190 protein-coding genes, 1 tRNA gene, 3 rRNA genes, 2 pseudogenes and 1 riboswitch (2 of these 197 cut by a window edge) are annotated in these 230,686 nt (G+C 70.5%); of the genes and pseudogenes, 72 read left to right on the forward strand and 124 right to left on the reverse strand.

Translation table 11 applies throughout. The features are described 5' to 3' along the window. Window positions 1–429 carry the 3' portion of an alpha/beta hydrolase gene (locus OG522_RS11515; protein ID WP_329462866.1) on the forward strand. 474 nt of this gene lie to the left of the window's left edge, so only the last 429 of its 903 coding nucleotides appear in the window; the start codon falls outside the window, past its left edge; the stop codon is at window positions 427–429. Between the two features lie 12 nt (window positions 430–441). Here the strand turns inward: OG522_RS11515 and OG522_RS11520 are convergent, their stop codons facing one another. The 7 genes from OG522_RS11520 to OG522_RS11550 form a co-directional block, all read right to left on the reverse strand. Continuing rightward, window positions 442–1,032 carry a TetR/AcrR family transcriptional regulator gene (locus OG522_RS11520; RefSeq protein ID WP_329462867.1) on the reverse strand — a complete coding sequence of 197 codons (591 nt, stop codon included), beginning with the start codon at window positions 1,030–1,032 and terminating at the stop codon, window positions 442–444. An 80-nt stretch (window positions 1,033–1,112) separates the two neighbouring features. Then, window positions 1,113–2,717 (reverse strand): phosphoglycerate dehydrogenase, encoded by a 1,605-nt coding sequence (gene serA, locus OG522_RS11525; RefSeq protein WP_329462868.1) that lies wholly within the window; start codon window positions 2,715–2,717, stop codon window positions 1,113–1,115. A 240-nt stretch (window positions 2,718–2,957) separates the two neighbouring features. Then, a complete protein-coding gene (gene ilvC, locus OG522_RS11530) occupies window positions 2,958–3,959 on the reverse strand; it encodes a ketol-acid reductoisomerase (RefSeq protein ID WP_329462869.1) in 1,002 nt (333 codons plus the stop codon). A 109-nt stretch (window positions 3,960–4,068) separates the two neighbouring features. Further along, on the reverse strand, window positions 4,069–4,596 hold the full coding sequence (ilvN, locus tag OG522_RS11535) for an acetolactate synthase small subunit (RefSeq protein ID WP_100577584.1): 528 nt from the start codon (window positions 4,594–4,596) through the stop codon (window positions 4,069–4,071). A gap of 26 nt (window positions 4,597–4,622) precedes the next feature. Further along, complete coding sequence (locus OG522_RS11540) at window positions 4,623–6,491, reverse strand: acetolactate synthase large subunit (RefSeq protein ID WP_329462870.1); 1,869 nt, start codon at window positions 6,489–6,491, stop codon at window positions 4,623–4,625. A gap of 226 nt (window positions 6,492–6,717) precedes the next feature. Further along, window positions 6,718–9,594, reverse strand: a complete 2,877-nt coding sequence (locus tag OG522_RS11545; protein ID WP_329467549.1) for a putative bifunctional diguanylate cyclase/phosphodiesterase — start codon at window positions 9,592–9,594, stop codon at window positions 6,718–6,720. Between the two features lie 386 nt (window positions 9,595–9,980). Next, entirely contained in the window at window positions 9,981–10,922 is a 942-nt protein-coding gene (locus OG522_RS11550; protein ID WP_329462871.1) for a 2-hydroxyacid dehydrogenase, read from the reverse strand. Window positions 10,923–10,996: 74 nt separating this feature from the next. Here OG522_RS11550 and OG522_RS11555 point away from each other — a divergent pair, with 74 nt between their 5' ends. Further along, the gene (locus OG522_RS11555) at window positions 10,997–12,010 is read left to right on the forward strand and encodes an aldo/keto reductase (protein ID WP_329462872.1); all 1,014 of its coding nucleotides are present in this window, start codon (window positions 10,997–10,999) and stop codon (window positions 12,008–12,010) included. A gap of 155 nt (window positions 12,011–12,165) precedes the next feature. Beyond that, a complete protein-coding gene (locus tag OG522_RS11560; protein WP_329462873.1) occupies window positions 12,166–13,308 on the forward strand; it encodes a PQQ-dependent sugar dehydrogenase in 1,143 nt (380 codons plus the stop codon). A gap of 10 nt (window positions 13,309–13,318) precedes the next feature. Here OG522_RS11560 and OG522_RS11565 read toward each other — a convergent pair whose 3' ends face one another. The 15 genes from OG522_RS11565 to OG522_RS11635 form a co-directional block, all read right to left on the reverse strand. Further along, window positions 13,319–16,381, reverse strand: a complete 3,063-nt coding sequence (locus OG522_RS11565) for a helix-turn-helix transcriptional regulator (protein ID WP_329462874.1) — start codon at window positions 16,379–16,381, stop codon at window positions 13,319–13,321. A gap of 138 nt (window positions 16,382–16,519) precedes the next feature. Next, window positions 16,520–16,693, reverse strand: coding sequence for a hypothetical protein (locus OG522_RS11570; RefSeq protein WP_329462875.1), 174 nt, complete (start codon window positions 16,691–16,693; stop codon window positions 16,520–16,522). 216 nt (window positions 16,694–16,909) lie between these two features. After that, entirely contained in the window at window positions 16,910–17,521 is a 612-nt protein-coding gene (locus OG522_RS11575) for a hypothetical protein (protein WP_329462876.1), read from the reverse strand. A gap of 80 nt (window positions 17,522–17,601) precedes the next feature. Continuing rightward, a complete protein-coding gene (locus OG522_RS11580; protein ID WP_329462877.1) occupies window positions 17,602–18,171 on the reverse strand; it encodes a GNAT family N-acetyltransferase in 570 nt (189 codons plus the stop codon). A 32-nt stretch (window positions 18,172–18,203) separates the two neighbouring features. Continuing rightward, entirely contained in the window at window positions 18,204–20,408 is a 2,205-nt protein-coding gene (locus tag OG522_RS11585) for an MMPL family transporter (protein WP_329462878.1), read from the reverse strand. Window positions 20,409–20,629: 221 nt separating this feature from the next. After that, a complete protein-coding gene (locus tag OG522_RS11590; RefSeq protein WP_329462879.1) occupies window positions 20,630–22,738 on the reverse strand; it encodes a phosphocholine-specific phospholipase C in 2,109 nt (702 codons plus the stop codon). 458 nt (window positions 22,739–23,196) lie between these two features. After that, window positions 23,197–24,705 carry an Asp-tRNA(Asn)/Glu-tRNA(Gln) amidotransferase subunit GatB gene (gene gatB / locus OG522_RS11595; RefSeq protein ID WP_329462880.1) on the reverse strand — a complete coding sequence of 503 codons (1,509 nt, stop codon included), beginning with the start codon at window positions 24,703–24,705 and terminating at the stop codon, window positions 23,197–23,199. Between the two features lie 17 nt (window positions 24,706–24,722). After that, window positions 24,723–24,962, reverse strand: coding sequence for a hypothetical protein (locus OG522_RS11600; protein WP_120721241.1), 240 nt, complete (start codon window positions 24,960–24,962; stop codon window positions 24,723–24,725). Beyond that, on the reverse strand, window positions 24,959–26,452 hold the full coding sequence (gene gatA / locus OG522_RS11605; RefSeq protein WP_329462881.1) for an Asp-tRNA(Asn)/Glu-tRNA(Gln) amidotransferase subunit GatA: 1,494 nt from the start codon (window positions 26,450–26,452) through the stop codon (window positions 24,959–24,961). Before gatA ends, OG522_RS11600 begins: the two co-directional genes overlap by 4 nt. A 5-nt stretch (window positions 26,453–26,457) precedes the next feature. Beyond that, window positions 26,458–26,754, reverse strand: a complete 297-nt coding sequence (gene gatC, locus OG522_RS11610; RefSeq protein ID WP_003966094.1) for an Asp-tRNA(Asn)/Glu-tRNA(Gln) amidotransferase subunit GatC — start codon at window positions 26,752–26,754, stop codon at window positions 26,458–26,460. Window positions 26,755–26,989: 235 nt separating this feature from the next. After that, window positions 26,990–29,113, reverse strand: a complete 2,124-nt coding sequence (locus OG522_RS11615; RefSeq protein ID WP_329462882.1) for a putative bifunctional diguanylate cyclase/phosphodiesterase — start codon at window positions 29,111–29,113, stop codon at window positions 26,990–26,992. Window positions 29,114–29,388: 275 nt separating this feature from the next. After that, a complete protein-coding gene (gene ligA, locus OG522_RS11620; protein ID WP_329462883.1) occupies window positions 29,389–31,584 on the reverse strand; it encodes an NAD-dependent DNA ligase LigA in 2,196 nt (731 codons plus the stop codon). A gap of 31 nt (window positions 31,585–31,615) precedes the next feature. Continuing rightward, window positions 31,616–32,641: a methionine synthase gene (locus OG522_RS11625; RefSeq protein WP_329462884.1), complete on the reverse strand. Its 1,026-nt coding sequence runs from the start codon at window positions 32,639–32,641 to the stop codon at window positions 31,616–31,618. 43 nt (window positions 32,642–32,684) lie between these two features. Further along, window positions 32,685–33,383, reverse strand: a complete 699-nt coding sequence (locus OG522_RS11630; RefSeq protein ID WP_329462885.1) for an SDR family oxidoreductase — start codon at window positions 33,381–33,383, stop codon at window positions 32,685–32,687. Window positions 33,384–33,394: 11 nt separating this feature from the next. After that, a complete protein-coding gene (locus OG522_RS11635; protein ID WP_329462886.1) occupies window positions 33,395–33,934 on the reverse strand; it encodes a TIGR00730 family Rossman fold protein in 540 nt (179 codons plus the stop codon). Between the two features lie 52 nt (window positions 33,935–33,986). On the opposite strand from OG522_RS11635, the gene OG522_RS11640 reads away from it, so the two are divergent. After that, on the forward strand, window positions 33,987–34,313 hold the full coding sequence (locus OG522_RS11640; protein ID WP_329462887.1) for a DUF427 domain-containing protein: 327 nt from the start codon (window positions 33,987–33,989) through the stop codon (window positions 34,311–34,313). On the opposite strand, the gene helR is transcribed toward OG522_RS11640, so the two are convergent. Further along, on the reverse strand, window positions 34,310–36,475 hold the full coding sequence (helR, locus tag OG522_RS11645; RefSeq protein WP_329462888.1) for an RNA polymerase recycling motor ATPase HelR: 2,166 nt from the start codon (window positions 36,473–36,475) through the stop codon (window positions 34,310–34,312). The genes OG522_RS11640 and helR overlap by 4 nt on opposite strands. 612 nt (window positions 36,476–37,087) lie before the next feature. After that, the gene (gene mnmA / locus OG522_RS11650) at window positions 37,088–38,215 is read right to left on the reverse strand and encodes a tRNA 2-thiouridine(34) synthase MnmA (protein ID WP_329462889.1); all 1,128 of its coding nucleotides are present in this window, start codon (window positions 38,213–38,215) and stop codon (window positions 37,088–37,090) included. A gap of 131 nt (window positions 38,216–38,346) precedes the next feature. On the opposite strand from mnmA, the gene OG522_RS11655 reads away from it, so the two are divergent. Continuing rightward, window positions 38,347–38,955: an N-acetylmuramoyl-L-alanine amidase gene (locus tag OG522_RS11655; protein ID WP_329462890.1), complete on the forward strand. Its 609-nt coding sequence runs from the start codon at window positions 38,347–38,349 to the stop codon at window positions 38,953–38,955. Window positions 38,956–39,220: 265 nt separating this feature from the next. Here the strand turns inward: OG522_RS11655 and OG522_RS11660 are convergent, their stop codons facing one another. The 3 genes from OG522_RS11660 to OG522_RS11670 form a co-directional block, all read right to left on the reverse strand. After that, window positions 39,221–40,390 (reverse strand): cysteine desulfurase family protein, encoded by a 1,170-nt coding sequence (locus OG522_RS11660; protein WP_329462891.1) that lies wholly within the window; start codon window positions 40,388–40,390, stop codon window positions 39,221–39,223. A 71-nt stretch (window positions 40,391–40,461) separates the two neighbouring features. Next, window positions 40,462–40,731 (reverse strand): DUF4190 domain-containing protein, encoded by a 270-nt coding sequence (locus OG522_RS11665; protein WP_329462892.1) that lies wholly within the window; start codon window positions 40,729–40,731, stop codon window positions 40,462–40,464. Between the two features lie 2 nt (window positions 40,732–40,733). After that, the gene (locus tag OG522_RS11670; protein WP_329462893.1) at window positions 40,734–40,889 is read right to left on the reverse strand and encodes a hypothetical protein; all 156 of its coding nucleotides are present in this window, start codon (window positions 40,887–40,889) and stop codon (window positions 40,734–40,736) included. 116 nt (window positions 40,890–41,005) lie between these two features. Between OG522_RS11670 and OG522_RS11675 the strand changes: the two genes are divergently transcribed. Continuing rightward, entirely contained in the window at window positions 41,006–41,626 is a 621-nt protein-coding gene (locus OG522_RS11675) for a TetR family transcriptional regulator (protein ID WP_329462894.1), read from the forward strand. A gap of 10 nt (window positions 41,627–41,636) precedes the next feature. Here OG522_RS11675 and OG522_RS11680 read toward each other — a convergent pair whose 3' ends face one another. From OG522_RS11680 to OG522_RS11735, 12 genes are all read right to left on the reverse strand, one after another. Beyond that, complete coding sequence (locus tag OG522_RS11680) at window positions 41,637–42,614, reverse strand: helix-turn-helix transcriptional regulator (RefSeq protein WP_329462895.1); 978 nt, start codon at window positions 42,612–42,614, stop codon at window positions 41,637–41,639. Window positions 42,615–42,662: 48 nt separating this feature from the next. After that, window positions 42,663–43,532 carry a thioesterase family protein gene (locus OG522_RS11685; protein WP_329462896.1) on the reverse strand — a complete coding sequence of 290 codons (870 nt, stop codon included), beginning with the start codon at window positions 43,530–43,532 and terminating at the stop codon, window positions 42,663–42,665. Between the two features lie 67 nt (window positions 43,533–43,599). Continuing rightward, the gene (locus tag OG522_RS11690; RefSeq protein WP_329462897.1) at window positions 43,600–44,259 is read right to left on the reverse strand and encodes a trimeric intracellular cation channel family protein; all 660 of its coding nucleotides are present in this window, start codon (window positions 44,257–44,259) and stop codon (window positions 43,600–43,602) included. Between the two features lie 46 nt (window positions 44,260–44,305). Beyond that, window positions 44,306–45,709: a M1 family metallopeptidase gene (locus OG522_RS11695; RefSeq protein ID WP_329462898.1), complete on the reverse strand. Its 1,404-nt coding sequence runs from the start codon at window positions 45,707–45,709 to the stop codon at window positions 44,306–44,308. 94 nt (window positions 45,710–45,803) lie between these two features. Further along, a complete protein-coding gene (locus OG522_RS11700) occupies window positions 45,804–47,231 on the reverse strand; it encodes an ABC transporter ATP-binding protein (protein WP_329462899.1) in 1,428 nt (475 codons plus the stop codon). Next, window positions 47,228–48,253 (reverse strand): ABC transporter ATP-binding protein, encoded by a 1,026-nt coding sequence (locus tag OG522_RS11705; RefSeq protein WP_329467550.1) that lies wholly within the window; start codon window positions 48,251–48,253, stop codon window positions 47,228–47,230. The genes OG522_RS11700 and OG522_RS11705 overlap by 4 nt, the downstream gene beginning before the upstream one ends. A 92-nt stretch (window positions 48,254–48,345) precedes the next feature. After that, window positions 48,346–49,356 (reverse strand): ABC transporter permease, encoded by a 1,011-nt coding sequence (locus OG522_RS11710; protein WP_329462900.1) that lies wholly within the window; start codon window positions 49,354–49,356, stop codon window positions 48,346–48,348. Window positions 49,357–49,458: 102 nt separating this feature from the next. Continuing rightward, window positions 49,459–51,207 (reverse strand): ABC transporter substrate-binding protein, encoded by a 1,749-nt coding sequence (locus OG522_RS11715; protein ID WP_329462901.1) that lies wholly within the window; start codon window positions 51,205–51,207, stop codon window positions 49,459–49,461. Window positions 51,208–51,266: 59 nt separating this feature from the next. Continuing rightward, the gene (locus tag OG522_RS11720) at window positions 51,267–52,265 is read right to left on the reverse strand and encodes an ABC transporter permease (protein ID WP_329462902.1); all 999 of its coding nucleotides are present in this window, start codon (window positions 52,263–52,265) and stop codon (window positions 51,267–51,269) included. Between the two features lie 400 nt (window positions 52,266–52,665). After that, a complete protein-coding gene (locus OG522_RS11725; protein WP_329462903.1) occupies window positions 52,666–53,448 on the reverse strand; it encodes an enhanced serine sensitivity protein SseB C-terminal domain-containing protein in 783 nt (260 codons plus the stop codon). Between the two features lie 168 nt (window positions 53,449–53,616). After that, window positions 53,617–54,390, reverse strand: a complete 774-nt coding sequence (locus OG522_RS11730) for an enhanced serine sensitivity protein SseB (protein WP_329462904.1) — start codon at window positions 54,388–54,390, stop codon at window positions 53,617–53,619. Further along, the gene (locus tag OG522_RS11735; RefSeq protein ID WP_329462905.1) at window positions 54,387–55,133 is read right to left on the reverse strand and encodes an AAA family ATPase; all 747 of its coding nucleotides are present in this window, start codon (window positions 55,131–55,133) and stop codon (window positions 54,387–54,389) included. Before OG522_RS11735 ends, OG522_RS11730 begins: the two co-directional genes overlap by 4 nt. 128 nt (window positions 55,134–55,261) lie before the next feature. After that, window positions 55,262–55,359, forward strand: a riboswitch (glycine riboswitch). A gap of 153 nt (window positions 55,360–55,512) precedes the next feature. Between OG522_RS11735 and gcvT the strand changes: the two genes are divergently transcribed. The 4 genes from gcvT to OG522_RS11755 all read left to right on the forward strand — a co-directional run bounded on the left by gcvT (window position 55,513) and on the right by OG522_RS11755 (window position 59,931). Beyond that, window positions 55,513–56,637, forward strand: a complete 1,125-nt coding sequence (gene gcvT, locus OG522_RS11740) for a glycine cleavage system aminomethyltransferase GcvT (protein ID WP_329462906.1) — start codon at window positions 55,513–55,515, stop codon at window positions 56,635–56,637. A gap of 100 nt (window positions 56,638–56,737) precedes the next feature. Further along, on the forward strand, window positions 56,738–57,112 hold the full coding sequence (gene gcvH, locus OG522_RS11745) for a glycine cleavage system protein GcvH (RefSeq protein ID WP_329462907.1): 375 nt from the start codon (window positions 56,738–56,740) through the stop codon (window positions 57,110–57,112). A 32-nt stretch (window positions 57,113–57,144) separates the two neighbouring features. Beyond that, entirely contained in the window at window positions 57,145–58,404 is a 1,260-nt protein-coding gene (gene glyA / locus OG522_RS11750; RefSeq protein WP_329462908.1) for a serine hydroxymethyltransferase, read from the forward strand. A gap of 156 nt (window positions 58,405–58,560) precedes the next feature. Beyond that, window positions 58,561–59,931 carry an L-serine ammonia-lyase gene (locus OG522_RS11755; protein ID WP_329462909.1) on the forward strand — a complete coding sequence of 457 codons (1,371 nt, stop codon included), beginning with the start codon at window positions 58,561–58,563 and terminating at the stop codon, window positions 59,929–59,931. Between the two features lie 103 nt (window positions 59,932–60,034). Here the strand turns inward: OG522_RS11755 and OG522_RS11760 are convergent, their stop codons facing one another. The 3 genes from OG522_RS11760 to OG522_RS11770 all read right to left on the reverse strand — a co-directional run bounded on the left by OG522_RS11760 (window position 60,035) and on the right by OG522_RS11770 (window position 62,005). Further along, window positions 60,035–60,694 (reverse strand): NADPH-dependent F420 reductase, encoded by a 660-nt coding sequence (locus tag OG522_RS11760; RefSeq protein ID WP_443074686.1) that lies wholly within the window; start codon window positions 60,692–60,694, stop codon window positions 60,035–60,037. A gap of 122 nt (window positions 60,695–60,816) precedes the next feature. Further along, a complete protein-coding gene (locus OG522_RS11765; protein WP_329462910.1) occupies window positions 60,817–61,029 on the reverse strand; it encodes an EF-hand domain-containing protein in 213 nt (70 codons plus the stop codon). Window positions 61,030–61,084: 55 nt separating this feature from the next. Continuing rightward, window positions 61,085–62,005: a helix-turn-helix domain-containing protein gene (locus tag OG522_RS11770; protein ID WP_329462911.1), complete on the reverse strand. Its 921-nt coding sequence runs from the start codon at window positions 62,003–62,005 to the stop codon at window positions 61,085–61,087. Window positions 62,006–62,071: 66 nt separating this feature from the next. On the opposite strand from OG522_RS11770, the gene OG522_RS11775 reads away from it, so the two are divergent. The 3 genes from OG522_RS11775 (at window position 62,072) to OG522_RS11785 (ending at window position 64,784) form a co-directional block, all read left to right on the forward strand. Continuing rightward, entirely contained in the window at window positions 62,072–62,710 is a 639-nt protein-coding gene (locus OG522_RS11775; RefSeq protein WP_329462912.1) for a GNAT family N-acetyltransferase, read from the forward strand. A 191-nt stretch (window positions 62,711–62,901) separates the two neighbouring features. Next, complete coding sequence (locus tag OG522_RS11780) at window positions 62,902–63,597, forward strand: tRNA-dependent cyclodipeptide synthase (protein WP_329462913.1); 696 nt, start codon at window positions 62,902–62,904, stop codon at window positions 63,595–63,597. Further along, the gene (locus tag OG522_RS11785) at window positions 63,594–64,784 is read left to right on the forward strand and encodes a cytochrome P450 (protein WP_329462914.1); all 1,191 of its coding nucleotides are present in this window, start codon (window positions 63,594–63,596) and stop codon (window positions 64,782–64,784) included. The genes OG522_RS11780 and OG522_RS11785 overlap by 4 nt, the downstream gene beginning before the upstream one ends. A 48-nt stretch (window positions 64,785–64,832) precedes the next feature. Here OG522_RS11785 and OG522_RS11790 read toward each other — a convergent pair whose 3' ends face one another. The 6 genes from OG522_RS11790 to OG522_RS11815 all read right to left on the reverse strand — a co-directional run bounded on the left by OG522_RS11790 (window position 64,833) and on the right by OG522_RS11815 (window position 71,673). Then, on the reverse strand, window positions 64,833–66,014 hold the full coding sequence (locus OG522_RS11790) for a YncE family protein (protein WP_329462915.1): 1,182 nt from the start codon (window positions 66,012–66,014) through the stop codon (window positions 64,833–64,835). After that, a complete protein-coding gene (locus OG522_RS11795) occupies window positions 66,014–66,832 on the reverse strand; it encodes a polysaccharide deacetylase family protein (RefSeq protein ID WP_329467551.1) in 819 nt (272 codons plus the stop codon). Before OG522_RS11795 ends, OG522_RS11790 begins: the two co-directional genes overlap by 1 nt. Before the next feature lie 398 nt (window positions 66,833–67,230). After that, a complete protein-coding gene (locus tag OG522_RS11800) occupies window positions 67,231–67,734 on the reverse strand; it encodes an ATP-binding protein (protein ID WP_329462916.1) in 504 nt (167 codons plus the stop codon). Window positions 67,735–68,019: 285 nt separating this feature from the next. Next, a complete protein-coding gene (locus OG522_RS11805; protein ID WP_329462917.1) occupies window positions 68,020–68,787 on the reverse strand; it encodes an enoyl-CoA hydratase/isomerase family protein in 768 nt (255 codons plus the stop codon). Between the two features lie 86 nt (window positions 68,788–68,873). After that, window positions 68,874–70,121 (reverse strand): L,D-transpeptidase, encoded by a 1,248-nt coding sequence (locus tag OG522_RS11810; RefSeq protein ID WP_329462918.1) that lies wholly within the window; start codon window positions 70,119–70,121, stop codon window positions 68,874–68,876. A gap of 322 nt (window positions 70,122–70,443) precedes the next feature. Beyond that, window positions 70,444–71,673: a L,D-transpeptidase gene (locus tag OG522_RS11815; protein ID WP_329462919.1), complete on the reverse strand. Its 1,230-nt coding sequence runs from the start codon at window positions 71,671–71,673 to the stop codon at window positions 70,444–70,446. A gap of 143 nt (window positions 71,674–71,816) precedes the next feature. On the opposite strand from OG522_RS11815, the gene glgX reads away from it, so the two are divergent. Together glgX and OG522_RS11825 are read left to right on the forward strand one after the other, a co-directional pair. Further along, window positions 71,817–74,060, forward strand: a complete 2,244-nt coding sequence (gene glgX / locus OG522_RS11820) for a glycogen debranching protein GlgX (protein WP_329462920.1) — start codon at window positions 71,817–71,819, stop codon at window positions 74,058–74,060. Window positions 74,061–74,318: 258 nt separating this feature from the next. After that, complete coding sequence (locus OG522_RS11825) at window positions 74,319–74,897, forward strand: methyltransferase family protein (RefSeq protein WP_329462921.1); 579 nt, start codon at window positions 74,319–74,321, stop codon at window positions 74,895–74,897. Window positions 74,898–74,918: 21 nt separating this feature from the next. On the opposite strand, the gene OG522_RS11830 is transcribed toward OG522_RS11825, so the two are convergent. From OG522_RS11830 to OG522_RS11845, 4 genes are read right to left on the reverse strand one after another with little or no spacing between them, the layout of a single operon-like run. After that, window positions 74,919–75,560 carry a response regulator transcription factor gene (locus tag OG522_RS11830; RefSeq protein WP_329462922.1) on the reverse strand — a complete coding sequence of 214 codons (642 nt, stop codon included), beginning with the start codon at window positions 75,558–75,560 and terminating at the stop codon, window positions 74,919–74,921. Continuing rightward, a complete protein-coding gene (locus OG522_RS11835) occupies window positions 75,553–76,818 on the reverse strand; it encodes a sensor histidine kinase (protein ID WP_329467552.1) in 1,266 nt (421 codons plus the stop codon). The genes OG522_RS11830 and OG522_RS11835 overlap by 8 nt, the downstream gene beginning before the upstream one ends. A 56-nt stretch (window positions 76,819–76,874) precedes the next feature. Next, window positions 76,875–77,603: an ABC transporter permease gene (locus tag OG522_RS11840; protein ID WP_329467553.1), complete on the reverse strand. Its 729-nt coding sequence runs from the start codon at window positions 77,601–77,603 to the stop codon at window positions 76,875–76,877. A gap of 56 nt (window positions 77,604–77,659) precedes the next feature. Continuing rightward, window positions 77,660–78,562: an ABC transporter ATP-binding protein gene (locus OG522_RS11845; RefSeq protein WP_329462923.1), complete on the reverse strand. Its 903-nt coding sequence runs from the start codon at window positions 78,560–78,562 to the stop codon at window positions 77,660–77,662. A 216-nt stretch (window positions 78,563–78,778) separates the two neighbouring features. Here OG522_RS11845 and OG522_RS11850 point away from each other — a divergent pair, with 216 nt between their 5' ends. The 3 genes from OG522_RS11850 to OG522_RS11860 all read left to right on the forward strand — a co-directional run bounded on the left by OG522_RS11850 (window position 78,779) and on the right by OG522_RS11860 (window position 83,920). Continuing rightward, a complete protein-coding gene (locus tag OG522_RS11850) occupies window positions 78,779–80,767 on the forward strand; it encodes an ABC transporter ATP-binding protein (RefSeq protein WP_329462924.1) in 1,989 nt (662 codons plus the stop codon). Continuing rightward, window positions 80,764–82,659 (forward strand): ABC transporter ATP-binding protein, encoded by a 1,896-nt coding sequence (locus OG522_RS11855; RefSeq protein WP_329462925.1) that lies wholly within the window; start codon window positions 80,764–80,766, stop codon window positions 82,657–82,659. The genes OG522_RS11850 and OG522_RS11855 overlap by 4 nt, the downstream gene beginning before the upstream one ends. A 100-nt stretch (window positions 82,660–82,759) precedes the next feature. Continuing rightward, on the forward strand, window positions 82,760–83,920 hold the full coding sequence (locus tag OG522_RS11860; protein WP_329462926.1) for a DUF1266 domain-containing protein: 1,161 nt from the start codon (window positions 82,760–82,762) through the stop codon (window positions 83,918–83,920). Window positions 83,921–83,939: 19 nt separating this feature from the next. Here OG522_RS11860 and OG522_RS11865 read toward each other — a convergent pair whose 3' ends face one another. After that, complete coding sequence (locus OG522_RS11865; protein WP_329462927.1) at window positions 83,940–84,449, reverse strand: DinB family protein; 510 nt, start codon at window positions 84,447–84,449, stop codon at window positions 83,940–83,942. Window positions 84,450–84,582: 133 nt separating this feature from the next. Between OG522_RS11865 and OG522_RS11870 the strand changes: the two genes are divergently transcribed. Then, window positions 84,583–85,299: a PaaI family thioesterase gene (locus OG522_RS11870; protein ID WP_329462928.1), complete on the forward strand. Its 717-nt coding sequence runs from the start codon at window positions 84,583–84,585 to the stop codon at window positions 85,297–85,299. 23 nt (window positions 85,300–85,322) lie between these two features. Here the strand turns inward: OG522_RS11870 and OG522_RS11875 are convergent, their stop codons facing one another. Continuing rightward, window positions 85,323–86,834: an MFS transporter gene (locus OG522_RS11875; RefSeq protein WP_329462929.1), complete on the reverse strand. Its 1,512-nt coding sequence runs from the start codon at window positions 86,832–86,834 to the stop codon at window positions 85,323–85,325. A 114-nt stretch (window positions 86,835–86,948) separates the two neighbouring features. On the opposite strand from OG522_RS11875, the gene OG522_RS11880 reads away from it, so the two are divergent. Then, window positions 86,949–87,857, forward strand: a complete 909-nt coding sequence (locus tag OG522_RS11880) for a TetR/AcrR family transcriptional regulator C-terminal domain-containing protein (protein ID WP_329462930.1) — start codon at window positions 86,949–86,951, stop codon at window positions 87,855–87,857. A gap of 185 nt (window positions 87,858–88,042) precedes the next feature. After that, on the forward strand, window positions 88,043–90,079 hold the full coding sequence (locus OG522_RS11885) for a M4 family metallopeptidase (protein WP_329462931.1): 2,037 nt from the start codon (window positions 88,043–88,045) through the stop codon (window positions 90,077–90,079). A 122-nt stretch (window positions 90,080–90,201) separates the two neighbouring features. Here OG522_RS11885 and glgP read toward each other — a convergent pair whose 3' ends face one another. Then, window positions 90,202–92,835 (reverse strand): alpha-glucan family phosphorylase, encoded by a 2,634-nt coding sequence (gene glgP / locus OG522_RS11890; RefSeq protein WP_329462932.1) that lies wholly within the window; start codon window positions 92,833–92,835, stop codon window positions 90,202–90,204. A gap of 362 nt (window positions 92,836–93,197) precedes the next feature. On the opposite strand from glgP, the gene OG522_RS11895 reads away from it, so the two are divergent. From OG522_RS11895 to glgB, 4 genes are all read left to right on the forward strand, one after another. After that, on the forward strand, window positions 93,198–95,294 hold the full coding sequence (locus OG522_RS11895; RefSeq protein WP_443074687.1) for a maltotransferase domain-containing protein: 2,097 nt from the start codon (window positions 93,198–93,200) through the stop codon (window positions 95,292–95,294). Beyond that, window positions 95,291–96,997, forward strand: a complete 1,707-nt coding sequence (gene treS / locus OG522_RS11900) for a maltose alpha-D-glucosyltransferase (protein ID WP_329462934.1) — start codon at window positions 95,291–95,293, stop codon at window positions 96,995–96,997. The genes OG522_RS11895 and treS overlap by 4 nt, the downstream gene beginning before the upstream one ends. 145 nt (window positions 96,998–97,142) lie before the next feature. After that, window positions 97,143–98,513: a maltokinase N-terminal cap-like domain-containing protein gene (locus OG522_RS11905; protein ID WP_329462935.1), complete on the forward strand. Its 1,371-nt coding sequence runs from the start codon at window positions 97,143–97,145 to the stop codon at window positions 98,511–98,513. A 39-nt stretch (window positions 98,514–98,552) separates the two neighbouring features. Further along, entirely contained in the window at window positions 98,553–100,868 is a 2,316-nt protein-coding gene (gene glgB / locus OG522_RS11910; protein WP_329462936.1) for a 1,4-alpha-glucan branching enzyme, read from the forward strand. A 115-nt stretch (window positions 100,869–100,983) separates the two neighbouring features. Here glgB and OG522_RS11915 read toward each other — a convergent pair whose 3' ends face one another. The 6 genes from OG522_RS11915 to OG522_RS11940 are packed head-to-tail and all read right to left on the reverse strand — an operon-like array spanning window position 100,984 to window position 110,523. Then, complete coding sequence (locus OG522_RS11915) at window positions 100,984–103,992, reverse strand: alpha-mannosidase (RefSeq protein WP_329462937.1); 3,009 nt, start codon at window positions 103,990–103,992, stop codon at window positions 100,984–100,986. Window positions 103,993–104,024: 32 nt separating this feature from the next. Then, on the reverse strand, window positions 104,025–106,034 hold the full coding sequence (locus tag OG522_RS11920) for an endo-beta-N-acetylglucosaminidase (RefSeq protein WP_329462938.1): 2,010 nt from the start codon (window positions 106,032–106,034) through the stop codon (window positions 104,025–104,027). A gap of 22 nt (window positions 106,035–106,056) precedes the next feature. Then, entirely contained in the window at window positions 106,057–107,298 is a 1,242-nt protein-coding gene (locus OG522_RS11925; protein WP_329462939.1) for a glycoside hydrolase 5 family protein, read from the reverse strand. A 46-nt stretch (window positions 107,299–107,344) separates the two neighbouring features. Continuing rightward, window positions 107,345–108,217 carry a carbohydrate ABC transporter permease gene (locus tag OG522_RS11930; protein WP_329462940.1) on the reverse strand — a complete coding sequence of 291 codons (873 nt, stop codon included), beginning with the start codon at window positions 108,215–108,217 and terminating at the stop codon, window positions 107,345–107,347. Continuing rightward, entirely contained in the window at window positions 108,217–109,176 is a 960-nt protein-coding gene (locus tag OG522_RS11935) for a carbohydrate ABC transporter permease (protein ID WP_329462941.1), read from the reverse strand. Before OG522_RS11935 ends, OG522_RS11930 begins: the two co-directional genes overlap by 1 nt. Before the next feature lie 51 nt (window positions 109,177–109,227). Then, window positions 109,228–110,523: an ABC transporter substrate-binding protein gene (locus OG522_RS11940; protein ID WP_329462942.1), complete on the reverse strand. Its 1,296-nt coding sequence runs from the start codon at window positions 110,521–110,523 to the stop codon at window positions 109,228–109,230. A gap of 201 nt (window positions 110,524–110,724) precedes the next feature. Between OG522_RS11940 and OG522_RS11945 the strand changes: the two genes are divergently transcribed. Then, entirely contained in the window at window positions 110,725–111,804 is a 1,080-nt protein-coding gene (locus OG522_RS11945) for a LacI family DNA-binding transcriptional regulator (RefSeq protein ID WP_329462943.1), read from the forward strand. Between the two features lie 24 nt (window positions 111,805–111,828). On the opposite strand, the gene OG522_RS11950 is transcribed toward OG522_RS11945, so the two are convergent. Then, window positions 111,829–112,293 (reverse strand): hypothetical protein, encoded by a 465-nt coding sequence (locus OG522_RS11950; protein ID WP_329462944.1) that lies wholly within the window; start codon window positions 112,291–112,293, stop codon window positions 111,829–111,831. 105 nt (window positions 112,294–112,398) lie between these two features. Between OG522_RS11950 and OG522_RS11955 the strand changes: the two genes are divergently transcribed. Both OG522_RS11955 and OG522_RS11960 read left to right on the forward strand, forming a co-directional pair. Then, window positions 112,399–113,229: a helix-turn-helix domain-containing protein gene (locus OG522_RS11955; RefSeq protein WP_329462945.1), complete on the forward strand. Its 831-nt coding sequence runs from the start codon at window positions 112,399–112,401 to the stop codon at window positions 113,227–113,229. Further along, window positions 113,226–113,429: a DUF397 domain-containing protein gene (locus OG522_RS11960; RefSeq protein WP_329462946.1), complete on the forward strand. Its 204-nt coding sequence runs from the start codon at window positions 113,226–113,228 to the stop codon at window positions 113,427–113,429. The genes OG522_RS11955 and OG522_RS11960 overlap by 4 nt, the downstream gene beginning before the upstream one ends. A 63-nt stretch (window positions 113,430–113,492) precedes the next feature. Here OG522_RS11960 and OG522_RS11965 read toward each other — a convergent pair whose 3' ends face one another. The 4 genes from OG522_RS11965 to OG522_RS11980 all read right to left on the reverse strand — a co-directional run bounded on the left by OG522_RS11965 (window position 113,493) and on the right by OG522_RS11980 (window position 117,268). Beyond that, the gene (locus OG522_RS11965) at window positions 113,493–115,724 is read right to left on the reverse strand and encodes a HelD family protein (protein WP_329462947.1); all 2,232 of its coding nucleotides are present in this window, start codon (window positions 115,722–115,724) and stop codon (window positions 113,493–113,495) included. A 174-nt stretch (window positions 115,725–115,898) separates the two neighbouring features. Continuing rightward, complete coding sequence (gene trxA, locus OG522_RS11970) at window positions 115,899–116,231, reverse strand: thioredoxin (protein ID WP_329462948.1); 333 nt, start codon at window positions 116,229–116,231, stop codon at window positions 115,899–115,901. Further along, window positions 116,228–116,656 carry a MerR family transcriptional regulator gene (locus OG522_RS11975; protein ID WP_329462949.1) on the reverse strand — a complete coding sequence of 143 codons (429 nt, stop codon included), beginning with the start codon at window positions 116,654–116,656 and terminating at the stop codon, window positions 116,228–116,230. Before OG522_RS11975 ends, trxA begins: the two co-directional genes overlap by 4 nt. An 81-nt stretch (window positions 116,657–116,737) precedes the next feature. Next, the gene (locus OG522_RS11980) at window positions 116,738–117,268 is read right to left on the reverse strand and encodes an Lrp/AsnC family transcriptional regulator (protein ID WP_329462950.1); all 531 of its coding nucleotides are present in this window, start codon (window positions 117,266–117,268) and stop codon (window positions 116,738–116,740) included. Window positions 117,269–117,346: 78 nt separating this feature from the next. Between OG522_RS11980 and OG522_RS11985 the strand changes: the two genes are divergently transcribed. Together OG522_RS11985 and OG522_RS11990 are read left to right on the forward strand one after the other, a co-directional pair. Next, on the forward strand, window positions 117,347–118,252 hold the full coding sequence (locus tag OG522_RS11985) for an NAD-dependent epimerase/dehydratase family protein (protein ID WP_329462951.1): 906 nt from the start codon (window positions 117,347–117,349) through the stop codon (window positions 118,250–118,252). Between the two features lies 1 nt (window position 118,253). Then, on the forward strand, window positions 118,254–119,120 hold the full coding sequence (locus OG522_RS11990) for an aldo/keto reductase (protein ID WP_329462952.1): 867 nt from the start codon (window positions 118,254–118,256) through the stop codon (window positions 119,118–119,120). Window position 119,121: 1 nt separating this feature from the next. On the opposite strand, the gene OG522_RS11995 is transcribed toward OG522_RS11990, so the two are convergent. Beyond that, a complete protein-coding gene (locus OG522_RS11995; RefSeq protein ID WP_329462953.1) occupies window positions 119,122–120,792 on the reverse strand; it encodes an MFS transporter in 1,671 nt (556 codons plus the stop codon). 205 nt (window positions 120,793–120,997) lie between these two features. On the opposite strand from OG522_RS11995, the gene OG522_RS12000 reads away from it, so the two are divergent. From OG522_RS12000 to OG522_RS12015, 4 genes and pseudogenes are all read left to right on the forward strand, one after another. Continuing rightward, window positions 120,998–121,561, forward strand: coding sequence for a TetR/AcrR family transcriptional regulator (locus OG522_RS12000; RefSeq protein WP_329467554.1), 564 nt, complete (start codon window positions 120,998–121,000; stop codon window positions 121,559–121,561). A gap of 124 nt (window positions 121,562–121,685) precedes the next feature. Further along, on the forward strand, window positions 121,686–122,138 hold the full coding sequence (locus OG522_RS12005; protein WP_329462954.1) for a phospholipase: 453 nt from the start codon (window positions 121,686–121,688) through the stop codon (window positions 122,136–122,138). Window positions 122,139–122,410: 272 nt separating this feature from the next. Then, window positions 122,411–122,836, forward strand: a pseudogene (locus tag OG522_RS12010) (UTRA domain-containing protein); the annotation flags it as partial. A 44-nt stretch (window positions 122,837–122,880) separates the two neighbouring features. Continuing rightward, the gene (locus OG522_RS12015; RefSeq protein ID WP_366344970.1) at window positions 122,881–123,576 is read left to right on the forward strand and encodes a hypothetical protein; all 696 of its coding nucleotides are present in this window, start codon (window positions 122,881–122,883) and stop codon (window positions 123,574–123,576) included. On the opposite strand, the gene OG522_RS12020 is transcribed toward OG522_RS12015, so the two are convergent. Beyond that, window positions 123,569–124,954 carry a cation:dicarboxylate symporter family transporter gene (locus tag OG522_RS12020; RefSeq protein WP_329462956.1) on the reverse strand — a complete coding sequence of 462 codons (1,386 nt, stop codon included), beginning with the start codon at window positions 124,952–124,954 and terminating at the stop codon, window positions 123,569–123,571. The genes OG522_RS12015 and OG522_RS12020 overlap by 8 nt on opposite strands. Window positions 124,955–125,094: 140 nt before the next feature. On the opposite strand from OG522_RS12020, the gene OG522_RS12025 reads away from it, so the two are divergent. The 6 genes from OG522_RS12025 to OG522_RS12050 all read left to right on the forward strand — a co-directional run bounded on the left by OG522_RS12025 (window position 125,095) and on the right by OG522_RS12050 (window position 131,442). Next, window positions 125,095–126,693, forward strand: coding sequence for a sensor histidine kinase (locus OG522_RS12025; protein ID WP_329462957.1), 1,599 nt, complete (start codon window positions 125,095–125,097; stop codon window positions 126,691–126,693). After that, entirely contained in the window at window positions 126,690–127,376 is a 687-nt protein-coding gene (locus OG522_RS12030) for a response regulator (RefSeq protein ID WP_329462958.1), read from the forward strand. Before OG522_RS12025 ends, OG522_RS12030 begins: the two co-directional genes overlap by 4 nt. A 151-nt stretch (window positions 127,377–127,527) precedes the next feature. Further along, window positions 127,528–128,889: an extracellular solute-binding protein gene (locus tag OG522_RS12035; protein WP_329462959.1), complete on the forward strand. Its 1,362-nt coding sequence runs from the start codon at window positions 127,528–127,530 to the stop codon at window positions 128,887–128,889. 56 nt (window positions 128,890–128,945) lie between these two features. Continuing rightward, the gene (locus tag OG522_RS12040) at window positions 128,946–129,797 is read left to right on the forward strand and encodes a carbohydrate ABC transporter permease (RefSeq protein WP_329467555.1); all 852 of its coding nucleotides are present in this window, start codon (window positions 128,946–128,948) and stop codon (window positions 129,795–129,797) included. Then, window positions 129,794–130,642 (forward strand): carbohydrate ABC transporter permease, encoded by an 849-nt coding sequence (locus OG522_RS12045; RefSeq protein ID WP_329462960.1) that lies wholly within the window; start codon window positions 129,794–129,796, stop codon window positions 130,640–130,642. The genes OG522_RS12040 and OG522_RS12045 overlap by 4 nt, the downstream gene beginning before the upstream one ends. 125 nt (window positions 130,643–130,767) lie before the next feature. Beyond that, window positions 130,768–131,442 carry a helix-turn-helix domain-containing protein gene (locus OG522_RS12050; protein WP_329462961.1) on the forward strand — a complete coding sequence of 225 codons (675 nt, stop codon included), beginning with the start codon at window positions 130,768–130,770 and terminating at the stop codon, window positions 131,440–131,442. A gap of 101 nt (window positions 131,443–131,543) precedes the next feature. On the opposite strand, the gene OG522_RS12055 is transcribed toward OG522_RS12050, so the two are convergent. After that, the gene (locus OG522_RS12055) at window positions 131,544–132,569 is read right to left on the reverse strand and encodes an ATP-dependent 6-phosphofructokinase (RefSeq protein ID WP_329462962.1); all 1,026 of its coding nucleotides are present in this window, start codon (window positions 132,567–132,569) and stop codon (window positions 131,544–131,546) included. Between the two features lie 254 nt (window positions 132,570–132,823). On the opposite strand from OG522_RS12055, the gene pta reads away from it, so the two are divergent. The 7 genes from pta (at window position 132,824) to OG522_RS12090 (ending at window position 144,535) form a co-directional block, all read left to right on the forward strand. Continuing rightward, window positions 132,824–134,911: a phosphate acetyltransferase gene (gene pta, locus OG522_RS12060; protein ID WP_329462963.1), complete on the forward strand. Its 2,088-nt coding sequence runs from the start codon at window positions 132,824–132,826 to the stop codon at window positions 134,909–134,911. After that, window positions 134,908–136,125 (forward strand): acetate kinase, encoded by a 1,218-nt coding sequence (locus OG522_RS12065; protein WP_329462964.1) that lies wholly within the window; start codon window positions 134,908–134,910, stop codon window positions 136,123–136,125. The genes pta and OG522_RS12065 overlap by 4 nt, the downstream gene beginning before the upstream one ends. Before the next feature lie 123 nt (window positions 136,126–136,248). Further along, window positions 136,249–137,679 carry a pyruvate kinase gene (pyk, locus tag OG522_RS12070; protein ID WP_329462965.1) on the forward strand — a complete coding sequence of 477 codons (1,431 nt, stop codon included), beginning with the start codon at window positions 136,249–136,251 and terminating at the stop codon, window positions 137,677–137,679. 294 nt (window positions 137,680–137,973) lie between these two features. Further along, entirely contained in the window at window positions 137,974–138,888 is a 915-nt protein-coding gene (locus OG522_RS12075; protein ID WP_329462966.1) for an FG-GAP-like repeat-containing protein, read from the forward strand. Window positions 138,889–138,941: 53 nt separating this feature from the next. Then, on the forward strand, window positions 138,942–142,763 hold the full coding sequence (locus OG522_RS12080; protein ID WP_329462967.1) for a hypothetical protein: 3,822 nt from the start codon (window positions 138,942–138,944) through the stop codon (window positions 142,761–142,763). A gap of 13 nt (window positions 142,764–142,776) precedes the next feature. Then, entirely contained in the window at window positions 142,777–143,124 is a 348-nt protein-coding gene (locus tag OG522_RS12085) for a hypothetical protein (protein ID WP_329462968.1), read from the forward strand. 172 nt (window positions 143,125–143,296) lie between these two features. Next, window positions 143,297–144,535 (forward strand): D-alanyl-D-alanine carboxypeptidase family protein, encoded by a 1,239-nt coding sequence (locus tag OG522_RS12090; RefSeq protein WP_329462969.1) that lies wholly within the window; start codon window positions 143,297–143,299, stop codon window positions 144,533–144,535. Between the two features lie 162 nt (window positions 144,536–144,697). Here OG522_RS12090 and OG522_RS12095 read toward each other — a convergent pair whose 3' ends face one another. The 4 genes from OG522_RS12095 to OG522_RS12110 all read right to left on the reverse strand — a co-directional run bounded on the left by OG522_RS12095 (window position 144,698) and on the right by OG522_RS12110 (window position 148,967). Continuing rightward, on the reverse strand, window positions 144,698–146,026 hold the full coding sequence (locus OG522_RS12095; RefSeq protein ID WP_329462970.1) for a hypothetical protein: 1,329 nt from the start codon (window positions 146,024–146,026) through the stop codon (window positions 144,698–144,700). Next, window positions 146,016–146,585: a DUF6114 domain-containing protein gene (locus tag OG522_RS12100; protein ID WP_329462971.1), complete on the reverse strand. Its 570-nt coding sequence runs from the start codon at window positions 146,583–146,585 to the stop codon at window positions 146,016–146,018. Before OG522_RS12100 ends, OG522_RS12095 begins: the two co-directional genes overlap by 11 nt. Window positions 146,586–146,678: 93 nt before the next feature. Next, the gene (locus tag OG522_RS12105) at window positions 146,679–147,356 is read right to left on the reverse strand and encodes a DUF6230 family protein (protein ID WP_329462972.1); all 678 of its coding nucleotides are present in this window, start codon (window positions 147,354–147,356) and stop codon (window positions 146,679–146,681) included. 642 nt (window positions 147,357–147,998) lie between these two features. Further along, window positions 147,999–148,967: a tetratricopeptide repeat protein gene (locus tag OG522_RS12110; protein ID WP_329462973.1), complete on the reverse strand. Its 969-nt coding sequence runs from the start codon at window positions 148,965–148,967 to the stop codon at window positions 147,999–148,001. A gap of 288 nt (window positions 148,968–149,255) precedes the next feature. On the opposite strand from OG522_RS12110, the gene OG522_RS12115 reads away from it, so the two are divergent. Beyond that, on the forward strand, window positions 149,256–149,891 hold the full coding sequence (locus tag OG522_RS12115) for a TetR/AcrR family transcriptional regulator (protein ID WP_329462974.1): 636 nt from the start codon (window positions 149,256–149,258) through the stop codon (window positions 149,889–149,891). Between the two features lie 59 nt (window positions 149,892–149,950). Here OG522_RS12115 and OG522_RS12120 read toward each other — a convergent pair whose 3' ends face one another. Continuing rightward, window positions 149,951–150,946: an SDR family NAD(P)-dependent oxidoreductase gene (locus OG522_RS12120; RefSeq protein ID WP_329462975.1), complete on the reverse strand. Its 996-nt coding sequence runs from the start codon at window positions 150,944–150,946 to the stop codon at window positions 149,951–149,953. Continuing rightward, on the reverse strand, window positions 150,943–152,091 hold the full coding sequence (locus tag OG522_RS12125; RefSeq protein WP_329462976.1) for a UDP-N-acetylglucosamine--N-acetylmuramyl-(pentapeptide) pyrophosphoryl-undecaprenol N-acetylglucosamine transferase: 1,149 nt from the start codon (window positions 152,089–152,091) through the stop codon (window positions 150,943–150,945). The genes OG522_RS12120 and OG522_RS12125 overlap by 4 nt, the downstream gene beginning before the upstream one ends. 63 nt (window positions 152,092–152,154) lie before the next feature. Between OG522_RS12125 and OG522_RS12130 the strand changes: the two genes are divergently transcribed. From OG522_RS12130 to OG522_RS12140, 3 genes are read left to right on the forward strand one after another with little or no spacing between them, the layout of a single operon-like run. After that, window positions 152,155–152,850, forward strand: a complete 696-nt coding sequence (locus OG522_RS12130; protein ID WP_329462977.1) for a response regulator transcription factor — start codon at window positions 152,155–152,157, stop codon at window positions 152,848–152,850. Further along, entirely contained in the window at window positions 152,847–154,262 is a 1,416-nt protein-coding gene (locus OG522_RS12135; RefSeq protein ID WP_329462978.1) for a sensor histidine kinase, read from the forward strand. Before OG522_RS12130 ends, OG522_RS12135 begins: the two co-directional genes overlap by 4 nt. A gap of 25 nt (window positions 154,263–154,287) precedes the next feature. After that, entirely contained in the window at window positions 154,288–155,112 is an 825-nt protein-coding gene (locus OG522_RS12140) for a serine hydrolase domain-containing protein (protein WP_329462979.1), read from the forward strand. Window positions 155,113–155,204: 92 nt separating this feature from the next. Here OG522_RS12140 and OG522_RS12145 read toward each other — a convergent pair whose 3' ends face one another. The 3 genes from OG522_RS12145 to OG522_RS12155 all read right to left on the reverse strand — a co-directional run bounded on the left by OG522_RS12145 (window position 155,205) and on the right by OG522_RS12155 (window position 157,925). Next, a complete protein-coding gene (locus OG522_RS12145) occupies window positions 155,205–156,905 on the reverse strand; it encodes an acyl-CoA mutase large subunit family protein (protein WP_329462980.1) in 1,701 nt (566 codons plus the stop codon). Between the two features lie 86 nt (window positions 156,906–156,991). Then, window positions 156,992–157,330 (reverse strand): DUF3817 domain-containing protein, encoded by a 339-nt coding sequence (locus tag OG522_RS12150; protein ID WP_329462981.1) that lies wholly within the window; start codon window positions 157,328–157,330, stop codon window positions 156,992–156,994. An 88-nt stretch (window positions 157,331–157,418) separates the two neighbouring features. Then, entirely contained in the window at window positions 157,419–157,925 is a 507-nt protein-coding gene (locus tag OG522_RS12155) for a MarR family winged helix-turn-helix transcriptional regulator (protein ID WP_329462982.1), read from the reverse strand. Window positions 157,926–158,092: 167 nt separating this feature from the next. Between OG522_RS12155 and OG522_RS12160 the strand changes: the two genes are divergently transcribed. After that, window positions 158,093–159,112 (forward strand): glycoside hydrolase family 6 protein, encoded by a 1,020-nt coding sequence (locus tag OG522_RS12160; protein WP_329462983.1) that lies wholly within the window; start codon window positions 158,093–158,095, stop codon window positions 159,110–159,112. A gap of 60 nt (window positions 159,113–159,172) precedes the next feature. Here the strand turns inward: OG522_RS12160 and OG522_RS12165 are convergent, their stop codons facing one another. From OG522_RS12165 to OG522_RS12180, 4 genes are all read right to left on the reverse strand, one after another. After that, a complete protein-coding gene (locus OG522_RS12165) occupies window positions 159,173–161,128 on the reverse strand; it encodes a kelch motif-containing protein (RefSeq protein WP_329462984.1) in 1,956 nt (651 codons plus the stop codon). A 3-nt stretch (window positions 161,129–161,131) separates the two neighbouring features. Then, window positions 161,132–162,892 carry a glycosyltransferase family 2 protein gene (locus tag OG522_RS12170; protein ID WP_329467556.1) on the reverse strand — a complete coding sequence of 587 codons (1,761 nt, stop codon included), beginning with the start codon at window positions 162,890–162,892 and terminating at the stop codon, window positions 161,132–161,134. A gap of 165 nt (window positions 162,893–163,057) precedes the next feature. After that, window positions 163,058–163,351, reverse strand: coding sequence for an MTH1187 family thiamine-binding protein (locus OG522_RS12175; protein WP_329462985.1), 294 nt, complete (start codon window positions 163,349–163,351; stop codon window positions 163,058–163,060). Then, the gene (locus OG522_RS12180) at window positions 163,348–163,692 is read right to left on the reverse strand and encodes a DUF3817 domain-containing protein (protein WP_329462986.1); all 345 of its coding nucleotides are present in this window, start codon (window positions 163,690–163,692) and stop codon (window positions 163,348–163,350) included. Before OG522_RS12180 ends, OG522_RS12175 begins: the two co-directional genes overlap by 4 nt. 135 nt (window positions 163,693–163,827) lie before the next feature. Between OG522_RS12180 and OG522_RS12185 the strand changes: the two genes are divergently transcribed. From OG522_RS12185 to OG522_RS12200, 4 genes are all read left to right on the forward strand, one after another. Further along, window positions 163,828–164,460: an AIM24 family protein gene (locus OG522_RS12185; RefSeq protein ID WP_329467557.1), complete on the forward strand. Its 633-nt coding sequence runs from the start codon at window positions 163,828–163,830 to the stop codon at window positions 164,458–164,460. Further along, entirely contained in the window at window positions 164,460–165,110 is a 651-nt protein-coding gene (locus OG522_RS12190) for an AIM24 family protein (protein WP_329462987.1), read from the forward strand. Before OG522_RS12185 ends, OG522_RS12190 begins: the two co-directional genes overlap by 1 nt. Continuing rightward, window positions 165,107–165,883 (forward strand): AIM24 family protein, encoded by a 777-nt coding sequence (locus OG522_RS12195; RefSeq protein WP_329462988.1) that lies wholly within the window; start codon window positions 165,107–165,109, stop codon window positions 165,881–165,883. Before OG522_RS12190 ends, OG522_RS12195 begins: the two co-directional genes overlap by 4 nt. A gap of 146 nt (window positions 165,884–166,029) precedes the next feature. Further along, window positions 166,030–166,506: a MarR family winged helix-turn-helix transcriptional regulator gene (locus OG522_RS12200; protein WP_329462989.1), complete on the forward strand. Its 477-nt coding sequence runs from the start codon at window positions 166,030–166,032 to the stop codon at window positions 166,504–166,506. 462 nt (window positions 166,507–166,968) lie between these two features. Here the strand turns inward: OG522_RS12200 and meaB are convergent, their stop codons facing one another. Both meaB and OG522_RS12210 read right to left on the reverse strand, forming a co-directional pair. Then, window positions 166,969–167,928: a methylmalonyl Co-A mutase-associated GTPase MeaB gene (gene meaB / locus OG522_RS12205; RefSeq protein ID WP_329462990.1), complete on the reverse strand. Its 960-nt coding sequence runs from the start codon at window positions 167,926–167,928 to the stop codon at window positions 166,969–166,971. A 58-nt stretch (window positions 167,929–167,986) separates the two neighbouring features. Further along, entirely contained in the window at window positions 167,987–169,189 is a 1,203-nt protein-coding gene (locus tag OG522_RS12210) for an acetyl-CoA C-acetyltransferase (RefSeq protein WP_329462991.1), read from the reverse strand. A gap of 139 nt (window positions 169,190–169,328) precedes the next feature. Here OG522_RS12210 and mce point away from each other — a divergent pair, with 139 nt between their 5' ends. The 7 genes from mce to OG522_RS12245 all read left to right on the forward strand — a co-directional run bounded on the left by mce (window position 169,329) and on the right by OG522_RS12245 (window position 179,236). Then, on the forward strand, window positions 169,329–169,769 hold the full coding sequence (gene mce, locus OG522_RS12215) for a methylmalonyl-CoA epimerase (protein WP_329462992.1): 441 nt from the start codon (window positions 169,329–169,331) through the stop codon (window positions 169,767–169,769). A 199-nt stretch (window positions 169,770–169,968) separates the two neighbouring features. Then, entirely contained in the window at window positions 169,969–174,159 is a 4,191-nt protein-coding gene (gene scy / locus OG522_RS12220; protein ID WP_329462993.1) for a polarized growth protein Scy, read from the forward strand. Window positions 174,160–174,273: 114 nt separating this feature from the next. Next, window positions 174,274–175,212, forward strand: a complete 939-nt coding sequence (locus tag OG522_RS12225; RefSeq protein WP_329462994.1) for a cellulose-binding protein — start codon at window positions 174,274–174,276, stop codon at window positions 175,210–175,212. A gap of 95 nt (window positions 175,213–175,307) precedes the next feature. Then, complete coding sequence (locus OG522_RS12230; RefSeq protein ID WP_329462995.1) at window positions 175,308–176,303, forward strand: ABC transporter ATP-binding protein; 996 nt, start codon at window positions 175,308–175,310, stop codon at window positions 176,301–176,303. Between the two features lie 3 nt (window positions 176,304–176,306). Then, a complete protein-coding gene (locus tag OG522_RS12235; protein ID WP_329462996.1) occupies window positions 176,307–177,086 on the forward strand; it encodes an ABC transporter permease in 780 nt (259 codons plus the stop codon). A 168-nt stretch (window positions 177,087–177,254) separates the two neighbouring features. Further along, window positions 177,255–178,391, forward strand: a complete 1,137-nt coding sequence (locus OG522_RS12240; RefSeq protein ID WP_329462997.1) for an ABC transporter ATP-binding protein — start codon at window positions 177,255–177,257, stop codon at window positions 178,389–178,391. After that, window positions 178,388–179,236, forward strand: coding sequence for an ABC transporter permease (locus OG522_RS12245; protein WP_329462998.1), 849 nt, complete (start codon window positions 178,388–178,390; stop codon window positions 179,234–179,236). The genes OG522_RS12240 and OG522_RS12245 overlap by 4 nt, the downstream gene beginning before the upstream one ends. 6 nt (window positions 179,237–179,242) lie before the next feature. On the opposite strand, the gene OG522_RS12250 is transcribed toward OG522_RS12245, so the two are convergent. Further along, window positions 179,243–179,575, reverse strand: a complete 333-nt coding sequence (locus tag OG522_RS12250; RefSeq protein ID WP_329462999.1) for an ATP/GTP-binding protein — start codon at window positions 179,573–179,575, stop codon at window positions 179,243–179,245. Window positions 179,576–179,791: 216 nt separating this feature from the next. On the opposite strand from OG522_RS12250, the gene OG522_RS12255 reads away from it, so the two are divergent. Further along, window positions 179,792–180,829: an LLM class flavin-dependent oxidoreductase gene (locus OG522_RS12255; RefSeq protein ID WP_329463000.1), complete on the forward strand. Its 1,038-nt coding sequence runs from the start codon at window positions 179,792–179,794 to the stop codon at window positions 180,827–180,829. A gap of 86 nt (window positions 180,830–180,915) precedes the next feature. Here the strand turns inward: OG522_RS12255 and OG522_RS12260 are convergent, their stop codons facing one another. Then, complete coding sequence (locus OG522_RS12260) at window positions 180,916–181,308, reverse strand: SCO5389 family protein (RefSeq protein ID WP_329463001.1); 393 nt, start codon at window positions 181,306–181,308, stop codon at window positions 180,916–180,918. 228 nt (window positions 181,309–181,536) lie between these two features. On the opposite strand from OG522_RS12260, the gene nucS reads away from it, so the two are divergent. Then, window positions 181,537–182,208: an endonuclease NucS gene (gene nucS, locus OG522_RS12265; protein WP_329463002.1), complete on the forward strand. Its 672-nt coding sequence runs from the start codon at window positions 181,537–181,539 to the stop codon at window positions 182,206–182,208. Between the two features lie 165 nt (window positions 182,209–182,373). On the opposite strand, the gene OG522_RS12270 is transcribed toward nucS, so the two are convergent. The 4 genes from OG522_RS12270 to OG522_RS12285 form a co-directional block, all read right to left on the reverse strand. Continuing rightward, the gene (locus tag OG522_RS12270) at window positions 182,374–184,926 is read right to left on the reverse strand and encodes an ATP-binding protein (protein ID WP_329463003.1); all 2,553 of its coding nucleotides are present in this window, start codon (window positions 184,924–184,926) and stop codon (window positions 182,374–182,376) included. 254 nt (window positions 184,927–185,180) lie between these two features. Next, window positions 185,181–185,504 carry an STAS domain-containing protein gene (locus OG522_RS12275; protein WP_329463004.1) on the reverse strand — a complete coding sequence of 108 codons (324 nt, stop codon included), beginning with the start codon at window positions 185,502–185,504 and terminating at the stop codon, window positions 185,181–185,183. A 147-nt stretch (window positions 185,505–185,651) separates the two neighbouring features. Further along, window positions 185,652–186,500 (reverse strand): 3-hydroxyacyl-CoA dehydrogenase family protein, encoded by an 849-nt coding sequence (locus OG522_RS12280; RefSeq protein ID WP_329463005.1) that lies wholly within the window; start codon window positions 186,498–186,500, stop codon window positions 185,652–185,654. 135 nt (window positions 186,501–186,635) lie between these two features. Beyond that, window positions 186,636–187,277: a TetR/AcrR family transcriptional regulator gene (locus tag OG522_RS12285; RefSeq protein ID WP_329463006.1), complete on the reverse strand. Its 642-nt coding sequence runs from the start codon at window positions 187,275–187,277 to the stop codon at window positions 186,636–186,638. A 163-nt stretch (window positions 187,278–187,440) separates the two neighbouring features. Here OG522_RS12285 and OG522_RS12290 point away from each other — a divergent pair. The 3 genes and pseudogenes from OG522_RS12290 to OG522_RS12300 all read left to right on the forward strand — a co-directional run. Further along, window positions 187,441–188,142 (forward strand): annotated as a pseudogene (locus OG522_RS12290) (ABC transporter ATP-binding protein); the annotation flags it as partial. Between the two features lie 8 nt (window positions 188,143–188,150). Further along, complete coding sequence (locus tag OG522_RS12295; RefSeq protein ID WP_329463008.1) at window positions 188,151–188,912, forward strand: ABC transporter permease; 762 nt, start codon at window positions 188,151–188,153, stop codon at window positions 188,910–188,912. 13 nt (window positions 188,913–188,925) lie between these two features. Then, window positions 188,926–189,498 carry a cob(I)yrinic acid a,c-diamide adenosyltransferase gene (locus OG522_RS12300; RefSeq protein ID WP_329463009.1) on the forward strand — a complete coding sequence of 191 codons (573 nt, stop codon included), beginning with the start codon at window positions 188,926–188,928 and terminating at the stop codon, window positions 189,496–189,498. Window positions 189,499–189,664: 166 nt separating this feature from the next. Here the strand turns inward: OG522_RS12300 and OG522_RS12305 are convergent, their stop codons facing one another. The 5 genes from OG522_RS12305 to OG522_RS12325 are packed head-to-tail and all read right to left on the reverse strand — an operon-like array spanning window position 189,665 to window position 193,128. Next, window positions 189,665–189,856: a hypothetical protein gene (locus OG522_RS12305; RefSeq protein WP_329463010.1), complete on the reverse strand. Its 192-nt coding sequence runs from the start codon at window positions 189,854–189,856 to the stop codon at window positions 189,665–189,667. After that, complete coding sequence (locus tag OG522_RS12310) at window positions 189,856–190,272, reverse strand: hypothetical protein (RefSeq protein ID WP_329463011.1); 417 nt, start codon at window positions 190,270–190,272, stop codon at window positions 189,856–189,858. Before OG522_RS12310 ends, OG522_RS12305 begins: the two co-directional genes overlap by 1 nt. Before the next feature lie 44 nt (window positions 190,273–190,316). Beyond that, window positions 190,317–191,780, reverse strand: a complete 1,464-nt coding sequence (locus OG522_RS12315; RefSeq protein WP_329463012.1) for a sensor histidine kinase — start codon at window positions 191,778–191,780, stop codon at window positions 190,317–190,319. Then, complete coding sequence (locus OG522_RS12320) at window positions 191,777–192,472, reverse strand: response regulator transcription factor (RefSeq protein ID WP_329463013.1); 696 nt, start codon at window positions 192,470–192,472, stop codon at window positions 191,777–191,779. Before OG522_RS12320 ends, OG522_RS12315 begins: the two co-directional genes overlap by 4 nt. Window positions 192,473–192,495: 23 nt before the next feature. Further along, window positions 192,496–193,128 (reverse strand): hypothetical protein, encoded by a 633-nt coding sequence (locus tag OG522_RS12325; RefSeq protein WP_329463014.1) that lies wholly within the window; start codon window positions 193,126–193,128, stop codon window positions 192,496–192,498. Between the two features lie 149 nt (window positions 193,129–193,277). Here OG522_RS12325 and OG522_RS12330 point away from each other — a divergent pair, with 149 nt between their 5' ends. From OG522_RS12330 to OG522_RS12340, 3 genes are all read left to right on the forward strand, one after another. Continuing rightward, window positions 193,278–194,471 carry a sensor histidine kinase gene (locus OG522_RS12330; RefSeq protein WP_329463015.1) on the forward strand — a complete coding sequence of 398 codons (1,194 nt, stop codon included), beginning with the start codon at window positions 193,278–193,280 and terminating at the stop codon, window positions 194,469–194,471. Further along, window positions 194,468–195,112: a response regulator transcription factor gene (locus tag OG522_RS12335; protein ID WP_329463016.1), complete on the forward strand. Its 645-nt coding sequence runs from the start codon at window positions 194,468–194,470 to the stop codon at window positions 195,110–195,112. The genes OG522_RS12330 and OG522_RS12335 overlap by 4 nt, the downstream gene beginning before the upstream one ends. Before the next feature lie 166 nt (window positions 195,113–195,278). Beyond that, on the forward strand, window positions 195,279–197,126 hold the full coding sequence (locus OG522_RS12340) for a glycoside hydrolase family 18 chitinase (RefSeq protein ID WP_329463017.1): 1,848 nt from the start codon (window positions 195,279–195,281) through the stop codon (window positions 197,124–197,126). Between the two features lie 174 nt (window positions 197,127–197,300). Here OG522_RS12340 and OG522_RS12345 read toward each other — a convergent pair whose 3' ends face one another. The 26 genes from OG522_RS12345 to OG522_RS12470 form a co-directional block, all read right to left on the reverse strand. Then, window positions 197,301–197,747 carry a DUF2550 domain-containing protein gene (locus OG522_RS12345; protein ID WP_329463018.1) on the reverse strand — a complete coding sequence of 149 codons (447 nt, stop codon included), beginning with the start codon at window positions 197,745–197,747 and terminating at the stop codon, window positions 197,301–197,303. A 126-nt stretch (window positions 197,748–197,873) separates the two neighbouring features. Then, window positions 197,874–198,248 (reverse strand): F0F1 ATP synthase subunit epsilon, encoded by a 375-nt coding sequence (locus OG522_RS12350; protein ID WP_329463019.1) that lies wholly within the window; start codon window positions 198,246–198,248, stop codon window positions 197,874–197,876. Window positions 198,249–198,411: 163 nt separating this feature from the next. Next, complete coding sequence (gene atpD, locus OG522_RS12355) at window positions 198,412–199,854, reverse strand: F0F1 ATP synthase subunit beta (protein ID WP_329463020.1); 1,443 nt, start codon at window positions 199,852–199,854, stop codon at window positions 198,412–198,414. After that, window positions 199,854–200,771 (reverse strand): F0F1 ATP synthase subunit gamma, encoded by a 918-nt coding sequence (locus OG522_RS12360; protein ID WP_329463021.1) that lies wholly within the window; start codon window positions 200,769–200,771, stop codon window positions 199,854–199,856. The genes atpD and OG522_RS12360 overlap by 1 nt, the downstream gene beginning before the upstream one ends. 23 nt (window positions 200,772–200,794) lie before the next feature. Continuing rightward, window positions 200,795–202,387, reverse strand: coding sequence for a F0F1 ATP synthase subunit alpha (gene atpA / locus OG522_RS12365; protein ID WP_161247555.1), 1,593 nt, complete (start codon window positions 202,385–202,387; stop codon window positions 200,795–200,797). Window positions 202,388–202,526: 139 nt separating this feature from the next. Beyond that, complete coding sequence (locus OG522_RS12370) at window positions 202,527–203,342, reverse strand: F0F1 ATP synthase subunit delta (protein ID WP_329463022.1); 816 nt, start codon at window positions 203,340–203,342, stop codon at window positions 202,527–202,529. Further along, the gene (locus tag OG522_RS12375; RefSeq protein WP_443074829.1) at window positions 203,339–203,875 is read right to left on the reverse strand and encodes a F0F1 ATP synthase subunit B; all 537 of its coding nucleotides are present in this window, start codon (window positions 203,873–203,875) and stop codon (window positions 203,339–203,341) included. The genes OG522_RS12370 and OG522_RS12375 overlap by 4 nt, the downstream gene beginning before the upstream one ends. A 51-nt stretch (window positions 203,876–203,926) precedes the next feature. After that, entirely contained in the window at window positions 203,927–204,160 is a 234-nt protein-coding gene (gene atpE, locus OG522_RS12380; protein ID WP_053726990.1) for an ATP synthase F0 subunit C, read from the reverse strand. Window positions 204,161–204,236: 76 nt separating this feature from the next. Continuing rightward, the gene (gene atpB, locus OG522_RS12385) at window positions 204,237–205,061 is read right to left on the reverse strand and encodes a F0F1 ATP synthase subunit A (RefSeq protein WP_329463024.1); all 825 of its coding nucleotides are present in this window, start codon (window positions 205,059–205,061) and stop codon (window positions 204,237–204,239) included. A gap of 225 nt (window positions 205,062–205,286) precedes the next feature. Next, window positions 205,287–205,724 (reverse strand): hypothetical protein, encoded by a 438-nt coding sequence (locus tag OG522_RS12390; protein WP_329463025.1) that lies wholly within the window; start codon window positions 205,722–205,724, stop codon window positions 205,287–205,289. A 264-nt stretch (window positions 205,725–205,988) separates the two neighbouring features. Continuing rightward, window positions 205,989–207,329: an MraY family glycosyltransferase gene (locus OG522_RS12395; RefSeq protein WP_329467558.1), complete on the reverse strand. Its 1,341-nt coding sequence runs from the start codon at window positions 207,327–207,329 to the stop codon at window positions 205,989–205,991. A gap of 154 nt (window positions 207,330–207,483) precedes the next feature. Then, window positions 207,484–208,725, reverse strand: coding sequence for a serine hydroxymethyltransferase (gene glyA / locus OG522_RS12400; RefSeq protein ID WP_329463026.1), 1,242 nt, complete (start codon window positions 208,723–208,725; stop codon window positions 207,484–207,486). A 119-nt stretch (window positions 208,726–208,844) separates the two neighbouring features. Then, window positions 208,845–209,495: an arsenate reductase/protein-tyrosine-phosphatase family protein gene (locus OG522_RS12405; RefSeq protein ID WP_329463027.1), complete on the reverse strand. Its 651-nt coding sequence runs from the start codon at window positions 209,493–209,495 to the stop codon at window positions 208,845–208,847. Further along, window positions 209,492–210,139 carry an L-threonylcarbamoyladenylate synthase gene (locus OG522_RS12410; protein ID WP_329463028.1) on the reverse strand — a complete coding sequence of 216 codons (648 nt, stop codon included), beginning with the start codon at window positions 210,137–210,139 and terminating at the stop codon, window positions 209,492–209,494. The genes OG522_RS12405 and OG522_RS12410 overlap by 4 nt, the downstream gene beginning before the upstream one ends. Before the next feature lie 47 nt (window positions 210,140–210,186). Further along, window positions 210,187–211,068 carry a peptide chain release factor N(5)-glutamine methyltransferase gene (prmC, locus tag OG522_RS12415; RefSeq protein WP_329463029.1) on the reverse strand — a complete coding sequence of 294 codons (882 nt, stop codon included), beginning with the start codon at window positions 211,066–211,068 and terminating at the stop codon, window positions 210,187–210,189. 33 nt (window positions 211,069–211,101) lie between these two features. Beyond that, entirely contained in the window at window positions 211,102–212,181 is a 1,080-nt protein-coding gene (gene prfA / locus OG522_RS12420) for a peptide chain release factor 1 (protein WP_329463030.1), read from the reverse strand. A 102-nt stretch (window positions 212,182–212,283) separates the two neighbouring features. Then, a complete protein-coding gene (gene rpmE, locus OG522_RS12425) occupies window positions 212,284–212,511 on the reverse strand; it encodes a 50S ribosomal protein L31 (RefSeq protein WP_053726981.1) in 228 nt (75 codons plus the stop codon). A gap of 147 nt (window positions 212,512–212,658) precedes the next feature. Beyond that, the gene (locus OG522_RS12430) at window positions 212,659–213,765 is read right to left on the reverse strand and encodes an LCP family protein (RefSeq protein ID WP_329463031.1); all 1,107 of its coding nucleotides are present in this window, start codon (window positions 213,763–213,765) and stop codon (window positions 212,659–212,661) included. A 242-nt stretch (window positions 213,766–214,007) separates the two neighbouring features. Then, window positions 214,008–215,750, reverse strand: coding sequence for a trypsin-like serine protease (locus tag OG522_RS12435; RefSeq protein ID WP_329463032.1), 1,743 nt, complete (start codon window positions 215,748–215,750; stop codon window positions 214,008–214,010). 220 nt (window positions 215,751–215,970) lie between these two features. Then, entirely contained in the window at window positions 215,971–218,028 is a 2,058-nt protein-coding gene (gene rho, locus OG522_RS12440) for a transcription termination factor Rho (protein ID WP_329463033.1), read from the reverse strand. Window positions 218,029–218,429: 401 nt separating this feature from the next. Continuing rightward, complete coding sequence (gene thrB / locus OG522_RS12445; protein WP_329463034.1) at window positions 218,430–219,347, reverse strand: homoserine kinase; 918 nt, start codon at window positions 219,345–219,347, stop codon at window positions 218,430–218,432. A 281-nt stretch (window positions 219,348–219,628) separates the two neighbouring features. After that, entirely contained in the window at window positions 219,629–220,687 is a 1,059-nt protein-coding gene (thrC, locus tag OG522_RS12450; protein WP_329463035.1) for a threonine synthase, read from the reverse strand. A 6-nt stretch (window positions 220,688–220,693) separates the two neighbouring features. Then, on the reverse strand, window positions 220,694–221,995 hold the full coding sequence (locus OG522_RS12455) for a homoserine dehydrogenase (RefSeq protein ID WP_329463036.1): 1,302 nt from the start codon (window positions 221,993–221,995) through the stop codon (window positions 220,694–220,696). A gap of 98 nt (window positions 221,996–222,093) precedes the next feature. Next, window positions 222,094–223,485, reverse strand: a complete 1,392-nt coding sequence (gene lysA, locus OG522_RS12460; protein WP_329463037.1) for a diaminopimelate decarboxylase — start codon at window positions 223,483–223,485, stop codon at window positions 222,094–222,096. 51 nt (window positions 223,486–223,536) lie between these two features. Next, a complete protein-coding gene (nrtL, locus tag OG522_RS12465; RefSeq protein WP_329463038.1) occupies window positions 223,537–224,523 on the reverse strand; it encodes an ArgS-related anticodon-binding protein NrtL in 987 nt (328 codons plus the stop codon). A 303-nt stretch (window positions 224,524–224,826) separates the two neighbouring features. Further along, window positions 224,827–225,261: a response regulator gene (locus OG522_RS12470; RefSeq protein WP_329463039.1), complete on the reverse strand. Its 435-nt coding sequence runs from the start codon at window positions 225,259–225,261 to the stop codon at window positions 224,827–224,829. A 157-nt stretch (window positions 225,262–225,418) separates the two neighbouring features. Between OG522_RS12470 and OG522_RS12475 the strand changes: the two genes are divergently transcribed. Next, a tRNA-Arg gene (locus tag OG522_RS12475) sits at window positions 225,419–225,490 on the forward strand. Between the two features lie 381 nt (window positions 225,491–225,871). Here OG522_RS12475 and rrf read toward each other — a convergent pair. The 3 genes from rrf to OG522_RS12490 all read right to left on the reverse strand — a co-directional run. Further along, window positions 225,872–225,988: ribosomal RNA gene (rrf, locus tag OG522_RS12480) — 5S ribosomal RNA — on the reverse strand. A gap of 88 nt (window positions 225,989–226,076) precedes the next feature. Next, a 23S ribosomal RNA gene (locus OG522_RS12485) occupies window positions 226,077–229,201 on the reverse strand. Window positions 229,202–229,501: 300 nt separating this feature from the next. Next, window positions 229,502–230,686: ribosomal RNA gene (locus OG522_RS12490) — 16S ribosomal RNA — on the reverse strand; it runs 341 nt beyond the window's last position. The 16S, 23S and 5S rRNA genes sit together here, the layout of an rRNA operon.

Here is a 230,686-nt window from a genome sequence, read left to right on the forward strand (position 1 = left end):
GGCGTCGCGGACGCGGTCGGGGGCCTGGCCGGACGTCCGCCGCTCCTGGTCCCGACAGCCGGAGTGCGCGGCGCCGTCGCCTCGCTCACCACGCCCGACGCCATGGACGCCGACCGGGCCCTCGATCCCGACCGCCGCCACACCACCTGGGAGCAGACGGTCGCGGCTCGGATCGCCCTGCGGATCGGCGGGTACCGGCCCGGCCGCCATGCCGGTCGGATCCGGTGCCCGCTCCTCGTGGTCGTCTGCGACCAGGACCAGAGCGTGCTGCCCGGTCCCGCCGTCCGCGCGGCCCACGACGCCCCCCGCTCCGAGGTGGTCCACCTGACGGGCCGCCATTACGCCCCGTTCCTCGAATCACACGAGCAGGCCGTCAGCGCGGAGATCTCGTTCCTGCACAGGCATCTGGCTCCCCGCCCCCCGCGATGAGGCGCCAGGAACTCAGCTGTCGCTCCGGCCCCCGTCGATCCCCATGACGATCTTCAGGCCCTCGGTCAGGTCCCGCGCCGACGGCGCCGTTTCGGGGTCGACCATCCACTGGACCATCACCCCGGCGAGCAGCGCCTGACAGAACGTGCCGGCCAGGCGCGCCCGCTCGGCGTCGGCTTCCTGGTCCAGGCCGAGGAACCCCTCGGCAAGCCCCTTGCGGCCCTCCAACTGCGGCCCAGCCAGGGCCTGTTGGAGCTCGGGGTCACTGTCCAGGCGGGAGACGATCTCCATCTGGAGCTTCCACACCGGGCGGCTCTGCTCGTACGAGTCGATGACCTTCGCCCAGGCCCGCTCGAAGCGTTCCAGCGGCGGCAGGTCGGCGGGCGCGCGCTCGCCCGGCTCCTCGGCCACCGCGTCGCCCCACTCCTCGGTCAGCCTGAGGAAGGCCAGGTTGAGCAGGGCCTCCTTGGAACCGTAGTGGTAGCCGATGGAGGCGAGGTTGGTGCCGGACTCGGCGACGATGTCGCGGGCGGTGGTGCGGGCGTAGCCCTTGTCGAGGAGGCAGCGCTTGGCGCCTTCGAGCAGATCCTCACGGTGTCCCATGACAGCAGCGTACCCGGCATCCAGACATTCGTCTAAGACAAACGTCTAGAGGCCGGGTACGGGAGCGCCGGACCGGAAGGTCAGTCGGTGAGGTTCACCGAGCGGGCCGAGGTGGCGCCGATCTCGGCGGCCACCTCGTTCAGCACGTTCTGCGGAATGGTGTCGTCCACGGTCAGCACGGCGAGCGCCTCGCCGCCCTCCTCCGCGCGCGCCACCTGCATGCCCGCGATGTTGAGCCCGGCCTCACCGAGGACCCGGCCGACGGTGCCGACGATGCCGGGACGGTCCTCGTAGCGGAGCACGATCATGTGGTCGGCGAGCGCCAGGTCCACGTCGTACTCGCCGATCGCCACGACCTTCTGGAGGTTCTTGGGGCCGGCCAGGGTGCCGGAGACCGCGACCTCCTCGCCGCCCGAGAGGGTGCCGCGCACGGTGACCACGTTGCGGTGGTCCGGGGACTCGCTGGAGGTGGTCAGCCGGACCTCGACGCCGCGCTCCTGCGCGAACAGCGGGGCGTTCACATAGGAGACCGTCTCGTCGACGACATCCTCGAACACGCCCTTGAGCGCGGAGAGTTCGAGCACCTTGACGTCGTGCTGGGTGATCTCGCCGTACACCTCGACGTCGAGCCGGACCGCGACCTCGCCCGCGAGCGCGGTGAAGATGCGGCCCAGGCGCTCGGCGAGCGGCAGGCCGGGCTTCACGTCCTCGGCGATCACGCCGCCCTGGACGTTGACCGCGTCCGGCACCAACTCGCCCGCCAGCGCCAGGCGTACGGACTTGGCGACGGCGATGCCCGCCTTCTCCTGGGCCTCGTCGGTGGAGGCGCCCAGGTGCGGGGTGCAGACGACCTGGTCGAGCTCGAACAGCGGGGAGTCCGTGCAGGGCTCCTTCGCGTACACGTCCAGACCGGCGCCCGCGACGCGGCCCTCCTTGAGGGCGGAGTACAGCGCGGCCTCGTCCACGATGCCGCCGCGCGCCGCGTTCACGATCCGCACGTGCGGCTGCACCTTGTGCAGCGCCTCGTCGCCGATCAGGCCGAGCGTCTCGGGGGTCTTGGGCAGGTGCACGGTGATGAAGTCGGAGACTTCGAGCAGCTCGTCGAGGCTGAGGAGCTTGACGCCCATCTGGGCCGCGCGGGCGGGCTGCACATAGGGGTCGTACGCGACGATCTTCATGCCGAAGGCCGACATGCGCTGCGCGACCAGGACACCGATGCGGCCGAGGCCCACGACGCCGAGGGTCTTCTCGCTCAGCTCGACGCCGGTGTACTTGCTCCGCTTCCACTCGCCGTTCTTCAGCGCGGTGTTGGCCTGCGGAATGTTGCGAGCGGTGGCGACCAGGAGGCCGCAGGCGAGCTCGGCGGCGGTGACGATGTTGGAGGTCGGGGCGTTCACGACCATCACGCCGGCCTTGGTGGCGGCGGACACGTCCACGTTGTCGAGGCCGACGCCCGCACGGGCGACGACCCGCAGCTTCTTGGCGGCGGCGACGGCCTCCGCGTCGAGCTTGGTGGCCGAGCGGATCAGGATCGCGTCGACATCGGCGATGGCGGGCAGCAGTTCGGCGCGGTCGGCCCCGTTGCAGTGCCGGATCTCGAAGTCCGGCCCGAGGGCGTCGACGGTGGCGGGCGACAGCTCTTCAGCGATGAGTACGACGGGTTTGTGGGTAGTCGCAGTGCTCACGTGGGTCCTCACTGAATCCTTTGCGGACGGCCGTCCCGACGGCCGCAGGCGGTGGAGGGGCTAGCCGCGTGGAAGACGCACGACGCTGTGGGCCTGACGCGTTGGTGTTGCGAGCAGTCTAGTGCCGCTCTCCGGATGATTCTCCGCCATCGCGGAAGGATCACCCGGGGGTGCTTGGACGTGGTGTCCATGAAGCGAGGGGGGCCGGACGGTGCGTCCGGCCCCCCTGGCCCATAAGGCCTAGGCCTCCTCGTTGGCCACCCAGCTCATGAGCTTGCGCAGCTCCTTGCCGGTGGTCTCCAGGAGGTGCTCGGAGTCCTGGGTCTTGTACTCGTTGTACTTCTTCAGACCGCCGTGGTACTCGTCCATCCAGTTCTTGGCGAACGTGCCGTCCTGGATCTCCGCGAGGACCTTCTTCATCTCCGCCTTGGTGTCGGCGGTGATGATCCGCGGACCGGTGACGTAGTCGCCCCACTCCGCGGTCTCCGAGATCGACCAGCGCATCTTCTCCAGGCCGCCCTCGTACATGAGGTCCACGATCAGCTTCAGCTCGTGGAGGCACTCGAAGTACGCGATCTCCGGCTGGTAACCGGCCTCGGTCAGCGTCTCGAAGCCCGCCTTGACCAGCGCCGCGGTACCGCCGCAGAGCACCGCCTGCTCACCGAACAGGTCGGTCTCGGTCTCCTCGGTGAACGTCGTCTTGATGACGCCCGCCCGCGTGCCGCCGATGGCCTTCGCGTACGACAGCGCGAGCGCGAAGCCGCCGCCCGTGGCGTCCTGCTCGACCGCCGCGATACACGGAACGCCGCGGCCCTCCTCGTACTGGCGGCGCACCAGGTGACCCGGGCCCTTCGGGGCGACCATGCAGACGTCGACACCCTCGGGGGCCTTGATGAACCCGAAGCGGATGTTCAGACCGTGGCCGAAGAACAGCGCGTCGCCGTCCTTCAGGTTGTCCTTGATCGACTCCTCGTAGACCTGGGCCTGGATCGGGTCCGGGACCAGGATCATGATGACGTCGGCCTCGGCGGCCGCCTCGGACGGCGTCACCACGCGCAGGCCCTGCTCCTCGGCCTTCGCCTTGGACTTGGAGCCCTCGTGCAGACCGACGCGGACGTCGACACCCGAGTCACGGAGCGACAGCGCGTGGGCGTGGCCCTGGCTGCCGTAACCGATCACCGCGACCTTGCGGCCCTGGATGATGGACAGGTCGGCATCGTCGTCGTAGAACAGCTCGGCCACTGGGATATCTCCTTGGTGTGCTGGTGTTGCGTCCACCGTATCGGTGGGGATGAGTAAGGAATGGGTGAGTCTCGCGATGCGGGCCGGATCACGCCCGTCCGCGCGAGGCTCAGGCGCTGCGGTCCAGGGCGCGCAGCGAGCGGTCCGTGATGGAGCGGGCGCCCCGCCCTATGGCGATCGTGCCGGACTGGACGAGTTCCTTGATGCCGAACTGCTCCAGCATCTTGAGCATCGCCTCCAGCTTGTCCGCGCCGCCGGTCGCCTCGATGGTCACGGCCTCCGGGGAGACGTCGACGGTCTTGGCACGGAACAGCTGGACGATCTCGACGATCTGGGAGCGCGTTTCGTTGTCGGCACGCACCTTCACCAGGACGAGCTCGCGCTGGATCGCAGCGCTGGGCTCGAGTTCGACGATCTTCAGGACGTTGACGAGCTTGTTGAGCTGCTTGGTCACCTGCTCCAGGGGCAGGTCCTCGACACTGACCACGATGGTGATGCGGGAGATGTCGGGGTGTTCGGTGACACCGACGGCGAGCGAGTCGATGTTGAAGCCGCGGCGGGAGAACAGGGCGGCGATCCGGGCCAGGATGCCGGGGGTGTTCTCGACCAGGACCGAGAGCGTGTGCTTGGTGGACATGAGCCTCTTACCTCTTCCTACAGCTCTCAGTCGTCTTCGTTGTCGCCGAAGTCCGGGCGGACTCCGCGGGCGGCCATGACCTCGTCGTTGGAGGTGCCGGCGGCGACCATCGGCCACACCTGGGCGTCCTCGTGGACGATGAAGTCGATCACGACGGGGCGGTCGTTGATGGAGTTGGCCTCCTCGATCGCCTTGTCGAGGTCCTCGGGGCGCTCGCAGCGGATCGCGTAACAGCCCATCGCCTCGGACAACTTGACGAAGTCCGGGACGCGGGTGCCGCCGCTGGGCTTGCCCTGCTCGGCGACGCCGTCCCCCGGGCCGGAGTGCAGCACGGTGTTGGAGTAGCGCTGGTTGTAGAACAGGGTCTGCCACTGGCGGACCATCCCGAGCGCGCCGTTGTTGATGATGGCGACCTTGATCGGGATGTTGTTGAGCGCGCAGGTGGTCAGTTCCTGGTTGGTCATCTGGAAGCAGCCGTCGCCGTCGATCGCCCAGACCATGCGGTCCGGCTGGCCGGCCTTGGCGCCCATCGCGGCCGGGACCGCGTAGCCCATCGTTCCGGCGCCGCCGGAGTTCAGCCAGGTGGCGGGGCGCTCGTAGTTGATGAAGTGGGCGGCCCACATCTGGTGCTGGCCCACCCCCGCCGCGTAGATGGTGTCGGCGTCCGCGAGCTCACCGATGCGCTGGATGACGCGCTGCGGGGACAGCGTTCCGTCGTGCGGCTCGTCGTAGCCCAGCGGGTAGGTCTCGCGCCAGCGGTTGAGGTCCTTCCACCAGGCGGTGTAGTCGCCCTTGTGGCCCTCGGAGTACTCGGCCTGGACGGCCTGCACCAGGTCGGCGATGACCTCGCGGGCGTCGCCCACGATCGGGACGTCGACCTCGCGGTTCTTGCCGATCTCGGCCGGGTCGATATCCGCGTGGATGACCTGGGCGTACGGCGCGAAGCTGTCCAGCTTGCCGGTCACGCGGTCGTCGAAGCGGGTGCCGAGCGCGATGAGCAGGTCCGACTTCTGCAGTGCGGTGACGGCGGTGACCGCACCGTGCATGCCGGGCATTCCCACGTGCAGCGGGTGGCTGTCGGGGAAGGCGCCGAGCGCCATCAGGGTGGTGGTGACGGGCGCTCCGGTCAGCTCCGCGAGAACCTTCAGCTCGGCGGTCGCGCCCGCCTTCAGGACACCGCCGCCGACGTACAGGACCGGACGCTTGGCCCCCACGATCAGCTTGGCGGCCTCGCGGATCTGCTTGGCGTGCGGCTTGGTGACCGGCCGGTAGCCCGGCAGGTCGGTCCCCGGCGGCCACGAGAACGTGGTCTGGGCCTGGAGGGCGTCCTTGGCGATGTCGACCAGGACCGGACCCGGCCGTCCCGTGGAGGCGATGTGGAAGGCCTCGGCGATGGTCCGCGGGATGTCCTCGGCCTTGGTGACCAGGAAGTTGTGCTTGGTGATCGGCATCGTGATGCCGCAGATGTCCGCCTCCTGGAAGGCGTCCGTACCGATCGCCTTGGACGCGACCTGGCCGGTGATCGCGACCAGCGGCACCGAGTCCATGTGGGCGTCCGCGATCGGGGTGACCAGGTTGGTGGCACCCGGACCCGAGGTCGCCATGCACACGCCGACCTTGCCGGTGGCCTGCGCGTAACCGGTGGCCGCGTGACCCGCGCCCTGCTCGTGCCGGACCAGGACGTGACGGACCCGGGTGGAGTCCATCATCGGGTCGTACGCCGGGAGGATGGCGCCGCCGGGGATCCCGAACACGACCTCCGCCCCGACCTCCTCGAGAGAACGGATGAGGGACTTCGCGCCCGTGACGTGCTCAACGGTCGCGGACTGGTGTCCGCCGTTACGGGGCCGCGGCTGCGGATGGTGGGCCCCGGTGGCCTGCTCGGTCATCGGCATTCTCTTCTCGAAGCTGAGGGTTTTTGCGGTGGTTTAGTCGAGATCGCGGTAGTGCTTGAGGGGTGCCAGTGCAACAAAAAACCCCTCGTGCCGTGAGGCAAGCGAGGGGAGCGCGTCGGGTGCGGTCTGCGGAGCCCGCAAGGGCTCCGCTTCAGCCGACGCGCTTTCCAAGTACGAGAATTCGGGTGCGCATGGCATTGACCCTCCCCCCGGCGCGCAGGTGGTGTCAAGTAGGTGGGACGGGCGTCTCAGTATTTGAACCCAACAGGGGCCTGCTCCGGCCACTGAGCACGGGGAGCGCCACCCCGCCGGGGACCGGGAACTCGCCGCGCACCAGAGCGCGCCGCAGCCGGTACTCGTCAAGGGGCCCGGAGAACGCCATGCCCTGCCCATGCGTACACCCCATGGCCCGCAGTGCCAAGACCTGCTCGGGCACGTCCAGGCCGTCGGCCACCGACTGCATGCCGAGATCGCAGGCGATCCGCAGCAGCCCCGCGGTGATCTTGTGCAGCCTGGCCGATTCCACGACGCCCTCGACCAGACCCCTGTCCAGTTTCAGTACGTCGATGGGGAGCCGGCGCAGCGCGTTGATCGCCGCGTAGCCGCTTCCGAAGCCGTCGAGCGCGATCCGTACGCCGAGCCTGCGCAGGCCCACCAGACGTCGCTCCAGCTCGTCGAAGGAGATCCTCGGATCGCTGTCGGCGAGTTCGATGATCAGGGCGCCGGACGGCAGTCCGTGCCTGGTCAGGAGGGCTTCGAGGGAACCGAGCGGCATGGACTTGTCGAGCAGCCGCCGGGCCGAGAGGCGCACCGACACCGGGGCGTCGTGGCCCGCGCGCAGACGTTCGGCGGCCTGCCCGACGGCCTCTTCGAGCAGCCAGCGGCCGAGCTCGGCGGCGCGCTCGCTCTCGTCGGCGACCCGTAGGAATTCGGCCGGGGTGAACAGGATGCCCTGAGCGGATCTCCACCTGGCCTGGGCCGCGACGGCGGACACCTCGCCGGTGGTGAGGTCGACCACCGGCTGGTGCAGAACGGCGAATTCTCCCTCGTTCAGGGCGGTACGCAGCCGGGCCGCGAGCTCCGTTTTATGGACGACCTCGGCCTGCATCTGCGGGGCGTACAGCTCGACCCGGTTCTTGCCGCCCTTCTTGGCGCGGTACATCGCGAGGTCGGCGTTGCGCAGCAGTTCCCCCGCCCCGACACCGGGATCGGCGAAGGCGACCCCGATGGAGGCCGCGACCCGCACCTCGTTGCCGTCGATCTGGTACGGCTGCGACAGGGTCAGGCGCAGCCGGTCGGCGATCTCGCCGACCTGGAACTCGCGGGCGGCGCGGTCGCGGGTGCCGTCGCCGAGGATCAGGGCGGCGAACTCGTCGCCGCCGAGCCGGGCCGCGGTGTCCCCGGCCCGTACGGACTCGTGGAGCCTGCGGGCGGCCTGGATGAGCAGTTCGTCACCGGCCTGGTGGCCGATGGTGTCGTTGACCTGTTTGAAGCCGTCGAGGTCGATGAAGAGCACGGCGGTGCCGGGGTCGGTGGTGCGCCGGCCGCCGAGCGCCTTGCGCACCCGCTTGGTGAACAGGGCGCGGTTGGGCAGGTCGGTGAGCGGGTCGTGCTCGGCGTTGTGCTCCAACTGCGCCTGTAGGCGCACCCGTTCGGTCACGTCGCGGCTGTTGAGGATGAGCCCGCCCTGGTGGCGGTTGACAGTCGACTCCACGTTGAGCCACTCGCCGGTCCCCGACTTGAAGCGGCACTCGATCCGTGTCGTGGGCTCCTCGGCGGGCGGCGCCGCCAGGAATCGGCGTACCTCGTGCACCACCGGGCCCAGATCCTCGGGATGGATGAGGGAGGCCAGCTCGGACCCGACCAGTTCCTCCGCGTCCCGTCCGTAGACGCCCGCGGCGGCCGGACTGACGTACCGCAGTATCCCGGTGGGGGCGGCGATCATGATGACGTCGCTGGAGCCCTGCACCAGGGACCGGAAGTGGTTCTCCTTCTGGGCCAGTTCATGGGTGAGCGCGATGTTGTCGAGCAGCATGATGCCCTGGCGGACCACCAGGGCCAGCACGACGGTGCAACCGGTGAAGACGACCACGCGGTCGACCCGTCGGCCCTCGATGACGTTGTAGAGGATCCCCAGGGTGCAGACGGCCGCCGCGAGGTACGGCGTGAGCGCGGCGAGCGAGCTCGCGAGGGGGCGGGTCACCGGCAGGGCGGGCGAGCGGCCGGCGGCGCCTGGCGGGCGCACGGCCCGCGGCACGGCGACCGGCTGGTGGGGCGGGCCCGCAGGAACCCTGCGGGCGCCCCAGGGCGCGTACGCGAGCAGCAGTGACCCGGCGAACCAGCCCGCGTCCAGGAGTTGCCCCGAGCGGTAGTGCTCGCGCAGCAGCGGGGAGGTGAACAGCGCGTCGCACAGCACGGTCAGGGCGAGCGCCGCGATCGCGGTGTTCACCGCCGACCGGTTGGCCGATGAGCGCCGGAAGTGCAGCGCGAGCACCATGCTGACCAGCACGATGTCGAGCAGTGGGTAGGCGAGCGCCAGCGCGGCGTGCGCGGTGCTCTCGCCCGCGCCCTCCATGTGTGCGGTGTGCGCGAGTGCCAGACTCCAGGACAGCGTGAGCAGCGAGCCGCCGATCAGCCAGGAGTCGAGCGCGAGGCAGACCCAACCCGCCCTGGTCACCGGGCGCTTGGCGAGCACCAGCAGTCCGACGATGGCGGGCGGCGCGAAGCAGAGGAAGAAGAAGTCGGCGAAGGACGGGGTGGGCGGCACGCCGCGCCGGAGCACCACCTCGTACCACCCCCACACGCCGTTGCCGCAGGCGGCCATGGCGGAGGACAGCGAGAACAGCAACCAGGCGGGCCGGAAACTGCTCTCGCTCCGGCCCGCTCCGCCCCGTGCGTACAGGAAGCAGGAGACCGCGGCGATCAGCGCGGCACAGCATAGGCCGAAGTCGCCCATGATCAGGGCGAGTTCATCGGAGCCCCAGCCGAGGAACGCGCCGGTGCCGTATCCGGCGCAGATGAGGGCGAGCACGAGCTGGGACATCATCCCGGCTCCGCTGCCGTCCATCGCAGGCCGGCCGAGGATCGCCCCCGGCGCGCTCACCGGACCGCTCCGTACCACCGGGCCGGTGCCCGGCCCGCGCTCGTGCGGGAGCCGGTGCCACGGGCCCACGGGGCGTACTCCTGGATGGTGTTCACGCCTGCGCCGCTTATCGCTGTGGCGTTCGTCGCTCCACCGCGGTGACATGCTGCGCGATGAGCGCGGCCGGGTTGCCGCAGGCCGCTCCACCGCGTCGGATCGTTCGTCCATTGGCCGTGCATCACCCGTCGCCCCCCTCGCAGTGATCGCTCCCCCGCGCCGCAGACACCCGGCGCAGCCCCCGGTCGGGACGATACACCAGTCTCGTCACTCAGGGACATAGCCCTTCTACGCTCAGTGACGGTCCGGAGCCGACTCGGCACCGCACGCACCCGCGCTGCTCCGGAGCGTTACCGAGGCGTCGTGGCGACGACGTTGGCGAGCGGCTCCCCGGCCACGAAACGAGTCAGCTGAGCGGCGATCAGACGCTGGGCGCGGGGCAGGAAGGCGGACGTCGAACCGCCCACGTGCGGGCTGATGAGGACGTTCGGAGCGTGCCAGAGCGGGTGTCCCGCGGGCAGCGGCTCGGGGTCGGTGACATCGAGCGCGGCCCGGATGCGTCCCGACTCCAGCTCGGTCAGCAGCGCCTTGGTGTCCACGACGGGTCCGCGCGCGACGTTCACCAACAGCGCCCCGTCCTTGAGCCGGGCCAGGAAGGCGCCGTCCACCAGGCCTTTTGTCTGGTCGGTGAGCGGCGTGGAGAGGATGACGACGTCTGCTTGCGGGAGCAGTTCGGGCAGATCGGTCAATGCGTGCACTTCGCCGCGCTCCGTGGTGCGCCAGGAGCGCGCGACGCGCGCCACCCGCGCGCATTCAAAGGCCGCGAGCCGGTCCTCAATGGCTGCCCCGATCGACCCGTACCCCACGATCAGCACGGACTTGTCGGCGAGCGCCGGATAGAAGCCGGACCGCCACTCCTCTTTCTCCTGCCCCCGGACGAACCCGGGGATTCCGCGCAGGGAGGCGAGGACGAGGGTGAGGGCCAGCTCGGCGGTGGAGGCCTCATGGACACCGCGCGCATTGCACAGGCGTACGCCCGCCGGCAGCAGGCCGAGACCGGGCTGTACGTGGTCGATGCCGGCGGTGAGCGTCTGCACGACCTGGACGCCCGTCATCGCGGCGAGCGGGCGGACCGCGATCTCGCTGCGCTTCATGTACGGCACCACGTAGAAGGCGCAGTCGGCGGGGTCGGCCGGGAAGTCGGGGCCGCCGTCCCAGAACCGGTAGTCGAGGGACCCGGGCAGGCCCTGGATCCCGGCGGGCTCGAAGGGAAGCCAAACGTCTGCAGTCATGGTCAGGAGGCTATGCGAAGGGCGGTCGTGGCCAGAGGTTAGTTTGGGGAGCGACGAGGGAGGGGTTCGGGCAGGTGGAGCGCAGGACAATCGGTGCGGGAGCCCTGCGGGCGGGTGCCATCGGGCTCGGCTGCATGCCGATGAGCTGGGGCTACGCCCGCTCGCAGCAGGACCTGGAGCGCTCGCTGCGGGCCGTGCACGCCGCCCTTGACGCCGGCTCGAACCTGCTCGATACGGCGGACATGTACGGGCCGTTCACCAACGAGCTGCTGATCGGGCGGGTGCTGAAGGAGCGGCGCGCCGAGGCGTTCGTCGCCACCAAGTGCGGGCTGCTCGTGGGCGCCGACCGGCATGTGGTCGCCAACGGCCGCCCCGGGTACGTGCGTCGGGCCTGCGACGCCTCGCTGCGGCGGCTGCAGACCGATGTCATCGACCTCTACCTGCTGCACCGCGTCGACCCCGAGGTCCCCGTCGAGGAGACCTGGGGGGCACTGGCCGAACTGGTGACGGCCGGGAAGGTACGCGCGCTGGGGTTCAGCGCTATGGGGGCGCGGGCGGTGCGACGGCCCGGGGCCGGGCCGGGGGTGCACGGGCTGCACGTGAGCCGGTACGAGGAGACGGTCCGGCTGCTCGAACGCGTTCAGCAGGTCTTCCCGGTCGCGGCCGTACAGGCCGAGCTGTCCGTCTGGTCGCGCGAGGCGCTCGACGCGCTGCTGCCCTGGTGCTCGGCCCGGGGGGTCGCGTTCCTCGCCGCGATGCCGCTGGGGAACGGGTTCCTGACCGGCACGCTCACACCCGGCCAGGGGTTCGAGCCGGACGACATACGGGCCCGGCATCCGCGCTTCACGGCGGAGATGATGGCGGCGAACCAGCCCGTGGTGGCGGGGCTGCGGCGGGTCGCCGCGCGGCACGGGGCGACACCGGGGCAGGTGGCGCTGGCGTGGCTGCTGCGGCTGGGGCGACAGGTGATTCCCGTGCCGGGCGCGAAACGCGAGGAGTGGGTCCGCGAAAACGCGCTTGCGGCGGCCCTGGCCCTGACCTCGCGGGACATGGCGGATCTGGCCGCGCTGCCCGCGGCGCGGGACTGAACGGGGTGGTTCCGCAAGGCTCCGGGGCCGCAGCTTCCGCTCCTCGAACGCCCCTTTTCGGCTGGGCTCGCCGGACGACGGCCCGCGGTCCACGGGGGCCGGCGGCGCAGCCCCCAGAATGGGTTCCTGCCCACCCCGTCGAAGGGAACCGCACCGTGCGACGAACCGTCGTCACCGCCCTCGCCGCCGCCACCCTCGTCCTCGCGGCAGGCTGCTCCTCGGGGGGCTCGCAACCCGGCCCCGGGGGCACCCCCGGCTCGACCGCCTCCCCGGCCGCGGCGCCCAGCGCTCAACTCCCGCCCGCCAAGGGCTCCGTGAAGGTGGCCAGGACCGTCACCGACGGGCTGAAGTCGCCCTGGGGGATCGCCCCCCTCCCCGACGGCGGGCTCCTCGTCGGATCCCGCGACGACGGCAGCGTCGTGCGCGTCGACACCGCGACCGGCAAGAAGAGCGCCGTGGGGAGCGTGCCCGGCGTGGACCACCAGGGCGAGGGCGGTCTGCTGGGGCTCGCCCTGTCGCCCACGTACGCCTCGGACCATCTCGTCTACGCCTACTTCACCACCGAGTCCGACAACCGCATCGCCCGGATGATCTACGACCAACAACGCCCGGCAGGAGAGCAGTTGGGGGCGCCGGACACCATCCTGCGCGGCATCCCCAAGGGCAACAACCACAACGGTGGGCGCATCGCGTTCGGGCCGGACAAGATGCTGTACGCCGGGACCGGCGAGACGGGCGACCGAGCGCTGGCCCAGGACAAGAAGTCGCTCGGCGGGAAGATCCTGCGGATGACACCCGACGGGCAGCCCGGATACGGCAATCCGGAGCCGGACTCCGTCGTCTACTCCTACGGCCACCGCAATGTGCAGGGCCTCGCCTGGGACGCCCAGAACCGGCTGTGGGCCTCGGAGTTCGGGCAGGACACCTGGGACGAGCTCAACCTCATCGAGCCGGGTAAGAACTACGGCTGGCCCGTGGTCGAGGGGCAGGGCGGCAAGCCGGGATACGTCGATCCCGTGGCCCAGTGGAAGCCGTCCGAGGCGTCGCCCAGCGGGATCGCGTACGCGGACGGCTCCGTGTGGATGGCCGCGCTCAAGGGCGAGCGGCTGTGGCGCGTCCCGCTCGACGCCACCAAGCCGCTCGCCGCGCCCGAGGCGTTCCTGACCGGCCAGTACGGGCGGCTGCGCACCGTCCTTGCGGCCGGGCCCGGCAAGCTCTGGCTGCTCACCAACAACACCGACTCGCGCGGCACCCCGAAGCCCGGCGACGACCGCATCCTGGAGCTGGACGTCACGTAGGAAGACGGCGTCAGGGAGCCGCCTCGATCGCCTGCCTCGCCGGGAACAGGTTCAGGCGGTGCGCCAGTGCCGCTGCCTCGCCGCGGCCCGAAACCCCCAGCTTGGCAAGGATATTGGAGACGTGGACGCTGGCCGTCTTCGGGGAGATGTAGAGCTCTTCGGCGATCTGGCGGTTGCTGTGTCCCGCCGCGACCAGGCGCAGGACGTCCTGTTCCCGGCTGGTGAGGCCGAGCGCTTCGGCCGGGTCGGCGGGCTCGTCGGGCAGCGCGGCATCCGGGATGGTCAGCGGGACGCGGGCCCGGCGGGCCAGGAGTTCCAGCTGTTCGCTCAGGGGCCGGGCGCCGAGGCGTACGGACTCGGTGCGGGCCTGGCGGAGCAGGGCTGCGATGGTCTCGCGGTCGCCGCCCTCGGCCAGCAGGGCCGCGGCCCAGCGCTGGCAGGCGCGGGCCAGTTCATGGGGGCGGTCCAGGGGCTGGAGGGCGACGACGGCCGTCTCCCAGCGGGCCGCGGAGTCCTTGCCCTCGGCCCGGTCCAGTTCGGCGGCGACGACCAGGGCGTACGCCGCGCACCAGGGCACGGTCGTGGGGAGCCGTTTCGCCGCCGCGCGGATCAGCTCCAGCGTGGCGGCCCGCCCGGCCTCGGCCGAGGGCAGGCCGCGTACGTCGGCCTCCACGGACGCGGCGGCGGCGAGCAGCGGCCAGGCGTAGCGCTGGGTGCCGGGCGGGAAGCCGGGGTCGACGGCGCGGGCGAGTTCGGCTCGGGCGTCGGCGATGCGGCCCTGCGCGGCCGCGATGCCGAGCGCGATCCGGGCCAGCGGGATGGCGTGCTGGGCCATCGGGTCGTAGCTGCCGAACGCCGTGTTGGCCTCGGCGAGAAAGGCGGCCGCGGTCTCCAACTCGCCCCTCAGCAGGGCGAGATCGGCCCGGCGCATCCGGGCGTTGCCGAGCGGCTTGGTGCTCACGGCGGTGCGCTCGACCCGTTCCATGCAGTCGAGGGCCTCGACCCAGCGGCCGAGGTTGAACAGGGACTCGGCGCGGTTGGCCTGCACCCAGGCCTCGTTGTCCAACAGGCCGTACTTCTCGGCCAGTTCGACCCCTTCCTCGGCGATGCGGACCGCGTCGGCGGAGCGGCCGACGGACTCCAGGCTGGAGGCGAGGTTCACATGGCCCCGTCCCGCCTCGGTGACCAGGCCGAGGTCGAGGGAGCGGTCGATGACGTCCCGCATCATGGCGAGGCCTTCGTCGGCCGAGCCGGAGTCGACCATGAGGCCGCCGAGGGTGAGCCGCACATTGAGCTCGATCTCCTCGGCCCGCACCAACCGGGCGTATTCCACCGCCCGTTCGGCCTCGGCCAGGGTGTCCGCGCCGGGTTTGTGCAGCATGCCCCAGCTGGCCGCGGTGGCGAGGACCTCGGCGTGCACGGCCGACGGCGGCAGCCCGCGCACCAGGTCCTGGGCGGTGGCGATCTCCTCCCATCCGTCGCCGCGCCCCAGGTTCTGCACCAGGTGGGAGCGTTGGATCCAGAACCACGCGGCGCGCAGCGGGTCGCTCCCCAAGGGCTCCTCGTTCTCGGCGTCGATGAGCCGCAGGGCCTTCTTGGCGAGCTTCAGGGCGCGTTCGCGGTCGCCGCAGAACCGGGCGGCCTCGACGGCCTCGGCGAGCAGGTCGAGGTAGCGCAACGGTGCCGCGGTCTCGGGGTCGCAGCCGCAGGCGGGGTAGGAGCCCGCGTGGTCCAGGGGCCGCAGCCCCTCGCGTATCTCCTCGGGGACGGCGTCCCACAGCTCCATGGCCCGGGACAGCAGGCGCAGTTGCTCGGCGTAGGCGTGTCTGCGGCGGGCCTCGACGCCGGCGCGCAGCACCACGGGCAGCGCCTTGGCGGCGTCGTGCGCGTGGTACCAGTAGGTGGCGAGCCGGGTGGTCTGCTCGTCGGCCCGGACAAGCGAGGGGTCGGCCTCCAGCGCTTCGGCGTACCGGCGGTTGAGGCGCGAGCACTCGCCGGGCAGCAGGTCGTCGCTGACGGCCTCGCGGACCAGGGAGTGGCGGAAGCGGTAGCCGTCGCCGTCCGGCGCGGGCAGCAGGATGTTGGCGCCGACGGCGGCCCGCAGCGCCTCGATGAGCTTGTCCTCGGGGAGCCGGGCGACCGCGGCGAGCAGGGGGTACTCGACGGTGGAGCCGCCTTCGGCGGCGACCCGCACCACCTTCTGGGCGTCCTCGGGCAGGCTCTCGACCCGGACGAGCAGCAGGTCGCGCAGTGAGTCGCTGAGGTCGGGGCAGCCGCCGTGGGGGTCGCGGCAGACGACGAGTTCCTCGACGAAGAAGGCGTTGCCGTCGGAGCGCTCGAATATCTCGTCCACCAGGCGCTGTTCGGGCTCGGCGGCGAGGATGCCGGTGAGCTGGTGGTGCACCTCGCCGCGGGTGAAGCGGGCGAGCTCGATGCGCCGTACGCTGCGCAGCCGCTCCAGCTCGGCGAGCAGCGGGCGCAGGGGGTGGCGGCGGTGGATGTCGTCGGCACGGTAGGTGGCGATGACCACGAGGCGGCCGCGCCGCAGGGTGCGGAAGAGGTAGGAGAGCAGGTGGCGGGTGGAGGTGTCCGCCCAGTGCAGGTCTTCGAGGACGAGGACGACGGTGCGGTCGGCGGCGATCCGCTCCAGCATCCGCACGGTGAGCTCGAACAGGCGTGCGGTGCCGTCCTCGCGCGGGGTGTGGCGCCCCGCGTCGGCCAGTTCGGGCAGCAGCCGGGCCAGCTCTTCCTCCTGGCCGTCGGCCGCGGCGGCCAGCTCGTCGGGCAACTGGCGGCGCAGGGCGCGCAGCGCGGCCGAGAAGGGGGCGAAGGGCAGCCCGTCGGCGCCGACCTCGACGCAGCCGCCGATGGCGATCACGGCGCCCGCCGCACATGCGGCGCCGGTGAACTCCTCGACGAGCCGGGTCTTGCCGACGCCGGCCTCGCCACCGACGAGCAGCGCCTGGGGCTCACCCGCCTCGGCTCGGGCGAGCGCTTCGTTCAATACCGTCAACTCACCGGCGCGGCCGACGAACACGGGGCTGACTGACCTGGTCTGCACGCTGCCGAGCATCGCACAGGCCTCTGACAACGGGGTAGCGGATACTCCGTCCCCGGCTGGGGAGGCCGCCCCCGAGGAGGTCGGGGCGGCGGCCGGGGACGGAGTCGCGGAGCGGGCGGGGGCGGTCGTCATCGCGGCCGGCCGGGGCGATCAGGCGGCCCGTGCGAACCGGCTCCGCGGTGAACTCACCCGCCCCTCGGGGCCGTTGTCGGCGGTCCGGCCGAAGCGGCGACGTGCGCGGCGGGCCTGGTCCACCAGGCGCTCGCGGTCGGCGCGACGCAGCAGCTCGGCCTCGCGGGACTTGTACATCTCGTACTCGAACATCTCGGCACTCCTGGGTTCTGATCCGGTTGGGGTCTTCCTCGCTCGGGCCCGGTCTTCCGGGCTCCTTGCGATGCCTCAACTCTCGTCTCCCAGGGGCCCCTCGCGCATCGGGCGAGTGCCGCATCCGTACGGGACCGCCGCCTTAGTGGGACCGGGTGGCGGCCCGGTGCCGCCTAAGGCAGGGGGGCGGGTGCCTTAGGCGCGCGAGGGGTCGCCTCAGCCCTTGGCGCTGGGCAGCGCCGCGAACAGGTCGAGGTACATGACCGCGGAGATCACCAGACCCAGGACACCGAGGACGACGCCGGCCAGGGCGACCGCCTTGACCCACACCGGCTGCTCGCCGCTGCCCGGCGTGCCGAACGCGGGCCGGGCCAGGGCGCATCCGCCCACCACCAGGGCCAGCAGCGCGAAGACGCCGTTGACCAGGGCGGTGGTGTGCCAGGAGTTGCCGTAGATCTCCTGGATCTGCTGGGCGGCGGTGCCGGTCTGCGAGGTCTTGATCTGGCCGACCAGGGTGGCCCGCTCGGAGAGCGTCTTGCCCATCCAGGTGCCGCTGAGCGACACCGCGCCGAGCGCGGCGCCCACGACGGCCGCGGCGCCGGTTCCGAGACCGGCCCGGACGGGGGCGGGCGCGTCGTCGGGTTCGTCGTCGAGTTCGTCGGCCGCGGCGGCCTGCGCGTCCTGCTCGTGGGGGCCCTCGGGGGTGTCCGCGGCCTCAGGGGCCGCTTCGACGGCCTCTCCCCCCGGGGTGGACGCGGCCTCGGTCTCGGCCTGGGTCGTGGGCTCGGTCTCGGCGTCGGTCTTCGTCGTAGCGGGGGTGGCGTTCATGCCCGGCACGCTAGGGGCCGTTTCTGAGAGGTTGCTGAGAGCCGCCTTAACGCCCCGCCCGCGAACCCCCCGCCCCCGGGCTACTGCCCTGACGCCCCACGGCGTGCCGTACGCCAGTCGCCGGCGAGCACCGACCAGATCTCACTGTCGTGGCGCACCCCGCGGTAGAGGTAGCTCTCGCGCAGCACCCCGTCCCTGACCATGCCGAGCCGCTTGGCGACGTTGATGCTCGCGGTGTTCTCGGCGGACGCCACCCACTCGACGCGGTGTATGCCGCGTACGTCCACGGCCCAGTCGATCAGCACCCCGATCGCGCGGGTGACCAGGCCGCGGCCGGCGGCGTCCTGCTCCAGCCAGCAGCCGACCTCGCAGGTGCCCCGCGCCGCGTCGAAGATCCGGAAGAGGACGCCGCCCACGAGGGTGCCGTCGGCCCAGAGCCCGTACAGGCGGCCGGTGTCCGCGGCCGCCTTGTCCGCGTACGACTGGAGGTAGGCGCGGGCCGAGTCGAGGTCGGTCACGAGGTCGGGCAGCATGATGTGGGTGGCGATGTAGTCGCGACCGCGGTCCATGTGGGCGAGGAACTCCTCGGCCTGCCACGGCTCAAGGGGGCGCAGTTCGGCCCCGTCCTCACCCAGCGTTTTCGCGAACATCCCGCTCCTCGGCCTGCGTACGTATGCGATGGCTACAGCAGCAGCCGGTCCGCCTCTCCGGCCGCCCGCTGCTCCGGAATCGTCGCACGGCGGCGCTCGGGGGCCTCGATGCTGATCCTGGGGAGCCGCCGGTCGAGCCAGGCCGGCAGCCACCAGTTGGCTTTGCCGAGCAGGTGCATGAGGGCGGGAACGAGGAGGGTGCGCAGGACGAAGGCGTCCAGGGCCACGGCCGCGGCGAGCGCGATGCCGAACATGGCGATCACTCGGTCACCGCTGAGGACGAACGCGAGGAAGACCGAAATCATGATCACGGCCGCGGAGTTGATCACGCGGCTGGTCTCGGCGAGGCCGACCCGGACCGCTCGCCGGTTGTCGCGGGTCTCAAGCCACTCCTCGTACATGCGGCTGACCAGGAACACCTGGTAGTCCATGGACAGCCCGAAGAGCACCGAGACCATGATCACGGGCAGGAACGGCTCGATCGGGCCGGAGCGGCCGAGCCCCATGAGTTCGCTCCCCCAGCCCCACTGGAATATCGCGACGACGATCCCGAACGACGAGGCGACCGCCGCCAGGTTCATCACGGCCGCCTTGAGCGGAATCCCGATCGAACGAAAGGCGATCAGCAGCAGTAGGCAGCCGAGCGCGATCACCACGCCGACGAACAGCGGGAGTTTGCCGACGATGATCGCCGCGAAGTCGTCGTAGCTGGCGGTCACCCCTCCCACGTGCGCCTTCAGGGAGCTGCCGCGTTCGGCGGCCGGGAGCACGTCGTGGCGCAGCCGGTCGACCAGCACGCTGGTGGACTGCGACTGCGGTGCCGAGTCGGGTACGACGGTCAGGACGGCGGTGCTGCCGCTGCCGTTGTACGTCACCGGGCTCACCGAGGCGACGCCCCTGGTGGCGCGCAGCACGTCCGGTAGCCGGTCCATCGCGAGCCGGTCGCCGGGGCCTTCGAGTTCGGCGACCACGGTCAGCGGCCCGTTCACGCCGGGCCCGAAACCGGCCGCGAGCAGGTCGTAGGCCTGGCGCGTGGTCGTCGTGGCGGGGTTGTTGCCCTGGTCGGAGGTGCCCAGGTGCAGGGAGAGCGCGGGCAGCGCGAGGACCAGCATCACCACGGCCGCGACCAGACCGAGCAGCTTGGGGTGCCGCTCCACGAACGCGGCCCAGCGGGCGGCGATGCCGGTCGGCTGCTCGGGCCGGGGGCCGTGTTCGGCGAGCCGGCGCCGCTCGCGGCGGCTCAGCGCGCGCATCCCGATGAAGGACAGCAGCGCGGGCAGCAGGGTGACCGAGGCGGCGACGGTCAGCACGACGGTCAGACAGGCGGCGACGGCGACGCCGTTGAGGAAGCCGAGGCGCAGGGTGAGCATGCCGAGCAGGGCGATGCACACGGTGGCGCCCGCGAAGACGACGGCCCGCCCGGTGGTCTCGACCGCGCCGCGTGCCGCCTCCTCGACGCTGAGCCCGCGGCGCAGTCCGCGCCGGTGTCTGGTCACGATGAACAGGGCGTAGTCGATGCCGACTCCGAGCCCGATGAGCATGCCCAGCATGGGCGCGAAGTCGGCGACGGTCATGGCGTGGCCGAGCAGGCCGATGCCCGCGTACGCGGTGCCGACGCCGACGAGGGCGGTGGCGATCGGGAGCAGGCTGGCGGCGAACGAGCCGAAGGCGAGGAACAGCACGACGGCCGCGACGGCCACCCCGACGACCTCGCTGAGGTGTGCGGACGGCGCCTCGGTGAGCCCGACGGCGCTGCCGCCGAGCTCGACGTCGACGGAGGCGGAGGCGGCGGACGCGGCCGTTTTCACGACGGCTTCGGCCTGCGCCTTGGGGATGTCGTCGGCTTGGCGGTCGAAGGTGACCGTCGCGTAGGCGGTGCGCGAGTCGGCGCTGATCTGCCCGGCGCCGCCGGCTCCGTACGGCCCGGTCACGGATGCGACGCCGGGGAGCTTCGCGATCCGCGCGAGCGTGGCCTCCATCGTCCGCCGTACGCCGCTGTCGCGGACCGAGCCGGACGCGGTGTGCCAGACGACCGAGTCGGTGTCGCCGCCCCGGCCGTGGAAACCGGCGTCCAGCAGGGCGCTCGCGCGGCCGGACTCGGTACCGGGGGCCTCGTAGTCGTTGGAGTACGCGGAACCCGCGACGGCCGCCGCGCTGGTGGTGGCGCCCAGGGCGAGCAGCCAGAGCAGTACGGCGACGAGGCGGTGCCTGACGCACCAGCGCGCGAGGGCGGCCAACGTGAGTGCTCCCGGTTGATTTTGTGGCTCTTTGACCGGGAACAGCCCGCAAAGAACGGAGGCGCGCAGGATGCGCGTCAGCCACTCTGGCAGTCAATAGTGATCGTTTGCCCGTTTCGTGGCCTTACTCACAGCGCGCTTCCCCCTGTTGGGGTCCACGAGCCCCCAATCATCGACCGGCACATCGGGCAGCACGCCGGGGCCTCGCCCTGACGGCCGGGTCAGCCCGAGACGCTCGGCCGCCCGTTCTCGATGTGGCCCATCAGCCTGCGGCGGAACCCGGTGCCGCCGTCCGCGGTCACTTCGAGGTCGTACCAGCCGTGCGCGTCGGCGGCGGAGTGCACCAGGGTGCGGCTGCGTCCCGGCTTCACGGTGACGGTCCGCCTCCAGTCCCGCAGATCCGTTTCGTCGGCGTACCCGAGCGGCCGTACGACGAAGGTGACCGGCTTGCCGCCCCGGTTGCGCAGCGTCAGATGGACATCCCGGTCGTTGTGGTCGAGGTAGGTGGTCACCTCGGCGGCATCCACGGCCGCCGCGCCCTCGAACTCGCGCCGGAACCCGTTTGGCCCGGTGACGGTGAACCTATAGGCGCCGTTCGCCGCGCCGGTAAGGGGCACGCTCCATTGCGCCTTGCCCCTTACGTCCTTGTGCTGCGGCGCGGCGAATTCCTTGGCGTACGGATAGAGCGCGAAGTGGGCGCTGGCCGTCCCGTTGTTGCTGAGCTGCACCTGAAGGGCGCCGTCGGCGACGCGGGCGCAGGCGTCCGGCTGGTACGGCAGCGGCCGGGCGGGCCGGGTGCCCTCTTCTTGGACGGGCATGTGCTGCTGAGCGGGCGGCTCGGGACGCCAGCGGCCGGTCAGCGGCGGGATGGGACCGGGGTGGGTCACCGCGGGCTGCGGCCTGCCTCGCTGGAAGTCGAAGGCGGAGGTCAGGTCGCCGGTGACGGTGCGGCGCCACTGGCTGATGTTGGGTTCGCGCACCCCGGTCCACTTCTCCAGGAAGCGGATCACCGAGGTGTGGTCGAAAACCTGGGAGCAGACGTAACCGCCGACGCTCCACGGCGAGACGACGAGCAGTGGCACCCGCGCGCCGAGCCCGGTGGGCTTGCCCTCCCACTGCTCGTCGGCCACCTCGGGCGGGGCGACGGGCGGCGGAACGTGGTCGAAGAAGCCGTCGTTCTCGTCGTAGTTGATGAGCACCACGGTGTGCCGCCACACGTCCGGGTGCCTGCCGAGCGCGTCGAGCACCTTGTAGACGATGGTGGCGCTGTGCACGGGCGAGGAGACGCTGGGGTGCTCGGAGTCGAGCGCCGAGGGCACCAGGTAGGAGACCTCGGGCAGGGTGCCGGCGGCGACGTCCTTGCCGAAGGCGTCGGCGAGCGTGCCGGTGGGCACCCGCCTCAACCCCCGCTCGAACAGGCTGCGTTCGGCCTTGGTGAGGGTGGCGACACCCTGGTCGAGCAGGCCGAGGAGCCGCTCGCGTTCGGCGTTGTCAGTGGTGTCGCGTACAACGGAGTAGAAGGACTCCATGAAGGTGTGCCCACCGGTCTTGGCCAGGGCCTTGCGGGCGATCGCCTTGAAGGTGGTGAAGAACTCGATCTGGTTGTCGGTGAAGTTCTCCCACTCGGTGTACGTCTGCCAGCTGCGCCCGGCTTTTTCGAGCCGCTCGGCATAGGTGCCCCAGCCGTACCCGGGATGGGTGCCCTCGTCGTAGGCGTCGTTGCCCACGGCCCGCTTGCCGTTGGACTCGTAACCGGTCTTCCCGCTCCACAGGTGGTTGCGGTTGGGGCTGGTCGAACTGTGGATGGAGGAGTGGTAGGCGTCGCAGACGGTGAAGGTGTCGGCGAGTTCGTAGTGCAGCGGGATGTCCTGGCGGTCGTAGTACGCCATGGTCGCCGAGGTCTTCGCGGAGACCCAGTTGTCCATCCAGCCGTTGTTCCAGGCCTGGGCGCCGCCGCTCCAGGAGTGGTCGAGGGCGCCTATGTACTGGAGGTCCTTCTTCTGCGCGGCCGCCGCCGCGCGCACGGGGAAGGGCAGCACGGTGGTGCCGAGCGGCCCCGGCTGCTCGAACACGGGCCTCCCACTGGGGAGTTGGACGGCGCTGCGGTCGCCGAAGCCGCGGACGCCGCGCAGGGTGCCGAAGTAGTGGTCGAAGGACCGGTTCTCCTGCATCAGGATCACCACGTGCTTGACCGCGCCCAGCCCACCGGCGGGCGGGCCCGCGGCCATCGCCGTCTGAAGCGAGGGCGGCAACAGCGACCCGGCGGCCGCGACGCCGAGCGCGCCGCCGCCGAGCGCGAACAGGCGTCGCCGTGAGATGTCCGTGATCAAGGGGTCCTCCCGAGCCGTGCGTGTGAGGTGCTACGCGGGGAACGGTAGTGACCCCGGGTGTCCGCCAGAAGGCTCCGCCCCGGCCCCGGGGTGAACGTCCAAGCCCCCACCCCCAAAAGTCCAACCCGCCCGCTTGCCGGGGTGCTTGGCATCTCGGCCGCCGACCGTGCGGGGCTCGCGCAGTTCCCCGCGCCCCTGGCGGGGTCGTGCCGGCCGGCATGGGCATCCTCAGCCCGTCCGGCATTCGAGGACGAGCGCCTTTGGGGCGCGACTGGGGGCCTGGGGGGGCGACGCTCCCAGGGTCCTTCAATCCCCGGAGGGTTTGGGGAAGGGGCGGGGTGGGGCCCTCCGGGGTCTGGGGCAGAGCCCCAGGGGGTTGCATCCCCCGGCATGCCGAAGGGGCGGCCCCCACCGGTCACCTCACCGGCAGGGGCCGCCCCTTGGCAGAGACGGAGGGCTCAGCCCTCCACGCCCAGCCTCTCCAGGATCAGCTGCTTGACGCGGGCCGCGTCGGCCTGGCCCCGCGTGGTCTTCATGACCGCACCGACCAGTGCGCCGACCGCCGCCACCTTGCCACCCCGGATCTTGTCCGCGATCGCCGCGTTGCCCGCGATGGCCTCGTCCACGGCCGCACCCAGCGCACCCTCGTCCGAGACGACCTTCAGGCCGCGCTTCTCGACGACCGCGTCCGGGTCGCCCTCGCCCGCGAGAACACCCTCGATAACCTGGCGAGCCAGCTTGTCGTTCAGGTCACCGGCGGCCACCAGCGCCGCGAGACGGGCGACCTGCGCCGGGGTGACGGGCAGCTCCTCCAGGGATACGCCCTGCTCGTTGGCGTTGCGGGCCAGCTCGCCCATCCACCACTTGCGGGCGGCAGCGGCATCCGCACCGGCCTCGATGGTGGCGACGATCGGATCGACCGCACCGGCGTTGAGCATCGACTGCATGTCGTGCTCGGAGACGCCCCACTCCTCGCGGAGCCGGTTGCGGCGCACCCGCGGCATCTCGGGAAGCCCGGAGCGCAGCTCCTCGACCCACGCGCGGGCGGGAGCCACCGGAACCAGGTCCGGCTCGGGGAAGTACCGGTAGTCCTCGGCGTTGTCCTTGATTCGGCCCGAGGTGGTGGAGCCGTCATCCTCGTGGAAGTGCCGGGTCTCCTGCACGATCGTGCCGCCGGAGGACAGCACGGCCGCGTGCCGCTGGATCTCGAAGCGGGCCGCCCGCTCCACCGACCGGAGCGAGTTGACGTTCTTCGTCTCCGAACGGGTGCCGAACTTCTCGACGCCGTGCGGGCGCAGCGACAGGTTCACGTCGCAGCGCATCTGGCCCTTGTCCATCCGGGCCTCGGAGACGTCGAGCGCCTTGATGACCTCGCGCAGCTCGGCCACGTACGCCTTGGCGACCTCGGGCGCGCGCTCGCCCGCGCCCTCGATCGGCTTGGTGACGATCTCGATGAGCGGGATGCCCGCGCGGTTGTAGTCCAGGAGCGAGTGCGAGGCGCCGTGGATGCGGCCCGTCGCGCCACCGACGTGCAGCGACTTGCCGGTGTCCTCCTCCATGTGGGCCCGCTCGATCTCCACGCGGAAGATCTCGCCGTCCTCCAGCTGGACGTCCAGATAGCCGTTGAAGGCGATCGGCTCGTCGTACTGCGAGGTCTGGAAGTTCTTCGGCATGTCCGGGTAGAAGTAGTTCTTCCGGGCGAAGCGGCACCACTCGGCGATCTCGCAGTTCAGCGCGAGACCGATCTTGACGGCCGACTCGACGCCGATCGCGTTGACGACCGGGAGCGAGCCGGGCAGGCCGAGGCAGGTGGGGCAGGTCTGCGAGTTGGGCTCGGCGCCCAGCTCGGTCGAACAGCCGCAGAACATCTTGGTTTTGGTGCCGAGTTCGACATGGACCTCAAGGCCCATGACGGGGTCGTACGACGCGAGGGCGTCCTCGTACGGGACCAGATCAGTGACGGTCACGGTGAAAAACTTCCCTCTCAGCCCAACAGGACGTCGTCGTCACCGATGCGCTTGAGCTCGCGCAGCAGGATGGCGACACCGGTGGCGATGGCGGCGGCGGAGACGACGGCGTCGATCAGCTTCAGCGTGTCGTTCTCGGTGCGGGCCTTCTTGGCCTGCTTGACGACGCTGATGGCACCGAAGGCGGTGGTGCCGATGGACAGGTACGTACCGGCCTTGGACTTCTTGAAGCCTTTGGCCTTGGTCAGTGCACTCACAGCGACGGAGCCTCCTCAAGCAGCGGATGACCCCACTTTTCCACGAAGGCTGCCTCGACGGCGGCGCCCACCTTGTACAGGCGGTCGTCCTTCATGGCGGGGGCGATGATCTGCAGCCCGACCGGCAGCCCGTCCTCCGGCGCGAGGCCGCAGGGCAGCGACATGGCGGCGTTGCCCGCCATGTTGGTCGGGATGGTGCACAGGTCGGCGAGGTACATCGCCATCGGGTCGTCGGCGCGCTCGCCGATCGGGAAGGCGGTGGTGGGCGTCGTCGGCGAGACGATGACGTCGACCTGCTCGAAGGCCTTCTCGAAGTCCCGGGTGATGAGCGTGCGGACCTTCTGGGCCGAGCCGTAGTACGCGTCGTAGTAGCCGGAGCTCAGGGCGTACGTACCGAGGATGATGCGGCGCTTGACCTCGTCGCCGAAGCCGGCCTCGCGGGTCAGTGCGGTGACGTCCTCGGCGGACTTCGTGCCGTCGTCGCCGACCCGCAGGCCGTAGCGCATGGCGTCGAAGCGGGCCAGGTTGGAGGAGCACTCCGACGGCGCGATCAGGTAGTACGCGGAGAGCGCGAGGTCGAAGGACGGGCAGTCCAGCTCGACGATCTCGGCGCCGAGCGACGTGAGCAGCTCGACCGACTCGTTGAAGCGCTGGACGACGCCGGCCTGGTAGCCCTCGCCGGAGAACTGCTTGACGACGCCGACGCGCATGCCCGCGACCGAGCCGTTGCGGGCGGCCTCGACGACCGGCGGGACCGGCGCGTCGATGGACGTCGAGTCGAGCGGGTCGTGCCCGGCGATGACCTCGTGCAGCAGCGCCGCGTCCAGGACGGTGCGGGCGCAGGGCCCACCCTGGTCGAGGCTGCTGCTGAACGCCACCATGCCGTAGCGGGAGACCGCGCCGTAGGTCGGCTTGACGCCGACGGTGCCGGTGACAGCGGCGGGCTGGCGGATCGAGCCGCCGGTGTCCGTGCCGATGGCGAGCGGCGCCTCGTAGGAAGCGAGGGCGGCGCTGGAACCGCCACCCGAACCGCCCGGAATGCGAGTCAGGTCCCACGGGTTGCCGGTCGGCCCGTACGCGCTGTTCTCTGTGGAGGACCCCATGGCGAACTCGTCCATGTTGGTCTTGCCGAGGATCACGACGTCGGCGTCCTTGAGGCGCTTGGTGAGCGTCGCGTCGTACGGCGGGATCCAGCCTTCGAGGATCTTCGAGCCGACGGTGGTCGGGATGCCCTCGGTGGTGAAGATGTCCTTCAGCGCCAGCGGCACACCGGCCAGCGGGCCGAGCTTCTCGCCCGCCGCGCGCTTGGCGTCGACGGCGCGGGCCTGCGCGAGCGCGCCCTCACGGTCGACGTGCAGGAAGGCGTGGACCTTCTCGTCCACGGCCTCGATGCGGGCCAGGTGGGCCTCGGTGACCTCGACCGCGGTGAGCTCGCCGGCCGCGATCTTGGCGGCGATCTCGGCCGCCGTGAGCTTGATGATGTCCGTCATGGTGATTAGTCCTCCCCCAGGATCTGCGGCACCTTGAAACGCTGCTGCTCCTGGGCCGGGGCGCCGGAGAGCGCCTGCGCGGGGGTGAGCGACGGACGGACCTCGTCCGCGCGCATGACGTTGGTCAGCGGCAGCGGGTGGGAGGTCGGGGGTACGTCTTGGTCGGCGACCTCGGAGACGCGGGCGACCGCGCCGATGATGTCGTCGAGCTGTCCGGCGAAGTGGTCGAGCTCTTCGCCCTTCAGCTCCAGACGCGCCAGCCGGGCGAGGTGGGCGACCTCCTCGCGCGTAATGCCAGGCATGCAGCGATCCTCAGGGGTGAGTGAGTGTGGTTTGGGCCCAATCCTATGGGGCGCGGCACCCACACCACGAAACGGATTACCCGCTCACCCTCGGTCACCGCCCCGGCGCCGGTCCCCCGGCCCCCGTCCGGCGCGCGCCCGGCCCGCGCCGCCGACCCGGCTCATGCCTCGCACCGTGCGTGCTTCCGGGCCCCTCCGGGGTTTGGGGCGCATCCCCCGCCGGACCCCGCGGGGCTCACTGGACGGGCTGGCCGGAGTTGTGGTCGGCCTCGGCTTCCGCCCGCGCCGCCGCGGCGGCCGCTATCTCGGCGGGCCGGTGCCAGCCGGAGTCGCCCCGGGCCAGCAGCCACGCCGTCGCCTCGGCCGGCGGCATCGCCGCGGCCACCAGCCACCCCTGCACCGCATCACAGCCCAGGTCCCGCAGCCGCTCCCACGTCTCGTCGTCCTCGACGCCTTCCGCGACCACCAACAGGCCGAGGGAATGGGCGAGATCGACGGTGCAGCGCACGATTTCCGCGTCCTCGTTGTCGACGGCGAGCCGGGCGACGAACGAGCGGTCGATCTTGAGCTCGCTGACCGGCAGCCGCCGCAGATGCACCAGTGACGAGTACCCCGTACCGAAGTCGTCGAGCGACATCTTCACTCCGTGGGCGGTGAGCCCGGCCAGGGTGTCCGCTGCGCGCTGCGGGTCCTCAAGGAGGACGTGTTCCGTTATCTCCAACTGGAGCGCACCGGCCGGGACGCCGTACCGGGCCAGCCGGGCCGCGACGGACCCCGCGAAGCCCGGCGTGTGGACGTCGCGCGGGGAGACGTTGACGGCGACCGGCACGTTGAGACCCTGCGCGCGCCACCGCGCCACCTGGGCGAGGGCGGTGTCCAGGACGTACTCGGTGAGGTGCGGCATCAGACCGCTGGACTCGGCGATGGCGATGAACTCGTCGGGAGGGACCCGCCCACGCTCCGGGTGCACCCAGCGCACCAGTGCTTCGAGCCCGGCCACCTGGCCATCGAACTGGACCTTCGGCTGGTAGTGCAGCTCCACGTCGCCGGCGTCCAGCGCCCGCCGCAGATCGCCCAACAGGCCCAGACGGTCAGGGGTGTTGGAGTCCCGCTTGGACTCGTACACCTCCACGCCCGTACGGTCCCGCTTGGCCTGGTACATGGCGACGTCGGCCCGGCGCAGTAGCCCCTCGGCGTCCAGCGCGTGGTCGGGAAAGAGCGCGACGCCGGCGCTGGCCTCCAGGACGAGGGTCAGCCCGTCCAGGTCGAGCGGTGAGGACAGCTCCGCGACCAGGCCGCGGGCTATCCGCATGGCGCTGGTCGCGGAGTCGCAGACGGGCAGCAGCACGGCGAACTCGTCGCCGCCGAGCCGGGCCGCCTCGGCTCCGCGCGGCAGCGCGGTCTTGAGCCGTTCGGCTATCTGGAGGAGCAGGCGGTCTCCGGCGAGGTGTCCGAGGGTGTCGTTGACCGAGCGGAAGCGGTCGAGGTCTATCAGGACGAGCGCGGAACGGGTGCCGCCGCTCTCCGCCTCCTCCAGGGCCGTCCAGGTGCGTTCCAGGAGCCACTGGCGGTTGGGGAGACCGGTGAGCGGGTCGCGCAGCTGCTCCTCGGCGCGGGCGCGGGCGATCCACAGCGTCGAGTCGAGGGCGACGAGCGGCACCGCGAACAGCGGCAGCAGCACGGGCACCGACATGGCGACGACGCAGATCAGCGGGGCGATCCCGAGCAGCGCGACGGCCACGAGCCCCTGCCTGAGCAGGGCCGTGCGGGCGACCGTGGGCAGCCCGCCGCCGCGGGGGGCCAGCGCGCACCAGAGCATCATCCTGGTGATGAACAGATAGGTCCCGGCCGCAAGTACGACTTCGGGCACGGTGGTGATGCTCCATTGGGTGGGCCACCAGGGGTGCGCGACCGACGGCAGGACGCCGAACGCGGCCAGCACAAGGCCCGCGGCTCCTATGCCCAGGACGTCCACGGCGCCGTGCAGCAGGCCCTGACGCCAGCGGTTGCGGCGCGCTGCACCCACCAGGACCACCACCGCCAGGCTGACCAGCGCGGCCGGCAGCCAGCCGTACAGCAGCAGCACGGCGATGGTGAGGGCGGCTCCGGAGCCGGTGCCGCCCCACCAGCGCTCCCGGCCGAGCGCCACCAGGTGGCCCACGATCATGCCGGTGAGGACGGCCAGCGACCAGCCCGTGGTCCCGCTCGGGAACAGGGTGCCGCCTTCCTGTATGGCCCGGTAGAGGCCGGTGGCGAGGACTACGCCCGCGAGGCCGGTGACGACGGCCGTCAGCCTGGACGAAAAGCCCGTGAACCCGCGCAGCCTCACGGCCGGGGCGGTGCTCTCGGTCGGTTTCATTCCCGTCCCTCTCACAGCCGGCAGTGCCCGTGCACGCGATGGCCCCGATGTCATGCCACCACGGCTGCGTGCCTTCCCCAACATCTCGACCAGCAGGGGCCATCAGTCGTGCACGACAGGCGCACATCCCAACAGTAGGCCGCAGAAGGCTCTGCCGGGCAGCGGTCTACAGCTCTTGCCCGAATGCGACCCAGCCACCCACATCGGTCTGCTATGCGCCGAACGGGTGACTCCGTGCAGCCTCCAGGCCCCCTGTTACTACCCTCCTTTGTGTCTCATTCCCCCTCTTGGGCGGTGGGCATCGCGGCTTCTCTTGCCGCGTCGGGCCCTTGTTCCAGCAGAATCGCGAAACCGTCCTCGTCCAGAACCGGAACCTTCAGCTGCATCGCCTTGTCGTATTTCGAACCAGGGCTGTCGCCGACGACAACGAACGATGTCTTCTTGGAAACGGAACCGGTGACTTTGGCGCCCCTGCTCTGTAGGGCCTCTTTCGCGCCATCTCTGGTGTGGCGCTCAAGAGTTCCGGTCACCACGACCGTGAGGCCCTCCAGCGGACGCGGTCCCTCGTCCTCGCCGGTGCTCTCGTCCTCCATGCGGACGCCCGCGGCCTTCCACTTGCGCAGGATCTCCTGGTGCCACTCCTCGCCGAACCACTGCTTGAGGGAGGCCGCGATGATTCCGCCGACGCCTTCCACCGCGGCGAGTTCCTCTTCACTGGCCTGTTCAATGCGGTCGATGGAGCGGAACTCGCGGGCCAGCGCCTCGGCCGCGACCGGGCCGACGTGGCGGATGGAGAGTCCGGTGAGGATGCGCGCGAGCGGGCGCTCCTTGGCCGCCGCGATGTTCTCCAGCATGGAAACGGCGTTCTTGCGCGGCTCGCCGTTCATGTTGGCGAAGACCAGAGCGGTCTTCTCCTCGCCCGTCTTGGGATCGCGCTTGGGCAGCCCGCTGTCCTGATCGAGGACGTACGCCCTGATGGGCAGGAGCTGTTCCATGGTGAGGTCGAAGAGGTCGCCCTCGTCGAGCAGCGGCGGCGCGGAGGGCTCCAGCGGCTTGGTGAGGGCGGCTGCCGCGACGTATCCGAAGTTCTCGATGTCGAGGCTCTTGCGTCCCGCGAGGTAGAAGAGGCGCTCGCGCAACTGGGCGGGGCAGGACTGGGCGTTGGGGCAGCGGAGGTCGATGTCGCCCTCCTTCATCGGACGCAGAGCGGTCCCGCATTCCGGGCACTCGGCGGGCATCTCGAAGGGGTACTCGCTGCCGTCCCGCAGGTCGGCTACGGGGCCGAGGATCTCCGGGATGACGTCTCCGGCCTTCCTCAGCACCACGGTGTCGCCAATGAGGACGCCCTTGGCCTTCACCACGTCCTGGTTGTGGAGCGTGGCGAACTCGACCTCGGAGCCGGCGACGGTGACCGGCTCGACCTGTGCGTAGGGGGTGACGCGGCCGGTGCGGCCCACGCCCACGCGGATGTTGACGAGTTTGGTGTTGACCTCTTCGGGCGCGTACTTCCAGGCGATCGCCCAGCGCGGGGCGCGCGCGGTGGAGCCGAGGCGGCCCTGGAGCGGGATCTCGTCCAGCTTGACGACGACGCCGTCGATCTCGTGCTCCACCACCGAGTGGCGGTTCTCGCCCATGTACGCGATGAACTCCCGCACTTCTTCGAGGGAGTTGACCACCTTGTTGTGCTCGGCGGTCGGCAGTCCCCACTCGCGCAGCAGTCCGTACGCCTGCGAAAGGCGGTCGATGTCGAAGCCCTCGCGGGCGCCGATGCCGTGCACCACCATGTGCAGCGGGCGGGTCGCGGTGACCTTGGGGTCCTTCTGGCGCAGTGAACCGGCGGCCGCGTTGCGCGGGTTGGCGAACGGCTTGTCGCCCGCTTCGACCAGTCGTGCGTTGAGACCTTCGAAGGCCTCCATGGGGAAGTAGACCTCGCCGCGGATCTCTACGAGGGCCGGGATGCGGTCGCCCTTGAGGCGGCCCGGAATGTCGGCGATGGTGCGCACGTTGGGCGTGATGTCCTCGCCGGTGCGGCCGTCGCCGCGGGTGGCCGCGCGGGTCAGCCTGCCGTGCTCGTACGTCAGGTTCACGGCGAGGCCGTCGACCTTCAGCTCGCACAGGTAGTGGTAGTCGGCGGTGCCGACGTCCTTGGCGATCCGCTCGGACCAGGCCGCCAGTTCCCCGTCGTCGAAGGCGTTGTCCAGGGACAGCATCCGCTCGCGGTGCTGGACCGAGGCGAAGTCGGTCTCGTAGGCGCCCGCGACCTTCTGGGTGGGCGAGTCGGGCGTGCGCAGCTCGGGGTACTCGTCCTCCAGGGCCTCCAGCGAGCGCAGCAACTTGTCGAAGTCACCGTCGCTGATGACCGGTTGGTCCTTCACGTAGTACCGGAAGCGGTGCTCCTCGACCTGCTCGGCGAGGAGCCCGTGCTTCTCCCGTGCCTGTGCGGGCACCGCTGCGTTCTGTTCGGCAGCCACCGTCATGTCCTCCCGTTTCCCGTCTTCCCCGTCACTCAGGGTTGTCCGCGAGCGATCTCGCCGCCCGGACGCAGTGGGCGAGCGCCGCCCGTGCGTAGGCCGGGGAAGCACCCGCGAGACCGCAGGACGGGGTGATCACCACGGACTCGCCCAGAGTCCCCGGATTCAGCCCCAGCCTGCGCCACAGCGTCCTGACTCCCATGACGCTACCGGCAGGGTCTGACAATGGGCCGTCGGTGGTGGGCACGACTCCGGCGAAGAGCTTGGTGCCGCTCTCGGCAGCTTCACCGAGCTGCTCGTCGTCACGCTCGGTGAGTAGGGAGAAATCGAACGAAACCCCGGCCGCGCCAGCTCTGCGCAGCAGCGCGAACGGTACGTCGGGGGCGCAGGAGTGGACGACGACGGGTCCGTCGTGCACGGCCACGACATCCCTGAGCGCGGCCTCCACGACCTGGCGGTCGACGGCCCGGTGGGTGCGGTATCCGCTGGCGGTACGGATCTGCCCGCGCAGCACCGCGGTCAGCGAGGGCTCGTCCAGCTGGAGCACGATGCGGGCTCCGGGCACCCGGCGGCGTACGTCGGCGAGATGGTCGCGCAGGCCCTCGGCGAGAGAACCGGCGAGGTCGCGGCAGGCCCCGGGGTCGCCGAGGGAGAGCTCGCCGCTCCTGAGTTCCAGGGCGGCGGCCAGCGTCCAGGGCCCGACGGCCTGCACCTTCAGCGGCCCGGTGTAGCCCTGGGCGAACTCCTCCAGGGCGTCCAGGTCCTCGCCGAGCCAGGACCTGGCCCGGCGGGTGTCGCGGCCGGGCCGGTCGCTGACCCGCCAGCCGCTGGGCTCCACGTGTCCGTACATCTCGACGAGCAGGCCGATGGTCCGGCCGATCATGTCGGCGCCGGGCCCCCGCGCGGGCAGCTCGGCGAGGTGGGGGAAGTCGCCGGCCGCCCCGTCGGCGCCGATCAGCGAGCCGGTGACGGTCTTCGCGGCCTCCCGGGCGTCGCCGCCCGGCATGGAACCGACCCCGGTGGCGGGACCCCAGGGGAAAATGCTCTGTTCGCTCACCCCGGAAGCGTACGCAACCGGGCGCGGGGCCCGGCCGGGGCGGCTACTTGCCGGGGCGCACGGTGAGGTCGTTGACCTCGGCGTCGGCCGGCAGGTCGATCGCCATGACGATGGTGGTGGCCACCGACTCGGGGTCGATGAACTTCGCCGGGTCGTACTCCTTGCCCTCCTGCGAGTGCACCTTGGCCTGCATCGGGCTCGCGGTGCGGCCCGGGTAGACCGAGGTCACCCGGACGCCGGCGGCGTGTTCCTCGTGGCGCAGCGAGTCGGCGAGCGCCTTGAGACCGTGCTTGGACGCGGCATACGCACCCCATTCCGCATGGGCGTTGAGGCCGGCGCCGGAGTTCACGAAGACCACGTGGCCGCGCGAGGCCCGCAGTTGGGGCAGCATGTGACGGGTGATCTCGGCGGGCGCGATCAGGTTGACGTTGAGCTGCTGGTGCCAGGTCTTGGGGCGCAGCTCACCGACCGGGCCGAGGTCCACGATGCCCGCGATGTGCAGCAGCGAGTCGAGGTGGTCCGGCATGGGCTGCTTGTCGAAGGCCCAGGACAGGCGGTCGGGGTCGGCGAGGTCGCCGACGAGGGTGCGGGCGCCGGGGTAACGGGCCGCGAGCTCCTTGGCGCGTCCGGCGTCGCGCGCGAGCAGGATGAGCTCGTCACCGCGCTCGTGCAGCCGGCGCGCGACGGCCGCGCCGATGCCGGAACCGGCCCCGGTGATCAGATGAGTAGCCATGCCCGCCATGCTCGCACGGCCTACTGGATGCCGAGGGACTCCTCCAGATAGGCCAGCGCCGCCACGCCGTCCTCGGCGAAGAACACCAGGTCGGTGAGCGGAACGGGCAGAAAGCCCTCTTGCTCCATGCGGTGGAACTGCTGCTTGAGGCCGTCGTAGAAGCCCGCCGTGTTCAGCAGGACGACCGGCTTGGTGGTCTTGCCGTGCTTCTTCAGTTCAAGGATCTCGGTGGCCTCGTCAAGGGTGCCGGTCCCGCCCACCATGATCACTACGGCGTCCGACTTGGCGAGCAGGAGCGCCTTGCGCTCGGCCAGGTCGCCGGCGATGACCATCTCGTCGGCGTTCTCGCGGGCCTTGGCCGCCAAGAAGTCGACGGAGACCCCGACGAGGCGGCCGCCCGCCTCTTGCACTCCGTCGGCGACAACCTTCATGAGGCCGCTCTCGGAGCCGCCCCACACCAGGGTGTGCCCGCCCTTGCCGAGCAGTTCGGCGAACTCGCGCGCGGGGCGGGTGTAGCGCTCGTCAAGATCGGCCGCGGAGAGGAAGACGCAAATGTTCACCCGCCCACAGTAACGAGGGAAGAAGCGCGGCCCGGCGAGCGCTGCACCTCATATGACGACAGGACATCGCATCACCGTGGAACAGGGCACCGAGCACGTACGGGTCGTACGCGACGGGCAGGTGCTCGCCGAGAGCCGGCGTCCGCTGCTGCTGCGCGAGACGGGGCTCCCGGTCCGCTACTACCTTCCGCCCGAGGACGTACGCACCGACCTGCTGACTCCCTCGGACACCCACACCTACTGCCCGTTCAAGGGCACGGCCTCCTACTGGTCGCTGCCGGACGCCCCCGACCTCGTCTGGTACTACCCCGACCCCAAGCCGGATGTGGCCGAGATCAAGGACCACCTCTGTTTCTACGACGTGGAAACGGTCGGCTAGCTTGTCCGGTTCCCCTCACTTGTCAGGATGACGAGTTGGCGGGTCGCCCGGGTCATCGCGACATAGCGGTCGACGGCTCCTTCGATGCCCTCGCCGAACGACTGCGGGTCGACGAGGACGACCAGGTCGAATTCGAGCCCCTTGGCCAGTTGCGGGGACAGCGACCGGACGCGGGGCGTCGCACGGAACGCGGGATCGCCGATGACGCAGGCGATCCCGTCGGCGTGTGCGCCGAGCCAGGTGTCGAGGACCGAGTGGAGATCGGCCGCTGATCCATGGACGACGGGGAGGCCGCCGCCGCGGATGGAGGTCGGCACGTTGGCGTCCGGGAGCACGGCCCGGATGACCGGCTCGGCCTCCGCCATGATCTCTTGCGGCGTACGGTAGTTGACGCTCAGTGAGGCCACGCCGATCCGGTCGAGGCCGACCCGCTCAAGGCGTTCCTGCCACGACTCCGTGAACCCGTGCCGGGCCTGGGCGCGGTCCCCGACGATGGTGAAGCTCCTTGACGGGCACCGCAGCAGCAGCATCTGCCACTCCGCGTCGGTCAGTTCCTGCGCCTCGTCCACGACGATGTGCGCGAACGGGCCCGCGAGCAGGTCCGGTTCGGCGCCGGACAGTCCGCTCTCGTCGATCAGGGTGTCCTGAAGGTCGCGCCCGCGCAGCATCCCCAGCGCGCCCTCGCTCTCGTCGATCTCGACGTTCTGGAGCAGGTCGGAGATGACGTCGGCCCGGCGCGCGCGTTCGGCGGCGACGGCGGCCTCGTTGCGGCGCCTGCGCCGGGAGGCCTCCGGGTCACCGAGCCGCTGCCGTGCCGCGTCCAGGAGCGGCAGGTCGGACACCGTCCAGGCGTGGGCGTCGGCGCGCCGCAACCTGCGCACGTCGTCGGGGCCGAGCCAGGGAGCGCACATCCGCAGATAGGCGGGCACCGACCACAGGTCGCCGACGAGGTCGGCCGCTTCGAGCAGCGGCCACGCGCTGCCGAAGGCCGTGAGCAGCTCCCTGTTGTGCCGCAGTGACGTGCGCAGTTGGTCGTCCGGAGCGTCGCCGTCGTGCTTGTCCATCAGGATCGTCACCAGCTCCTCCAGGATCTGGTCGCGAGCCTCGTTGTGCGGGGTACCGGGCGCCGAGTCGAACGCCACGGCCCAGTCGTCGGCGCCCAGGTGGATGTCGGACCAGGGCGTCGTGACCGTCATCCCCTCGGTGGGCGGCTCCTCGTAGAACCGGACGGCCGTCTCGACCGCCTTCACCAGGTCCGCGGAGGACTTCAGGCGGGCCACCTCCGGGTCGGCCTCGATCGCCGCCGCGGCCCCCTCGGCGACAAGGTCCCGCAGGGTGCAGGTCTGTACGCCCTCCTCGCCGAGGCTGGGCAGGACGTCGGATACGTACGCCAGGTAGGGCTGGTGCGGTCCGACGAACAGCACGCCGCCGCGTCGGTGACCGAGGCGCGGGTCGGAGTGGAGGAGGTAGGCGGAGCGGTGCAGTGCGACGACGGTCTTGCCGGTGCCCGGACCGCCGTCGACGACGAGGGCGCCGCGCGATCCGGCGCGGATGACAGCGTCCTGGTCGGCCTGGATGGTGCCGAGCACGTCGCGCATCCGGGGCGACCGGTCGCTGCCCAGGCTTGCGATGAAGGCGGACTGGTCGTCGAGCGCGGCGTGCCCGGCGAACCCGTCCGCGGTGAACACCTCGTCCCAGTAGTCGCTGACCCGGCCGCGGGTCCAGCGGTACCTGCGTCGGCTCGCCAGACCCATCGGATTGGCATGGGTGGCCCCGAAGAACGGCTCGGCCGCGGGTGAGCGCCAGTCGAGGAGCAGCCTGTGGCCGGTGCTGTCCGTCAGGCCGAACCGTCCGACGTACACGGGCTCGGGGTCGTCCGCGCCGACCATGCGCCCGAGGCACAGGTCCAGACCGAAGCGGCGCAGTGCGCGCAGCCGGGACGTCAGCCGGTGGACCTCCATGTCCCGGTCCATCCCTTGGCGGCCGACGCCGCCGGGCGCCTTGAGTTCGGCGTCGAGGCGGTCGGACAGTTCGGCGATCGTCTGCTCCAGGCACTGCGCGACGGTCGCGAGGTGCTGGTCGTCGGCGGCGATCAGCGCGGGGTCGGCTTTGGGCGAGAGGCGTTCGGGAAGGTCGAACGCGCTGGTGGTCAGGGGGTTCACGGCATCAGCTCCGATGTGCGGCCGGGTACGGCCACGGCACGCGACAAGTGGGTCATGGGCACATGGGCGGGCCCGTGTTGGCGACGCCGACGTGGGTCGCGCCCACATGTGCCCTGGGCCCGGCGCGGGGATCACATAGGGATCGCAACCACACGCACCGGCCCGGGTTCGGCTACGCGGTCGTGGGTCACACCCACATGTGTCGGTCCACCCGCGGCTCGGCGTCGTCCCGCGACCTGAACGTAGACAACAGCACACGCATGTCGCGAACTCCCCCATTTCCGCAGGTTGTGGCCTCGGCCGATGATTCTGCGGCAGGTGGGGGGCCTTGCCGCAAGGCCCCCCGTGCGCTATATGTTGAGAGTGGAAAGGAGCGGGTACTCCCCTTTCCCTTTTTTTGTTTCCTTGTCCGGTCCGCCGAAGGCCGAAGACCTCCCCATACAGCGGTGACCCACCGCGCACATCAGGGCAGCGCGAACTCCGTTGTGAACACGACCAGTTGAGACATGACTGGTTGGGACGTGGCCAGTTGGGAAGGTGGCGCGCGCCAGGGCGCCCATGAGTGAGCGACCGCCGGAGATCTCCGAACAGTCGCCGTCCTGACGGTCGCGGCTAGACCGCTGCCGCGGCCCGCCGCGTCGTCGCGATCGTCGCCGAGCCCACCACGCGCGTGCCGTCGTACAGCACGATCGCCTGGCCGGGAGCCACGCCGCGGACCGGCTCGGCGAAGCGCACCTGGAGTTCGCCGTCGATCAGCTCGGCGGTGACCTCGGTCTCGCCGCCGTGGGCGCGCAGCTGCGCAGTGTACGTGCCGGGGCCGGCCGGGGCCGTGCCGCACCAGCGGGGCTTGATCGCGCCGAGGGCGGTGACGTCGAGGGCCTCGACGGGGCCGACCGTCACCGTGTTGTTGACCGGCGAGATGTCGAGGACGTAGCGGGGCTTGCCGTCGGGCGCCGGGTGACCGATGCGCAGGCCCTTGCGCTGGCCGATGGTGAAGCCGAAGGCGCCCTCGTGGCTGCCGATCCGCGCACCGGACTCGTCGACGATGTCGCCCTCCGCCTTGCCCAGGCGGTCGGCGAGGAAGCCCTGGGTGTCGCCGTCGGCGATGAAGCAGATGTCGTGGCTGTCGGGCTTCTTGGCGACGGCCAGGCCCCGGCGCTCGGCCTCGGCGCGGATCTCGTCCTTGGTGGTGAGGGTGTCACCGAGCGGGAACATCGCGTGGGCGAGCTGGCGCTCGTCCAGGACGCCGAGCACGTACGACTGGTCCTTGGCCATGTCGGAGGCGCGGTGCAGTTCGCGGCTGCCGTCCTCGTTCAGGACGACGGTGGCGTAGTGGCCCGTGCACACCGCGTCGAAGCCGAGCGCGAGGGCCTTGTCGAGCAGCGCCGCGAACTTGATCTTCTCGTTGCAGCGCAGGCACGGGTTCGGGGTGCGGCCCGCCTCGTACTCGGCGATGAAGTCCTCCACGACGTCCTCGCGGAAGCGCTCCGCCAGGTCCCAGACGTAGAAGGGGATGCCGATGACGTCCGCGGCGCGGCGGGCGTCGCGGGAGTCCTCGATGGTGCAGCAGCCGCGGGCTCCGGTGCGGAAGGACTGCGGGTTGGCGGAGAGCGCCAGGTGCACACCGGTGACGTCGTGCCCCGCCTCGGCGGCGCGGGCGGCGGCGACGGCGGAGTCCACGCCGCCGGACATGGCGGCGAGCACCTTGAGCGGGCGCTGGGGGGTCGTCGGCTGCGTCATCGGGGAAGGCGAGGTCTCAGTCATAGCTTCACCAGGGTACGTGGCATCGGGAACCGCGGGCGCGGGAGTATCCGTTGTCATCGTGAGGGGCTTCAAGGGGAGCGGTACGGGGAGCGACGGGGGCGGGGCGGATGGCGGTGAGTCGCAGGGGGTTACTGATCGGCGGCGGGGTGGTGGCGATCGGGACGATCGGCTACCTGAACGCGCCGGCGGCACGGCCGCAACGGCCCCGCAAGGCCGGCGCCGTGGACTACGCGGGCGCCGACTGGGTGGCGGCCGCGTCGGCGAACTGGCGGCGGGCGAACCGGCCGGACGACTTCGCCGTCGACCGGGTGGTGATCCATGTCGTGCAGGGCAATTATCAGACCGCCCTTCAGGTGTTCCAGGACCCGGATCACGGGGCGGCGGCGCACTATGTGGTGCGTAAGGACGGGCACCTGGCGCAGACCGTCCGCGAGCTTGACGTGGCCTTCCACGCGGGCAACCGGAAGTACAACGAGCGCAGTGTCGGCATAGAGCACGAGGGGTTCGTGGACGAGGCGTCGTCCTTCACGGACGCCATGTACGCGTCCTCGGCGCGGCTCACGGCAGCGATATGCGCCCGCTACCGCATGGCCGTGGACCGGACCCACATCATCGGGCACGCGGAGGTGCCCGGGACCGATCACACCGACCCGGGTCCGCACTGGGACTGGGACCGCTACCTGCGCCTGGTCGGAGCGGCCCACGCGACCCCCTGACCGGCCGACCCCGGACTGACGGCCGCGCGGGCGGGGGCCGCGGACTGCGAGCCTGTGGACTGCGGGCACACGGCTTGCGGACTGCGGGTACCCGGGCTTGCGGGCTGCGCCAGCTGCGGCATGCCCACCACCAGATTGCGGACATGCGGGCTGCCCGCGGCGGGCTTGCCGACCGGAGGTTCGGGTTTGCGAGCCGCGACCTACGGACTTGCGGACCGACTGGGACCGGCTGACGACCGACTGCGGGCCGCCGGCTGAGGTCCGCTCAGACCAGGCCTGCGGTGCGGGCGCGTTCGACGGCGGGGCCGATCGCTGCGGCGACCGCTTCGATGTCGGCTTCGGTGGAGGTGTGGCCGAGCGAGAAGCGCAGGGTGCCGCGGGCCAGGTCGGGGTCGGTTCCGGTGGCGAGCAGGACGTGGCTGGGCTGGGCGACGCCCGCGGTGCAGGCCGAGCCGGTGGAGCATTCGATGCCCTGCGCGTCGAGCAGCAGGAGGAGGGAGTCGCCTTCGCAGCCGGGGAAGGTGAAGTGGGCGTTGGCGGGCAGCCGGCCCGCCGGGTTCGGGTCGCCACCGAGGATCGCGTCGGGCACGGCCTTGTGCACGGCCGCAACGAGCCGGTCGCGCAGTGCGCCGATGTCGCGGGCGAAGGCGCCGCGCCGTTCGGCGGCGAGCCGGCCGGCGACCGCGAACGCGGCGATGGCGGGGACGTCGAGGGTGCCGGAGCGCACGTGCCGCTCCTGACCGCCGCCGTGCAGCACGGGTACGGGGGTGTACTCACGGCCGAGGAGCAGCGCGCCGATGCCGTACGGGCCGCCGATCTTGTGGCCGGAGACGGTCATCGCGGCGAGCCCGGAGGCGGCGAAGTCGACGTCGAGCTGACCGAAGGCCTGCACGGCGTCGGCGTGCAGCGGGACGCCGAACTCCCGCGCCACCGCGGCCAGTTCGGCCACCGGCATGATCGTGCCGATCTCGTTGTTGGCCCACATGACGGTGGTCAGCGCGACATCGTCGGGGTTGCGCTCGATGGCTTCACGCAGCGCCTCGGGGTGGACCCTGCCGTACGGGTCGACGGGAAGGTACTCGACCCTCGCGCCCTCGTGCTCGCCGAGCCAGTGCACCGCGTCGAGCACGGCGTGGTGCTCGACGGGGCTGGCGAGCACGCGGACGCGGCGCGGGTCGGCGGCGCGGCGGGCCCAGTACAGGCCCTTGACGGCGAGGTTGTCGGCCTCGGTCCCGCCGGCCGTGAAGACGACCTCGCTGGGTCGGGCGCCGAGGGACTCGGCGAGCTCCTCACGGGCCTCCTCGGCGGTGCGGCGGGCCCGCCGTCCGGCGGCGTGCAGCGAGGACGCGTTGCCGGTGGCGGTCAGCTGGGCGGTCATCGCCCGGACCGCCTCCGGGAGCATCGGGGTGGTAGCGGCGTGGTCGAGGTAAGCCATGGTGGGCCCGATTCTACGAGCCGTGGCGGGCGGGCCGTGCCGCAGTTCCGGCCAGCGACCGAACTGAGGGTTCAGCCGTTGAGGCCCCAGGAGACGGTGTGGTCGGCCATGACCAGCGCGAGGAGCACGGCGAGATCGGCGACGCCGAGCGCGAGGCCCAGCAGGGCGCGCCCGCGGCGCTTGGTCCCGTAGTACAGGGAGAGCGAGGCGAGCACGATGGCGATGGGGCCGAGGACGATGTTCATCACGAGCAGGCCGAGCAGGCCGAGGACGAAGGCCGCGACGGCCATCCCGTCGGCGTCACGGTCCCGGGTGCGGCGGCGGATCACTGCGAGTTCCATGGTCAGGCCTTCCGGTTAGAGAAGCGCTCACGGGCGGCGAAGATCAGGAGCCAGAGGACGATGGCGCCGCCGACGGCAAGGGTGACCGCCACCGGGAGGTGCGCCGCTGAGCCCAGCACGACCCCCAGGAGGAGGAGGGCTGCGACGAGGAAAAGCATGACGTTCCTTTCCCATTGGTCCGACCGCCGGGTCAACCGGCTTTCGGAGTACGACTGTTCACTGACTACGCAGTCTAGTCTTCCCAAGTTCAGCGAACAGATGTTTACTGAGTGGTATGAGCCACACTCTCGGAATCCGGCAGGCCCAGAAGCAGAAGACCCGGCAGGCCCTCATGGACTCGGCGCTCCAGCTCCTGGAACACCAGAGTCTGAGCAGCCTCGGACTGCGCGAGGTCACCCGGGCCGTGGGGGTGGCGCCGGCCGCGTTCTACCGGCACTTCAAGGACACGGCCGACCTCGGGGTCGCGCTGGTCGACGCCGCGCTCGGCAGTCTGCACGACACGATCCGCGCGGTGATCGTCACGACCGGCTCGGGCGAGGAACGCATCGACCGGGCGGTCGCCTTGATCGGCGCCCATGTGCGCACGCACCCGGCGCACGTCCGCTTCATCGCCCGTGAGCGGCACGGCGGGGTGGCCCCGGTCCGCGAGGCCATCGGCGTACAGCTGCGGCGCTTCGCGGACGAGGTGGCCGAGGCGCTCGGCACGGACCCGGAGTCGGCGGGCTGGACGCGGGCGGACCTGCGCATGCTGGCCGGGGTCTACGTCGACCACATGGTGATGACGGCGTCGGCCCTGCTGGAAGGCAACGAGGAAGGCCATGAAGAGGCCGTCCTCACCACAGCCCGCGCGCAGCTCCGCCTGGTCGCGCTGGGCCGCCGCCACTGGCTGGACTAAGGGGTGACGACTAAGGCGTGACCCCCGGGCCGGCGGCGTACAGCCGGACCAGTTCGGCGGCCGCCTCGGCCATGACCTTCCGGGCGGCGGGCGGCTCAAGGACCTCAAGGCTCTCGCCGAAGCTCAACAGCTGGCGAACGGCGCGCAGTTCGGTGACCGCGAGCTCCACGGTGGCCCACTCCCCCGCCGCATCCGGCTCGGGCCGGGCGGTCAGCTGCGCGCCATGGAGGCGTACGAACATGTCGAGGCGGTCGTCGCGCACCCGGGCGCGCACCAGGACCTCCGCGGGGCGCCGCTCGACCTGGCGGCGCAACTGCTCCCACACATCAACGAGTTCGGCCCCGCGCCTGCGCCGCACCGGCTCGTCGGTCAGCGTGGCGGACCGGACCCGCTCGGCGCGGAACAGCCGGGGCGCGCCGCGGTGGTCGGCGACGAGGTACCAGACACCGGCCTTCACGACGAGTCCGTACGGGTCGACGGTGTACGTGTTGGGCGTCTTCGCCCCGCTGTGCCGGTAGCGCAGCCGCAGGCGGCGGTCGGCGAAGACGGCGGTGTTGAGCACGTCGAGGTCGACCGCGGGGGCGGCCGTACGCATCCATCGCTCGGGGTCGACGAGGATGCGACGGCTGGTCAACTCCGCGGCGGGGCGATGCGGTTCGGGCAGCGCGGCCATGACCTTGCGCAGGGCCGAGCCGAGCGCGTCGTCGAGCCCCAGGGCGGTGTGCGCGCCCTGGGCGGCCAGGACGAACAGGGCGCGGGACTCGTCCGCGGTGAGCCCGGTGACGTCCGTGCGGTAGCCGGGGAGGAGGGCGACGCCGCCGTGGCGGCCGCGCTCGGTGTAGACGGGGACGCCGGAGGCCGAGAGCGCCTCGATGTCGCGGTAGACGGTCCGTACGGAGACGTCGAGGCGGTCGGCGAGTTCGGTGGCGGGGACGAGGCCGCGGGTCTGGAGCAGGAGGAGGATCGAGAGCAGCCGGTCGGATTTCACGGCCCCAGGATGCCCGAGCGGAGATCTTCGCCCGCCCCGAGTTCCCCGTCAGCCCCGGGGCGCCCGCGCCAGTTGGCGGGACTGGGCCACCAGGCGGTCTGCGGTGTCCCAGACTTCGGCGTCCTCCTCCAGGAAGCCGCCTGCCAGGTTCCGCGTCGTGATGGACACCCGCAGCGGGCCCGGTGCCGGCCGGCACCGGATGTGAGTGGTCAGTTCGACCGTGGGCGTCCAGCCCTGCAGCCCGAGCTCGAAGGAGGTCGGCGGCAGCGCGTCCACCGTGAGCAGCAGCGAGAGCGGATCGGCGTCGCGGCCGTCCGCGAGCCCGAACCACCCGCGCATCTCGCCCTTCCCGGACGGCGCGCCCACCGCCCAGCCGAGCGTCGTCGGGTCGAGCTTGAGCATGAGGCGGTCGGTGATCGCGGAGCTGCCGGGGATCGGCGGCCGGCTGCCGTCGGGGGCGTCCGTCGCGCCGATGCAGTGCGAGAGCGGCGGCATCGCGGGGGGCTTCGCCGTGGTGCGCACGTCGTCGGGGAGCGCGTCCAGGTCCCCGTACGAGGCGAGCACCCGGATGCGTTCGACCTCCGCGCCGTTCTCGTCGCGCTGGAAGAGCGAGGCCTGCCCGGTGGAGAGGGTGCGGCCGGCGCGCACCACCTCGGTACGGATGACGGCGGGCCCCGGCACCGACGGCGTGAGGTAGTGCGCGGAGACCGTGAACGGGTCCGGATGCGGCAGGGCGTCGCCGAGGGCGCGGCCGAGCAGTGCGAGGAGATAGCCGCCGTTGACGGCGTGGATGATGGTCCAGCCGGCCGAGAGCTCCGCGTCGTAGACCCCCGCCTCGCGCAGGGTGACGGCGGTGTCGCGGTCGAACTCGCTGTCCCCGATCGCGGCGGGGAGTACTGGTGACGATGCCTGTGCCATGCGCAGCACCGTACACCGATAAATTACTGAGCGGTAGCTTTTTGCGAGCCCGGGTGTCGGGCAGCCCCTACGACTCCTCCAGCGTCGAGCTCCGCCGGTGCCAGGCTCTCGGCGCCCGCCAGTGGTACTTGAGCGCGGCGATCCTCAGCAGGAACGCCGTGACCACCGCGACTCCGCTGGTCCCGGCGTTCAGCACGTCGAAGCGGATGAACAGGACCACCATCGTGGCGCCGACGATCGCGGGCACCGCGTACAGATCGCGGTCCCAGCGCAGCAGCGAGGGGACCTCGTTGGCGAGGACGTCGCGCAGCACGCCGCCGCCCACCGCCGTCGCCAGACCCAGCACCGCCGACGAGGTGAGCCCGAGGCCGTAGTCGTACGCCTTGATCGTGCCCGTCACGCAGAACAGGCCGAGGCCCGCGGCGTCGAAGACGTTGACCGCGTTCTGGGTGCGTTCGACCTCGGGGTGCAGGAAGAAGACGAGGGCGGTGGCGAGCAGCGGGCAGACGAAGTACCCGAGATCATTGAAGGCGGCCGGCGGGACGGCGCCGATGACGATGTCGCGGAACAGCCCCCCGCCCAGCGCGGTGACCTCGGCGAGCACCGCGATGCCGAACACGTCGAAGTTCTTGCGCACGGCGAGCAGGGCGCCCGAAATGGCGAAGACGAAGATTCCGACGAGGTCGAGCCAATGCTGGACGGAGGGACTGAACAGTTCGTGGAGCACCCGCCATTTTTACGCATGGCGGGGCTCGGTCATGCACACGCCGGGCTCAGAGCGCGGGCTTGCCCGTGTCGTGGATCCACTTCTGGAACAGATCGCCGAGCGACTGGCCCGAGACGTGCTCGGCCAGCCGCACGAAGTCGTCGGTGGAGGCGTTGCCGTAGCCGTGCAGCTTGGTCCAGGCCGGCAGGAGCTTGAAGAAGGCCTGGTCGCCGATGCGTTCGCGGAGCGCCTGGAGCATCATCGCGCCGCGCTGGTAGACCGCCTGGGAGAACATCGTGTCCCGCTTCGGGTCGGCCACCTCGATCTTCCAGAAGTCGGAGGTGGCCGCGATCGAGTTGTAGGTGGCGAGGAAGGAGTCGTGCGCCGACCTGGTGCCGCGGTGCTCGGCCCACAGCCACTGGGCGTAGGTCGCGAAGCCCTCGTTGAGCCAGATGTCCTTCCACCGGTGGACCGAGACGTCGTCGCCGAACCACTGGTGGGCGAGCTCGTGGACGATGGTCGACTCGGACCGCACCGCCGAATAGCTCGGCTTGGTCTGGGTCTCCAGCGAGAACCCGGCTTCCGGCATGTCGTCGACGACCGCGCCGGTCTCCTCGAACGGATACGGACCGAAGAGCTTGGACCAGTAGTCGGTGGCCTCCGCCGTCACCGCGTAGACGTCGACCGTGTTCTGGTGGGCGAGCACGGGGTCGATGGCGACGTAGATGGGCGTGCCCCCGGGCGTCCGGCCCGTCTTCACGTCGAACTTGCCTATGGAGGCGGTGGCCAGATAGGTCGCCATCGGCTTGGTCTCGCGCCAGTGGAAGTACGAACGGCCGCCGCGGTCATGGGAGTCGACGAGGGTCCCGTTGGAGACACCGGTCAGGCCCTTCGGCGCGTCGATGCGGATGTCGTACGTCGCCTTGTCGGAGGGGTGGTCGCTGGAGGGGAACCAGGTGGAGGCGGCGTTCGGCTCGCAGGCCACGAAGACGCCGTCCTTGGTCTTCATCCAGCCGTAGTCGGAGCCGAAGACGATCGGGCCGTTCAGCGGCATGGGCACGCCGCCGTAGGCGACGCTCACCTCGAACCGCTCGCCCTTGCGCAGCCGGTGGCGCGGGGTGATGACGATCTCGTCGCGGGTTCTGGTGAAGTCGGCGGGCTTTCCGTTCACCCGGATCGAGTCGACGGTGAGCTTCTGGAGGTCGAGGTCGAAGCTGGAGAGGTTCTGGGTGGCACGGGCGGTGAGGGTGGTGTGCCCGTCCAGCCGCCCGGAACCGGGGTCGTAACTCACCCCGAGGTCGTAGTGCAGGGCGTCGAAACCACCGTTGCCCATATCGGGGAAGTAGGGATCACCAATACCCGGGGCGCCCGGTGAGGCGGCGGGTGCGGCGGCGATGGTGAACCCGGCGGCCACCGCGGTGGCGAGGGCGAGCAGCCGGGAGGGATGACGTGCCGAACGGGAGAGCGCCATGAGTCTGCCCTTCGAACGCGTGCCGAGATAAGGACACGCAGACTCTGCACTCTCCCGTTTCGGCATGAACATGACTTTGCCGAACTGTCATGCCTTACTTGTCGGTTGACTCCTGAACGGTGTCGTCCGGTCCGTCTTCACCGGCCGAAGCCGCCACAGCGTCCGGCTTCTTCGAAGCGGCCGAAGCCTTCGGAGCGTCCGAAGTCTCCGAAGCCTCAGGCTCGACCGCGGCCTTCGGAGCGTCCGAAGTCTCCGAAGCCTCAGGCTCGACCGCGGCCTTCGGAGCGTCCGAAGTCTTCGGAGCGTCCGAAGCCTCAGGCTCGACCGCGGCCTTCGGCGCGTCCGGGGTCTCGACGGCCTCGGCGGCCTCCGTTCCGGCCTCTGCACCGGCCTCCGCGGACTCGTCCGCGGTCGTCGCCTCGACGGGCGTCGCGACCTCGATCGACTCCCTGGCCTGCGCCGGCACCGACTCCCCCGGCGCCTGGTCCGGAGCGTTCTCCGGGTGGTGGCAGGCCACCTGCTGGCCGGGCTTCAGCTCCAGGAGCGGCGGCTCCTGCGTCTTGCAGATCTCCGTCGCCTTCCAGCACCGGGTGTGGAACCGGCAGCCGCTCGGCGGCGAGATCGGCGAGGGGACATCGCCCTTGAGCAGGATGCGGTCGCTCTTCATGCCGCGCCGCTTGGGGTCCGGCACCGGCACCGCGGACATCAGCGCCTTGGTGTACGGGTGCATCGGCGCCGCGTACAGCGACTTGCGGTCGGCCAGCTCCACGATCTTGCCGAGGTACATCACCGCGATCCGGTCCGAGACGTGCCGGATGACCGACAGGTCGTGCGCGATGATCACGTACGTCAGGCCGAGCTCCTGCTGGAGGTCGTCGAGAAGGTTGACCACCTGCGCCTGGATCGACACGTCGAGCGCCGAGACCGGCTCGTCCGCGACGACCAGCTTCGGGTTGAGCGCGAGCGCACGGGCGATGCCGATGCGCTGGCGCTGGCCGCCGGAGAACTCGTGCGGATAGCGGTTGTAGTGCTCGGGGTTGAGGCCCACCAGCTCCATCAGCCGCTGGACCTCCTTCTTCACCCCGCCCTCGGGCGTGACCCCCTGGAGCCGGAAGGGGGTGGAGACGATCCCGCCGATGGTGTGGCGCGGGTTCAGCGAACCGTACGGGTCCTGGAAGATCATCTGGACGTCACGGCGCAGCGGGCGGATCTTCCCCGCCGACATGTGCGTGATGTCCTGCCCTTCGAACTCGACCTTGCCGCCGGTCGGTTCGAGCAGCCGCGTGATGAGCCGCCCCATGGTCGACTTGCCGCAGCCCGACTCACCGACGACGCCGAGGGTCTCCCCGGGGCGCACGTCGAAGGAGAGGCCGTCGACGGCCTTGACCGCGCTGGTCGCCCGGCCGAGCAGCCCCTTCTTGATGGGGAAGTGCTTGACCAGCCCCTCCACCTTCAGGAGCGGTTCCGGCGAGGCCTCCGGCTGCTTCGGGATCGCCTTCTCGGCTGACTTCTTCTCACTCACAGCTTCGGCGCAATCTCTTCGGTCCAGATACGGGTCCGCTCCTCCTGCGACATGTGGCAGGCCGAGAAGTGACCGCTGCCGCCGTCGCCGTCCCACTCCGTGAGCTCGGGGCGCACGGTGCGGGTGACGTTGTCCTTCGGCACGTCCGCGTACGGGCAGCGCGGGTTGAAGGCGCAGCCGGACGGCACGTTGATGAGGGACGGCGGCTGGCCCTTGACCGGGATGAGCCGGTCGGTCTCCTCGCGGTCGATCCGCGGCATGGACCCCAACAGGCCCCAGGTGTAAGGGTGTTGGGGGTTGTAGAAGACCTGCTCGGCCGGACCGCGCTCGATGCAGCGGCCGCCGTACATCACCAGGAGCTTGTCGGCCATCTCGGCGACCACACCCAGGTCGTGGGTGATCATGATGACCGCGGAGCCGAACTCCTTCTGCAGGTCCCGGATCAGGTCCAGGATCTGCGCCTGGACGGTGACGTCCAGGGCGGTGGTGGGTTCGTCGGCGATGAGCAGCTCGGGGTTGTTCACCAGCGACATCGCGATCATCGCGCGCTGGCGCATACCGCCGGAGAACTCGTGCGGGTAGCCGTCGACGCGCTTGGCGGGCTCGGGGATGCCGACTCGGTCGAGCATCTCGATGGCGCGGGTGCGGGCGACCTTCTTGGTGACGTCGTGGTGGACCCGGTAAGCCTCCACGATCTGCTTGCCCACCGTGTAGTACGGGTGCATCGCGGACAGCGGGTCCTGGAAGATCATCGCCATCTTGCGGCCGCGCAGCCGCCGCACGTGGTCGGCCTCGGCCCCGATCAGTTCCTCGCCGTCCAGCCAGACCTCGCCGGAGATCGTGACGTTGGGCGCGGTGCGGTGCAGGCCCATGATGCCGAGCGAGGTCACCGACTTGCCGGAGCCCGACTCACCCACGATGCCGAGGGTTTCACCGGGCTTGATGTCGAAGCTGACACCGTCGACCGACTTGACCACGCCGTCGGGCGTGTCGAAGTGGATGCGCAGGTCCCGTACGGACAGGAACGCGTCGTCGCTGCCCGGCGGACGAGCCGGCTCCGGCTCGCTGACGGTGGCCGTCGCGGTACCGACGGTCTGCTCCTTGGATTCCTCGCTCACGAGAGCCTCACCCTGGGGTCGATCGCGGCGTACACCAGGTCCACCAGCAGATTGCAGACAACGATGAAGAAGGCGGCGACCAGGGTCACGCCCATGACGATCGGCAGGTCGTTGTTCTGGATGCCCTCGATCGCGTACGCGCCGATCCCCTTGAGGGAGAAGACGGTCTCGGTGATGACGGCGCTGCCGATCAGGAGGCCGAAGTCCATGCCGAAGATGGTGACGATCGGGGTGAGCGCGGCCCGCAGACCGTGCTTGACGATGACCTTGTTCTCCTTGAGGCCCTTGGCGCGGGCCGTCCGGATGTAGTCCTCGTTCATGGTCTCCAGCATTCCGGCCCGGGTGAGCCGGGCGTAGAGCGCGGAGTACAGGAAGGCGAGGCTGCACCACGGGATCAGGAGGTTCCAGGCCCACTGGAGGGGATCGTCCGTGAACGGCACGTAGTCGATGCCGTTCCAGATGGGCCACTGGACCGTGAACAGGCCCAGCGCCAGCATGCCGGTGAAGAAGATGGGGAGGGAGACGCCGGCCAGGGCGACACCCATGGAGAGGCGGTCCAGGAAGGAGCCGCGCTTGAGCGCCGACACCACACCCGTGATCACACCGGTGATCAGCCAGATCACCGCGGCACCGATGGCGAGCGAGAAGCTGATCGGGATGCGCGAGGTGAGCTGCGGCCAGATCTCGACGTGAGTCTTGAACGAGTAGCCGAAGCAGGGCGCACTGCAGTGGGAGGCGTCGGGACCGAACTTGTAGTCGGCTCCGACGAAGAGCGCCTTGATGAAGTGCCAGTACTGGGCGTACAGCGGCTGGTCGAAGCCCAGGTTCTTCTTCACTGCGGCGATCGAGGAGGGGTTGGCGTCCTTGCCCACGTACTGCGCTGCCAGTTGGTCTACCGACTGGCCGGCGAGCCGGGGTACCAGGAAGAAGATCGCGAAGGTGACTGCGCTGACGATCAGCAGCAGTAGCACCGCGCCGAAAACGCGTCGAATGAGGTACGCAGCCACAGCTGTCCGGCGCCGGTGCCCGCCCGGCCGGGGGTCTCCCTTGACCCGGCGGGCACCAGCGCCTTCACCTGCCTTTCGTGTTTCTGGTGGACGGGGTCCCGGTTACTTGGCGGAGCCCATCAGCAGGTAGTCGTACATGCCGAGGTAGGCCTGCGTCACCGTCACGTTCGTCGCCGACTCGGGACGGAACAGCAGGTTCTTGCGGTAGATCAGCGGCACGGCGGAGGCGTTGTCCGCGACCATCTTGTCGATGTCGCCCCAGGCCTTCTCACGAGCGCCCTTGTCCGTGTTGCCGATGGCGTCGTTGAGGGCCTTGTTGATCGCCGGGTCGTTCAGTTCCTGGACGTTGTTGCCACCGGACGGCTTGATGGCCGAGCCGTTGACGATCTGGTCCAGGAAGCCGAAGCCGGTCGGCCAGTCGGCACCCCACGCGGTCATCAGCATGCCGAGCTTGTGGTCGTGCACGTACTGCGGGTTGCCGGCGAAGTTGGTGAAGTACTTACCGGCCGGGAAGGACTTGATGTCGGCGATGACGCCGATCTTCTTCAGCGAGGCCTGCACCGCGGTGGCCATGGCCATCTCGGAGGGGCGGTCGGAACGGGCCGTCAGGCTGGTGGCGAAGCCGTTCGGCTGATTGCACTGCTTGAGCTCGTCCCGGGCCTTGGCCTCGTCGCCCTTGTCACCGGGGGTCTGGTACTCGTTGAACTTGGTGTAGCCGTTGACGGTCGGCGGCAGCAGCGTCGAGGCGACGTCACCCTTGGGCGCGCCACCCGCGGCGGCCTGCACGGACGCCTTGTCGATGCCCCACTGGACGGCCTTGCGGCAGTGGATGTTGTCGAACGGCGCGACGTTGACGTTCAGACCGATGTACGAGGTCGCACCGGCGTAGGAGCTGTCCGTGCGCGACTTCAGCTTCTGGTCGGTGAGGACCTTGGGCTGGGTCTGCGGGGCGACACCGGTGCCGCCGACGTCGACGGTCAGGTTGTCGGCCAGCAGGTCGTTGTCGATCGTCACCTGGTTGATCTTGAACTTGGCGACGATCTTGTCCGGCAGCGCGGGCCGGTTCGGGTCGGTCTTCGGGTCCCACTGAGGGTTGCGGACCAGCGTTGCGCCCTTGCCCTCCTCGTACGACTGGAACTTGTACGGGCCCGAGGAGACGATGCTCTGGACGTACGCGGCACCCTTGTCCTTCGCGGCCGGCACGGGGGCCGTCTGCGAGAAGGTCGCCAGGTAGTCGAAGTCCGCGAAGGCGTCCTTCAGCTTGAAGACGATGGTGGTGTCGTCCGGCGTCTCGATGGAGGAGATCCCGTTGGGGTTCTTGTCCTTGTACGGGCCCTGGTACTTGTCGCCGTCTATCAGGTGGGCCTTGAAATACGTCGGACCGTTGGACAGGGCCTCCGGCGCGAAGTTGGAGCGCTCGACGCCGTACTTGACGTCCTTCGAGGTGATCGGCGTGCCGTCGTCGTACTTGAGCCCCTTCTTGAGCTTGTACGTCCACGTCTTGGCGCCGTCGCTGGGCACGCCCAGGCCCTCGGCGAGGTCCGGCACGACCTCCAGGCCGTCCTTGCCGGCGGCCGGCTTGAAGGTGGTGAGCGGACGGCTGTAGAGGCGCGAGAGGTTCTGCACCCAGCCGTAGTAGGTGTTGCCCGGGTCGAGGGAGTCGGGCACGTCGGACATGTCCAGCGTGAGCGTGCCCCCCTTCTTGTCGGACTTGTTCACCACGGAGGTGAGCGCGGCATCGGCGGTGGTCTTGCCACCGGATGCCTTCGAGTCGCCGCCACCGCACGCGGTGGCACCGAACGCCAGAGCCACGGTTGTGGCGATCACAAGGGTCGCTTTACGAGACTTCACCGGAGGAATGCCCCCTCTAGGGATGGTTGCGGCGACTGGGGATGTGGCAGGCCGCGTGCTTACTTGGTGCGCGGGTCGAGGGCGTCGCGCAGCCCGTCGCCCAGCAGGTTGAACGCCAGGACCGTGATGAAGATGGCCACGCCCGGCACGATCATGTACTGCGGGTCGGCCGCGTACAGCTCGGTCGCTGAGGTGAGCATGCCGCCCCACGAGGCCTGCGGCGGCGCGATGCCGACGCCGAGGAAGCTGAGGCCCGCCTCGAAGAGGATGTTCGTGGGGATGAGCAGCGTCGCGTACACGAGGATCGGTGCGACGAGGTTCGGCAGCAGCTCCCGGAAGAGGATGAACCAGCCCCGGGCGCCCAGGCTCCGGGACGCCTCCACGAACTCGCGTTCGCGCAGGCTGAGCGTCTGGGCCCGCACGATACGACCCATGTACGGCCAGCTGAAGAACCCGATCACGAAGATCAGTACGCAGATCCGGAGCGGCAGTCCCGAGAGACCGAACGCGCCGTCCTGCAGGGACGCCGAGATGGAGATGGCGAAGAGCAGCAGCGGGAACGCCAGGAAGACGTCCATGGTGCGGCTGATGAGGGAGTCCGCCCAGCCTCCGTAGAAGCCCGCGGTGACGCCCATGACCACGCCGATGGTGACGGCGAGGAGCGTGGCGCCTCCCGCGACGAGCAGCGAGACCCAGGACCCCTCGATGATGCGGGTCATGATGTCTCGCCCGTACTGCGGGTCCACACCCAGCGGGTGGGACCAACTCATGCCGCCCCAGGCGCCCTTGGGCGCGAGGAGCGCGGGGTCGATCAGATCCTGGTGGAACGCGTTCGGGTCGAGCCCGAACGCCCACTGGATCGGTTTTGCCAGAACCGCGAGGAGGATCAGCAGGATGACGACAACGCCGCCGGCAACCGCCAGTTTGTCGCGCTTGAACCGCGCCCAGGCGATCTGTCCGAGTGAACGGCCCTCGATCTGGCTCTGCTTGGCCCCCGTGAGTACTGCCTCCGGCTGCGCTTGGGCAGCCGAACCGGTGGTCTCGATCGGTGCGGTCACAGTGCCTCTGACCCCTCCCGGCCGGCGGTGGCCGGCCCATACCAGCCGCTGTAGCGGCTTGTTTCATCAGTGGTGCGGTGAATCCGCGCAGGGCGTGAAAAGCCCTGTCGCTCAGCGCGCGAGACCGGGGACCCGGGGGCCGACCAGCCTCATTGCGGGGAGTCTTCATGGGCGTCGTGATCACCCGCCAGACCTGACGGCGAAAGTATGCGCAAACGTGATGCAGTAAGAGGGTTTCCGTTATCCGGACGCGTGTGAACCAGGGGCGGACACGGGGAAGTTGGGGCGCATGCGACGCCTGGGGTCATTGCGGCCTTTTGCCCCACCAGAAGGGACATTCCCCTTGTGCACAGGGGAAGTTGAGGGGGTCTGTGGGGATACGGGCCCTGAGCTCGGGGCGTCAGTACGGGCGCGGCGCGGCCGGCGGGTAGCCGTAGCCGGGCGCCGAGGCGGTCTGCGCCTCGCGGTCGTAGAACGGGCGGGCCTCTGATTTCAGCCACATGGCGACCGGGTCGTACTCGTCGGACATCGCGACGGTGGACACCGCGAGGCCGTCGGGCACCGCGGCGACGGACTGCTGCATCATCGCCCGCACCGACTCCACCGACTGTGGGCCGAGGTCGTACAGGTCGAGGCCGATCGCGAGGTAGGGGGTGCCGAGCGCGGGCTGCACCCAGGCGCGGCACAGCGAACGGACGGCCGGGGTGCGGTGCGCGTTCTGCGTGAGCAGCGCGTAGAACTGCGGGATCTCCACGGCGGGTTCGGAGAGCCTGAGCGGTCCGGCGGGCATCCGGTCGAGGCCGGTGGCGATCCGCCGCAGATCCGTCCAGGGGATGCCGACCCCGCCGCCGGGGGCGTGCGGGTTGAGCCAGATCCCGTAGTGGTCGGGGTAGAGGGAGCGGGCGACGCCGAGGGCGCCGACCACGTCGTGGGCCCGGTTCCACCCGCTGGCGGCGAGTTCCTGCGCGGAGGTGACACAGGGCGCGTACGAGACGCCTTCGACCTCCATGTTTCCGTACTGGGCGTCCGCGGAGCCCGGTGCGCCGTGCCACAGCAGCATCCAGAGGCGGCCGGAGTCGGCGAGGGCGTGCAGCAGCGCCTCGTACGCGTCGTAGCGTCCGGGCGTCACCTGGCGCAGCATGTGCTCGACCTGCCCGGCCGCCGCGGTGCCTTGCGCGCTCACCCTGGGTCCCGCCCCTCTTCGATCCACCGTGCCGACGCCTGCGCCGCCCCGCCACCCCGGGCACACGCGTGCGGCCACGGGGTTGCAAGGGTCATGAAACCAGGTTAAGCCGCCGTACAGGCACCGCCATGACCCGGCGAAGACCTGCCGCGACGGACCTGGTGCGTGCTACTGGGCCCGCTCGTAGAAGGGGCGCACCCGCTCGCGCATCCATTCCGCGACCGGATCCTGTGTCACATCGAGGAGGACCAGGTTGACCGACCAGGCGACGGGGACCCGGCCGAGCGCCCGGCCGAGTGCCTCCATCGGGGCGTTGCGGCCGGCCCCGTCCCAGGTGGCGAACTCCACGCCGATGAACAGCGTCGGCGCCTCGCCCTCGATGGAGGCCAGCGCGCGCCGTGCGGTGCGCACCACCCCGGTCGCCTCGAACTCCTGGCCCGCCGCGGTCAGGAAGTCCACCGGCTCCTCCTGCCAGTCGGGCTCGAAGAGGCGTACCCGGGCTCCGGACGCGGGTCCGTCGAGCGCGGTACGCCCGGTACGGCAGAGTTCGGCCACGGCGGGCGGGGGCAGCGGTACTCCCACCGCGCCCTCGGGGTTGACCGCGATGCCCAGTTGCGGCGGAAGACCGCGGGCGAACTCGACGGCGGGCGCCACGGCGAACGGCATGTGGGAACCGACGCACTGGAGGAACTGCTGCTCGGAGCTGTACACCGGGACATAGGGGGCGCCGCCGAGCTCCAGGGTGGGCAGGTCGAGGTCCGCGCTGTCCTGGCCGCCGCCGTTGGGCAGGGGCACCCATACCGAACTGCGGCCGAGCACCTCTATGAGCCGGGGGCCCGCGTTCGGGTGGCCGAGGGCGGCGGCCAGCGCCTCTTCGAGTTCGTTGCCCGGCCAGCCTCCGCCGCCGTGCGGATGCGCGAACGCCTGCTCCGGAAAGTTCATGTGCCGTCCTTCTCCCCCGACTGCCGTGCCGGCCCTCCACGGCCGTGCCCCGAAACCCTAGCGCCGCGAGCACCGGGCCCGCGTCGCTCCTCGGTGAAGCCGATCCGCCGCACCGCCGAGGCGGACGCCCGGTCCAGCAGGACCGCGGTCGCACAGCCGGTCGGCAGCCGTCCGGACTCCACCTGGGAGATCAGCCGCCGGGCCGCCCCGCGGTGCCGGGCGAAGGCGTACCGGGAGACCCAGCGGCCGCGCCTGGCCTGGCCCTCCAGGGCGGCACCGGGCGGTACGTCAAGGACGACGAGGCGCAGCGCGCGTCCCCTGCGCCGCGCCCCGCGGCCCAGCCAGTGCCGCACCCAGGCCTGCGTACCGCAGTCGTGCACGACGATGCTCTCGCCGGAGCGCAGCGCCCACCAGGTCCTGGCGAAGTGCGCGGTCCGGGTCAGCGGGCGGTAGAGGGCGTACGGAATCCCCGGCAGGCGGCGCTGCCAGGCGAGCCGGGTGTCCTGTGAGTCGATGCGGCGGTCGGTGACGGTGCGGCGCATCAGCGTCGTCTTGCCGCTGCCGGGCAGCCCGGACACCACCACGACGTCGCCCGCGTCGAAGAGCAGCTCCGGCGGCGTCCGGTCGGGCCTGCCGCGCAGGTCCCGCACCCTCTCACTCTCCGCCGGGCGCGCGCCCGGCGCCGCGCCCAGGTCCGGCGCGTCCGCCTCCCGCGCCTCAGCCGTGTTCCGTCCAACCGTCATGGCACTCCCCCCTGTTCGGATCCTGCCGCCCTGCCCCAGAAGTGTAAAGAGACGGTAATAGACCGCGGGCGATTTGCCGCCTCGGGGATGCGTGCGATGATGTGCGCGCCAACTGCATACCGGCCGTTCGAATCCGCGCGGGAGAGTCCTCAGCAGCTGTGAGCTGGGGCGCCGAAGGAGCAAGTTCCTCCCTTGAATCTCTCAGGCCCCGTACCGCGCGGGTGAGGCAGATCTGAAAAGCGGGCCGTCCCCTTGCGGGCGGTCCCACCCAAGGTGCAAGCCGTGCCGCGCCCAGCGCGCCGGTGAACCTCTCAGGTTCCGATGACAGATGGGGAGGATGTCCTCGACCGTCATGCCCCGGGACCTTGGAGCCACATCCATGAGCAACACCCCCCGCCTCACAGCCCTCGATGCCCTGCATCGTTCGCTGGGCGCCACGATGACCGACTTCGCGGGCTGGGACATGCCGCTGCGGTACGGGAGCGAGCGCGACGAGCACAACGCCGTACGCACCCGCGCCGGGCTCTTCGACCTGTCCCACATGGGCGAGATCACGGTCACCGGCCCCGAGGCCGTGAAGGCGCTGAACTACGCGCTGGTCGGCAACATCGCCACCATCGGCCCCGGCCGCGCCCGGTACACGATGATCTGCCAGGAGGACGGCGGGATCGTCGACGACCTGATCGTCTACCGCCTGGGGGAGACCGAGGCCCCCGAGTACATGGTGGTGGCCAACGCGGGCAACGCGCAGATCGTGCTCGACGCGATCAGCGAGCGCGCGGCGGGCTTCGACGCCGAGGTCCGCGACGACCGCGACGCGTACGCGCTGATCGCCGTGCAGGGCCCCGAGTCCCCCGGCATCCTCAAGTCCGTCACCGACGCCGACCTGGACGGGCTGAAGTACTACGCCGGTCTGCCCGGCACCGTCGCCGGCGTTCCCGCGCTGATCGCCCGCACCGGCTACACCGGCGAGGACGGCTTCGAGCTGTTCGTCGCCCCCGAGCACGCCGAGCAGCTGTGGCGCGCGCTGACCGAGGCCGGCCAGGACGCGGGCCTCGTGCCGTGCGGCCTGTCCTGCCGCGACACGCTGCGCCTTGAGGCGGGCATGCCGCTGTACGGGCACGAGCTGACCACCGCGCTCACCCCGTTCGACGCCGGGCTCGGCCGGGTCGTGAAGTTCGAGAAGGAGGGCGACTTCGTGGGCCGTACGGCTCTGGAGGCCGCCGCCGAGAAGGCCGCCGCGAACCCGCCGCGCAAGCTGGTCGGGCTGATCGCCGAGGGTCGTCGGGTGCCGCGCGCCGGCTTCTCGGTCGTGGCCGGCGGCGAGGTCGTCGGCGAGGTCACCTCCGGCGCCCCGTCCCCGACACTTGGCAAGCCGATCGCCATCGCGTACGTGGACGCCGCACACGCCGCGCCCGGCACCGCCGGGGTCGGCATCGACATCCGCGGGACGCACGAGGCGTACGAGGTCGTCGCGCTGCCCTTCTACAAGCGCCAGAAGTGACCCTCGCGTCGCTGCCGCACCACCCTTCTCGTCTCGCTGTCCGAGACACTCGTCGAGACCCCGTCATCAGCACTCCCCCGCGTACAGGAGAATTCAGGTCATGAGCAACCCGCAGCAGCTGCGCTACAGCAAGGAGCACGAGTGGCTGTCGAGCGCCGAGGAAGGCGTGTCGACGGTCGGCATCACGGAGCACGCGGCCAACGCGCTCGGTGACGTCGTGTACGTCCAGCTTCCGGAGGTGGGTGACACGGTGACCGCGGGCGAGACCTGCGGCGAACTGGAGTCCACCAAGTCGGTCAGCGACCTGTACTCCCCGGTCAGCGGCGAGGTCGTCGCCGCCAACCAGGACGTCGTGGACGACCCGTCGCTCGTCAACTCGGCCCCGTTCGAGGGCGGTTGGCTGTTCAAGGTGAAGATCACGGACGAGCCGGGCGACCTGCTCTCCGCCGCCGAGTACACCGACTTCGCCAGCTGACCTCAAGACCACAGGGATACAGGGATCGTCTGATGTCGCTTCTGAACCAGCCCCTCCACGAGCTGGACCCGGACGTCGCCGCCGCCGTCGACGCCGAGCTCCACCGTCAGCAGTCCACCCTCGAAATGATCGCCTCGGAGAACTTCGCTCCGGTCGCGGTCATGGAGGCCCAGGGCTCGGTCCTCACCAACAAGTACGCCGAGGGCTACCCGGGCCGCCGCTACTACGGCGGCTGTGAGCACGTCGACGTGGTCGAGCAGATCGCGATCGACCGCATCAAGGCGCTGTTCGGCGCCGAGGCCGCGAACGTGCAGCCGCACTCCGGCGCCCAGGCGAACGCGGCCGCGATGTTCGCGCTGCTCAAGCCGGGCGACACGATCATGGGTCTCAACCTGGCCCACGGCGGTCACCTGACCCACGGCATGAAGATCAACTTCTCCGGCAAGCTCTACAACGTGGTCCCGTACCACGTGGACGAGACCGGTGAGGTCGACATGGCCGAGGTCGAGCGCCTGGCCAAGGAGTCGAAGCCGCAGCTGATCGTGGCCGGCTGGTCCGCCTACCCGCGCCAGCTGGACTTCGCCGCCTTCCGCCGCATCGCGGACGAGGTCGGCGCGTACCTGATGGTCGACATGGCCCACTTCGCGGGCCTGGTCGCCGCGGGTCTGCACCCCAACCCGGTGCCGCACGCCCACGTCGTGACCACTACCACGCACAAGACCCTCGGCGGTCCGCGCGGCGGTGTCATCCTGTCGACGCAGGAGCTCGCCAAGAAGATCAACTCGGCGGTCTTCCCCGGTCAGCAGGGCGGCCCGCTTGAGCACGTGATCGCGGCCAAGGCGGTGTCCTTCAAGGTCGCCGCGTCCGAGGAGTTCAAGGAGCGCCAGCAGCGCACCCTGGACGGCGCCCGGATCCTGGCCGAGCGCCTGGTCCAGGACGACGTGAAGGCCGTCGGCGTCGACGTCCTGACCGGCGGCACCGATGTGCACCTGGTCCTGGTGGACCTGCGCAACTCCGAGCTGGACGGCCAGCAGGCCGAGGACCGCCTCCACGAGGTCGGCATCACGGTCAACCGGAACGCCATCCCGAACGACCCGCGGCCGCCGATGGTCACCTCGGGCCTGAGGATCGGCACCCCGGCGCTTGCCACCCGTGGCTTCGGCGCCGACGACTTCCGTGAGGTCGCCGACATCATCGCCGAGGCGCTGAAGCCGGAGTTCGACAAGGCCGCACTGTCGGCGCGGGTGTCCGCTCTGGCCGACAAGCACCCGCTGTACCCCGGGCTGAAGTAGTTTCGTACGCTTTCGTTCTCGGTTCATTCCGTACGAAGCCCCGGGGCACCGCGCACACTGGACGTGGGCGCGGTGCCCCATCCCATGCTGTGCCAGCTTTGCTCTGCACCACCTCGGCAGACAACGGCGTCTACCAACCCCCACAAGGAGTCTCCCGTGGCCATCTCGGTCTTCGACCTGTTCTCGATCGGCATCGGCCCGTCCAGCTCCCACACCGTCGGTCCGATGCGCGCGGCCCGCATGTTCGCCGCGCGCCTGAAGAACGAGGGCCTCATCGCCCACACCACCCGGATACGGGCCGAGCTGTACGGCTCGCTCGGCGCCACCGGGCACGGCCACGGCACGCCGAAGGCGGTGCTGCTCGGCCTGGAGGGCGCCTCGCCGCGCACGGTCGACGTCGAGACCGCCGACGAGCAGGTCGAGCGGATCAAGGACTCCGGGCGGCTCAATGTGCTCGGCATGCACGAGATCGACTTCGCCTACGACGACGACCTGGTCCTGCACCGCCGCAAGGCGCTGCCGTACCACGCCAACGGCATGACGGTCTTCGCCTACGACGTCGACGGCGCGCTCGTCCTGGAGAAGACGTACTACTCGGTGGGCGGCGGCTTCGTCGTCGACGAGGACGCAGTCGCGGGCGACAACCCGATCGTGCCGGACGACACGGTCCTCAAGTACCCCTTCCGCACCGGCGACGAGCTGCTGCGGATGGCGTCGGACACCGGGCTCTCCATCTCCGCGATGATGCTGGAGAACGAGAAGGCCTGGCGCACCGAGGACGAGATCCGCTCCGGCCTTCTCGACATCTGGCGGGTCATGCAGGCCTGCGTCTCGCGCGGCATGTCCCGCGAGGGCATCCTGCCCGGCGGCCTCAAGGTCCGCCGCCGCGCCGCCACCACCGCCCGCCAGCTGCGTGCCGAGGGCAACCCCGAGGCGCACGCCATGGAGTGGGCGACGCTGTACGCGATGGCCGTCAACGAGGAGAACGCGGCGGGCGGCCGGGTCGTGACCGCGCCCACCAACGGCGCCGCGGGCATCATCCCGGCGGTGCTGCACTACTACATGAACTTCGTGCCCGGCGCCGACGAAGAGGGCATCGTCCGCTTCCTGCTCGCGGCCGGTGCGATCGGCATGCTGTTCAAGGAGAACGCCTCGATCTCCGGCGCCGAGGTCGGCTGCCAGGGCGAGGTCGGCTCCGCCTGCTCGATGGCGGCGGGCGCGCTCGCCGAGGTCCTCGGCGGCACCCCCGAGCAGGTCGAGAACGCCGCGGAGATCGGCATGGAGCACAACCTGGGTCTGACCTGCGACCCGGTCGGCGGCCTTGTCCAGATCCCCTGCATCGAGCGCAACGGCATGGCCGCCGTGAAGGCCGTCACCGCCGCCAAGATGGCGATGCGCGGCGACGGCAGCCACAAGGTGTCCCTGGACAAGGTCATCAAGACGATGAAGGAGACGGGGGCCGACATGAGCGTCAAGTACAAGGAGACGGCGCGGGGCGGCCTCGCCGTCAACATCATCGAGTGCTGAGCGCTCCGCGGGGGGGGGCGGGGACTATCGGCTGCGGACCGTGGGTGGCCGATCGCGCAGTTCCCCGCGCCCCTTTGGGGCGCTGACCCGCATCGTTGGCGTCTCAGAAGCTGTGTGCTGCCGGACGTTCCTTCGGCGCCGCCGCCAGAGCCTCGGTGATCTCCGCGACGCCGGCCCTCAGCCCGTAGACGGGGGTGGCGGGCTGCTGGCGCCAGGAGTCGTCGATGCCGCCGGCGTCGACGGTGTCGAAGCCCAGCTCGTCGATGAGCTCGCGGACCAGCCGCTTGGCGGCCTCGCCGTCGCCGGCCACCGGCAGCGCGATCCGCTCGGGGTCACCCTGCGGGCGTGGCCGGTCGAGCAGGTCCTGCGCGTACGTACCGTTGAAGGCCTTGATCACCGGGTGGCCGATGTGCTGCTCGGTCCAGCGGCTCTCGGTGAGCCCCTCCTCGATCGCGGCGATCCGGCCGTCGCGCTCCTTGGGGTAGTAGTTCCCGGTGTCGATGACGACGAAGCCGTCGGCCGCGCCGTCGAGGAACCCCTTGGGCAGGTCGGGGACGTTCTTCAACGGGATGGTGACGACCACGATCCGGGCGCCGTCGGCGGCTTCCTCGACGGTGACCGGGGTGGCGCCGGTCTCCTCGGCGAGGGCGGTCAGGGTCTGCGGGCCGCGGGAGTTGGCGACGGCCACCTCGTGGCCGAGCGCGGTGAGGCGGCGGGTGAGGTTGCCGCCGATGTTGCCCGCGCCGATGATGCCGATCTTCATGGAACTACCTTCCGGAGATGGTGCGTTGGCAGTTCAGGCAACCGGCGGGACCACGGGCCTATTCCGGCCCGGCACCGGTGGCGCACCGCGCGAGCGGACCCGCGCCACCGGTACCGCTCGGGTCACTTGTTCAGCGAGGCCCAGAACTCCTCGAAGGAGAGCTTGCCGTCGCCGTTGGCGTCCTTGGCCTTGATGATGGCCTGGGCCACTGTCTCGGTGACGTGGTAGTCGCCCAGCTGCGCCATGACCGCCTTGTACTCGCTCGCCGTGACGCGTCCGTCACCGTCGATGTCGAGCTTCGCGAACGCCTTGCGCGCCTCTTCGATGTCCGCCACTGGGTCCACCCCTTTGTTGGTGCTACTGCTTGGTGCTTTTCTGACGCCGGTCAGATTAGCCGCCCAGGTGCGCGCGCAGCGCGGCGGCCAGCCATTGGAAGGCGGCCGCCGCGCTGGGCGACGGCTCGTACCCGTTGACGATGGCGAGCAGCTGGAAGTAGCGCTCGACGCGCAGGTCGGGGCTGACCCCGAGCCGGTCGAGCAGGGCCGCCCGGTCGGCGCCCTGGCCGAGGAGTTCGCTCAGCAGCGCGTCCGCCTCGGGGCTCTCGGGCGCGATGCCCCGCTCCTGGGCCCCGCCGGCCAGCAGGGCGATCTTCTTCGCGAAGGCCAGGTAGGCCTGTGGTTCGCGCGAACGCTCCCGGAAGCTCTCGGAGTTCGCCTCGGCCATCCGCCGCACCAGCGCCCGGAAGTCGTCGTCCTCGACCAGTTCGGCCAGCTCGATCCAGGCGTCGACCTGTCGCGGGGTCGGATCGTCGGGCAGCTCCGCGGCCACCCCCCTCACCCGGGCGTGGAAGTGCGCGTTGGTGTCGTCGAGACCGGCGAACACGTCGTCGGTGAAGTCGTCGATGATCTGCTTGCGCTCGCGCGCGGAGAGCCGGGCCAACGTGTTCATGAGTGTCATCTCCTCGTGGTCGGACTGCCTCAGTGCGATGGTCGACAGGACGGCGCGGCTCACCCTGAGCGCGCGGATCTGGGCGTCGAGGGCCGCGACGTGGGCCGCGGCGACCTCGGCGACCGTGATCTCGCGGGCGAGCACGCGGCGTACGTCGTCCAGGGACAGCCCCAATTCCCGCAGGGTGCGCACCAGCTCCAGGCGGGCCACGGACCCGGCGTCGTACAGCCGGTAGCCGCCGTGGCTGCGGCCGAGCGGCGGCAGGGCGCCGATGTCGGACCAGTACCGGATGGTGCGCACGGCCATTCCGGTACGGCGGGCGAGCTGCCCGATGGTGAAGGTTTCCGGGCCGTCGTCGATCATGTTGATGAGTGTGCGGTTTCCAGTGGGTGGAGACTCAAGGGCCGCCGGGACGAGAACGGAAATGACATGAGTGAGACGCTCGGCGACATTCTGGCGGCCGCGGCCGGTGGCCGGTTCCCGCCGATGGATGGCGGTACGACCGTGGTGGCGCAGCCGAACCCGCGTGATGCGGGCGTCCTCGCGTTCACCGCGCACTCGGTGGTCTTCCTGGACGAGGACGAGGACTGGATCAGGGCCACCTTGGCCCGGACGGACGCCGACCCGCTCGGCGCCTCGATGAACCCCGGGTTCCTGGCCGCCCTGATGGCCCGCACCGGCCGCTCGATGAACTGCGTCGACCTGCTGACCTGCGCCCCCGCGCTGCCCGGCGAACCCCCGATCGCGCTGACCGAGATCGAGGACCGGGAGCATCCGAGGGTGGCGCGGGCGTGGAAGTTCCGTGACGAGGTGAGGGTCTGGGCGGCGGACGGCGGCGTCCTGGTGCTCGGCCGGGGAGTCGCGGGCCGCTGGGAGGCCGCCGTCGAGCTGGACGAATCCGCCCGCGGCCAGCGACTCGGCGTCCAACTCGCCCTGGCCGCACGGCACTTGGTGCCCGGGCCGGTACTGTGGGCGCAGCAGTCGCCCGGGAACGCGCGCAGCGTGCGGACGTTCCAGGCCGCGGGGTTCAGGCCGATGGGCTCGGAAGCGCTGCTCCTGGCGCACTGAGCGGGCGGCCCGGACGGGCCTGACTGTTCGGCATACACGGAGGAGTGTTTTCCGCCCCACAAAGAGGAATTCGCGCCAAATCCACGTCGCCACTTCCTCACGCTCAGCCACTGACGGATAACTTCATGCTGTCGCCGCCACACCGGGAGCACAGGGCCCCCAGGGACTAGCGGCGCTGGGGCGATACAGCTGTGACCATCACAACTGAAGCATTCACCGTGCAGCCCTTCACGCGAAGTTGCCACCACATATGGGACGAGGGCGATCACGTCCTCATCGGTGTGAGTCCGGGAAACAGCTACTTCAGCGCCGGCCGCATCACCGACCTCGTCCGCTGGGCTTCGGCACGGTTCACCCGCATCGACATCGTGTACGCCGACCTCCACGTCGCCGAGTTGTTCAGCGCGCTCGGGTACGACCAGGACCACGCGGCACGGCGTGCGGCCAAGGAGCTCAAAGCGGTGCGCCGCCGGATCGTGCGCGGCGTCGAGGAGGCGGGGCCGCCAGGGACGCAGGTCGGGGTGCACGGGCTCTCGGAGTTCGCCCGGAACCCGGTGTACGAGCTGCTGCACCGCAGGGTGCGCCACTTCCTGGCGACCGACCCGGCCTTCCGGGCCGGCTGCGAACGGATGGCCGGGCACTTCCTGTCCACCAAGGCCGGCGAACCGGCCGCGAGCGCGGAGCAGCTCGCCGCCTGCCTCGACTACATCGCGGCGGAGCTCCCCTTCTTCCTGGACACCCCGGGCATCCTCGGCGTCCCCTCGTCGGTGTCGTGCTACCACGCGCCGATCCCGCTGACCGAGCTGCTCTACGCGAAGGGCGGCGGACTGCGCGCCTCCCGCAATCAGGCCCACGCCGTCGTGCGTCCGGAAGGAATCGCCGCATGAGCGCCGAGCCCGTACTCGACTTCCCGCTCTCACGCCGGGGTGACGTGCTGCCCGAGGAGTGCGCGTGGCTGCGCGAGAAGCGGCCGGTGGCCCGGGTGCGTACGCTCACCGGCGACGAGGCCTGGCTGGTGAGCAGTCACGCGCTGGCCAAACAGGTCCTGGAGGACGGGCGGTTCAGCCTCAAGGACACCGCGGGCGAGGGCGTCCCGCGCCAGTACGCGCTGACGATCCCGCCCGAGGTCGTCAACAACATGGGCAACATCAACAGCGCGGGGCTGCGCTCCGCCGTGATGAAGTCCCTGAATCCGCGCACGGACGGTCTCGCCGACTGGCTGCGCGCGCGGGCCGGCGAGTTCGTCGACGCGCTGCGCGCCGAGGGCCCGCCCGCGGACCTGCGGGCCGGGTTCGCCGACCCCTTCTCTGCGGCGCTGCACTGCAAGGTCGTCGGGGCGCCGTTCGAGGACTGGCGCCGGCTGATGTCGGGCCTGGACGTGGCCTTCATGACCAGCGCGCACACCTTCGAGGGGGCCGGGCTCAACTGGTACAAGGACCTCGGCTACATGGTGGACCGGCTCAACTCGCCCGACCTCGACCCCGACAGCCTGCTCGGCCGGCTCGCGGCGCTGCGCCAGGACCAGGAGTCCGCCCACCTCACCGACGAGATGCTGGCCACCGTCGCGGTCTCGTTGTTCGGGGCGGGCGCGGTCTCCACCTCCGCGTTCCTGACCCTCGCGATCCTCGCCCTGCTCCAGCACCCGGACCTCGCCGGTTACCTGCGCGAGCATCCGGAGCGCATGGGCCGGGCCGTCGACGAGCTGCTGCGCTGGAACCTCTCCATCGGCGACGGGCTGCCCCGGCTCGCCGTCGAGGACGTCCCGCTGGGCCAAGTCCTCATCAAGAAGGGGGAGTTGGTGCTCGTCCTGGTGGAGGGCGCGAACTTCGACCCGGAGGTCTTCACCGATCCCGAGCGCCTCGACCTGGAGCGGGAGCACAACCCACATCTGTCGTTCGGCGCCGGGCGGCACTTCTGTCCGGCCACGGGGCTTGGCCGGCTGCACGCCGAGACGGCCCTCGCGGTCCTGGTGGACCGGCTTCCCGGGTTGCGCCTGGCGGTCCCGACCGAGCAACTGGTGTGGCGCACGGGCTTCATCAAGCGCCTGCCGGAGCGCCTGCCGGTGCTGTGGTGAGCTGACCGGCCGTGCCCGGGACCGGTCGGGGTCCCGGGCGCGCGGTGGTCAGCGGAAGACGCCGGTGTGGCCGAGCGAGTACCGGCCGGGCTGGGGGTAGACGGCGAGTCCGTGCGGGCCCGAGCCGACGGGGATGCGGGCCAGTTCCTTGCCGGTGGCGGTGTCGATGGCGTACACCTCGGCGTTGTAGCGGCCGGACAGCCAGAGCACCTTGCCGTCGGCGGACACTCCGCCCATGTCGGGGCTGCCGCCCTCCGGCAGCTCCCACTTCTTCGTCAGTTTGTTCTTGGTGAAGTCGAAGATGGAGATGGTGCCCTCGCCGCGGTTGGAGATGTACATCTCCTTGGAGTCGCGGCTGACGTAGAGGCCGTGACAGCCCTTACCGGTGGGCATCAGGGTGGGCTTGTTGAACTTGTCGCCGTCCAGCACCCACATGCCGTGCGCCATCATGTCGGCGATGTAGAAGGTCTTGCCGTCCGGGGACATCTTCACGTCCTGCGGCATCGCCCCTTCGAACGGAAGCTTCTGCTGGCCGACGATCTGCATCTTCTCGGTGTCGACCTTCAGGAGCTCGCCGGAGAACTCGCAGGAGACGATGAAGTACCGGCCGTCCATGGAGAAGTCCGCGTGGTTGACGCCCGCACAGGTCACCGGGACGGTCTTGGCCCGGTTCAGCGTCACCGGATCCCGGAAGACCAGCTCGCGGTCCTTCGAGGCCATCACGACGGCGTACTTGCCGTTGGGCGTGAAGTAGAGGTTGTACGGGTCCGAGACCTGGACGGTGCGCCCGGTCCTGCCGGTGGCCGGGTCGATGGCGGTGAGCGAGTCGCCGAGGTCGTTGTTGACCCAGAGCGTCTTCATGTCCCAGGAGGGCACGACGTGCTGCGGCTGGCGGCCGACCTGGATGGTCTCGATGACCTTGTACGAGGCCGGATCGATGACGGAGACCGTGTTGGAATTGGTGTTGGGCACGTAGACGCGCGGCAGGAAGTTCTTGACCGCCGGCTGGAGGGCGTTGGGGCGGTCGGCCGCGTAGGCGTCCTTGGGGTCGAGTACGGGCGGCATCCCGGGCAGGCCCTGCGGCACGGTCTTCTTGACGACCGCGGGCCGTTCCGCGGGCTTGGTGCCGAGCGCCTCGTCCTTCTTGTCGGCACCCGATCCGCAGCCGGCGAGGGCTGCGAGCAGGACTGCCGAGAGCAGCGCGGTGGTCCTCTTCGATACGGTCGGCATCAGATCAGCAGCTCCGTGGTCGTGACCGCGCGCAGTCGGCGGCGATCCAGTTCGGCGAGTAGGGCGGGTAGCGCGGTGACCGTGTCCGCATAGCCGAAGTGCAGGCTCACCACCGATCCGTTACGGATCTGCCCGGTGACGTTGCGGATCACGGCCGAGGCGCCGGGCGAGGTGAAGTCGAGGGAGTCAACGTCGTACGACAGGACGTGCGGGTACCCCGCCCGCCGGGCCAGCGTCTGCACGAGCGGTGTCGCGTACTGGGCGCGCGAGGGCCTGAACCAGGTCCCGATGGAGCCGGTGAGCCGGCGCAGCCGGTCCGCGCAGCCGGTGATCTCGGCGTAGGCCTGCGCCTCGTCCATGGCGGAGATGTCGATGTGGTGCTGGGTGTGGTTGCCGAGTTCGTGCCCGCCGTCGAGGATGCGGCGGGCCATCGCGGGCTGCTCGTCCAGCCAGCTGCCGACGGCGAGGACGGTGACGCGGGCGCCGGCCTTCTCGGCCTCGGTGAGCAGAGTCGTGGCGATCTTGGGGTCGCCCTGGCCGTGGAAGGTGAGCGCGACCTGGGGGCGGGTGGTGGGTCCACTGCTGATCTGGACCGGCTGTCCGGGGAAGGCGCGGGGAGCCGGGGCCGGCCGGTGGGCTCCGGGTCGGGCGGGAGCGGTGGCCGCGGCGGAGGTGGACGGGGTCGGCTTCGAGGATGCGGGCGGCTGATCGCCGGCCTTGTCGCCGGAACAGCCTGCCGCGAACGCTCCCACGACGGCCGCGCCGGCCCCGGCCCGCAGCGCGCTGCGGCGGTCGACCGCGCGGGGTGATGGATTCAGCACATGGACATTTAAGTGCGCCAAGGGGCCGAAGATAATGATTGACCCGGTTCAGGACGTTTGCGGGTCGCGCCCGCGACAGGCCGGTGCACACACAGCCAGTTCACCGATTCACTCGACTTCCCCCATAGTTGTTCATGGTTTGGAAGGTGCGTGGTCTAGCTCACCTACGATTCACAGCTAAACTATGCAGGTTTGCTGCCATATGTCCCATTGATGACTTTTGATGATGCGCCGCCCATCTGTCATAGTCGGAGCCACGACCCCCATTGACCCGGGCCAGGTCGTCTTCAGTCGTCGTGGATCACACCCCCCCAGATCCACGGCGCTCCACCGAAGCCCCCCGCGGCGCCGCATCCGGCAGCCAGGGGGCTTCTGTGATTCTCCGTACGGCGCCCTCAACGGTCGGCGACGCGCATCTCGAACCAGGTGGTCTTGCCGCGCGGCAGCAGGTCCACGCCCCAGCGGTCGGAGAGCTTGTCGACCAGGAAGAGGCCGCGGCCGCTGATGTCCAGCTCGTGCACCGGCATCAGACAGGGCAGCCCGCGCGAGGGGTCGCGGACCTCGATCCGGATCCAGCCCCGGCGGCGCAGCATGCGCAGGCCGAAGACCCGGGCCCCGGTGTGCCGCACCGCGTTGCCGACCAGTTCCGACACGAGCAGCACCGCGTGCTCGGCGAGCGTCGGCGAAAGCGCCCACTGGCGCAGGACGACGGACTGGGTGATGCGGCGAGCGGTGGCCGCCGACTCCGGACGGGACGGCAGCCGTACCTCTTCCTCCGTCGGGTTGCCGAACAACTCCAGCGCTTTCAGCGCCAGTTCATCATCGGCGGACGGCATGCACCGCGCCGCGGCCGCCGTGCCACGCCGCGCCGGTTGCTCCACACCCTCCAACCCCGCCATGCCACCATCATGGCGGCCCCGGGCGGCCTCCGGGGCCGTTCCGAAGGAATCGCGCCTGCGGAACCTGACGTTCCGGGGGCGCGATTTGGCATATGACGGGGGCAGCGGAGGGGCCTGCACACCTACCCTGACCTGCCATGACGTGATGCGTCCACTTGATCACCAAGCGTTCCGGTGGGGTTTTTCTTAAGGTGTACTTAAGGCTGCGCTAATCCCCCCACAGGGTGTACACACTGCCGCCACATGCACACCGCCCGTTGACCCGTGGCCCCAACTTCCTTCCGCTCAGAGGAACTTGGCCTTGCCCGGCCCCTCCTCGACAAAGCTGCGCATGCCGCGCGCGCGGTCCTCGGTCGCGAACAGGCCAGCGAACCAGTTGCGTTCGATGGCGAGCCCGGTGTCGATGTCCGTTTCCAGACCGGCGTCGATCGACTCCTTGGCGGCGCGCAGCGCGATGGCCGGTCCCTGCGCGAGCCGCGCGGCCCAGGCGACGGCCCGCTCGTACACCTCGGCGGCCGGCACCACCTGGTCCACCAGGCCGATGGCGAGCGCCTCCTCGGCCTTCACCTGCCGGCCCGTGAAGATGAGGTCCTTGGCCTTGGACGGGCCCACCAGACGGGCCAGGCGCTGGGTGCCGCCGGCGCCGGGGATGAGGCCGAGCAGGATCTCGGGCTGGCCCAGCTTGGCGTTGTCACCGGCGATGCGGATGTCGGCGCAGAGCGCCAACTCGCAGCCGCCGCCGAGCGCGTAGCCGGTGACGGCGGCCACGACGGGCTTGGGGATCCTGGCGACGGCGGTGAAGCTGTCCTGCAGCGCCCGGCCGCGTACGACCATCGCCGCGTGGTCCATGGCCTGCATCTCCTTGATGTCCGCGCCCGCCGCGAACAGCTTCTCGCCGCCGTACAGGACCACGGCCCGCACGTCGTCGCGCCGGGCCGCCTCCTCGGCGAGCTCGCGCAGCCGGTCCTGCATCGCGACGTCGAGGGCGTTCATCGGAGGCCGGTTCAGGCGGATGGTGGCGACGCCTTCGGAAACTTCGAGGTTCACAGTCATAGGAGGCAGGTTAACGGTCACTAACGACAGCGGACCCGACGCTGTGAGCAACAGCACCGGGTCCGTCGGACACTCGCGTCAGAGGTCTACTTCGTCCACTCCGACCACGGCAGGTTCCAGCCGTTGAGGCCGTTGTCCGGCTGGATGACCTTGTCCTTGGAGTTCTTCACGACGACCACGTCGCCGATCAGCGAGTTGTTGTAGAACCAGGCCGCCGGGGTGGACGGGTCGCCCGCACCCCGCGCGTCCTCCAGACCGACGCAGCCGTGGCTGGTGTTGGCCGAGCCGAACACCGACGGGTCGCCCCAGTAGTTGCCGTGGATGAAGGTACCCGAGCTCGACAGGCGCATGGCGTGCGGTACGTCCTTGATGTCGTACTCGCCGCCGAAGCCGACGGTGGCGCCGTTCATGCGGGTCACCTCGTACTTCTCACTGATCACCATCTGCCCGTTGTACGTGGTGTTCGCCGGGGAGCCCGCGCTGATCGGGATGGTCTTCAGGGGCTTGCCGTCGCGCTCCACCTTCATGGTGTGGGCGCTCGCGTCGACGGTGGAGACCTGGGAGCGGCCGATGGTGAAGTGGATCGTGCGGGTCTGCTTGCCGTAGACGCCGGGGCGGCCCTCGACGCCGTCCAGGTTGAGCTTGACGGTGACCTTGGTGCCGGGGGCCCAGTAGTTCTCGGGGCGGAAGTCGAGGCGGTCGTTGCCGAACCAGTGGCCCTCGACCGGAACGGACGGCTCGGCCGTCACGGTGATCGCCTTCTTCACCGCGTCCGGGTTGGTGATGCCCCGGCTGAAGTTGATGGAGACCGGCATGCCGACGCCGACGGTGGAACCGTCCTCGGGCACGTACTGGCCGATGAACGTGTTCGTCGGTACGAGCGTGGTGAAGGTCATGTCCTTCGCGGACTCGCGGCCCTTGGCGTCCTTGGCGACGGCGTGGACCTTGTACTGCGTCGCGGAGGCGAGGTGCTGGTCCGGGGTCCAGCCGAGGCCGTCCGCGGATATCTTCCCGCTGACCGCGTTGCCCTTGCTGTCGGCCACCGTGACGGCGGACAGCTTGCCCTTGTCGGCGGATATCTTCAGCGCGCCATTGGTCGCCACGTCCTTGGCGTTGTCCGCCGGCGTGATGGTGACCACGGCCTCGGAGGCCTTGGTGTCCCCGGCGGCCGCGCCGGCGCCGGTCTTGGCCTTGTCGCTGCCCGAGCCGTCACCTCCGCCGCACGCGGTCACCAGCAGCAGCAACGCCCCGAGTACCAGGGCCAGGAGCGCGGTGCCCTGCCGTCCGCGCCGTCCGGCTCCGGCCGGAACCCCCGAAATTGGCTGCCCGTTCACGACTGTTTCTCCCCTCGCACGGCGTGGCCCCGCCACCGCCCGTACTGAACTCACCCCCGCGCGCGTCCTCGCGCACGCACGGCGCTAGATAATCACACCGAACGGACCCCGATCGCCCCTTCAATGTCACCGTTCAGTCCCAACTCGTCCTGGAACTCTCAGGTGAAACACAGGAACCGTTCCCGGTTGGTTAACCGGGAACGGTCAAGGGCCGTGCGTTCAAGCAATCCGGGAAAGCCGGGGAATGCGGGGGATCTCGGAGGTCCGGGAACTCGGGGAATCCGAGAACTCGAAGGGATTGGGAGGTTTCGGGGAAGGGCGTTCAGGAGATCGCGGAGCCGGCCTTCCACCTGTTCCAGTCGAGGTTCCAGCCGCTGAGCCCGTTGTCGGGAGCGACCTCGCGCTCACGGGAGTTGACGACCTGCACCACGTCGCCGATGAGGGTGCGGTCGAAGAACCAGCCCGCCGGGGTGTCGGAGCTGCCGCCCTTCACATCGCGCAGGCCCACACAGCCATGGCTGGTGTTGGTGTTGCCGAACGTGTTGGCCGGCGCCCAGTAGTTGCCGTGCAGGAAGGTGCCCGAGCTGGTGAGCCGGATGGCGTGCGGGACGTCCGGGATGTCGTACTCACCGCCGAAACCGACGGTCCGGCTGTTCATCCGGGTCACGTCGAACATGTCGGTGACGACCATCTTCCCGTTGTACGTGGTGTTCTTCGGCGACCCCGCGGAGATCGGCAGCGTGGACACCAGCTCGCCGTTGCGCCGCACCTCCATGGTGTGCGCCTCCGCGTCGACGAGGGACTCCTGGTCGCGCCCGATGGTGAAGCCGATCGTCTTGTCCTGGATGCCGTAGACGCCGGGTGCGGCCACCACGTCGCGCAGACGCATGTCGACGGTGACCCGGGTGCCGGGCTTCCAGTACTCGCGCGGCCTGAAGTCGATCCGGTCGGAGCCGAACCAGTGGCCCTTCACCTCCACCGGGGGCTGCGCGGTGACCTTGATGGCGCGCTCGACGGCGGCCCGGTCCTTGATCGCCTGGTTGAAGCTGAAGGAAACGATCATGCCGACGCCCACCGTGGAACGGTTCTCCGGCTTGAAGTACCCGATGAAACGGTGTTCGGGCACATAGGTGGTGAAGCTGGTGTGGCGCGCCTGACGGCGGCCGTGGCCGTCGAGCGCCACGCTGTCCACCGTGTACGCGGCCGCCAGTTGGAGCGCCGTGCCGCTCGGGGTCCAGGTCAGCCCGTCCGCGGAGATCTTCCCCGGCACCTCCTCGGGCTGCGCGTCCTCCGTCTTCATCACCTTGACGCGTTCCAGGCGCCCGCTGGGCACCCGCACCTCCAGCTTCCCGTCCGCCTTGACTCCCTTGGCCCCGTCGTCCGGGGTCACCAGGATCGCTTCTTGCGGGGTCAACGCCTTGCCCCCGATGTCGCCGAGGTCCAGGCTGCCGCCCGAGCACCCGGTAAGGCCGGTCACCAGGACCGCCGTCAGTCCTGCCCATGCCAGGGCGGCGGCCGCGCCCGCCCCTGCCCGCTTCAGTACGTCTCTCACGACCGACCCAACGACCGCCCCCCGCCGGGGGAAACGTGAGTACGAGGGCTGTTGCGGGCAGAACAGGTGCAGGAACACGCCTGGGGAGCCGCGGCCGGGACGCCGCGCGCTCGGCCGGGCGCCGAGCCGCGGGAGGCCGTCAGGTGTCGAGCGCAGCCGAGCAGGAGGCAGTGCGGGGTGCCGCGAGGAGCGCGGCCGCCGCGCGGGGACGCGGCCACCGGGGTGAACCGGGGGCCCTGCGCCCACCTGTCTGGCCGGGCGCGCCGACCCCGCTTGGGGCGCGCTTCCGGGTCGGCCCGGACGGCGTGGCGGGCACCAACTTCGCGCTGTGGGCGGGCGGCGCCGAGGCGGTCGAGGTGTGCCTGTTCGACCCGTTGGGCGGCGAAACCCGGCTCGCCCTGACCGAGCTGACCCATGAGATCTGGCACGGCTTCGTCCCCGGGGTGCGGCCGGGCCAGCGGTACGGCTTCAGGGTGCACGGGCGCTGGGACCCCTGGACGGGCGCCCGCTGGAACCCGGCGAAGCTGCTCCTCGACCCGTACGCGCGGGCCGTGGACGGCGACTTCACGCTGCCCCCCGAGGTGTACGGGCACGTCCGCGACTGGCCGCAGCAGCAGGTCGCCGACACCGTACGCGACGACCGCGACTCGGCGCCGCACGTTCCCAAGGGCGTGGTCGTCCAGGACGACGACGACTGGGCGGACGACCACCGCCCCAAGACGCCCTGGTCCGACTCGGTCATCTACGAGCTGCATGTACGCGGCTTCACCCGGTTGCACCCGGAGATCCCCGAGCCACTGCGCGGCACCTACGCCGGCCTCGCGCACCCGGCGGCCCTGGAGCACCTGGTGCGTCTGGGAGTGACGGCGGTCGAGCTGCTCCCGGTGCACCAGTTCGCGCACGAGGACCATTTGCTGCGCCGCGGGCTCCGAAACTACTGGGGCTACAACTCGATCGGGTACTTCGCGCCGCACGCCGCCTATTCGGCGTCCGGGACCTCCGGGCAGCAGGTCGGCGAGTTCAAGCGGATGGTGCGGGCCCTGCACGGCGCCGGCATCGAGGTCATCCTCGACGTGGTCTACAACCACACGGCCGAGGCGGGCGAGCTCGGGCCGACGCTGTCCCTGCGCGGCATCGACAACCGCGGCTACTACCGCCTGCCGTCCGACGCGCGCCGGTACGCCGACTACACGGGCTGCGGCAACACCCTCCATGTGGTCCAGCCCCAGGTGCTGCGGCTCATCACGGATTCACTGCGCTACTGGGTGACCGAGATGGGGGTGGACGGCTTCCGCTTCGACCTGGCCGCGGCCCTCGCCCGCTCCATGCACGACGTGGACATGCTGTCGCCGTTCCTGGCCGTGATCGCCCAGGACCCGGTGCTACGCCGGGTGAAACTGATCGCCGAACCGTGGGACGTCGGTAACGGCGGCTACCAGGTGGGCTCCTTCCCGCCCCTGTGGACCGAGTGGAACGACCGCTACCGGGACGCCGTGCGGGACTTCTGGCGGGGCGCGCTGCCGGACGTGCGCGACCTCGGCTACCGGCTCTCGGGCTCCAGCGACCTGTACGCCTGGGGCGGCCGACGGCCGTACGCGTCGATCAACTTCGTGACCGCGCACGACGGTTTCACGCTGCGCGACCTGGTGTCGTACGAGCGCAAGCACAACGAGGCGAACGGAGAGGGCAACCGCGACGGCACCCACGACAACCGGTCGTGGAACTGCGGGGTGGAGGGCGAGACGGACGACCCCCGGGTCAACGCGCTGCGGCGCAGGCAGCTGCGGAACCTGCTCACCACCCTGCTGGTGTCGACGGGGGTGCCGATGCTGGTCGCGGGCGACGAGATGGGCCGCACTCAGGGCGGCAACAACAACGCGTACTGCCAGGACGGGGAGGTCAGCTGGGTCGACTGGTCGCTCCTGGAGAAGCCGGGGCCGCGCGGGCTGCTTGAACTGGCCACCCGGCTGGTCGAGTTGCGGCACCGCCATCCGGTGCTGCGCCGCAGGGCCTTCTTCTCCGGACGCCCGCAGGCCGCGGACGGGCTGCGGGACCTGGCCTGGTTCACCGCGCGGGGCAAGGAGATGACCGAGCAGGACTGGTACGCGCCGGCCTCGACGCTCGGCCTGTACCTGTCCGGCCGCGACATCCCGGGGCGCGACGCGCGGGGCGCCCCGGTGACCGACGACAGCTTCCTGATCCTGCTGCACTCGGCGGACCGCCCGGCGAGCTGTGTGCTGCCGGGGCCGCCGTGGGCCGGGGCGTACGAGGTCGTCGTGGACACCTCGGAGGAGGAGCAGGGCGCCCCGCCGGGCCGGACCCACCGGGGCGGCGAAACGGTGACGCTACCGGCGCGGGCGATGCTGGTACTGAAGGTGACCGGGTAGGCCGGGGCCGGTTCCCGGCCTGCTGGCTGACGTGCTGGGTGCTCACTTGCCGGGCGCTTGGCGCTGGGTACCGCCCTGATGGTCTGCTCCCCCCTTGCTCCCTCGCCTCCGACCGCGAGCCCGAGCATGGCCTGCGAGGGGGAACCTCCACCCGCCCCTCCACCCGTGGGCCGATCCGCTCCACCCGCCCTGCCTGGGACCGTTGAACGTGCCGAAGCCATCGGGGGTTCACTCTTCGGCGAAGGGAAGTGGTGCGTCATGAGCGGCGACATCGACCTGGCCATCCGGATCACCATGTACGCCTGGCTCGCCTGCGAACTGGTGCTCCAGGTCCGCCAGTTGCTGAGCAGCTCGCCCACCGAGCGCACCGAGTGGCGCAGCCTGCTGCTGTTCGTGGCGCTGACAGGGGCGGCCTCCTGGGCGGCCCACCCGGTCGCCCGTGCCGCGCCCGCGCTCGACTACTCGACCACCTCGCCCGCGGCCCGCGTGGCCGTGCTGCTCTTCGTCTGGGCCGGGATGGGCCTGCGGCTGTGGGCCATCGTCACCCTGGGCCGCTTCTTCCGCGGCACGGTCCACGTCCAGCGGGACCACCAGGTCGTGCGGTCGGGGCCCTACCGCTGGGTGCGCCATCCCGCCTACAGCGGCATCCTGCTTGCGGGCCTCGCCCTCGGGGTCACCTTCGACAACGCGGCGGCCCTCCTCGTCTTCGCGGCGGGCGGCGCGATGGCCGTGGGCTACCGCATCCACGTCGAGGAGAGGTTCCTCTCGCGGGCGCTGGGCAGCGCCTACACGGAGTACGCGGCCGTCACCCGCAGGCTGATACCCGGCGTGTGGTGAGGCGGGGCCGGTGTCCGGCGGCTAGCCGAGGATCTTCCGGTCGTAGGCCACCGCCACCGCGGCGGCCCGGTCCTTGACGCCCAACTTGCCGTAGATATGCGTCAGATGGGTCTTCACCGTCGCCTCGCTGATGAACAGGGCGCGGGCGATCTCCCGGTTGGGGGTGCCCTTGGAGACCAGTTCCAGCACTTCTCGCTCGCGGGCCGAGAGCGGTTCGCCGACGGGGGCGGCGGGGGTGCGGACCGCCGTGACGAGGCGGGAGGCGACCGCCGGGGAGAGCACCGTGCGGCCCGCGGCGGCCGCCCGCACCGCGGTGAACAGCTCCTCGCGCGGGGCGTCCTTGAGGAGGTAGCCGGTGGCACCGGCCTCGATCGCGGGCAGGGTGTCCGAGTCGGTGTCGTACGTGGTGAGGACGAGGACCTTGGAGCGCAGGCCGCGCCGGGTGAGCTCGGCGATCGCGGCCACTCCCCCGCCGCCGGGCATCCGCAGGTCCATCAGGACGACGTCCGGGTCGAGTTGCTGGGCGAGGTCGACGCCCTCGACGCCGTTGGCGGCTTCGCCGAGGACTTCGAAGCCGTCGGCCGAGGCGAACATGCCGCGCAGGCCGTCCCGTACAACGGGGTGGTCGTCGCAGATCAGGAGGGTGATGGTGGCGTCAGTCATGGGGGACCAACGGTACGCGGGCGGAGACGGCGGTGCCATGACCGGGCTCGGATTCCACCGTGACACCGCCGGCGATGCGTTCGGCGCGGGCGCGCATGCCGTCGAGGCCGAAACCTCCGGAGCCGGAGCGCGCCGGAAGGTCCAGCGGGTCGAAGCCCCGGCCGTCGTCGCGGACGTCGAGAGAGACCTCGTCGCCCATGAAGGACAGGGTGACGCCGATCCGGGAGGCGTGGGCGTGGCGGCCCGCGTTGGCGAGGGCCTCCTGGGCGATGCGGAGCAGGGTGGCCTCGATCTCTTCGTGGAGTTGCACGGCGGTGCCGGTCACGGTGAAGTCGGCGCGCACCGCGTGCCGGGTGCCCCATTCGGCGACGGTCTTCTTCAACGCCTCGTGCAGGAGGTCGTGTTCGAGGTCGAGGGGGCTGAGGTTCTGGACCGAGCGACGGGCCTCGCCGAGGCTGTGGCGGGCCAGCGACTGGGCGCTGGCGAGGTGTTCGCGGACGAGGTGGGGGTCGGTGCTGCCGGCGACGACCTGGAGCTGGGCGATGATGCCGGCAAGACCCTGCGCGATGGTGTCGTGGATCTCGGCGGCGAGCCGGCGGCGCTCGTCGGCGACGCCCGCCTCGCGTGCCTGGAGCAGGAGTTGGGCGTGCAGTGCGGCGTTCTCGTCGAGGGCCTGCTGGAGGCGGGCGTTGGTGGTCTCCAGCTCGGCGATGGTCGCGATCTGCACGCGGGTGCGTTCGTCCTCCTGCGCGGCGAGGTGCCCGAACACGGTGAGGAGCACGGCGTTGATGACGAGCACCGCGCCGAACACGACCCACCCCATCGAGCCCTTGGGCGGCAGGCCGCCGGACTGGGAGCCCGCCATCGTGACCGCGGTCGCGAACAGGCCGACCTTGACCCAGCGCCGGGGCAGCAGCGCCTGGGCGCCGAAGTAGCCGATGACGGCGTAGAAGGCGAAGAACGGGTTGAGCCAGGTCAGGGCGAAGCCGACGCCCCAGCGCAGGACGTAGTAGACGACCGCGGGGGCGCCCGGTCCGGGGTACCTGCGGCGCAGCCGGCCCCAACAGAGCTGGAGCAGCACGGCGCCGCCGACGAGGGCCAGGGCGGCCCAGCGGTCGGCGGTGCTCATCAGCAGGTCGGCGGTGGCGGCGGCCGCGAGGCCGCCGACGAAGAGGAGACCGTAGGGCCCCCAGCGGTGGAAGACCGCCCAGCGCTCTTCCACCAGGTCCAAATTCGTGGTGCTCACCCCGTCGCTCATGGCCCCAGTCTCGTCCACGAGGAGGCGGCCGGCCGGGCCGCCCCAGGGCGTCGCGCTCATTCCCACCGGAACCAGCGCGTGGCCGCCGCCGACAGGAGCACGGTCCACAGGACGAGGATGCCGAGGTGTCCCCAGCCGGGCCAGTTGCCGGCCGCGGCTTCGTTGAGCGCCTGGGCGGCGGCGCCGAACGGGGCGAGTTCGACGATTCGGCCGAGGGTGTCCGGCATGGCCTGGACGGGCAGCCAGACACCGGCGCTGAACATCATCGGGAAGAACACCGCGGAGCCGATCGCGTTGGCGACCTTCGAGGTGCGCGAAAGGGCCGAGATCAGGGCGCCGAGGGCGAGCGCGCTCAGGACGGCGAGCAGCAGGGCGAGGGCGTACCCGAAGAGCTGGTGCGGCAGCGCCACGTCGAAGGCGAGCCGGCCCACCGTGATCGACAGGGCCGCGGAGAGCACCGCGGCCGCGCCGTGCAGCCCCATCTGGGCGCCGAGCAGGGCCGAGGGGCGCACAGGAGTGACCGACATCCGGCGCAGGATGCCGCGCTCGCGGTACCCGGTGATGACGGGCGGCATCGCCTGCAACCCGGCCATGATCATGGAGAGGAGCACGGCGACGGGGACGTACGCGTCCACGAATCGGATGCCGCCGAGCGCCTTGTCGGGGTCGCGGAAGCCGGGGATCGAACCGAGCACGACGAGCAGGACCGTCGGGAACACCATGATCCAGAAGAGTCCGGCGGGCTCCCGGCGGAAGAGCCGGGTCTCGGTCCTCAGTACGGCCATGGCGGCCGGTCGGGAGGTGCGGGCGCGGTTGGGGCGCGGCGGGGTGAGGGTGGTCGTCATGCCGAGGCCTCCGTCAGGTCCAGGAACGCGTCGTCCAACGTGGCTTCGGAGACGCGGAGTTGGTGGGCGGTGATGTGCTGTCGGGCGAGCAGGGTGATCACGGCGTTGACGGTCTCGTCGCTGCCGTGGATCGTCAGCCGGCCGTTCTTCTCCTCGACCGCGGCGGCCTGCGGCAGCGCGGCCAGGGCCTGCTGGTCGAGCGGGCCGGAGGGGGTGAAGGAGATGACGGTGGAGCCGGCCGCGCGCCGGATCAGTCCGGAGGGTGTGTCGAGGGCCGCGATCCGGCCCTGGTCGATAACGGCGATCCGGTCGCAGAGGCGCTGCGCCTCCTCCATGAAGTGGGTGACGAGCAGAACGGTGACGCCGCCGCGGCGCACCTCCTCGATCAGTTCCCAGGTGTCGCGGCGGGCCCGCGGGTCGAGTCCGGTGGTGAGTTCGTCGAGCACCACGACGCGCGGGTTGCCGATCAGGGCGAGCGCGATGAACAGGCGCTGCTTCTGTCCGCCGGACAGTTTGGCGAAGCGCGTGGTCAGCTTGTCGACCAGACCGAGGCGCTGGGCGAGCGGCTGCCAGTCGGCGGGGTTCGGGTAGAAGGCGGCGTACAGTTCCAGCGCCTCGCGCACGGTGAGTTTGGGCTGGAGCTCGCTCTCCTGGAGCTGGGCGCCCAGGATGCGGGTCACCTTGTCGTGGTCGGCGACGGGGTCGTATCCGGCGACTTTGATCGTGCCCGCGTCCGGGATGCGCAGTCCCTCGATGCACTCGACGGTGGTGGTCTTGCCGGCGCCGTTGGGCCCGAGGATCCCGAAGATCTCCCCCTCCTCGACGGAAAAGCTCACGCCGTCGACAGCGGGCCTGCCACCGTATGTCTTGCGCACTGCGTTGACTTCGATGATTGCCATGGCTTGAGAATCCCGTTCGCGAGGGGTCCGCCACATCGCCCATCGCGCTCGACCCGGCATCAACCGATCGGTTGATGGCGCGGTACGACCTCCCGGCCCCGGGCCGGTTTCCGGGGCGCCCCCCGCCCGCGCGACCGGTCCTAGGACCGGCGGACCAGCGGGGTCCGGTCGAAACTCGGTGGGCACTGTCAGTGCCTCTCCGTAGGCTCGACTCCGATGTCCCAGACACATGCAGCTACCCGAGACCAGTCGGCCACGCGCTCGCTCCTGAGGCTCTGGCCGTATGTACGCCCGGTGCGAATCCGCCTGTTCTGTGCGGCGGTTGTGGCGATCACGGCCTCCTGCCTGGGTTTGGTGATCCCTCTCGTACTGAAGTGGATGGTGGACGGCCCGGTGGCCGCCCACGATCCGGGCGGGGTGTGGCTCGGCGCGCTGTATCTGCTGCTGCTCGGGGCGGCGGAGGCGGTGCTCTTCGGGTTCCGGCGCTGGCTGGTGGCGCGGCCGCTCGCGGGGGTCGAGGCGGCCATGCGAGCCGACCTGTACCGGCATGTGCAACGTCTTCCGGTCGCCTTCCACGACCGCTGGGCCTCGGGACAGCTCCTGTCGCGCGGCACCACGGATCTGATGCTGCTGCGGATGTTCCTGGCGTTCCCGCTGACCTTCCTCCTCGTCAACGGCGTCACGATCCTCGCCGGGTTCGCGATCCTGCTCTCGCAGCAGTGGAGCCTCGGTCTTGTGCTGCTGGTGCCGGTGATCCCGCTGGTGATCCTGTGCTCGCTCTTCGAGACCCGGTACTCGCTGGTCGCGCGGCGTGCGCAGGATCAGGTGGGCGATCTGACGACGGTGGTCGAGGAGAGCGTGCTCGGCATCCGCATCATCAAGGGCTTCGGCCGGCACCACAGCCAGGCGCTCGCCTTCCGCAAACTCTCCCAGCGGCTGCGCCGCACCGAGCTCGCCAAGGCCCGGTTGCTCGCCGGGCTGTGGGGCCTGATCACCACGTTCCCCGAACTCGCCATCGGCGCGGCGCTGGTGCTGGGCACGGTGCAGGTCGCCGACGGGGAGCTGTCGGCCGGGACGCTGGTGGCGTTCCTGTCGACGGCGCTGGCCCTGCGGTGGCCGGTGGAGTCGATCGGGTTCCTGCTTGCGATGAGCCAGGAGTCGGCTACGGCGACGGTGCGGTTCTTCGAGGCCATGGACGCGGCCGAGGAAGCTGAGGCGCCGGGTGCCTCCGCGGGCCACCCCCCGGGGGATGTGCCGCCGTCTTCGTCCGCGGACCGTGCACCGAGGGCTCTGCCCCCGGACCCCCGCTCCTCAAACGCCGGAGGGGCTGCGTTTTTGCCGACCAGCGCCGCGGAGGCCGGGGATTTGCCGGCCCGCGCCAAAGAGGCTGACTTTTCCGGGACCGGCGCCGCAGAAGCCGGAGGATCACCGGCCCGCGCCGATGTTTCGCCGGCCGGGATCCGGTTCGAGGGGGTCTGCTTCCGGTATCCGGATGCCGATGCCGGGACCCCGCCCGTCCTTGCCGGGATCGATCTGCACATACGGGCCGGCGAGACCATGGCGCTCGTTGGCGGGACCGGGTCGGGCAAGACCACGCTCACCGCGCTCGTGCCCCGGCTGTACGAGGTGGGCGGGGGGCGGATCACGCTCGACGGGGAGGACATCGCGCTGATGTCCCGGGAGCGGCTGCGCGGGCTCGTGGCCGTGGCGTTCGAGGAGCCCACGCTGTTCTCGGCCTCCGTCGGGGAGAACGTCCTGATGGGCGGCGGGAGTTCGGCCGATCTGGAGCGCGCCCTCGACATCGCGCAGGCCGGGTTCGTTCACCGGCTGCCGCAGGGCGTCGACACCCAGGTCGGCGAGCAGGGGCTCAGCCTGTCCGGGGGCCAGCGGCAGCGGCTCGCGCTGGCGCGCGCCGTCGTGGGGCGTCCGCGGTTCTTGATCCTCGACGATCCGCTGTCCGCCCTGGACGTCCACACGGAGGCGCTGGTCGAGGCGGCGCTGCGGCGGGTCCTTCGGGACACCACCGCGCTGGTCGTCGCGCACCGCCCGTCGACGGTGCTGCTCGCCGACCGGGTGGCGCTGCTGTCCGGCGGGCGGATAGCCGCGGTCGGCACGCACCAGGAACTGCTGCGCGGCAATGCCGAATACGCCTGGCTGATGTCGGGCGCCGAGGAACACGGCGATGACGAAGGGGAGGGGCGATGACCGCGACGGTCGGGCAGGAAACCGCCGCCGATGACCAGGAGCCACAGCCGCCCGCCGGGGGCGGAGATCTCTTCGACCGGGACGAGCTGCCCGCACCCGCCGGGGCGACCGGTGCGCTGCTGCGGTCCCTGCTGCGGCCACTGCGCCGACGGGTGGTGGTGGCCGCGCTGCTGCTCGTGGTGCAGCAGGCCGCGGTGCAGGCGGGCCCACTGCTCGTCGCGTACGCCATCGACCGCGGCGTGCCCGCGCTGCGGGCGCACGACTACGGCCCGCTGGTGGCCGTCGGAGCCGGGTACCTGCTGTGCGCACTGGCCTCCGGGTTCTTCCAGTACGCGTTCATCCTGAGCTCCGCGCGGGTCAACCAGGACGTGCTGCTCGATCTGCGCGGGCGGATCTTCCGGCACGCGCAGGCGCTCAGTGTGGACTTCCACGAGCGGTACACCTCGGGCCGCCTGATCTCGCGCTCCACCACGGACGTCGAGTCGCTGCGGGAGCTGCTCAGCGAGGGGCTCCAGGAACTGATCGGGGTGATCCTCTCCTCGGTCTACATCTGCGCGATGCTGCTCTGGCTGGACTGGGGCATCGGCGCGCTCGCCGTCGCCTCCTACCTCCCGTTGCACTTCCTGATCCGGACCTACCAGCGCCGGGCCCAGGCCGTGTACGGCGCCCGGTCCACCGCCATCGCCGCCGTGATCGTCAAGTTCGCGGAGACGCTCAACGGGATCCGGCCGGTGCAGGCGTTCCGGCGCGAGCGCGCCAATGACGCCGAGTTCATGGAGCTCAACCGGCGGCACGAGCGGCGCAACGGCGACGCGATCCTGGAGATGGCGCGCTATGTGACCGGCTCCCGCCTCGTCGGCAACACCGCGGTCGCCGCGATGGTGCTGTGGGGTGCGACGCGGGTCGCCGACGGCGGTCTGGCGCTCGGTGTGCTGGCCGCGGCGGTGCTCTACCTGCGCCGCCTGTACGACCCCATCGACCGGCTCGGCATGTTCCTCAACTCCTACCAGTCGGCGGCCGCCTCCCTGGAGAAGATCGCCGGACTGCTCGCCCAGACCCCGTCCGTACCGGAGGCGGCGCACCCCGTTTCGCTGCCCGAGACCACCCGTGAACTGCCGGGCCGACGCGTCGACTTCGAGGGGGTCTCGTTCGGCTACCGGACCGGCGGCGAGGTGCTCCCCCGCTTCGACCTGACCATCGAGGCGGGCCAGACCGTCGCCGTGGTCGGCTCGACGGGCGCCGGCAAGTCCACCCTCGCCAAACTCCTGGCCCGCTTCTACGACCCTTCCCCCAGCTCTCCGACGGGCTCCGAGCAGGACGGACCCCCATGCGGCCGCGTGCTGCTCGACGGTACGGATCTGCGCGAGCTGTCCGTACGGGAGCTGCGGCGCGGGGTCGTCATGGTCACCCAGGAGGCGTTCCTGTTCTCCGGCACGGTCGCCGAGAACATCGCGATCGGCCGCCCGGACGCCACCCGAGAGGACATCGAGCGGGCCGCGAAGGCGATCGGCGCACACGACTTCATCGCGAGTCTGCCGGACGGCTACGACACGGACGTGCGCAAGCGGGGCGGCCGCATCTCGGCGGGCCAGCGCCAACTGGTCGCCTTCGCGAGGGCGCTGCTCGCCGACCCGGCGGTGCTGATCCTGGACGAGGCGACCAGCTCACTCGACATCCCGGGCGAGCGGGCGGTGCAGCGCGCCATGCACACCGTCCTCAAGGGCCGTACCGCCGTGGTCATCGCGCACCGGCTGTCCACGGTCGAGATCGCGGACCGGGTCCTGGTGATGGAGCACGGCCGCATCGTCGAGGACGGCGCCCCTGCCGACCTGATCGCCGGAACGGGCCGCTTCGCCGACCTGCACCGCGCCTGGCGCGACAGCCTGGCCTGAGCCCACGGGCGGCGAGCCGCGGGCGTGCGGCCCGCCCCGGCCTGCGGCTTTCCCGGCACCTGCCGCGCGTGCGCCGGGGGCCGGTTCGTAGGATCGGGGCGTGGCAACGGGGACGAGCACCAACTGGGCGGCACCGACGGAGACGGAGTGGCTGCTGCACACCGCGGGACTGCGCGGGGACGTCGAGGCGCAGTTGCGGGTGCTGGCCCGCGAGGAGGAGCTGTACATCGGCGCGCCGAAGGCGGAGGCCGACGCCCGGCCCGACCTGGTCACCTGGCGTTCCTACCGGGACCCGTCGGGCTGGCAGTGCAAGCCGGTGCTCACTCGCGGGATGCTGCCGCCGTGGCATCCCGAGTGGGTGTTCCACGGAGTCTCCCTGAAGTGGATCGCCGACTTCGGCTGGCGGGACCCGAACCAGCTGCTCGCGGTCAACGCCGGCACCCCGGCCCAGGTCTTCCTGCCGGCCACCCCCGACCACCGGGCGGTGTGGCGCCGGATCCACGAGGAGACCGAGCGCCCGGACGGCGGCCGGCTGATCGCGCTGCGGCACGGCGCGCTGCACGGGCCGCTCGCCTACGGACTCGCCTGCGGCGCGCATCTGTCGGTCAGCAACGGGGTGCCGTGGAACGAGGTCGGCACCGCCTACCGCGACTACACCGAGGAGCGCACGCTCCTCCGCGACCTGTGGGGCATCGCCGAACCCAGCGGCTGGAAACGGCAGTTGGACGCCCTGCTCGACGCGCGCAACAGCCCGGCGGACGCCGACTTCGTACTCCGGGTGCGCGAGGAGCTGCGAGCCGGTCTGGGCGAGCCGCCACCGGCCGAGCTGTGGCGCGAGACGGCCGCCGGGCACGCCCAGGATATCGGGGCGGGCCACGACACCGTCAAGGACATCGAGGAGCTGGTCAGGCGGGTCATCCGGTACGAGGCCCGGTTCCGGGCGGACGGCCTGCTGCCGCCCGACGGCCGCGTCACCACCACCGCCGCCTACGACTACGGGCGCGCGGTGAGCCTGGCCCGCTGGGGGCTCTCGGCCCGGCTGTGCACACCGCACGAGGCCGAGCAGGCGATCGTGTACGCGGGGGCGCTCAGCAAGTCGGCCCACCGCTCCTGGGAGGACTTCTCCGCCTCGTACACGCTGGGCCGGGTGCTGCGCTTCGACAAGGAGTCCTACGGCCGCTTCTACCAGCAGAACGTCGTGGCGCACCGGCTGCTGACCGAGAACGAGGCCAGCCCGTGGCGGAACATACCCTGGCGCTGAGCCGGACCGGGCCCCGCGCTCAGGCGCCCACCGTCCCGTCGACGCCCTCGCGCAGCAGGTCCGCGTGGCCGTTGTGGCGGCCGTACTCCAGGATCATGTGCAGCATGACCATGCGCAGCGACACGTCCTCGCCCCAGCGCGGCTGGTGACCGGCGAGGTCGAGGGAGGCGGCCGCGCGCTCGATCCGCCGGGAGTGCTCGACTTCCGCCTCCCAGGCCGCGAAGGCCTCGGCCCGGGTCGACTCGCTCGCGTCGTACGCCGCCTGGAAGTCGATCTCCTTCGACCACACCATCGGCGCGTCGTTGTCCTCGAACGGCCGCCGGAACCAGGCCCGTTCGACCTCGGCCATGTGCCGTACGAGCCCGAGCAGGGAGAGCGTCGAGGGCGGCATCGACTGCCGGCGCAGCTGCTCGTCGCTGAGCCCTTCGCACTTCATGGCCAGCGTCGCCCGGTGGTAGTCGAGGAAGGCACGCAGCGTCTCGCGCTCGTCGCCGAAGTGGGGTGGGCCTATGCGGTGGTCGTCGGTCATGGGTGAGCTCCCTCGTGGTACGTGCGACCGGGCCGGCCGAACATACCCCCGGCCGTCGTCCCGGGGCGAGGACCACCTTCCGCGACCGGCCTCCCAAGCCCCGGCCGGGGCCCGGTGTGATGGGGTGGCGGGCATGACCGACACAGAGACGATCACGGTCCCGGCCCACCTCCAGGGGTACCCGGGGGTGGCCTTCGGCGGGTATGTGGCGGGGGTGCTGGCAGGTCGCGCGGCCGCGGAGACGGTGCGGGTTGACTTCCGGCGGCCGGTGCCGACCGGGACGCCGGTCCGCCTCGCCCCGACCGTGGACGGCGGCAGTGAACTCACCCACGGCGAGGACCTGTTGGCCGTCGCCGTCCCCGCCGACCAGAGCACCGAGGTGCCCAGCCCCCCGTCCTGGCAGGAGGCGTCGGCGGCGGCGAAGGCGTACCGGGCGGCCCCGCCGGACGGCGTGGTCGACTGCTTCGGCTGCGGACTCGACCGCACCCCCGACACCGGGCTTCGCCAGCACTGCGGCCAGGTCCCGGGCCGCGGCCTGGTGGCGACCGCCTGGCGCCCCGGTACCCAACTCGCCGATTCCAACGGGGAGTTGCCGCCGGAGCTGGTGTGGGGCGCCCTCGACTGCCCCGGGAACGCGGCCGGCCGGCTGCTCGGTCGCCAGCGGCCCGGGGCCGTGACGGCCTCGCTCACCGCGAGGCTGCTGCGGCCGGTCCGGGTGGGCGAGGAGCTGATTTCGTACGCCTGGATCATCGGCGAGGAGGGCCGCAAGCACCGCATGGGGGTGGCGCTCGCCTCGGCTTCGGGTGAACTCCGCGCGGTCGCCTCGTCGTTGTGGATCGACCCGCGCTGAGCCCCCGGGGCCGGGGCGTGCGCTCACGCCGCCGAGGGACCGCTTCGCCGCGCCCTCAGCAGCGTGAGCGCGAGGACCGCCGCCGCCGCCATCAGGACGGCCGCGCCCAGGGCGGCCCAGTCGAGGCCGCGGGTGAAGGCGCCGAAGGCCGCCGTCAGGTCGCGGCCGTGGGCGGTGGCCAGCGCTCCGCCCAGGGTTTCGCGGGCGGCGGCCGGGGCGTTGGCCATGCCGTGGCGGTAGACGGCGGCGCCCACCGAACCGAGGACCGCCATGCCGAGGGCGCCGCCGAGCTCCTGCCCGGACTCCAGGACGGCGGCGGCCGATCCGGCCCGCTCGGGCGGGGCCGCGCCGAGGGCGAGTTCGTTGGCGAGGGCCATCGCCGCGACCAGGCCCGAGGTGTACACCGCGCAGGCGGTGAGGGTGAACCAGAGGGCCGAGTCCGTGCGGACCTGGGTCAGTGCGAGGAAGCCGCAGGCGGAGACGGCGAAGCCGCCGGCCATGACGCTCCCGCGGTCCAGGCGCCGGGCGAGCGCGGCACCGGCCGGAGCGCCCACGAAGGCGCCCGCGGCGGGCACCAGGCTCCACAGCGCCGCCTGGAACGGACTCTTGCCGAGCACGGACTGGAGGTACTGGGTGAGGAACACCGCCATGCCCACGGTCGCCGCGATGGCGAAGAGGTTGGCGAGCACCGCGCCGCCGAAGCTGCGCCGCCGCAGCAGCTCCAGGTCGACCAGGGGGTGGGCGATCCGGGACTGGCGCCGGACGAAGACGTACAGCAGGACGAGTCCGGCCCCGACGGACAGCAGGGGCAGCAACTGGACGCCGTTGCGGGCGAGTTCCTTGACGCCCTGGACCACCGGGAGCAGTCCGGTCAGCGACAGTACGGCGCTCGTCCCGTCGAAGCGGCCGGGTGCGCTCTGCTTCACCTCGGGCAGCAGTAGCGGCGCCAGGATCAGCAGGAGGACCATGGCGGGCAGGTTGATGAGGAACACCGACCCCCACCAGAAGTGTTCGAGCAGGGCGCCGCTGACGACCGGCCCGAAGGAGATGCCGAGGGTCATGACGCCGGTCCACGCGGTGACGGCCTGGGCGCGCTGCTTCTCGTCGTGGAAGAGGTTGCGGATCAGGGCGAGCGTGGAGGGCATCAGGGCGGCGCCGCCCACGCCCAGCAATGCCCGTACGGCGATGAGGAGTTGGGCCGAGTCGGCATAGGCGGCGGCGAGCGAGGCCAGGCCGAACACGCCCGCTCCGGCGAGCACGAGGGTGCGGCGGCCGATCCGGTCGCCGAGCGCGCCCATGGTGATCAGGAGGCCGGCGAGCACGAAGCCGTACATGTCCAGGATCCACAACTGCTGAGTGGAACTGAGCGCCAGGTCCGCGCTGATGAACGGGATGGCGAAGTACAGGACGGAGACGTCCATGGAGACGAGCAGCAGGGGCAGCATGAGGACGGCGAGAGCGGTCCATTCCCGGCGTCCGGCGCGCGGCGGCGCCGGTTGCGTGCGGCCTGCCGAGGGGCCGGTGGTGGTGTCCATGGGGATACCGAAGCAGCACGCCGCGTACGGTGCCACGCCATGCCTAGTACACCCCTAGGGCACCCCTGCAATCAGCGGTCGGGACGCCGTACGGCGCACTAGTACACTGCGCCCGTGACCGCCGAGCCGCCCTACCTCGCCATCGCCGCCGGCATCCGGCACCGGATCGCCTCCGGAGAGCTCGCGCCCGGCGACCGGGTGCCCTCCACGCGGGCCATCGTGCGCGAGTCGGGGGTCGCGATGGCCACCGCGACCAAGGCGCTCGCCGCGCTCGCCCGGGAGGGACTGGTGCGAGCGGTGCCGGGGGTCGGCACGGTGGTCGCCGACGCGGCCCCCGCGCACCCCGGCGGCGGCGCGGCGCCACTGACCCGTGACGGCGTGGTGGCCGCCGCGGTGCGGATCGCGGACGGCGAGGGCCTGGCCGGGCTCTCGATGCGGCGGGTCGCCGCCGAGCTCGGCACGTCCACGATGGCGCTGTACCGGCACGTGCCGAGCAAGCAGGAGCTCGTCCGGCTGATGACGGACGTGGGGTTCGGCGAGTTGCCGCTGGGGCGCCCGTCCGGCGACTGGCGGGCTCAACTCGCACATGCCGCACGGCAGTTGTGGGTGTCGTACCGCAGGCATCCGTGGATGGCGCGGGCGATGGCCTCGTTCATCCGGCCGGAGCCCATGCCGGAGGCGATGAAGTACACCGAGTGGGTGCTGCGGGCCCTGCGCGAGGCGAACCTGGGTGCGCGCCAGGTCATGCACGCGCATCTGCTGCTGATCGCGTACGTCCAAGGCCTGGGCATGGCCATGGAGTTGGAGGCACTGGCCCTCCAGGACACCGGGGTCTCCAACCACGAGTGGATGGACCGGAACGAGCGTCGGTTTGCGGCCATCGTCGCGAGCGGTGGCTACCCCGTACTGGCCTCGGTATTCGAACATGAGCCGTTCGAGCTCGACTTGGACTCGCTGTTTGATTTCGGGCTCGACCGTCTCCTTGACGGCATTGCAGTAATCATCGCCGAAACGTCCGCTTAACGAACGGCGACCTTCGGACAGCGGACGCTTTTCGGCCAACTTCTTGACGCGCTCCTGACAGGCGTTCGTTGGTGCTGGCACTCTCTCCCCATTCCACGCACCACATTTTCACCGCACCCGCTCCGCTTGCTCTCTCCGGCCGACCCACCCAGTCGGCCGGTACCCCCCTCGCAGAAGGAGTTCGCGTGAGATCCACGCACCGTCGTCGTGCCACCGCTACCGGCGCCCTGCTCGCCGCAGCCGCAATGCTCAGTGTCGGCGTCCAGGCCGGTAACGCCAGCGCACGCCCCGACGACTCCGCGGCCACCGCGGCCCTCAAGGCCCAGGCGGTTCGCAACCCGGGCGCCCTGCCCGCCGGCCTCTCCCCGTCCCAGCGTGCCGAGCTCATACGCAAGGCGACCGCCACCACCGCGGCCACCGCCCAGCAGCTCGGCCTCACGGCGCAGGAGAAGCTCGTCGTCCACGATGTGTCCAAGGACCAGGACGGCACCACGCACACCCGCTACGAGCGCACCTACCAGGGCCTGCCGGTCCTCGGCGGCGACCTGATGGTCGACCAGAGCCCGACCGGCGCGACCAAGAACGTCGCCAAGGCGAACAGCGCGGCGCTGAAGGGCATATCCACCACCGCCCCCGCCGACGCCCCGGCCACCGCCACCAACCAGGCCCTCAAGGCTGCCAAGGCCGCCGGTTCCAAGGCCGACAAGGCCGACAGCGCCCGCAAGGTCATCTGGATGGTGAAGGGCGCGCCGACCCTCGCGTACGAGACGATCGTGGGCGGGCTCCAGGACGACGGCACCCCGAACCAGCTGCACGTCATCACGGACGCCAAGACGGGCGCCACGCTGCACCAGTGGCAGGGCATCGAGACCGGTGTCGGCAACACCCACTACAGCGGCCAGGTCACCCTCGGCACCTCGCAGTCCGGTTCGAGCTACACGCTGAACGACACCGGCCGCGGCGGGCACAAGACGTACAACCTCAACCACGGTACGTCCGGCACGGGTTCGCTGTTCACCCAGTCCACCGACACCTGGGGTGACGGCACCAACTCCAACGCCGCGACCGCGGGCGCCGACGCCGCCTACGGCGCCGGGGTCACCTGGGACTTCTACAAGAACGTCTTCGGCCGCAGCGGCATCCGGGGCGACGGCGTCGCCGCGTACTCCCGCGTCCACTACGGCAGTTCCTACGTGAACGCGTTCTGGGACGACAGCTGCTTCTGCATGACGTACGGCGACGGGTCCGGCGACAACGACCCGCTGACCTCGCTCGACGTGGCCGGCCACGAGATGTCGCACGGCGTCACGGCGGCCACCGCGGGCCTCAACTACGCGGACGAGTCCGGCGGTCTGAACGAGGCGACCTCCGACATCATGGGCACCTCGGTGGAGTTCTACGCGAACAACCCCTCCGACCCGGGTGACTACCTCATCGGCGAGAAGATCAACATCAACGGTGACGGCACCCCGCTGCGCTACATGGACAAGCCGAGCAAGGACGGCGGCTCCGCGGACAGCTGGTACTCCGGCGTCGGCAACCTCGACGTCCACTACTCCTCGGGCCCGGCGAACCACTGGTTCTACCTGGCCTCCGAGGGCAGCGGCGCCAAGGTCATCAACGGCGTGAGCTACGACTCGCCGACCTCCGACGGTCTGCCGGTCACCGGCATCGGCCGCGACAAGGCCCAGCTCATCTGGTACAAGGCGCTCACCACCAAGTTCAACTCCTCCACGGACTACGCGGGCGCCCGCGCCGGCACCATCGCCGCGGCGACCGAGCTGTACGGCGCGAACAGCGCCGAGGTCACCAACGTCACCAACGCCTGGGCGGCCATCAACGTCGGCGCCCGCGCCGGCGGCGGCGACCCCGGCGGCAAGGTCTTCGAGAGCACCACTCGGGTGGCCGTCCCGGACTACCCGGGTGCCGCCGTCACCGACCCGGTCACCGTCTCCGGGATCACCGGCAACGCGCCGAGCGCCCTCAAGGTCGGGGTGAAGATCACCCACACCTACATCGGTGACCTCCAGATCGACCTGGTGGCCCCGAACGGCACGTCGTTCCGCCTGCAGAACTCGTCCTCGGACTCGACGGCGAACATGGACAAGACGTTCACCGTCAACGCCTCCAGCGTCGCTGCCAACGGCACCTGGAAGCTGAAGGTCCAGGACAAGGCCCGTCAGGACGTCGGTACCGTCACCGACTTCAAGCTCACTTTCTGAGCCCGCTCCTGATGTCCCGCCCCTGAAGGCTCACCTTCTGACCAGGCGGCTGGCCGGAAAGTGAAGGTGCCCGGAGCCCACGAGGCTCCGGGCACCGCCCATGTCCGGGCACGGCCGGCGACTCAGCGCAGCAGTACGCCCGCGCCCTCCCCCGTCGCCCGGGTCGGGCCCGCCACCAGGCCCAGCTCCGTGTGGGCGGCCAGCCGGCGATGGGCCGGCAGGACCCGGACGGTGTAGCCGAACGGGCCCGTGCGGTCGAGCGCGAGGGGCCCCTCGTAGGTCCAGCGGCCCTCCAGTCCGGGGCCGCCCGCCGGTTTCAGCGGGAAGACGGCCGCGTCGGCGATGGAGTCGGCGGCGTCCACCCGGCCGGCCACCGCCTGCACTTCGACGTCCTCGGGTGTGAGGTCACCGAGCCCGACCCGTACCCGCAGCGTCAGCGTGGAGCCCAGCTCCGCGGTGCCGCCCGGGGCCGCGGCGCCCGGGGCGAGCGCCTCGACGTGATCGACCGCCACCCGCGGCCAGGCGGCCCGCACCCGGGCCTTCCACTGCGCCAACTCCCGTGCGGTGTCGGGATCCAGGGCACGATGGGCGGCGGCGGCCGGGGTGTAGAGACGGGTGACGTACTCCCGCACCATCCGCCCCGCGAGCACCTTCGGGCCCAGGGTCGCCAGGGTCCGGCGGACCATTTCGATCCAGCGGTCGGGCAGCCCGCCGGGGCCCCGGTCGTAGAAGCGCGGGGCGACCTGGTCCTCGATGAGGTCGTACAGCGCGTTCGCCTCCAGCTCGTCGCGCCGGTCCTCGTCGGTCGCCGCGCCGTCCGCGGTCGGGATGGCCCAGCCGAAGTCCGGCTCGAACCACTCGTCCCACCAGCCGTCCAGCACGGACAGGTTGAGGCAGCCGTTCAGGGCCGCCTTCATGCCGCTGGTCCCGCAGGCCTCAAGGGGGCGCAGCGGGTTGTTGAGCCACACGTCGCAGCCCGGGTACAGCTTCTGCGCCATCGCCATGCCGTAGTCGGGCAGGAACACGATCCGGTGGCGCACCCTCGGGTCGTCGGCGAACTTCACCAGCTCCTGGACCAGCCGCTTGCCGCCGTCGTCGGCGGGGTGCGCCTTGCCCGCGACGACGATCTGCACCGGCCGCGTCGGATGCAGCAGCAGCTCCATCAGCCGGTCCCGGTCGCGCAGCATCAGCGTGAGCCGCTTGTACGAGGGGACCCGGCGGGCGAAGCCGATGGTGAGCACGTCGGGGTTCAACACCCCGTCGATCCAGCCGAGTTCGGCCGTTCCCGCGCCGCGCTGGCGCCACGAGGTCCGCAGCCGGTCCCGCACCTCGGTGACGAGCTGTTCGCGCAGCGCCCTGCGCAGCTCCCAGATCTCCGCGTCCGCGATCTCGGCGACCGCGTCCCAGCGCTCCGAGCCGCCCACGGTGAGCGCGTCCTCGGTGCGGCCCACGCCGATCTGGCGGGCGCCGAGCCGGAAGACCTCGGGCGCGACCCAGGTCGGGGCGTGCACGCCGTTGGTGACGGAGGTGATCGGCACCTCGTCCGCGTCGAAGCCGGGCCACAGGCCCGCGAACATCTGCCGGCTGACCGCGCCGTGCAGGGTGGAGACCCCGTTGGCGCGCTGGGCGAGCCGCAGCCCCATCACGGCCATGTTGAAGAGGTTGGGCTCGCCACCGGGGTACGTCTCCATGCCGAGCTGGAGGATCTTCCCCACGTCCACCCCGGGCAGCTCGCCGTCGTCGCCGAGGTGGCGGGCGATGAGCTCGCGGTCGAAGCGGTCGATGCCGGCCGGTACCGGAGTGTGCGTGGTGAACACCGTCCCGGCCCGCACCGCCTCAAGGGCGGCGTCGAACTCAAGCCCCTCACCGGCCAGTTCGCGGATGCGCTCAAGCCCGAGGAACCCGGCGTGGCCCTCGTTGGTGTGGAACACCTCGGGCGCCGGGTGTCCGGTAAGTCGGCAGTACGTCCGCACCGCGCGCACTCCGCCGATGCCGAGCAGCATCTCCTGGAGCAGCCGGTGCTCGCTGCCGCCGCCGTACAGCCGGTCGGTCACATCGCGTTCGCCGGGCCCGTTCTCCTCGACGTCGGAGTCGAGCAGGAGCAGCGGCACCCGGCCGACCCGGGCCTGCCAGATCGTGGCGTGCAGACAGCGCCCGCCGGGCAGCGCGAGGCAGACCCGGGCTGGGGTGCCGTTCTCCTCGCGCAGCAGGGAGACCGGCAGCTCGTTGGGGTCGAGCACCGGGTAGTGCTCCTGCTGCCAGCCCTCGCGCGACAGGGACTGGCGGAAGTAGCCGTGCCGGTACAGGAGGCCGACCCCGATGAGCGGTACGCCGAGGTCGCTGGCGGATTTCAGATGGTCGCCGGCGAGGATGCCGAGGCCGCCGGAGTACTGCGGCAGGGCGGCGGTGATGCCGAACTCGGGTGAGAAGTAGCCGACGGCGGCCGGGAGCTCGCCGGGCTGCTGCTGGTACCAGCGGCGGCCGCGCAGGTAGTCGTCGAGGTCGTCGGCGACGGCGGTGAGTCTGCGCAAAAAGCGGCGGTCCTGGGCGAGCGAGTCGAGCCGGTCGGCGCTGACGGCGCCGAGGAGCCGCACGGGATCCTCACCCGCCGCCCGCCAGCCCTCGGGATCGACGGTCTGGAAGAGTTCTCTGGTCTCGGTGTGCCAGGACCAGCGCAGGTTGCGCGCGAGATCGCTGAGCGGCCGGAGGGCGTCGGGCAGGACGGGACGCACGGTGAATCGACGGATTGCCTTCACGTTTCCACCTTTGCAGGGGATGCACGTATCGGGGTGACGCACCGCGATGTGCGCCCCTCCTTCACACCCGAAGGTAGTGCCGCCGCGCCCCCGCCAGCCACCACGCCCCGCGGATCCGGTACCTCCGGTTCCGGCGCCGAGGCCCCCGCCACTGCATTGATACGGCGTCACATGACTTACGGGTAGGCAAAATTCGCCCCGCCCGCGCCGAAAGCCAGGGCCTCTTCCTTGTCTGAACCGTTACGCGCAGGTAGTTAACAAACTGCCGGAATGCGCACCCGTACACCGTGGAAGGCTCCTCCGGTAACGCATTCCCGCACTCGCCCCGCACCCCATTCGAGTGAACGCGGACAGGAGCGGCCATGCCCGCAGCCGGTCAGCAGTCCATGGAGCAGTTAAAAAGGACAGATTCCCGCAAACGCGGCAAACCATACCTATCGCCGACAGGTGAGCCCGTGAACCCGAACCCGTCAATCGGCCGCATCCCCGTTCTGGACGTACGCCCCGCCGTCGAGTGCGGCAAGAGGCCCGCGAAGGCGGTGACCGGGGAGAGCTTCCAGGTCACCGCCACCGTCTTCCGCGAGGGCCACGACGCGGTGGCCGCCAATGTCGTGCTGCGCGACCCCCGGGGCCGCAGCGGCCCCTGGACCCCGATGCGCGAACTCGCGCCCGGCACCGACCGCTGGGGAGCCGAGGTGAGCGCGGCTACCGAGGGGCTGTGGACGTACAGCGTCGAGGCCTGGAGCGATCCGGTCGCCACCTGGCGTCAGCACGCCCGCATCAAGATCCCGGCCGGCCTGGACACCGAGCTGGTCCTCGCGGAGGGCGCCGCGCTGTACGAGCGGGCCGCGGCCGGCGTCCCCAAGGCCAAGGGGCGCGAGGCCGTGCTGGCCGCGGTGGACGCCCTGCGCGACGGGGGCCGCACCCCCGCGGCCCGGCTCGCCGCCGCCCTCGCCCCGGAGGCGGACGCGGCCCTCGCCGCCCATCCGCTGCGCGAGCTCGTCACCTCCTCGGCCCGGATGCCGCTGCTCGTCGAGCGCGAACGAGCCCTGTTCGGGTCCTGGTACGAGCTGTTCCCGCGCTCGGAGGGCGCCGTGGTCAAGAGCCGCGGCAAGCCGGTCTCCGGCACCTTCCGCACCGCCGCGGAGCGACTGCCCGCGATCGCCGCGATGGGCTTCGACGTGGTCTACCTGCCGCCGGTCCACCCCATCGGCACGACCTACCGCAAGGGCCCCAACAACAGCCTGTCCGCCGGGCGTTGGGACGTCGGAGTGCCCTGGGCGATCGGCTCGCCGGACGGCGGCCACGACGCGGTCCACCCCGGCCTCGGCACCCTCGACGACTTCGACGACTTCGTGGCCGCCGCCCGTGACCTGCGCCTGGAGGTCGCCCTCGACTTCGCCCTCCAGTGCTCGCCCGACCACCCCTGGGTCGACAAGCACCCCGAGTGGTTCCACCACCGGGCCGACGGGACGATCGCGTACGCCGAGAACCCGCCCAAGAAGTACCAGGACATCTACCCGATCGCCTTCGACCAGGACATGCCCGGACTCATCAAGGAGACGGTGCGGATCCTGCGGTTCTGGATGGGGCACGGCGTACGGATCTTCCGCGTCGACAACCCGCACACCAAGCCGGTGGTCTTCTGGGAGAAGGTCATCGCGCAGATCAACGGGACCGACCCGGACGTGATCTTCCTGGCCGAGGCGTTCACCCGGCCCGCGATGATGCACACGCTCGGCAAGATCGGCTTCCAGCAGTCGTACACCTACTTCACCTGGCGCGACACCCGCCAGGAACTCACCGAGTACGTCACCGAGCTCGCGGGCGAGCCCGCCGCCTACATGCGGCCCAACTTCTTCGTGAACACCCCGGACATCCTGCCCGGCTACCTCCAGCGGGGCGGCCGTCCCGCCTTCGAGGTCCGGGCCGTGCTCGCCGCCACCCTCTCGCCTTCCTGGGGCCTCTACGCCGGGTACGAGCTGTGCGAGAACACCCCGGTCAAGGACGGCAGCGAGGAGTACCTGGACTCCGAGAAGTACCAGTTGCGGCCCCGTAACTGGGAGGCCGCCGAGCGGGAGGGCCGCTCCATCGCCCCGCTGATCACCGCGCTCAACCGCATCAGGCGCCGCCACCCGGCGCTGCGGCAGCTGCGGTCGGTCCACTTCCACGACACCGACAACGACGCGGTCATCGCGTACAGCAAACGCTCCGGATCGAACACCGTTGTGGTGGTCGCCAACCTCGACCCCCACCACACCCAGGAGGCCACGGTCTCGTTGGACATGCCGGCTCTCGGCCTCGCATGGCACGAGGCCTTCCCGGTGCGCGACGAGCTCACCGGCGAGACCTACCACTGGGGCAGGGCCAACTACGTGCGTCTGGAGCCGGGCCGAGCGCCCGCGCACATCCTGGTCCTGCGACCGTCCCCGCCGATCGGAGGGTCACCCACACCATGATCGTCAACGAGCCCGTCCACGACACCTTCGAGGACACCCCCGCCAAGGACCGCGATCCCGAGTGGTTCAAGCGAGCGGTGTTCTACGAGGTGCTCGTGCGGTCCTTCCAGGACAGCAACGGCGACGGCGTAGGGGATCTCAAGGGCATCACCGCCAAGCTGGACTACCTCCAGTGGCTGGGCGTCGACTGCCTCTGGCTGCCGCCGTTCTTCAAGTCCCCCCTGCGGGACGGTGGTTACGACGTCTCGGACTACACCGCGGTCCTGCCGGAGTTCGGCGACCTCGCCGACTTCGTGGAGTTCGTGGACGCCGCCCACCAGCGCGGCATGCGCGTGATCATCGACTTCGTGATGAACCACACCAGCGACCAGCACCCGTGGTTCCAGGAGTCACGCAAGGACCCCGACGGCCCCTACGCGGACTACTACGTCTGGGCCGACGACGACAAGCAGTTCCAGGACGCCCGGATCATCTTCGTCGACACCGAGACGTCCAACTGGACCTTCGACCCGGTCCGCAAGCAGTACTACTGGCACCGCTTCTTCTCCCACCAGCCCGACCTCAACTACGAGAACCCGGCCGTGCAGGAGGAGATCGTCTCCGCACTGCGCTTCTGGCTCGACCTCGGCATCGACGGCTTCCGCCTGGACGCCGTGCCGTACCTGTACCAGGAGGAGGGAACCAACTGCGAAAACCTTCCGGCGACGCACGAGTTCCTCAAGCGGGTACGGGCCGAGATCGACGCGAGCTACCCGGACACGGTGCTGCTCGCCGAGGCCAACCAGTGGCCCGAGGACGTCGTGGACTACTTCGGCGACTTCGCCAAGGGCGGCGACGAGTGCCACATGGCGTTCCACTTCCCGGTGATGCCGCGCATCTTCATGGCCGTACGGCGCGAATCGCGCTACCCGGTCTCGGAAATCCTCGCCAAGACCCCGGCGATCCCGAAGAACGCCCAGTGGGGCATCTTCCTGCGCAACCACGACGAGCTCACCCTCGAAATGGTCACGGACGAAGAGCGCGACTACATGTACGCCGAGTACGCCAAGGATCCCCGGATGCGGGCCAACATCGGCATCCGGCGCAGGCTCGCCCCGCTGCTCGACAACGACCGCAACCAGATCGAGCTGTTCACCGCGCTGCTGCTCTCGCTGCCCGGCTCGCCGATCCTGTACTACGGCGACGAGATCGGGATGGGCGACAACATCTGGCTCGGTGACCGCGACGCGGTGCGCACCCCGATGCAGTGGACCCCGGACCGCAACGCGGGCTTCTCCTCGTGCGACCCGGGACGGCTCTACCTGCCCACGATCATGGATCCGGTCTACGGCTACCAGGTGACGAACGTCGAGGCCGCCATGGCCTCGCCGTCCTCGCTGCTGCACTGGACCCGCCGGATGATCGAGATCCGCAAGCAGAACCCCGCCTTCGGACTCGGCTCGTACACCGAGCTGACCTCCTCCAACCCGGCCGTCCTCGCCTTCCTGCGCGAGGCGGGCGACGACCTGGTGCTGTGCGTGCACAACTTCTCGCGCTTCCCCCAGCCCACCGAGCTGGACCTCCAGGCGTTCAACGGCCGCCATCCGGTCGAGCTGATCGGCGGAGTGCGCTTCCCGGCGATCGGCGAATGGCCGTATCTGCTGACCCTGGCCGGACACGGCTTCTACTGGTTCCGGTTGCGCAAGGACGCCGCCGCCACCTGACCCCGCGCCTCGGGGCGGGGCGGTTTCCACCGCTCCGCCCGGGGCACTCTGAACCCCGTACCCCGCGCGCCGCCGGACAGCTTCTGTTGCAATCCGGGACACTCTGCGCAAATCGATTGTGTGCCCGGGGAAAGGATGCGCCGCCATGCCGAAGGCCGCACCGCCCCGTACCACCCGCCTCGAACCTGCCCGGCTGCTGACCTCACTCGCCCCGCTGCTGCACGAATGGCTGCCCCGGCAGCGCTGGTTCGCGGGGAAGGGCCGACCGGTCACCGACTTCGACCTGGTCACCGCGACCGAGCTGCTGCCGGGCGTGCTGCACCTGCTCGTCCGTACCGAACAGCCGGTGCTCCGAGCTCCCGGCGAAGTCGCCGCGCCGACGCCCGCCGACTGCTACCAGCTTCTGATCGGGGTGAGCGACCAGCTCCCGCCGCGCCTCGCGCCCGCGCTGATCGGCCGGGCGACCACCGGCCCGCTGGCCGGGGGCACGGTGTACGACGCCCTCCAGGATCCCCGTTCCGCCGGGCTGCTCCTGGAACGGCTGCGCTCCCCGGGCACGGTGGGGCCGCTGCGCTTCGAAGGCGCCCCGGACGTCGACGTCCCGCCCGGACTCACCCCGCGCCTGCTCGGGGTGGAGCAGTCCAACTCCTCGCTGGTGTACGGAGATACGTTCATCCTGAAGGTCTTCCGCCGGGTGCAGCCGGGCGTCAATCCGGACCTGGAACTGCCCTGGGCCCTGGCCCGCCGGGGCTGCGCCCGGGTGCCCGCCCCGGCCGCCTGGTTCCGCACCTGTGAGCCCGAGGAGGCGACGCTCGGCGTGCTCCAGCCGTTCCTGCGCGGCGCCGACGACGGCTGGACCCTCGCGCTCGCCTCGCTCGCCCAGGGGCGCGCGTTCACCGGGGAGGCGTACGAACTCGGGCGGGCCACCGCCGAAGTGCACCTGTCGCTGGCCGAAGCCTTCCCCCGGGTCACCCTCGGCCGCCCGCAGACCGCGCTGCTCGCCGCCGCGATGACCGAGCGCCTGGACGCCACCGCCCGCGCGGTGCCCGCGCTCGTGCCGTACGTGCCGGGGCTGCGGGCCGCGTTCGAGGCGGTGTCCGCGCTGGACTCGGCGGGCACCGCCCAGCGCGTCCACGGCGATCTCCATCTGGGCCAGGCCCTGCGACCCGCCGAAGGCCCCTGGTCGGTGATCGACTTCGAGGGCGAGCCGGCCCGCCCGCTCGCCGAACGCCGCCGCCCGCAGCCCCCGGTCCGCGACGTGGCGGGCATGCTGCGCTCCTTCGACTACGCGTCCCGCTCGGCCGGCCCGGCGAACGCGCGGTGGGCCGAGGAGTGCCGGGCCGCGTACTGCGCGGGCTACGCGTCGCGCTCGGGCTGGGACCCGCGCGAGTCGCCCGAGCTGCTGCGCGCCTACGAGACCGACAAGGCGGTGTACGAGGTGCTCTACGAGGCCCGCCACCGCCCCGACTGGCTGCCCGTGCCGATGGCGGCGATCCACCGCCTCGCCAAGTCCTGAACCCCCTTGCCCCAGAAGCCACTTGAGGAGGCCGACCCCGTGACCCCCCGCCCCGCCCGCAACCCGTCCGACCCAGCCGCTCCCCGCGCCGTGCGGGCGGCGCCCGCGACGAAGAAGGCAGCCGCCGCTCCGCCCGCCCCGCGCCGGTCCGCGAGTCGCGGCGTACGGCCCGCGCCCGCCCTGACCAACGAGGACCGGGGCCGCCTGCTCGCGGGCGGGCACCACGATCCGCACGCCCTGCTGGGGGTGCACCCGGTGCGGGGCGGGGTGGCGTTCCGGGTACTGCGCCCGTACGCCGAGGCCGTGACCGTGCTCGCCAAGGGACTGCGGGCGGAGTTGCACGACGACGGCGACGGGCTGTTCTCCGGGCTGCTCCCGCTGCGGACGATCCCCGACTACACCCTGCTCGTGACCTACGCCGACAGCGAGATCGAGGTGCAGGACCCGTACCGCTTCCTGCCCTCGCTCGGTGACCTCGACCTGCATCTGATCGGCGAGGGCCGGCACGAGGAGCTGTGGACGGCGCTCGGCGCCCGCCCGATGGCCCACCAGGGCGTCACCGGGACCCGCTTCACGGTGTGGGCGCCCAACGCCCAAGGGGTACGGGTCACGGGCGACTTCTGCTACTGGGACGGCGCCGCCTACCCCATGCGCTCGCTGGGCTCCACGGGGGTGTGGGAACTGTTCCTGCCCCAGATCGGCGCGGGCGCGCTGTACAAGTTCGACATCATGCGCCCCGACGGCAGCCACACCCTGCGGTCCGACCCGATGGCGCAGCACACCGAGGTGCCGCCGGCCAACGCCTCCGTCGTCACCGAATCGGACCATGTGTGGCGGGACGAGGAGTGGATGGCGCGGCGCGGCACCCGCCCGGTGCACGAGTCGCCGTTCTCGGTGTACGAGGTCCACCTGGCCTCCTGGCGCCCCCGTCTGACGTACCGTCAACTGGCGGATCAACTCCCGTCCTACGTCAAGGACTTGGGCTTCACGCACGTCGAGTTCCTACCCGTGGCCGAGCACCCCTTCGGCGGCTCCTGGGGCTACCAGGTCACCGGTTTCTACGCCCCGACGTCCCGGATGGGCACGCCCGACGACTTCCGCTTCCTGGTCGACGCGCTGCACCGGGCGGGGATCGGGGTGATCGTGGACTGGGTGCCGGCGCACTTCCCGAAGGACGACTGGGCTCTCGCGGAGTTCGACGGGCGCAAGCTCTACGAGCACGAGGACCCGGCGCGGGCCGAGCACCCCGACTGGGGCACCCTCGAATTCGACTACGGCCGCAAGGAGGTCCGCAACTTCCTGGTGGCGAACGCCACGTACTGGTGCGAGGAGTTCCACGTCGACGGGCTCCGGGTCGACGCGGTGGCCTCCATGCTGTACCTGGACTACTCGCGCGAGGACGGCGAGTGGAGCCCGAACGAGCACGGCGGCCGGGAGAACCTGGACGCCGTCGCCTTCCTCCAGGAGATGAACGCGACGGTCTACCGGCGCTGCCCCGGCGTCGTGACCATCGCGGAGGAGTCCACCGCGTGGGACGGCGTGACCCGGGCCACCCACCACGTGGGGCCGGGCGGCTTCGGCGGTCTGGGCTTCGGCCTGAAGTGGAACATGGGCTGGATGCACGACTCGCTGGGCTACGTCCAGCACGAGCCGGTGCACCGCAAGTACCACCACAGCGAGATGACGTTCTCGATGGTGTACGCCTACAGCGAGAACTACGTGCTGCCGATCTCGCACGACGAGGTCGTCCACGGCAAGCGGGCACTGGTGTCGAAGATGCCCGGCGACTGGTGGCAGCAGCGTGCCACCCACCGCGCCTATCTGGGCTTCATGTGGGCCCACCCCGGCAAGCAACTCCTGTTCATGGGGCAGGAGTTCGCGCAGGGCGCGGAGTGGTCGGAGGGGCACGGGCCGGACTGGTGGCTGCTCGACCCGTCGTACGGCGCCGAGCCGGACCACCGGGGCGTACGCGACCTCGTGCGCGACCTGAACGCCGTGTACGCGGCCCAGCCCGCCCTGTGGGAACGCGACACCGACCCCTCGGGATTCTCCTGGGTGGACGGTGACGCGGCCGAGGACAACGTGTTCGCGTTCCTGCGCCACGACGCGGCGGGCTCGCCGCTCCTGTCGGTCTCGAACTTCTCGCCGGTGGTCCGGGCGGAGTACCGGCTCGGGGTGCCGGCGGGAGTGCCCGTGTGGCAGGAACTCCTGAACACGGACGCGGCGCGCTACGGCGGCGGCGACGTCCTCAACCCCGACCCCCTCAAGCCCGAACCGGTCCCGGCCCACGGCCGCCGGACCTCCATCCACCTGACCCTGCCCCCGCTGGCGACGGTGTGGCTCCGCCCGGTCTGACCGTGTGAGCCCCCTCCCGCGGGGGCTCAGCAACATCTTCCAGCCGTCCGGCGTTTGCGGACTGGGGGCCCGGAGGCAAGGCCCCCAGTTCGGGAAAGGGCGGGGTGGGGAAGGGTCAGGCCCGCCTGAACCTCAGCGTGCGCAGTTCGAAGGGCCGGAGCGTCACCCGGACTCCGCCGGTCACCGCCTCGCCCTCCCCGAGCGGCCGCTCAAGCAGGTCGGTCGGGGTGACGGACACCGCGGGGAACCCGGGAGCGACGACGGCCGAGGCCCGCCCGCCCAGCGCCTCGTGGAACCGCACCACCACGTCCCCGCTCCCGTCGTCCGCCAGCTTCACCGCCGTGACGACCACCGCGTCGTTGTCGACCGCGACCAGCGGTGCGACCGGCCCGGCGCCGGTCACCGTGCGTTCGGGCAGGTTCACCCGGTAGCCCTCCCGTACCGCGTCGCCGATCGTCGCGCCCGGCACCAGCGCGTGCCGGAACCGGTGCAGGCCCTGGTCGGTCTCCGGGTCGGGGAAGCGCGGGGCGCGCAGGAGCGAGACCCGCAGGGTCGTCGTCGTACCCGCGTCGCGGGAACGTACCGTGCGCGTGACGTCATGGCCGTACGTCGAGTCGGTGACCAGCGCCACCCCCCAGCCCGGCTCCTCCAGGTGCACGAACCGGTGGTTGCACGCCTCGAACTTGGCGGCCTCCCAGCTGGTGTTGGTGTGGGTGGCCCGGTGGAAGTGGCCGAACTGGGTCTCGGACGCGTACCGCTCGGCGTGCACGTCCAGCGGGAAGGCCAGCTTCAGGAACTTCTCCGTCTCGTGCCAGTCGACCTCGGTTTCGATGTCCAGGCGGCCCGAGCCGGGGGCGAGGGAAAGGAGCTGGGTGACCCTCGATGCCCCGAAGGTCCTGACCACCCGCACCGACGCGCCCTCCCCCGCCGTCACCTCATCGGCTTCGATCAGGTCCGTCACCGAGTTGCGGTAGAACGCGTCGACGTCCCACGCGTCCCACATGTTCGGGAAGTCGGGGTGGATCTGGAGCAGGTTCGCGGGGCTCTCCGGCGCGATCGACTCCCGGTCCGCCTCCAGGTCGTACGCCGAGACCACCAGGCCCCGCCCGTCGATCACCACGCGCAGCCGTCCGTTGTCGAGGACGAAGCCCCCGTCCGGGGCGGCGGAGCGATCGACGTTTGCGGCCGGCGCCACCACCGCGGCCGCTCCCGCCGCCACTTGATGGCGCGCGTGCGGCGCCGCGTTGAAGACGAGGCGCCGGCCGCCCTCGCCCGCCAGCGCGCGCTGGGCGGACTCGATGATGCCGGTCAGCTCGGCGGCGACAGCCGCGTACGTCTTCTCGGCCTCGCGGTGCACCCAGGCGATGGACGACCCCGGCAGGATGTCGTGGAACTGGTGGAGGAGGACGGTTTTCCAGATCCGGTCCAACTCGGCGTGGGGATAGGCGAATTCGGCGTCGCGCACCGCCGCCGTCGCCGACCACAGTTCGGCCTCGCGCAGCAGGTGTTCGCTGCGCCGGTTGCCCTGCTTCGTCTTGGCCTGGCTGGTGAGGGTGGCCCGGTGCAGTTCCAGGTACAGCTCGCCGACCCACACCGCCGGGTTCGGGTACTCCGCCTCGGCCTTCTCGAAGAACTCCGCGGGCCTCTCCCACACGACCCGCGCGCTGCCCTCCAGGTTCCGCAGCCGGGCCGCCTTGGCGATCATCTCGCGGGTGGTGCCGCCGCCCCCGTCGCCCCAGCCGGTCGGCGCGAGCGAGTGCCGGGCGACGCCCTTGTCCTTGAAGTTCCGTGCCGCGTGGGCGATCTCGCTGCCCTTCATGGCGCAGTTGTAGGTGTCGACGGGCGGGAAGTGGGTGAAGATCCGGGTGCCGTCGATGCCCTCCCACTGGAACGTGTGGTGCGGGAACTTGTTGGTCTGGGACCAGGAGATCTTCTGGGTCAGGAGCCACTTGGAGCCCGCCGCCTTGATGATCTGCGGCAATCCGGCCGCGAACCCGAAGGTGTCCGGCAGCCACGCCTCTTCGTTCTCGACCCCGAACTCGTCCAGGAAGAAACGCTTGCCGTGCACGAACTGCCGGGCCATCGCCTCGGAGCCCGGCATGTTGGTGTCGGCCTCCACCCACATGCCGCCGGCCGGTACGAAGCGGCCGTCGGCGACCGCCTTGACGACCTTCGCCCACACCTCGGGGCGGTGCTCCTTGATCCACGCCCACTGCTGGGCCTGCGACATGGCGAAGACGAACTCCGGCTCGTCGTCCAGGAGCGCCGTCATGTTGGACGTGGTGCGCGCCACCTTGCGTACGGTCTCGCGCAGCGGCCACAGCCACGCCGAGTCGATGTGGGCGTGACCGACCGCGCTGATGCGGTGGGCGGAGGGCTCGGCGGGCGATGACAGAACGCCCTCCAGCTCCGAACGGGCCGCCGCCGCAGTGCCGTTGACGTCCTGGAGGTCGATCGCGTCGAGGGCCCGGTCCACGGCGCGCAGGATGTCCCAGCGCCGGCCCGATTCGACGGGCAGCTCCCGCATCAGCTCGCCGAGCACCTCCAGGTCGATGACCAGGCGCCACACGGTCTCGTCGAAGACCGCGAGGTCCATCCGGGCCAGCTTGTACTGCGGCTCGCTCCCGGCGGTCTCCCGGTCGCCCAACTGGGTGGGCAGGAAGGGGTGGTAGTCCAGGATCACCGGGTTGGAGGCGGCCTCGACATGCAGGCGCACCTCTTCGCCACCGTCGACGGGGGCCCCGACGCGCACCCACTGGTTGCGCGGGTTGAGGCCCTTCACCGGGGTGCCGTCGGGTCGGTAGACCAGGCCCTCGCACTGGAAGCCCGGCATGTTCTCGTCGAAGCCGAGGTCGAGGATCGCCTCCACCGACTTCCCCGCCCACTCCTCGGGCACGGTCCCGGTGACCCGGAACCAGCTGGTCCCCCAGGGCGCGCCCCACATGTCGCCGACCACGATCGGCCGCGGCTCGCCGGCCAGCCCGTCGGCCACCGGCACCGGTTCCCCCGGCGCGTGCCATACGGCGACCTCCAGCGGCACCGACTCGGGGTACACCGCTGGACGGACGCGCTCGTCCAGAACGCGCTTGAGGCGGGCTTCGACCAGGCCGCGGTCGTCATGCATGAGGGGTGTCCCTTTCGGAGTCGGTGAGGTGGTTACCAGGGGTGGACGGCCGGGGCCGCGCCGGACGCGGTGTACAGCTCGCCCAGGGCACGCACCTCGAAGTGTGCTCGCCGCTCGCCCTGTTCGGGCGCCAGTCCGGGTACGTAGTACGCCTGCTGGCAGGTTCCGCCGAGGAAGCGCCGGCTGCCGTCGGGCAGGATCCGGTGCAGCTCGTAGTGGCGTACCGGTCCGGGGGCGGCCCGCCAGCCGAAGCGCAGGCCGTCGGGGCCCGCGGTCACCTTCAACCGGGTTGGGGCGGACGGCACTTGACGGCGGTCATGCACGGCCAGGGCGCCCAGGCGGTAGGTGAGCGGGCCGGTCGCGGTGAGGCGTACGCCCAGGGCCCGCGCCGTCCCGGTCAGCCCTGCCAGGCTCAGCGTCGTCGTCCCCCAGCCGGTGCCCGCGCCGAGGGTCCCGGCGGGTAGGTAGGTGTACGGGTGGGGTGCGCCCGGAGTCGCGGGCTCGCCCGTGGCCACGGCCAGCTCGACGGCTATCTCGCCCCGGTCGGCGCGGTGGGTGAGCTCGACCACCGTTCGGCTGGTGAGGGCGAGGCGCGTCGCGTACAGGTCGAGGGTGACGGGCGCTCCCGGCGCGCCGTCGACCAGGACGCTGCTGCCGCCGCGCCAGGCGTCCGCGAAGTCGAAGGTGACGGACGGACGGCGGCCCGTGGTGCGGGTGACCCAGCGGCGGGAGGGCAGCCGGTCCTGGAGGCCGAGGTGGTTCCAGGGTGCGGCGGAGGTCACCGTGCCGCGGTCGTACCAGCGCAGTCCGTGCCCGGTGTTGAACGTCGTCGCGAAGGGCAGTGCGGTGATCGTCGAGCGGTCGGCGACGGCGACGGCCGGGGCGCGCCAGGAGGCGTCGGTGTCGGGCCGCGAGGGGTCGAGGGAGGGGCCGGTCCAGAAACGGTCGTCAGCGGCGTGGAAGTCGCCGGGGGTACGGTTCGCGGGAAGGTGGCCCAGCGTCCACTCGGGCCGGTAGAAGCCGTACGAGACGATGTGCGCCCGGTGGTTCGGGATGATGGCGTCCCAGTCCACCGGGGTGTCCCAGCCGTTGGACTCCACGTCCACGCCCGCCCGCAACTCATAGCGGCAACGGCCCAGTTGCTGCGCCTTGTGCCCGGAGGACGCGAGGGTGTTCGCCGTCCAGCGGAAGTCGAGGAACATGTCGTCGGCGGCCTGGAAGAACGTCTGGTTCTGGCTGGTGAGCGCGCCCTGCCAGCTCACCGAACCGTTCGCGGTCATCGAGTCGTACCAGGTGACGCGCTGCCCCCTGGCCGCGCCGAGCGAGGTCAGCTCCTTGAGGAAGCCGCGCATGTCCGTGGCGAGGGCGGTGTTGCCGCCGTCGGTCTCGGCGTTGACGAACCAGCCGTCGAAGCCGTACGCGGCGGCTACCGCGACCAGCTGGGCGGCCAGCGGATAGCGGCCCACGGCGTCCTTCTGGACGAGGTCGCGGGTCCACTGGAGCTGTCCCCCGTAAGCGACGGGCGGCAGGAAGACGTTGCCGAGCACGGGCACGCCGTGGCGGTGGGCGGCGTCCACGACCGGCGCGTTCGGCGCGAGGATGAGGCCCTCGCCCGAGGAGCCGCCCCAGAAGACCAGTTCGTCGATGTAGGCCCAGTGCGTCAGCGCGTAGTAGTCGGCGGTGGCGGCGCCCTGTGCGGGGTTGGCGGCGGTGGGGCCGAAGGAGACGAGGGCCTGGATGCGGGCCTGGTCGCCGCGGGCGGTCGGGTTCGCCGCGGTGGGCGTGAAGCGCGGCGCCAGCGGCACCGAGGAGGCGTTGAACGCCAGATCGGCGTCGGTCGCCGAGTGCCAGGACTTGAGGCTGCGCCAGGTGACACCCGCTCCCGGGCTGCCCTCGGGCAACGAGTCCGGATACCAGTAGGAGGCGTACGGCCGGCGCGCCTGGGCGCCATTCCCCTTGGCCATGGCGGGAGTTGAGGGGAGCGCGGCGGCCGTGGCGCCGACTCCGGCGGCGAGCAGGACGGTGCGTCTGGTGGGCTTCACGGGGTGCCTCCTGGCGGGAGCGTTACCGGACCTGGTCGGGGGTGACGACTTCGGTGATGCCGCGTGCGGTGAGGTGGTCGTGGTCCCGCGCGCGTGCGTCGAGGACGGTGGTGGGGCGGGCGCCGTCGGCGGTGAGCCGGAAGAACGCCTCGAAGACGGGGCCGCCGGGGGCACACACCGAGCGGTTCGACGGGTCCTCGGGCACGACGAGCGCGGTGGTGCGGGGCGCGGGCGCGTAGTCGCGTACCCCGTCGCGGAACGCGGCGGCGGCCCGCGCGAGCACCTGGGCGGTGTCCTTCGGCCGCCCGTCGTTCGTCAACAGGCCCAGCCCGTATTCGAGTTCGGGGAAGTCCGCGAGGTCGCGCGAGACGTCGTGGGAGCACCACCAGGTGATGCCCCACAGGTCCGGGCAGTCCAGGGCGTTCTCGATGGTCGCCCCGGTGAACGCGGCGGCGTGCACCGGCGGCACCAGGGGCGCCGGTGCGCCGACCTCCTGGAGCCAGACCGGCCGGTGCGGATCCTCGGCCCAGGCCTTGGACAGCTCGATCAGATAGGCGCCGTGGTGCTCGCTCGCGGCGGAGCGGCGTCCGTGGCGCTGCGCGGTGCCGTTGAACACCCAGGAGTGCACGGCGGTCAGCGCGCCGCGCCGGGCGGCCTGCGCCGGGGTGAACGGCATGTCGTCCTGGTACCAGCACGCGTCGTACTCGGCGTGCAGGTGGAGCTTGCCGGGCGCGCCCTCCTCGCAGGCCGCCAGCATCCGCTCCAGCCACCGGTCGATCTCGGCCTCGGTGGCCCGGTCGGGGTCGGGGTGCGGACCCGCCGAGAACTGGTTGACCTCGTTGCCGAGCGTCATGCCGATGAAGTTGGGCCGGTCGGCCAGCGCGGCGGCCAGGGTGCGCAGGTACGCGGCCTGCCCGTCGGCGACGTCGGGGTCGGTGAAGAGGTTGCGGCGGTGCCAGGTCCTGGTCCAGGCGGGCAGGAAGTCGAAGCTGGACAGGTGCCCTTGCAGACCGTCGACGTTGACGTCCAGACCGCGTTCGGCGGCGGCGTCCGCGAGGTCCACGAGGTGCTCGACCGCGCGGGGCCGGATCAGGGTGCGGTTGGGCTGGAAGTAGGGCCAGAGCGGGAAGACGCGTACGTGGTCGAGCCCGAGGGAGGCGATCGAGTCGAGGTCGGCCCGCACCGCGTTTGGATCGTAGTCGAGCCAGTGGTGGAACCAGCCTTGGCTGGGCGTGTAGTTGACGCCGAAGCGGGGGGCCGCCATGAGGGTAGTGACTCCAGAGGTGTTGTACGGGGAGCGGACGCGCGGGTCAGCCCTTGACGGCGCCTTCGCCGACGCCCTTGAAGAAGAACCGCTGCAAACAGGCGAACATCACGATCAGCGGTGCGACGGCGATGACGGTGCCCGCCGCGACGACGCGCTGGTTGTTGGAGAACGTGCCGTGCAGGAAGTTCAGGCCGACGGTCAGCGTGAAGTGGTCGGAGTCGGACAGCACGATCAGCGGCCACAGGAAGTCGTCCCAGGCGCCCATGAAGGCGAAGATCGCGACGACCGCGAGGGTGCCCTTGACGGCGGGCAGCGCGATCCTGGTGAACCGCTGCCACACGTTGGCGCCGTCGATGACGGCCGCCTCTTCGATCTCGTACGGAAGGTTGTCGAAGGCGTTGCGCATCAGCAGCACGTTCATCGCGCCGATGCAGCCGGGGAGCACGACGGCGACCAGGGTGTTGTTGAGTTCGAGGGTGCGCATGGTCGCGAACTGGGCCAGCATGGTCGCTTCCATGGGCACCAGCAGGGCGAGTACGAAGACGGCCGCGGCGGCGGCGCGCCCCCTGAACCGGAGCCGGGAGAGCGCGTATCCGGCCATCGCGGCGCCGGCCACGTTGGTCAGGACGTTGCTGACGGCGACCTTGACGGAGTTCAGGACGAAGTCCCAGACCGGGATGATGTCCGCGACGCCCTGGTAGTTGGCGAAGGTCGGATGCTCGGGAAGCAGTCTGGGCGGCGAGGTGTAGATGTCCTCGGTGGTGCCCTTGAGCGAGGTGGACAGCTGCCACAGGAACGGCCCGATCATGATGAGCAGCACGATCAGGAGGGCCGTGTACCGCAGCGCCCGCACCGTGCGACGGCGGGGCACGCGTTCTGGACGCGGCTGGGCGGGGGTGTGGGCGGCGGCGGCCATCAGCCCTTGTCCTTCCGGTCGGCCCGCAGTACGAGGAGCATCAGGACCAGGGTCAGCAGGAACAGCACGATGGACATGGCCGAGGCGTAACCGGTGCGGCCCTGGAGGCCGCTGCCGACGCGCTGGATGAGCATGACGAGGGTGGTGTCGTCGCCCCCGGGCCCGCCGGTCGGTCCGGCGATCAGGAAGACCTCGGTGAAGACCTTGAAGGCGGAGACCGAGGAGAGGGCGGCCACCAGGACCATCGTGGAGCGCACGGACGGCATCGTGATGGAGACGAAGCGGCGGATCGGGCCCGCGCCGTCGACCTCGGCGGCCTCGTGCAGTTCCTTCGGTACGTTCGCGAGCGCCGCGAGGTAAATGATCATGTAGTAGCCGAGGCCCTTCCACACGGTCAGCGCCATCGAACTGAGCAGCAGCAGCCACTGGTTGGAAAGGAACGGCACCGGGTCGATGCCCACCAGGCGCAGCACCCCGTTGACGAAACCGCGGTCGTCCAGCATCCACACCCACATCAGCGCGACGACCACCACGGACGCCACGACCGGCGTGTAGTACGCGGACCGGAAGAAGGCGATGCCGGGGATGTGCCGCTGTACCAGGAGCGCGAGCAGCAGCGGCAGGAAGACCAGGCAGGGCACGACCAGGGCCACGTACAGCGCGCTGTTGCGCAGCGCCACCCAGAACTGGTCGTCGTGCACGAGTGCGGTGAAGTTGTCGAAGCCGACGAAGTCGCCGGTGGTGAGGGTGCGGGCGTCGGTGAACGACTTCCACACGGTGGCGAGGAACGGGTAGAGGTTGAAGGCGAGGGTGATCAGGAGGCCGGGCGCCAGGAACAGCCAGGGGCTGAACGCCTTGTGGGTACGGGCCGCGGTGCGGCCCGCGCGCCGGCCGGGGGCGGCGGTGCGCGGTCGGCCCGCGGCCCCCTTCGCGGCGACGGTCGGGGTGGAGGTGCTCATCGCCGGGACCGCCGGATCGGTGTCGAGGTGGTCATGTCGCGTTCCGCCGGATCACTTCTGCTGGATCAGCTTGGTCATCTGCTCCGCCGCGCCGTCCAGGGCCTCCTTCGGGGACTCCTTGCCCTGGAGGCACTTGGCGATCTCGTTGCGCAGGATCGTCTTCATCTCGTCGCTGAAGAGGACGGGTGTGTAGTTGACGGCGGTCGGCAGCATCCTGGCGGAGGCGACCCGGATCTTGCCCTCCTCCGTGCCGTCGGCCCTGGTCCAGTACTCCTTGTCGAGCGAGCCCTTGGTGCTGGGGAAGACGGCGACCTTGTGGCCGAAGTCCTCCTGGTTCTTCTGGTCGGTGACGAAGTGCGCGAAGGCGAGCGCGGTCGCGGCGTTCTTGCTCTGCGAGTTGACCGACAGGCCCTGCAAGTACATGTTCTGCTTGCCGGTGTTGGTCGGTACGTCGGTGATGCCGAGGCTGTTGTAGAGCGTGGGCGCGTTCTTCTTGAAGGTGTCCAGGTCGTGGGCGCTGCCGGGGTTCATGGCGAACTCCTGCTGGAGGAACTTCTGCCCGGCGGTCTCGGCGGTCAGCGTCAGCGCCTGCTGGTGGAGCCCACCCTCCTTGAACATCTCCTGATACTTCGTCAGGAACCCGACGCCCTTGGCGTCATTGAACGTGAACCGCTTCCCGTCCTTGCTCATGATGTCGACGCCGTACCGCCCGAAGTCCTCGACGGTCGGCGGCTGGGCGAGCGTCGCCTTGCCCTTCTTCGCCAGCTGGGCGGCGTCCGCGAAGAGGTCGTCGAAGGTCTTCGGCGCCTTGTCGGGGTCGAGTCCGGCGTCCTTGAACATGGACTTGTTGTAGAAGAGCGGGCCGGTGTTCAGGTACCAGGGGAAGGCGTACGAGCCGTCGAGTCCCGGCATGTCGAAGCCCTGCCAGGCGCCGTCCAGGTATTCGGGCTTGAATGTGCCCGCGACCTTGTCCTTGTCGAGATTGAGCAGGGTGCCTGCCTTGGCCAGCGGATAGGCGAGGTCCGGGGAGAGGTTCACGACATCGGGGAGGGTGCCGGCGGAGGCGTCGGCGCTCAGCTTGTCGGCGTAGTTGTCGGCGGGCTGGTCCACCCACTTCACCTTCGTGCCGGGGTTAGCCTTCTCGAAGTCCTTGATGACGCCTTCGAAGTAGTCCTTGAAGTTGGCGCGGAGGTTCCAGGTCTGGAACTTGATCTCGCCCTCGATCTTCCCGTCGGTGGCGGAACCCGCACCGCTCCCACCGCCGCCGCACGCGCTGAGCACGGTGAGCGAGAGGGCCGCGCCGAGACCGACGGCCGTCCGGATCGCGACACTGCGATGAATGGACATGAGTGGCTGACTCCTTCGCCTCGTCCCGATGACGTTGCCGCACACCATGCAGCGCGAATTAATTGGCCGTCAATACCGAATAACTGGGCCAATTGACTAAACTCGCAGCTCAGCGCCACTAAAAAGGACTAAAGTCCCGAAAAACAGGTGGCAACTAACGCGGTTTAGTCACAGGCAGCTAAACCGCGTTACCATCGGCCCATGAGCGAGATCGAAAACGATGCGTCGCCGCCCCGCCGCCCGACCATGAAGGACGTGGCCAGGGAGGCGGGCGTCTCCACGAGCGCCGTCTCCTTCGCCCTCAACAACCGGCCCGGGGTGTCCGATTCGACCCGCCGCCGGGTGATACGGGTGGCCGACCGGCTGGGCTGGCGGCCCAGTTCGGCCGCCCGCGCGCTGTCCGGCGAGAACGCGGGCGCGGTCGGCATGGTGCTCGCCCGCCCGGCGGACAGCCTGGGCGTGGAGTCGTTCTTCCTCCAGCTCGTGTCCGGCATCCAGGCGAGCCTCGCCCCGCGCGACCACGCGCTGGTCTTCCAGATGGTCGAGGACGTGCAGGCGGAGTGCGAGCTGTACCGGCGCTGGTGGGCGGAGGGCCGCGTCGACGGGGTGATCGTGGTGGACCCGAGGGTCTCGGACCCGCGGCCCGAGACCCTGGCGGTCCTCGGCCTGCCCGCCGTGATCATCGGCGGCATGGAGGCCCCCGGCAACCCCGACGCACCCCAACTCCCGCGCCAGGCACGGCTGTCCAACATCTGGGCGGACGACGCGGGCGCGATGGATCTGATCGTCCGCCACCTGTACGCGCTCGGCCATCGCCGCATCGCCCACATCGCCGGCACGCCGGGCTTCGCCCACACGGCCCGCAGGATCGCCTCACTGCGCGCCGCCGCTCGCCGCCTCGGCCTGGAGAACGCGGTCTCCGTGACCACGGACTTCACGGACCGCCAGGGGGCGAAGGCGGCGCGGCGGTTGTTCTCGGGGCCGATCCCGCCCACCGCGCTCATCTGCGACAACGAGGTGATGGCGGTGGCGGCGGTGAGCGTGGCGGCCGAGCGCGGACTCCTCATCCCCCGGGACGTCTCGGTGGTGTCCTGGGAGGACTCGGTGATCTGCCACACGCTGCACCCCCAACTCACCGCGCTGGTAAGGAAGGCGGACGAGTTCGGCGAGCGTGCGGCCTCGCAGCTCCTGTCCCTCCTGGACGGCGCCACCCCCGGCCAGATCCAGGACCCGCTGCCCAGATTGCAACCCCGCGAAAGCACGGGGCCGCCGCCGGCCTAGGCCCGGCCGGCGCCGCCCCGCCCCTCAGTCCCGCGCCAGCCGCCGGTCCCACGGATGCCCCAACTCCGCGTGCCGATGAGCCAGTTCGACCCAGCGCGCGGCCAGCTCCCGGCTGTCCGCCGCGACGACCTCCACGGCCAGCAACTTGATCAGCGCGCACTCGGCGCACGCTTGGGGATCGACCGCCCCCGGCCGCGGCCGCGTGAACTCCGCGAGCTCCCCGGCGTCCAGATTCAGGCCGGTGCCCGCGCCGTGCGGGTGGCCGCGGATGATACGGGTCGCCTGACGCACGGCGGCGGGGCTCCCCGTCATGTGCGCACCGGCCCGCGCACCGCTGGCCGCTTGGCAGATGTCACACCCGGGCACGGGCAGCGATTCGAGCGGGGCCGCGGGCGGCTCCCCGGGCTCCGACCGCCTTCGCAGTCCGCTCAGTGCGGCCCTGAGCACGTCCGGACTGGGCGCCTCGCGAGCACCCCGGTTCCTGATCATCAGCGACTCCCCTCCGTAACAAAACGGCTACCGACAGGAGTGAGCGTGGCCTAGAGTGAAGCAGTCTTCAACTTGCGTGGTTTGCTCGGAGAGTTGGGAGCCCCGATGGTGAATCGCAGGGAGCTGGACCCCGACCAGTCACCCAGCGCCCGCTTCGGCCAGCGCCTACGCGCCTTGCGGGACGCACGCGGCTGGACACAGGACGAACTGGGCGAGCGCATGGGGTTCTCCGGGACACACATTTCCGCAGTCGAAACCAATCGGCGGCCGCCAACTCCTCGCTTCGCGGCGAGCGCTGACAAGGCGCTGGGGACGGGCGATCAGCTCGAACGGCAGGGCCGGGCCGTGTGGCACACCGCGATACTGGAAGGGTTCCCGGAGTACGTCGCCCAAGAGGTGCGCGCGGCGGAAATGCGCCTCTTCGAACTGGGAATCATCCCGGGGCTGCTCCAGACACCCGAGTACGCCGCCGCCATCACCACGGGCGCCGTGCGGCGCGGGGCGATCACAGAACATCAGGCCGAGGAACGGCTGTCGCTCCTGGCTCGGCGGCAGGCGTCCCTGGAGCGGACTCCCGCTCCCCTGGTGTACGTGGTGCTCGACGAAAGTTGCGTACGGCGCACGGTGGGCGGAACTCGCGTCATGAGGGCTCAACTGGACAGGCTCATCGGCTTCGCCGAACTGCCCTCGACGGTATTGCAGGTGGCCCCTTACGATCTCGGCGAACGGCGCGCCTTCGACCTGCCCGTAACGCTGCTGACCCTTCCGGACCGTGCCCATGTCGCGTACGCCGAGTCCGCTCAACAGGGCCGCCTGGAGCGCGATATGCGGTTCGTACAGCCACTGTTGACGGCCTACCATCAGCTACAGGCCGAAGCACTGTCGCAGGCGGCATCCGTGGCCGTGATCGAAGAGGCACGAAAGGGCACACCGTGACGACGACCGACACCCCTCGCTGGTTCACATCCTCTTACAGCAGCAACGGCGGCCAGTGCGTCGAGGTCGCCGCCAACCTCGCCGGCTCACACGGCGTGGTCCCCGTCCGGGACAGCAAGAACCCGGACGGCCCGACACTCACCCTCTCCGCGGCGGCCTTCACCGCACTCATAGAGTTCGCCAGGCGTGCCGACGCCTAGCCGCGCCTGCTGGCGCTGAAGCCCCGCCTCTCCGGTCCTTCGGAGCGGCGGGGCCTTTTTGGGCTAGGGCTCCAACCCACCCAGCGCCCCCGGCAACTCCCCCGTATGCAGCACCCCCAACCTCTGCGTCGCCCGGGTCAGTGCGACGTACAGGTCGCTCACGCCGAACTCCCCCGGCTCGACCACGAGGACCGCGTCGAACTCCAGGCCCTTGGCCTGGCGGGGGTCGAGCAGGACGACCTCCTGGGTGAGATCGGGCGTCGGCCCGGACGCCGTGCCGGGCAGGGCCGCGGTGAGCGAGCCGTGCAGCGTCCCCGGCGCGATCACCGCGAGGCGGCCGGAGCCGCGCTCGGCCGCGACGGCCTGCGCCACCGCCGGGGCCAGCGCGTCGGGCGCGACCCGGCGCGCCCAGGGCCGCACCCCCGTGGACCGCACCGACCGCGGCGGCGCGAAGGAGGGATCGGCGTCCCGCAGCACCCCGGCCGCGACGTCCATGATCTCGGCAGGCGTACGGTAGTTGACCCCCAGGCGGACGTGCTCCCAGTGGTCGTCGGCGACGTAGGGCGCGAGGATCCGCTCCCAGGAGCCCACCCCCGCCGCGTCCGCGGTCTGCGCCGGGTCCCCGACCAGCGTCATGGAGCGGGTCGGGCAGCGCCGCATGAGCAGCCGCCACGCCATCGCGGAGAGCTCCTGCGCCTCGTCCACGATGATGTGGCCGAAAGCCCAGGTCCGGTCCGCCGCCGCCCGTTCGGCGGCGCTGCGGTGGTCGGCCTCCTCGTGCCGCTCGGCCATCCGCTCGGCGTCGATGATGTTGTGCGCGGCGAGCACCTCGGACTCCTCGTCCTCGAACTCGTACGTCTCCGAGCCCGCCGAGAGGTCGAGGACACCCTGCGCGTAGGCGATCCGCTCCTGGCGTTCGGCCTCGGCGGCGGCTTGCGCCGCGCTGTCGTCCTCGCCGAGCAGTTCGGCCGCCTCGTCGAGCAGCGGCACGTCCCCCGGCGTCCAGGCACCGCCCTCACGCCGGATCAACTCGACTTCGGCGTCGGGGAGATGGGAAGGGTCGGCGAGGAAGTCCGCCACGAACTCCTGCGGCGTGAGCAGCGGCCAGAGCGTCTCGATCGCGGCGTGCACCTCGCGGCTGGTCGCGATCTCCTTGCCCATCTGGGCGACGTCGTCGGGGCCGAGCAGGTTCGGCCCGCCGTAGGGGTCGGCACCGATGCGTTCCACGAGCTGGGCGGTGAGCGCGTCGATGATGTGGAAGGCGAAGTGCGGCCGGGCCAGGTTGTGCGGCAGGCCGCTCTCGCGCGCCCGCCACCGGGCGTCCTCCGCCATCGCCCGGTCGAGCTGGATCGTCTGGTACCCCTCGTGCTCGATGTCGATGGCCCACTCGGGCACGGTCTGCCGGTCGCGCACGGCGAGGGCGAGCACCTGCGCCATCGCCGCGCGGCCCTTGACCTCGGCCGCCTCCGGGGTGTCGGTGCCCGTCGCGCGTACGCCGGGGAACAGCTCGGCCACGGTGGACAGGAGCACCCCGGTCTCGCCGAGCGAGGGCAGTACGTCGCCGATGTAGCCGAGGAAGGCGGGGTTGGGCCCGACGATGAGCACGGCCCGCCGGGCGAGCAACTCCCGGTGCTCGTAGAGCAGATACGCCGCCCGGTGCAGCGCGACCACGGTCTTGCCGGTGCCCGGCCCGCCCTCGACCACGAGCACGCCCCGGTGCGGGGCCCGGATGATGCGGTCCTGCTCGGCCTGGATGGTCTGCACGATGTCGTGCATCCGTCCGGTGCGGGCGGCGTCGAGTGCGGCGAGCAGCACCTCGTCGGCGTTGGCGCCCTCGTGGCCCGTGCGCTGCGAGTCCGTCAGGTCCAGGAGCTCGTCGTGGAGTGCTGTGACGGTGCGGCCCTGGGTGGTGATGTGTCGGCGGCGCCGCAATCCCATCGGGGAATGCCCGGTGGCGAGATAGAAGGGCCGGGCGACTTCGGCCCGCCAGTCGATCACGACAGGAGTACGTTCCTGATCGTCCCGGCGGATTCCAATGCGCCCGACGTGGTGCGTCGCACCGTCCCGGAAATCGAGCCTGCCGAAACACAGTCCGTTCTCGCCCGCGTTGAGGGCGGCGAGCAGCCCGGACTGCTCCGCGACCAGCACATCGCGCTCAAGCCGGGCCTGAAGACCAGTTCCGGCCTGCGACAACGCCGCCTGCGCCGCGGCCTCGGCCTGGCCCCGCAGCTCATCGAGGCGGGCGTAGAGACCGGTGATGAATTGCTGTTCCTTCCGAAATTCCTCGGTTGACAATTCCACTCCTGACGCGATACAGTGTTTCCATAAGGCTTCTTTATGGCTTCGGCATGCCTGAAGACATGAAACACCAAATATACGCAGGGGAATGCCCCGGATGTCAATTCATCCGGGGCATTCTCTTTGCAAGCTCGATCTGGTCTCCGCGAAATCGGCCGGTGCCGGGCCGCGTCAGATCACGTCTTCGAGCTCTTGGAGCAGCCGCCGCTTGGGACGGGCGCCCACCATCGCCTTCACCGGTTCGCCGGCCCGGAAGACCATCAGGGTGGGCATGGACAGGACGCCGTACTTCGCGGCCGTCTCCGGGTTGGTGTCCACGTCGAGCTGGACGATCTTCAGCCGGTCTGCCTCCTCGGCCGCCAGGGCGCTCAGCACGGGCGCGATCTGCCGGCACGGCCCGCACCAGTCGGCCGTGAACTCCACCAGGACCGGAAGCGCGGCCTCCCTCACCTCGGCGTCGAAGGTCGCGTCGGTGACCTCGTCCACGCCTGCTGCCTTGATCATTGCGTCATCCCCTCAGTTGTTGGCGGGCTCAACTCGCAGCGCGGCTCCGGGCCGCCCGGAATCCGCGCCGCCGCCGTCAGTTCGGCTCGCGCCAGCTCCGCCCCGACCTGGGCGCGTACGGCACTGAGCTCACCGATCAGTGCGTCCAGTTCGGCCAGCTTGCGGCGGTACACGGCGAGCGACGCGGGACAGGTGTCCCCGGCCGGGTGGCCGGCCCGCAGGCACTCCACGAACGGCCGGGTCTCCTCCAGCTCGAACCCGAAGTCCTGGAGGGTCCGGATCTGCTGGAGCAGCCGCAGGTCGTCCTCGTCGTACGTCCGGTAGCCGTTGTCCGTGCGGCGCGCGGCGAGCAGGCCGCGCGACTCGTAGTACCGAAGCGTGCGGGTGGTCGTCCCGGCCCGCGCCGCGAGTTCGCCGATGCGCATGACAAGGACCGTAATCCTTGACGCCGACGTCAAGGCAAGGCCCCGGGCGGGAGCAGGGGATCGGCGGCGGGACCGGGTGCGTCAGCCGCGGGCGGGCGGCAGCAGCGGCTTTCCCTCGCGGCCGCCCACCGGCGACGACAACACGATCGACGTGGTGGTGCGGCCCAGCGCCGAGGTCTGCTCCAGGATCTCCTCCAGGTGGATCGTGTCGGCCACGGCCACCTTGATGATCCAGCAGTCCTCGCCCACCACGTGGTGCACCTCGATGATCTCCGGCCGCTCCATCAGCTCCAGCGTCCGTGGGTGCTTCAGGTTGTAGCCGCCGTGCGGGCTGACCCGGATGAAGGCCTGGATGCCGTAGCCGAGGCGGGACGGGTCGACCCGCGCCCCGTACCCGGTGATCACCCCGCTCGTCTCCAGCCTGCGCAGCCGCTCGGTGACCGCCGCCGGGCTGAGCCGGACCCGCCGCCCCAGCTCGCTGAGTTTGATCCTGCCCTCCCGCTGGACGACATCGAGGAGCTGCCGGTCGACCTGATCGAAGCCCCCTGACGAATCGTTGGCGATGCTGCGCGAATGCCGTGGTTCTTTCGGTACGGCGGCGAGATCTCCCATGTTTCCCCCTTCAGTCCCCGGGCCGTCAAAGTAACACTGGTACCCGGGAAAACCGCAGGTGGAAGGGGAATTGAGGATATGCGCGAGGTGCTGGTCATCGGAGGCAACCGCTACTTCGGCAAGCGGCTGACCGCGATGCTGCGGGCGGCCGGGGACCGGGTGACCGTCCTGAACCGCGGCTCGACGCCGCCCCCGCCGGGTGTGGACCACCTCGTCGCCGACCGCGACGACGAGGCGTCCCTCACGGCCGCGCTCGGTGCACGCACCTTCGACGTGGTGGTCGACCAGGTCTGCTACACCCCGCACCAGGCGGCCATCGCCCGCCGCGTCTTCACCGGCCGCACCGCGCGGTACGTCATGACGTCGACGGTCGAGGTGTACGAGTACGAGGACTCCCCCGAGCCGGTGAGCGAGGCGGCCCTCGACCCGCGTTCGGTCGTCGTCACGCCCCAACTCCCCTGGCACCAGCCGGAGTTCGTAGCCGAGTACTACGGCGAGGGCAAGCGCCAGGCCGAGGCGGTGTTCGCCGCCGACCCCGCCTTCCCGTACGTGTCGGTGCGGGTGGCCCATGTCCTGGGCGGGGCCGACGACTTCACCGGACGGCTGGCCCACTACGCGGACCGCGTCCGCACGGGGGCGCCGATCGCGGTGGCGGTGCCCAACCACTCGGCGACGTACATCCATGTGGACGAGATCGCCGAGTTCCTGTTCTGGGTGACCCGGCAGGAGTTCACCGGGCCCGTGAACGCCGCCTCGCACGGGCCGCTGAGCACCGAGGACATCGTCGCGGCGGTCACGGCCGCGCTGGGCGACGACCACTGCCCCGTGCGGTACCAGCCGGTGGAGGTCGGCGAGGTCTCGCCGTTCTCCTTCGCCCGCTCGTACGCCATGGACACGTCCCGCGCCGCATCGCTCGGCTTCACCTTCTCGCACACCGACGACTGGCTGACGCGTGCCGTCACCGAGACCATGGGGGTCAACTGACATGCGGTACCGCACACTTGGGCCGTACGAGGTTTCAGCGATCGGCTACGGGGCGATGCCGCTCTCGATCGAGGGCCGCCCCGACGAGGCGCGCGCCCGCGCCACCGTGCACGCCGCGCTGGACGCGGGCGTCAACCTCATCGACACCGCCGACTCCTACTACGCGCCCGGCGGCGAACCCGGCCACAACGAGCTTCTGATCGCTCGTGCCCTCGCGTCATACGGCGGCGCCACCGATCACGTCCTGGTCGCGACCAAGGGCGGCCGGGGGCGCACCGACGACGGCGGATGGACGGTGAACGGCGACCCGGGCCATCTGCGGCGGGCCGCCGAGGCTTCGCTGAAGCGGCTCGGCGTCGAGACGATCGGCCTCTACCAGCTGCACAAGCCCGACCCGGGCGTCCCGTTCGCGGAATCCCTCGGCGTACTCGGGGAGCTGGCGGCGGAGGGCAAGATCCGCACGGTCGGCGTCTCGAACGTCTCAGCCGCCGAGATCCACGAGGCGAGGTCGGTCCTGGGCGGCCTGCTCGTCTGCGTACAGAACCGCTTCTCGCCCGCCGTGCGCGACAGCGAGCCCGAGCTGAGGCTGTGCGCCGAGCTCGGGCTCGCCTTCCTGCCGTGGAGTCCGCTGGGCGGGATCTCCCGCAGCGCCCTGGACGGACCGGGCAGCCCCGCGCCGGAATCCGCGTTCCACACGGTGGCGCGGAACCGGGGCGTCAGCCCCCAACAGGTGGCGCTGGCCTGGGTGTTGGCCCTCTCGCCGGCCGTGATCGCGATCCCGGGGGCCAGCCGCCCCGAGTCCATACGCGATTCGGCGGGTGCGGCCGACCTCGTACTGAGTGAGGAGGAACTGGCCCTGCTGCCCTAGGTCAGACCTCGACGGGCTCGGGCTCCCTCGCCTGGGCTACCTCCTGCGCGCCGGACCGCTCGCGGCGCGGCAGGAGCACGGCGACGAGGACGGTCCCGACGCCGAGGATCACCGCGCCGATGAGGCTGGTGTGGGCCACCGCGTCGGAGAACGCGGAGCCGACCGCGTGGCTCATCTGCTGGGCTCCCGCGGTGAGTTGCTCGGCCTGGGCCTTGAGCTGGGCGGCCTGCTGGGGGGAGCTGGCGTGCAGGGCCTGGGCGCCGAGCTGCTTGGCCTGTTCGCCGATGCCCTGGGCGACGGCGTATCCGGCGCCGACCGAGTCCTGGGCGGTGGCGAGCGCGGAGGCGGGCAGCTTGGTGCCGGCGGTCGCGTCGGCGAGGTGCGAGGAGTAGGAGCTCGCGAGCACCGAGCCGAGGATGGCGATGCCGAGCGAGCCGCCGAGTTCGAGCGAGGTGTCGTTGACGGCACCGCCGACGCCGAGCTCGGCCTCCGGGAAGGCGCCCATGATCGCGTCGGTGCAGGGCGACAGGGCGAGCCCGATGGCCACGCCGAGGATGATCAGCGGGGCGAGGAAGTCCCCGTACCCGGAGCCGGCGTCGATGCGGGTGAGCAGCGCGAGCGCGACGGTTCCGGCCACCATGCCCGCCGTGACCGTGGCCTTCATGCCGAGCCGGGGCGTGAGGAGCCCAGTGAGGGCGGAGCCCACGAAGACCGCGCCGGCCAGCGGCAGCATACGGATGCCGGTCTCAAGGGGGGTGTAGCCGAGCACGAACTGGAGGTGCTGGGTGAGGTAGTAGAAGGCGCCGAAGACGGCGAGGAAGAAGAGCGCGACCGCGAGCAGCGAGCCGGAGAACATGCGGTGCGCGAAGCGGCGTACGTCCAGGACCGGCCGCGGGTGGCGCAGCTCCCACAGCACGAAGACCGCGAAGCCCAGCCCGGCCACGACGGCCGCGCCGATCGCCTTGGCGTCCCAGCCGAAGTGCGGACCCTGGATGATCATGTAGACGAGCGCGCCGACGGACACGACCGACAGCAGGCCGCCGACGTAGTCGATCCGGTCGTGGTGGGCGGCCTTCGACGGCGGTACGAGGGCGAAGGCGCCCACCACCGCGATCAGTGCGATCGGCACGTTGATGAGGAACGTCGACGCCCAGCCGTGGTTCTCCAGGAGCGCTCCGGCGACCAGCGGTCCGGCGGCGATCGCGATCCCGGCGGTCGCGGTCCACAGCAGGATCGCCTTGGCGCGCTCGGCGCGCGGGAACGTCGAGGCGAGCAGCGACAGGGTGGCGGGCATGATCAGCGCGGCGCCGACGCCCATGACCGCGCGGGAGGCGATGACGCCCGTCGAGCTCTCCACGAGCGAGCCGGCCACGGAGGCGCCCGCGAAGACGAGCAGACCCAGCACGAGCGCGCCGCGGCGGCTGTACTTGTCGCCTATCGCGCCGAGCAGCAGCATCAGCGCGGCGTACGGGACGGTGTAGCCGTCGATGACCCACTGGAGGTCGGAGCTGCTGAGCCCGAGGTCCTTGGTCATGTCGGGCGCGGCGACGGTGAGGGCGGTGTTCGCCATCACGATGATCAGCAGGCTGAGGCAGAGCACGAGCAGCGCCCACCAGCGCCGCCGGTAGGGCTGCCCCGTCTGTTCGACGGGCTGGTTGATGACGAGACCCACGGTGTCTCACCCTTCCTCGGTCTTGCTCGCCCCGACGGTCTGGCCTCCCTCGGCCCCATCGGGGTAGATCCACTTGCACATCCCTGTGCAATTACACACCGCTGTGCAATTTACGCCCCTGCACGGCGCTGTGCAAAATGAGCGGGTGACTGCTACCCCTGCCGCCCCCCTGGGGGGCCGCGCCGACGCGAACCGCCGCCGCATCATGGAGGTGGCCTTCGCCGAGCTGGTGCGCGACCCGGACGCGTCGATGGACCAGATCGCCCGAGCGGCGGGCGTCGTACGGCGCACGGTGTACGGGCACTTCCCGAGCCGGGACGCACTGATCGCGGCCCTGGTGGACGAGGCGGCGGAGACCGTCGCCGAGGCGCACCGCGAGGGCCGTGACGGGATCACCGAGCCGGCCGTGGCACTGGCACGGGCCACCCTCGCGGTCTGGTCGATCGCCGACCGCTACCGGCTCCTGGTCGCCCTGGCGCAGCGCAGTGTCACGATGGCGGGCATCAAGCAGCGCCTGGCGCCGGTCCGCAAGGAGTGCGTGGATCTGCTCCAACTGGGCATGCGTGAAGGGGCGTTCACCTCTCCGCTGCCCCCCGCCGCCCTGGCCTACGTCCACGAGCAGGCCCTGTTCGGCCTGATGGAGGCGGTCAACGAGGGCGCACTGCCCGCTTCACAGGCGGGCCGCGCAGCCGCGACGACCCTCCTGCTCTCGGCGGGGGTTCCGGCGGACCGCACGGCCGAGGTGGTGGCAGCGGCCCTGCGCACATAGCCGCCGCGCGGCGAGGGCCGCCCCGGTGGAAGTGATCCGGATCCAGTGAATCAATAGCGCGCGCATAGTCCGTGTGGCGAGAGTGACGGCACGTCAACCACCGCTCTCCCCACGGAGGTTCAGAATGCGCCGTCGCACCATGCTGGGCATGACCGCGACCGCGGCCCTCACGGTCGCCGCCCTCGCCACCGCCCCCGCCCAGGCCGCCCCGGCCGACAAGGCCGCGGTACTCGCCTCGTTCACCCAGACCGGCGCGGCCAGCTCGACAGCGTGGAGAGCGGCCCACGACGACCAGGCGCGCTGGTCGGCGTACGACTTCAACTGGTCGACGGACTACTGCTCCAAGTCCCCCGACAACCCCTTCGGCTTCCCCTTCAAACTGTCCTGCGCCCGCCACGACTTCGGCTACCGCAACTACAAGGCGGCGGGCCAGTTCCCCGCCAACAAGCCCCGCCTGGACAGCGCCCTGTACGAGGACCTCAAGCGCGTCTGCACGGCGTACAGCGGGGCGAAGAAGGCGTCCTGCGACGCGACGGCGTGGACGTACTACCAGGCGGTCAAAGCCCTGGGCAACTGAACCCGGCCTCCCCCCGGGACCTGGTTGGCCACCCGATCGCGGGGGCGCCGGACCGTCCCACGCCGTGGGACAGCGGGCTCGATCGCCCCTGTCACCAGGACTCCGCTTTCAGCCGACCGCCTCGGCTCTCGGCGATGCGCAGTGCGTCAACGAGGCACTCCGAGAGCCGGACGGCGGCGAACCGGAGTTCACAGGCGGTCGCGGACGGGGCCGCGATCAACGGGCGTGCACACTCGACTGCTTCGGCCGCCACACCGAGCTACACGGCTTAGGTCTCCGAGGCTGTGCCGCCCACGGATGTGCGCGCCGTCCTGAACCTCCCCGACGGCGGTACCGCACTGCTCCGCCGCCAATTGCTCACGATCGACGACGAACCGGCCGAACTGGTCGCCTCGTACTATCCGTTGGAGATCGCGGCGGGTACCGCGGTGGCCGAGCGTCGGCGTATCACCGGCGGAACACCGACCCTGCTCGCTCGCCTTGGCCATCCGCCCCGCCTCGGCGTGGACCGGGTGTCGGCGCGGATGCCCACGCAAGAACAGTGCCGCGCTCTGCGGTTGCCCGGCAATCTGCCCGTGCTCCGCACTCTGCGCGTCGTGTACAGCGACCACCAGCGCCCCATCGAGGCCAGCGTTCTGGTCAAGGCGGGCCATCTCTACGAGGTGCAGTACGAGTTCTCACCCGAGGCAAGCGGCTGACCCCCGGTTGTATCCCCGACCGAGCGCCCGGCAGCATGGGCGGCGTGACGCACGAACCGCATGACGAGTCCGAGCACCGGCCGCTGCCTGCCTGGTTGCGGGTGACTCGGGGGGAGCCGCGCTGGGCCTCGACGGCCGCGGTGCTGACCGCCGTCGGGTTGCAGTGGGCGCTGCCCGAGCGGCTCTCGATCCACCCCGTGTGGCTGCTGCCCGCGCTTGAGCTCGCGCTCGTGGTCGCGCTGATCGCGGCGAACCCGGTACGCATCGAGCGCGCCTCGCGGCTCTACCGGCCGGCCGGGCTGGCGCTGATCGCCTGTATCAGCGCCGCCAACGGCTGGTCGGCGGTGCGGCTCGTGGTCGGGCTCGCACGGGGCGCCGAAGGCACCGATGCCTCGGCCCTGCTCGTGACGGGCGGCGCCATCTGGCTGACCAACGTGATCGCCTTCGCACTCTGGTACTGGGAGTGGGACCGGGGCGGGCCGCTCGCCCGGGTACAGGCCACCCGCACGTACCCGGACTTCCTCTTCCCGCAGATGCAGAGCCCCGAACTCGCCCCGCCCCACTGGGAACCGGCGTTCCCGGACTATCTGTACCTGTCCTTCACCAACGCCACCGCGTTCAGTCCGACCGATGTGATGCCGCTGAACCGGTGGGCGAAGATGCTGATGATGCTTCAGTCCGCCATCTCTCTGCTGACCGTCGTCCTGGTGGTCGCGCGGGCGGTCAATATCCTCAAGTAGCCACGGGAGAAAGGGACTTCTCGCTTTCGCGCTGCTCCGGCAGCTCCGGTTCGTCCTGGGTGAGCATCTCCTCGTCGAAGGGCAGGCGGCCCGCCAGGACCTCCTCGACGCGGGCCTTGTCGATCTCCTTGGTCCAGGTGCCCACGAGCACCGTCGCCACCGCGTTGCCCGCGAAGTTGGTCAGCGCCCGCGCCTCGCTCATGAAGCGGTCGATGCCGACGATCAGGCCCACCCCGTCCACCAGCTCGGGGCGGTGCGACTGGAGGCCGCCCGCCAGGGTGGCGAGTCCCGCGCCCGTGACGCCGGCCGCGCCCTTCGAGGCAATGATCATGAAGAGGAGCAGCGAGATCTGCTCGCTCGCGCCCAGCGGCTTGCCCATCGCGTTCGCGATGAACAGCGAGGACATCGTCAGGTAGATCGCGGTGCCGTCCAGGTTGAACGAGTACCCCGTCGGCACCGTGATGCCGGCCACCGACCGGCTCACGCCCAGATGCTCCATCTTGGCGATGAGGCGCGGCAGCGCCGACTCCGACGAGGACGTGGCGAGGATCAGCAGGAACTCCCTGGCCAGGTACTTCAGGAGGCGGAAGATGTTCACGCCGGTCAGCAGCTTCAGGATCGTACCGAGCACGACGAAGACGAACAGCGCGCAGGTGATGTAGAAGCCGATCATGATGACCGCCAGGGCCTTCAGGGCGTCCACGCCGGTCTCGCCGACCACCGCCGCCATCGCGCCGAAGGCGCCGATGGGCGCGACCCACATCACCATCGCCAGGATGCGGAAGACGAGCCGCTGGATGTGCTCGACGCCGCGCAGCACCGGCTGTCCGGCCGAGCCGAGCGCCTGGAGCGCGAAGCCCACGAGCAGGGCGATCAGGAGGGTCTGGAGGACCTGGCCCTCGGTGAAGGCGGACACCATCGTCTTCGGGATGATCCCGAGCAGGAAGTCCGCCGTCGACTCGCTGGCGCCCGCGGCCTGCTTGGCGCCCGCGTGCCGCGCGGCCTCGGTCAGATGCAGTCCGGAGCCGGGCTCCAGGATGTTGCCGACCACCAGACCGATGGCGAGCGCCACCGTCGACATGACGAGGAAGTAGCCGAGGGCGAGGCCCCCGACGGCTCCGACCTTGGCGGCTTTGCGGACCGAGCCGACGCCGAGCACGATGGTGCAGAAGATGATCGGCGAGATCAACATCTTGATCAGGTTCACGAACCCGGTGCCGATCGGCTTGAGCTCGACGGCGACCCCCGGCGCCGCGAAGCCCACGACGATGCCGAGCAGCACCGCGCCGATCACGGCCAGGTAGAGGTAGTGCGTGCGGGTACTGCCCTGGCCCTTGGGGCCCTGGGGGCGGTCCCGCCGTGCGGCTGCGTCTGCCACGGGGGTTCCTCCTCGAATCTGCGGCTGCGGCCATGTCCCGATGGCCGAGGTAACGATCCCCGCGACTCTCCAGCACGCTGTGACCCCGGTCACCCTTACGTGCATTACGTTCATACAGATCCAGCCAGCACACTTACGGCATGCGCCTCCCCGGACCCCGAAGCCTCGCCGGCCAGCTCTTCGCCATGCAGGTCGTGCTCGTCGCCGCGATCGTCGCCGGGTGCGCCCTGTTCTCGTACGTCAGCGACCGGGGCCAGGCCGAGGAGACCGCGCGCCGCCAGGCGATCGCGACCGCGACCTCGGTCGCCGCCTCGCCCGCCGTCGTGGCGGCGGCCCGCACCAAGGACCCCACGGCCGCGCTCCAGCCGTACGCGGAGACCCTGGTCCGCACGACCGGCGTCGACTTCGTCGTGGTCATGGCCCCGGACGGCATCCGCTGGACGCATCCGGTGCCGGGCGAGATCGGGAAGGAGTACCTCGGGAACACCGCGCCCGCGCTGCGCGGGCAGACGTTCGCCGAGACCCACATGGGGGTGCTCGGGCCGTCGGTGCGGGTCGTCGCGCCGGTCCGCGACCCAAATGATCATGGCCGGATCACTGCGCTCGTCAGTGCGGGCATCACCATCGACAACATCAGCAAGCAGGTCCGCAAGCAGCTGGTCGCGCTGGCCGGTGTGGCGGGCGGCGCGCTCGTGCTCGGCGGACTCGGCACCTACGTGATCAACGCGCGGCTGCGCCGCCACACCCACGGCATGAACGCCGCCGAGCTCAGCCGCATGCACGACTACCACCAGGCCACCCTGCACGCCGTGCGTGAGGGACTGTTGATGCTCGACGGGCAACGCCGGATCGCGCTCATCAACGACGGCGGGCGCGAACTGCTCGGGCTCGGCGAGGACGCGGTGGGCCGCTCGGTGGCCGGGCTCGGCCTGCCCGCCACCCTCACCGGCGCGCTGCTCGCCTCCGAGCCGAGGGTGGACGAGGTGCACATGACGGCCGACCGGATCGTGGTCCTCAACACCCGGCCGGTCTCCTCCGGGGAACAGCGCGGCACCGTGGTGACCCTGCGCGACCACACCGAACTCCAGGCCCTGTCAGGGGAGTTGGACTCCGAGCGCGGCTTCACGCAGGCGCTGCGGGCGCAGGCGCACGAGGCCGCCAACCGGCTGCACACGGTGGTCTCGCTCATCGAGCTGGGCCGGGTCGAGGAAGCCGTCGAGTTCGCGACCGCCGAGCTGGAGCTGGCCCAGGCGCTCACCGACCAGGTGGTCACCGCCGTCGGCGAGCCGGTGCTCGCCGCGCTACTGCTCGGCAAGGCGGCGCAGGCCAACGAGCACGGCGTCGAGCTGGTCCTCACCGAGGGCAGCGCCATCGGTGACGGCCTGCTGCCGGCCACCCTGCCCGCCCGCGACCTGGTCACCGTCCTGGGCAACCTGCTCGACAACGCGGTGGACGCCGCGCAGGGCAGCGCCGCCGCGAAGGTCGCCGTCACCCTGACCACCGAGGCCGGGCGGCTCCTGGTGCGGGTGGCGGACAGCGGGCCCGGCGTCGACCCGGCCGCCGCCGAGGCCGTGTTCGAGCGGGGCTGGTCGACCAAGAGCCCGGGGCGGGGCCTCGGCCTCGCGCTGGTGCGGCTGACCGCGGCCCGGCACGGCGGCACCATCGACCTGACCCAAAGCCCTTACGGGGGAGCCGAGTTCACCGTACGGCTGCCCATCGAGCAGGGAGTGCACGCATGATCAGAGTGCTGGTGATCGAGGACGATCCCGTCGCCGCCGAGGCGCACCGGCTCTACGTCGGTCGGGTGCCCGGCTTCACCGCCGTCGGCGTGGCGCACTCGCGGGCCGCGGCGCTGCGCGTCCTGGAGCGGACCGAGGTCGACCTGCTGCTCCTCGACCTGTACCTCCCCGACGGCCACGGCCTCCAGCTCGTGCGGTCGCTGCGGGCGGCCGGGCACAGCACCGATGTCATCGCGGTGACCTCGGCCCGCGATCTGACGATGGTGCGCGAGGGCGTCTCGCTCGGGGTCGTCCAGTACGTACTGAAGCCGTTCACGTTCCCCACGCTGCGCGACCGCCTGGTGCGGTACGCCGAGTTCCGGGCGACGGCCGGCGAGGCGAGCGGACAGGAGGAGGTCGACCGGGCGCTCGCCGCGCTGCGCGCCCCGCAGCCCTCCGCGCTCCCCAAGGGGCTGAGCGCGCCGACCCTCCAGGCCGTCACACGGACCCTGCGCGAAGCGCCGGACGGTGTGACGGCCGCCGAGACGGGCCTCGCGGTGGGCATCTCGCGGATCACCGCCCGCCGCTACCTGGAACACCTGGTCACCACCGGTCGCGCCGAGCGCACCCCGCAGTACGGCCAGATCGGGCGCCCGGAGTTGCAGTACCGCTGGCTCAACTCCGCGCGCGGGCCCGGCGGTTGACAAGGTTGTCAGCCGGGGGCGGGGGCGGGGTTGACCGTGCCGCGGAGCGCCTTTACGTTCACGGGGCAGCCACGTGCGGCCGGGTCCAGGGCCGCAGCCATGGCCAGAGGAGGTCGTGCCCGTGCGCCCCACCGCCCCCGCCTCGGATTTAGTGCCCCCACCCCGCCCGGCCGCGCGACGCCCGGCGTGGCGGCTGCCCCTGGTCCTCGCCGCGGCGCTCACCGCCGCAGTGCTGACCGGCTGCGGCAGCGGATCGGGCAGCGATGCCGACACCGTGCGGATCGCGTACAACCGTTCCACCGACAACAAGATCCGCTTCAAGGACGAGTACCTGGACGCGGTGAAGGAGCAGTTCGAGCGGGAGCACCCCGGCAAGAAGGCCGAGCTGGTGCCGATCCAGGCGGCGGACAACGACTACGCGGCCAAGGTCCAGCAGATGATGCGGTCACCGAAGACGGCCCCGGACCTGGTGTACGAGGACACGTTCCGCATCAACTCCGACATCGGGGCGGGCTATCTGCGCCCGCTGGACGACTACGTGGCGAAGTGGGACGCCTGGGGCCAGTTCGCCGACACCGCGAAGGCGGCGGCGCGGGCCGAGGACGGCAGGACGTACGGGGTGCCGGACGGCACGGACACCCGGGGGCTCTGGTTCAACAAGCAGATCTTCGCGAAGGCGGGGCTGCCCGCGGACTGGCAGCCGAGGAACTGGGCTCAGGTGCTGGACGCGGCCCGCACCGTCAAGCAGAAGGTCCCCGGTGTCATCCCGCTCAACGTCTACACGGGCAAGGCGGCCGGCGAGGCCGCGGCCATGCAGGGCTTCGAGATGCTGCTGTACGGGACCGGCGAGAACCCGCTGTACGACCCGGCCGCGAAGAAGTGGGTGACGGGTTCGCAGGGCTTCAAGGACGCCCTGGACTTCGTGCGGACGGTGTACGCGCAGAAGCTCGGGCCGGACCCCTCCGACGCCCTCGACCCCAATGTGGGTACGCACCTGGCGACGGACTGGATGCCGAACGGGAAACTGGCCATCGCCCTCGACGGCTCCTGGCTCGGCCAGAACTGGATCAACAAGGGCCCCAAGGAGTGGCCGGCCTGGTCTACGGTGCTCGGCCAGGCGGCGATGCCCACCAAGGACGGCCGGGCGCCGGGCAAGGTCTCCATGTCGGGCGGCTGGACGTGGGCGATCCCGGCGAAGGCGGCCAACCCGGATCTCGCCTTCGACTTCGTCAAGACGATGCAGACGAAGCAGAACGCGGCGCGGTGGGACGTGGCGGACGCCCAGATCGCGGTCCGCAAGGACGTGGCGGCCGACCCGGCGTATCTGCACTCGATGCCCGGCATCACCTTCTTCACGGGCCTGGTCCAGTACACCCACTACCGGCCCGCGCTCCCGGCCTATCCAGAGGTGTCGACGGCGATCGGCGAGGCGATGGAGTCGGTGACGACCGGCGGTTCGGCCGCCGCGGCGGCCAGGGCGTACGACGACCAAGTGAAGTCGATCGCCAAGTGACGGCCGTCTCCGACGCGACGGTTTCGGAGGCGACCGGGGCCCGCCGGCGGCGCGGGGTGCGGGCGGTGCGCTGGCTGCCGATCGCGCCCGCGACCCTGCTCCTGCTGCTGTTCCTCGCCGGGCCGATCGGCTACTGCGTCTACATCGCCTTCACCGACATGCAGCTGACCGGCTCGTCGTCGGTCGACTTCGTCGGCTTCGCCAACTTCCGGCGGGCGTTCGCCGACCCCGCGTTCCGCAACGCGGTGTGGCTGACCCTCGTCTTCACCGTGCTGTCCTCGCTGGTCGGCCAGAACACCCTGGGCCTGGCGCTCGCCGCCCTGATGCGGCGGGCCTCGCGCCCGGTGCGGACGCTCACCGGGGCGCTGGTGATCACAGCCTGGGTGCTGCCGGAGATCGTGGCGGCGTTCTTGCTGTACGCCTTCTTCCGGCGCGAGGGCACCCTGAACGCGATCCTCGGCCAGCTCCATCTGCCCACCCAGAACTGGCTGTTCACGCTGCCGATCCTGGCGGTGTCGTTCGCCAACGTGTGGCGCGGCACCGCGTTCTCCATGCTCATCTACTCGGCCGCGCTCGCCGAGATCCCCACGGACGTCGAGGAGGCCGCCGAAGTCGACGGGGCGAGCGGGGCCCGCCGGTTCTGGCACATCACGCTGCCGATGATCCGCCGCTCCATCGCCACCAACCTCATGCTCAACACCCTCCAGACGCTGTCCGTCTTCGGTCTCATCTGGGCGATGACGCGGGGCGGCCCCGGCGACCGCAGCCAGACGCTCCCGGTGTTCATGTACGACCAGGCGTTCCTGAAGAGCCTGATCGGCTACGGCACCGCGGTGGCGCTGCTCCTGCTGCTCGTCGGCTCGCTGTTCTCGGTCATCTACCTGCGGCTGATGAAGGTGGACGGGTGAGGCCCGCTGCGGTGGGCCACGGGCGGCGCCGCACCCGGCAGCGGCTGGCCGCCGACGCGTCCCTGCTCGCGGTGGCGGCGGCCTTCGCGGTGCCGCTGCTCTGGCTGCTGCTCGCCTCCGTCGACACCGAGGCCGATCTGCGGGTACGGGTCCCGGGCTCGGCCACCCGGGACAACTTCTCGGCCGTCCTGACCCCCGACATCACCTTCACGCCGATGCTCAACAGCCTTCTCCTGTGCGGGAGTTCGACCCTGCTCACGGTGGTCTGCGCGGCGCTCGCGGCGTACCCGCTCTCCCGCTACCGCTCACGCCTGGCCCGTCCGTACCTGCTCACGGTCCTGTTCACCACGTGCCTGCCGATCACGGCGATCATGGTTCCGGTGTACGGGCTCTTCGTGCAGGTGAACCTCATCGACACGATGTACGGCACGGCGCTCTTCCTCGCCACCTCCCAACTCCCGTTCGCCATCTGGCTGATGAAGAACTTCATGGACGGGGTGCCGCTCACCCTGGAGGAGGCCGCCTGGACGGACGGGGCCTCGATGCCGCAGACGCTGACGCGCGTGGTGCTGCCGCTGATGGGCCCCGGCGTGACCGTCGTGACGATCTACACCTTCATCATGCTCTGGGGAAACTTCTTCGTCCCCTTCATGCTGCTGCTCTCCCCCGACCAGCTCCCGGCCTCCGTCTCGATCTTCACGTTCTTCGGAAACCACGGATCGGTCGTCTACGGCCAGCTCGCCGCCTTCTCGATCCTGTACTCGGCGCCGGTGCTCCTGCTGTACGTCCTGATCGCGCGGCGGCTCGGCGGAGGTTTCGCGCTGGGCGGCGCGGTGAAGGGGTAACCTCTGCCGAGCACACGCTTACCCAACCCTTAAGTAACCCGGACACCACCAAACCCGTAGTTTCCTACAATTCACCGGCTTTGGTGGAACACACCGTAGTCAGATGTGACTTACCGTCTTACGGTGTGCGCGTGCACCCCTCCCCACCCTTCAACGCCCTCGCAGCGCGCCGTCTGCGGGAGGCCCTGGGCATGGCCCCCGGCCACGTCGCCTACGGCATGCGCGCCCAGTACGGCCTCACCGTCTCGCCGGACACCGTGATGGCCTGGGAGCGGGGGCTCGCCGCGCCCGGAACGCGGGAGCTGACGGCGCTCGCCGGAGTCCTGTGGTGCTCCCCGGGCGATCTCATGGCGGCCGCCTCGACCTTGCGCGAACACCGGCTGGCGCGCGCCCTGAGCGTCGAGGACATGGCTCGTCGGGTGGGTCTGGACGTCGGGGCCTACCAGCGCATGGAGGACGCCGGCCGCTGGCGCGGCAACGAGCGCCAGTCGGCGGCGCTCGCGGATCTGCTCCAGCTGTCGCTGCGCGACTACGTGACCGCCACCGGCCTGAACGACGACCTCGGGGAGCTGCTCCGCAGCGCGGTGACCACGCGCTGGCAGGCGCACGTGAAGCCCGCGGCGAAGCTGCTTCCGCTGTCGAAGCAGCATCTTGAGGGGGTGCTCGACCAGCTGCACGCCGACTACCAGTCGCAGATGGTCGGCACGCTCAACTGGAACGCGAGCACCGACACCAGTGACGCCGGCCGGGAGTTCCTGGAGCACATCGTGGACCGGTTCTGGGACCTGGCCCACGGGTGACGCTCCGCTGCGGGGTGTGGGTTTCCGCTGGTGCGTGCGTCATTTCGACCGCGGGCCGGCGGGGGCTGATCGCGCAGTTCCCCGCGCCCCTTCAGGGCCGGTCAGAACACTGATTCCGCCTCGTACATCCGGCTCTCGGGCACCGTCTTCAGGCTGGTCACCGCGTGGGCCAGCGGGGCCATCACGATGTCGGTGCCGCGCAGCGCCGTCATGTTGCCGAAGTCGCCGCGGTGCACCGCCTCCACCGCGTGCCAGCCGAAGCGGGTCGCGAGCACGCGGTCGTACGCGGTCGGCACGCCGCCGCGCTGGACGTGACCGAGGATGACCGGGCGGGCCTCCTTGCCCAGGCGCCGCTCCAGTTCGACGGCGAGGCGGTTGCCGATGCCGGCGAAGCGCTCGTGTCCGTACTGGTCGATCGCGCCCTTCTCGTACGGCATCGACCCCTCGGCGGGGTGCGCGCCCTCGGCGACGCAGACGACCGCGAACTTCTTGCCGCGCGCGAAGCGCTCCTCGACCATCTTCACCAGGTCGGCGACCTCGAAGGGCCGCTCGGGCAGGCAGATGCCGTGGGCGCCGCCGGCCATGCCGGACTCCAGCGCGATCCAGCCCGCGTGCCGGCCCATGACCTCCACGACCATCACGCGCTGGTGCGACTCGGCGGTGGTCTTCAGCCGGTCGATGGCCTCGGTCGCCACGCCGACGGCCGTGTCGAAACCGAAGGTGCGGTCGGTCGCGGAGATGTCGTTGTCGATCGTCTTGGGCACGCCGACGACCGGCATCCCGGCCTCGGACAGCATGCGCGCCGCGGTGAGCGTGCCCTCGCCGCCGATCGGGATGAGTGCGTCGATGCCGTAGCGCTTCGCCAACTCGGCGCAGTTCTCGGCGGCTTCGCGCAGCCGGGCCCGCTCCAGGCGGGCGGAGCCGAGGATCGTGCCGCCGCGCGCCAGGATGCCGCTGACCGCGTTGAGGTCGAGCGGCCGGAAGTGGCCGTCGAGCAGGCCCTTGAACCCGTCCTCGAACCCGATGACTTCGTCGCCGTGGCCGACCACGGCCCGGTGCACGACCGACCGGATCACTGCGTTCAGGCCGGGGCAGTCGCCGCCTGCGGTGAGAACTCCGATGCGCATCGTGCTGAATCTCCTGCTTCGCTGGTCTGGGGAGTCACGCCCGAATCCCCCGTAACGTGAGCAATCAGATTGTCCCACGCACCCCGGGGGACCCGCCCACCCAGCTACTCCGGCCATCATGGGCGAAGGGCCTTCGGACCCAGCCGCCGGGCCGTTCGTCCGGCGGGCGCCCTATCCAGCCGCAGAGGTATTGTCAAGGGGGCAACACCGCCCTATCTGGACAATTTCCTGCACCGTAGAACAGGAGAGCACGCGTGACGCGCAGCGTGTACGTGACCGGGATCGACCGGGGAGACGGCCGCCAGGTCATCGAGCTGGGAGTCATGGAGCTCCTGACCCGTCAGGTGGACCGGGTGGGCGTCTTCCGCCCGCTGGTGCACGACGGACCGGACCGCCTGTTCGACCTGCTCCGCGCCCGCTACCGGCTGGCGCAGGACCCGGCGACGGTCTACGGGATGGACTACTACGAGGCCTCCGCGCTCCAGGCGGAGCAGGGTACCGACGAACTCGTCTCGCGGCTCGTCGACCGCTTCCACCAGGTGGCCCGCGACTACGAGGTGGTCCTGGTCCTCGGCACCGACTTCGCCGACACCCAGCTCCCCGACGAGCTGGCGCTCAACGCGCGGCTCGCGAACGAGTTCGGCGCCTCGGTGATACCGGTGGTCGGCGGCAAGGGCCAGACCGCCGAGTCCGTACGTGACGAGGCGCGCAACGCGTACCGGGCCTACGACGGGCTCGGCTGCGACGTGCTCGCGATGGCGGTGAACCGGGTCACCAAGGCCGACCGGCACGACATCGAGGAGCGGCTCGCGGCCCGGCTGCCGGTGCCCTGCTACGTCCTGCCGGACGAGCCGGCGCTGTCGGCGCCCACCGTCGCCCAGATCGCCGCAGCCCTCGACGGCACGGTGCTGCTCGGCGACGACGCCGGTCTCGCGCGCGACGCCCTCGACTTCGTCTTCGGCGGCGCGATGCTGCCGAACTTCCTGAACGCGCTGACCCCGGGGTGCCTGGTGGTGACCCCCGGCGACCGCGCCGACCTGGTCGTCGGCTCGCTCGCCGCGCACAGCGCCGGCACGCCGCCGATCGCGGGCGTCCTTCTCACCCTCGACGAGCGGCCCGGCGAGGCGATCCTGACGCTGGCCGACCGGCTCGCACCGGGCACCCCGGTGGTGGCGGTGGCCGGCCGGTCCTTCCCGACCGCGGCCGAACTGTTCGCCCTGGAAGGAAAGTTGAGCGCGGCCACCCCCCGCAAGGCGGAGACCGCGCTCGGTCTCTTCGAGCGGCACGTCAACACCGCCGACCTGCTGGCCCGCATCTCGGTGGCCCGCAGCGGCCGGGTCACCCCGATGATGTTCGAGCACGAGCTCCTGGAACAGGCACGCTCCAACCGCCGCCGGGTCGTGCTGCCCGAGGGCACCGAGGACCGGGTGCTGCGCGCCGCGGACGTGCTGATTCGCCGCGACGTGTGCGAGCTGACCCTGCTCGGCGACGTCGAGGCGATCCGCAAGAAGGCCGCCGACCTCGGCATCGACGTCGTCAAGTGCCAGATCATCGATCCGCAGACCTCCGAGCTGCGCCAGCGCTTCGCCGAGCGCTACGCCCAGTTGCGCGCCCACAAGGGCGTCACCGTGGAGCTGGCGTACGACATGGTGGCCGATGTGAACTACTTCGGCACGCTGATGGTCCAGGAGGGCCTGGCCGACGGCATGGTGTCGGGTTCGGTGCACTCCACCGCCGCGACCATCCGCCCGGCCTTCGAGATCATCAAGACGAAGCCCGAGGCCTCGATCGTCTCCTCGGTCTTCTTCATGTGCCTCGCCGACAAGGTCCTGGTGTACGGCGACTGCGCGGTCAACCCGGACCCCGACGCCGAGCAGCTCGCGGACATCGCGGTGCAGGCGGCCGCCACCGCCCAGCGGTTCGGCGTGGACCCGCGGATCGCGATGCTGTCGTACTCGACGGGCACCTCGGGCTCGGGCGCCGACGTCGACAAGGTGCGCGAGGCGACCAAGCTGGTGCGCGAGGCACGTCCGGACCTCAGGGTGGAGGGTCCGATCCAGTACGACGCGGCCGTGGAGCCGTCGGTCGCCGCGACCAAGCTGCCGGGGTCGGAGGTGGCCGGGCAGGCGAGTGTGCTGATCTTCCCCGACCTCAACACCGGCAACAACACCTACAAGGCCGTGCAGCGCTCGGCCGGCGCCGTGGCCGTCGGCCCGGTGCTCCAGGGTCTGCGCAAGCCGGTCAACGACCTGTCGCGCGGCGCCCTCGTCCAGGACATCGTCAACACCGTCGCCATCACGGCCATCCAGGCCCAGGCGCAGGGGCAGGAGACCTCCGCATGACCACCACCAACCGGGCCGCCCGCGTCCTCGTCCTCAACTCCGGGTCCTCGTCGGTGAAGTACCAGCTCCTCGACATGAGCGACTCCTCGCGGCTGGCCGTGGGCCTGGTCGAGCGGATCGGCGAGGCGACGTCGCGGCTCAAGCACACTCCGCTGGCCACCGGCGGCGCCACCCGCGAGCAGAACGGCCCGATCGCCGACCACGCGGCGGCGCTGAAGGCGGTCGCCGAGGAGCTGGCCTCGGACGGACTCGGCCTGGACTCAACGGAGTTGGCGGCCATCGGACACCGGGTGGTGCACGGCGGGCTCAAGTTCAGCGCGCCGACGGTCATCACGGGCGAGGTACTCGCGGAGATCGAGCGCCTGGTGCCGGTCGCGCCGCTGCACAACCCGGCGAACATCACCGGCATCCGGACCGCCCAGGCGATGCGTCCCGACCTGCCGCAGGTGGCGGTCTTCGACACGGCGTTCCACACGACGATGCCGGAGTCCGCGGCCCGCTACGCGATCGACGTGGAGACGGCCGACGCCCACCGCATCCGCCGCTACGGCTTCCACGGCACCTCGCACGCGTACGTGTCGCGCGAGACGGCGAAGCTGCTCGGCAAGGCGCCCGAGGACGTCAACGTGATCGTGCTGCACCTGGGCAACGGGGCCTCCGCCTCCGCGGTCCAAGGCGGTCGCTGCGTGGACACCTCGATGGGGCTCACCCCCCTTGAGGGCCTGGTCATGGGCACCCGATCCGGTGACATCGACCCGGCGGTCACCTTCCACCTCGTACGGAACGCGGGGATGTCGGTGGACGACGTCGATGCCCTGCTCAACAAGAAGAGCGGCCTGGTGGGGCTCTGTGGCGACAACGACATGCGGGAGATCCGCCGCCGCTGCGACGAGGGGGACGAGCGGGCGCGGCTCGCCTTCGACATCTACATCCACCGGTTGAAGAAGTACATAGGCGCCTATTACGCGGTGCTCGGCAAGGTCGACGCGGTGGCGTTCACGGCCGGGGTCGGCGAGAACGCGGCGCCCGTCCGCGAGGCCGCGGTCACCGGTCTGGAGGAGCTCGGCCTGGCGGTGGACGGCGAGCTCAATGCCGTACGGTCCGACCACCCGAGGCTGATCTCCCCGGAGTACGCCAGGGTCGCGGTCGCCGTGGTGCCGACGGACGAGGAGCTGGAAATCGCCCGGCAGACGTATGCGCTGGTGCGGGGCTGAATTGCTGCCCGATCGGACCGGATTTCCGGTTTGCCTGGACGACACCTGAGCGTCATCCCGCCCATTTGTACATTCCACCAGACGGAATATTCCGTAGCGAAACAAACCGATAGGATCCGCCTTATGCGCCGTTCCAAAATCGTCTGCACACTGGGCCCCGCCGTCGACTCTCACGAGCAGCTCGTCGCTCTGATCGAGGCCGGCATGAGCGTGGCCCGCTTCAACTTCAGCCACGGCTCCCAGGCCGAGCACCAGGCCCGCTACGACCGGGTCCGCAAGGCCGCCGAGGAGACGGGCCGCGCGGTGGGCGTGCTCGCCGACCTGCAGGGGCCGAAGATCCGCCTGGCGAAATTCGCGGAGGGTCCGGTCGAATTGGTCCGCGGTGACGAGTTCACCATCACGGCCGAGGACGTTCCGGGCGACAAGTCGATCTGCGGCACCACCTACAAGGGCCTGCCGGGCGATGTCGTCAAGGGCGACCCGATTCTGATCAACGACGGCAACGTCGAACTCAAGGTCATCTCGGTCGAGGGTCCCCGGGTCAGGACCATCGTCATCGAGGGCGGTGTCATCTCCGACCACAAGGGCATCAACCTGCCCGGTGCGGCGGTCAACGTCCCCGCGCTGTCCGAGAAGGACATCGAGGACCTCCGGTTCGCCCTGCGGATGGGCTGCGACCTGGTCGCGCTCTCCTTCGTCCGGGACGCCGACGACGTCAAGGACGTCCACAAGGTCATGGACGAGGTCGGCCGCCGCGTGCCGGTCATCGCCAAGGTCGAGAAGCCGCAGGCCGTCGCCAACATGGAGGGCGTCGTCGCCGCCTTCGACGGTGTGATGGTGGCCCGTGGCGACCTCGCGGTGGAGTACCCCCTGGAGAAGGTCCCGATGGTGCAGAAGCGCCTCGTGGAGCTCTGCCGCCGCAACGCCAAGCCGGTGATCGTCGCGACCCAGATGATGGAGTCGATGATCACCAACTCGCGGCCGACGCGCGCCGAGGCGTCCGACGTCGCCAACGCGATCCTGGACGGCGCGGACGCGGTCATGCTGTCCGCCGAGTCGTCCGTGGGCGCGTACCCGATCGAGACGGTCAAGACGATGTCGAAGATCGTCGAGGCCGCCGAGGAGGAGCTCCTCTCCAAGGGCCTCCAGCCGCTGGTGCCGGGCAAGAAGCCGCGCACGCAGGGCGGTTCGGTCGCCCGCGCGGCCTGCGAGATCGCGGACTTCCTCAACGGCAAGGCGCTGGTCGCCTTCACCAAGTCCGGCGACACGGCCCGCCGCCTGTCCCGCTACCGCACCTGCCAGCCGATCCTCGCGTTCACGACGGACCCGAGCACCCGCAACCAGCTCGCGCTGAGCTGGGGCGTCGAGACCCACGTCGTCCCGCACGTGGACTCCACCGACGCGATGGTCGATCTGGTGGACGCCGAGCTGCTCAAGCTCAAGCGCTACAACAAGGGCGACACCATGATCATCACCGCCGGTTCGCCTCCCGGCATCCCCGGCACCACCAACATGGTCCGGGTGCACCACCTGGGCGGCGGCGAGCAGGACTAGCGCCGACCGAACACCGGACAAGGGCGGCCCCCGTTGCGTACGGGGGCCGCCCTTTCGCATGCCTTTGCCCGACATGATCCCGGCCAACACCCAAACTGTGACTTCCAGTTGTAGGGGCCAGGTGAAAGAATCGTGGTGCCCTGGGGGGGCCGCGGTGTTTCTCGGACACCGTGTTCGGGCCTGCGAGCCCGTACGGGCATCTCTTTTTGCACCTTCATACGGACCTGCCGGTCGTCCGGCACCGCACGTGTGCTTCCTCCTGGGCCGAACCATCAACCAGAGGCAGGAAGACACGTGCGAAGAGGATTCCTTTCCGCAGCCCGATTCGCCGGGCGTCCGGCGCGCCGGGCGCTGGTCGCGGCCGTGGCGCTCGCCGCCGTCGGCGCGGTCGGGGCGGTCGCGGCCCAGGCACCCGCGCAGTCAACGGCGGCGTCCAGCGGCCGCACGACGGCGGCCGCGCCCAGCGGCGCCAAGATGTTCCCCCTGTTCGGGCGCAAGAGCGACGGCCATCTCTACGACTACGAGCCCAAGGGCACCGGCGGCGTCCAGGCCGCCGCGGACCTCGGCGGCGGATTCGGCGACGCCACCGCGCTGGTGCAGGCGAACGTCTCGGCCGGCGGCACCGGCAACGACCTGTACTACCGGATGGCCGGGACGCTCTACTACACCGCCGAGGAAGGCATTGACACCAAGGTCATCGGCACCGGCTGGGACACGTACAACCTGCTCGTCCCGGCCGGGAACATGGGCGGCACCGCCGACCCCGACCTCATCGCCCGGGACACCACCGGCGCCCTGTGGCTGTACCAGGGCAAGCCGGACGGCACGTTCCAGCCGAAGATCCGGATCGGCAGCAGCGGCTGGAACGGCATGAACCAGCTGGTCGGCCGGGGCGACTTCACCGGGGACGGCAAGAACGACCTCCTCGCCCGGGGCACCGACGGCACGCTCTACATCTACCCCGGCACGGGCAACGCGGTCGCCGACGCCACGATCGGCTCGCGCATCACGGTAGGCAAGGGCTGGGAGACGTACAAGCAACTGGTCTCGACCGGCGACAACGACGGCGACGGCAGGGCCGACCTGATCGGCAGCGACGCGGCCGGGGCGCTCTGGCTGCTCAAGGGCACCGGCGACCCCAAGGCACCGTTCGCGCCCCGGGTGCAGATCGGCACCAGCGGCTGGGCCGCCTTCGACACCCTCTTCTGACCGCGCCGCACGGTCCGCTCCCTCAACCGACTCAGCAGAACGGCTACTTCGTGATGCGTACGCGCACACCCTGGGCCAGACGCCGGCATCTCGGCAGCTGGTCCAAGCTCCTGGCCTCCACGGCCCTCGCCACCTCGGTGGCCATCACCGTCACCGGAAGCGGCGTCCAGCCGCTGGCCGGCGCCCAGAACATCGCGGCGGCCGACGAGCCGCCGGCCGGCTACGACCTGGACGCCGCGGCCAAGGTCCGCCAGGACCAGTGCAGGCTCGACTTCGTGCTGCGCAAGGGCGGCGACGAGATGAAGTCGGTCGCCCGGGGCGGTCTCAACGGCACCGACGCCGAGCTGGCCACCGCCGCCGACCCGCAGTACTGGCAGGGCACCGCGCTGTCCGCGGCGTACAAGAAGGACCACGACGCGGGTTCCGCGAAGATGGACGAGCTGTACGGACGCAACGACGTCTGGAAGCAGTCCCTCAACCAGGAGCCGCCGGCCGGTTACGCCACGGTCGCCGCCTTCCAGGACCCGCCGGGCATGCCCGGCGACAAGACGCCCTCGATCTTCGAGCAGACCGGCTACTCGGGCTGGATAGCCGACCAGTTCTGGACGTCCGAGGACGACTTCTACAAGGACCTCACCCCGCTGGCCAACCAGGCGTCCGCGGACGCGGTCACCGCGCTCGCCAAGGCCCGGTACTACCCGGAGACCAGCGCCAACTACGACGACCGCCGTGCGTTCGAGGACATGACGTTCATGCACGGCATGTACGCCGACGACGCGCGCATCGTGCTCCAGAACGGCGGCTTCCCGACCAGCGCGCCCGACCCGGACACCATGGAGTTCCGGGTCGACGTCGAGAACCTCAAGGCCCGCTTCGCCTCGTGCGCCAGCCAGAACCCGCCGGACCCGCACCACGTCCTCGGCCCGGAGCTGGTCACCGCGTCCATCGAGTGGCAGGCCGAACTCGCCGCGCAGAAGGGCCCGCGCGACACCATCCTGGCCGCCGAGGCGCAGGCCGACAAGGACCTCCAGGTCGCGACCCAGGCGATGGGCGAGTCCCTCGGCCAGTCGCTGATCGCGAGCCGGCTCGCCGACTGGCAGGCGTACTGGCTGAAGGCCGACCCGGCGAAGGCGGGGCTCTCGTACCCGAAGCCGGCCGACTTCGCCAAGGTCAAGGTTGACATCGCCAACGCCAGGGCGCGGGCCACCGGGCGGCTCTTCGTCGCCTCGCGTGCCGCCCTGGACGCCAAGGCGCAAGCCGCCGCGGTGGACACGGCGCAGCAGGCGGCGTACGCGATCGCCGACAAGGCGGGAACGCCGCGCGGGCGCGGTCTGCTGTACGGCCAGCAGGCCGCCCAGATCGCCAAGGCTTCGGCCGCCGCCGCGCTGGCCGCGGCCAAGGCCACCGAGACCGCGTCCAACGCGACGCGCGCCTCGGCCGCCGACAGCAAGACGCTCAACGCGCTGGCCATGACGCAGGCGCACGCCTCCAAGGCGGAGTTCCGCCGCAAGGCGGCCGAGGAGGCCGCGGCCCAGGCCAAGGCCGCAGCCGACGGCGCGGCCCTCCAGGCCAAGCTCGCGGCCGACAACGCCACCAAGGCCAAGGCCGCCCAGGCCAAGGCCGAGGCCGCCGAGTCCACCGCCAAGGACGCCGCCGCCGACGCCCACACCAAGCGCGCGACCGCCGAGGCCGAGCGCGACAAGGCCGCCGCCGAACGGGCCACCGCCGACAGCGAGCGGGCCAAGGCCGCCGACGCCGAGGCGCGGGCCCAGACCCAGCAGGCGGCCGCGAGCACCGCGCGGCAGAACGCCGAGACGGCGGGCGCCACCGCGAGCAGCAAGCGCGCCGACGCCGAGGCCGCCGAGCTGCGGGCGTACACCGCGCGCAACGACGCGGCGACCGCCGACCGCAACCGCGATGCCACCACCGCGCGGGCGAACGCCCTGGAGGCCGCCGCGGCCGCCGCCGAGGGCACCGCGGCCGCGGGCGAGACCCGGCAGGCGGCCACCGAGGCTCGTACCGCCGCCAACACGGCCACCACCGCGGCCACTTCGGCCCGTGCGGCAGCCAACGACGCGGGGGCCGCATCGCAGGCCGCCGACGCGGCCGCCACCCGGGCCGAAGGAGCGGCGGCCCGTTCCCAGGCGGCCGCGGACGATGCGGCGGCCGACGCCGCGACCACCCATGCCGCGGTGCAGAAGGCGCACGCGGCGGCCGCCGATGCCATTGAGGCGTCGGAGGCGGCGGCACAGAACGTCAAGAACGCCGAGGCGCTCGCCAAGGAGTCCGCCCAGCAGGCGGTCACCGCGCGGACCAACGCGACGGCCGCGCGCGTCGAGGCAACGGCCGCCGCGGCCACGGCAGTTCAGACCGCGGGCTTCGCCTATGCCACCGCCCAGGCGGCCACCGCCGCCCGCGACTCGGCCCTCCAGGTCGTCAAGCCGGCCAACGACGCCATCGAACTCGGCTCCCCCTACAAGGAGACCGACTCCTCAGCCGGTCTGGCCGTGCTGACCGGGCAGGCCGCCAAGACCGCCGCCCAGCAGCAGGAGGCCGTCGCCGGCGCCAAGGCCGACCAGGCGGCGAGGGCCGCCGTCGAAGCCAAGGCGCTCGCCGACAAGGCCGACGCCGACGCGAAGGCGGCGGCGACCGCGGCCGCCGCGGCCGCCGACTCCGCGGCCAGGGCCGCCGTGTCCGTGAAGGAGGCCAGAGCCTCCGCGGCCGAGGCGTCCGCGGCGGCCAAGGCGGCGCAGAAGGCCGAGGCCAATACCGTCGAGTACGACCGCCAGGCCAACGAGGACGCCCTGTTCGCGCAGCAGGCGGCCACCACCGCCGGAACGGACGCCACCGCGGCGCGGTCCTCGGCCACCGACGCGGAGCAGAGCGCGAGCGGCGCGCGGACCGCGGCGACGGCCGCCGAGAACGACGCGTCCAGCGCCCGTGCCACGGCGACCACCGCCGAAAACGACGCCACCGCCGCCGAGACGGCCGCGGCGAACGCCGACGCGGACGCCAAGGACGCGGACGCCTCGGCCGACCACGCGGAGGCGGAGCTCCGCGCGTTCCAGGAGCAGCAGCGCGCGGCGGAACTCGCCGCCAGCAAGGGCGACGGCGGCACCGGGAACGCCGGAGCCGATCTGACGGCCGACGAAGAGCAGGCACTGCGCCAGGAGTGCGGGCAGGCCTGTGTGGACGAGTTCCGCAAAGCGCTGGCCGACTCCAACAAGAGCGTCATCGACTGGGTGATCGAGAACGGCGGCCAGGTCCTCCTGGACGTCGTCGGCGTCACCGACGCCAAGCGCTGCTTCTCGTCCGGCGACGTGGAGAGCTGCCTGTGGACGCTGGTGAACGTCGCGAGCCTGGTCGCGGTGCTCGGCAAGATCCCGGCGGTCAGCAAGGCGATCGTCAGCATCTCGTCGGGCCTGTCCGACTTCTTCCGCTCGCTGCGGATCGCCGAGCAGACGGTGGAGCGGTTCCGGGCGCTGCTGCGGACCAAGATCGTGGTCAGTGCGCACATGGATTTCGGGCCGTACAAGGTCCTGTCCGCCGCGGGCGAGAACATCGTCAACCTCAAGCGGGCCATCGAGGCGGGCGGGTTCACCTGGAAGTTCAACACCGGGCACTCGTTCTACCGGGCGCACTCCGGTCCGCAGGTGCTCAACGACTTCCGGAAGACCAACCTGAATCCGGACGACGTCGAAAAGGCGATCATGAACGACGTCATGACGCACCTGGGTCAGGGCGGCAAGCTGCCCCGGCCCGGAGAGTTCGTGCCCGACCGGCTGACCCGGATCGGTGGCGTGGAGATCGGCTACAAGATCATTCAGGTCTCGGATGACATGCTCGCCATCGGTACCTACTGGCCGGGACCCTGAAAGGAGCTGCCCCATGCCGGACCTCATCGCGCTTGCGCGCGCCGTCGTCCCCGAGAACAAGACGGACGCCGACGCGGCGTTCGGGCTGCCGGAGATCGAGTTCGTGGAGGCGGTCACCTACGCCTCGGCCGACGAGATCGTCGACATGCTCCAAGTGCTCATCCAGGAGGACTGGATGGGGCTGCCGCCCTGGGCGCGCGGTCTCGCCCACCGGATCGCCTGCCTACAACGCCCCGGCGACGCGGCCCTGTTGCGGGCCGCCGCCCACGACCGGTCCGCCTTCTACCCGGACGGGGACGGCATCACGGCGTCCCTGCTGAGCGAGGCCGACCGGCTCGACCGCGGCGGGCCGGGCGCCTGACGTGACACGGCTGTGGCCCGCATCCCGCCCGGGATGCGGGCCGCAGTCGTCTCCGTCTCCGTCCGCGGACCGGGACGCGCTGACGGGCCGGTGCGTTCCATGAAGGGGGCGTGGCAAATTCCACGGACGGACGGGTCAATTCCGCGACAACTCCTGGGGTACGTTCACGGTCATGCGTCTTCCCATATCGCCGCAGGTCCGGCGCGCACTCGTGGCACTCACGGCAACCGCGGTCAGCGCGGGCGCGGCCGTCGGCCCTGCCGCGGCGAGCGGCCACTCAGCGAAGCCGCCGAAGTCGGCCGTGTCGGGGGCGCCCGGCGGCGAGGCCAAGAAGGAGCCGCCGGCGAGCATGTCGCAGCAGGGCGGCGCCCAGTTGGGCAAGCCGGGCGATCAAGTGGGCCCGGGAGCACCGGCGCTGCCGCCCGGCCTCTCCTCGCTGTCGTGGGTGGTGGCGGACGCCGACACCGGCCAGGTCCTCGGGGCGAAGAACGCGCACTGGCCGCTCCCCCCGGCCAGCACCCTCAAGATGCTCTTCGCGGACACGGTGCTGCCCGTGGTGCCGCACAACGCCAGCCGCAAGGTCAGCGACGAGGACCTCAAGGGGATGGGCGACGGCAGCAGCGCGGTCGGCATCGTGCCCGGCCAGACCTACCAGGCCCCCGATCTGTGGCGCGGGGTCTTCCTGCGCTCGGGCAACGACGCGGTGCACGTGCTTGCGGCGATGAACGGCGGCGTCCCCAAGACGGTCGCCGACATGCAGCAGCGCGCCAAGGACCTGGGCGCCGGGGACACGCACGTACTGAGCCCCGACGGCTACGACGCGCCCGGCCAGGTGTCCTCGGCGTACGACCTGACGCTGTTCCTGCGCCAGGGCCTGCGGAACAAGGACTTCAAGGAGTACTGCTCGACGGCCTCGGCGGACTTCCCCGGCGGCCCCAACACCAAGGGCAAGCCGTTCGGGATCTCCAACACCAACCGCCTGCTGTCGGGCATCGACGGGGTGGCCAGGTACCCGGGTCTGATAGGCGGCAAGAACGGCTACACCACGAACGCCGGCAACACCCTGGCCGAGGCGGCCCAACGTGACGGCCACACCATCCTGGTGACGGTGATGAACCCCCAGGAGAACAAGCACGACAAGGTGTACACCGAGATGCGCCAGCTCCTGGACTGGGGGTTCACGGCGGTCGGCAAGGCGAAGCCGGTCGGCACCCTGGACCCGGCCTCGCAGCGCCCCACGGGCGCCGTCGACGGCAGCACGGCAACCGGTGCGGGGTCCTCGTCCGACGCCGGCATCGGCGCGCTCGGCTGGACCGGCATCGGCGCCGCGGTGGTCGTCGCCGGCGGCGCTGGCGTGCTGGTTCTGAGCCGTCGCAAGAAGGCGAAGCACCAGAGCGACCCGGTCATCTGAGGAGCCGCCGCCCCGCCGCCCCGCCGGCCTGGGCAACCGGGCCGACGGGGCGCACCCGGCGGTGACCGGCGGTGGCAGAAACAGCCGTGGCCCGCACCCCCGTGAGGGTGCGGGCCACGGCTCAACTGCGGCTCCCGGATGGGTCTATGGGGGGTGGCCGGACTACTCCAGGTTGCCGTTGGTGACGTAGTTGTGCAGGCCGGGGACGGTCAGGGTGCCGCCGAACTGGCCTGCTTGACGGACCGTCACGTTCGTGAAGAAGGCGAAGGGGACGTTCAGCGGCGGCGGGGTGGCCGGGCTGAACGTGATCGGGATGAGGCCGAAGAGGTTGCCCTTCAGCTCCTCCGTGTACATCGTCACGGTGCCGTTGCGGATCGTGGAGGTCGAGCCGGAGCGGGCCTGCACGTGCGTGGTGGTGGGCGAGCCGCCCACCTCGGGCCCGTACACCAGCTGGTGGAGGTCCTTGATGTCCACGGACGAGGCGGTGAACTTGAGGACCTTCTTGGTCGTGTTACCCGCCTTGACCTCGACGATGCCCGCGTAGTTCAGACCGCTCAGCGTGAGCATCGAGCTCTTGAGGATCCACGGTTGGCTGGGCAGCGTCGGCACTCCGCTGTCCTGCTTGGCCGCGGCCAGCGCCTTCGGGTCGGCGGTCGGGCACGGGAAGGGCTGCTTGGCGCCATCGGGGATGGCGGTGTCCTTCTTCGGGTCCAACCCCTTTGCGGAGTCCGGGAGTTCGCTGACCTTCTGGCCCGCCTGGTCGGCCGCCTGCTTGATGGCTGTCGTGGTCTTGTCGACCGTCTTGTCCAACGCGGTGGCGGGCTTCTTGCTCGCGGTGGGCGCGGGCTTGGACGCGTCCGTCGCGGGCTTGGGCGTGGCCGTGCTCGCCGAAGGCTTCGGCGTCGCGGTCGACGCGCTCGGCGCCGGGCTCGGCGTGTCGTGAACGCCGAACAGACCCTTGAGCGCGTCACCCAGACCCAGCGGGTCCAGCGGGTTCGTCGTCTTGGCGGGCGTCGGCGTCGCGGCCTCCGCCGGAGCCGGGGCCGTGTCCGCACCCGTGGACGGCGCGCTCGACGGCTGCGTCGGCTTCAGCAGCTTGTCGACGGAGCCCGCGGCCGAACCCGAGGCCGTCGGCGTCGGCTCCTTCGGCTTCGACGCCTTGTCGTCCGGCGACGCCGCAGACGGGCTCGGCGACGCCTTGCCCGATGCGCTGCTCGACGGACTCGGCGAGGCCGAGGGGCTGTCGGAGCGCGTCACACACGGGCCGGGGGCGAACGGGATGTTCGACTTGTCGTCCGCCATCGCGAGCTTGGGCGTGAGGGTCATTCCGACCAGAACGGCCGTGGGCATGGCGGCCAGAGCCATCGCCTTGCCGGCGGGCATGTGCCACTTGGTCAGCAGTGACTTCCTCGGGGCCGCGTGACGCGGCCCGCTTCTTCCCCGCGGGTCGCCGCCTCCGGTCGAGTCCAGCTGCGTCTCGTCACCCCGCACTGTTCCTCCCGCCGTTGGCGTCAACTGTCGTTTCGTAGGCGGCCGTTGTGGGCTCCTGCGCGCGCGGGCCGGGCGCCGCGTCCCCCTCGGGAGCGGTTCCGTCCGGCGAACCGTCGACGGCCTGGGCCCGCTGGTCGCGACGCCGGGGCTTGGCAGGCACCCACGCCACGGCGAGCGCGCCGCCGAACATGGAGAGCAGGAAGCCGACGACGAAGCCGCCGATATTGGCGATGGGCAGGGAGATCAGCGCCAGCAGGATCGCCGCGATGCCCGCGAACGTCCGCACCACGTGGTGGAACCACATGGTCAGGCCCAGCGTGACCAGGAGTACGCCGATGATGAGCGAACCCGCGCCGGCCGTGGTCGACATGGCCAGCGTGACGTTGCCCAGGTGCATGTTGGCGTACGGGAAGTACATGATGGGCACGCCGCCCGCGATGGTCAGCAGGCCTGCCCAGAAGGGCCGGCGTCCCCGCCAGGCACGGAAGCCAAGCCGCATGCTCCGCAGGCGGTGCTCGGAGTCGGAGAAGTCGCGGGAACCCGTGGTCTCGGCGCTCATGGAAAACAGCTCCCTGGTACCGCTGTTGCACTCAGAAAAATTTGGGGGTCCCGGTGGCCGCTCAGCAGGCTCAGCGACCACCGGGGATCAGACCTAGTACTTGTTCCAGGCCGGGCACTCGTTGGCGCCCTTGGACAGGCTCAGGCTGAGGCCGGGGAGCTTGAACGAGCCCGCGGTGGTCGCCCACGCGTGCTGTTCGATGTTGTCCAGGACCGCACGGTCGGCTCGCTGTGCGAAGCCGTACGGGTTACCGCCCGGCGTCTTGCCGTCCGCGCCGGGCTGGATGACGACCCGCTCGCCGTTCTTGCCCGTCTTGCCCTCGCCCGCCGCCACACCGATGTCGAGGTTGGTGAAGGTGGCGTCGGTGGAGAGGTCGGACACGTCGAGATAGAGGTTGCTCGCCTCGATCTTCTGGTCGCCCTGACCGGCCTTGAGCGTCATCGTCACGTCGCCGAGGCCGAACGGCAGTGGCTGGACGACCGACTGGCACATCTTGCTGATGGTGGCTTCACTGAACCCGGAGACGACGACGGGATGTGCCGCCTTCGTGCCGTCGAGGTTGTTGCCGGTCGCCACGCTCCCGTACTGCAGGAGGTTCTTACCGTCCAGCTGCTGTGCCGTCACCTTGAAGTCGACACCGGACACGCTGAACGACGCCGCCAGCGCGCCCTGCGCGAGGCCGACGCCTATCGCGGCCGTGGCGGCCACGCTCGGCACCATGACCAGCGCGAACCGCTTCCATCTGGTCCCGCCACGTACTTGGGACTCCATGACTTTCCTCCTTCTCGGACGTACATCTCCGGGACGGACCCTCACGGGCTGCCACGGGATGGGAGAAGTGCTACGTCCTCGGGAAGGGGAGCGCACGGGAGGTCGATCGGGTACGACTTGCGCACTTCGTCCGACACCGGCGATCACCCCCGAGCGACAACCACTGGCCACGCGTTCGCGCAACCTACTGGACAGGCCCTGCCGGAGCAGAGACCCCCCTGTCCACGGCCGGTTCCACTGCCACCGGCCGGCCCGGTGGGGACCCAATGGGGCAACAGCGCCGAGTGGTTGTCGGGCTGGTGCGTTATTGGACCGAGCGTGGCCGATCGTGGTGCATTCGGAGCCGCGACACAAGGGGGGTCGTTACTAGCCAGTAACGGCCCGATAACCGAAGCGCGACCGGTCGGCATCGGCCGGGCACACAGGGTGCCGCCGAGTGACCGGACAGAAGGTGAAATCGCCGCCGAAAAGCGGACGTAAGATCCAGCTCAACTTACTGGAAGTAACAGCGGCCGCGTTTACCAAGTTTTGGCAAAACGCGGCCGCCTCTTGTCTCTCTGTCGCCAAATCGTCCGTCGCACACCGTGCATGACACTCGTTCGGTGACAGCTGGGTGAACACCCGAAGGCGTCCGGAGGACCGTTAGAAGAGCACCCTCGCCAGCGCCGTTCGCGCCGCCGTGACGCGCGGATCGTCGCCGCCGATCACCTCGAAGAGTTCGAGGAGGCGGACCCGGGCCGCGTCCCGGTCGTCACCGAACGTGCGCCGCACGGTCTCGATGAGCCGGCCGAAGGCGTCCTCGACGTGACCGCCGACCAGATCGAGGTCGGCCGCCGTGATCTGCGCCGCCACATCGGCGGGCTTCTCGGCGGCTTCCTTGCGGACCTTCAGGGGGTCGAGCCCCTGGACGCGCTGGAGCAGTTCGGCCTGCGCCAGACCGAGCTTGGCCTCCGGGTTGCCCGGATCGTCACTCAGTACGTTCCGGTACGCCTGGACCGCGCCGGGCAGATCGCCCGAGTCCAGGGCGACCACCGCGGCTTCGAGCAGAGCGTCGTACGGGCCGGCCGGCAGCGGAGCGTCGGCGGGCGCGGCCGCGGCGTCCTGGTCGACCGCGATGCCGGTCAGGCCGAAGCGCTCCTCGGCGACCTGCACCAACTGGTCGAGGGTCTCGCGGATCTGCGCCTCAGGGGCCGCGCCCTGGAAGAGCGGCAGCGCCTGACCGGCGACGACCGCGAAGACGGCCGGGATCCCCTGGATCCCGAACTGCTGCATCAGCATCTGGTTGGCGTCGACGTCGATCTTCGCAAGGAGGAAGCGGCCGTTGTACTCGACGGCGAGGCGTTCGAGCAGCGGGCCGAGCTGCTTGCAGGGCTCGCACCACTCGGCCCAGAAGTCGATGACGACCGGTACCTCGGTGGAGCGCTGGAGGATGTCGCGCTCGAAGGTGGCCTCGTCGGCGTCGAAGACGAGGGCGGACGGCGCGACGGCCGGGGTTCCCCCGTGCCGGGCGGACTCGGCTCGCGCCTGCTCCGCCTTGGCCTTGGCCTCGCCGGCCGCCTTCACCGCGGCGAGGTCGACGACGCCGCTCATGGACATGTTCCTAGGCTGCATGCGTACATCCTCCCCCTTCCGCGCACGAGTGTGGTGAACCGGTGGCAGGATCCGGGCCCGCCCGGTGCCTCCCGCCGGATTGCGAGGCACGGACAGGCCGCGGATCTTCGTTCTTGCGACACCCGGGTCCCCACCCCGGCGCCTGTGACACGTGGTTGTCGCGGAAGGCCGCTCAAGGCTTTCGCTACGAGTCGTAGCGTAACTGGTCCGGACCCCCGCGCACACGGTGATCTCGCCCACACGACGGGCCCCCTGGCGCGATTGCTACCGGCCGGTATGGTCGCCGTCATGCCTTCTTCAACCAGTGGCGGAACCCCGTCCTGTGCGACTCGTACGGGCCGGCCTCGCAGCGCCGAGGCCGACGCCGCGATCCTGCTGGCGACCCGGGAGGCGCTGGTGGACCTGGGCTGGTCGAAGTTGACGATGGGGGACGTGGCGACGCGGGCCGGGGTCGCCAAGACGACGCTGTACCGGCGCTGGGCCGGAAAGAACGAGCTCGTCGTGGACGCGGTCGCGGTCCTCTTCGACGAGCTCGAACTTCCCGATCTGGGCAGCCTGGTGGCCGATGTGGAGGGCGTCGTCCTCCAGTTCGCCGCGCTCCTGGAGCGCCCCGAGACGAAGACCGCGCTCATGGCGGTGGTGGCCGAGTCCACCCGGGACGAAGCGCTGCGCGGGCGGATCAGGTCGGCGATCGTCGACCGCCAGAAGCGGCTGGTTCTGATCGGCCGGGAGCGTGCGCAGGCCCGTGGGGAGCTCCCCTACGAATCCGACCCGGAGCTCTCCGCCCGCCACACCGACCTCATCTTCGATGTGGTGGCCGGGGCGGTGGTGCACCGGGCGCTGGTCAGCGCCGAGCCCGTGGACGAGGAGTGGGCCCGCGACTTCACCCTCCTCGTCTGCTCGGGCCTGGCCGCGACGGCCTGAGCCGCCGGATTCCGCCGCGGCCGGTCCGGACCCGGGCTCCGCGGGCCTGACCTGGGCTCTCAGACCTGGTAGCGGTTCGGGGCGAACAGCGACAGGTTCTCCTCGACCCAGCTCGATGTCCGCTTCAGGCCCTCCTCCAGGGAGACTTCCGGCTCCCAGCCCGCCCACTCGCGGGCTCGCGTGTTGTCGGACAGCAGCCGCTCCACCTCGCTGCCCGAGGGGCGCAGTCGCGCCGGGTCGACCATCACCGAGGCCTCGCGCCCGGAGGCGGCGATGAGGGCCTCGGCGAGATCCCCGATCGCGATCTCGCGTCCGGTCCCCAGGTTCACCACCTGACCCAGCGCCCGGTCGCATTCGGCCATCGCCACGAAGCCCCGCGCGGTGTCGGTGACGTAGGTGAAGTCGCGCGTCGGGGTGAGCGAGCCGAGCCTGATCTCCCGTACGCCCGCGTGCAGTTGGGCCAGGATCGTGGGGATGACGGCGCGGGCGGACTGGCGCGGTCCGTAGGTGTTGAAGGGGCGCACCACCGTCACCGGCAGCTCGAAGGCGTGCCAGTGCGAGAGCGCCATCATGTCGGCGCCGATCTTGGAAGCGGAGTACGGCGACTGCGGCTGGAGCGGGTGGTCCTCGCTGATCGGGGCGGTCAGGGCTGTTCCGTACACCTCGCTGGTGGAGGTGTGGACGAGGCGGCGCACGGAGTGGCGGCGGCAGGCCTCGGCGAGGTTCTCGGTGCCGACCACGTTCGTCTGGACATAGGCGCCCGGGGAGTCGTAGCTGTACGGGATGCCGATGAGGGCGGCGAGGTGGAAGACGGTGTCGCAGCCGGCCACCGCGTCCGAGACCCGGCCCGCGTCGCGGACGTCCCCGGCGATCATCTCCACCGACGGGTGGCTCATCAGGTGGGCCAGGTGGCCCTTCTCGGCGTACGGCTTGTAGTGCACGAACGCCCTGACGTTCGCGCCGAGTTCGAGGAGCTGGTCGACCAGGGTCGAGCCGATGAAGCCCTCGGCTCCGGTGACCAGGACGGTGCGGTTCTTCCAGACGGACAGGCTCATGCTGCGTGGTACTCCTTGGCGTACGAGGTCGGGTGGGCGGCGAGTTCGAGGACCCGGGCGGCCAGCAGGTCCGCGGCACGGGCGTGGTTGCCGGGGTCGGCGGCACCGCTCATCGAGGCGAGCCGGGCCGGGTCGGCGAGGAGCGGCTCGATGAGGGCGGCCAGGCGGAACGCGGTGGCCTCGGCGTCCGGCACGAGCAGTCCCGCGCCCGCGTCCGAGAGGACCCGCGCGTTGTGGGTCTGGTGGTCGCCGGGCGCGTGCGGATAGGGCACGAGGACGGCGGGCACGCCGGTGACGGCGAGTTCGGCGACGGTTGCGGAGCCTGCCCGGCACACGACCAGGTCGGCGGCGGCGTAGGCGAGGTCCATCCGGTCCAGGTAGGGCACGGCACGCGCGCCGGGCAGCGCGGACAACTGCCTTTGGGTGTCGGCCAGTTGGGCGGGACCGGTCTTGATGAGGAGGTGGACGTCGAGCCGGTCGCGCCAGTGTCCGGCAAGGCCGACGGCCGCCGCCGTGAGCCGGGCGGCGCCGAGGCTCCCGCCGTTGACGAGGACGAGGCGCGCCCCGGGCGGCACCCCGAGCGCCCGCCGGGCCTCGGCGCGCAGGGTCGGCCGGTCGAGCGCGGCGAGCGAGGCGGCGATGGGCATGCCGGTGGTGACGGCGTCCTGACCGCCCGACAGATGGGCGCGGCTGCGGTCGAAGGCGACCGCGATGTGCGGGGTCAGACGCGCCGCGAACTGGTTGGCGCGCCCCGGCACGGCGTTGGACTCGTGGATCAGGCTGGGCAGCCCGGCCATCTTGGCGCCGACGATGACCGGCGCGCTCGGGTAGCCGCCCATGCCGACCGCGACCTGGGCGCGCTGCGCCTTGAGGATGGCCCGGCACTGCGCGCCCGACTTCAGCAGCGCGGCGGGCAGCAGATACCGCCGGGCGCCGAGCGAGGGGTCGAAGGGAATCATGTCGACGGTGTGCAGGTGGTACCCGGCGCCGGGTATGAGCTCGCCCTCCAGGCCCCGGGTCGTACCGACGAAGGAGATCACCGCGTCGGGGACGGCCCGGCGCAGTGCCTCGGCGAGTGCGAGCCCGGGGTAGATGTGCCCGCCGGTACCGCCCGCCCCGATCACTACTGACAATGGTGTGCGCATGAGACCGAGGTTCACGGGGCGGCCTAAGAGGGTTCTAAGAGCCGCGTTTGGCAGGCTTTGCCCATGAGCACCACGCGCACGTTCAGAATTCTCGTCGTCGACGACGAGCCGGAGGTACGCGCGGCCGTCGAGGACGGCCTCGCGGTGGAGGGGTACGAGGTCCGGGGCGCGGTCGACGGGCTCGCGGCGCTCTCCGAGGTGGCCGCCTGGCGGCCGGACGCGATCATCCTGGACGTGATGATGCCGGTCCTGGACGGCCTCGGGGTGTGCCGCCAGCTGCGGGCGATGGGCGACCGCACTCCGGTGCTCGTGCTCACTGCGCTCGATTCGGTGAGCGAGCGGGTGGACGGTCTGGAGGCGGGCGCGGACGACTATCTGGTCAAGCCCTTCGCCCTGGACGAACTCATCGCCCGGGTACGGGCGTTGCTGCGGCGGGCGGCAGCCGATCCCGCCGAGCCGCAGGAGCTGCGGTACGCCGATCTGGTCCTGGACCCGGTCGCGCACACCGCCCGCCGGGGCGAGCGCCCGATCGACTTCACGCGCACCGAGTTCGCCCTGCTCGAACTGCTGATGCGCAACCCGGGGCAGGTGCTCCCGCGCGAGCTGATCCACGAGCTGGTGTGGGGGCGCGACTTCGGGCCCGACTCCAACTCCCTCGCCGTGTACGTGGGTTATCTGCGCCGCAAGCTGGAGACGGCGGGCGAGCCGCGCCTGGTCCACACGGTGCACGGCGTCGGCTACCGCCTGGACGCCTCGTGAGTTCCCGGCGCCGTCTCGGTGCCCGCTGGCGCCGCCACCGTCCGCTGCGCACCCGACTGGCGGTGGCCGCCGCCGCCGCGGTGGCGCTGGTCGCGGTCGGGGTCTGCACCGCCGCGTTCTTCGTGCTCCGCTACGAGCTCAACCACCAGCTCGACCTGAATCTGACCCAGTCGGCGACGCTGGCCATCCAGCAGAACCGGGGCTCGGCCCCGGGCGTGCTGGCCGGGGAGTGCCGCTTCCTGTCCGCCCCCGCCTGCGCGCAGGTCGTCCCCGCCGCCCCGGCCAAGGACCCCGCCAAGCCCTATCTGCTGCCGGTGAGCCCGCCCGTGCGCGAGGTCGCCGCCGGTGAGCGCAGGCCGTACTCCACCAACATCACGCTGCCCGACGGCGAGCCCGCGCGGATGCTCACCACCAACTTCCCGGGTGGTGGCAAGGCGCTCCAGGTGGCACTGCGTTCGGACACCGTGCGCGAGGGCGTGCGCCAGGCGGCGTGGCTGCTCGGCGGGGTGGGGGCGGCCGGGGCGCTGCTGGCCGCCGGGCTCGGCTACTGGGTGTCGCGCACCGGGCTCGCTCCGGTGGCCCGGCTCACCGCGACGGCCGAGCACATTGCGGCCACCCGGGACCCGAGCCACCGCATCGAGCTGCCGCCGGGCCCGCCCGACAAGGAGGACGAGGTGACGCGGCTCGCGGCGTCCTTCAACACCATGCTGGGCGAGCTGGAGCAGTCCGTGACGGCCCAGCGCCGCCTGGTCGCCGACGCCTCCCACGAGCTGCGCACGCCACTGACCGCCCTGCGCACCAACGCCGAACTGCTCGCCCGCGCCGACCGGTTGACGCAGGCGCAGCGAGACCGGGCATCAGCCGCTCTGGGCCGTCAGATCAGGGAGGTCTCCGTTCTGGTCAACGACCTGATCGACCTGGCGAGGGACGAGGAGCCGACGCCGCTCCTGGAGGAGGTTCGCCTCGCCCCGCTGCTCGCGCACACCGTGGACACGGCCCGCGCGCACTGGCCCGCGACCCCGTTCCAGCTGGATCTCACCGACGCCTCGGCCACCCTGCCCGGCGTCCCCGCACGGCTCGCCCGCCTCATCTCCAACCTTCTGGACAACGCGGCCAAGTTCAGCCCGCCCGGCGCCCCCGTCGAAGTCACCCTGTACGCGGGCGAGTTGACAGTTCGGGACCACGGGCCCGGTATCGCGGAGGCCGACCTGCCCCATGTCTTCGACCGCTTCTACCGCGCCGAGCAGGCGCGCGCCCTGCCCGGCTCGGGCCTCGGCCTGGCGATGGCCCGCCAGATCGCCCGCGCGCACCGAGCGGAGCTGACGGCACATCAGGCAACCGGCGGCGGCGCGCTGTTCCGTCTGACCCTGCCGACCGCGGCGGCCCCGGGCAGGTCGAGCACAATGCCCTGAGCACTCCCGAATCGAAAGCGCGTCCATGTCATCGGTACCCACCTGCATACTCGGCAGCTTCGAAGCACCCCAGGCCCGGCACGGCCACGACCTCGACGCATACGTCGAGATCGGCTCGCTCACCAAACCGCTGACCGGCACCGCGATGCTCGGCCTCGCAGCCCGGGGAAGGCTCGAACTGGACGCCGGCGTCGAGGAGTTCCTGCCCGTCCCGCCCGGCACCGGCATCACCCTGCGGCATCTCGCCGAGCACACCTCGGGACTGCCCCGCCTGCCGCCGCACCTGCGCCGTCTGGACCCGTACGCAGGCTTCGACGCCCAGGCCCTGGACGCCGTGCTGCGGGACCTCGCCTCCCTGGCCACCAGGCCACCGGGCCAGGCGGAGGAGTACTCCAACCTCGGTTACGCCATCCTTGGCGCCGCGCTCGCCTCGGCCGCGGGGATGCCGTACGAGGAGCTTCTGAACCGGTACGTGCTTGTGCCCCTGGGCATCGCCGAGGTGACCTCAGCGCCGCCCGCGGACCGGCGGCTCACCGCGCGCGGCCTCTTCGGACGCCCGCGCCGGCCCTGGACCATGGACGGCGCGATCCTCCCCGCCGGCGGCCTGTGGGCCACCCCGCGCGCGGCCGCCCGGCTGGTGACCGCGCTGCTCGTCGAACGGCGCCTGGGCGAGCCCGCGCCGTCCTGGCAGACGGCCGGTCCCCTGCTCTGGCACAACGGCGCCACGGGTGATGCCTCCGTCTTCACGGGGGCCATGCCGGACGGCAGGTGGGTGCTGGTGCACCGGCTGAGCGGGCGGTCGGACGAGACGGACGAGCTGGGCATCGAACTCCTGCGGCAGGCCGGCTGAGCAGCGCGTGCGGGTACCGCGCCCCAAAGGGGCGCGGTGAACCGCCCGACCAGGGCCCGCAGTCCCATCAAACGCACTGCCCAGCGAAGGGCTCAGAAGCCGGGCGGCTCCGTGTAGGTGCCCCATTCCTCCCGCAGCACGCCGCAGATCTCGCCCAGCGTCGCCTCGGCGCGGACCGCTTCCAGCATCGGGGCGATCATGTTCGAGCCGTCGCGCGCGGCGGCCAGCATCGCGTCCAGAGCGGTGCGCACCGCCGCGTCGTCACGGCGTGCCTTGCGGCCGGCGAGCGCCCGCACCTGCTCGCGCTCCACCTCGTGGCTGACCCGCAGGATCTCCAGGTCGCCCGTGACCGAGCCGTGGTGGCAGTTGACGCCGACGACCCGCTTGTCGCCCTTCTCCAGGGACTGCTGGTAGCGGAAGGCCGACTCGGCGATCTCGCCGGTGAACCAGCCGTCCTCGATGCCGCGCAGGATGCCCGAGGTGATCGGGCCGATGGGGTGCTGCCCGTCGGGGTGCGCGCGGGTGCCGCGCTCCTTGATCTGGTCGAAGATCTTCTCGGCGTCGGCCTCGATGCGGTCGGTGAGCTGCTCGATGTACCAGGAGCCGCCGAGCGGGTCGGCCACGTTGGCGACGCCCGTCTCCTCCATCAGGACCTGCTGGGTACGCAGGGCGATCTCCGCGGCCTGCTCGGACGGGAGCGCGAGCGTCTCGTCCAGGGCGTTGGTGTGCAGCGAGTTGGTGCCGCCGAGCACCGCGGCGAGCGCCTCGACCGCGGTCCGTACGACGTTGTTGTACGGCTGCTGCGCGGTCAGCGAGACCCCGGCGGTCTGGGTGTGGAAGCGCAGCCACTGCGCCTTGTCGGACTCCGCTCCGTACACCTCCTTCATCCAGCGGGCCCAGATGCGGCGCGCGGCGCGGAACTTGGCGATCTCCTCGAAGAAGTCGACGTGCGCGTCGAAGAAGAAGGACAGGCCGGGCGCGAACACGTCCACGTCCAGGCCGCGGCTCAGTCCGAGCTCGACGTAGCCGAAGCCGTCGGCCAGCGTGTACGCCAGCTCCTGCGCGGCCGTCGCCCCGGCCTCGCGGATGTGGTAGCCGGAGACCGAGAGCGGCTTGTACGCCGGAATGCCTTCGGCGCAGTGCTCCATCAGGTCGCCTATCAGGCGCAGGTGCGGCTCGGGCTGGAAGAGCCACTCCTTCTGCGCGATGTACTCCTTGAAGATGTCGGTCTGGAGCGTGCCGTTGAGGACGCCGGGGTCGACGCCCTGGCGCTCGGCCGCCACCAGGTACATGCAGAAGACGGGCACGGCGGGTCCGCTGATCGTCATCGAGGTGGTGACGTCACCGAGCGGGATGTCCTGGAAGAGGACCTCCATGTCGGCGGCCGAGTCGATGGCGACGCCGCAGTGGCCGACCTCGCCGAGCGCGCGGGGGTCGTCGGAGTCGCGGCCCATGAGGGTGGGCATGTCGAACGCGACGGACAGGCCGCCCCCGCCGTTGGCGAGGATCGTCTTGTACCGCTCGTTGGTCTGCTCGGCGTTGCCGAACCCGGCGAACTGCCGGATCGTCCAGGTGCGCCCCCGGTAGCCGGTCGGGTACAGGCCGCGGGTGAAGGGGTATTCGCCGGGCCATCCGATCCGCTCGAACCCGTCGTACGTGTCGCCGGGCCGGGGCCCGTACGCGGGGTCGACGGGGTCCCCGGAGAGCGTGGTGAAGTCCGCGTCACGCTTGCGGGCCTTGTCGTAACGGGCCTGCCAGCGACGGCGGCCTTCCTCGATCGCGTCAGCGTCCATGGCTCAAATTTACTTGGACGTCCTACTAAATGTCGATGGCAGACCGCCGCGCATCGCTCGCGCGGCGGTGGGGTCGGACACAGCCGCTAGGCGCGGGCCCCGGCCGGGACGTCCTGGGCGACCTTGGCCTCCAGCTCCTTGGAGACCTTGCGCTCGACGAAGAAGGCGGCGGTGGGGATGGTGCCGGCGATCAGCACCCACAGCTGCTTGCCGACCGGCCACTTCGCCTTGGAGCCCAGGTCGAAGGCGAAGACGAGGTAGATCACGTACAGCCAGCCGTGCGCGATGCCCACGACCTTCGTGAAGTCGGCGGCGCCGTTCATGTCGAGGATGTACTTGGCGATCACGCCCAGGGTCAGCAGGACCAGCAGTACGCCGGTGACGTAGGCCATCACGCGGTACCGGGTCAGCACGCTCTTTTTCATGCGGTCGAGCGTAACGGGACGCATGGGGCGATCTTCGCGCGGGTGCCCCCGGCCGACCGGCCCGGCGGGACGCCCAGGGCGGGCTGAGCTACGCCTCGAAGTCGTGCGCCGCCACCCGCAGGGGTCTCAGCATCGCGAAGATCTCGCCGCACTCCTCCGCGTCGTACGCCCCGAGCCCGAAGTCCATCGCCATCAGGTCGCGCGTCGCGTCCTCCACCACCTCGCGGCCCTTGTCCGTGATGGACGCGAGCGTGCCGCGGCCGTCGTTCGGATTGGGGCGCTTGTCCACCAGGCCCGACTTCACGAGCCGGTCCACCGTGTTCGTGACCGACGTCGGGTGGACCATGAGGCGCTCGCCGATCTTGGACATCGGCAGCTCCCCCTCCTTGGAGAAGGTGAGCAGGACCAGCGCCTCGTAGCGCGCGAAGGTCAGGCCGTACGGCTTCACCACCGCGTCGACCTCCGCGAGCAGGATCTGGTGCGCGCGCATGATCGAGGTGATCGCTCCCATCGAGGGCACGGGGCCCCAGCGCTGCTGCCAGAGTTCGTCGGCTCGGGCGATGGGGTCGAAGGGGAGGCTGAGCGGCTTGGGCACGCGTCGACCTTACCCAGTGGTCACATGCCGGTCAGCCCCGTCTCGAAGTTCGGTATCCGCGAGCGCGCGGCCCCACCGGGCCCGGCATGGCGCTCTCCCACACAGAGTGACCGTTATGTCACGATTGCCCGGTCCCGTCGAGATTTCTCGCCACCCAGGGGAGCTGGATGTCCCGGTACCGCGCCCTCCTCGCCGCCGCGCTCCTCACCGCCGTCGCGGGCTGCTCGTCCGCCTCGTCCGGCTCGACCGGCGAACCCGCCGTGATCCAGGGACACCCCCAGATCGAAGCGGCCCCGCAGGCGGCGCCCGGATCGCCGTTCTGGGTCGACCCGGAGAGCGACGCGGCCCGCCAGGTCAAGGTCTGGGAGAAGCAGGGCCGCAAGGCCGACGCCCGGGCGCTGCGCCGGATCGCCCAGCAGCCGGTCGCCATCTGGCCGGCCGGGAGCGACCCGCAGCCCGCCATCCGCAAGGCCGTCGCCGGCGCCGCCAAGGACGGGCGGACCGCGCTGTTCGTCGCGTACAACATCCCGCACCGCGACTGCGGCAAGTACTCGGCGGGCGGGGCGGACGGCGTCGAGGGCTACCGCGGCTGGTACGGCATGTTCGCGGAGGCGATCGGCGACGCGCGGGCCGTCGTCGTCCTGGAGCCGGACGCGGTGGCGCACATGGTCGACGGGTGTACGACGGCCGACCACCACGCCGAGCGCTACCAGCTCCTGGCCGAGGCGGTCGAGCATCTCAAGCAGCTGCCGAACACCAAGGTGTACCTCGACGCGGGCAATCCCTCCTGGATCCCCGACCCCAGCAGCCTCGTCGAGCCCCTCAGGCGGGCCGGCATCGACAAGGCGGACGGGTTCGCGCTGAACGTGTCCAACTTCCAGACCGACACGTCGGTGCGGGCGTACGGCGTGAAGCTGGCCCAGCGGCTCGACGGCAAGCACTTCGTCATGGACACCAGCCGCAACGGCGAGGGGCCGTTGATGAACGACCACGACCAGGCCTGGTGCAATCCGCCGGGGCGGTCACTCGGTGCGCCGCCGTCGGTCACGACCGGGGACGCGCTCATCGACGCGTTCCTGTGGATCAAGCGGCCGGGGGATTCCGACGGGCCCTGTCGCGGGGGCCCGTCCGCGGGGACGTGGTGGCCGGACTACGCGCTGGGGCTCGCGAGGCACGCGCGGGGTTGACGCCCAGGCCCCGCAGGCCCCGCCCCCGCTCCTCGATCGCCGATGGGGACTTGTTCCCGGTCAGTCGATGCGCAGCCACTTCGCCTCCGAAGGCGTGCCCTCCTGGTCCGTCACGAAGAGCATGTACCAGCCGGGCGGGACCAGGGCCCGGTCCTTGGGGACCGTGACCGTCACCGAGTTCCTGTCCTTCGTCAGGCCCAGTTCGATCGAGCGCTGTTCCACGTCCGTCGTGTGCGTCACCGCGCTCGGCCGCATCAGCCGGGCCTTCACGATGCGTTCAGGGTGGTCGGACTCGAACGTCGCCCGGCCGTCGCCCGCGGCCGCCTGGGGGCCGTCCCCGAGTGCCGGGCGCAGGTTCTTGTCCCGGTAGAGGTAGGGCGGGGTGTAGACCTCCATGCGCTGCTCGAACTTGCCGAGCTTGGTGTTGTCCTTGTCGCCGAAGAGCGAGTCGGAGCCGAAGGTCGCGACCCGCCCGTCGGGCAGCAGCAGCGCCTCGGAGTGGTAGTTGCGGCCGATCGTGGGGTCCGCCGCCTCGCGGAACGCGTTCGCCTTGGGATCGTAGAACTGCGCCTTGAGGATGTTGGACGCCCCCCGGCCGCGGTAGCCCTCGGATCCGCCACTGCTGAAGACCGAGTCGTCGGGCATGATCACGCTGTTCAAGTACCGGGTGCCCTGCGGGAGTTCGGGGCCCGACTTGAACGCCGGGCTGTCCTGCTTCAGGTCCACCACGGCGGTGCGCGGCGTGGACTTGTCGGACTCGCCGACCCCGCCGCCGCCCAGCAGCATGAACCGCTGGTCCTGGGCGGGGGGCAGCAGGAGCGAGCTGGCCGTCTCCAGCTGGTCGGTGGCGTTCAGACCGCCGATCTTGGTGAAGGTGTTCTTGTCGACGTCCCACAGGCCCGGCTCGCGGCCCTTGTCGGCGGGCCCGTACCCGGCGTTCGCACCCGAGTAGAAGAGCTTGCCGCTCTTGGTCAGGAACAGCGAGGGATAGGTCGGGAAGTAGCGGAAGGGGCCCTTGGACCACTGCTTCGTCTTCGGGTCGTAGACCTCGTTGTCGCCCGCGAGGATGGCGCCCACGTCGTCGAGCCCGGAGACCGCGAGGACCCGGCCGTCCTGGAGCGTGGTGAGCGTCGGGTACCAGCGCGCCTCCTTCATCGGGGCGACGGGGACGTACTTCTCGGCCTTCGGATCGAATTCGTACGCCGCCCTGATGCCCTGGAAGTCCTGCTTGTCCAGGGTCAGTTTCTCGGCGAGGCCGTACACGTTCTCGGCGTCGTCGCCCGTGAGGCCCTCGATCTCGTACTGGGCCCGGCCGGTGGCGACCGACCGCGAGCCCTCGGCGACCGCCTCCACGAAGACCCGCGCCTCGGCCGCGATGACCTTGGTCTTCCGGGGCTTCACCTGGCCGGTCGCGTAGTACGAGACCTGGAAGTCACGCTTGGCGCGCGGCACCGTGACGTCGAGCTTGGAGACGTACTCCACGCCCGAGGGGGACCGGAACCTGGTGCCCTTCCTGATCGTGACGGCCCTGTCCGGGTTCTCGTTCTTCACGCGCATGCCGCCGCCGGCCCGCTTCACCCCGTCGCCGAGCACCTCGTAGCGGGCCGTGCCGCCGGCCACCAGGAGGTTGCCGTTGGGCAGTTGGGCGTGGCCACCGCAGAAGAAGTCCTCGGGGGTGGGGATCTTCTTGAACGAGTTGTCCTTCGGGTTCCACAGCACGGTGTCGAAGGTGCCCGCGTCGAAGTGGTCCTGCTTGTTCCCGGAGCCCGCGATGATCAGCACCTTGCCGGTGTGCAGCAGCGCCGCGTGGATGGCGTTGGTGCGGTACTCCTTGGGGATGTCGACGTCGTTCCAGGCACCGTACTTCGCCATGTACTCGGGCTGTGCGATCTCGTAGGCGTGGTACTGCTCGGTGGCGAAGGAGAGCGCGGCGGGTGCGTTCAGGCCCGCCAGGAGCACCACCGCGCCGCCGCCGAACAGGTTCTTCTTCATCCGCTTCGAGGGCCGGTAGGCCATGGCTCAGTTCCCTCCGGTCGGCGTGGCGATGGCGGGCTCCGCATCACTCGCGGGGCTCGCCGGGACGGCCTTGCCGGCGGTGCGGGCCGCCGCGCGCTCGCGCAGTGACGTCCAGGACCAGATCGCGGCCGGCGCGAGCGCGATGCACAGCGCGAGGACGGCCCAGGTGCGCATGGCGGCGTGGGTGTGGTGGTAGCGGACGGAGGCGATCAGCGAGGCGGTCAGGACGGCCGCCCAGAACAGGTGGATGCGGAAGGTCCACAGCCGGTCGGGGCTGGCCTCGCCGCCCTTGGGAGTGACGACGAACCGGCCGGGGGTGCGCAGCACCGCCGAGCCGAGCGACTTGAGGTAGATGGGCGCCGAGAGCGCCGACATGCCCATCCCGGCGAGCCCGCCCGAGCCCTCGGGTTCGTGCGGCGAGACGTTGTGCCGCCGGTTCCACAGGTACAGGCCGATCTGGAGGGCGGCCGCGTCGCTGTAGAGCATCAGCCAGACCGAGGCGGTGACCTCGGTGCCGGACGCTCCGAACCAGAGGAACAGGACACAACTGACAACGCCGAGCAGCCAGTTGATGGCCGTCATGGGGTAGTAGACGAGCATCAGGGTGTACGAGAGCAGCCGGCCGGCCGGCATGGTGAAGGGCGCCTTCCAGTACTGCTTGACCAGCGTCTCGTAGGTACCGCGCGACCAGCGCATCTGCTGGGTGAAGAAGTCGGTCCAGGAAGCCGGGCCCTCGCCGACGGCCAGCACGTCCGGGGTGTACACGGAGCGCCAGTGGTGGCCCGTCCTCGGGTTCTTGTGCCGGTGCAGTTCGAAGCCGGTGGCCATGTCCTCGGTGATCGAGTCGTACAGGCCGCCAATCTGCCGCAGCGCCGCGATCCGCACCACGTTGTTGGTGCCGACGAACATGGGCGCCTGGTAGCGGTTGCCGGCCCGCTGGATCAGCGCGTGGAAGAGGAACTGCTGGGATTCGGCGGCCTTGGTCACCGGCGAGGTGTAGTTCCCGTACACCTGCGGCCCGACGACGAAGGCGACGTCGGGGTCGCGGAAGTAACCCATCATCCGCTCAAGGAAGTTGGGCAGCGGGGCGTGGTCGGTGTCGACGGAGGCGAAGAAGTCGTAGCGCCCGCCGTGCATCGCGATCCAGGCGTTGTAGTTGCCGTGCTTGGTGCGGGCCTTGTGGGCGCCCTTCTCGCGGTTCCAGTCGGGGACGCCCTTGCGGGTGAAGTGACGTACGCCGAGTTCCGCGCAGAGCTGCCTGGCCTGCTCGTCGTCGCCCTCGTCCAGGAGCCAGACGTCCAGGGGGCCGGTGTGGGTGAGCCGGACGGCCGCCTCCAGGGTGGCCCGCACCATGGATATGGGTTCCTTGCCGGGCACGTACGTGGTGAGGAAGGCGACCCGGGTGCCGTGTTCGGGGGTGACCGGGACGGGGTCGCGGGCGACCATCGTGGCGTGGGCGACCGAGGCGACGTTGGTGACCATGAACAGTTCGATCAGACCGATCGAGACGAGCATCGTGATGTCGAGGTTCACCAGCCAGCGGTCGCCGCCCTCGCGCTCGACCCAGTGGGTGGGCCAGACGAGGTAGACGAGCAGCAGGCCGGTGAGTATGGGCGCGAGCGTCATCAGGAGGATGGCGCGTATGCGGTGCGGCTCCTGGGAGAGCAGGCTCCGGTACTGCACCCGGTACGGCGAGCCGCCCGGCTCGGTGAGCGGTCCGGCTAGCCGGCTGTGGGTGTCGTAGTCGTAGCCCTCCGGGCGCACGGTGCCCTCCAGCTGTTCGTCGAGCAGGGGTTTCGAACGAGTCGATATCCCCACAAAAGTGGAGATTTACCGGCGTGTCGACTGGAGTGCGCCGAGTGAGCGGTTCTCGATCGGGACGACAGAGCCCCCGGCCGCGGCGGCCGGGGGCTCTCTCGACGGGGCTTGTTACGCGGACAGGTGGCGCTCCACCGTCTCGACCTTGGAGGTGAGACCGTCCGTGACGCCGGGCCTGATGTCCGCCTTCAGGACGAGCGAGACCCGGTTCGAGCGGGCCTCGACGGCGGCCACGGCGCGCTTGACGACGTCCATCACTTGGTCCCACTCGCCCTCGATGGAGGTGAACATGGCGTCCGTACGGTTGGGCAGGCCGGACTCGCGCACCACGCGCACCGCGTCGGCGACGTACTCCCCCACGTCCTCGCCGACGCCGAGCGGGCTGACCGAGAAGGCGACGATCATGCGTTGACCACGCCTTCCTTACGGGCCCGGGTGGCGATCACCGCGTCGTCCAGCTCGCGCCGGACCTTGCGCTCGGCGAAGAAGCCGCCGAAGGGCAGCACGGCGAGCACGAAGTACACGGCGGCGGTCTTCTTCGTCCACTTCGTACGGTTCCAGGCGTCCAGCCAGAAGAGCACGTACAGCGTGAAAAGGATGCCGTGGACCATGCCCATCACCATGACCCCGTCGAACGAGGTGGTGCGCTTGAGCACGGAGCAGACCAGCAGGATCGGGAACGAGATGGCCTCGGGGAGCGAGACCAGTCGGAGTCGATGCAGGGCGGAGGCTGTCTTGATGTCCACGTGTGGGGCACCTTCGCTGGGAGGGAGCGGGGCAGTGATCGTTTGTGAACGGATGCACAAACGTTCCCCATTCTGACATCGCGCCGTTGCCCCTGTCGGGGCGGGTCCCCGGCCCGCTAACGTCGGGCCGTGGCAATGTTCCGACTCCAGGGCAGCAAAGTGCTCGCCGTCGACATGACCGGCGACGCCGTCAAAGCGAAGAACGGCTCGATGGTCGCCTACGACGGCCAGATGGCGTTCAAGAAGATGTCCGGCGGCGGTGAGGGTCTGCGCGGCATGGTGACCCGCCGGCTGACCGGCGAGCAGATGGCCGTGATGGAGGTGAAGGGGCACGGCACGTGCTACTTCGCCGACCGCGCGAGCGAGATCAACCTCGTGAACCTCAACGGGGACAAGCTCTTCGTCGAGGCGAGCAATCTGCTCGCCACCGACGCGGGACTGCGTACCGGCACCACGTTCACCGGCCTGCGCGGCGCGAGCCAGGGCAACGGCCTGTTCACCACGACGATCGAGGGCCACGGCCAGGCCGCGATCATGTCGGACGGGCCCGCCGTGGTGCTCCGGGTCACCGCCCAGTACCCGCTGTCCGTGGACCCGGGGGCGTACATCGCGCACCAGGGCAACCTCCAGCAGCGCTTCCAGTCCGGGGTGACCTTCCGCACCTTCCTCGGCGAGGGATCGGGCGAGGCCTTCCAGATCCGGTTCGAGGGCGAGGGCCTGGTGTACGTGCAGCCGAGCGAGCGCAACACGATCGGAGGGGACGTCTGATGCCCTTCCGCGAGATCAACTCGAAGATGGTCGAGGCGACGGTGAGCCCCGGCCAGAAGATGTTCAGCCAGCGCGGCGCGATGCTCGCGTACAAGGGCGAGGTGTCCTTCACCCCCAACATCCAGGGCGGCCAGGGCGGCTTCATGTCGATGATCGGCCGCCGGGTGGCCAACGAGGCGACCCCGCTGATGACGGTGGAAGGGAGCGGCACCGTGATGTTCGGCCACGGCGGCCACCACATCCAGGTCATCAACCTCCAGGGCGACACCCTGTACGTGGAGGCCGACCGCCTGCTCGCCTTCGACGGCACCCTCCAGCAGGGCACGATGTTCATGGGCTCGCAGGGCGGGGTCATGGGCATGGTGCGGGGCCAGGTCACCGGCCAGGGCCTGTTCACCACAACTCTCAAGGGGCACGGGGCGGTTGCCGTGATGGCGCACGGCGGTGTGATCGAGCTGCCGATCAGCCCGCAGCGCCCGGTGCACGTGGACCCGCAGGCCTACGTCGCCCACCACGGCGACGTCCGCAACAAGCTCTCGACCGCGCTGGGCTGGCGCGACATGGTGGGCCGGGGCTCCGGCGAGGCCTTCCAGCTGGAGTTGTCCGGCCAAGGCGCGGTGTACGTCCAGGCCTCGGAGGAAAAGCTGTGAGCGCGCCCGTGATCTTCGATCCGTACTCGCTGCCGGCGGACGACAACGTCAACAAGTACACCTTCTGCGTGGAGCTCAAATCGAGCCAGTGGTTCCTGCAGAAGGGCAAGATGATCGCCTACTACGGGCACATCGAGTTCAACGGCATCGGCCACGGCCGGCTCGACCGGCTGCTGCGGACCAGCTTCCACTCGCCGCTGCACGCGAGCGACTGGGTGGTGGCGGACGGCAGCGGCAAGATGCTGCTCGCGGACCGCGCCTTCGATGTGAACAGTTACGACCTGGACGACGGCAATCTGACGATCCGGTCCGGCAACCTGCTCGCCTACCAGCCCTCGCTCGCACTGAAGCAGTCGATCGTGCCGGGCTTCTTGACCTTGATCGGCACCGGGAAGTTCGTGGCCGCCTCCAACGGTCCCGTCGTCTTCATGGAGCCCCCGATCAGGGTGGACCCGCAGGCGCTGGTCGGCTGGGCGGACTGCCCTTCACCCTGCCACCATTACGACCACGGCTACATGACGGGCGTCCTGGGCGGAATCCGGTCACTCACCGGGCTCGGGGGAACCTCGGGCGAGGAGCACCAGTTCGAGTTCGTGGGGGCCGGAACGGTGCTGCTCCAGTCGACCGAGGTCCTCATGCCGGAGCAGTCGACCGGGCGGGTGGACGCCGAGCCGGGCGTGCCGGGCGGCGGCCAGGGCGGGCACGGGCAGCAGAGCGCGGCACCGCGTCTTCCCGGCCAGCTCGGGGACCTGCAACGTCGCTTCGGCCTGTGAGCGGTAGTCTGCGGAGTGTGACGTCGAACGTCTGAGCCCGTGCGGGCCCGGCGGGGCCCGCACACCGTGTCGCGACACCGCCTCGCGTGCCAGGCGTCACACCTGACACTTGGTTCAGAATTCAACTTCTTAGGTAGAATCCACATATGGAGACCGAGACGGCCACGAACTGGCTGAGCGATGACGAGCAGTGCGCCTGGCGCACCTATCTGGACGTCAACAGGATGCTGACGTACCAGATGGAGAAGGATCTGCAGCCGTTCGGCCTGACCAACAACGACTACGAGATCCTGGTGAACCTCTCGGAGTCGGCCGACAAACGGATGCGGATGAGCGACCTGGCGGCCGCCACCCTGCAGTCCAAGAGCCGGCTCTCGCACCAGATCACCCGCATGGAGAACGCGGGTCTGGTCCGGCGCGAGAACTGCGAGTCGGACCGGCGCGGGCTCTTCGCGGTCCTCACCGACCACGGTACGGAGACCATGGAGAAGGTCGCCCCCCACCACGTGGCCTCCGTGCGCCGTCACTTCATCGATCTGCTGTCGGGCGAGGCTCTCGCGGATCTACGCGAGTCACTGGTCCCGGTCGCGGAGCACCTGCGCGGACACCGCGGGAAGCTCTGACGGCCGACGCGCGGCCGAGCGCCGGCGCCCCGGCCAGTACGAAGCAGAGGGCGAGCGGCAGGTGGCCGAGGAGCAGTCCGACGGCCGCCGAGGAGCCCGAACTCCCGGCGTTCACCCCGGTGTTGATCCAGGCCCCGGCCCGGGTACGGGCGCCGGGCGCGGCCGGCTCAGCGGCGTAGAGGCAGGCCGTGGTGAGCGCTGGGGCCACGAAGAGGCCCGCGAGGCCGAGGGCTGTCGCCCTGGCGAGCGGGCCCGGCGCGCAACCGGCGAGGGCGAGCGCGCCCCCGAGCCCCGCCGCGAACGGGCCGAGCCGGGCGCGGGCCGAACGGCGCCGGGACACCGCCCCGTTGACGAGACCGCCGACCGCGCTGCCCATCGAAAGCGCGGCGAGCAGCCAGGGCGCGACCGAGCCCCGCCCAAGCCCGTCCGCGCAGCCGCACCCGCCCGGCCCGGGGCCGAGGGTCAGGCCTGTTCGGTCAGGCCTGCCACCAGGTCGTCCGCCGCCGCGTACGGGTCCAGGGCGCCGTCCACGATGCGGGCCGCCAGCGCGTCCAGGCGGCGGTCGCCGTGCAGCGAGCCGATGCGTTCGCGCAGGGCGGTCACCGCGATCGTCTCGACCTCGTGGGCCGCGCGGGCCCGGCGGCGCTCGGCGAGGACGCCGTGTTCGGCCATCCACGCGTGGTGCTTCTCCAGCGCCTCCACGACCTCGTCGATGCCCTCGCCCCGCGCGGCCACCGTCTTGACGATGGGCGGGCGCCACTCGCCGGGGCCGCGGGACTCGCCCAGGCCCAGCATGTGGTTGAGCTCGCGGGCCGTGGCGTCCGCACCGTCGCGGTCCGCCTTGTTGACGACGTACACGTCACCGATTTCGAGGATGCCCGCCTTGGCCGCCTGAATGCCGTCGCCCATGCCGGGGGCGAGCAGCACGACGGACGTGTCGGCCTGCGAGGCGATCTCGACCTCGGACTGGCCGACGCCCACCGTCTCGACCAGGATCACCTCGCAGCCCGCCGCGTCCAGGACCCGGATCGCCTGGGGTGCAGCCCAGGCCAGGCCCCCCAGGTGGCCCCGGGTCGCCATCGAGCGGATGTAGACGCCGGGGTCGGAGGCGTGCTCCGACATCCGGACCCGGTCGCCGAGCAGCGCGCCGCCCGAGAACGGCGAGGACGGGTCGACGGCCAGGACGCCGACCCGCTTCCCGGCCCGCCGGTAGGCGGTGACAAGGGCCGAGGCGGATGTCGACTTGCCGACACCCGGCGAGCCCGTGAGTCCCACGACGTACGCGCCGCCCGCCAGCGGAGCCAGCGCCGCCATGACCTCGCGCAGTTGCGGGGACGCCCCCTCGACCAGCGAGATCAGCCGGGCGACGGCCCTGGGCCGGCCTTCCCGGGCCTGGGCCACCAGTTCGGGGACGTCCACCATTGCCGCTCCGTTCAGTCGCGTACGCACCGCAGGGATCAGGGTGTTGCTTGCCCGGGAACTACTTGCCGGGGACGCGCACGATCAGCGCGTCACCCTGGCCGCCGCCGCCGCACAGGGCGGCCGCGCCGACGCCGCCGCCGCGGCGCTTCAGTTCGAGGGCGAGGTGCAGTACGACGCGGGCGCCGGACATGCCGATCGGGTGGCCGAGCGCGATGGCGCCGCCGTTCACATTCACCTTTTCAGGGGACACCCCGAGGTCCTTCATTGACTGGAAGGCGACCGCCGCGAAGGCCTCGTTGATCTCGATCAGGTCGAGGTCCTCGACCGTGATGCCCTCCTTGCCGACCGCGTGCCGGATCGCGTTGGACGGCTGCGACTGGAGCGAGTTGTCGGGGCCCGCCACGTTGCCGTGGGCGCCGATCTCGGCGATCCACTCAAGGCCCAGCTCCTCGGCCTTGGCCTTGGACATGACGACGACCGCGGCCGCGCCGTCCGAGATCTGCGAGGAGGTGCCGGCGGTGATCGTGCCGTCCTTGGCGAAGGCGGGGCGCAGCTTGCCCAGGGACTCGACGGTCGTGTCGGCGCGGATGCCCTCGTCCTTGGCGAACAGGACCGGGTCGCCCTTGCGCTGCGGGATCTCGACCGGGGTGATCTCGGCCTCGAAGATGCCATTCTTCTGGGCGGCCGCGGCCCGCTGGTGCGAGGCCGCCGCGATCTCGTCCTGCTCGGGACGGGCGATACCCAGGCGCGAGTTGTGCTTTTCGGTCGACTCTCCCATCGGGATGTTCTCGAAGGAGTCGGTCAGACCGTCGTACGCCATGGCGTCGAGCATCTCGATCGCGCCGTACTTGAAGCCCTCGCGGGACTTCGGCAGCAGGTGCGGCGCGTTGGTCATGGACTCCTGGCCACCGGCGACCACGATGTCGAACTCGCCCGCTCGGATCAGCTGGTCGGCCAGCGCGATCGCGTCCAGGCCCGACAGGCACACCTTGTTGATGGTGAGCGCGGGGACGTTCATGGGGATGCCGGCCTTGACGGCGGCCTGGCGGGCGGGGATCTGGCCGGCCCCGGCCTGGAGCACCTGGCCCATGATCACGTACTGCACCTGGTCGCCGCCGATGCCGGCCCGGTCCAGAGCCGCCTTGATGGCGAAGCCGCCGAGATCGGCGCCGGAGAAGGACTTGAGGGAGCCGAGCAGACGGCCCATGGGCGTACGGGCGCCCGCGACGATCACTGAGGTGGTACCGGTCGTTCCAGACATGAGGCACGGCCCCTAGGGAGGTGAGGTGTGAACGAGGGTTTACTTCGAATGTACTGAGCGGTACTGCCCACGTCACCGGGCAGCCGGTGTGATCGCGCGCACGTTGCGTAACCGGCCCTGTGGGCGCTGCACTGGACCCATGCTGACGCGAATCGACCACATCGGGATCGCCTGTTTCGACCTCGACCGGACCGTCGAGTTCTACCGTGCGACGTACGGCTTCGAGGTGTTCCACACCGAGGTCAATGAAGAACAGGGCGTGCGCGAGGCCATGCTCAAGATCAACGAGACCTCCGACGGCGGGGCCTCCTACCTCCAGCTCCTGGAGCCGACCCGCGAGGACTCCGCGGTCGGCAAGTGGCTCGCCAAGAACGGCGAGGGCGTGCACCACATCGCCTTCGGCACCGGCGACGTCACGGCCGACTCCGAGGCCATCCGGGACAAGGGCGTCCGGGTCCTGTACGACCAGCCGCGGACGGGTTCGATGGGCTCGCAGATCACCTTCCTGCACCCCAAGGACTGCCACGGCGTGCTCACCGAACTCGTCACTTCCGCACCGGAGGGCAGCGCCGGCCACTGAGTCCGCACAGATGGAGGCCGGACCTCCGGATACTTGGCCCGGTACAGTGGGCGGTTCCGGGCCGGGGTCGGGTCGGGGCCTGGGACCCACGCCCCTGTTTTGATCTGACACCATTCACCGGGGGCCCCGTCCGTCGTGTGCGGTCGGACGGTGCTCGTACGGGCAGTGTTCGCGACCAGGGGACGGATGGGACCGCGCAGTGCGGGGCTACGAACGCCAGGAGACCCAGAGCCACCGGCCTGACGACCACCTCTCGCGGTTCGAGGCCGAGATGGACCGGCTGAAGACCGAGCGGGAGAAGGCCGTTCAGCACGCCGAGGATCTCGGTTACCAGGTCGAAGTGCTGCGCGCCAAGCTCCACGAGGCGCGCCGCAATCTCGCGACCCGTCCCGCCTACGACACGGCGAACGTCGGCTACCAGGCCGAACAGTTGCTCCGCAACGCCCAGATGCAGGCCGAGCAGTTGCGCACCGACGCCGAGCGCGAGCTGCGTGACGCCCGCGCCCAGACCCAGCGCATCCTCCAGGAGCACGCCGAGCACCAGGCGCGCCTCCAGGCCGAGCTGCACGCCGAGGCCGTCAGCCGCCGCCAGCGCCTCGATCAGGAGCTGGCCGAGCGGCGGGCCACCGTCGAGTCGCACGTCAACGAGAACGTGGCGTGGGCCGAGCAGCTGCGGGCCCGCACCGAGGCGCAGGCCCGCCGGCTCATGGAGGAGTCCCGCGCCGAGGCCGAGCAGTCGCTCGCGGCGGCCCGCGCGGAGGCCACCCGTATCGCCGAGGAGGCCCGCCAACGGCTCGGCGCCGAGGCCGAGTCGGCCCGCGCCGAGGCGGAGGCCACGCTGCTGCGCGCCCGCAAGGACGCCGAGCGGCTCCTCAACGCGGCCTCCACACAGGCCCAGGAGGCCACCTCCCACGCCGAGCAGCTGCGTACGACCACCACCGCCGAGGCCGACCAGGCGCGCCAGCACGCCGCCGAGTTGAGCCGGGCCGCCGAGCAGCGGATGCAGGAGGCGGAGGCCGCGCTGCGCGAGGCGCGCGCCGAGGCCGAGCGGGCGGTCACCGAGGCCAAGGAGGCCGCGGCCAAGCAGCTCGCGACCGCCGAGTCCGCCAACGAGCAGCGCACCAGGACCGCGAAGACCGAGATCGCGCGGCTGGTCGCGGAGGCCACCAAGGAGTCCGAGGCCCTCAAGTCCGAGGCCGAGCAGGCACTTGAGGACGCGAAGGCGGAGGCCGAGCGGCTGCGCACGGAGGCTGCCGAGTCGGCGCGCACCAGTGCCGCCGAGGACACCGCGGCCCAGCTCGCCAAGGCCGCGCGCACCGCCGAAGAGGTTCTGACCAAGGCGTCCGAGAACGCCCGGGAGACCACCCGCAAGGCCTCCGAGGAGGCCGAGCGGATCCGCCACGAGGCGGAGGCCGAGGCGCAGCGGCTGCGCGGCGAGGCCGCCGAGCAGGCCGACCAGCTCAAGGGCGCGGCCAAGGACGACACCAAGGAGTACCGGGCCAAGACGGTCGAGCTCCAGGAGGAGGCCCGCCGGCTGCGCGGCGAGGCCGAGCAGTTGCGTGCCGAGGCGGTCGCCGAGGGCGAGCGGATCAGGGGCGAGGCGCGGCGCGAGGCCGTCCAGCAGATCGAGGAGGCGGCGAAGACCGCCGAGGAGCTGCTCGCCAAGGCGAAGGCCGACGCGGACGAGGTGCGCACCGCCGCGGGCAACGAGTCCGAGCGCGTACGCAACGAAGCGGTGGAGCGGGCCAACACGCTGCGCAGGCAGGCCGAGGAGACCCTGGAGCGCACCCGCGCCGAGGCCGAGCGGATGCGCACCGAGGCCGAGGAGCAGGCCGAGCGGACCACAACGGACGCCGAGCGGGCGGCAGTTGAGCTGCGCGAGGAGACCGAGCGGGCGATAGCGGCCCGCCAGGCCGAGGCCGCCGAGGAACTGACCCGCCTGCACACCGAGGCCGAGCAGCGCCACGCCTCCGCCGAGCAGGCCCTCACCGAGGCCCGCGCCGAGGGCGAGCGGATCCGGCGCGAGGCCGCCGAGGAGACCGAGCGGATCCGCACCGAGGCCGCCGAACGCATCCGTACGCTCCAGGCGCAGGCCGAGCAGGAGGCGGAACGTCTTCGCACCGAGGCCGCCGCCGATGCGTCGGCTGCCCGTTCCGAGGCGGAGAGCGCGGCGGCCAGGCTGCGCGGCGAGGCGTCCGCGGAGGCCGAGCGGCTCAAGTCCGAGGCGCAGGAGACGGCCGACCGGATGCGCGCGGAGGCCGCGGCCGCCGCCGAGCGGGTCGGCACGGAGGCCGCAGAGGCGCTGGCCGCCGCCCAGGAGGAGGCCGTCCGGCGTCGCCGCGAGGCCGAGGAGACCCTCGACTCGGCGCGCGCCGAGGCGGATTCGGAGCGCTCCCAGGCCCGCGAGCAGAGCGAGGAGCTGCTGGCTTCGGCCCGCAGGCGGGTCGAGGAGGCGCAGGCCGAGGCGCAGCGGCTCGGCGAGGAGGCCGACCGGCGCGCCACCGAGCTGGTGTCGGCGGCCGAGCAGACTGCCAAGGACGTACGGGATTCGGTGTCCGGGCTCCGCGAGGAGGCCGAGCAGGAGATCGCGGGGCTGCGCAGCGCGGCCGAGCACGCGGCGGAGCGCACCACGACCGAGGCGCAGGAGGAGGCGGACCGGGTCCGCGCCGAGGCGCACGCGGAGCGCGAGCGCGCCGCCGAGGACGCGGCCGGCATCCGCACCCGCGTCCAGGAGGAGTCCGAGGCCGCCAAGGCGCTGGCCGAGCGGACCGTCGCGGACGCCATGGCCGAGGCGGAGAAGGCCCGTTCGGACGCCTCCGAGTACGCGCAGCGGATGCGTACCGAGGCTTCCGACGCGCTGGCCTCCTCCGAGCAGGACGCGGCCCGCACCCGGGCCGAGGCGCGCGAGGACGCCAACCGGATCCGTTCGGACGCCGCGAGCCAGGCCGACCGCCTGGTCACCGAGGCGACCGCGGAGGCCGAGCGGCTCGCGGCGGAGTCCACCGCCGAGGCCGAGCGGCTTACCACCGAGGCCCGGCAGGTACGCGTCGAGGGGCAGGCCGAGGCCGACGCGCTGCGCGCCGAGGCGCGCGAGGAGGCCGAGCGGGTCACCTCCGCGGCGCTCGCGGAGGCCGAGCAGGTGACGACGGCCGCGCGCGAGCACGCCGAGCGCGTCACCTCCAAGGCCGACGCGGACGCCGAGCGCACCACCAACGAGGCCAACGCCTATGCCGAGTTGGTCACCACCGAGGCACGCGCGGACGCGGGTTCGACGCTGGGCGCGGCCACTGCCGAGGCCGAGCAGATCCTCGCCGACGCCCGCGCCGAGTCCGACCGGATCCTCGACGAGGCGCGCCAGGCCGCCGACAAGCGCCGGGCGGACGCGGCGGTCCAGGCCGACCAGCTCATCGGGGAGGCGAGCGGCGAGGCCGAGCGGCTGCGCGCCGAGGCCGCCGACACGGTGGGCTCCGCCCAGCAGGCCGCCGAGCGCATCCGCGCGGAGGCGGAGAAGATGCGGGCCCGCACGGAGGAGGCCGCCGAGACGACGCGGACCGAGGCCCGCGCGGAGGCGGACCGGCTGCTCGACGAGGCCCGCACCGCGGCGGCCAAGCGGCGCGCGGACGCCGCCGAGCAGGCCGACCAGCTCATCAACAAGGCGCAGGAGGAGGCGCTGCGCGCCGCCACCGAGGCCGAGGAGCAGGCCGACACGATGGTCGGCGCGGCCCGCAAGGAGGCCGAGCGGATCGTCGCCGAGTCGACCGTCGAGGGCAACTCCCTGGTGGAGAAGGCCCGTACGGACGCCGATGAGCTGCTGGCCGGCGCTCGCGCGGACGCCACCGCCATAAGGGAGCGGACCGAGGAGGTGCGCTCGCGCACCGAGGCGGAGATCGAGGAACTGCACGAGCGGGCCCGGCGCGAGAGCGCGGAGCAGATGAAGACGGCGGGCGAGCGCGTCGACAAGCTGGTGGCGGCCGCCACCGAGCAGGCCGCCGAGGCGCAGGCGAAGGCCAAGGAGCTGCTGTCGGACGCCAACTCGGAGGCCGGCAAGGTCCGTATCGCCGCGGTGAAGAAGGCGGAGGCGCTGCTCAAGGAGGCCGAGACCAAGAAGGCCGAGCTGATCCGCGAGGCGACGAAGCTGCGCGACGACGCGGCGGACGAGGCGCGCCGCACGGTGGAGGAGGGCAAGCGCGAACTGGACGTCCTGGTACGGCGGCGCAAGGACATCAATGCCGAGATCTCGCGCGTCCAGGACGTACTTGAGGCGCTGGAGTCGTTCGAGACTCCGGCTTCGGGCACCAAGGCCGCGCCCACCGGCGGTCCTTCGGCGGGGGTCAAGGCAGGTGCGGCGGCTGGGTCAACCCGTTCGAGTGGCAAGTCCTCGGAGAGCTAGCCACTCAAAAGGCTGGTCATTCTCCAGATCAAACGGGCATCCGCTCGATGACACGCCGCTTGGGCCCCTAGGATTCCCCCTATCACCTCACCGGTCTCATTCGACAGGAACCCCATGAGCGACACATCCTCCCCCTTCGGCTTCGAGCTCGTGCGGCGTGGTTACGACCGCGGTCAGGTGGACGACCGCATTACCAAGCTCGTCGCCGACCGTGACAGCGCTCTGGCACGGATCACTTCTCTGGAAAAGCGCATCGAGGAGCTCCACCTCGAAACGCAGAACGCCCAGGCCCAGGTGAACGACGCGGAGCCGTCGTACGCGGGTCTGGGTGCGCGGGTCGAAAAGATCCTGCGGCTCGCCGAGGAAGAGGCCAAGGACCTGCGCGAGGAGGCCCGCCGGGCCGCCGAGCAGCACCGCGAACTCGCCGAGTCCGCCGCCCAGCAGGTGCGCAACGACGCGGAATCGTTTGCCTCCGAGCGCAAGGCGAAGGCCGAGGACGAGGGCGTCAGGATCGTCGAGAAGGCGAAGGGTGACGCCTCTCAGCTCCGTTCCGAGGCGCAGAAGGACGCGCAGTCCAAGCGCGAGGAGGCGGACGCGCTCTTCGAGGAGACCCGCGCCAAGGCCGCTCAGGCCGCCGCGGACTTCGAGACGAACCTCGCCAAGCGCCGCGAGCAGTCGGAGCGCGACCTGGCGTCGCGTCAGGCCAAGGCCGAGAAGCGCCTCGCGGAGATCGAGCACCGCGCGGAGCAGCTCCGCCTGGAGGCCGAGAAGCTGCGTACGGACGCGGAGCGCCGGGCGCGCCAGACGGTGGAGACGGCGCAGCGCCAGGCCGAGGACATCGTCGCGGACGCCAACGCCAAGGCGGACCGGATCCGTTCGGAATCCGAGCGGGAGCTCGCGGCCCTCACCAACCGCCGCGACTCGATCAACGCGCAGCTGACGAACGTCCGCGAGATGCTGGCGACGCTGACCGGTGCGGCCGTGGCCGCCGCCGGCTCGCCCGTCGACGACGAGCCCGTCTCGCGCGGCGTTCCGGCGCAGCAGACCCGCTAGTCGCCCGCGCCCTTCCCCCGTGGGCCGCGGTCATTGTTACGAAGCCTCCCGCCATTCCAGTGGCGGGGGGCTTCGTGCGCATCTAGCGTGGCCGCATGATCGAGCTAGCGGAGCTCACCAAGCGCTATGGCAGCAAGGTGGCGGTCGACCACCTGTCCTTCCAGGTCAGGCCAGGGGTGGTGACGGGCTTCCTCGGACCGAACGGGGCCGGGAAGTCGACGACCATGCGGATGCTCCTCGATCTCGACAACCCGACCAGTGGCACCGTGCTCATCGACGGCAAGCACTACCGCGAACTCGCCGAGCCGCTGAAGTACATCGGGGCGTTGCTCGACGCCAAGGCGATGCACGGCGGCCGGACCGCGTACAACAACCTGCTGTGCCTGGCGCAGTCCAACCGGATCCCGGCCTCGCGGGTCGCGGAGGTCCTGGACACGGTGGGTCTGACGGCGGTGGCGAAGAAGAAGACGAAGGGTTTCTCGCTGGGTATGGGCCAGCGGCTGGGAATCGCCTCGGCGTTGCTCGGCGATCCGGAGATCCTGATGTTCGACGAACCCGTCAATGGTCTGGACCCCGAGGGAATTCACTGGATCCGCAATCTGATGAAGCAGCTCGCAGCCGAAGGGCGAACGATCTTCGTTTCGTCTCACCTGATGAGCGAAATGGCGCTCACGGCGGATCACTTGATCGTTATTGGCCAGGGGCGACTGCTCGCCGATACATCGATGGCGGATTTCATCAGGGAGAACTCGCGGAGTTTCGTGCGGCTGCGCTCGCCGCAGTGGGAGCGCCTCCTCGACGTACTGGACCAGGCCGGCATCCCCTTCCTCCAGACCGGCGACGGCGCCATCGAAATCGACAACGGCAAGATCGAGACACTGGGTGAACTCGCCGCCCGCAACCAGCTCGTGCTGCACGAACTCTCCGCCCAGCAGGCCTCCCTGGAAGAGGCGTTCATGCAGATGACAGCGGGTTCGGTGGAGTACCACGCACACGGCGCCACCACCTCCGGCGCCCCGCCCGTCGCGCCCGACTGGGGTGCCCGGCCGACACCGAACTGGGGCGAGCCCGCCCAGGACAAGGAGGCCTGAGCGATGGCATCGCCAGCCGCGGTCCTGAAGTCCGAGTGGACCAAGATCCGTACGGTCTCCTCCACCACCTGGACGCTGGCCTGCGCCCTGATCGTGACGGTCGCGATCGGCGCGGCGCTCTGCGCGCTGATGAAGTCGCAGTTCGACGACCTCCAACCGGCGGAGAAGCTCACCTTCGACCCGACCTTCATCAGCTTCTCGGGGATGATCCTCGGCCAGCTGGCGATGGTCGTCTTCGGTGTGCTCGTGGTCGGCACCGAGTACAGCTCGGGCATGATCCGTTCCTCGCTCGCCGCGGTACCGCAGCGCGCCACCTTCCTCTTCTCGAAGGTGACCGTCGCCACCGTGCTGGCGCTGGTGGTGGGCATGGTGACCAGCTTCGTGGCGTTCTTCCTCGGCCAGGCGCTGCTCGGCCCGCACCGCACCACCATCGGCGAGCCCAACGTGCTGCGCGCGGTCTTCGGCGCCGGTCTCTACATGGCGCTGATCGCGCTGTTCTCCATGGGTGTCGCCACGATGCTGCGCAGCTCGATGCTGTCGCTCGGCATCCTGATGCCGTTCTTCTTCCTGATCTCGCAGATCCTGTCGGCCGTGCCGGGCGCCAAGAACGTGGCCCGCTACTTCCCGGACCGGGCCGGTTCGCAGATCATGCAGGTGCTCCCGGACGCCATGAACAGCGATCGGGCGCCGTACGGGCCCTGGGGCGGCCTGGGCATCATGGTGCTGTGGGTGATCGCGGCGCTGGCGGGCGGCTATCTCGTACTGAAGAAGCGGGACGCCTGAGCTTCCCGCGACGCAGGAGCCCCGCTACGCCCGGCGACCGAAGCGGAGCGGGCTCTTTGACTTAGCTGGAACCGTCAAGGCCTGGATAAGCTCCTCACTCATACGGGGGCATGCCGACCACACGCCGGACACCGCCCCGACGACCCGAACCGTCGATGGGGCTGGAGAATGATCGAGGCAGTCGGCCTGACCAAGCGCTACGGCGCCAAGACGGCCGTGCACAACCTTTCCTTCCAGGTGCGGCCTGGCGCCGTCACCGGCTTTCTGGGGCCCAACGGCTCCGGCAAGTCGACGACGATGCGCATGATCCTCGGCCTGGACCAGCCGACCGCCGGCCACGTCACGATCGGCGGCCACCCCTTCCGCAGCCTGCCGAACGCGCCGCGCCAGGTCGGCGCGCTGCTCGACGCCAAGGCCGTGCACGGCGGCCGCAGCGCCCGCAACCACCTGCTCTCGCTCGCCCAGCTCTCCGGCATCCCGGCCCGCCGGGTGGACGAGGTGCTCGGCGTGGTCGGTCTCCAGGAGGTCGCCGGGCGCCGTTCCAACGGGTTCTCGCTCGGCATGGGCCAGCGCCTGGGCATCGCCGCCGCGCTGCTCGGCGACCCCCAGGTGCTGCTCTTCGACGAGCCGGTCAACGGCCTGGACCCCGAGGGCATCCTGTGGGTCCGCAATCTGATGAAGCAGCTCGCCGCCGAGGGCCGGACCGTCTTCGTGTCCTCGCACCTGATGAGCGAGATGGCGCTGACCGCCGACCACCTCATCGTGATCGGCCGCGGCCAGCTGCTCGCGGACATGCGGATCACCGACTTCATCTCGCACAACTCCGCGGACTTCGCGCGGGTGCGGACCCCGCAGACGGATCCCGCCCAGCGCGAGAAGCTGACGGCCGCGCTCACCGAGGCGGGCGGCCAGGTGCTGCCCGAGCCGGACGGCGCGTTGCGCGTCACGGGCCTCGCGCTGCCCCGCATCAGCGACGTGGCGCACGCCGCGGACGTACGGCTGTGGGAGCTGTCCCCGCACCAGGCCTCGCTGGAGGAGGCGTACATGCGGATGACGCAGGGCGCGGTGGACTACCGTTCGACGGCCGACGAGAAGGCGGGCCTGATGCCGCCCGTCGCGCCCGGGTACGCGCCGCCGCCGGTGATCCCGGAGGTGCCGCAGCAAGGCTGGTACGCGCCGCCGCCGCCCGGCCAGAACCCGTACGCGGCCGCGCCGCAGCCGGCCGCCGCTCCCCCGGCTCCGCAGGCGCCTGTGCAGGCCCCGGCCGCTCCCGCCGCCCCGACCAAGCCCGAGGACGCCCGATGACCACCCCCTACCAGCAGCCGCAGCCGTACCAGCAGGCGCCGGGCGCGTCCCTCGGTTACACCTCGCCGATCGCCGTTCGGCGCGCCACCTTCGGTGATGCGCTCGCCTCCGAGTGGACCAAAATCCGGTCGGTTCGTTCCACTATGTGGACGCTGGGCGTGCTTGTGGTGCTGATCGTCGGCCTCGGGCTGCTCGCCGCCTACGTCGCGGAGGCCAACAACGCGCACATGGGAGACAGCACGGTCCTCGTGCTCGGCTTCTACGGAGTGCTGCTCGGCCTGATCTGCGTGATCACGCTCGGCGTGCTGACCATCGCGTCCGAGTACGGCACCGGCATGATCCGTACGACCCTGACGGCCTGCCCGAGCCGCGGGCGGATCCTCGCCGCCAAGTCGGTGGTCTTCTTCCTGCTCGCGTTCGTCATCGTGACCATCACGACGGCCCTGGTCGCGGTGGTGCAGAACGCCGTGGTGACCGACGCCGCGCGGCCGACGGGCGGCGAGTGGCTGCGGGCCACCGTCGGGGTCGGCCTCTACGTCGCGATGATCGGGCTGCTCGCGCTGGCGGTGGGCGCGCTGATCCGGCACTCCGCGGGCTCGATCACGATCATGATCGGCGTGGTGCTGCTGCCGCTGGTGCTCGCCCTGTTCATGTTCTCCGACGCGCTGAGCGGCGTACGGCAGTTCCTCATGGAGTACTCGATCCCCAGTCAGCTGAGTGCCTTCTACGGGGTCTCGGTGTCGAATTCCGGGCCGAGCGGCTGGGAGCCGCTGTGGATCATCACCGGGATCACCGCGCTCGCGCTGGGCGGCGCGTTCCTCTCGCTCAACTCGCGGGACGTGTAAGGGAGTTCAGTACTTCGGCGCGTTCCTGGACCGCTGCACCCGCGTGGTGCGGCGGTCCTTCGCGTTCCAGCAGGCCTTGTGCCAGTGGCGGCGCTCGTCGACGCCCGCGTACTCGGGCCAGGCGACCAGGTGCGGGGCCCCGGACGGGATCTCCTGATCGCAGCCGGGGCACCGGTACCGCTTGCCGGCGGCACTGGCCCCCGCCACATGCCGGACCGACCACTGCTCGCCCTGCCACGTCTCGGTGCCCTGGAGACCGAAGCGGTCGCCCTCCGGCCGGCTCTCGGACGACGTGGTCGGCTTCTCGCCGCCCTTGGGGCGGTTGCGGCGCGGGGACACGTGAACACCTCACGGGGCGGGTCGGACGTTTCTCCCAGCCTAGGGCCACGCCGCCCGGGTACCCGCCCTGGGGAGGAAGTCGCAGAGTCACTCGTTCGAGGGGCTCTAAGCGGACAATCGCAAGAAGTCGGCGTGGGGCCGTGCCTTTGGCACTTGTCAGACGTTAATGCCAGACAAGAGGGGGAGACCGCGTCGGCCGCAAGGAGGCAGAAGGCGATGCGCGTGGGAGCTTTTGTACTGGCAGCACAGTTCCCGGGCCAGGGGCCGGGAGAGACACTTCACCGGGCCGTCCGGTCCGCCGAGGTCGCCGAGGAATCGGGTCTCGACTCGGTGTGGCTGGCCGAACACCACTTCGTACCGTACGGGGTGTGCCCCTCGGCGGTGACGCTTGCCGCGCTGCTCCTCGGGCGCACCCGGCGGATCAGGGTCGGCACCGCGGTCAGCGTGCTGCCGACCGCGCACCCGGTGGCGCTCGGCGAACAGGCGGCGCTGCTGCACCTCACCTCCGGCGGGCGGTTCTCGCTGGGCGTCGGGCGCGGTGGCCCCTGGGTCGACCTGGAGGTCTTCGGCTCCGGCCTGAGGGCGTACGAGGAGGGCTTCCCGGAGTCGCTCGACCTGCTGCTCCGCTGGCTGCGCGAACCCCGTGTCTCCGGTCTGGGGGAACGGTTCACCTTCCGGGAGGTACCGGTCGTGCCGCGGCCCGACGAGATCCTGGACGGCGGAGCGGACAACGCGAGTCCCGAGGTGATCGTGGCGTGCACCTCGCCGAAGAGCGTGAAACTGGCCGCCGCGCGCGGCCTGCCGATGCTGCTCGGGATGCACTGCGGCGACGAGGAGAAGGCCGAGATGGTCGCCCTGTGGCGCGGGGAGGCACGCGCGGCGGGTCACGCTCCGGAGGTGGTGGCGGGGGCGGGCCATGTGTCGGCGGGGGTCGCCCAGATCGCGGACCGCCGCATCGAGGCCGCCGAGACGCTGCTGAAGTCGATGCCGGGCTGGCTGAAGCAGGGGCTTGAGGCCCATGTGACGGTCGACGGCCGGCACCGCGCGATGCGCGACCCGGTGACGTACACCGAACTGCTCTGCCGCCTGCATCCGGTCGGCACCGTCCGCACGGCCGCGGACCGCCTCGCCGCCACCTCCGAGCGCACGGGCATCACCCGCTTCGCCCTGCTCGTCGAGGGCTCGGGCGATCTGGCGGCCACGGAGGAGAATGTCCGGAGGCTGGGGGCGGAGGTGCTGCCGCTGCTCGGCTAGCCGAGCGGATCCGGCGGGGGCCGCCCCAACTGGCCACCGCCCCGCGTCAGTTGCACCTCCCGCGACGCGGAGCGGCAGCGAAGACGTCAGCAGTCCCGAAGTTCCGGGGACTGATTGAGAAGCTGACCCCTGATCGAGGTGAAGCGGGCGAGCCGCTCATCGGAGGAGGGGTCCAGCGGGAACACCGCGACACGGTGGCAGTTCTGGAACGCCAGGCGGACACCGAAGTGCCGCTGGAGCGCACCGCGAATGGCGTCACTCGCGAGGGCACGCAGCAGTTGGCCGCGCGCCTGCTCGTCCGGCGGTGGCGTCTGGTTGTCGGCGAACTCTCCGCCGTCGACCTTCAGCTGGGCCACCAGGGAGCTGATCATCTCCCACGCGTAGGGCAGGGAGCTCCGGACGCAGTCGACGAAGGCGGCTTCGTCGACCTCGCCTCGCTCGGCCTGTTCGAGTAGGGCCGGTGAGACGTCGAGCGACATGGTTTCTCCTCTCGCGACCCCGGGGAGCGGGGCCTTACGGGCAGGGAAAGGGACGATGACGGCCGCTCCTTGCGACAACACAGCGTGCACGGCCGACAACCTCCCGCTTCCACGGTAGGCGCGATGTCCGGCCCGTGGCAGCTACTTGGCGCATAACCGGCCAATAACGAACAGTGCACTACAGGGCGAATCGCGTTCGGCGGGGGGCTTCGAGTAGCGTTGCCCACCATGCGTCTCGTCATCGCCCGCTGCTCCGTCGACTATGCGGGCCGCCTCACCGCCCACCTCCCCTCCGCCCCCCGTCTGATCCTGGTGAAGGCGGACGGCAGCGTCTCCATTCATGCGGACGACCGGGCGTACAAGCCCCTCAACTGGATGTCTCCGCCCTGCACGCTGAAAGAGGGATCGGGGGACGACGCGGGCGTCTGGACCGTCATCAACAAAGCGGGCGAGAAGCTCATCATCACGATGGAGGAGATCCTCCACGACTCGTCGCACGAACTCGGCGTCGACCCCGGCCTGATCAAGGACGGCGTGGAAGCGCACCTCCAGGAGCTGCTCGCCGACCGCATCGACACCCTCGGCGAGGGTTACACCCTGATTCGCCGCGAGTACCCGACGGCGATCGGTCCGGTGGACATCCTGTGCCGCGACGGTGACGGCAAGACCGTCGCGATCGAGATCAAGCGACGCGGTGAGATCGACGGCGTCGAGCAGCTGACCCGCTATCTGGAGCTGCTCAACCGCGACCCGCACCTCGCCCCGGTCCAGGGCGTCTTCGCGGCCCAGGAGATCAAGCCCCAGGCCCGCGTGCTCGCCACCGACCGCGGCATCGGCTGCGTGGTGCTCGACTACAACGCCCTGCGCGGCATCGAGGACGACAAGCTCCGCCTGTTCTGAGTCCGTTCGACACTTCGGTACGTACGAGAAGGGGCCCGCAGAGTGCTGCGGGCCCCTTCTCGTGTCTTGCGGGTCTTACGTGGCGTACGCGTCTCGCGTGGCGTACGCGTCTCGCGTGGGGTACGCGTCTCGCGTGGCTTACGCGGGAGCGTCGGCGGCCGTCGGTTACGACGGCGTCGAGGCGCTGGTGGTGGGACCGGTGGACGTCCTCGTCGGCGGGGAGCTGGCCGGGGTGGTGGACGCCGGGGGTTTGGAGGGCGGCGGGCTCGGAGGCGGCGCCTTGGTGGAGGGCGGCGGACTGCTGCCTCCGGGACTCGGCGGCGAGGCGCTGACCGACGCCGAGGGGGAGGGCGACTTGCTCGGCGGCGGGGAGGAGCTCTTGGACGGCGACGGAGACGACTTCGTCGGCGGGGTGGACGGCTTGGTCGAGCCCGACTTGCCCGGCGTGGACGGGCTGGCCGGCCCCGTGGAGGGATGGCCACTCGGGCTGTCGCTGGTGCCCGGCGACGGCTGGCCGGACGTGCCGGGCCTGGGTGTGGTTCCCGGCTTGCTCGGGCCGGCGGAGCCGCCCTTGTGCCCGGGGCTCGCGGTGCTGCCCGGGTCGTTCGGGTCGGCGTTCAGGCCGCCGCCGCTGTCGCCCTCGTCGGCCGACTGCTGCTGCTTCACCTTGCCGCCCTGACCGTCGTCGTTGTTGTGGGACGTAGCGCCCAGCGTGACGACGGTGCCGAGCACCGCGGCGAGCAGTGCGCCGGCCCCGGCCGCGACGAGGTTGCGCCGGGTACCGCCGAGCAGCGAGCGCCGCGCCTTGGGCATGGCGCCGCCGACCGGGGTCGCCCGCCGCGTGATCAACGTGGGGCCGGGATCCGGGAGTTGAGCCGTCACGGCAACTGCCGCAACCCCCGCGGGCGGCGACTGGGACTCCTCGTGGCGGGCCGCGGGCACCTCGTCCCCGGCGGGGGTGCGGCCGCCCGGCAGCAGCCCGCCGGAGCGATCCTCGACCAGGGCCAGGGCCCGGCGTCCGGCGACCGTGCCGCGCTTGTCGGCGAGCGCGCCGCGCAGCGCGATGGACGCCTCCAGCTCGGCGCGAGCCCGGTCCAGGCTGCCGCCGCACAGTGCGAGCACGCCCAACTCGTGGTGGAAGTACGCCTCTTCGGCGACCTCGCCGGTCAGCCGGGCCGCCTCGGAGCCGATCCGCAGCGCCCGCTCCCAGGCCGTCCAGTGCAGTCCGGCCGCGAAGGCGGGTGCCGACCTGCGGGCCAGCTTGACCACGGTCGCCGGGTGCTCGGACGCGGCGCCGGGAACGAGCGCGCTCATCGCGGCGAGCACCGCGTCCGCCTCGGCGGCGGCCCGCTCGGGGGCGACCGAGGGGTGCCCGGTCCACCAGGCGTAGTGCTGGGCGGCGGTGTACGCCCGCTCGACGGTGTCGGCGGTGTATCCGGCGCCCTCCAGCTGGGTGAGGACGCCCGCGGCCAGCCGGTATCGGGCACCGACCGGGGACAGGAGCCCGCTGTCGAGGAGTTCACCGAGGGCGGCGTCAGCGTGGGTGTCGCCGACCAGGGCGGGCAGGTGGGCCTGGTTCGGCACCTCGCCGCCGAGCGCCACGGCGAACCGCAGCGTGGCACGGGCGGCCTCGCTCAGCCGGGAGGCGAGCAGTGCGGCCGGGGCCGCGCCCTCGCCGAGCGTGGGCAGCGGTATCTCCCGTCCCTCGCCCGAGAACACCGAGGCCTCGGCGGCCCCTTCCAGCGGAAAGCCGTACGCGTCAAGGGAGTTGGGCTCGCCGCGCAGCTGGTCGCGCTGGCGCAGCAGCGCCCCGGCCTGGACGAAGCGCAGCGGCAGGCCCTCGGACTCGAACCAGAGGTCGCCCGCCCAGTTGGCCTCCTCGTCGGTCAGCGCCCGGTCGACCGCCAGCTCCAGGAGTTCGAGCGAGGCGCTGCGTCCGAGGCCGGACAGGAAGACCTCTTCGACGTGCGATTCGGAGTGCGGGGCCTGCACGTCGGGGGTGGTGGCGAGGAGGTAGGCGCACTCGGGGGTGGCCCTGAGGAGCTCTTCGAGGGTGGCCCCGCCGAATTCGAGGTCGTCCAGAACGACGATGGCGCCGATCTGGCGGACCCGTTCGTGCAGCGTGGTCCGGTCGAGCCGGTGCAGGGAGGTGCGGAACACCGTGGCGTAGAGCTCGTGCAGGAGCTCGGACGGGCTGCGCCGGTGGCCACACAGGCGTACGACCCCATCGGGGGCGAGCTCCGCGCAGTCCGCGGCGACGGCGTCGAGCAGGGCGCTGCGTCCGGAGCCCGCGGGTCCGGTGAGCCGCACGGAGCGGCCGCGGCCCAGGAGTCGGACGAGCCGGGCGCGTTCGTCGCGCCGCTCGAGCAGCGCGGGCGCGGTGGCCAGGTGACCGGCCGGGAGCGGCGGCCGGCCGGCGCGCTCGGTCTCGGCGCGCTCGGCGGCGGTGAGCCGCGCGGGCCGACCCGGTATGTCGCCCGGCGGGCAGTTCTCGATCTCGCTGCCGTCCACCGGATTGACGGTCAGCAGGAAGTCGCCGGAGACGAGCTGGACGGTGCGGGCCAGTGCGGCCGAGCGCCCGGGGAACTCGGCTGTGGCGGGTTCTCTGTCGCGCGGCGGACGCTGCGGCCCGGCACCCGGTTCCGCGTGTGCGCCCGCACTGCCGACGGTGTCGTCGGCATGGCTGAACTCTTCCGGTCCCCGGTTCATCGGGTCCATGGTGAAAGCCCCCCAGATGCGTGGTGCGTAAGGATTGGCCCCGCCCGGCCCTTACGCACTTCGCTCTTCGCTGTCGCTTCTGGTCCGGTGCCCGCCGTGTGGGTTCGTCGATCGGCGGGAAGCCGAACCCTAGACCTCCGCACAGTATCTACGAACAGGCGGGGTGCCGCCCCGCCCAAGACGTCACAGTCTCGTGAGAATTGGGCGCGGAGTCCGTTTCCTTCCCGCGCCGCCGCCCGCCGACACCCGCGGGGCTACACCCGCGGGAGCGCGTCCGCGACGATGCCGCCCTCGATCGCCAGGATCCGGTGCAGCCGCGTGGCGACCAGGAGGCGCTGCATCTGGGGCGGCACGCCGCGCAGCACCAGGCGTCGTCCGCACCGCCCGGCCCGGCGGTGGGCCCCCATGATCACGCCGAGTCCGGTGGCGTCCCACGAGTCCAGTTCGGTGAGGTCGAGGACGAGGTCGCCGACCCCGTCATCGACCGCCGAGTGCAGGGCCGTACGGGCGTCCGCGGCGCTGCGGACGTCGAGGCGGCCCCCGACGACCAGCTCGACGTGGTCGCCCCTGATGTGCATATGCGCTCCCGGGAGTGCTTCTCGTTTCTGGCTTTACGACAACCGACTCATCAACTGACTGCCCCACGGCCACAGAAGTTGCCGCCCGTGAGCGAACCGATACCCAATTCACCCCTTGGGGTGAACGCCCGGAAAAGCGGGCGGCTTTCAGTGCTTGTAGAAGCCCTGCCCGCTCTTGCGGCCGATGTCACCCGCGTCCACCATCCGGCGCATCAGCTCCGGCGGGGCGAACTTCTCGTCCTGGGACTCCGTGTAGATGTTGCTGGTGGCGTGCAGCAGGATGTCGACACCGGTGAGGTCTGCGGTGGCGAGCGGCCCCATCGCGTGGCCGAAGCCCAGCTTGCAGGCGAGGTCGATGTCCTCGGCGCTGGCCACGCCCGACTCGTAGAGCTTGGCCGCCTCGACCACGAGCGCCGAGATGAGGCGGGTGGTGACGAAGCCGGCCACGTCGCGGTTGACGACGATGCAGGTCTTGCCGACCGACTCGGCGAACTCCCGTGCCGCGGCGAGGGTTTCGTCGCTGGTCTTGTAGCCGCGGACCAGCTCGCACAGCTGCATCATCGGCACCGGCGAGAAGAAGTGGACGCCGACGACCCGCTCGGGGTGCTCGGTGGCCGCTGCGATCTTGGTGATGGGGATGGCGGAGGTGTTGGAGGCGAGCACGGTGTCCGCGCGCACGATCTTGTCGAGCGTGCGGAAGATCTCGTGCTTGACCTCCAGCTTCTCGAAGACGGCCTCGACGACGATGTCGGCGTCCGCGGCGGCGTCCAGATCGGTGGTCGTCGTGATGCGGGCGAGCGCGGCCTCGGCGTCCTCGGCGGCCAGCTTGCCCTTGCTCACGAACCTGTCGTACGAGGCTTTGATGCCGTCGGTGCCCCGGCTGAGAGCTTCGTCGGTGACGTCGCGGAGCACCACGTCCCAGCCCGCCTGAGCGGAGACCTGCGCGATACCGGACCCCATGAGTCCGGCTCCGATGACGGCGAGCTTCCTGGCCACGACACTTCCCTCCAACAGGTTTCCACCCAAGCCTTCTTGGCGGAGGCTATCGGCCGGGCGGCCTTCTGGGAGCCCTTAGAGATGCGCGTCACGTCTCAGATGACGGACATCACACCGGACGGCGTGAGGTGGGTCTCAGCGTGCGCCCCGTGCGGCGTAGTTGAGCACCTTGTCCCCCAGCAGCCCCTCCATCTCGTCGATCAGGACGAGCACCTCACGGGAGACCGCCTTCGGGTCGCGGCCGGCCATCATCTCGCGGCTGATGACGGCCATGACCGTCTGATGGACCCAGTTGATCTGACCCGCGACCAGGGAGGGCAGCGCCTCCTCGGGGCGGGCGCCGACCTCCTCGCGCAGGGCCGTGTCCAGGTTTTCCAGGACCTCCTGGCCCAGCGCCCACAGCCTTGCCTTGAGCGTGGGGGACTCGTTGATGACGGCCATGAACCGGCTGTACCCGTCCATCAGCCCCACCCGCGGCGAGACCGCCTCGACCTCGGCGCGCAGCTCGCGCAGGACCGCCTCGGCGGCCGACTCCCCCGCGTCGCGGCCCCGCACCCAGCGCGCGAGCCGGTCCACCACACCCTTGGCGCGGTCCAGGAAGAGGTCCTCCTTCGCCGGGAAGTAGTTGTAGACCGTGTTGACCGACACGTCCGCCGCCTCGGCGATCTCGGCGATGGTCACCGCCTCGAACCCGCGCTCCATGAAGAGCCCGGTGGCCAGGTCCGAGATCCGCTGCCTGGTCTCGCGCTTCTTCCGCTCCCTGAGCCCTTCTGCCATGCCGCCAGCCTAGGCGACCGCCTGCATCCCCTTAAATTTTGGGTCCATTGCAAAATTTAAGAGACTCTGTTTTTCTGGGGTCATGGCAATCATCAGTACCGCCGGGCTCGCCCGGACCTTCCAGAGCAAGGGCGGCCCCGTCGAAGCCGTGCGCGGCATCGACCTGACGGTGCGGCCCGGTGAGATCCTCGGCTTCCTCGGCCCCAACGGGGCGGGGAAGACCACCACCCTGCGGATGCTCACCACCCTGCTCCCGCCGACCGGCGGCGCCGCGACCGTGGCCGGCTGCGATCTGCTGCGCGACCCCGCCGGGGTCCGCCGGGCCTGCGGCTACGTGGCCCAGTCCGGCGGCGTCGACCCGCACATCTCCGTACGCGAAGAGCTGGTCACCCAGGGCCGTCTCTACCGGCTCAGCAAACCCCAAGCCGGCCTGCGCGCCGAGGAGTTGGCGGCCGACCTGGGGTTGAGCGAGCTGCTCGAACGCAGGACGGCGACGCTCTCCGGCGGCCAGCGGCGCCGACTCGACATCGCGCTGGGCCTCACCCACCGGCCCAAGGTGCTCTTCCTGGACGAGCCGACCACCGGCCTGGACCCCGGCAGCCGGGCCGATCTGTGGGACCTGGTGCGGCGCATCCGCGCGGACCACGGCACCACCGTCTTCCTCACCACCCACTACCTGGACGAGGCCGACGCCCTCGCCGACCGCCTGGTCGTCGTCGACAAGGGCGTGATCGTCGCCGAGGGCACCCCGGCCGACCTCAAGACCCGGTACGCGGGCGACCCCGGCGCCTCGCTCCAGGACGCCTTCCTCGCCATCACCGGGCGCCGCGCCGCGCCGCAGGAATCCACCCCCGTAGCCGTCTAGGACCCCCCATGACCGCCTCCCCGCTCCTGTCCGACACCGCGCTGATCTTCGGCCGGTACGCCCGCGCGACCCTGCGCTCGAAGTTCCAGATCCTCTTCGGCGTCCTGATGCCCCTGCTCTACCTGGTCTTCTTCGGCCCGCTCCTGACCGGCATGCCACTGTCCCCGCACGGCAGTTCCTGGCAGGTCCTGGTGCCCGGCCTATTGCTCCAACTCGCCCTGTTCGGAGCCTCGTTCACCGGATTCTCGATCATCATCGAGAACGGCTGGGGCGTCGTGGAGCGCATGCGCGTCACCCCCGTCTCGCGGCTGGCCCTGCTGCTCGGCAGGATCCTGCGGGATGCCGCGCTGTTCGTCTTCCAGGCAGTACTGCTCGTGATCGCCGCGCTGGTGATGGGTCTGCGCGCGCCGCTGGCCGGCATCCTCATCGGCTTCGCCTTCGTGGCGCTGCTCACGGTGTCCCTCGCGTCGCTCTCGTACGCCCTGGCCATGAAGGTGACCACGCCGCAGGGGTTCGGTCCGGCGATCAACGCGATCGCGATGCCGTCGATGCTGCTGTCCGGACTGATGCTGCCCATGACGCTCGCGCCCGGCTGGCTGAACGCGCTGTCGCACGTGATGCCGCTGCGCTATCTGGTGGACGCGGTGCGCGCGGCCTATCTCGGCTCGTACGCCGGCGCCACCATGCTGTACGGGGCCGCGGTGGCCCTCGGTTTCGCGGCACTCGCCGTGACGGTGGGCACACGCGTCTTCCGGACGGCCGGGGCGTAACTACTCTGGCCGCATGGTCAATCTGACGCGCATCTACACCCGAACCGGCGACCAGGGCACGACGGCCCTCGGCGACATGAGCCGGACCGCCAAGACCGATCTGCGGATCTCGGCGTACGCCGACGCCAATGAGGCCAATGCCGTCATCGGTACGGCCATCGCGCTCGGGCAGCTGCCCGAGGAGGTCGTGAAGGTGCTCGTCCGGGTCCAGAACGACCTGTTCGACGTGGGTGCGGACCTCGCCACGCCGGTCGCCGAGAACCCGGAGTACCCGCCGCTGCGGGTGGAGCAGTCCTACGTCGACAAGCTGGAGGCGGACTGCGACCGCTTCCTTGAGGACCTGGACAAGCTCCGCAGCTTCATCCTGCCGGGCGGCACCCCGGGCGCGGCCCTGCTGCACCAGGCGTGCACGGTGGTGCGCCGCGCGGAGCGTTCGACGTGGGCGGCTCTTGAGGCGCACGGCGACGTCATGAACGCGCTGACGGCGACGTATCTGAACCGCCTCTCCGACCTCCTGTTCATCCTGGCCCGCACGGCCAACAAGGAGGTCGGAGACGTGCTGTGGGTGCCGGGGGGCGAGAGGTAGGGCTCGGGGGGTGGTGCGTGCGGGGCGTGGTTCCCCGGGGCCCTTTGCGCGGTTCCCCGCGCCCCTGACCCCCCTGTCGACCGCGGACCGTGCTCGCTTCTCGCGCCGTTCCCCGCGCCCCTGACAGGGCAGGGGCCGTGTAGGGGGCGTGTAGGGGGCGGGCGGGTTACTGGTCCGACTTTGCGTCCGCGTCGGCCGCGGCCGCCGCCGACTCCGCGTCGCTCACCTTCTTCTCCATCTGCTGCTCGCTGCCCGACGACGACGTCCCGGACTGCGGGTGCGGGTGGCCGCAGCCCGTGACGAGCACGCCCGCCAGGGCCACGGCCGCCACACCGGGCAGCACCCGGCGGACCCGCATCACTTCTTCCCGTTGTTGTTGGCCGTGCACCAGGTGGCCACGTCCTTGAGGTCCTTCTGGCGCTGCTGAAGGGTCGTCACCAGGCTCTTGCGGTACGAGAGTTTGTGGTCGAGGTAGGTGGCGATGGCGGTGTGGCCCTCCTTCTTGGCGTTGTCCACGCGCTGCTGGAGCCGGGCCACCGAACCCAGCGTGGTCGCGCCCCCGTCCAGCCGGTTCAGGGCGCGCTCGATGCGCGCCTCGGTCTTGGGCTCGCGCTTGCAGATGCCCTTGGCGCCGTCGGTCGTGGGCGCGGACGCGGCGGTCTTCGAGGGCGTGGAGTCCGCGAAGGCGCTGGGCGCGGTGACGGTCAGCACGGCCGCCGCGGCGAGCGCGGCCGCGGCGACCCTGCGGCCGCGGTTCGAGATCGGGTGGTTCATGGCTACTGCCTCCCGGAAGTGTGGGCTGGTGTACGCCCCGGAGGCTAGGAAGGCTCTTTGTGGGAACTCTGTGATCGCTCGGCGGTGACCGTCAACCAGTCCCGTCGCGAGGGCAGTTCGCCCTCCCGGGCCGGGTCCTGGCCCGGCAGCCGCACCGTGCACCGGGTGCCCCGGCCGCCCGGCGCCTCGCCGAGTTCGACGCTCCCCCCGTGCAGCGCCGCCTGCTGGGCCACCAGGGTCAGGCCGAGCCCAGAGCCCGTGCTGGCGGGACCGCGGTGGAAGCGGCGGAACACCTCCTGGCGGTCGGCGGGCGCGATGCCGGGGCCCCGGTCGTCGACGGTGATCAGCACCTGTCCGCCGCCCGCGCCGACGGCCACCGCGATCTCGGCCCGGCCCGCCTCGTCCCTGCCGTGGGCCAGCGCGTTGCCGAGGAGGTTGTCGAGCAGGATCCGCACGCCGGGCTCCCAGCCGTACACCGGCGCGGGCTCCGCGTGCAGCGTGATCGCGGCGTCCGGGGCGCGCCGACGGGCCTCGGCGACGGCGGCGTCGGCGACCTCCGCCACGTCGAGCACCCGGAACGCGTCGGCCTCCACGAGGTCGCCGCGCCCCAGTTCACGCAGCGCGACCAGCATGCCGAGCAGACGCGAGTGCTCGCGACGCAGGTCCTCCACGACCTCGGCCCGGTCGCCCTCGGGCAGGTCGGGGTGGGCCAGGACGTCGAGGTTGGTGCCCATGCTCATCAGCGGGTTGCGCAGTTCGTGCGAGGCGGCCGCGGAGAAGGACCGGGCAGTGTCCAGCGCCTGCGCGGTGCGGGCGGCCTGTTCGTCGTAGCGGGCGAGCACCGTCTGCAAGGTGGCGGCCAGGTCGTCCACCTCGGCGACGCGGGTCCGCCGGTGTTCGAGGCGCACCGCCGTCGTCCGGGGGTCGAGCCCGGCCGCCGCGCGGCGCAGCCGGCGCAGTGGGCGGGTCGCGCTGCTCGCGATGGCCCAGGCGAGCAGCGCGGACAGCGGGGCGGCGAGCAGCGCGGTGGTGACGATGCGGTTGCGGACCAGGGTGAGCTGGGCGCGGCTCGCGGCGTCCGGCGAGAACACCCACAGCGTGCCGGAGACCTGCGCCCCCTCGACCGGCAGTGCGTACGCCCGCCAGCTGCGGCCCGCGCCGCGGACGGTCACCGGCTGCTTGCCGGGGGCGGGCAGCGCTACCGAGGCGTCGGGCTGCGGGCCGCCGCTGAACGTGCCGTCGGGGCCGATGAGCCGTACGCCGACGTCGAGCGCGGAGTTGAAGAGCCTGCGCTGGCGGTTCTCCTCGGCGGTCGGCTGGTTGTTGGCGGCGGCCCTCAGCAGGGTGCGGGCGTCCTGGGCGATCGCGGCGGCCCGGGTCCGCAGGTGGCTGTCCTCCTCGCGGTGCAGATCGCGGGTGACCAGGGCGAGCAGCAGCCAGCCGCAGGCGATCACGAGCAGCGGCACGGTGACGCCGACGGCCAGGGCGATCCGGGTGGAGAGCTTCACGGCCGCTCCCGCAGGACGAAGCCGACACCGCGCACGGTGTGGACGAGCCGGGGCGCCCCGCCGGCCTCCAGTTTGCGGCGCAGATAGCTGACGAAGGTGTCCACGGCGTCGGTGCGCACGTCGAAGTCGTACCCCCAGACCCGTTCGAGCAGTTGGTCGCGGGTCAGCACGAGGCCGGCGTTGCGGGCGAGGACTTCGAGGAGTTCGTACTCGCGGCGGGTCAGGTCCAGCGGGCGGCCCTCGCGCTCGGCGGTGCGGGCCGCCGGGTCGATGACGAGGCCGCAGGCGCGGACCACGTCGTGCTCGGTCGGCGGGCGCCGGCGCAGCAGGGCGTGCAGCCGCAGGACCAGCTCCTGGAGGGCGAAGGGCTTGACGAGGTAGTCGTCGCCGCCCGCCTGGAGCCCGGCGATCCGGTCGGCGGTCTCGTCGAGCGCCGACAGCATCAGGACGGGCAGGTCGTGTCCGGCCGCCCGCAGCGCCGTGCACACCTCGATGCCGCTCATGCCGGGCATGGACACATCCAGGACGAGCACATCGGGCGGGCTCAGTTCGATCGCGGCGAGCGCGGCCCGCCCGCTGTCGGCGGTGCGGACCCGGAAGCCGCTGAGCCTGAGGCCCCGGTCGAGCGACCGGCGCACCGCGTCGTCGTCATCGACGACCAGGACGTCTCCGGGACGGCTCGGCCCGCTCATCCGCCACTCCCTCGCTCGTACCGCTACCGCCTGGTCAGCGTACGGTCCTTGGCTGTGTCCGCCCCGGAGCGGTCGGAGGCCGGTTTCAGGAGCCGGTCGAGCAGCGAGGGCCGGGAGCTGTGCGGTGCCGCCTTCTTCGGGAACAGCGTGTAGCTCAGCGCGATGATCACGTTGATCCCGATCACCCACACCATCCTCTGCTGCCACATCCGCAACGAGTCGGTGCCGCCGTCTCCGCCGACGTACCAGATCGCGGCCTGGAGCAGGCCGATCGCGAGCAGCGCGGCGACGGTGAAGCGGCCCGCCGTCCTCCATTCGTACGCGGTCCTGGCGCTGCCGCCCGCGGGCGCCTTGGCGGGCCGCGGGCCGCCCGCGAAGCGGTAGGCGACCCAGGCGTCGGCGCGGGTCACCAGGTAGGGGCCCATCCCCGCCGAGAAGCCGATGTAGACGGCGGCCAGGCCGTGCTTCCAGTCCGGCTGGGCGCCGTTCTTCAGGTCGAGGGCACTGACCACCAGCAGCACCACCTCCAGGAGCGGCTCGCACAGGAGCACCGCCACGCTCGTCCTTCGCATCTTCGCGAGGTAGCGCAGCGCGAGACCCACGGCCAGCAGGACCCAGAAGCCGACTTCGCAGGCGATGACCAGCGTGACGATCACGTTGTCTCCTTCCGTCTTCCTCCAGACTCGCCCGCGTCCGCCGCCCGTTCGTCGTCGCCGGTGACGAAAGGCGACTGCATCCTTCGATGTAGCGGCGCATCGGCCCATGCGTTGAGGCCACGGCTGCGGCGGCCGTGTTGGATGGGGGCGTGACCTGGTTCTCCCGCCCCCACCGCGACGACGCCCTCATAGCCTGCGCCGGACTGCTCGGCGGGCTCGTCCTGTGGGCCGTGGGACTGCACACCCAGGGCGGCCGTCCGCTGTCCGGCGCCTGGGTGCTCGTGCCGCTGCTCCTGATGGCGGGCCTCGAACTGCTGCGCCGCACCGCCCCGCAGACCGCGCTGGTCGCGGGTACCTGCGTGCTGATCGCGGACCAGTGCACGCTGGGCAGCCTGGCCACGGTCGTGATGTTCACCGACATCGTGTACGCGGCTGTCCTGTACGGCTCCCCCGCCGCCGCCCGCCGCATCCCGGTCACCACCGGGCTGATCACGGTCGGCGCGACGATCGGGTTCTACGCCTGGTTCCACACGCCGGACGCGCTGGTCATCGGCGTGATGACCGGTGTGATCTCCTTCGCGCCCGCCACCACCGGGGCCCTGGTGCGCAATCACCGGGAGGCCGCCGAGAGTGCGTGGCTGCGTGCCGAGCAGACCGCGCTGCTCGCCGAGCTGGACCGCGGCCAGGCCGTGCTCGCCGAGCGCGCCCGGATGGCCCGCGAACTGCACGACATGGTGGCCAACCACCTCTCGGCGATCGCCATCCACTCCACGGCCGCGCTCTCCCTGGACGACCCGGCGACCACGAAGCAGGCCCTGTCGGTCATCCGTGAGAACAGCGTGGACGGGCTCGCCGAGATGCGCCGGCTCATCGGGCTGCTGCGCGACACCAGCGGGCGCGAGGAGCCAGCCGCCGCGCCCACCCTCGCGGGCCTGGAAGCACTGCTCGCCCAGGCCCGCGCCAACGGGGCCGCCAGCGGGCTCGGCTTCACTCTCGACGACCGGCGTCCGGACGGCACCCCGCTGCCCGCGCCGGTGGAGCTGGCGGCGTACCGGATCGTGCAGGAGTCCCTCACCAACGCGCTCAAGCACGCGGCACCGGGCACGGTCGAGGTCGCCGTCACGCGCGCCGACGAATTGCTCACCGTGTGCGTCACCAGCCCGTACGACCAGCGGCCGGGCCCGCGCGCACCGGGGTCCGGCGCCGGCCTGGTCGGGATGCGCGAGCGGGTCGAACTGCTCGACGGGACCTTCGCCGCGGGCCCCGGGACGGCGCCGGACGACACCAGGATCTGGCTGGTTCGGGCCCAACTGCCCGCCGAGGAAAGGAAGTTGCTCCCATGACGATCCGGGTTCTGGTCGCGGAGGACCAGTCGGCGGTACGGGCGGGCCTGGTCCTGATCCTCTCCAGTGCCCCGGACATCGAGGTGGCCGGGGAAGCGGCGGACGGCGAGCGGGCGGTGGCGCTGGCTCGCGAACTGCGGCCCGACCTGGTGGTGATGGACGTCCAGATGCCGAAGCTGGACGGGGTCTCGGCGACCGAGATCGTGGTCGGCGAGGGCCTCGCCGACGTGCTGGTCCTGACCACGTTCGACCTGGACGAGTACGTGTTCGGGGCGCTGCGCGCGGGCGCGGCGGGGTTTCTGCTCAAGAACACGGAGGCGAGGGACCTGATCGAGGCGGTGCGCACGGTGGCGCGCGGCGAGGGCCTGATCGCCCCGGCCGTCACCCGGCGCCTGATCGCGGAGTTCGCCGCGGTGCCGCGGCGCGCCGTCCGGCAGCGCCCGGCGGCGCTCGACACCCTGACCCGGCGCGAGGGCGAGGTGCTCTCGTCCCTGGGCCGCGGCCTGTCGAACGCGGAGATCGCGGTACGCCTCGACATGGCGGAGGCCACCGTGAAGACCCACGTCAGCAGGCTGCTGGGAAAGCTGGAGCTGCGCAGCCGGGTCCAAGCGGCCGTACTGGCTCAGGAGTTGGGGATCTGAGGAGGCTTTCCGTCGCAGGTCTGGACCTCTTGACGGTTGGTCCAGACCTTTCTACGCTCACCGCACACTGCTGTGGTGGGCATGCCATCCCTGGCGCTCCAAGGCACGCCCACCCGGACGGAGCAGGGTTCCACCCCCACCACCGTCGCACCATTCGGGAGCAGCCTTGAGTACCGCATGTCGTACCCGTACGCGCTTCAGATCACGAGCCGCAGCGGCACTGACCGCACTCACCCTCCCCCTGGCCGCACTGATCGGTCTGGCCTCCCCCGCCCAGGCGGCCGCCTCGGCGACCGCCACCTATGCCAAGTCCTCGGACTGGGGCACCGGATTCGGGGCCGGCTGGACCATCAAGAACACCGGCACCACCACGCTGAGTTCCTGGACCGTGGAGTGGGACTACCCCTCGGGTACGTCCGTGACCTCGGCCTGGGACGCGGACGTCACCAGCTCCGGAACGCACTGGACCGCCAAGAACAAGTCGTACAACGGCACCCTGGCCCCCGGCGCCAGTGTGAGCTTCGGATTCAACGGCGCGGGCTCCGGGGCCCCCTCGGGCTGCAAGCTCAACGGCGGCTCCTGCGACGGCGGTTCTGCCCCCGGCGACAACCCGCCGTCAGCCCCCGGCGCGCTGACCGCGGGCAACGTCACCGACACCGGGGTGACGTTGTCCTGGCAGGCCGCGACCGACGACAAGGGCGTCAAGAACTACGACGTGTACCGGGGCGCGGCGAAGATCGCGACCGTCACCGGTACGAGCTACACCGACTCCGGCCTGACCGCGGGCACCACGTACACCTACAGCGTGACCGCGCGCGACACCGCCGACCAGACGGGCCCTTTCTCGGGCTCGGTCACGGTGACCACCACCGGCGGTGGGGGCGGCCCCGGCCCCGGCGGCGACAAGGTGCGGCTCGGGTACTTCACCGACTGGGGCGTCTACCAGCGCAACTACCAGGTGAAGAACATCGTCACCTCGGGTTCGGCGAGCAAGCTGACCCACATCAACTACGCGTTCGGCAACGTCACCAACGGCCAGTGTGCCATCGGTGACGCGTACGCCGACTACCAGAAGACGTACGACGCGTCGTCGAGCGTGGACGGCACGGCCGACACCTGGGACCAGCCGGTCGCGGGCAACATCAACCAACTGCGCGAGCTGAAGAAGAAGTACCCGGGGATCAAGATCCTCTGGTCCTTCGGCGGCTGGACCTGGTCCGGTGGCTTCGGCGCGGCCGCCGCGAATCCGACGGCGTTCGCGAACTCCTGCTACTCGCTGGTCAAGGACCCGCGCTGGGCCGATGTGTTCGACGGCATCGACATCGACTGGGAGTACCCCAACGCCTGCGGACTGTCCTGCGACACCAGCGGGCCCGCGGCCCTGAAGAACCTGCTGGCCGCGCTGCGTTCGAAGTTCGGCAGCTCGGAGCTGGTCACGGCCGCCGTGACCGCCGACGGCTCGGCGGGCGGCAAGATGGACGCGGCCGACTACGGGGGCGCGGCGCAGTACGTCGACTGGTACAACGTGATGACGTACGACTTCTTCGGCGCGTGGGCCGCGCAAGGCCCCACCGCCCCGCACTCCCCGCTCACCTCGTACAACGGCATCCCGATCGCGGGCTTCAACACCGATGCGGCGATTCAGAAGTACAAGTCCAAGGGTGTCCCGGCGAGCAAGCTCAATCTGGGCATCGGCTTCTACGGCCGGGGCTGGACGGGCGTCACGCAGGACGCCCCGGGAGGCACGGCGACCGGCCCGGCCCCCGGCACCTACGAACAAGGCATAGAGGACTACAAGGTCCTCAAGAGCGCCTGCCCCGTGACGGGCACCGTCGCGGGCACGGCGTACGCGCACTGCGGCACCAACTGGTGGAGCTACGACACGCCGTCGACGATCGCCGGAAAGATGACGTACGTGAAGAACCAGGGCCTGCGGGGTGCGTTCTTCTGGGAGTTCAGCGGCGACACGTCCAACGGTGAGCTGCTCTCGGCCATGTCCTCCGGCCTGAACTGACCAGGCTCCTGGAAGGCGGGCCCGTCCCCCGCCTTCTGGGGGCTCTGACCCCGAACCCCCGCTCCTCAAACGCCGGAGGAGCTGCATCTGCCGTCGATCGACTGCGGACCGTGCGTGGTTGCTCGCGCGGTTCCCCGCGCCCCCAACTGCATCGGTGCCGTCCGGCGCCGGATGCTAGGCCACGTTCACCCGTTGGCCCGGCGGCGCCGCCTCCAGCCACGCCAGGAAACCCGTCAGCGCGTCCTCGCTCATCGCCAGCTCAAGCCGCGTACCCCGATGCGTACAGCCGAGGATGATCGCGTCCGAGAGAAGGGCGAGTTCCTCCTCGCCCTCGGGCAGCCGGCGCGACACGACGTCAATGGCCGAACGCTCCAGAACGCGGCGCGGTCTCAACGCGTAGGAGAAGACGCGGAACCACTCGATCCGGTCGCCGTTGTAGCGGGCCACCCCGTACACCCAGCCCTTGCCGCTGGTGTCCGGCGTCTCCGGAAGGTTCCAGCGCAGACTGCAGTCGAACGTTCCCCCGGAGCGCTGGATCAGCCGCCGGCGCAGACCGAAGACGAAGAGTCCCACCAGTACCAGCGCGACGACCAGGCCACACACAAGCAGAGCGAGAGTCATCTACACCGACCTCCTCGCTCAACCAGTAATCCAGCAACGGAAAAATCTGCCTGCATCGCCTCAGCCGCGACCGGCTCCGGTAAATTCCGGACCGTGCCGCGGCTGAGGGAAAACGTCGGCGGGGTGCTAGCGCACCGCCACCGCGCGCAGCCGTACATCGGCGCGCCGCTCGGCGGCGGCGTCCGACTCCGACTTCGCACTCTCCAGCGCACGCTCGGCACGCTGGACGTCGATCTCGTCCGCCAGCTCGGCGATCTCCGCGAGCAGCGACAGCTTGTTGTCGGCGAAGGAGACGAATCCACCGTGCACCGCCGCGACGACGGTGCTGCCCTCGCTCGTACGGATCGTCACCGGGCCCGACTCCAGCACACCAAGGAGCGGCTGGTGACCGGGCATGACGCCGATGTCGCCGGACGTGGTGCGCGCGACGACCAGGGTGGCCTCGCCGGACCACACGCTGCGGTCCGCGGCGACGAGCTCGACGTGCAGCTCAGTAGCCATGGTTGGCTCCTCGGGTCACCACCCGGCGGTTCGGCCGGGTGTTGGGACAATTCTAGTCAGTTCTCAGTGGGCGATACGGAGAGGGGCAGGACGCACCCGCCCCTCTCCGCCAAACACACAGGCCTCGCGACTCCCGGGAGCTGGGCCCCAGGAGTCGGACGAGTCAGGAGACGCCCAGCTCCTTGGCGTTGGCCTTGAGGTCTTCCAGGCCACCGCACATGAAGAACGCCTGCTCGGGGAAGTGGTCGTACTCGCCGTCGCAGATCTGGTTGAACGCCGTGATCGACTCTTCCAGCGGAACGTCCGAACCGTCGACGCCGGTGAACTGCTTGGCGACGTGCGTGTTCTGCGACAGGAAGCGCTCCACGCGGCGGGCGCGGTGCACGACCAGCTTGTCCTCTTCGCCGAGCTCGTCGATGCCGAGGATGGCGATGATGTCCTGGAGGTCCTTGTACTTCTGCAGGATCGTCTTGACGCGCATGGCGGCGTCGTAGTGCTCCTGCGCGATGTAGCGCGGGTCCAGGATCCGGGACGTGGAGTCCAGCGGGTCCACGGCCGGGTAGATGCCCTTCTCGGAGATCGGACGGGAGAGAACCGTCGTCGCGTCCAGGTGGGCGAACGTGGTGGCCGGAGCCGGGTCGGTCAGGTCGTCCGCGGGGACGTAGATCGCCTGCATCGAGGTGATCGAGTGACCACGGGTCGAGGTGATGCGCTCCTGGAGGAGACCCATCTCGTCGGCCAGGTTCGGCTGGTAACCCACCGCGGAGGGCATACGGCCGAGCAGGGTCGACACCTCGGAACCCGCCTGGGTGTACCGGAAGATGTTGTCGATGAAGAAGAGGACGTCCTGCTTCTGGACGTCACGGAAGTACTCCGCCATCGTCAGACCGGCCAGGGCGACGCGCAGACGCGTGCCCGGCGGCTCGTCCATCTGACCGAAGACCAGGGCGGTCTTGTCGATGACGCCCGAGTCCTGCATTTCCTCGATGAGGTCGTTGCCCTCACGGGTGCGCTCGCCGACACCGGCGAACACCGACACACCGTCGTGGTTGTTGGCCACGCGGTAGATCATTTCCTGGATGAGGACGGTCTTGCCGACACCGGCACCACCGAACAGGCCGATCTTTCCACCCTTGACGTACGGGGTGAGAAGGTCGATGACCTTGACGCCGGTCTCGAACATCTCGGTCTTGGACTCGAGCTGGTCGAAGTTGGGCGCCTTGCGGTGGATCGGCCAGCGCTCGCCGATGTTGGCGTTCTCCTCGGGCTTGTTCAGCACCTCGCCGAGGGTGTTGAACACCTTGCCCTTGGTGAAGTCGCCGACCGGCACCGTGATGCCGTCGCCCGTGTCGGTCACCGGGGCCTGGCGGACCAGACCGTCGGTGGGCTGCATCGAGATCGCGCGGACGATGCCGTCACCCAGGTGCTGGGCGACTTCGAGCGTCAGCGTCTTGAGCTTGCCGTCCTCGGCCGGGTCGGCCACCTGGACGTGCAGCGCGTTGTAGATCTCCGGCATCGCGTCGACGGGGAACTCCACGTCGACGACCGGGCCGATGACCCGGGCGACGCGGCCCGTGGCAACGGCCGTCTCAACAGTGGTCGTCATTACTTGTCACTCCCCGCGGTCGCGTCGGCCAGCGCACTGGAGCCACCGACGATCTCGCTGATTTCCTGGGTGATTTCGGCCTGGCGGGCCGCGTTGGCAAGCCGGGAAAGGCTCTTGATGAGCTCTCCGGCGTTGTCGGTGGCCGACTTCATCGCGCGGCGGCGGGCGGCGTGCTCAGAAGCGGCCGACTGCAGCAGCGCGTTGTAGATGCGGCTTTCGACGTAGCGCGGCAGCAGGGCGTCGAGGACGTCCTCCGCCGACGGCTCGAAGTCGAAGAGCGGAAGGATCTGGTCCTTCGTGCCCGTCTCTTCCTGAGCCTTCTCCAGCGACAACGGCAGCATCCGGTTGTCGACCGGCATCTGCGTCATCATCGACACGAACTCCGTGAAGACGATGTGCAGTTCGTCCGCACCGCCCTCGGCCGTCTCCGTCTGGACGGCTTCGATGAGCGGCGCGGCCACCTGCTTGGCGTCCGCGTACGTGGGGCTGTCGGTGAAGCCGGTCCACGACTGTGAGACCTTGCGCTCACGGAAGCCGTAGTAGGCGACACCCTTGCGGCCGACGATGTACGTGTCGACCTCCTTGCCCTCGCCGCGCAGCCGCTCCGTCAGCCGCTCCGCGGCCTTGATGGCGTTGGAGGAGTAGCCGCCGGCCAGACCGCGGTCGCTCGTGATGAGCAGGACCGCGGCGCGGGCCGGGGCCTCGGCCTCGGTGGTGAGCGGGTGCCTGGTGGTGGAGCCGGTCGCCACCGCGGTCACCGCACGGGTGAGCTCGGTCGCGTACGGCGTGGAGGCCGCCACCTGGCGCTGCGCCTTGACGATGCGCGAGGCGGCGATCATCTCCATCGCCTTGGTGATCTTCTTGGTCGCGGTGACGGATCGGATGCGACGCTTGTAGACCCGGAGCTGCGCTCCCATGAGTCAGGTCCCTTCCGTCGTCGTCACTTGCTGGTGCTGACCGGGGCGTCGTCGCCGAGAAGCTTGCCGTCCGAGGTCTCGAACTGCCGCTTGAAGCCGGCGATGGCGTCGGCCACGGACTGAAGGGTGTCGTCCGACATCTTCGCGCCCTCGGCGATCGAGGTGAGGAGCTCCTTGCGCTCGCGGCGCAGGTACTCCAGCAGCTCGGCCTCGAAGCGGCGGATGTCCTCGACCGGGACGTCGTCCATCTTGCCGGTGGTGCCGGCCCAGATGGAGACGACCTGCTCCTCGACCGGGAAGGGCGAGTACTGCGGCTGCTTCAGCAGCTCGACCATGCGCTTGCCGCGCTCAAGGGAGGCCTTGGAAGCGGCGTCCAGGTCGGAACCGAAGGCGGCGAACGCCTCCAGCTCGCGGTACTGGGCGAGGTCGACACGCAGTCGGCCGGAGACCTGGCGCATCGCCTTGTGCTGCGCGGAACCACCGACTCGGGAGACGGAGATACCGACGTTCAGCGCGGGGCGCTGACCGGCGTTGAACAGGTCCGACTCCAGGAAGCACTGGCCGTCGGTGATGGAGATGACGTTGGTCGGGATGAACGCCGACACGTCGTTCGCCTTGGTCTCGACGATCGGCAGACCGGTCATCGAGCCGGCGCCCATCTCGTCCGACAGCTTCGCGCAGCGCTCGAGCAGACGCGAGTGCAGGTAGAAGACGTCGCCCGGGTAGGCCTCGCGGCCCGGCGGACGGCGCAGCAGCAGCGACACGGCGCGGTAGGCGTCGGCCTGCTTCGACAGGTCGTCGAAGATGATGAGGACGTGCTTGCCGTCGTACATCCAGTGCTGGCCGATGGCCGAACCGGTGTACGGGGCAAGGTACTTGAAGCCGGCCGGGTCGGACGCGGGAGCGGCGACGATCGTCGTGTACTCCAGCGCGCCGGCCTCTTCCAGGGCGCCACGCACGGAGGCGATGGTCGAGCCCTTCTGGCCGATGGCGACGTAGATGCAGCGGACCTGCTTCTTCGGGTCGCCCGAGCGCCAGTTGTCGCGCTGGTTGATGATCGTGTCGACGGCCAGAGCGGTCTTGCCGGTCTGGCGGTCGCCGATGATCAGCTGACGCTGGCCACGGCCGATCGGCACCATCGCGTCGACGGCCTTGTAACCGGTGGCCATCGGCTCGTGCACCGACTTACGGACCATTACGCCGGGAGCCTGCAGCTCCAGGGCGCGGCGGCCGTCGGTCTCGATCTCGCCGAGGCCGTCGATCGGGTTGCCGAGCGGGTCGACGACGCGGCCGAGGTAACCCTCGCCGACGCCGACCGAGAGCACCTCACCGGTGCGCTGCACCGGCTGGCCCTCTTCGATGCCGCTGAACTCGCCGAGGACGATCGCACCGATCTCGCGCTCCTCGAGGTTGAGGGCAAGACCGAGCGTTCCGTCTTCGAAACGCAGCAGCTCGTTCGCCATGGCCGAGGGAAGACCCTCGACCTTCGCGATGCCGTCACCGGCAACGCTGACCGTACCGACCTCCTCGCGCGAGGCCGCGTCCGGCTGGTACGACTGGACAAAGGTCTCCAGCGCGTCCCGGATCTCCTCCGGCCGGATCGTGAGCTCCGCCATCTGGGTTCCCTGCTCTCCTTGTTGGGCCCGAAGTTTCTAAGGGGGTCTGGGGGCCGACCCCCAGGAATCTTCTGCAATTTCTGCACGGCCCAACCGGGCCGCTGGTGTTGCTAATTCAGTTGCTGTGCCGACCGTGAGGTCAGCGCGCCAGCCGCCGGTTCGCCTCTTCGAGGCGCTCCGCGATGGTGCCTTCGATGACCTCGTCGCCGACTCGCACCGAGATCCCGCCGAGGACCTCGGGGTCCACGTCGAGGTTCAGGTGCATCTGGCGGCCGTAGATCTTCGCCAGAGCCGCGCCGAGGCGCTGCTTCTGGACGTCGGTCAGCGGTACCGCCGAGGTGACGACGGCGACCATCCGGTCCCGGCGTGCCGCGGCGAGCTTGGACAGGGACTCAAGGCCCGCTTCCAGGCTACGTCCACGCGGCCGGGTCACCAGACGACCGACGAGCCGCTCGGTGACCGGGTTCGCCTTGCCGCCAAGCAGGCCGCGCACCAGCTCGCCCTTGGCCGAGACCGTGGCGGTCCGGCTGGTGAGCGCGGCGCGCAGCTCGGTGCTGGAGACGACGATGCGGCCGAACCGGAAGAGTTCGTCCTCGACGTCGTCCAGCGCGCCCGACTGCTGCGCGGCGGTGAGGTCGGCGGTGCTCGCCAGCTCCTCCAGCGAGTCCACCAGGTCACGGGACTGCGACCAGCGGGAGCGGACCATGCCGCCCACCAGGTCGACGGTCTCGCCGCCCACCTGGCCGCCGAGCAGGCGCCCGGCCAGCTCGGCCCTGGCCTCGCCGGCCTGCGCCGGGTCGGTCAGGACCCGACGCAGCGAGACCTCTCGGTCGAGCAGCGCGGTGACCGCGGCCAGCTCGTCGCCGAGCTTCGCCGCGTCGACGGACGTGTTGTCCATCAGTGCGTCGAGACGCTCGCGTGCGGTGGCCAGTGCCTCGCGGCTCGCGCCGTTCATCGGACAGCCTCGGCCTTCTCCTCGAGCTCGCCGAGGAAACGGTCGATGGTGCGGCTCTGGCGGGCGTGGTCCTCCAGGGACTCGCCGACCAGCTTGCCGGCCAGGTCGGTCGCCAGCTTGCCCACGTCCTGACGGAGCGAGTGCGCGGCGGCCTTGCGGTCGGCCTCGATCTGGGCGTGGCCGGCAGCGATGATCTCCTCACGCTGCCGCTGGCCTTCCGCCCTCATCTCCTGGATGAGCGCGGTGCCCTGCTCGGTCGCCTCCTGGCGCAGGCGGGCAGCCTCGTGGCGAGCCTCGGCGAGCTGCGCCTTGTACTGCTCAAGGACGCTCTGGGCCTCGGTCTGAGCGGCCTCGGCCTTCTCCATCCCGCCTTCGATGGCCTCGCGACGCTCGTCCAGAACCTTGTTGATGTTCGGGAGGAGCTTCTTGGCGAGGAAGCCGAAGACGATGACGAAGGCGATGAGGCCGATGACGAGCTCAGGCCACGGCGGAATGAGGGGGTTTTCCTTGCCCTCGGCCGCCAGCTGAACCATGGTGAGGTTCACATCAGTGCCTTTCGTCGGTCGGTCTGGTCGTGGTTCGTCTTAGTAGACGAACGGCATGACGAGGCCGATCAGGGCCAGCGCCTCACAGAACGCGAAACCGAGGATCTGGTTGGCGCGGATCAGGCCGGCCGCTTCGGGCTGACGGGCAAGAGCCTGCGTACCGTTACCGAAGATGATGCCGACGCCGACACCCGGGCCGATTGCGGCGAGGCCGTAACCGATGGAGCTGAGCGAGCCGGTGACGCCATCGGAGGCAGCGAGGATCTGGGACATGCCAGTTCTTCCTTCTCTTTCACGGACCGGTGGGGGTTGGCCACCGGACGACTTGGGGTATGGAGGGGGCGGGCCGTCAGTGGTGCTCGGCGACGGCGCCCTGGATGAAGACGCAGGCCAGCAGGACGAACACGTACGCCTGGACAGCCTGGATGAAGAGTTCGAACGCGGTCATCACGACGACCATCACGAAGGAGACGCCGGAGTAGGCGATGCCGATGCCGTTGAGCATGTACCAGCTGGCGATCGTGAACAGCAGCAGCAGGGTGTGACCGGCGAACATGTTCGCGAAGAGTCGCACCGCGTGCGTGAAGGGACGGACCAGCACGTTCGAGAAGAACTCGATGACCATGACCAGCGGCAGCACGCCGCCCAGGGACTTGTCATAGCCGGTCAGGTTCTTGAAACCGCCGACGAAGCCGTGACGCTTGAACGTGAGCGTCATCCAGATCACGTAGACGATCCCCGCGAGTACCGCCGGGTACGCGATGATCGCCGTCACCGGGAACTGGGCGACCGGGACGATCGACCAGAGGTTCATCATCCAGACGAAGAAGAACAGCGAGACCATGAGAGGGACCCACTTCTCGCCCTCCTTCTTGCCGATGGTCTCGTAGACGATGCCGCGGCGTACGAAGTCGTAGCCGGCCTCGGCGACCATCTGGAGCTTGCCGGGGACGATCTTCGGCTTGCGGAAGGCGGCCCAGAAGAAGCCCACGATGACGAGCGAGCCCAGCAGGGCGAGCAGCATCGGCTTGTTGAAGTACAGGCCGTTGGTGTCGCCCCAGAGCGGCTCGAAGAGGAACGAGTGCAGGCCGGGACCCTCGAAACCACAGCCGTTCGACTGGAAGATGTGGCAGCTCGGATCGAAGGCGAGCACCTGCGTCGGGTCAGCACTCACCGCGGGCTCCTTCAGCGTGGCGCATAGGTACGGCAACCTCGATGTGTCGGCGCGGCGCGCAGCCGCGGTTCGGCACTGGACTGGTGTTACGGATGATGGGGCGGCGGTCGGGCATCATGCCTCGCGATTGAGCAGGCGTCAGCTCAGATGCCCGCGCCCGCAGTGCCGCAGTTGGCACCGGACGATAGCAGGGTCCTGAACTCGCATTTATTCCGGCCCTACCTTTCACGACGACGGCCCCGTCTTTTCGGGCTTGTTGCCCTCGGAGGAGTCCGGTTCGACGTAAAGGATCTTCGCTTTCATGTGCGCACGCGCCTGCGAGCCGATCCAGACCAGGGTCAGCGCGACGAGCGTGGCGGCGAAGCACTTCGGGTTGAACAGTGTCGTGTTCTTGAAGACCGCGACGAAGATGAAGAGCAGGAGCAACTGCGCGGTGTACAGCATCAGTCCCATGGCCTGGAACAGATGCGGAAGCGATTTGGCAGTGCGCTCCAGGACGACGAGTCCGATGCCCATGAAGAGGATCACGACCAGCGTCGCGACGATGGCACCCACCGCTCCCTTGCCGCCCGCGACCACACCGCTGATCACGGCGGCAACAGCGCCCGCGGCAGCGGTGGGTAGGGCGGTCTGGAGAAGAGTGCGTGCGTCGTTGGACGGCATGGCGGCAGCTCCGCTTGCTGGTGGGGGCAAAGTGGTGTCGTCATGGACGAGCGTAAGTCCCGGGCCGAGTTGATCCCTCAGGCCAACGGACCGTCGCACTACGGTCCTTCGGCTCTGGCGCCGGGTCTCGTGAACCGTATCACAAACTATTTGATGAGGTCTTTACCATGGAAGTGTGATGGGCAGCACACTTGAGAGTGAAGCTGCGCGTTTGTGCGCAACGGGCGGCGAGATGTCTGGTATTGGCGTCGACGAGGCAAATCGTCAGCGCGCTGCCCCGGTCTTCCGTCGGTCGGGAAAACGCGAACGAGGGCCGATCGCGGTCGCTCCGTTGACGCCGGAGACTCCGGCCACGACGGGAGCGCGCTCTCCGCGCACCTCGTCCTCCTCGGCCGGAGCCAGCGAGTGCACCGTCTCCGGCTCGATCCGCGAGCGCCGGTAACGCGGCGGCACGAACCGCTCGGCCCACTGCGGGGCACGCGGCGTGAAGCGCGGCAGCAGCAGGAGGACGAGCCCGACCGCGCTCAGCGCGACGATCATCAGCACGATCCACATCGACGCCGAGTGCACCGAGTAGGCGACCGCGCCGAAGGCGATCAGCGCCGACCAGAAGTACATGATCAGCACCGCCCGGCTGTGCGAGTGCCCGATCTCCAGGAGCCGGTGGTGCAGGTGTCCCCGGTCCGCGGCGAACGGCGACTGCCCGTTCCAGGTCCTGCGGACGATCGCGAGCACCAGGTCGGCCATCGGGATCGCGATGATCGACAGCGGCATGAGCAGCGGGATGAAGACCGGCAGCATCGCGTGCGTGGCATCGCGGGTGCCGCCGAAGTTGAGCTTCATCGCGTCCGGGTCGACCTGGCCCGTGATGGAGATGGCGCCGGCCGCGAGCACCAGGCCGATCAGCATCGAGCCCGAGTCGCCCATGAAGATCCTGGCCGGGTGCATGTTGTGCGGCAAGAAGCCCACGCACATGCCCATGAGGACGGCCGCGAAAAGGGTGGCGGGGGCGGCGGCCTCGATTCCGTATCCGTACCAGAGCCGGTAGGCATACATGAAGAACGCCGCCGACGCGATGCACACCATGCCCGCGGCCAGGCCGTCGAGGCCGTCCACGAAGTTCACCGCGTTGATGGTGATCACGACCAGCGCGACCGTGAGCAGGGTGCCCTGCCAGGACGTCAGTGAGACCGAGCCGATGCCGGGGATGGGCAGCCACAGGATGGTCAGACCCTGCATGACCATGACGCCCGCGGCGATCATCTGGCCGCCGAGCTTGATCAGGGCGTCGATCTCGAACTTGTCGTCCAGGACACCGATCAGCCAGATCAGCGCGGCACCGGACAACAGCGCCCGGGGTTCGTTGGACTGGAAGACTCCGTTGAGGCCGTCGAGGTGGTCGGCGACCAGCAGTCCCGCGCACAGGCCGCCGAACATGGCGATGCCGCCGAGTCTCGGCGTCGGTTCCCGGTGCACGTCACGCGCGCGGATCTCCGGCATCGCACCGACGGCGATGGCGAACTTCCGCACCGGCCCGGTGAGCAGGTAGGTCACCGCGGCCGTGACGCAGAGCGTCAGCAGGTATTCACGCACGGGCTGCCCCAGAGGTATCGCTGGCCATCTCAGCCCCACACCCTAGCTTCGCGCGCATGTGGTTGAGGACATCCGGATACCGCAGATGGTTGCAGGGGCACCTGTGAAGCGCGGATATGTGCCCCTTTGTCCCGTAAAGGAATCCGCTGGGAAGGGTCCGTCCTCCTCAGGGAGGAGGGAATCTCTCCGCCAGTTCGCGTACCTCCGCACGCGTCCTCGGATCCTCTCGCATAGCCATCGCGAAGAGCACCGCGATTCTGGCCATCTCCGCCTCGCCCATGCCCTGGGTGGTGAGGGCCGCGGTGCCGAGCCGGATGCCGCGGGCGTCCGCGTGCGGCAGGGCGCAGGTGTCGAGGACGAGCCCGGCGCCCGCGAGGCGGCCGCGCGCCGTGCGTCCGTCGACGCCGAGCGGTGCCGGGTCGGCGAGCACGAGGTGGGTGTCGGTGCCGCCGGTGACCACCCCGAACCCCTCGGCGAGCAGCCCCTCGGAGAGGATCCGGGCATTGGCGACCACCTGGTGGGTGTACTCGGTGAACGCCGGGGTGGCCGCCTCGCCGAAGGCGACGGCCTTGGCGGCGATCGTGTGCATCTGGGCGCCGCCCTGGGTGAAGGGGAAGACGGCACGGTCGATGCGGGCGGCCAGCTCGGCGCCGCAGAGGATCAGCCCGCCGCGCGGACCGCGCAGCACCTTGTGGCTGGTGGCGCACACGACGTCGGCGTACGGGACCGGACTCGGCGCCGCTCCCCCGGCGACCAGGCCGATGGGGTGCGCGGCGTCCGCGATCAGATAGGCGCCCACGTCGTCGGCGATCTCCCGGAAGGCCTGGTAGTCGGGGTGACGGGGATAGGAGATGGAGCCGCACACGATCGCCTTGGGCCGGTGCTCGACCGCCAGGTCCCACACCTGGCCGTAGTCGATGAGCCCGGTGTCCGGCTCGACGCCGTAGCCGACGAAGTCGAACCAGCGCCCGGAGAAGTTCGCGGGCGAGCCGTGGGTGAGGTGTCCGCCGTACGGGAGCCCCATCGCGAGGACGGTGTCTCCCGGCTTCAGGAGCGCCGCGTAGGCGGCCAGGACCGCCGAAGTCCCCGAATGCGTCTGGACGTTGGCGTGGGCGGCGCCGAACAGGGCCTTGGCGCGCTCGACGGCGAGGCGCTCGGCGACGTCGACGACTTCGCAGCCGCCGTGGTGGCGGGCGCCCGGATATCCCTCGGCGTACTTGTTGCCCAGCTGCGAGCCGAGGGCCGCGCGCACGGCGGGCGAGGTGAAGTTCTCGGCGGCGATCAGCTGGAGCGAGGTCGCTTGCCGCTCGGCCTCGCCGAGCAGCACGTCCGCCATTTCGGGGTCCTGCCGCCTTACTGCTTCGAACCCCGCGAGTTCGGTGCGGCTGTCTACAGAGGTGACCGGCATGCCACCAGGGTAGATCTGAGCCACCCGGCGCGCCCGGCGTGACAGCGGGCGCCGCCCCGGGCTCCCGCGCCCCGAACGCCGGCGGGGCTCGAATTCGGCGGCGCTGTTGTCCGCGGCGTTCAGTGGTGGGTCGGTACTCCGGTCAGTGCGGTGACCACCGGGTCGAGGGCCTGGTTGATCTCGTCGCCGATGGAGCGGAAGAAGGTGATGGGCGCGCCGTACGGGTCGTTGACCTCGTCGGCCTCCGCGCTGGGGGCCAGCAGCCAGCCGCGCAGCGCCGCCGCGGCCCGCACCAGGGCCCTGGCCCGCTCCACCATGCCCTCCTGGAGCGGATCGGGCAGCGTGGCGGGGTCTATGGCCCGTACCAGCCGGGTGAACTCCTTCAGGGTGAAGGTGCGCAGGCCCGCCGAGTGGCCCATCGAGATGACCTGGGCGCGGTGGTCGCGGGTCGCGGTCAGCACCAGGTCGGCGGTGATGACGTGCTCGTCGAGCAGTTCGCGGCCGGTGAAGCCGGAGGCGTCGGCGCCGAAGTCGGCCAGGACCGCGGCGGCGTTGGCCTCCATCGGGGCCCCCTCGTGCCCCCAGGTTCCGGCGCTCTCCACGATCAGGCCGCCCGTGAACGGGTCCCCGAGCCGGTCGCTCAGGGCATGGCGGGTCAGCCGCTCGGTGATCGGCGAGCGGCAGACGTTGCCGGTGCTGACGTGGAGGATGCGGAACGAGTTCACCGCAGGGTGAACCGTGCCTATGCCACGCCCCTCAGGGGCGGTCAATTGGCCACCTCGAGGTCGGGTACCACCTTGCGCAGCTCGTCCGCGTCGAGGGCGCCCGCGCGCAGCAGCACCGGGACCTTGCCGGTGACGTCGACGATCGACGAGGGGATGATGCCCGGCGTCGGGCCGCCGTCCAGGTACACCGAGACGGAGTCCCCGAGCATGCCCTGGGCGGCGTCGCAGTCCTCGGGCGCCGGGTGGCCGGTGAGGTTGGCGGAGGAGACGGCCATCGGGCCGACCTCGGTGAGCAGTTCGATGGCGACCGGGTGCAGCGGCATCCGGATGGCGACGGTGCCCCGGGTGTCGCCGAGGTCCCACTGCAGGGACGGCTGGTGGCGGGCGACGAGCGTGAGGGCGCCCGGCCAGAACGCGTCGACGAGCTCCCAGGCCTGCTCGGTGAAGTCGGTGACCAGGCCGTGCAGGGTGTTCGGCGAGCCGATGAGGACGGGCGTGGGCATGTTGCGGCCACGGCCCTTGGCGTCGAGCAGATCCATCACGGCCTGCGAACTGAACGCGTCCGCGCCGATCCCGTACACGGTGTCGGTCGGCAGCACCACGAGCTCGCCGCGGCGGACGGCGGACGCGGCTTCGCGCAGACCGGTCGTGCGGTCGGTCGCGTCGTTGCAGTCGTATCGCCGAGCCATTTAACGGGCCTCCTCGTACACGTACACGGTCTGAATGATCTGCGGGGTCACGGCGTGGCCTTGCGGGCCGTGGCGAAGCGCGGGCGGTTGTTGAGGTCGGGGTGGTCGGCCGCGTCCGCCCAGCCGGCCTCCTCGTTGAAGATCCAGGGCACTTGGCCGCCCTGGGTGTCGGCGTGCTCGATGACGACGAGCCCGCCGGGCCGCAGGAGGCGGTGCGCGGTGCGCTCGATGCCCCGGATGGTGTCGAGGCCGTCCTCCCCCGAGAACAGCGCGAGCTCGGGGTCGTGGTCGCGCGCCTCGGGGGCGACGTACTCCCACTCGGTCAGCGGGATGTACGGCGGGTTGGAGATCACCAGGTCGACCTGGCCGTCCAGTTCGGGCAGCGCGGTCAGGGCGTCGCCCTGGTGGAGAACGACCCGGGACCCCTCGACGTTCTTCCGGGTCCACTCCAGGGCGTCCTCGGACAGCTCGACGGCGTGCACGCGCGAACGCGGCACCTCCTGCGCCATGGCGAGCGCGATCGCGCCGGAGCCGGTGCACAGATCGACGATGAGCGGCTCCACGACGTCCATCGCGCGGACGGCGTCTATGGCCCAGCCGACCACCGACTCGGTCTCCGGCCGGGGCACGAACACCCCTGGCCCCACGTGGAGTTCGAGGTAGCGGAAGAAGGCGCGCCCGGTGATGTGCTGGAGCGGCTCGCGCGCCTCGCGACGCGCGATCGCCTCCCAGTAGCGGGCGTCGAAGTCGGCGTCCTTGACGTGGTGCAGTTCCCCCCGCTTGACGCCGTGGATGTGCGCGGCGAGCTCCTCCGCGTCGAAGCGCGGTGAGGGCACGCCGGCGTCGGCCAGCCGCTGGGTGGCCTGGGCCACCTCGGCAAGCAGCACGCTTCGGGGGCCTGGGGGGCGCCCCCCAGAATGATGCTGCACGCTGGTTCCTCCGGCAGTCGTACGGGGTGGGGATTACTGGGCGGCCGCGAGCTTGGCCGCGGAGTCCGCGTCGACGCAGGCCTGGATCATCGCGTCCAGGTCACCGTCGAGCACCTGGTCCAAGTTGTACGCCTTGAAGCCGACGCGGTGGTCCGAGATGCGGTTTTCCGGGAAGTTGTACGTCCGGATCTTCTCGGAGCGGTCGACGGTGCGCACCTGGCTGCGGCGGGCGTCGGCGGCCTCCTGCTCGGCGGCTTCCTGGGCGGCGGCGAGCAGCCGGGAGCGCAGGATGCGCATGGCCTGCTCCTTGTTCTGGAGCTGGCTCTTCTCGTTCTGGCAGGAGGCGACGACGCCGGTGGGGACGTGCGTGATGCGCACGGCGGAGTCGGTGGTGTTGACGGACTGGCCGCCGGGGCCCGAGGAGCGGTAGACGTCGATGCGGAGGTCGTTCATGTTGATCTCGACGTCGACCTCCTCGGCCTCGGGCGTGACGAGCACGCCGGCGGCGGAGGTGTGGATGCGGCCCTGCGACTCGGTGGCCGGCACGCGCTGCACGCGGTGCACGCCGCCCTCGTACTTCATCCGTGCCCAGACGCCCTGGCCGGGCTCGGTCGCACCCTGGCCGCCCTTGGTCTTCACGGCGACCTGGACGTCCTTGTAGCCGCCCTGGTCGGACTCGGTGGAGTCGATGATCTCGGTCTTCCAGCCGACCCGCTCGGCATAGCGCAGGTACATGCGCAGGAGGTCGCCGGCGAACAGGGCGGACTCGTCGCCGCCCGCACCCGCCTTGATCTCCAGGAGTACGTCCTTGTCGTCGCTCGGGTCGCGCGGGACCAGGAGCAGGCGGAGCTTCTCGGTGAGCTCCTCGCGCTGCGCGGTCAGGTCCTTGACCTCGGCGGCGAAGTCGGGGTCGTCGGCCGCGAACTCGCGGGCCGTCACGATGTCCTCGCCGGCCTGCTTCCAGGCACGGTAGGTCCCGACGATCGGCGTGAGCTCGGCGTAGCGCTTGTTCAGCTTGCGCGCGTTGGCCTGATCGGCGTGGACCGAAGGGTCGGCGAGCTTCTTCTCAAGATCGGCGTGCTCGCCGATCAAATCCTCGACCGCTTCGAACATCGGTTGCTCCTGGGGTTCAAACGAAGAAGGAGGGCTGGACGGCAAAGCGCCGGTCGCGGCGCCCCCGGAACGGAGGCGCCGCGGACCGGCGCAGTTGGCTCGCTACTTCTGGGCGGAGCCGGCAGCAGCCTTGCCGAAGCGGGCCTCGAAGCGGGCCACACGGCCGCCGGTGTCCATGATCTTCTGCTTGCCCGTGTAGAACGGGTGGCACTCGGAGCAGATTTCGGCGCGGATGGAGCCGCCGCCGATCGTGCTACGGGTGGTGAAAGCCGCGCCACAGGTGCAGCTGACCTGGGTCTCGACGTACTCGGGGTGGATGTCGCGCTTCAAGGTGTCTCCTAGGTTCGGGAGGGCGCCGGGTCGCAAGCGCGGATTGCGCGTACGTGAACCGGGGCCGACGTACCAGTCTGCCAGGACTGGCCGTATCTCCCAAAACCGGGGTGGTCCCGGAACTATTCCCGGCGGCTGGGCCAGCGGCTACTGGCCGCTGACGACCGTGCTCGCGGTGCCCTTGTCACCGGCCGAGTCCGCGGTCGCGGAGGCCGGGATGGGCTGGTCCTTGGCGAGGGCGTCCCAGACCTCCTTGGCCTGCTGGGTGAGCGGGCTGACGCGGTTGGGGTCGGCCTTGTCGTACGTCACGGGCAGCGTGATCATCTTGACGTTGGCGGCGTCCAGGCCCTTGAGCCCGTTGGCGAAGCCGATCAGCGAGTTGACGGAGCTCAGCTCCGAGTCCGTGGTGATCGCCTTGGTGGCGGCGTCGGCGAGCCCGTACAGCTTGGTCGGGTTGGTGAGTACGCCGACGCTCTTGACCTGCCCGATCAGCGCCTTGATGAAGGCCTGCTGGAGCTGGATGCGACCGAGGTCGCCGCCGTCGCCCACGGCGTGCCGGGTGCGGACGAGACCGAGGGCCTGCTCACCGTTGAGGGTGTGCTTGCCGGCCGCGAGGTCGAGGTGGCTGTAGTTGTCCTTGATCGGCTTGGTGGTGGTGACGGGCACCCCGCCGAGTTCGTCGATGAGCTTCTTGAAGCCGGTGAAGTCGACCTCGATGTAGTGGTCCATCCGGATCCCGGACATCTGCTCGACGGTCTTGACCGCACAGGCCGGGCCGCCGACCTCGTACGCCGTGTTGAACATCTGGCGCCGGCCGCCCGGGTCGGTCTTGCCGTCGGTGGTCGCGCAGGAGGGGCGGGTGACCAGGGTGTCGCGCGGGATGGAGACCACGCTCGCGGCCTTGTGGCCCTGGTTGACGTGGATGACCATCGCGGTGTCGGAACGGGCGCCGCCCTCGTCGGTGCCGTACTCCTTGTTGGCGCCGGCCCGCGAGTCCGAGCCGAGGACCAGGATGTCCATCGAGCCGTTGTCGACGTTCTGCGGGCGGTTGGTGCCGAGCTGGGCGTTGATGTCGACGCCCTTGAGGTTGCCGTTGAGCTGGAAGTACACGTAGCCGAGGCCCGCGCCGCCGACGAGCACGACGCCCGCGGCACTCCACGCGGCTATGCGCACGGCGCGACGGCGCGTGCTGGGCTGCTTGCGGCGCTTGCCCGCCCCGCGTATTCGGCTGCTGCGCGTTCCCTGCTCGGCCATGGGCTCCTCAGTCCTCGGTGCTCCCCCGGGTACCGCCGCCATGATGGTCAGGCGCGGATTGTCGACACTTGTCAGACGGGCGAAGCACCAAGAAGGGTTGCACAGGCTTCTAAGAAGGCCGTAAGAGCGCATCGGGCCCGCCGCGCGACTCGCGGCGGGCCCCACTGCTCTCACCTGCGGCTTCCCGGCGACTACGGGGAGTGCCCGCGGCCGCCGGATCCGCGCGGCGTGTGTCGAACGCCTCAGCCGATCAGGCTGTAGCCGTTCCAGCCGCCGCCGATCTGGTAGCGGTCGCCGAAGGCGCCGCGACCGTTGCCGGGGTAGAGCCAGAGCACTCCCGCACTGTCGCGGGCGAACAGGTCGGCCTTGCCGTCCCCGTCCACGTCACCGGTGGCGGCGTACGCGGGGAAGGTCCAGCCGGCCGAACCGGCGAGCGAGCGGTTACCGAAGACGCCGCGGCCGGTGCCGGGGTAGAGCCACAGCTTGCCCGAGGTGTCCTGGGCCAGCAGGTCGGCCTTGCCGTCGCCGGTGTAGTCGCCCTTGCCCACCAGGACCAGGGTGCCCCAGCCGCCACCGAGGGCCGAACGGTCACCGAAGGTGCCGTCGCCCTTGCCGGGGTAGAGCCACAGCTGCCCGCTGGTGTCGACCGCGAGCAGATCGGTCAGGCCGTCGCCGTTGAGGTCGCCGGGCAGGGTGATGGACTTCATCGCTCCCCAGCCGCCGCCGAGGTCCTGGTGGACGGCTGCGCCGGCGGCCGCGCTGTAGTGGTACCAGTCCAGGTGCCCGCCGCTGGTGCGCAGGACGAAGTCCTGGCGCTGGTCGCGGTCGAGGTCGCTCTGGCGGACCAGGTCGTAACCCCGCCAGTCGCCCAGCGAGTAGCGGTTGCCGATGGTGATGCCCTGCGAGTAGTACGCGAAGCCCTCGCCGGTGCTGTCGTTGCGCGCGAAGAGGTCGGCGCGCCCGTCGAAGTTCAGATCGGTGTCGTCGACCCGGGCGTCCACGAGCCCGGCGAAGGAGCTGATCTTCGAGTACACGCTGTACGAGCCGGCCGCCACGCAGTCCGCGCGGCCCCAGGACACCACGCCCACGATGCGGTTGCCCACGACCAGCGGGCCTCCGGAGTCGCCGTTGCAGGGCGAGACGGTGCCCGCGTCGGCGCCGCTCGCCGGGTTTCCGGCGCAGAGCATCTGGCCCGGCACGAAGGAGTTCTCGGGCGCCTGGTTGTAGTACGCGCCGCAGGTGGCGTCGGACTGCACCGGGATGGTCGCCTTGAGCAGCGACATCGATATGTCCTGGTTGGTGGAGCTGGTGCGGCCCCAGCCGTACACCGTCGCCGGGGTGCCCGGCTGGTAGGCGACCGTCTCGTCGGAGGCGGCCGGCTGGAGCGTCTGGTACGGCAGCGGCGCGGCCAGCGTCAGGACGGCCACGTCACCGGTGAGGGCGTTCGCGTCGAACGCGGGGTCGGACCACTGGCGCGACACGTTGACGAGCTGCCCGCCGTGCACGTCGCCGTCGAGCGGGTACTGCGTGGTGCCGCCGAGGACGACGCCGTTCTTGCTCCAGTCCCGGCCGGCCACGCAGTGCGCGGCGGTGAGGACCTTGCCGGGGGCGACCAGCGCGCCGCCGCAGAATATGCCCTGGTTCGTCACCGGGTCGTTGTAGAACAGCTGCACCATCCAGGGCGCCTCGCCGACCGTGGCGGGCTGGCCGCTGATGATCTTCGGGTCCTTGGTGGCGGGTGCCGCCGAGGCGCTGGGCGCGGGGCTCGCGGCAGCGGGCGAAAAATGGCTGGTTGCGCTCTTGAGACGGGCCTTCAGTTCTGCTTGCGAGGCCGGTGCCGGTGCTGCCTTGAGGCTCTGCTTGTTGGGTGGCGGTGCAACGTCGGACGCCTGGGCGGGCGCGGCCCCGAGGGCCAGCGATCCCAGTGCGAGTACGGCGGTCGCCGCAGGGAGGGCATTGCGCACCCTCCGCCTGCCAGATGTCATTCGATCTCCCCATGGGTTGACCCGTAACGCAGGGGGAGTTGGCACGCAGAAGCACGAAGAGCCCTGCCCGGCGGTTGCCCAGGGCAGAGCTCAGCGGCTCAGTGGCGTATCAGTAGTACGTTCCCCCCACTTACGGCCCGCTGATAGTACTGGCAAAAAAACGCCCCCGTCAGCGAAATGACGGGGGCGCTCTCAAGTGGCCTTGTGGGGGCCGGAGTTGCTAGTCGTTGCCGTTGCCCGGACCCGGAGTCGTCTTCTGGATCTGGAGCAGGAACTCGGCGTTCGACTTGGTCTGCTTCATCTTGTCGAGGAGCAGCTCGATCGCCTGCTGCTGGTCGAGGGCGTGCAGCACCCGGCGCAGCTTCCAGACCACCGCGAGCTCGTCGCTGCCGAGCAGGATCTCTTCCTTGCGGGTGCCGGACGCGTCCACGTCCACCGCCGGGAAGATGCGCTTGTCGGCGAGCTTGCGGTCGAGCTTGAGCTCCATGTTGCCGGTGCCCTTGAACTCCTCGAAGATCACCTCGTCCATGCGCGAGCCGGTCTCCACGAGCGCGGTGGCGAGGATGGTCAGCGAGCCGCCGTCCTCGATGTTGCGCGCGGCACCGAAGAAGCGCTTCGGCGGGTAGAGCGCGGTCGAGTCGACACCGCCGGACAGGATGCGGCCGGAGGCCGGGGCCGCCAGGTTGTACGCACGGCCCAGACGGGTGATCGAGTCGAGCAGCACGACCACGTCGTGACCCAGCTCGACGAGACGCTTGGCGCGCTCGATGGCCAGCTCGGCGACGGTGGTGTGGTCCTCGGCCGGGCGGTCGAAGGTCGAGGAGATGACCTCGCCCTTGACCGACCGCTGCATGTCGGTGACCTCTTCCGGACGCTCGTCGACCAGGACGACCATCAGGTGGCACTCGGGGTTGTTGTGGGTGATCGCGTTGGCGACCGCCTGCATGATCATGGTCTTGCCGGTCTTCGGCGGGGCCACGATCAGGCCTCGCTGGCCCTTGCCGATCGGCGACACGAGGTCGATGATCCGCGTGGTCAGCACGCCCGGGTCGGTCTCCAGACGGAGCCGGTCCTGCGGGTACAGCGGCGTCAGCTTGTTGAACTCCGGGCGGCCGCGGCCGGAGTCGGCCGCCATGCCGTTGGAGGAGTCCAGGCGCACGAGCGCGTTGAACTTCTCGCGGCGCTCGCCGTCCTTGGGCTGGCGGACCGCGCCGGTGACGTGGTCACCCTTGCGCAGACCGTTCTTGCGGACCTGCGCGAGCGAGACGTACACGTCGTTCGGACCCGGCAGGTAGCCGGAAGTGCGGATGAACGCGTAGTTGTCGAGGATGTCCAGGATGCCCGCGACGGGGATCAGGACGTCGTCGTCGGCGACCTGCGGCTCGGCGCCGAACTCCTCGCGGCCACCGCGACGGCCGCGGCGGTCGCGGTAGCGGCCACGGCGGCCACGGCGGCTGCCGTCGTCGTCGAAGTCGTCCTGCGGACCGTTGTTCTGCTGCTGGCCCTGCTGGCCCTGCTGGCCGCCCTGGCGCTGCTGGCGCTGGCCGCCCTGCTGGTCGTCGCCCTTGGGACGGTCGCCGCGCTGGCGCTCGCCGCGGTCGCCCCGCTCACCGCGGTCGCCCCGCTCGCCGCGCTGGCGGTCACGGCGGTCGCCGCGCTCGCCCCGCTGGCGGTCCCGGCGGCCCTCGGCGCTGTCGACGGCCTCGGTGGCCTTGGCCTCGGCCTTGTCGCCGGCCTCGGCGGTCTTCACATCGGCCTTGGCCTCGGTCTTGGTGGCGGTCTCGACCGCCACCGAGGTGGCCTCGGGGCTGCCGGAGGGCGCGGTCGCCCGGCGGCGGCGCCGCTCACCCGCGGGCTGCTCGTCGCTGCCCTGGTCGGAGACCTTGGGGGACGGCTGGCCGGGGATGTCGATCTGCTGCTGCGCGGCCTGCTTCTCGGCAGCCGGCGCGGCGGTCTCCTCACCCGTACGGGCCTTGGAGGTGGCGCGGCGCTTCGGCTTGGTCTCGGCGTCCGCGGAAGACTTGGCCGCGGCGGCGGAACCGCTTCCGGCCTGCGCCTCCTTGATGACCTCGATCAGCTGGCTCTTACGCATCCGCGCGGTGCCCCTGATCCCGAGGCCGGACGCGACCTGCTGCAGCTCGGCCAGGACCATGCCGTCGAGGCCGGTGCCGGAGCGGCGGCGCCGCGAGGTGGTGCCAGAGGCAGCACCTGCGGCGGGCGCGGCGTTGTCGACAGAGCTGTCGGCAGTCACGCCCATCAGATCGGTGGTGTCGCTCACGAAGGGTCCTTCCCTGGAGCGGACGTCGGCCTGTCTGGCTCGGCGACCGGTTGTGCTGTCCGGCTGCGGCCTGTGATCTTGTCGACCACGGATCGTGCCGGGGCGGTGGTCCGCCGCGTACGGCGGAGAGATAAACGTGCGTGGGTTCCGGCCCGAGATCCCCCTGCTCGGCCCCTGCCGGGAAAAAGCGTGGGGTGTCGTGCCGGTTCCGGAGCGTGCTCAAAACTGCTCAGGCAGGCTGCGCAGGCAGTTGGGGAGGCTCTCGGAAGAATGGCGGTCCCTGAAGAGGACACGAAGCACCGCGCCACGAAGACGACCGATGCAGACTTGAGGTTAACACTACCGGATCCAACAAACATTCCCCCTCTCGTTCACCGGCAAGCCGCTCCCTGCGCCCGCGTCTACGACCCGAGCGGCAGGACGCTGGCACCGGCGGCGTCGAGACCGAGCCGGTTGGCGGCCCACCCCTCCCCCGCCAGGGCTGCGACCTTGTCGGCCGCACCGTCCTCGACCAGCGCGAGCACCGTGGGCCCCGCACCGGAGATGACCGCCGGGACGCCGTCCGCGCGCAGCCGGTTGACCAGCGCCACGCTCTCCGGCATCGCCGGCGCGCGGTACTCCTGGTGGAGCCGGTCCTCGGTGGCGGCAAGCAGCAGCTCGGGGCGTCTGGTCAGGGCCTCGACGAGCAGGGCCGCCCGACCGGCGTTGGCCGCGGCGTCGACGTGCGGGACGGTGCGCGGCAGCAGCCCGCGGGCCGTCTCCGTGAGAACCGCCTTGCCGGGCACGAAGACCACCGGAACGACGGAATCCGCGGGGTCCATGCGGATCGCGCGCGCCGATCCGCCGTCCATCCAGGACAAGGTGAAGCCGCCGAGCAGACAGGCGGCGACGTTGTCGGGGTGCCCCTCGATCTCGGTCGCGAGCTCCAGCAGGGCCGCGTCGTCCAGCCGGGCGTCGCCGCCTATGGTCACGGCGCGCGCGGCGACGATGCCGGCGCAGATGGCGGCGGAGGAGGAGCCGAGGCCGCGGCCGTGCGGGATGCGGTTGGCGCAGACGACCTCAAGGCCGCGCGGCTGTCCGCCGAGCAGGTCGAAGGCCGTACGCAGCGAACGTACGAGGAGGTGGCTCTCGTCGCGGGGCAGCGTCTGGGCGCCCTCGCCGGCGATGTCGACGTGCAGGCCGGAATCGGCGACGCGGACGACCACGTCGTCGTACAGCCCCAGTGACAGGCCCAGGGAGTCGAAGCCCGGACCGAGGTTGGCACTGGTGGCGGGGACGCGCACCCGTACGGCGGCGGCGCGGAATGCGGGACCGGCCATCGCTCTGATGACTCTCCTTGTGAGACTGCGGCTGAGACTGCGCTGCGAGGTTTCCGAAGACGTACCGAACACCCGATGGGCCACGTGGGCAACTGCACCGCGGCATATGCGGCGGGGCGGGTTGAGTACAGCCTATCGAAGGATGGTTCTGTGGCGACATAGGGCGCACAGGAGGCGCACGATGCGTGTCGCGAGCCCCCTGTGCCCCTACGTGCGGGCTTGTCCTGCTTTACGGCACGGATCCCGTTGGCGCGGGACCCGTGACGCGCTGCTCAGGACGGTTACGCGAGGCCCAGTCGCTCGGCCGCGGCCACCGCGTCCACCGGGACGGTGACCGGCTGCGGGGCTCCCGCGACCGCCCAGTCCGGGTCCTTGAGGCCGTTTCCGGTCACCGTGCAGACGATCTTCTGGCCCGGGTCGACCAGACCGCGCTCGGCGGCCTTCAGCAGGCCCGCGACCGAGGCCGCGGAGGCGGGCTCCACGAAGACGCCCTCCTGCGAGGCGAGCAGCCGGTAGGCGCGCAGGATCTCACGGTCCGTCACTTCGTCGATGAAACCGCCCGATTCGTCGCGCGCGGCCAGCGCGAACTGCCACGAGGCCGGGTTGCCGATGCGGATGGCGGTCGCGATCGTCGAGGGGTCCTTGACGACCTCCCCGCGCACGATCGGCGCCGAACCGGACGCCTGGAAGCCCCACATGCGCGGGGTGTGCGTCGAGACCTCGTCGGCGGCGTACTCCTTGTAGCCCTTCCAGTACGCCGTGATGTTGCCGGCGTTGCCCACGGGCAGGACGTGGATGTCGGGGGCGTCGCCGAGCGCGTCCACGATCTCGAACGCGGCGGTCTTCTGGCCCTCGATGCGCACCGGGTTGACCGAATTGACCAGCGCCACCGGGTAGTTGTCGGACAGCGCGCGGGCCAGCGTCAGACAGTCGTCGAAGTTGCCGTCGACCTGGAGGATCTTGGCGCCGTGGATCAGCGCCTGGCCCATCTTGCCGAGCGCGATCTTGCCCTGCGGCACGAGCACGGCGGACACCATGCCCGCGCGGACTGCGTACGCCGCCGCGGAGGCCGACGTGTTGCCGGTGGAGGCGCAGATGACCGCCTTCGCGCCCTCCTCCTTCGCCTTGCTGATGGCCATCGTCATGCCGCGGTCCTTGAAGGAACCCGTCGGGTTGGCGCCCTCGACCTTGAGGTGCACCTCGCAGCCCGTGCGCTCGGAGAGCAGCTGCGCCGGCACGAGCGGCGTACCGCCTTCGCGCAGGGTGACGACCGGCGTCGTAGCGGAGACGGGGAGCCGGTCCCGGTACTCCTCGATGATTCCGCGCCACTGGTGGGTCATTGCTGGTTACTCCCCTTCAACACGCATGATGCTGGCGACACCGCGCACGGTGTCGAGCTTCCGCAGGGCGTCCACGGTTCCGGTGAGGGCCGCGTCGGCCGCACGATGGGTGACGACGACGAGGGACGCCTCGCCACCGCCGTCCGGCCGGCCTTGCTGGCGCACCGTGTCGATGGACACCCCGTGCTCGGCGAAGACCGTCGCGACCTGGGCGAGCACGCCCGGTTTGTCGGCCACGTCGAGGCTGATGTGGTAGCGCGTCACGACGTCGCCCATGGGACTCACGGGCAGCTGCGTGTACGCCGACTCACCGGGCCCGGTGGCCGCGCTGAGCTTGTTGCGGCAGACCGCGACGAGGTCGCCGAGGACGGCGGAGGCCGTCGGAGCGCCGCCCGCGCCGGGCCCGTAGAACATGAGCCGCCCGGCCGCCTCGGCCTCCACGAACACCGCGTTGTAGGCCTCGCGGACGGAGGCCAGCGGGTGGCTGAGCGGGATCATCGCGGGATGCACCCGGGCCGTGACCGAGCGGCCGTCGGCGGCCCGCTCGCAGATCGCGAGCAGTTTGATGGTGCAGCCCATCCGGCGCGCCGAGGCGAAGTCCGCCGCGGTGACCTCCGTCATGCCCTCGCGGTACACGTCGTCCAGGCGCACCCGGGTGTGGAAGGCGATCCCGGCGAGGATGGCGGCCTTGGCGGCGGCGTCGAAGCCCTCGACGTCGGCGGTTGGGTCGGCCTCGGCGTAGCCGAGCGCGGTGGCCTCGTCCAGGGCCTCCTGGTAGCCGGCGCCCGTGGAGTCCATCTTGTCGAGGATGAAGTTGGTCGTGCCGTTGACGATGCCGAGCACGCGGTTGACCTTGTCGCCGACCAGCGACTCGCGCAGCGGCCGGATCAGCGGGATCGCGCCGGCGACGGCGGCCTCGTAGTACAGGTCCCGGCCGTGCTCGACGGCCGCGGCGTGCAGTGCGGCGCCGTCCTGGGCGAGCAGCGCCTTGTTCGCGGAGACGACGGAGGCGCCGTGCTCGAAGGCGGTGGTGATGAGGCTGCGGGCGGGCTCGATGCCGCCGATGACCTCCACCACGACGTCGATGTCGCCGCGTTTGACGAGGGCTGTGGCATCGGTGGTGACCAGGGCGGGGTCGATGCCCTCGCGCACCTTGGAGGGCCGGCGGACGGCGACGCCGGCGAGCTCCACGGGTGCGCCGATGCGCGCCGTGAGGTCGTCGGCGTGCGTCGTCATGATGCGCGCCACCTCTGAGCCGACCACTCCACAGCCCAGCAGCGCCACCTTCAGCGGACGCGTACGCATCATCCGACCTCGTTTCCTGTTCAAACCTGGAATGCGAACCAGTCTCACTCACCGGACGGGGGTTTCTGCCCCTCGTCCGGATCCTGAGACAACTATTTCATTCAGCCGACGTCGAGACGCAGGAGATCTTCCTCCGTCTCACGCCTGACGATCACCCGGGCCTGTCCGTCGCGCACCGCGACGACGGGCGGGCGAAGTGCGTGGTTGTAATTGCTGGCCATCGAGCGGCAGTACGCACCGGTGGCCGGCACCGCAATCAGATCACCCGGCGCGAGGTCCGCGGGCAGGAATGCGTCACGGACGACGATGTCACCGCTCTCGCAGTGCTTTCCGACCACCCTGACCAGCATCGGCTCGGCGTCGGAGGTGCGCGAGACGAGCGCGACGGAATATTCGGCGTCGTACAGCGCGGTGCGGATGTTGTCGGACATGCCGCCGTCGACGCTCACGTACGTCCGCAGCCCCTCCAGCGGCTTGATCGTGCCGACCTCGTACAGCGTGAAGGCGGTGGGGCCGACGATCGCGCGGCCCGGCTCGACGGAGATGCGCGGGGCCGCGAGCCCGGCGGCGGCGCATTCGCGCGAGACGATCTCGCCGAGCGACTTGGCGATCTCGTGCGGCTCGCGCGGGTCGTCGTCGGAGGTGTACGCGATGCCGAGGCCGCCGCCGAGGTCGATCTCGGGCAGCTCGACGCCGTGCTCGTCGCGCACCTCGGCGAGGAGTTGGACGACGCGTCGTGCGGACACCTCGAAGCCGGCCATGTCGAAGATCTGCGACCCGATGTGCGAATGGATTCCGACCAGTTGGAGTCCGTCGAGCTTGAGGGCACGGCGCACGGCCTCGGCGGCCTGGCCGTCGGCGAGGGCGATGCCGAACTTCTGGTCCTCGTGGGCGGTGGCGATGAACTCGTGCGTGTGCGCCTCGACGCCGACGGTCACCCGGATGAAGGCCTTCTGCACCTTCCCCAGCTCCTGGGCGATGTGGGCGACGCGCACGATCTCCTGGAAGGAGTCGAGCACGATCCGCCCGACCCCGGCCTCGACGGCCCGCCGGATCTCGGCCTCGCTCTTGTTGTTGCCGTGGAAGGCGATGCGCTCGGCGGGCATCCCGGCGTCGAGGGCGGTGACGAGCTCGGTGCCGGAGCAGACGTCCAGGTTGAGCCCCTCCTCGTGCAGCCAGCGCACGACGGCCCGGGAGAGGAAGGCCTTTCCGGCGTAGAACACGTCGGCATCGCGGCCGAAGGCGTCGGCCCAGGCGCGGCAGCGGGCCCGGAAGTCGGCCTCGTCGAGGAAGTAGGCGGGGGTGCCGAACTCCTCGGCGAGCCGCGTGACTTCGAGGCCGCCCACGGTGACGACGCCGTCCGAACCGCGGCTGACGGTCCGTGACCAGACCTTCTGATCAAGGGAGTTGAGGTCGGCGGGGGGCGCGGAGTAGTGCCCCTCGGTCAGCACGTCGGCGTGGCGGGGGCCGGCGGGGTGGGCGGATCGGCTCATCGTTGTGTTCCGTCTTCTCTCTCACGCTTGTTCCAGACATGTCCACGCATGTCACAGAAACTCCGGGGCATCGATGCCGAGCAGGGACAGGCCGCCGGCCAGCACCGTCCCGGCGGCCTCGGCGAGGGCGAGCCGTGAGCGGTGGGCGGCCGAGGGTTTCTCGTCACCGAGCGGCAGTACGCCGTGCTGGAAGCAGAGCAACTCGTCGGCCAGGGCTTCGAGCTGCCGCGCCAGCCGATCGGGGGCGCGGTGCCGGGCGGCGCCTTCGAGCACACCCGGATGGTCCCCGAGCAGCCCGAGCAGAACGTCCCCCTCCGGCACGTCCCCGGCCTCGGCCGCGAACCCCAGCTGCCGGGCATTGCGGACCAGCGCGCGACTACGGGAGTACGCGTAGCGCACCCGGAAGAACGAACTGCTCTCCCGCTGACCGAGCAACTCGTCCACATCGGTACGGGGGCGGTCGTGCCGGGCGGCCCGGAGCATGGCCCAGCGGGCGGCATCCGGCCCGACGAGCTCGGCGAGCTGCCCCGCCTCACAAGCCACGACGGGAAGCCGGCTGCCCCCGTGGGCCACGATGCACGCCTCGCCCCCCTGGGCCCTGATCAGTCGCACGACCACCTCGGTGACGACCCCGGCCCGGCTCTCCCCCGCGTCGGCGAACGCGTGGCTGTGCCCGCGCAGGGCGTCCCCGTAGCCGTACCGCGTTCCGCACCGCACGATCTGCCGTACGACGTCGAACTGCGCACCCCTATCGAGGGTGATGTTGAGGAACCCGGGCCCGGTGACGTCGACCAGGGCGATACCGGGCTGGTCGGCGATCCGCTGCCGCAGCAGTTCGGCGACGCGGCGCGGGGGAAGGCCCGCGGCGGCGGCGAGCTTGAGCGCGACGCCGCTGGCGTAGTCGCCCCCACCGCCGGGCCGGGGCCGCTCGACCTTGACGACATCGGGCACGGCACCCCCCACCAGCACGAGGGCACCCTCATCGACCGCACTGCGCACGACGCGCACGACGGTATGGGAGAGCTCTGCGGGGGTCACGGGTCCAGCGTATGGGAGAGGGGGGGTCCCTCCGCGAACCGGTTTCGCCATGCGGGCGGTGGGGGGTGCGGCTGAGCATGGGGGTAGGGCGGTGTGCGGGTGCTGGCGCGGGTGCGGGTGGACATCGCGCGGGGCGGCCGGATGCCCGTGGGGGCGTGCGGTTCGGCGTCGGGGGCTGGCGGGCATGGGGGCCGGGGCGGCCGGATGCCCGTGGAGGGCGTGCGGGTCAGCGTCGGGGGCTGCCGGGATGGGGGCCGGGGCGGCCTCAGGCGCTGCTGGACACGGAGCAGAGCGGCGTGCGGGTCAGCCTCGGGTGCTGCCGGCCCGCCCGGACTCCCTGCTGCCGTCGGCAGACGGCGGAGCCTCCCGGTGCAGCAGGTGGCGTACGACACGGACCAGCTCCGCGGGCTCGAACGGCTTGGCCAGGAAGGCGTCGACCCCGGCGGCCAGTCCGTTCTCCACCTCGTACTGGGTGCACGCACTGATGATCGCGACCGGGAGCCGGCTGGTACGCGGGTCGGACCGCAGCCGCGCGGCCGTACGCAGTCCGTCGAGCCGGGGCATCACCACGTCGAGGGTGACCACGTCCGGACGTACCTGGTGCACGACCTCCAGGCACTCGGCACCATCAGCCGCGGTCACGACCTCGAAGCCCTCCAGCTCAAGGTTGACCCTGATCAACTGCCGGATGACCTTGTTGTCGTCCACAACAAGAACCCGGCCCGACGCGCCTGGCACACCTTGAGGTTAGGTCCGCGGAGGGCACCGCGTCCGGGTTTTCCCCACTTCCACCCCGCCCGGGGGACACAGCCTCACGAGAGAGGGGAAATACCTGTTCACAGGCACCCCGGGAGAGCTGGTAGGGTTCTACCCGTCGCCGCCAAACGCGGCGGACGCCCCCGTAGCTCAGGGGATAGAGCAACGGCCTCCGGAGCCGTGTGCGCAGGTTCGAATCCTGCCGGGGGCACAGAAGCCGGACCAGCACCGCAAGGTCGCTCACCTGCTGACGTGCCAGACTTCAAGAGCCGGACCCAGTTCTACTGGGTCCGGCTCTTTGTCGTTCTCTGCGTCGTTCTCCGTCCCTGTGCCCAGCCGCCTTGGACGCAGCCCGCACGGCGCTTGCCTGGCCCCATCCCGCGCACCGCAGCCAGTACGGCCCGGGGCGTGGCCCGGGATGGCCCCACGTCACTCACCGGCACTGGTCCCGCTCTGCTGCCACTGCCACCCCGGGCCGGGACGCCCGCAATTCCGCCGCGCTGCGCCCACAAGGACCGCGATCCCTTAAACGCAGAAAAGCCCCGCACCGTGATCCCGAAGGAATCATGATGCGGGGCTTTCCCCAAAAATTGTTCGGCGGCGTCCTACTCTCCCACAGGGTCCCCCCTGCAGTACCATCGGCGCTGAAAGGCTTAGCTTCCGGGTTCGGAATGTAACCGGGCGTTTCCCTAACGCTATGACCACCGAAACACTATGAAGTTGAACACCGGAACCCCAAGCAGGGGCTCTGACAGCTGTTCATTGCTTCAGAACAAACACAGTGGACGCGAGCAACTGAGGACAAGCCCTCGGCCTATTAGTACCAGTCAGCTCCACCCCTTACGAGGCTTCCACATCTGGCCTATCAACCCAGTCGTCTACTGGGAGCCTTACCCTCTCAAGGAGGTGGGAACACTCATCTCGAAGCAGGCTTCCCGCTTAGATGCTTTCAGCGGTTATCCTTTCCGAACGTAGCCAACCAGCCATGCCCTTGGCAGGACAACTGGCACACCAGAGGTTCGTCCGTCCCGGTCCTCTCGTACTAGGGACAGCCCTTCTCAATGTTCCTGCGCGCGCAGCGGATAGGGACCGAACTGTCTCACGACGTTCTAAACCCAGCTCGCGTACCGCTTTAATGGGCGAACAGCCCAACCCTTGGGACCGACTCCAGCCCCAGGATGCGACGAGCCGACATCGAGGTGCCAAACCATCCCGTCGATATGGACTCTTGGGGAAGATCAGCCTGTTATCCCCGGGGTACCTTTTATCCGTTGAGCGACGGCGCTTCCACAAGCCACCGCCGGATCACTAGTCCCGACTTTCGTCCCTGCTCGACCCGTCGGTCTCACAGTCAAGCTCCCTTGTGCACTTACACTCAACACCTGATTGCCAACCAGGCTGAGGGAACCTTTGGGCGCCTCCGTTACTCTTTAGGAGGCAACCGCCCCAGTTAAACTACCCATCAGACACTGTCCCTGATCCGGATCACGGACCGAGGTTAGACATCCAGCACGACCAGAGTGGTATTTCAACGACGACTCCACAACCACTGGCGTGGCCGCTTCAAAGTCTCCCACCTATCCTACACAAGCCGAACCGAACACCAATATCAAACTGTAGTAAAGGTCCCGGGGTCTTTCCGTCCTGCTGCGCGAAACGAGCATCTTTACTCGTAGTGCAATTTCACCGGGCCTATGGTTGAGACAGTCGAGAAGTCGTTACGCCATTCGTGCAGGTCGGAACTTACCCGACAAGGAATTTCGCTACCTTAGGATGGTTATAGTTACCACCGCCGTTTACTGGCGCTTAAGTTCTCAGCTTCGCAACCCCGAAAGATCACTAACCGGTCCCCTTAACGTTCCAGCACCGGGCAGGCGTCAGTCCGTATACATCGCCTTACGGCTTCGCACGGACCTGTGTTTTTAGTAAACAGTCGCTTCTCGCTGGTCTCTGCGGCCACCCCCAGCTCACCGAGTAAATCGGATCACCAGTGATGGCCCCCCTTCTCCCGAAGTTACGGGGGCATTTTGCCGAGTTCCTTAACCATAGTTCACCCGAACGCCTCGGTATTCTCTACCTGACCACCTGAGTCGGTTTAGGGTACGGGCCGCCATGAAACTCGCTAGAGGCTTTTCTCGACAGCATAGGATCATCCACTTCACCACAATCGGCTCGGCATCAGGTCTCAGACTATGTGTTGTCCGGATTTGCCTAGACAACGTCCTACACCCTTACCCCGGGACAACCACCGCCCGGGCTGGACTACCTTCCTGCGTCACCCCATCGCTTACCTACTACAGATCCGGGTCACCGGCTCCACCACTCCCCTCAACTCCGAAGAGATCAGGGCGGCTTCACGGGCTTAGCATCGTCTGATTCGATATTGGGCGTTTCAAAGCGGGTACCGGAATATCAACCGGTTGTCCATCGACTACGCCTGTCGGCCTCGCCTTAGGTCCCGACTTACCCTGGGCAGATCAGCTTGACCCAGGAACCCTTAGTCAATCGGCGCACACGTTTCTCACGTGTGTATCGCTACTCATGCCTGCATTCTCACTCGTGAACCGTCCACCACTAGCTTCCGCTGCAGCTTCACCCGGCACACGACGCTCCCCTACCCATCCCAGCCCCCGTTAGAGGTATGTGCTGGAATGACACGACTTCGGCGGTACGCTTGAGCCCCGCTACATTGTCGGCGCGGAATCACTTGACCAGTGAGCTATTACGCACTCTTTCAAGGGTGGCTGCTTCTAAGCCAACCTCCTGGTTGTCTCTGCGACTCCACATCCTTTCCCACTTAGCGTACGCTTAGGGGCCTTAGTCGATGCTCTGGGCTGTTTCCCTCTCGACCATGGAGCTTATCCCCCACAGTCTCACTGCCGCGCTCTCACTTACCGGCATTCGGAGTTTGGCTAAGGTCAGTAACCCGGTAGGGCCCATCGCCTATCCAGTGCTCTACCTCCGGCAAGAAACACACGACGCTGCACCTAAATGCATTTCGGGGAGAACCAGCTATCACGGAGTTTGATTGGCCTTTCACCCCTAACCACAGGTCATCCCCCAGGTTTTCAACCCTGGTGGGTTCGGTCCTCCACGACCTCTTACAGCCGCTTCAACCTGCCCATGGCTAGATCACTCCGCTTCGGGTCTAGAGCGTGCAACTCAAACGCCCTATTCGGACTCGCTTTCGCTACGGCTTCCCCACACGGGTTAACCTCGCTACACACCGCTAACTCGCAGGCTCATTCTTCAAAAGGCACGCAGTCACGACTGTATGTGCAAGCACATACAGCGACGCTCCCACGGCTTGTAGGCACACGGTTTCAGGTACTATTTCACTCCGCTCCCGCGGTACTTTTCACCATTCCCTCACGGTACTATCCGCTATCGGTCACCAGGGAATATTTAGGCTTAGCGGGTGGTCCCGCCAGATTCACACGGGATTTCTCGGGCCCCGTGCTACTTGGGTGTCTCTCAAACGAGCCGTTGATGTTTCAGCTACGGGGGTCTTACCCTCTACGCCGGACCTTTCGCATGTCCTTCGCCTACACCAACGGTTTCTGACTCGCCTCACAGCCGGCAGACTGTGAAAGAGAGATCCCACAACCCCGCATGCGCAACCCCTGCCGGGTATCACACGCATACGGTTTGGCCTCATCCGGTTTCGCTCGCCACTACTCCCGGAATCACGGTTGTTTTCTCTTCCTGAGGGTACTGAGATGTTTCACTTCCCCTCGTTCCCTCCACATACCCTATGTGTTCAGGTATGGGTGACAGCCCATGACGACTGCCGGGTTTCCCCATTCGGAAACCCCCGGATCAAAGCCTGGTTGACGGCTCCCCGGGGACTATCGTGGCCTCCCACGTCCTTCATCGGTTCCTGGTGCCAAGGCATCCACCGTGCGCCCTTAAAAACTTGGCCACAGATGCTCGCGTCCACTGTGCAGTTCTCAAACAACGACCAGCCACCCATCACCCCCACCATGCAGTGGAGTTCACTGGGGCCGGCGACCGAAGACCAACAGGCAAAGCCCGTGCCTTCAGATACCCAACAGCGTGCCCGGCCCGGTCCTCCTGGTTCACGTTCCACGCCGAAGCAGTACTAGTGACCCTCAAGAACCGTGCCGAATAGTCAACGTTCCACCCATGAGCGAGCCACCGCCGGACGTTTGCCGACGAAATGGCCTCTGACCAGGCGAACCTGGTAAGAAATGCTCCTTAGAAAGGAGGTGATCCAGCCGCACCTTCCGGTACGGCTACCTTGTTACGACTTCGTCCCAATCGCCAGTCCCACCTTCGACAGCTCCCTCCCACAAGGGGTTGGGCCACCGGCTTCGGGTGTTACCGACTTTCGTGACGTGACGGGCGGTGTGTACAAGGCCCGGGAACGTATTCACCGCAGCAATGCTGATCTGCGATTACTAGCAACTCCGACTTCATGGGGTCGAGTTGCAGACCCCAATCCGAACTGAGACCGGCTTTTTGAGATTCGCTCCGCCTCACGGCATCGCAGCTCTTTGTACCGGCCATTGTAGCACGTGTGCAGCCCAAGACATAAGGGGCATGATGACTTGACGTCGTCCCCACCTTCCTCCGAGTTGACCCCGGCAGTCTCCTGTGAGTCCCCATCACCCCGAAGGGCATGCTGGCAACACAGAACAAGGGTTGCGCTCGTTGCGGGACTTAACCCAACATCTCACGACACGAGCTGACGACAGCCATGCACCACCTGTATACCGACCACAAGGGGGCGACTATCTCTAGCCGTTTCCGGTATATGTCAAGCCTTGGTAAGGTTCTTCGCGTTGCGTCGAATTAAGCCACATGCTCCGCTGCTTGTGCGGGCCCCCGTCAATTCCTTTGAGTTTTAGCCTTGCGGCCGTACTCCCCAGGCGGGGAACTTAATGCGTTAGCTGCGGCACCGACGACGTGGAATGTCGCCAACACCTAGTTCCCAACGTTTACGGCGTGGACTACCAGGGTATCTAATCCTGTTCGCTCCCCACGCTTTCGCTCCTCAGCGTCAGTAATGGCCCAGAGATCCGCCTTCGCCACCGGTGTTCCTCCTGATATCTGCGCATTTCACCGCTACACCAGGAATTCCGATCTCCCCTACCACACTCTAGCTAGCCCGTATCGAATGCAGACCCGGGGTTAAGCCCCGGGCTTTCACATCCGACGTGACAAGCCGCCTACGAGCTCTTTACGCCCAATAATTCCGGACAACGCTTGCGCCCTACGTATTACCGCGGCTGCTGGCACGTAGTTAGCCGGCGCTTCTTCTGCAGGTACCGTCACTTTCGCTTCTTCCCTGCTGAAAGAGGTTTACAACCCGAAGGCCGTCATCCCTCACGCGGCGTCGCTGCATCAGGCTTTCGCCCATTGTGCAATATTCCCCACTGCTGCC

Origin of the sequence: Streptomyces sp. NBC_01431 (assembly GCF_036231355.1) — a bacterium.
Lineage (GTDB): Bacteria > Actinomycetota > Actinomycetes > Streptomycetales > Streptomycetaceae > Streptomyces.

Excerpts from the sequence above, each read along its gene's own strand:
- OG522_RS12390 (WP_329463025.1), bottom strand. The coding sequence starts at position 205,724 with ATGCCGTCCAACGACGCACGCACTCTTCTCCAGACCGCCCTACCCACC.
- OG522_RS12245 (WP_329462998.1), top strand. The coding sequence starts at position 178,388 with ATGACCACCCCCTACCAGCAGCCGCAGCCGTACCAGCAGGCGCCGGGC.
- OG522_RS11550 (WP_329462871.1), bottom strand. The coding sequence starts at position 10,922 with ATGACTGCAGACGTTTGGCTTCCCTTCGAGCCCGCCGGGATCCAGGGC.
- OG522_RS11990 (WP_329462952.1), top strand. The coding sequence starts at position 118,254 with ATGCGGTACCGCACACTTGGGCCGTACGAGGTTTCAGCGATCGGCTAC.
- OG522_RS12235 (WP_329462996.1), top strand. The coding sequence starts at position 176,307 with ATGGCATCGCCAGCCGCGGTCCTGAAGTCCGAGTGGACCAAGATCCGT.
- OG522_RS12335 (WP_329463016.1), top strand. The coding sequence starts at position 194,468 with ATGACGATCCGGGTTCTGGTCGCGGAGGACCAGTCGGCGGTACGGGCG.
- thrC (WP_329463035.1), bottom strand. The coding sequence starts at position 220,687 with ATGACCCACCAGTGGCGCGGAATCATCGAGGAGTACCGGGACCGGCTC.
- OG522_RS12005 (WP_329462954.1), top strand. The coding sequence starts at position 121,686 with ATGCGCCGTCGCACCATGCTGGGCATGACCGCGACCGCGGCCCTCACG.
- OG522_RS11915 (WP_329462937.1), bottom strand. The coding sequence starts at position 103,992 with ATGCATGACGACCGCGGCCTGGTCGAAGCCCGCCTCAAGCGCGTTCTG.
- meaB (WP_329462990.1), bottom strand. The coding sequence starts at position 167,928 with ATGGTGGACGTCCCCGAACTGGTGGCCCAGGCCCGGGAAGGCCGGCCC.
- atpD (WP_329463020.1), bottom strand. The coding sequence starts at position 199,854 with ATGACGACCACTGTTGAGACGGCCGTTGCCACGGGCCGCGTCGCCCGG.
- OG522_RS11520 (WP_329462867.1), bottom strand. The coding sequence starts at position 1,032 with ATGGGACACCGTGAGGATCTGCTCGAAGGCGCCAAGCGCTGCCTCCTC.
- OG522_RS11950 (WP_329462944.1), bottom strand. The coding sequence starts at position 112,293 with ATGATCAGGAACCGGGGTGCTCGCGAGGCGCCCAGTCCGGACGTGCTC.
- glyA (WP_329463026.1), bottom strand. The coding sequence starts at position 208,725 with ATGCCGGTCACCTCTGTAGACAGCCGCACCGAACTCGCGGGGTTCGAA.
- OG522_RS11760 (WP_443074686.1), bottom strand. The coding sequence starts at position 60,694 with ATGAAGATCGGCATCATCGGCGCGGGCAACATCGGCGGCAACCTCACC.
- OG522_RS11695 (WP_329462898.1), bottom strand. The coding sequence starts at position 45,709 with ATGGCGCTCTCCCGTTCGGCACGTCATCCCTCCCGGCTGCTCGCCCTC.
- OG522_RS12310 (WP_329463011.1), bottom strand. The coding sequence starts at position 190,272 with ATGAACCACCCGATCTCGAACCGCGGCCGCAGGGTCGCCGCGGCCGCG.
- pyk (WP_329462965.1), top strand. The coding sequence starts at position 136,249 with ATGCGCCGTTCCAAAATCGTCTGCACACTGGGCCCCGCCGTCGACTCT.
- OG522_RS11655 (WP_329462890.1), top strand. The coding sequence starts at position 38,347 with ATGGCGGTGAGTCGCAGGGGGTTACTGATCGGCGGCGGGGTGGTGGCG.
- OG522_RS11865 (WP_329462927.1), bottom strand. The coding sequence starts at position 84,449 with ATGACCGACGACCACCGCATAGGCCCACCCCACTTCGGCGACGAGCGC.
- OG522_RS12260 (WP_329463001.1), bottom strand. The coding sequence starts at position 181,308 with ATGTCGCTCGACGTCTCACCGGCCCTACTCGAACAGGCCGAGCGAGGC.
- OG522_RS12110 (WP_329462973.1), bottom strand. The coding sequence starts at position 148,967 with ATGCAGCCTAGGAACATGTCCATGAGCGGCGTCGTCGACCTCGCCGCG.
- OG522_RS11925 (WP_329462939.1), bottom strand. The coding sequence starts at position 107,298 with ATGGCGGCCCCCCGCTTCGGCGTCAACTACACGCCCAGCCAAGGCTGG.
- OG522_RS11835 (WP_329467552.1), bottom strand. The coding sequence starts at position 76,818 with ATGAGCGACGGGGTGAGCACCACGAATTTGGACCTGGTGGAAGAGCGC.
- gatC (WP_003966094.1), bottom strand. The coding sequence starts at position 26,754 with ATGCCTGGCATTACGCGCGAGGAGGTCGCCCACCTCGCCCGGCTGGCG.
- OG522_RS11975 (WP_329462949.1), bottom strand. The coding sequence starts at position 116,656 with ATGCGCATCGGCGAACTCGCGGCGCGGGCCGGGACGACCACCCGCACG.
- prfA (WP_329463030.1), bottom strand. The coding sequence starts at position 212,181 with ATGTTCGAAGCGGTCGAGGATTTGATCGGCGAGCACGCCGATCTTGAG.
- OG522_RS12160 (WP_329462983.1), top strand. The coding sequence starts at position 158,093 with ATGTCCCGGTACCGCGCCCTCCTCGCCGCCGCGCTCCTCACCGCCGTC.
- thrB (WP_329463034.1), bottom strand. The coding sequence starts at position 219,347 with ATGGCCGGTCCCGCATTCCGCGCCGCCGCCGTACGGGTGCGCGTCCCC.
- gcvT (WP_329462906.1), top strand. The coding sequence starts at position 55,513 with ATGAGCAACACCCCCCGCCTCACAGCCCTCGATGCCCTGCATCGTTCG.
- OG522_RS12090 (WP_329462969.1), top strand. The coding sequence starts at position 143,297 with ATGCGTCTTCCCATATCGCCGCAGGTCCGGCGCGCACTCGTGGCACTC.
- OG522_RS11855 (WP_329462925.1), top strand. The coding sequence starts at position 80,764 with ATGACCGCGACGGTCGGGCAGGAAACCGCCGCCGATGACCAGGAGCCA.
- OG522_RS12200 (WP_329462989.1), top strand. The coding sequence starts at position 166,030 with ATGGAGACCGAGACGGCCACGAACTGGCTGAGCGATGACGAGCAGTGC.
- atpA (WP_161247555.1), bottom strand. The coding sequence starts at position 202,387 with ATGGCGGAGCTCACGATCCGGCCGGAGGAGATCCGGGACGCGCTGGAG.
- OG522_RS12190 (WP_329462987.1), top strand. The coding sequence starts at position 164,460 with ATGCCCTTCCGCGAGATCAACTCGAAGATGGTCGAGGCGACGGTGAGC.
- OG522_RS11775 (WP_329462912.1), top strand. The coding sequence starts at position 62,072 with ATGAGTGAGACGCTCGGCGACATTCTGGCGGCCGCGGCCGGTGGCCGG.
- trxA (WP_329462948.1), bottom strand. The coding sequence starts at position 116,231 with ATGATCAAGGCAGCAGGCGTGGACGAGGTCACCGACGCGACCTTCGAC.
- ilvN (WP_100577584.1), bottom strand. The coding sequence starts at position 4,596 with ATGTCCACCAAGCACACGCTCTCGGTCCTGGTCGAGAACACCCCCGGC.
- OG522_RS11785 (WP_329462914.1), top strand. The coding sequence starts at position 63,594 with ATGAGCGCCGAGCCCGTACTCGACTTCCCGCTCTCACGCCGGGGTGAC.
- OG522_RS11825 (WP_329462921.1), top strand. The coding sequence starts at position 74,319 with ATGAGCGGCGACATCGACCTGGCCATCCGGATCACCATGTACGCCTGG.
- OG522_RS11830 (WP_329462922.1), bottom strand. The coding sequence starts at position 75,560 with ATGACTGACGCCACCATCACCCTCCTGATCTGCGACGACCACCCCGTT.
- OG522_RS11870 (WP_329462928.1), top strand. The coding sequence starts at position 84,583 with ATGACCGACACAGAGACGATCACGGTCCCGGCCCACCTCCAGGGGTAC.
- OG522_RS11840 (WP_329467553.1), bottom strand. The coding sequence starts at position 77,603 with ATGGCCGTACTGAGGACCGAGACCCGGCTCTTCCGCCGGGAGCCCGCC.
- OG522_RS12115 (WP_329462974.1), top strand. The coding sequence starts at position 149,256 with ATGCCTTCTTCAACCAGTGGCGGAACCCCGTCCTGTGCGACTCGTACG.
- OG522_RS12435 (WP_329463032.1), bottom strand. The coding sequence starts at position 215,750 with ATGACATCTGGCAGGCGGAGGGTGCGCAATGCCCTCCCTGCGGCGACC.
- OG522_RS12105 (WP_329462972.1), bottom strand. The coding sequence starts at position 147,356 with ATGGAGTCCCAAGTACGTGGCGGGACCAGATGGAAGCGGTTCGCGCTG.
- OG522_RS11630 (WP_329462885.1), bottom strand. The coding sequence starts at position 33,383 with ATGGCGGGCATGGCTACTCATCTGATCACCGGGGCCGGTTCCGGCATC.
- nucS (WP_329463002.1), top strand. The coding sequence starts at position 181,537 with ATGCGTCTCGTCATCGCCCGCTGCTCCGTCGACTATGCGGGCCGCCTC.
- OG522_RS12275 (WP_329463004.1), bottom strand. The coding sequence starts at position 185,504 with ATGCACATCAGGGGCGACCACGTCGAGCTGGTCGTCGGGGGCCGCCTC.
- OG522_RS11735 (WP_329462905.1), bottom strand. The coding sequence starts at position 55,133 with ATGACGGTTGGACGGAACACGGCTGAGGCGCGGGAGGCGGACGCGCCG.
- OG522_RS12270 (WP_329463003.1), bottom strand. The coding sequence starts at position 184,926 with ATGGACCCGATGAACCGGGGACCGGAAGAGTTCAGCCATGCCGACGAC.
- OG522_RS11955 (WP_329462945.1), top strand. The coding sequence starts at position 112,399 with ATGGTGAATCGCAGGGAGCTGGACCCCGACCAGTCACCCAGCGCCCGC.
- OG522_RS12150 (WP_329462981.1), bottom strand. The coding sequence starts at position 157,330 with ATGAAAAAGAGCGTGCTGACCCGGTACCGCGTGATGGCCTACGTCACC.
- OG522_RS12285 (WP_329463006.1), bottom strand. The coding sequence starts at position 187,277 with ATGGCAGAAGGGCTCAGGGAGCGGAAGAAGCGCGAGACCAGGCAGCGG.
- treS (WP_329462934.1), top strand. The coding sequence starts at position 95,291 with ATGATCGTCAACGAGCCCGTCCACGACACCTTCGAGGACACCCCCGCC.
- OG522_RS12370 (WP_329463022.1), bottom strand. The coding sequence starts at position 203,342 with ATGAACGGCGCGAGCCGCGAGGCACTGGCCACCGCACGCGAGCGTCTC.
- OG522_RS12230 (WP_329462995.1), top strand. The coding sequence starts at position 175,308 with ATGATCGAGCTAGCGGAGCTCACCAAGCGCTATGGCAGCAAGGTGGCG.
- OG522_RS12375 (WP_443074829.1), bottom strand. The coding sequence starts at position 203,875 with ATGGTTCAGCTGGCGGCCGAGGGCAAGGAAAACCCCCTCATTCCGCCG.
- OG522_RS12120 (WP_329462975.1), bottom strand. The coding sequence starts at position 150,946 with ATGAGCCTGTCCGTCTGGAAGAACCGCACCGTCCTGGTCACCGGAGCC.
- OG522_RS11945 (WP_329462943.1), top strand. The coding sequence starts at position 110,725 with ATGAGCGAGATCGAAAACGATGCGTCGCCGCCCCGCCGCCCGACCATG.
- OG522_RS12085 (WP_329462968.1), top strand. The coding sequence starts at position 142,777 with ATGCCGGACCTCATCGCGCTTGCGCGCGCCGTCGTCCCCGAGAACAAG.
- OG522_RS12065 (WP_329462964.1), top strand. The coding sequence starts at position 134,908 with ATGACCACCACCAACCGGGCCGCCCGCGTCCTCGTCCTCAACTCCGGG.
- OG522_RS11895 (WP_443074687.1), top strand. The coding sequence starts at position 93,198 with ATGCCCGCAGCCGGTCAGCAGTCCATGGAGCAGTTAAAAAGGACAGAT.
- gatA (WP_329462881.1), bottom strand. The coding sequence starts at position 26,452 with ATGACGGACATCATCAAGCTCACGGCGGCCGAGATCGCCGCCAAGATC.
- OG522_RS11935 (WP_329462941.1), bottom strand. The coding sequence starts at position 109,176 with ATGAGCACCTCCACCCCGACCGTCGCCGCGAAGGGGGCCGCGGGCCGA.
- OG522_RS12165 (WP_329462984.1), bottom strand. The coding sequence starts at position 161,128 with ATGGCCTACCGGCCCTCGAAGCGGATGAAGAAGAACCTGTTCGGCGGC.
- OG522_RS12130 (WP_329462977.1), top strand. The coding sequence starts at position 152,155 with ATGAGCACCACGCGCACGTTCAGAATTCTCGTCGTCGACGACGAGCCG.
- OG522_RS11845 (WP_329462923.1), bottom strand. The coding sequence starts at position 78,562 with ATGGCAATCATCGAAGTCAACGCAGTGCGCAAGACATACGGTGGCAGG.
- OG522_RS11905 (WP_329462935.1), top strand. The coding sequence starts at position 97,143 with ATGCCGAAGGCCGCACCGCCCCGTACCACCCGCCTCGAACCTGCCCGG.
- OG522_RS12345 (WP_329463018.1), bottom strand. The coding sequence starts at position 197,747 with ATGACTCTCGCTCTGCTTGTGTGTGGCCTGGTCGTCGCGCTGGTACTG.
- OG522_RS12300 (WP_329463009.1), top strand. The coding sequence starts at position 188,926 with ATGGTCAATCTGACGCGCATCTACACCCGAACCGGCGACCAGGGCACG.
- OG522_RS11800 (WP_329462916.1), bottom strand. The coding sequence starts at position 67,734 with ATGGCGGGGTTGGAGGGTGTGGAGCAACCGGCGCGGCGTGGCACGGCG.
- OG522_RS11675 (WP_329462894.1), top strand. The coding sequence starts at position 41,006 with ATGAGCCACACTCTCGGAATCCGGCAGGCCCAGAAGCAGAAGACCCGG.
- OG522_RS12055 (WP_329462962.1), bottom strand. The coding sequence starts at position 132,569 with ATGCGCATCGGAGTTCTCACCGCAGGCGGCGACTGCCCCGGCCTGAAC.
- OG522_RS12225 (WP_329462994.1), top strand. The coding sequence starts at position 174,274 with ATGAGCGACACATCCTCCCCCTTCGGCTTCGAGCTCGTGCGGCGTGGT.
- OG522_RS12210 (WP_329462991.1), bottom strand. The coding sequence starts at position 169,189 with ATGTCTGGAACGACCGGTACCACCTCAGTGATCGTCGCGGGCGCCCGT.
- OG522_RS12030 (WP_329462958.1), top strand. The coding sequence starts at position 126,690 with ATGATCAGAGTGCTGGTGATCGAGGACGATCCCGTCGCCGCCGAGGCG.
- OG522_RS12125 (WP_329462976.1), bottom strand. The coding sequence starts at position 152,091 with ATGCGCACACCATTGTCAGTAGTGATCGGGGCGGGCGGTACCGGCGGG.
- atpE (WP_053726990.1), bottom strand. The coding sequence starts at position 204,160 with ATGTCCCAGATCCTCGCTGCCTCCGATGGCGTCACCGGCTCGCTCAGC.
- glyA (WP_329462908.1), top strand. The coding sequence starts at position 57,145 with ATGTCGCTTCTGAACCAGCCCCTCCACGAGCTGGACCCGGACGTCGCC.
- lysA (WP_329463037.1), bottom strand. The coding sequence starts at position 223,485 with ATGAGCCGATCCGCCCACCCCGCCGGCCCCCGCCACGCCGACGTGCTG.
- mce (WP_329462992.1), top strand. The coding sequence starts at position 169,329 with ATGCTGACGCGAATCGACCACATCGGGATCGCCTGTTTCGACCTCGAC.
- OG522_RS11660 (WP_329462891.1), bottom strand. The coding sequence starts at position 40,390 with ATGGCTTACCTCGACCACGCCGCTACCACCCCGATGCTCCCGGAGGCG.
- OG522_RS12185 (WP_329467557.1), top strand. The coding sequence starts at position 163,828 with ATGTTCCGACTCCAGGGCAGCAAAGTGCTCGCCGTCGACATGACCGGC.
- OG522_RS12175 (WP_329462985.1), bottom strand. The coding sequence starts at position 163,351 with ATGATCGTCGCCTTCTCGGTCAGCCCGCTCGGCGTCGGCGAGGACGTG.
- OG522_RS11985 (WP_329462951.1), top strand. The coding sequence starts at position 117,347 with ATGCGCGAGGTGCTGGTCATCGGAGGCAACCGCTACTTCGGCAAGCGG.
- OG522_RS11540 (WP_329462870.1), bottom strand. The coding sequence starts at position 6,491 with ATGCCGATGACCGAGCAGGCCACCGGGGCCCACCATCCGCAGCCGCGG.
- OG522_RS11580 (WP_329462877.1), bottom strand. The coding sequence starts at position 18,171 with ATGTTCGCGAAAACGCTGGGTGAGGACGGGGCCGAACTGCGCCCCCTT.
- OG522_RS11615 (WP_329462882.1), bottom strand. The coding sequence starts at position 29,113 with ATGAAACCGACCGAGAGCACCGCCCCGGCCGTGAGGCTGCGCGGGTTC.
- OG522_RS11790 (WP_329462915.1), bottom strand. The coding sequence starts at position 66,014 with ATGCCGACCGTATCGAAGAGGACCACCGCGCTGCTCTCGGCAGTCCTG.
- mnmA (WP_329462889.1), bottom strand. The coding sequence starts at position 38,215 with ATGACGCAGCCGACGACCCCCCAGCGCCCGCTCAAGGTGCTCGCCGCC.
- OG522_RS12360 (WP_329463021.1), bottom strand. The coding sequence starts at position 200,771 with ATGGGAGCGCAGCTCCGGGTCTACAAGCGTCGCATCCGATCCGTCACC.
- OG522_RS12350 (WP_329463019.1), bottom strand. The coding sequence starts at position 198,248 with ATGGCTACTGAGCTGCACGTCGAGCTCGTCGCCGCGGACCGCAGCGTG.
- OG522_RS11980 (WP_329462950.1), bottom strand. The coding sequence starts at position 117,268 with ATGGGAGATCTCGCCGCCGTACCGAAAGAACCACGGCATTCGCGCAGC.
- OG522_RS12455 (WP_329463036.1), bottom strand. The coding sequence starts at position 221,995 with ATGATGCGTACGCGTCCGCTGAAGGTGGCGCTGCTGGGCTGTGGAGTG.
- OG522_RS11930 (WP_329462940.1), bottom strand. The coding sequence starts at position 108,217 with ATGGCCGCCGCCGCCCACACCCCCGCCCAGCCGCGTCCAGAACGCGTG.
- OG522_RS11665 (WP_329462892.1), bottom strand. The coding sequence starts at position 40,731 with ATGGAACTCGCAGTGATCCGCCGCCGCACCCGGGACCGTGACGCCGAC.
- OG522_RS12295 (WP_329463008.1), top strand. The coding sequence starts at position 188,151 with ATGACCGCCTCCCCGCTCCTGTCCGACACCGCGCTGATCTTCGGCCGG.
- OG522_RS12410 (WP_329463028.1), bottom strand. The coding sequence starts at position 210,139 with ATGGCTCGGCGATACGACTGCAACGACGCGACCGACCGCACGACCGGT.
- OG522_RS11850 (WP_329462924.1), top strand. The coding sequence starts at position 78,779 with ATGTCCCAGACACATGCAGCTACCCGAGACCAGTCGGCCACGCGCTCG.
- OG522_RS12140 (WP_329462979.1), top strand. The coding sequence starts at position 154,288 with ATGTCATCGGTACCCACCTGCATACTCGGCAGCTTCGAAGCACCCCAG.
- OG522_RS11570 (WP_329462875.1), bottom strand. The coding sequence starts at position 16,693 with ATGTTCGAGTACGAGATGTACAAGTCCCGCGAGGCCGAGCTGCTGCGT.
- OG522_RS12255 (WP_329463000.1), top strand. The coding sequence starts at position 179,792 with ATGCGCGTGGGAGCTTTTGTACTGGCAGCACAGTTCCCGGGCCAGGGG.
- OG522_RS11805 (WP_329462917.1), bottom strand. The coding sequence starts at position 68,787 with ATGACTGTGAACCTCGAAGTTTCCGAAGGCGTCGCCACCATCCGCCTG.
- OG522_RS12025 (WP_329462957.1), top strand. The coding sequence starts at position 125,095 with ATGCGCCTCCCCGGACCCCGAAGCCTCGCCGGCCAGCTCTTCGCCATG.
- OG522_RS12000 (WP_329467554.1), top strand. The coding sequence starts at position 120,998 with ATGGAGGTGGCCTTCGCCGAGCTGGTGCGCGACCCGGACGCGTCGATG.
- OG522_RS11685 (WP_329462896.1), bottom strand. The coding sequence starts at position 43,532 with ATGGCACAGGCATCGTCACCAGTACTCCCCGCCGCGATCGGGGACAGC.
- OG522_RS12145 (WP_329462980.1), bottom strand. The coding sequence starts at position 156,905 with ATGGACGCTGACGCGATCGAGGAAGGCCGCCGTCGCTGGCAGGCCCGT.
- OG522_RS12430 (WP_329463031.1), bottom strand. The coding sequence starts at position 213,765 with ATGGCCGAGCAGGGAACGCGCAGCAGCCGAATACGCGGGGCGGGCAAG.
- OG522_RS12100 (WP_329462971.1), bottom strand. The coding sequence starts at position 146,585 with ATGAGCGCCGAGACCACGGGTTCCCGCGACTTCTCCGACTCCGAGCAC.
- OG522_RS11640 (WP_329462887.1), top strand. The coding sequence starts at position 33,987 with ATGACGACAGGACATCGCATCACCGTGGAACAGGGCACCGAGCACGTA.
- OG522_RS11770 (WP_329462911.1), bottom strand. The coding sequence starts at position 62,005 with ATGATCGACGACGGCCCGGAAACCTTCACCATCGGGCAGCTCGCCCGC.
- OG522_RS11875 (WP_329462929.1), bottom strand. The coding sequence starts at position 86,834 with ATGGACACCACCACCGGCCCCTCGGCAGGCCGCACGCAACCGGCGCCG.
- OG522_RS11575 (WP_329462876.1), bottom strand. The coding sequence starts at position 17,521 with ATGAACGCCACCCCCGCTACGACGAAGACCGACGCCGAGACCGAGCCC.
- OG522_RS12080 (WP_329462967.1), top strand. The coding sequence starts at position 138,942 with ATGCGTACGCGCACACCCTGGGCCAGACGCCGGCATCTCGGCAGCTGG.
- OG522_RS11940 (WP_329462942.1), bottom strand. The coding sequence starts at position 110,523 with ATGTCCATTCATCGCAGTGTCGCGATCCGGACGGCCGTCGGTCTCGGC.
- OG522_RS12320 (WP_329463013.1), bottom strand. The coding sequence starts at position 192,472 with ATGAGCGGGCCGAGCCGTCCCGGAGACGTCCTGGTCGTCGATGACGAC.
- OG522_RS12305 (WP_329463010.1), bottom strand. The coding sequence starts at position 189,856 with ATGCGGGTCCGCCGGGTGCTGCCCGGTGTGGCGGCCGTGGCCCTGGCG.
- gcvH (WP_329462907.1), top strand. The coding sequence starts at position 56,738 with ATGAGCAACCCGCAGCAGCTGCGCTACAGCAAGGAGCACGAGTGGCTG.
- OG522_RS11730 (WP_329462904.1), bottom strand. The coding sequence starts at position 54,390 with ATGAACTTTCCGGAGCAGGCGTTCGCGCATCCGCACGGCGGCGGAGGC.
- OG522_RS11565 (WP_329462874.1), bottom strand. The coding sequence starts at position 16,381 with ATGCTCGGCAGCGTGCAGACCAGGTCAGTCAGCCCCGTGTTCGTCGGC.
- OG522_RS12240 (WP_329462997.1), top strand. The coding sequence starts at position 177,255 with ATGATCGAGGCAGTCGGCCTGACCAAGCGCTACGGCGCCAAGACGGCC.
- OG522_RS11670 (WP_329462893.1), bottom strand. The coding sequence starts at position 40,889 with ATGCTTTTCCTCGTCGCAGCCCTCCTCCTCCTGGGGGTCGTGCTGGGC.